The 215,229-nt window shown below is 58.4% G+C and carries 211 protein-coding genes, 1 tRNA gene, 1 pseudogene and 1 riboswitch (1 of these 214 running past the window's edge); of the genes and pseudogenes, 118 read left to right on the top strand and 95 right to left on the bottom strand.

The genetic code is table 11. The features are described from left to right. The 3 genes from H0484_RS11700 to H0484_RS11690 all read left to right on the top strand — a co-directional run. On the top strand, window positions 1–755 hold a 755-nt coding region (locus H0484_RS11700; protein ID WP_226954814.1), incomplete at its 5' end, for an elongation factor Tu. A gap of 70 nt (window positions 756–825) precedes the next feature. Next, window positions 826–1,137 carry a 30S ribosomal protein S10 gene (gene rpsJ, locus H0484_RS11695; protein ID WP_226954813.1) on the top strand — a complete coding sequence of 104 codons (312 nt, stop codon included), beginning with the start codon at window positions 826–828 and terminating at the stop codon, window positions 1,135–1,137. Between the two features lie 178 nt (window positions 1,138–1,315). Beyond that, on the top strand, window positions 1,316–2,050 hold the full coding sequence (locus H0484_RS11690) for a TetR/AcrR family transcriptional regulator (RefSeq protein ID WP_226954812.1): 735 nt from the start codon (window positions 1,316–1,318) through the stop codon (window positions 2,048–2,050). Window positions 2,051–2,085: 35 nt separating this feature from the next. Here the strand turns inward: H0484_RS11690 and H0484_RS11685 are convergent, their stop codons facing one another. The 7 genes from H0484_RS11685 to H0484_RS11655 all read right to left on the bottom strand — a co-directional run bounded on the left by H0484_RS11685 (window position 2,086) and on the right by H0484_RS11655 (window position 8,940). Continuing rightward, window positions 2,086–3,102, bottom strand: coding sequence for a porin (locus H0484_RS11685; RefSeq protein ID WP_226954811.1), 1,017 nt, complete (start codon window positions 3,100–3,102; stop codon window positions 2,086–2,088). Window positions 3,103–3,255: 153 nt separating this feature from the next. Continuing rightward, complete coding sequence (locus H0484_RS11680; protein WP_226954810.1) at window positions 3,256–4,473, bottom strand: Rieske 2Fe-2S domain-containing protein; 1,218 nt, start codon at window positions 4,471–4,473, stop codon at window positions 3,256–3,258. Window positions 4,474–4,493: 20 nt separating this feature from the next. Next, window positions 4,494–5,219: an ABC transporter ATP-binding protein gene (locus H0484_RS11675; RefSeq protein WP_226954809.1), complete on the bottom strand. Its 726-nt coding sequence runs from the start codon at window positions 5,217–5,219 to the stop codon at window positions 4,494–4,496. Beyond that, window positions 5,216–5,941, bottom strand: a complete 726-nt coding sequence (locus H0484_RS11670; protein WP_226954808.1) for an ABC transporter ATP-binding protein — start codon at window positions 5,939–5,941, stop codon at window positions 5,216–5,218. The genes H0484_RS11675 and H0484_RS11670 overlap by 4 nt, the downstream gene beginning before the upstream one ends. Then, window positions 5,938–6,882 carry a branched-chain amino acid ABC transporter permease gene (locus H0484_RS11665; RefSeq protein ID WP_226954807.1) on the bottom strand — a complete coding sequence of 315 codons (945 nt, stop codon included), beginning with the start codon at window positions 6,880–6,882 and terminating at the stop codon, window positions 5,938–5,940. Before H0484_RS11665 ends, H0484_RS11670 begins: the two co-directional genes overlap by 4 nt. Window positions 6,883–6,902: 20 nt before the next feature. Continuing rightward, entirely contained in the window at window positions 6,903–7,760 is an 858-nt protein-coding gene (locus tag H0484_RS11660; protein WP_226954806.1) for a branched-chain amino acid ABC transporter permease, read from the bottom strand. Between the two features lie 31 nt (window positions 7,761–7,791). After that, window positions 7,792–8,940 carry an ABC transporter substrate-binding protein gene (locus H0484_RS11655; protein WP_226954805.1) on the bottom strand — a complete coding sequence of 383 codons (1,149 nt, stop codon included), beginning with the start codon at window positions 8,938–8,940 and terminating at the stop codon, window positions 7,792–7,794. A 147-nt stretch (window positions 8,941–9,087) separates the two neighbouring features. Here H0484_RS11655 and H0484_RS11650 point away from each other — a divergent pair, with 147 nt between their 5' ends. Together H0484_RS11650 and H0484_RS11645 are read left to right on the top strand one after the other, a co-directional pair. Then, on the top strand, window positions 9,088–10,062 hold the full coding sequence (locus H0484_RS11650) for a PDR/VanB family oxidoreductase (protein ID WP_226954804.1): 975 nt from the start codon (window positions 9,088–9,090) through the stop codon (window positions 10,060–10,062). Between the two features lie 3 nt (window positions 10,063–10,065). Beyond that, window positions 10,066–10,974 carry a DMT family transporter gene (locus tag H0484_RS11645; RefSeq protein WP_226954803.1) on the top strand — a complete coding sequence of 303 codons (909 nt, stop codon included), beginning with the start codon at window positions 10,066–10,068 and terminating at the stop codon, window positions 10,972–10,974. 21 nt (window positions 10,975–10,995) lie between these two features. On the opposite strand, the gene H0484_RS15225 is transcribed toward H0484_RS11645, so the two are convergent. Continuing rightward, entirely contained in the window at window positions 10,996–11,670 is a 675-nt protein-coding gene (locus H0484_RS15225; protein ID WP_315859954.1) for a prepilin peptidase, read from the bottom strand. Between the two features lie 2 nt (window positions 11,671–11,672). After that, on the bottom strand, window positions 11,673–12,128 hold the full coding sequence (locus H0484_RS11635; RefSeq protein WP_226954802.1) for a type II secretion system protein N: 456 nt from the start codon (window positions 12,126–12,128) through the stop codon (window positions 11,673–11,675). 289 nt (window positions 12,129–12,417) lie between these two features. Here H0484_RS11635 and gspG point away from each other — a divergent pair, with 289 nt between their 5' ends. Genes gspG through gspF form a run of 11 tightly spaced genes read left to right on the top strand, consistent with a single transcriptional unit; the run spans window position 12,418 to window position 22,839 of the window. Next, entirely contained in the window at window positions 12,418–12,870 is a 453-nt protein-coding gene (gene gspG / locus H0484_RS11630; RefSeq protein WP_226954801.1) for a type II secretion system major pseudopilin GspG, read from the top strand. A 4-nt stretch (window positions 12,871–12,874) separates the two neighbouring features. Next, window positions 12,875–13,405 (top strand): GspH/FimT family pseudopilin, encoded by a 531-nt coding sequence (locus tag H0484_RS11625; protein ID WP_226954800.1) that lies wholly within the window; start codon window positions 12,875–12,877, stop codon window positions 13,403–13,405. Continuing rightward, on the top strand, window positions 13,402–13,776 hold the full coding sequence (gene gspI, locus H0484_RS11620) for a type II secretion system minor pseudopilin GspI (RefSeq protein WP_226954799.1): 375 nt from the start codon (window positions 13,402–13,404) through the stop codon (window positions 13,774–13,776). Before H0484_RS11625 ends, gspI begins: the two co-directional genes overlap by 4 nt. Continuing rightward, window positions 13,776–14,399 (top strand): PulJ/GspJ family protein, encoded by a 624-nt coding sequence (locus H0484_RS11615; protein ID WP_226954798.1) that lies wholly within the window; start codon window positions 13,776–13,778, stop codon window positions 14,397–14,399. The genes gspI and H0484_RS11615 overlap by 1 nt, the downstream gene beginning before the upstream one ends. After that, a complete protein-coding gene (gene gspK, locus H0484_RS11610) occupies window positions 14,396–15,301 on the top strand; it encodes a type II secretion system minor pseudopilin GspK (RefSeq protein WP_226954797.1) in 906 nt (301 codons plus the stop codon). Before H0484_RS11615 ends, gspK begins: the two co-directional genes overlap by 4 nt. Window positions 15,302–15,304: 3 nt before the next feature. After that, window positions 15,305–16,333 (top strand): type II secretion system protein GspL, encoded by a 1,029-nt coding sequence (gspL, locus tag H0484_RS11605; protein ID WP_226954796.1) that lies wholly within the window; start codon window positions 15,305–15,307, stop codon window positions 16,331–16,333. Next, window positions 16,330–16,917, top strand: coding sequence for a type II secretion system protein GspM (gene gspM / locus H0484_RS11600; RefSeq protein ID WP_226954795.1), 588 nt, complete (start codon window positions 16,330–16,332; stop codon window positions 16,915–16,917). Before gspL ends, gspM begins: the two co-directional genes overlap by 4 nt. Beyond that, the gene (gene gspN, locus H0484_RS11595) at window positions 16,914–17,660 is read left to right on the top strand and encodes a type II secretion system protein N (protein ID WP_226954794.1); all 747 of its coding nucleotides are present in this window, start codon (window positions 16,914–16,916) and stop codon (window positions 17,658–17,660) included. Before gspM ends, gspN begins: the two co-directional genes overlap by 4 nt. 40 nt (window positions 17,661–17,700) lie before the next feature. Then, window positions 17,701–20,154, top strand: coding sequence for a type II secretion system secretin GspD (gene gspD, locus H0484_RS11590; RefSeq protein WP_226954829.1), 2,454 nt, complete (start codon window positions 17,701–17,703; stop codon window positions 20,152–20,154). Continuing rightward, complete coding sequence (gspE, locus tag H0484_RS11585; RefSeq protein ID WP_226954793.1) at window positions 20,151–21,572, top strand: type II secretion system ATPase GspE; 1,422 nt, start codon at window positions 20,151–20,153, stop codon at window positions 21,570–21,572. Before gspD ends, gspE begins: the two co-directional genes overlap by 4 nt. A 58-nt stretch (window positions 21,573–21,630) precedes the next feature. Then, entirely contained in the window at window positions 21,631–22,839 is a 1,209-nt protein-coding gene (gene gspF / locus H0484_RS11580; RefSeq protein ID WP_226954792.1) for a type II secretion system inner membrane protein GspF, read from the top strand. Here the strand turns inward: gspF and H0484_RS11575 are convergent. Beyond that, entirely contained in the window at window positions 22,820–23,047 is a 228-nt protein-coding gene (locus H0484_RS11575; protein ID WP_226954828.1) for an amidohydrolase family protein, read from the bottom strand. The genes gspF and H0484_RS11575 overlap by 20 nt on opposite strands. Before the next feature lie 296 nt (window positions 23,048–23,343). Between H0484_RS11575 and rplC the strand changes: the two genes are divergently transcribed. The 22 genes from rplC to H0484_RS11465 all read left to right on the top strand — a co-directional run bounded on the left by rplC (window position 23,344) and on the right by H0484_RS11465 (window position 40,130). Then, window positions 23,344–24,033 (top strand): 50S ribosomal protein L3, encoded by a 690-nt coding sequence (gene rplC, locus H0484_RS11570; protein WP_226954791.1) that lies wholly within the window; start codon window positions 23,344–23,346, stop codon window positions 24,031–24,033. 3 nt (window positions 24,034–24,036) lie between these two features. Beyond that, the gene (rplD, locus tag H0484_RS11565; RefSeq protein ID WP_226954790.1) at window positions 24,037–24,657 is read left to right on the top strand and encodes a 50S ribosomal protein L4; all 621 of its coding nucleotides are present in this window, start codon (window positions 24,037–24,039) and stop codon (window positions 24,655–24,657) included. Further along, entirely contained in the window at window positions 24,654–24,950 is a 297-nt protein-coding gene (gene rplW / locus H0484_RS11560; protein WP_226954789.1) for a 50S ribosomal protein L23, read from the top strand. Before rplD ends, rplW begins: the two co-directional genes overlap by 4 nt. Beyond that, window positions 24,951–25,778, top strand: coding sequence for a 50S ribosomal protein L2 (rplB, locus tag H0484_RS11555; protein ID WP_226954788.1), 828 nt, complete (start codon window positions 24,951–24,953; stop codon window positions 25,776–25,778). It begins immediately after the preceding gene. A 12-nt stretch (window positions 25,779–25,790) separates the two neighbouring features. Next, window positions 25,791–26,066, top strand: a complete 276-nt coding sequence (gene rpsS, locus H0484_RS11550) for a 30S ribosomal protein S19 (RefSeq protein ID WP_226954787.1) — start codon at window positions 25,791–25,793, stop codon at window positions 26,064–26,066. 3 nt (window positions 26,067–26,069) lie between these two features. Continuing rightward, window positions 26,070–26,399 (top strand): 50S ribosomal protein L22, encoded by a 330-nt coding sequence (gene rplV, locus H0484_RS11545; RefSeq protein ID WP_226954786.1) that lies wholly within the window; start codon window positions 26,070–26,072, stop codon window positions 26,397–26,399. 9 nt (window positions 26,400–26,408) lie between these two features. Then, window positions 26,409–27,197 (top strand): 30S ribosomal protein S3, encoded by a 789-nt coding sequence (gene rpsC, locus H0484_RS11540; RefSeq protein ID WP_226954785.1) that lies wholly within the window; start codon window positions 26,409–26,411, stop codon window positions 27,195–27,197. 2 nt (window positions 27,198–27,199) lie between these two features. Next, window positions 27,200–27,616, top strand: a complete 417-nt coding sequence (rplP, locus tag H0484_RS11535; protein ID WP_226954784.1) for a 50S ribosomal protein L16 — start codon at window positions 27,200–27,202, stop codon at window positions 27,614–27,616. Window positions 27,617–27,627: 11 nt separating this feature from the next. Then, window positions 27,628–27,819 carry a 50S ribosomal protein L29 gene (gene rpmC / locus H0484_RS11530; RefSeq protein ID WP_226954783.1) on the top strand — a complete coding sequence of 64 codons (192 nt, stop codon included), beginning with the start codon at window positions 27,628–27,630 and terminating at the stop codon, window positions 27,817–27,819. Window positions 27,820–27,821: 2 nt separating this feature from the next. Continuing rightward, a complete protein-coding gene (gene rpsQ, locus H0484_RS11525; protein ID WP_226954782.1) occupies window positions 27,822–28,100 on the top strand; it encodes a 30S ribosomal protein S17 in 279 nt (92 codons plus the stop codon). A gap of 150 nt (window positions 28,101–28,250) precedes the next feature. Continuing rightward, window positions 28,251–28,997 (top strand): sulfite exporter TauE/SafE family protein, encoded by a 747-nt coding sequence (locus H0484_RS11520; RefSeq protein WP_226954781.1) that lies wholly within the window; start codon window positions 28,251–28,253, stop codon window positions 28,995–28,997. Between the two features lie 69 nt (window positions 28,998–29,066). Continuing rightward, complete coding sequence (locus H0484_RS11515; RefSeq protein WP_226954780.1) at window positions 29,067–30,290, top strand: CaiB/BaiF CoA transferase family protein; 1,224 nt, start codon at window positions 29,067–29,069, stop codon at window positions 30,288–30,290. A gap of 37 nt (window positions 30,291–30,327) precedes the next feature. Continuing rightward, on the top strand, window positions 30,328–31,248 hold the full coding sequence (locus H0484_RS11510; protein WP_226954779.1) for a hydroxymethylglutaryl-CoA lyase: 921 nt from the start codon (window positions 30,328–30,330) through the stop codon (window positions 31,246–31,248). Window positions 31,249–31,433: 185 nt separating this feature from the next. Next, window positions 31,434–32,489: a gentisate 1,2-dioxygenase gene (gtdA, locus tag H0484_RS11505; RefSeq protein WP_226954778.1), complete on the top strand. Its 1,056-nt coding sequence runs from the start codon at window positions 31,434–31,436 to the stop codon at window positions 32,487–32,489. A gap of 132 nt (window positions 32,490–32,621) precedes the next feature. Next, complete coding sequence (locus H0484_RS11500; RefSeq protein WP_226954777.1) at window positions 32,622–33,320, top strand: fumarylacetoacetate hydrolase family protein; 699 nt, start codon at window positions 32,622–32,624, stop codon at window positions 33,318–33,320. A 4-nt stretch (window positions 33,321–33,324) separates the two neighbouring features. After that, window positions 33,325–33,963 (top strand): maleylacetoacetate isomerase, encoded by a 639-nt coding sequence (maiA, locus tag H0484_RS11495; RefSeq protein ID WP_226954776.1) that lies wholly within the window; start codon window positions 33,325–33,327, stop codon window positions 33,961–33,963. Between the two features lie 69 nt (window positions 33,964–34,032). Continuing rightward, entirely contained in the window at window positions 34,033–35,244 is a 1,212-nt protein-coding gene (locus tag H0484_RS11490; protein ID WP_226954775.1) for a 3-hydroxybenzoate 6-monooxygenase, read from the top strand. A gap of 213 nt (window positions 35,245–35,457) precedes the next feature. Further along, the gene (locus H0484_RS11485) at window positions 35,458–36,630 is read left to right on the top strand and encodes an ABC transporter substrate-binding protein (protein WP_226954774.1); all 1,173 of its coding nucleotides are present in this window, start codon (window positions 35,458–35,460) and stop codon (window positions 36,628–36,630) included. A gap of 170 nt (window positions 36,631–36,800) precedes the next feature. Then, a complete protein-coding gene (locus H0484_RS11480) occupies window positions 36,801–37,715 on the top strand; it encodes a branched-chain amino acid ABC transporter permease (protein WP_226954773.1) in 915 nt (304 codons plus the stop codon). Between the two features lie 6 nt (window positions 37,716–37,721). Further along, the gene (locus tag H0484_RS11475) at window positions 37,722–38,690 is read left to right on the top strand and encodes a branched-chain amino acid ABC transporter permease (RefSeq protein WP_226954772.1); all 969 of its coding nucleotides are present in this window, start codon (window positions 37,722–37,724) and stop codon (window positions 38,688–38,690) included. Then, the gene (locus tag H0484_RS11470) at window positions 38,683–39,435 is read left to right on the top strand and encodes an ABC transporter ATP-binding protein (protein ID WP_226954771.1); all 753 of its coding nucleotides are present in this window, start codon (window positions 38,683–38,685) and stop codon (window positions 39,433–39,435) included. The genes H0484_RS11475 and H0484_RS11470 overlap by 8 nt, the downstream gene beginning before the upstream one ends. Further along, window positions 39,435–40,130 (top strand): ABC transporter ATP-binding protein, encoded by a 696-nt coding sequence (locus H0484_RS11465; protein WP_226954770.1) that lies wholly within the window; start codon window positions 39,435–39,437, stop codon window positions 40,128–40,130. Before H0484_RS11470 ends, H0484_RS11465 begins: the two co-directional genes overlap by 1 nt. 76 nt (window positions 40,131–40,206) lie before the next feature. On the opposite strand, the gene H0484_RS11460 is transcribed toward H0484_RS11465, so the two are convergent. Both H0484_RS11460 and H0484_RS11455 read right to left on the bottom strand, forming a co-directional pair. Continuing rightward, window positions 40,207–41,082, bottom strand: coding sequence for a fumarylacetoacetate hydrolase family protein (locus H0484_RS11460; RefSeq protein WP_226954769.1), 876 nt, complete (start codon window positions 41,080–41,082; stop codon window positions 40,207–40,209). A 42-nt stretch (window positions 41,083–41,124) separates the two neighbouring features. Then, window positions 41,125–41,859, bottom strand: a complete 735-nt coding sequence (locus H0484_RS11455; RefSeq protein WP_226954768.1) for a GntR family transcriptional regulator — start codon at window positions 41,857–41,859, stop codon at window positions 41,125–41,127. A gap of 302 nt (window positions 41,860–42,161) precedes the next feature. Between H0484_RS11455 and H0484_RS11450 the strand changes: the two genes are divergently transcribed. From H0484_RS11450 to H0484_RS11425, 6 genes are all read left to right on the top strand, one after another. Continuing rightward, complete coding sequence (locus H0484_RS11450; protein ID WP_226954767.1) at window positions 42,162–42,584, top strand: RidA family protein; 423 nt, start codon at window positions 42,162–42,164, stop codon at window positions 42,582–42,584. 129 nt (window positions 42,585–42,713) lie between these two features. Further along, window positions 42,714–43,328 carry a DUF1989 domain-containing protein gene (locus H0484_RS11445; RefSeq protein WP_226954766.1) on the top strand — a complete coding sequence of 205 codons (615 nt, stop codon included), beginning with the start codon at window positions 42,714–42,716 and terminating at the stop codon, window positions 43,326–43,328. Between the two features lie 23 nt (window positions 43,329–43,351). Next, window positions 43,352–43,741: a RidA family protein gene (locus H0484_RS11440; protein ID WP_226954765.1), complete on the top strand. Its 390-nt coding sequence runs from the start codon at window positions 43,352–43,354 to the stop codon at window positions 43,739–43,741. A gap of 155 nt (window positions 43,742–43,896) precedes the next feature. Beyond that, window positions 43,897–44,964, top strand: a complete 1,068-nt coding sequence (locus H0484_RS11435; RefSeq protein WP_226954764.1) for a TRAP transporter substrate-binding protein — start codon at window positions 43,897–43,899, stop codon at window positions 44,962–44,964. A 118-nt stretch (window positions 44,965–45,082) separates the two neighbouring features. Next, entirely contained in the window at window positions 45,083–45,592 is a 510-nt protein-coding gene (locus tag H0484_RS11430) for a TRAP transporter small permease subunit (RefSeq protein ID WP_226954763.1), read from the top strand. Further along, window positions 45,589–46,920, top strand: coding sequence for a TRAP transporter large permease (locus H0484_RS11425; protein ID WP_226954762.1), 1,332 nt, complete (start codon window positions 45,589–45,591; stop codon window positions 46,918–46,920). The genes H0484_RS11430 and H0484_RS11425 overlap by 4 nt, the downstream gene beginning before the upstream one ends. Before the next feature lie 56 nt (window positions 46,921–46,976). On the opposite strand, the gene H0484_RS11420 is transcribed toward H0484_RS11425, so the two are convergent. From H0484_RS11420 to H0484_RS11405, 4 genes are all read right to left on the bottom strand, one after another. Continuing rightward, window positions 46,977–47,708, bottom strand: a complete 732-nt coding sequence (locus H0484_RS11420) for a GntR family transcriptional regulator (RefSeq protein ID WP_226954761.1) — start codon at window positions 47,706–47,708, stop codon at window positions 46,977–46,979. Beyond that, complete coding sequence (locus tag H0484_RS11415; protein ID WP_226954760.1) at window positions 47,705–48,733, bottom strand: carbon-nitrogen hydrolase family protein; 1,029 nt, start codon at window positions 48,731–48,733, stop codon at window positions 47,705–47,707. Before H0484_RS11415 ends, H0484_RS11420 begins: the two co-directional genes overlap by 4 nt. A gap of 74 nt (window positions 48,734–48,807) precedes the next feature. Then, a complete protein-coding gene (locus H0484_RS11410) occupies window positions 48,808–49,719 on the bottom strand; it encodes a fumarylacetoacetate hydrolase family protein (protein ID WP_226954759.1) in 912 nt (303 codons plus the stop codon). 126 nt (window positions 49,720–49,845) lie between these two features. Beyond that, on the bottom strand, window positions 49,846–50,976 hold the full coding sequence (locus H0484_RS11405) for a cupin domain-containing protein (RefSeq protein WP_226954758.1): 1,131 nt from the start codon (window positions 50,974–50,976) through the stop codon (window positions 49,846–49,848). 212 nt (window positions 50,977–51,188) lie between these two features. Here H0484_RS11405 and H0484_RS11400 point away from each other — a divergent pair, with 212 nt between their 5' ends. After that, the gene (locus tag H0484_RS11400; protein ID WP_226954757.1) at window positions 51,189–52,121 is read left to right on the top strand and encodes a LysR family transcriptional regulator; all 933 of its coding nucleotides are present in this window, start codon (window positions 51,189–51,191) and stop codon (window positions 52,119–52,121) included. A gap of 24 nt (window positions 52,122–52,145) precedes the next feature. Here the strand turns inward: H0484_RS11400 and H0484_RS11395 are convergent, their stop codons facing one another. Both H0484_RS11395 and H0484_RS11390 read right to left on the bottom strand, forming a co-directional pair. After that, window positions 52,146–52,673, bottom strand: coding sequence for a flavin reductase family protein (locus H0484_RS11395; protein ID WP_226954756.1), 528 nt, complete (start codon window positions 52,671–52,673; stop codon window positions 52,146–52,148). 1 nt (window position 52,674) lies between these two features. Continuing rightward, window positions 52,675–53,598, bottom strand: coding sequence for a LysR substrate-binding domain-containing protein (locus tag H0484_RS11390; protein ID WP_226954755.1), 924 nt, complete (start codon window positions 53,596–53,598; stop codon window positions 52,675–52,677). 223 nt (window positions 53,599–53,821) lie between these two features. Here H0484_RS11390 and H0484_RS11385 point away from each other — a divergent pair, with 223 nt between their 5' ends. Further along, window positions 53,822–54,580 carry a maleate cis-trans isomerase family protein gene (locus H0484_RS11385; protein WP_315859952.1) on the top strand — a complete coding sequence of 253 codons (759 nt, stop codon included), beginning with the start codon at window positions 53,822–53,824 and terminating at the stop codon, window positions 54,578–54,580. A 187-nt stretch (window positions 54,581–54,767) separates the two neighbouring features. After that, window positions 54,768–55,511: a class I SAM-dependent methyltransferase gene (locus H0484_RS11380; RefSeq protein WP_226954754.1), complete on the top strand. Its 744-nt coding sequence runs from the start codon at window positions 54,768–54,770 to the stop codon at window positions 55,509–55,511. Window positions 55,512–55,572: 61 nt separating this feature from the next. On the opposite strand, the gene hslU is transcribed toward H0484_RS11380, so the two are convergent. The 5 genes from hslU to H0484_RS11355 form a co-directional block, all read right to left on the bottom strand. Continuing rightward, window positions 55,573–56,904, bottom strand: a complete 1,332-nt coding sequence (gene hslU, locus H0484_RS11375) for an ATP-dependent protease ATPase subunit HslU (protein WP_226954753.1) — start codon at window positions 56,902–56,904, stop codon at window positions 55,573–55,575. Window positions 56,905–56,917: 13 nt separating this feature from the next. Continuing rightward, window positions 56,918–57,451 carry an ATP-dependent protease subunit HslV gene (gene hslV, locus H0484_RS11370; protein ID WP_226954752.1) on the bottom strand — a complete coding sequence of 178 codons (534 nt, stop codon included), beginning with the start codon at window positions 57,449–57,451 and terminating at the stop codon, window positions 56,918–56,920. 150 nt (window positions 57,452–57,601) lie between these two features. Continuing rightward, window positions 57,602–58,045: an RNA polymerase-binding protein DksA gene (gene dksA, locus H0484_RS11365; protein ID WP_226954751.1), complete on the bottom strand. Its 444-nt coding sequence runs from the start codon at window positions 58,043–58,045 to the stop codon at window positions 57,602–57,604. Window positions 58,046–58,093: 48 nt separating this feature from the next. Continuing rightward, on the bottom strand, window positions 58,094–59,173 hold the full coding sequence (locus H0484_RS11360) for a CobW family GTP-binding protein (RefSeq protein ID WP_226954750.1): 1,080 nt from the start codon (window positions 59,171–59,173) through the stop codon (window positions 58,094–58,096). Between the two features lie 173 nt (window positions 59,174–59,346). After that, window positions 59,347–60,297: an AraC family transcriptional regulator gene (locus H0484_RS11355; RefSeq protein ID WP_226954749.1), complete on the bottom strand. Its 951-nt coding sequence runs from the start codon at window positions 60,295–60,297 to the stop codon at window positions 59,347–59,349. 181 nt (window positions 60,298–60,478) lie between these two features. Between H0484_RS11355 and H0484_RS11350 the strand changes: the two genes are divergently transcribed. From H0484_RS11350 to H0484_RS11320, 7 genes are all read left to right on the top strand, one after another. Then, window positions 60,479–61,933 carry an aldehyde dehydrogenase family protein gene (locus H0484_RS11350; RefSeq protein ID WP_226954748.1) on the top strand — a complete coding sequence of 485 codons (1,455 nt, stop codon included), beginning with the start codon at window positions 60,479–60,481 and terminating at the stop codon, window positions 61,931–61,933. Between the two features lie 358 nt (window positions 61,934–62,291). Further along, window positions 62,292–63,053, top strand: coding sequence for a GntR family transcriptional regulator (locus H0484_RS11345; protein WP_226954747.1), 762 nt, complete (start codon window positions 62,292–62,294; stop codon window positions 63,051–63,053). Beyond that, window positions 63,050–63,832 (top strand): ABC transporter permease, encoded by a 783-nt coding sequence (locus tag H0484_RS11340; RefSeq protein WP_226954746.1) that lies wholly within the window; start codon window positions 63,050–63,052, stop codon window positions 63,830–63,832. Before H0484_RS11345 ends, H0484_RS11340 begins: the two co-directional genes overlap by 4 nt. A gap of 2 nt (window positions 63,833–63,834) precedes the next feature. After that, window positions 63,835–64,635, top strand: a complete 801-nt coding sequence (locus H0484_RS11335) for an ABC transporter ATP-binding protein (protein WP_226954745.1) — start codon at window positions 63,835–63,837, stop codon at window positions 64,633–64,635. Next, the gene (locus H0484_RS11330; RefSeq protein ID WP_226954744.1) at window positions 64,632–65,402 is read left to right on the top strand and encodes an ABC transporter permease; all 771 of its coding nucleotides are present in this window, start codon (window positions 64,632–64,634) and stop codon (window positions 65,400–65,402) included. The genes H0484_RS11335 and H0484_RS11330 overlap by 4 nt, the downstream gene beginning before the upstream one ends. A 79-nt stretch (window positions 65,403–65,481) precedes the next feature. Next, the gene (locus H0484_RS11325; protein ID WP_226954743.1) at window positions 65,482–66,456 is read left to right on the top strand and encodes an ABC transporter substrate-binding protein; all 975 of its coding nucleotides are present in this window, start codon (window positions 65,482–65,484) and stop codon (window positions 66,454–66,456) included. After that, window positions 66,449–68,098 carry an amidohydrolase gene (locus tag H0484_RS11320; RefSeq protein ID WP_226954742.1) on the top strand — a complete coding sequence of 550 codons (1,650 nt, stop codon included), beginning with the start codon at window positions 66,449–66,451 and terminating at the stop codon, window positions 68,096–68,098. The genes H0484_RS11325 and H0484_RS11320 overlap by 8 nt, the downstream gene beginning before the upstream one ends. Before the next feature lie 33 nt (window positions 68,099–68,131). Here H0484_RS11320 and H0484_RS11315 read toward each other — a convergent pair whose 3' ends face one another. Together H0484_RS11315 and H0484_RS11310 are read right to left on the bottom strand one after the other, a co-directional pair. Next, window positions 68,132–68,626, bottom strand: a complete 495-nt coding sequence (locus H0484_RS11315; RefSeq protein ID WP_226954741.1) for a Fur family transcriptional regulator — start codon at window positions 68,624–68,626, stop codon at window positions 68,132–68,134. Window positions 68,627–68,776: 150 nt separating this feature from the next. After that, entirely contained in the window at window positions 68,777–68,923 is a 147-nt protein-coding gene (locus H0484_RS11310; RefSeq protein ID WP_226954740.1) for a hypothetical protein, read from the bottom strand. On the opposite strand from H0484_RS11310, the gene H0484_RS11305 reads away from it, so the two are divergent. Beyond that, complete coding sequence (locus H0484_RS11305; protein WP_226954739.1) at window positions 68,922–69,632, top strand: metal ABC transporter ATP-binding protein; 711 nt, start codon at window positions 68,922–68,924, stop codon at window positions 69,630–69,632. The two genes, H0484_RS11310 and H0484_RS11305, sit on opposite strands and share 2 nt — an antisense overlap. A gap of 23 nt (window positions 69,633–69,655) precedes the next feature. Next, window positions 69,656–70,519, top strand: coding sequence for a metal ABC transporter permease (locus H0484_RS11300; protein ID WP_226954826.1), 864 nt, complete (start codon window positions 69,656–69,658; stop codon window positions 70,517–70,519). Between the two features lies 1 nt (window position 70,520). Here H0484_RS11300 and H0484_RS11295 read toward each other — a convergent pair whose 3' ends face one another. From H0484_RS11295 to H0484_RS11280, 4 genes are read right to left on the bottom strand one after another with little or no spacing between them, the layout of a single operon-like run. Further along, window positions 70,521–71,555 (bottom strand): tyrosine recombinase XerC, encoded by a 1,035-nt coding sequence (locus H0484_RS11295; protein ID WP_226954738.1) that lies wholly within the window; start codon window positions 71,553–71,555, stop codon window positions 70,521–70,523. A gap of 21 nt (window positions 71,556–71,576) precedes the next feature. Next, entirely contained in the window at window positions 71,577–72,257 is a 681-nt protein-coding gene (locus H0484_RS11290; RefSeq protein WP_226954737.1) for a DUF484 family protein, read from the bottom strand. A gap of 51 nt (window positions 72,258–72,308) precedes the next feature. Then, window positions 72,309–73,199, bottom strand: a complete 891-nt coding sequence (locus tag H0484_RS11285) for a lysophospholipid acyltransferase family protein (RefSeq protein WP_226954736.1) — start codon at window positions 73,197–73,199, stop codon at window positions 72,309–72,311. Then, the gene (locus tag H0484_RS11280) at window positions 73,192–74,040 is read right to left on the bottom strand and encodes a lysophospholipid acyltransferase family protein (RefSeq protein ID WP_226954735.1); all 849 of its coding nucleotides are present in this window, start codon (window positions 74,038–74,040) and stop codon (window positions 73,192–73,194) included. Before H0484_RS11280 ends, H0484_RS11285 begins: the two co-directional genes overlap by 8 nt. A 285-nt stretch (window positions 74,041–74,325) precedes the next feature. Here H0484_RS11280 and metK point away from each other — a divergent pair, with 285 nt between their 5' ends. The 6 genes from metK to metF all read left to right on the top strand — a co-directional run bounded on the left by metK (window position 74,326) and on the right by metF (window position 80,364). Then, window positions 74,326–75,489, top strand: coding sequence for a methionine adenosyltransferase (gene metK / locus H0484_RS11275; RefSeq protein WP_226954734.1), 1,164 nt, complete (start codon window positions 74,326–74,328; stop codon window positions 75,487–75,489). 14 nt (window positions 75,490–75,503) lie between these two features. Further along, window positions 75,504–75,767: a DUF1289 domain-containing protein gene (locus H0484_RS11270; RefSeq protein WP_390624834.1), complete on the top strand. Its 264-nt coding sequence runs from the start codon at window positions 75,504–75,506 to the stop codon at window positions 75,765–75,767. 165 nt (window positions 75,768–75,932) lie between these two features. Next, complete coding sequence (locus tag H0484_RS11265; protein ID WP_226954732.1) at window positions 75,933–77,420, top strand: hypothetical protein; 1,488 nt, start codon at window positions 75,933–75,935, stop codon at window positions 77,418–77,420. A 46-nt stretch (window positions 77,421–77,466) separates the two neighbouring features. Continuing rightward, window positions 77,467–77,595: riboswitch (S-adenosyl-L-homocysteine riboswitch) on the top strand. Between the two features lie 66 nt (window positions 77,596–77,661). Continuing rightward, complete coding sequence (gene ahcY, locus H0484_RS11260) at window positions 77,662–79,080, top strand: adenosylhomocysteinase (RefSeq protein WP_226954731.1); 1,419 nt, start codon at window positions 77,662–77,664, stop codon at window positions 79,078–79,080. Window positions 79,081–79,185: 105 nt separating this feature from the next. Next, window positions 79,186–79,521, top strand: coding sequence for a phage holin family protein (locus H0484_RS11255; RefSeq protein ID WP_226954730.1), 336 nt, complete (start codon window positions 79,186–79,188; stop codon window positions 79,519–79,521). Continuing rightward, window positions 79,522–80,364, top strand: a complete 843-nt coding sequence (metF, locus tag H0484_RS11250; protein ID WP_226954729.1) for a methylenetetrahydrofolate reductase [NAD(P)H] — start codon at window positions 79,522–79,524, stop codon at window positions 80,362–80,364. 184 nt (window positions 80,365–80,548) lie between these two features. Here the strand turns inward: metF and H0484_RS11245 are convergent, their stop codons facing one another. Continuing rightward, window positions 80,549–81,730 (bottom strand): acetyl-CoA C-acyltransferase, encoded by a 1,182-nt coding sequence (locus H0484_RS11245; protein WP_226954728.1) that lies wholly within the window; start codon window positions 81,728–81,730, stop codon window positions 80,549–80,551. A gap of 138 nt (window positions 81,731–81,868) precedes the next feature. Between H0484_RS11245 and H0484_RS11240 the strand changes: the two genes are divergently transcribed. Then, window positions 81,869–82,954 carry an MBL fold metallo-hydrolase gene (locus H0484_RS11240; RefSeq protein WP_226954727.1) on the top strand — a complete coding sequence of 362 codons (1,086 nt, stop codon included), beginning with the start codon at window positions 81,869–81,871 and terminating at the stop codon, window positions 82,952–82,954. On the opposite strand, the gene H0484_RS11235 is transcribed toward H0484_RS11240, so the two are convergent. Next, complete coding sequence (locus tag H0484_RS11235; RefSeq protein WP_226954726.1) at window positions 82,951–83,601, bottom strand: LysE family translocator; 651 nt, start codon at window positions 83,599–83,601, stop codon at window positions 82,951–82,953. The genes H0484_RS11240 and H0484_RS11235 overlap by 4 nt on opposite strands. A 105-nt stretch (window positions 83,602–83,706) precedes the next feature. Between H0484_RS11235 and H0484_RS11230 the strand changes: the two genes are divergently transcribed. Further along, window positions 83,707–84,903 carry a trans-sulfuration enzyme family protein gene (locus H0484_RS11230; RefSeq protein ID WP_226954725.1) on the top strand — a complete coding sequence of 399 codons (1,197 nt, stop codon included), beginning with the start codon at window positions 83,707–83,709 and terminating at the stop codon, window positions 84,901–84,903. Between the two features lie 81 nt (window positions 84,904–84,984). On the opposite strand, the gene H0484_RS11225 is transcribed toward H0484_RS11230, so the two are convergent. The 3 genes from H0484_RS11225 to H0484_RS11215 all read right to left on the bottom strand — a co-directional run bounded on the left by H0484_RS11225 (window position 84,985) and on the right by H0484_RS11215 (window position 87,980). After that, complete coding sequence (locus H0484_RS11225) at window positions 84,985–86,415, bottom strand: aldehyde dehydrogenase family protein (protein WP_226954825.1); 1,431 nt, start codon at window positions 86,413–86,415, stop codon at window positions 84,985–84,987. 114 nt (window positions 86,416–86,529) lie between these two features. Further along, window positions 86,530–86,853 (bottom strand): ferredoxin FdxA, encoded by a 324-nt coding sequence (gene fdxA, locus H0484_RS11220; protein WP_226954724.1) that lies wholly within the window; start codon window positions 86,851–86,853, stop codon window positions 86,530–86,532. A gap of 149 nt (window positions 86,854–87,002) precedes the next feature. Continuing rightward, window positions 87,003–87,980, bottom strand: coding sequence for an alpha/beta hydrolase (locus tag H0484_RS11215; protein ID WP_226954723.1), 978 nt, complete (start codon window positions 87,978–87,980; stop codon window positions 87,003–87,005). A 294-nt stretch (window positions 87,981–88,274) separates the two neighbouring features. On the opposite strand from H0484_RS11215, the gene H0484_RS11210 reads away from it, so the two are divergent. The 10 genes from H0484_RS11210 (at window position 88,275) to H0484_RS11165 (ending at window position 97,497) form a co-directional block, all read left to right on the top strand. Beyond that, complete coding sequence (locus H0484_RS11210; RefSeq protein ID WP_226954722.1) at window positions 88,275–89,831, top strand: 6-hydroxynicotinate reductase; 1,557 nt, start codon at window positions 88,275–88,277, stop codon at window positions 89,829–89,831. 4 nt (window positions 89,832–89,835) lie between these two features. Then, on the top strand, window positions 89,836–90,810 hold the full coding sequence (locus H0484_RS11205; RefSeq protein WP_226954721.1) for a UPF0280 family protein: 975 nt from the start codon (window positions 89,836–89,838) through the stop codon (window positions 90,808–90,810). Between the two features lie 59 nt (window positions 90,811–90,869). After that, window positions 90,870–91,514: an amino acid synthesis family protein gene (locus H0484_RS11200; protein WP_226954824.1), complete on the top strand. Its 645-nt coding sequence runs from the start codon at window positions 90,870–90,872 to the stop codon at window positions 91,512–91,514. Window positions 91,515–91,611: 97 nt separating this feature from the next. Then, window positions 91,612–92,196: an amino acid synthesis family protein gene (locus tag H0484_RS11195; protein ID WP_226954720.1), complete on the top strand. Its 585-nt coding sequence runs from the start codon at window positions 91,612–91,614 to the stop codon at window positions 92,194–92,196. Between the two features lie 96 nt (window positions 92,197–92,292). Continuing rightward, entirely contained in the window at window positions 92,293–93,483 is a 1,191-nt protein-coding gene (locus H0484_RS11190; protein WP_226954719.1) for an amidohydrolase family protein, read from the top strand. A 23-nt stretch (window positions 93,484–93,506) separates the two neighbouring features. Beyond that, window positions 93,507–94,745 (top strand): CaiB/BaiF CoA transferase family protein, encoded by a 1,239-nt coding sequence (locus H0484_RS11185; RefSeq protein WP_226954718.1) that lies wholly within the window; start codon window positions 93,507–93,509, stop codon window positions 94,743–94,745. Between the two features lie 80 nt (window positions 94,746–94,825). After that, window positions 94,826–95,536 carry a DNA polymerase III subunit epsilon gene (gene dnaQ / locus H0484_RS11180; RefSeq protein ID WP_226954717.1) on the top strand — a complete coding sequence of 237 codons (711 nt, stop codon included), beginning with the start codon at window positions 94,826–94,828 and terminating at the stop codon, window positions 95,534–95,536. Between the two features lie 104 nt (window positions 95,537–95,640). Next, window positions 95,641–95,715: transfer RNA gene (locus H0484_RS11175), tRNA-Val, on the top strand. A gap of 150 nt (window positions 95,716–95,865) precedes the next feature. Next, a complete protein-coding gene (locus H0484_RS11170; protein ID WP_226954716.1) occupies window positions 95,866–96,864 on the top strand; it encodes a tyrosine-type recombinase/integrase in 999 nt (332 codons plus the stop codon). Window positions 96,865–96,882: 18 nt separating this feature from the next. Then, window positions 96,883–97,497, top strand: a complete 615-nt coding sequence (locus tag H0484_RS11165) for a hypothetical protein (RefSeq protein WP_226954715.1) — start codon at window positions 96,883–96,885, stop codon at window positions 97,495–97,497. Between the two features lie 354 nt (window positions 97,498–97,851). Here the strand turns inward: H0484_RS11165 and H0484_RS11160 are convergent, their stop codons facing one another. Then, the gene (locus H0484_RS11160; RefSeq protein ID WP_226954714.1) at window positions 97,852–99,936 is read right to left on the bottom strand and encodes an AAA family ATPase; all 2,085 of its coding nucleotides are present in this window, start codon (window positions 99,934–99,936) and stop codon (window positions 97,852–97,854) included. A gap of 649 nt (window positions 99,937–100,585) precedes the next feature. Here H0484_RS11160 and H0484_RS11155 point away from each other — a divergent pair. From H0484_RS11155 to H0484_RS11140, 4 genes are read left to right on the top strand one after another with little or no spacing between them, the layout of a single operon-like run. Continuing rightward, window positions 100,586–101,530, top strand: coding sequence for a helix-turn-helix transcriptional regulator (locus tag H0484_RS11155; RefSeq protein WP_226954713.1), 945 nt, complete (start codon window positions 100,586–100,588; stop codon window positions 101,528–101,530). After that, window positions 101,527–105,069: a helicase-related protein gene (locus H0484_RS11150; protein ID WP_226954712.1), complete on the top strand. Its 3,543-nt coding sequence runs from the start codon at window positions 101,527–101,529 to the stop codon at window positions 105,067–105,069. The genes H0484_RS11155 and H0484_RS11150 overlap by 4 nt, the downstream gene beginning before the upstream one ends. Next, a complete protein-coding gene (locus H0484_RS11145; protein ID WP_226954711.1) occupies window positions 105,066–108,020 on the top strand; it encodes a DUF1156 domain-containing protein in 2,955 nt (984 codons plus the stop codon). The genes H0484_RS11150 and H0484_RS11145 overlap by 4 nt, the downstream gene beginning before the upstream one ends. A 10-nt stretch (window positions 108,021–108,030) precedes the next feature. Further along, complete coding sequence (locus H0484_RS11140) at window positions 108,031–110,889, top strand: ATP-binding protein (RefSeq protein ID WP_226954710.1); 2,859 nt, start codon at window positions 108,031–108,033, stop codon at window positions 110,887–110,889. 744 nt (window positions 110,890–111,633) lie between these two features. Here H0484_RS11140 and H0484_RS11135 read toward each other — a convergent pair. Beyond that, a complete protein-coding gene (locus H0484_RS11135) occupies window positions 111,634–111,849 on the bottom strand; it encodes a hypothetical protein (protein WP_226954709.1) in 216 nt (71 codons plus the stop codon). A 40-nt stretch (window positions 111,850–111,889) separates the two neighbouring features. Here H0484_RS11135 and H0484_RS11130 point away from each other — a divergent pair, with 40 nt between their 5' ends. From H0484_RS11130 to H0484_RS11115, 4 genes are all read left to right on the top strand, one after another. Beyond that, a complete protein-coding gene (locus tag H0484_RS11130; protein WP_226954708.1) occupies window positions 111,890–112,555 on the top strand; it encodes a hypothetical protein in 666 nt (221 codons plus the stop codon). 689 nt (window positions 112,556–113,244) lie between these two features. Then, entirely contained in the window at window positions 113,245–113,949 is a 705-nt protein-coding gene (locus H0484_RS11125) for a GntR family transcriptional regulator (RefSeq protein WP_226954707.1), read from the top strand. A 10-nt stretch (window positions 113,950–113,959) separates the two neighbouring features. Further along, window positions 113,960–115,255, top strand: coding sequence for a malonyl-CoA decarboxylase domain-containing protein (locus H0484_RS11120; RefSeq protein ID WP_226954706.1), 1,296 nt, complete (start codon window positions 113,960–113,962; stop codon window positions 115,253–115,255). A gap of 26 nt (window positions 115,256–115,281) precedes the next feature. Further along, window positions 115,282–116,829 carry a malonate--CoA ligase gene (locus H0484_RS11115; protein WP_226954705.1) on the top strand — a complete coding sequence of 516 codons (1,548 nt, stop codon included), beginning with the start codon at window positions 115,282–115,284 and terminating at the stop codon, window positions 116,827–116,829. Between the two features lie 77 nt (window positions 116,830–116,906). Here the strand turns inward: H0484_RS11115 and H0484_RS11110 are convergent, their stop codons facing one another. The 4 genes from H0484_RS11110 to H0484_RS11095 are packed head-to-tail and all read right to left on the bottom strand — an operon-like array spanning window position 116,907 to window position 120,757. Next, entirely contained in the window at window positions 116,907–118,556 is a 1,650-nt protein-coding gene (locus H0484_RS11110) for an FAD-dependent monooxygenase (protein ID WP_226954704.1), read from the bottom strand. Between the two features lie 2 nt (window positions 118,557–118,558). Continuing rightward, a complete protein-coding gene (locus H0484_RS11105; RefSeq protein WP_226954703.1) occupies window positions 118,559–118,867 on the bottom strand; it encodes a YciI family protein in 309 nt (102 codons plus the stop codon). Window positions 118,868–118,871: 4 nt separating this feature from the next. After that, on the bottom strand, window positions 118,872–119,714 hold the full coding sequence (locus tag H0484_RS11100; protein ID WP_226954702.1) for an alpha/beta fold hydrolase: 843 nt from the start codon (window positions 119,712–119,714) through the stop codon (window positions 118,872–118,874). Beyond that, window positions 119,711–120,757: a peptidase M29 gene (locus tag H0484_RS11095; RefSeq protein ID WP_226954701.1), complete on the bottom strand. Its 1,047-nt coding sequence runs from the start codon at window positions 120,755–120,757 to the stop codon at window positions 119,711–119,713. Before H0484_RS11095 ends, H0484_RS11100 begins: the two co-directional genes overlap by 4 nt. Before the next feature lie 48 nt (window positions 120,758–120,805). On the opposite strand from H0484_RS11095, the gene H0484_RS11090 reads away from it, so the two are divergent. After that, window positions 120,806–121,747: a LysR family transcriptional regulator gene (locus H0484_RS11090; RefSeq protein ID WP_226954700.1), complete on the top strand. Its 942-nt coding sequence runs from the start codon at window positions 120,806–120,808 to the stop codon at window positions 121,745–121,747. Window positions 121,748–121,751: 4 nt separating this feature from the next. Here the strand turns inward: H0484_RS11090 and H0484_RS11085 are convergent, their stop codons facing one another. From H0484_RS11085 to H0484_RS11040, 10 genes are all read right to left on the bottom strand, one after another. After that, entirely contained in the window at window positions 121,752–123,050 is a 1,299-nt protein-coding gene (locus H0484_RS11085) for an ABC transporter substrate-binding protein (RefSeq protein ID WP_226954699.1), read from the bottom strand. A gap of 275 nt (window positions 123,051–123,325) precedes the next feature. Continuing rightward, window positions 123,326–123,478, bottom strand: coding sequence for a hypothetical protein (locus H0484_RS11080; RefSeq protein ID WP_226954698.1), 153 nt, complete (start codon window positions 123,476–123,478; stop codon window positions 123,326–123,328). Beyond that, entirely contained in the window at window positions 123,475–124,221 is a 747-nt protein-coding gene (locus H0484_RS11075) for a fused MFS/spermidine synthase (protein WP_226954697.1), read from the bottom strand. The genes H0484_RS11080 and H0484_RS11075 overlap by 4 nt, the downstream gene beginning before the upstream one ends. Window positions 124,222–124,235: 14 nt before the next feature. Next, complete coding sequence (locus tag H0484_RS11070; protein WP_226954696.1) at window positions 124,236–124,724, bottom strand: DUF2501 domain-containing protein; 489 nt, start codon at window positions 124,722–124,724, stop codon at window positions 124,236–124,238. 108 nt (window positions 124,725–124,832) lie between these two features. Then, complete coding sequence (locus tag H0484_RS11065) at window positions 124,833–125,030, bottom strand: hypothetical protein (RefSeq protein ID WP_226954695.1); 198 nt, start codon at window positions 125,028–125,030, stop codon at window positions 124,833–124,835. Between the two features lie 306 nt (window positions 125,031–125,336). Then, the gene (locus H0484_RS11060; RefSeq protein WP_226954694.1) at window positions 125,337–126,752 is read right to left on the bottom strand and encodes an FAD-binding oxidoreductase; all 1,416 of its coding nucleotides are present in this window, start codon (window positions 126,750–126,752) and stop codon (window positions 125,337–125,339) included. A gap of 4 nt (window positions 126,753–126,756) precedes the next feature. Continuing rightward, window positions 126,757–127,782: a TRAP transporter substrate-binding protein gene (locus H0484_RS11055; RefSeq protein WP_226954693.1), complete on the bottom strand. Its 1,026-nt coding sequence runs from the start codon at window positions 127,780–127,782 to the stop codon at window positions 126,757–126,759. A 44-nt stretch (window positions 127,783–127,826) separates the two neighbouring features. Beyond that, entirely contained in the window at window positions 127,827–129,119 is a 1,293-nt protein-coding gene (locus H0484_RS11050) for a TRAP transporter large permease (protein WP_226954823.1), read from the bottom strand. After that, complete coding sequence (locus tag H0484_RS11045) at window positions 129,119–129,664, bottom strand: TRAP transporter small permease (protein ID WP_226954692.1); 546 nt, start codon at window positions 129,662–129,664, stop codon at window positions 129,119–129,121. Before H0484_RS11045 ends, H0484_RS11050 begins: the two co-directional genes overlap by 1 nt. Continuing rightward, window positions 129,661–130,830: an alpha-hydroxy-acid oxidizing protein gene (locus tag H0484_RS11040; RefSeq protein WP_226954691.1), complete on the bottom strand. Its 1,170-nt coding sequence runs from the start codon at window positions 130,828–130,830 to the stop codon at window positions 129,661–129,663. The genes H0484_RS11045 and H0484_RS11040 overlap by 4 nt, the downstream gene beginning before the upstream one ends. Window positions 130,831–131,025: 195 nt before the next feature. Between H0484_RS11040 and H0484_RS11035 the strand changes: the two genes are divergently transcribed. Continuing rightward, the gene (locus tag H0484_RS11035; protein ID WP_226954690.1) at window positions 131,026–131,943 is read left to right on the top strand and encodes a LysR substrate-binding domain-containing protein; all 918 of its coding nucleotides are present in this window, start codon (window positions 131,026–131,028) and stop codon (window positions 131,941–131,943) included. 12 nt (window positions 131,944–131,955) lie between these two features. Here H0484_RS11035 and H0484_RS11030 read toward each other — a convergent pair whose 3' ends face one another. Further along, window positions 131,956–132,867: a LysR family transcriptional regulator gene (locus tag H0484_RS11030; protein WP_226954689.1), complete on the bottom strand. Its 912-nt coding sequence runs from the start codon at window positions 132,865–132,867 to the stop codon at window positions 131,956–131,958. Between the two features lie 172 nt (window positions 132,868–133,039). On the opposite strand from H0484_RS11030, the gene H0484_RS11025 reads away from it, so the two are divergent. From H0484_RS11025 to egtD, 4 genes and pseudogenes are all read left to right on the top strand, one after another. Beyond that, complete coding sequence (locus H0484_RS11025) at window positions 133,040–133,891, top strand: alpha/beta hydrolase (RefSeq protein ID WP_226954688.1); 852 nt, start codon at window positions 133,040–133,042, stop codon at window positions 133,889–133,891. An 11-nt stretch (window positions 133,892–133,902) separates the two neighbouring features. Next, window positions 133,903–134,298 (top strand): VOC family protein, encoded by a 396-nt coding sequence (locus tag H0484_RS11020; protein ID WP_226954687.1) that lies wholly within the window; start codon window positions 133,903–133,905, stop codon window positions 134,296–134,298. A 169-nt stretch (window positions 134,299–134,467) separates the two neighbouring features. Beyond that, window positions 134,468–135,691, top strand: a pseudogene (egtB, locus tag H0484_RS11015) (ergothioneine biosynthesis protein EgtB); the annotation flags it as partial. Beyond that, on the top strand, window positions 135,689–136,636 hold the full coding sequence (gene egtD, locus H0484_RS11010; RefSeq protein ID WP_226954822.1) for an L-histidine N(alpha)-methyltransferase: 948 nt from the start codon (window positions 135,689–135,691) through the stop codon (window positions 136,634–136,636). The pseudogene egtB and the gene egtD, both read left to right, overlap by 3 nt. Here egtD and H0484_RS11005 read toward each other — a convergent pair. Beyond that, on the bottom strand, window positions 136,620–137,558 hold the full coding sequence (locus H0484_RS11005) for a LysR family transcriptional regulator (protein WP_226954686.1): 939 nt from the start codon (window positions 137,556–137,558) through the stop codon (window positions 136,620–136,622). The two genes, egtD and H0484_RS11005, sit on opposite strands and share 17 nt — an antisense overlap. A 145-nt stretch (window positions 137,559–137,703) precedes the next feature. Here H0484_RS11005 and H0484_RS11000 point away from each other — a divergent pair, with 145 nt between their 5' ends. Together H0484_RS11000 and H0484_RS10995 are read left to right on the top strand one after the other, a co-directional pair. Further along, the gene (locus tag H0484_RS11000; protein WP_226954685.1) at window positions 137,704–138,843 is read left to right on the top strand and encodes an FAD-dependent monooxygenase; all 1,140 of its coding nucleotides are present in this window, start codon (window positions 137,704–137,706) and stop codon (window positions 138,841–138,843) included. A 241-nt stretch (window positions 138,844–139,084) separates the two neighbouring features. Further along, a complete protein-coding gene (locus tag H0484_RS10995) occupies window positions 139,085–139,990 on the top strand; it encodes an ABC transporter substrate-binding protein (protein WP_226954684.1) in 906 nt (301 codons plus the stop codon). A 36-nt stretch (window positions 139,991–140,026) separates the two neighbouring features. Here H0484_RS10995 and H0484_RS10990 read toward each other — a convergent pair whose 3' ends face one another. The 14 genes from H0484_RS10990 to H0484_RS10925 form a co-directional block, all read right to left on the bottom strand. After that, window positions 140,027–140,728, bottom strand: coding sequence for an ion channel (locus H0484_RS10990; protein WP_226954683.1), 702 nt, complete (start codon window positions 140,726–140,728; stop codon window positions 140,027–140,029). Continuing rightward, on the bottom strand, window positions 140,725–142,704 hold the full coding sequence (locus H0484_RS10985; RefSeq protein WP_226954682.1) for a PIG-L family deacetylase: 1,980 nt from the start codon (window positions 142,702–142,704) through the stop codon (window positions 140,725–140,727). Before H0484_RS10985 ends, H0484_RS10990 begins: the two co-directional genes overlap by 4 nt. A gap of 145 nt (window positions 142,705–142,849) precedes the next feature. Beyond that, a complete protein-coding gene (locus tag H0484_RS10980) occupies window positions 142,850–144,022 on the bottom strand; it encodes an ABC transporter substrate-binding protein (RefSeq protein WP_226954681.1) in 1,173 nt (390 codons plus the stop codon). A gap of 62 nt (window positions 144,023–144,084) precedes the next feature. Beyond that, window positions 144,085–145,086 carry an amidohydrolase family protein gene (locus H0484_RS10975; protein ID WP_226954680.1) on the bottom strand — a complete coding sequence of 334 codons (1,002 nt, stop codon included), beginning with the start codon at window positions 145,084–145,086 and terminating at the stop codon, window positions 144,085–144,087. Further along, window positions 145,083–145,652, bottom strand: coding sequence for a 3-hydroxyanthranilate 3,4-dioxygenase (locus tag H0484_RS10970; RefSeq protein ID WP_226954679.1), 570 nt, complete (start codon window positions 145,650–145,652; stop codon window positions 145,083–145,085). Before H0484_RS10970 ends, H0484_RS10975 begins: the two co-directional genes overlap by 4 nt. 22 nt (window positions 145,653–145,674) lie before the next feature. Further along, entirely contained in the window at window positions 145,675–146,097 is a 423-nt protein-coding gene (locus H0484_RS10965) for a RidA family protein (protein WP_226954678.1), read from the bottom strand. Window positions 146,098–146,277: 180 nt separating this feature from the next. Further along, entirely contained in the window at window positions 146,278–147,219 is a 942-nt protein-coding gene (locus H0484_RS10960; protein ID WP_226954677.1) for a LysR substrate-binding domain-containing protein, read from the bottom strand. Window positions 147,220–147,236: 17 nt separating this feature from the next. Next, window positions 147,237–147,941, bottom strand: coding sequence for a TetR/AcrR family transcriptional regulator (locus tag H0484_RS10955; RefSeq protein ID WP_226954676.1), 705 nt, complete (start codon window positions 147,939–147,941; stop codon window positions 147,237–147,239). Between the two features lie 192 nt (window positions 147,942–148,133). Then, window positions 148,134–149,333: an FAD-dependent monooxygenase gene (locus tag H0484_RS10950; protein ID WP_226954675.1), complete on the bottom strand. Its 1,200-nt coding sequence runs from the start codon at window positions 149,331–149,333 to the stop codon at window positions 148,134–148,136. 70 nt (window positions 149,334–149,403) lie between these two features. Continuing rightward, the gene (locus H0484_RS10945; RefSeq protein ID WP_226954674.1) at window positions 149,404–150,132 is read right to left on the bottom strand and encodes an ABC transporter ATP-binding protein; all 729 of its coding nucleotides are present in this window, start codon (window positions 150,130–150,132) and stop codon (window positions 149,404–149,406) included. Beyond that, window positions 150,129–150,887 (bottom strand): ABC transporter ATP-binding protein, encoded by a 759-nt coding sequence (locus H0484_RS10940; RefSeq protein ID WP_226954673.1) that lies wholly within the window; start codon window positions 150,885–150,887, stop codon window positions 150,129–150,131. Before H0484_RS10940 ends, H0484_RS10945 begins: the two co-directional genes overlap by 4 nt. Then, window positions 150,880–151,842, bottom strand: a complete 963-nt coding sequence (locus tag H0484_RS10935; protein ID WP_226954672.1) for a branched-chain amino acid ABC transporter permease — start codon at window positions 151,840–151,842, stop codon at window positions 150,880–150,882. The genes H0484_RS10940 and H0484_RS10935 overlap by 8 nt, the downstream gene beginning before the upstream one ends. Next, window positions 151,839–152,714 (bottom strand): branched-chain amino acid ABC transporter permease, encoded by an 876-nt coding sequence (locus tag H0484_RS10930; RefSeq protein WP_226954671.1) that lies wholly within the window; start codon window positions 152,712–152,714, stop codon window positions 151,839–151,841. The genes H0484_RS10935 and H0484_RS10930 overlap by 4 nt, the downstream gene beginning before the upstream one ends. A 33-nt stretch (window positions 152,715–152,747) precedes the next feature. Continuing rightward, window positions 152,748–153,881 (bottom strand): ABC transporter substrate-binding protein, encoded by a 1,134-nt coding sequence (locus H0484_RS10925; protein ID WP_226954670.1) that lies wholly within the window; start codon window positions 153,879–153,881, stop codon window positions 152,748–152,750. Window positions 153,882–154,070: 189 nt separating this feature from the next. Here H0484_RS10925 and H0484_RS10920 point away from each other — a divergent pair, with 189 nt between their 5' ends. The 11 genes from H0484_RS10920 (at window position 154,071) to H0484_RS10870 (ending at window position 164,613) form a co-directional block, all read left to right on the top strand. After that, window positions 154,071–155,333: a LysR family transcriptional regulator gene (locus H0484_RS10920; RefSeq protein WP_226954669.1), complete on the top strand. Its 1,263-nt coding sequence runs from the start codon at window positions 154,071–154,073 to the stop codon at window positions 155,331–155,333. Between the two features lie 221 nt (window positions 155,334–155,554). Then, complete coding sequence (locus H0484_RS10915; protein ID WP_226954668.1) at window positions 155,555–156,757, top strand: ABC transporter substrate-binding protein; 1,203 nt, start codon at window positions 155,555–155,557, stop codon at window positions 156,755–156,757. 72 nt (window positions 156,758–156,829) lie between these two features. Beyond that, window positions 156,830–158,029, top strand: coding sequence for an ABC transporter substrate-binding protein (locus H0484_RS10910; protein WP_226954667.1), 1,200 nt, complete (start codon window positions 156,830–156,832; stop codon window positions 158,027–158,029). A gap of 20 nt (window positions 158,030–158,049) precedes the next feature. After that, the gene (locus H0484_RS10905) at window positions 158,050–158,925 is read left to right on the top strand and encodes a branched-chain amino acid ABC transporter permease (RefSeq protein WP_226954666.1); all 876 of its coding nucleotides are present in this window, start codon (window positions 158,050–158,052) and stop codon (window positions 158,923–158,925) included. Window positions 158,926–158,939: 14 nt separating this feature from the next. Further along, window positions 158,940–159,926, top strand: a complete 987-nt coding sequence (locus H0484_RS10900; protein WP_226954665.1) for a branched-chain amino acid ABC transporter permease — start codon at window positions 158,940–158,942, stop codon at window positions 159,924–159,926. Beyond that, window positions 159,923–160,681 (top strand): ABC transporter ATP-binding protein, encoded by a 759-nt coding sequence (locus tag H0484_RS10895; RefSeq protein ID WP_226954664.1) that lies wholly within the window; start codon window positions 159,923–159,925, stop codon window positions 160,679–160,681. The genes H0484_RS10900 and H0484_RS10895 overlap by 4 nt, the downstream gene beginning before the upstream one ends. Next, entirely contained in the window at window positions 160,665–161,372 is a 708-nt protein-coding gene (locus H0484_RS10890; protein ID WP_226954663.1) for an ABC transporter ATP-binding protein, read from the top strand. Before H0484_RS10895 ends, H0484_RS10890 begins: the two co-directional genes overlap by 17 nt. Window positions 161,373–161,435: 63 nt before the next feature. After that, window positions 161,436–162,524, top strand: coding sequence for a 4-oxalomesaconate tautomerase (locus H0484_RS10885; protein ID WP_226954821.1), 1,089 nt, complete (start codon window positions 161,436–161,438; stop codon window positions 162,522–162,524). Beyond that, a complete protein-coding gene (locus tag H0484_RS10880; protein WP_226954662.1) occupies window positions 162,521–163,249 on the top strand; it encodes an alpha/beta fold hydrolase in 729 nt (242 codons plus the stop codon). Before H0484_RS10885 ends, H0484_RS10880 begins: the two co-directional genes overlap by 4 nt. 14 nt (window positions 163,250–163,263) lie before the next feature. Further along, entirely contained in the window at window positions 163,264–163,704 is a 441-nt protein-coding gene (locus H0484_RS10875) for a nuclear transport factor 2 family protein (protein ID WP_226954661.1), read from the top strand. 6 nt (window positions 163,705–163,710) lie between these two features. Beyond that, complete coding sequence (locus H0484_RS10870; protein ID WP_226954660.1) at window positions 163,711–164,613, top strand: NAD(P)-dependent oxidoreductase; 903 nt, start codon at window positions 163,711–163,713, stop codon at window positions 164,611–164,613. A 29-nt stretch (window positions 164,614–164,642) separates the two neighbouring features. Here H0484_RS10870 and H0484_RS10865 read toward each other — a convergent pair whose 3' ends face one another. Further along, the gene (locus H0484_RS10865) at window positions 164,643–166,145 is read right to left on the bottom strand and encodes an amidase (protein ID WP_226954659.1); all 1,503 of its coding nucleotides are present in this window, start codon (window positions 166,143–166,145) and stop codon (window positions 164,643–164,645) included. Between the two features lie 405 nt (window positions 166,146–166,550). Here H0484_RS10865 and H0484_RS10860 point away from each other — a divergent pair, with 405 nt between their 5' ends. Beyond that, window positions 166,551–167,126: a methyltransferase regulatory domain-containing protein gene (locus H0484_RS10860; protein WP_226954658.1), complete on the top strand. Its 576-nt coding sequence runs from the start codon at window positions 166,551–166,553 to the stop codon at window positions 167,124–167,126. A 107-nt stretch (window positions 167,127–167,233) separates the two neighbouring features. Here H0484_RS10860 and fdhA read toward each other — a convergent pair whose 3' ends face one another. From fdhA to H0484_RS10845, 3 genes are all read right to left on the bottom strand, one after another. Then, entirely contained in the window at window positions 167,234–168,427 is a 1,194-nt protein-coding gene (gene fdhA, locus H0484_RS10855) for a formaldehyde dehydrogenase, glutathione-independent (protein WP_226954657.1), read from the bottom strand. Between the two features lie 156 nt (window positions 168,428–168,583). After that, complete coding sequence (locus H0484_RS10850) at window positions 168,584–169,693, bottom strand: aromatic ring-hydroxylating dioxygenase subunit alpha (protein ID WP_226954656.1); 1,110 nt, start codon at window positions 169,691–169,693, stop codon at window positions 168,584–168,586. 26 nt (window positions 169,694–169,719) lie between these two features. Further along, window positions 169,720–170,700 (bottom strand): PDR/VanB family oxidoreductase, encoded by a 981-nt coding sequence (locus H0484_RS10845; RefSeq protein WP_226954655.1) that lies wholly within the window; start codon window positions 170,698–170,700, stop codon window positions 169,720–169,722. Window positions 170,701–170,995: 295 nt separating this feature from the next. On the opposite strand from H0484_RS10845, the gene H0484_RS10840 reads away from it, so the two are divergent. The 5 genes from H0484_RS10840 (at window position 170,996) to H0484_RS10820 (ending at window position 176,891) form a co-directional block, all read left to right on the top strand. Further along, window positions 170,996–171,667 carry a GntR family transcriptional regulator gene (locus tag H0484_RS10840; RefSeq protein ID WP_226954654.1) on the top strand — a complete coding sequence of 224 codons (672 nt, stop codon included), beginning with the start codon at window positions 170,996–170,998 and terminating at the stop codon, window positions 171,665–171,667. A gap of 116 nt (window positions 171,668–171,783) precedes the next feature. Beyond that, window positions 171,784–173,871 carry a TonB-dependent receptor domain-containing protein gene (locus tag H0484_RS10835; RefSeq protein ID WP_226954653.1) on the top strand — a complete coding sequence of 696 codons (2,088 nt, stop codon included), beginning with the start codon at window positions 171,784–171,786 and terminating at the stop codon, window positions 173,869–173,871. A gap of 70 nt (window positions 173,872–173,941) precedes the next feature. Further along, window positions 173,942–175,087, top strand: a complete 1,146-nt coding sequence (gene dinB / locus H0484_RS10830; RefSeq protein ID WP_226954652.1) for a DNA polymerase IV — start codon at window positions 173,942–173,944, stop codon at window positions 175,085–175,087. 152 nt (window positions 175,088–175,239) lie between these two features. After that, window positions 175,240–175,719, top strand: coding sequence for a MarR family winged helix-turn-helix transcriptional regulator (locus H0484_RS10825; RefSeq protein ID WP_226954820.1), 480 nt, complete (start codon window positions 175,240–175,242; stop codon window positions 175,717–175,719). Window positions 175,720–175,925: 206 nt separating this feature from the next. Continuing rightward, window positions 175,926–176,891 (top strand): amidohydrolase family protein, encoded by a 966-nt coding sequence (locus H0484_RS10820; RefSeq protein ID WP_226954651.1) that lies wholly within the window; start codon window positions 175,926–175,928, stop codon window positions 176,889–176,891. Window positions 176,892–176,913: 22 nt separating this feature from the next. Here H0484_RS10820 and H0484_RS10815 read toward each other — a convergent pair whose 3' ends face one another. Continuing rightward, window positions 176,914–178,389, bottom strand: a complete 1,476-nt coding sequence (locus tag H0484_RS10815; protein ID WP_226954650.1) for an inorganic phosphate transporter — start codon at window positions 178,387–178,389, stop codon at window positions 176,914–176,916. Window positions 178,390–178,516: 127 nt separating this feature from the next. Here H0484_RS10815 and H0484_RS10810 point away from each other — a divergent pair, with 127 nt between their 5' ends. Next, window positions 178,517–179,356 carry a peptidoglycan DD-metalloendopeptidase family protein gene (locus H0484_RS10810; protein WP_226954649.1) on the top strand — a complete coding sequence of 280 codons (840 nt, stop codon included), beginning with the start codon at window positions 178,517–178,519 and terminating at the stop codon, window positions 179,354–179,356. 3 nt (window positions 179,357–179,359) lie between these two features. Here the strand turns inward: H0484_RS10810 and H0484_RS10805 are convergent, their stop codons facing one another. Together H0484_RS10805 and H0484_RS10800 are read right to left on the bottom strand one after the other, a co-directional pair. Then, window positions 179,360–179,887, bottom strand: a complete 528-nt coding sequence (locus H0484_RS10805) for an aromatic-ring-hydroxylating dioxygenase subunit beta (protein ID WP_226954648.1) — start codon at window positions 179,885–179,887, stop codon at window positions 179,360–179,362. Between the two features lie 2 nt (window positions 179,888–179,889). Next, the gene (locus tag H0484_RS10800) at window positions 179,890–181,218 is read right to left on the bottom strand and encodes an aromatic ring-hydroxylating dioxygenase subunit alpha (protein ID WP_226954647.1); all 1,329 of its coding nucleotides are present in this window, start codon (window positions 181,216–181,218) and stop codon (window positions 179,890–179,892) included. Here H0484_RS10800 and H0484_RS10795 point away from each other — a divergent pair. After that, entirely contained in the window at window positions 181,217–182,881 is a 1,665-nt protein-coding gene (locus H0484_RS10795) for a TRAP transporter large permease (RefSeq protein WP_226954646.1), read from the top strand. The two genes, H0484_RS10800 and H0484_RS10795, sit on opposite strands and share 2 nt — an antisense overlap. A gap of 149 nt (window positions 182,882–183,030) precedes the next feature. Further along, a complete protein-coding gene (locus tag H0484_RS10790) occupies window positions 183,031–184,218 on the top strand; it encodes an acetylornithine transaminase (RefSeq protein WP_226954645.1) in 1,188 nt (395 codons plus the stop codon). Here the strand turns inward: H0484_RS10790 and H0484_RS10785 are convergent. Together H0484_RS10785 and H0484_RS10780 are read right to left on the bottom strand one after the other, a co-directional pair. Then, window positions 184,215–184,808, bottom strand: coding sequence for a HutD/Ves family protein (locus H0484_RS10785; protein WP_226954644.1), 594 nt, complete (start codon window positions 184,806–184,808; stop codon window positions 184,215–184,217). The genes H0484_RS10790 and H0484_RS10785 overlap by 4 nt on opposite strands. 84 nt (window positions 184,809–184,892) lie before the next feature. Beyond that, window positions 184,893–187,058 (bottom strand): malate synthase G, encoded by a 2,166-nt coding sequence (locus H0484_RS10780; RefSeq protein WP_226954643.1) that lies wholly within the window; start codon window positions 187,056–187,058, stop codon window positions 184,893–184,895. Between the two features lie 195 nt (window positions 187,059–187,253). Between H0484_RS10780 and H0484_RS10775 the strand changes: the two genes are divergently transcribed. Further along, window positions 187,254–188,753, top strand: coding sequence for an AMP nucleosidase (locus tag H0484_RS10775; protein WP_226954819.1), 1,500 nt, complete (start codon window positions 187,254–187,256; stop codon window positions 188,751–188,753). Between the two features lie 55 nt (window positions 188,754–188,808). Here H0484_RS10775 and H0484_RS10770 read toward each other — a convergent pair whose 3' ends face one another. The 5 genes from H0484_RS10770 to H0484_RS10750 form a co-directional block, all read right to left on the bottom strand. Then, entirely contained in the window at window positions 188,809–189,438 is a 630-nt protein-coding gene (locus H0484_RS10770; RefSeq protein WP_226954642.1) for an SET domain-containing protein, read from the bottom strand. Between the two features lie 12 nt (window positions 189,439–189,450). Then, window positions 189,451–192,096, bottom strand: a complete 2,646-nt coding sequence (locus tag H0484_RS10765; RefSeq protein WP_226954641.1) for a DNA topoisomerase III — start codon at window positions 192,094–192,096, stop codon at window positions 189,451–189,453. 133 nt (window positions 192,097–192,229) lie between these two features. After that, a complete protein-coding gene (gene gluQRS, locus H0484_RS10760; protein WP_226954640.1) occupies window positions 192,230–193,099 on the bottom strand; it encodes a tRNA glutamyl-Q(34) synthetase GluQRS in 870 nt (289 codons plus the stop codon). Window positions 193,100–193,150: 51 nt separating this feature from the next. Beyond that, complete coding sequence (locus tag H0484_RS10755) at window positions 193,151–193,612, bottom strand: DUF494 family protein (protein WP_226954639.1); 462 nt, start codon at window positions 193,610–193,612, stop codon at window positions 193,151–193,153. Window positions 193,613–193,733: 121 nt separating this feature from the next. Then, the gene (locus H0484_RS10750) at window positions 193,734–194,360 is read right to left on the bottom strand and encodes a 5-formyltetrahydrofolate cyclo-ligase (protein WP_226954638.1); all 627 of its coding nucleotides are present in this window, start codon (window positions 194,358–194,360) and stop codon (window positions 193,734–193,736) included. Between H0484_RS10750 and H0484_RS10745 the strand changes: the two genes are divergently transcribed. After that, window positions 194,359–196,389: a lytic transglycosylase domain-containing protein gene (locus H0484_RS10745; RefSeq protein WP_226954637.1), complete on the top strand. Its 2,031-nt coding sequence runs from the start codon at window positions 194,359–194,361 to the stop codon at window positions 196,387–196,389. The two genes, H0484_RS10750 and H0484_RS10745, sit on opposite strands and share 2 nt — an antisense overlap. Window positions 196,390–196,394: 5 nt before the next feature. Next, entirely contained in the window at window positions 196,395–197,540 is a 1,146-nt protein-coding gene (locus H0484_RS10740; RefSeq protein WP_226954818.1) for a TetR/AcrR family transcriptional regulator C-terminal domain-containing protein, read from the top strand. Here H0484_RS10740 and H0484_RS10735 read toward each other — a convergent pair. The 8 genes from H0484_RS10735 to H0484_RS10700 all read right to left on the bottom strand — a co-directional run bounded on the left by H0484_RS10735 (window position 197,521) and on the right by H0484_RS10700 (window position 204,890). After that, window positions 197,521–198,450: a DMT family transporter gene (locus H0484_RS10735; RefSeq protein WP_315859950.1), complete on the bottom strand. Its 930-nt coding sequence runs from the start codon at window positions 198,448–198,450 to the stop codon at window positions 197,521–197,523. The two genes, H0484_RS10740 and H0484_RS10735, sit on opposite strands and share 20 nt — an antisense overlap. A gap of 16 nt (window positions 198,451–198,466) precedes the next feature. Beyond that, a complete protein-coding gene (locus tag H0484_RS10730; protein WP_226954636.1) occupies window positions 198,467–199,678 on the bottom strand; it encodes a class I SAM-dependent methyltransferase in 1,212 nt (403 codons plus the stop codon). Between the two features lie 3 nt (window positions 199,679–199,681). Beyond that, window positions 199,682–199,897 (bottom strand): hypothetical protein, encoded by a 216-nt coding sequence (locus tag H0484_RS10725; RefSeq protein ID WP_226954635.1) that lies wholly within the window; start codon window positions 199,895–199,897, stop codon window positions 199,682–199,684. 174 nt (window positions 199,898–200,071) lie between these two features. Beyond that, a complete protein-coding gene (locus H0484_RS10720) occupies window positions 200,072–201,598 on the bottom strand; it encodes a DEAD/DEAH box helicase (protein WP_226954634.1) in 1,527 nt (508 codons plus the stop codon). A 356-nt stretch (window positions 201,599–201,954) separates the two neighbouring features. Then, on the bottom strand, window positions 201,955–202,416 hold the full coding sequence (locus H0484_RS10715) for an HIT family protein (RefSeq protein WP_226954633.1): 462 nt from the start codon (window positions 202,414–202,416) through the stop codon (window positions 201,955–201,957). Window positions 202,417–202,479: 63 nt separating this feature from the next. After that, window positions 202,480–203,274, bottom strand: coding sequence for an indole-3-glycerol phosphate synthase TrpC (gene trpC / locus H0484_RS10710; RefSeq protein ID WP_226954632.1), 795 nt, complete (start codon window positions 203,272–203,274; stop codon window positions 202,480–202,482). Then, complete coding sequence (gene trpD / locus H0484_RS10705; RefSeq protein ID WP_226954631.1) at window positions 203,271–204,302, bottom strand: anthranilate phosphoribosyltransferase; 1,032 nt, start codon at window positions 204,300–204,302, stop codon at window positions 203,271–203,273. Before trpD ends, trpC begins: the two co-directional genes overlap by 4 nt. Before the next feature lie 15 nt (window positions 204,303–204,317). After that, window positions 204,318–204,890 carry an anthranilate synthase component II gene (locus tag H0484_RS10700; RefSeq protein WP_226954630.1) on the bottom strand — a complete coding sequence of 191 codons (573 nt, stop codon included), beginning with the start codon at window positions 204,888–204,890 and terminating at the stop codon, window positions 204,318–204,320. Window positions 204,891–204,935: 45 nt separating this feature from the next. Here H0484_RS10700 and H0484_RS10695 point away from each other — a divergent pair, with 45 nt between their 5' ends. Both H0484_RS10695 and hmpA read left to right on the top strand, forming a co-directional pair. Further along, window positions 204,936–205,175, top strand: coding sequence for a hypothetical protein (locus tag H0484_RS10695; RefSeq protein ID WP_226954629.1), 240 nt, complete (start codon window positions 204,936–204,938; stop codon window positions 205,173–205,175). Window positions 205,176–205,287: 112 nt separating this feature from the next. Next, a complete protein-coding gene (gene hmpA / locus H0484_RS10690) occupies window positions 205,288–206,505 on the top strand; it encodes an NO-inducible flavohemoprotein (RefSeq protein ID WP_226954628.1) in 1,218 nt (405 codons plus the stop codon). 42 nt (window positions 206,506–206,547) lie between these two features. Here hmpA and H0484_RS10685 read toward each other — a convergent pair whose 3' ends face one another. From H0484_RS10685 to H0484_RS10670, 4 genes are read right to left on the bottom strand one after another with little or no spacing between them, the layout of a single operon-like run. Further along, on the bottom strand, window positions 206,548–207,804 hold the full coding sequence (locus tag H0484_RS10685) for an NnrS family protein (RefSeq protein ID WP_226954627.1): 1,257 nt from the start codon (window positions 207,802–207,804) through the stop codon (window positions 206,548–206,550). Continuing rightward, window positions 207,801–208,586, bottom strand: a complete 786-nt coding sequence (locus H0484_RS10680; RefSeq protein ID WP_226954626.1) for an ABC transporter ATP-binding protein — start codon at window positions 208,584–208,586, stop codon at window positions 207,801–207,803. Before H0484_RS10680 ends, H0484_RS10685 begins: the two co-directional genes overlap by 4 nt. After that, window positions 208,583–209,386: an ABC transporter permease gene (locus tag H0484_RS10675; protein ID WP_226954625.1), complete on the bottom strand. Its 804-nt coding sequence runs from the start codon at window positions 209,384–209,386 to the stop codon at window positions 208,583–208,585. The genes H0484_RS10680 and H0484_RS10675 overlap by 4 nt, the downstream gene beginning before the upstream one ends. Continuing rightward, entirely contained in the window at window positions 209,383–210,432 is a 1,050-nt protein-coding gene (locus H0484_RS10670; RefSeq protein WP_226954624.1) for an ABC transporter substrate-binding protein, read from the bottom strand. The genes H0484_RS10675 and H0484_RS10670 overlap by 4 nt, the downstream gene beginning before the upstream one ends. A gap of 107 nt (window positions 210,433–210,539) precedes the next feature. On the opposite strand from H0484_RS10670, the gene H0484_RS10665 reads away from it, so the two are divergent. Together H0484_RS10665 and H0484_RS10660 are read left to right on the top strand one after the other, a co-directional pair. Continuing rightward, on the top strand, window positions 210,540–210,881 hold the full coding sequence (locus tag H0484_RS10665; RefSeq protein ID WP_226954623.1) for a DUF1971 domain-containing protein: 342 nt from the start codon (window positions 210,540–210,542) through the stop codon (window positions 210,879–210,881). Between the two features lie 75 nt (window positions 210,882–210,956). After that, a complete protein-coding gene (locus tag H0484_RS10660; protein ID WP_226954622.1) occupies window positions 210,957–211,757 on the top strand; it encodes a flagellar brake protein in 801 nt (266 codons plus the stop codon). Window positions 211,758–211,810: 53 nt separating this feature from the next. Here H0484_RS10660 and trpE read toward each other — a convergent pair whose 3' ends face one another. From trpE to rpe, 3 genes are all read right to left on the bottom strand, one after another. Beyond that, window positions 211,811–213,331, bottom strand: a complete 1,521-nt coding sequence (gene trpE, locus H0484_RS10655) for an anthranilate synthase component I (RefSeq protein ID WP_226954621.1) — start codon at window positions 213,329–213,331, stop codon at window positions 211,811–211,813. A 284-nt stretch (window positions 213,332–213,615) separates the two neighbouring features. Then, a complete protein-coding gene (locus H0484_RS10650; RefSeq protein ID WP_226954620.1) occupies window positions 213,616–214,284 on the bottom strand; it encodes a phosphoglycolate phosphatase in 669 nt (222 codons plus the stop codon). Between the two features lie 13 nt (window positions 214,285–214,297). Continuing rightward, window positions 214,298–214,999 (bottom strand): ribulose-phosphate 3-epimerase, encoded by a 702-nt coding sequence (rpe, locus tag H0484_RS10645; RefSeq protein WP_226954619.1) that lies wholly within the window; start codon window positions 214,997–214,999, stop codon window positions 214,298–214,300. 111 nt (window positions 215,000–215,110) lie between these two features. Between rpe and apaG the strand changes: the two genes are divergently transcribed. Then, window positions 215,111–215,229, top strand: the 5' end (the start) of a protein-coding gene (gene apaG, locus H0484_RS10640; protein ID WP_226954618.1) for a Co2+/Mg2+ efflux protein ApaG. Its footprint extends 256 nt past the window's final position; 119 of the gene's 375 nt are visible here — the first part of the coding sequence; its start codon is at window positions 215,111–215,113; its stop codon lies beyond the right edge, outside the window.

Here is a 215,229-nt window from a genome sequence, read left to right as displayed (position 1 = left end):
TGCTCGAGCTGGTCGAAATGGAAGTTCGCGAACTGCTGAGCAAGTACGACTTCCCCGGCGACGATACGCCTATCGTCAAGGGTTCGGCCAAGCTGGCCCTGGAAGGCGACGACGGCCCCCTGGGCAAGCAAGCGATTCTGCAATTGGCCGAAGCGCTGGATACGTACATCCCCACGCCAGAGCGTGCTGTGGACGGCACGTTCCTGATGCCTGTGGAAGACGTGTTCTCGATCTCGGGTCGCGGTACGGTGGTCACTGGCCGTATCGAGCGCGGTATCGTCAAGGTCGGCGAAGAAATCGAAATCGTGGGTATCAAAGACACGGTCAAGACCACTTGCACGGGCGTGGAAATGTTCCGCAAGCTGCTGGACCAAGGTCAAGCGGGCGATAACGTTGGCGTGCTGCTGCGCGGTACCAAGCGTGAAGACGTCGAGCGTGGCCAAGTGTTGGCCAAGCCCGGTTCGATCAAGCCGCACACGCAGTTCACCGCCGAGGTGTACATTCTGTCCAAGGACGAAGGTGGCCGTCACACGCCATTCTTCCAAGGCTATCGTCCCCAGTTCTACTTCCGTACGACGGACGTGACGGGCACGATCAAGCTGCCTGAGGACAAAGAAATGGTTCTGCCCGGTGACAACGTGTCGATGGAAGTGACGCTGATTGCGCCTATCGCCATGGAAGAAGGTCTGCGCTTCGCTATCCGCGAAGGTGGCCGTACCGTCGGTGCCGGCGTCGTCGCCAAAATCATCGCTTAATCAGCGAGCATAGCAGCCATGGTGAAGGGCGAACCCCGCCCTTCACCTGATTCGTTCTTTAGGAAACATCATGAAAAACCAAAAAATCCGCATCCGTCTGAAAGCCTTTGATTACAAGCTGATCGACCAATCGGCAGCCGAAATCGTTGATACGGCTAAGCGTACGGGCGCGGTCGTGCGTGGCCCGGTTCCTCTGCCCACGCGCATCCGTCGTTACGACGTGTTGAGCTCGCCTCACGTCAACAAGACGGCTCGTGATCAGTTCGAAATGCGCACCCACCAGCGCCTGATGGACATCATCGACCCCACGGACAAGACTGTTGACGCGCTGATGCGCCTCGACCTGCCTGCCGGTGTCGACGTCGAAATCGCGCTGCAGTAAGAAGTACCGAAATGCCGTAAACATAAGCCGAGCTTATGTTTACATGAAAACGCCACCCTCAAATCGAAGGTGGCGTTTTTTATAGTTGCTGCAAGAAATGTTGCCGACCCAACAGGTATACTTCCCCCATCCGTTGCAAGTTGCAATCTCTATCAACCCGATTTTCAATCGTAGTCTAGTGCCAAGACGAACGCGCAAGTTTCAAAGTAAAGCCAAAACGCTGGATAGCCAGGTTCAATTGCGCCAGCGCTTTATTGAAACCGGTAAAGCATTATTAAAAGAAGCACCCGGTAGCGAGCCTTCTTTGCGCAAAATCGCCGAGATCGAAGGTTACTCGCCCAGTGCACTCTACCGCTACTTTGCTACCAAAGCAGAGCTCATGTATGCCATACGGGAAGACTATCTGATCCGTTCGGTAGCTTACGCTCAGCAACGCATAGAGCCGCTTAAGCACGCTGAGCATCGCTTGAGTGTGGGCTTCGAAGCATTGGTGATGTTTTGGGTGGAAAACCCAGAAGACTTTCGCCATGTGTACAGCTACCGTACCCCTCAAGACGACGTCGACGCCGTGGGGGCTTTGATACGGGATACATCCAATATATTGACTGCTCGCGAGTTCTGCGTGGGCTTGGTGCGTGACTTCTTTCTGCAGCAAGATATAGACCCTGACGACGAGCTTATCAGTCAGCTGACGGATGCCATCGTGGTGGCCACTCATGGCGTCGTAGCCATACCGCTGGGCAGCCCTAGTATTCGTTATTGTCCCAGCGAACTCATGGCGCGTATCACCATACAGGCGTTTGTCGGCGCTTGGCGCAACTACGTGAGTTTCATCAAATCCAATCGCCTGAGCCGCCGGCCAACGGCGGCCCAGTTTCACGAGTACCTCAACACCGTAGGTGCTGCCGGCTAAGAGTCGCCGGCTTAAAGCCCCCTGGTGTGACAGCCTTAGAACATGTGCTTGTAGCCCACCGAAAAGGTGGTGCGGCTGTTGTTGCTACCGACTTTGCCCGGCTGGTTGAAAGCCGATAACGTGACGCCACTGACGCGACTGTAATCAGCCTCAAGATACAGCTCTGAGCGTTTGGACAAGGCATACTGCAGGCGGGTAACAAAGGTGCTGCGCCCACCGCTATCGGGGGTTTGCGTCAGGTTGCGATAGTAGGTACCCGACAGAATGAAGCGTTGATTCAGTGGGTGGATGAAGCCCAGCGCATAGAGGCGATCTTTGCGGTCTACACCACGTTTGTCGTGCGAGTACATGGTGTAGCCATGCAAGGTGGTGCCGTTGTCGAAGCGGTACTTCAGTGCCAGCAGATTAGTGGTGCGCTTGCCGTTCAATGCCTCGTCGGAATGATGAGACAAACCAATGTCCACAGGCCCCACCGGAATCATGGCCATCAAGCCATAGGAGTCATCGATGTGTTGCTCGCCGCTTAGCACATACATGGCGCCCACTTGAACGCCCTCAATGGTGTGCCGATACTTGATGGAGTTGTCGTAGCGGAGGGTGTATTGCTGCCCAACAAACCAAGCGGTTTCGTCGTAGCCGCCTACGCCGAGCACGTCGCACATATTCATGGCCAGCACTTCATGTGTCAGGGCGTACTGACGACCGAAGGAGATGCGGCCCAGGTCCTTGCTGCCCAAACCTACCCAAGAGTGCCGGTTGAACAAGCGTGTACTGTCTACTTGTGCACCCGTATTAGGATTGAAGCCGTTTTCCAGTTGGAACTCGGAGTAAAGGCCGTTGCCTAGGTCTTCGCGGCCTCTGAAGCCCACCCGCGATGCACCATAGGCGCCAGGCTGCATAGACACGTCAGATGCGGTCGAGGCGTTGGTATTGTTTTGATAGCGGAGGCTGGTGTCGATGATGCCGTAGATGGAAACTTGGGCAGAAGCGGTGCCTGCTGCCACCAGGGTCATGGCGCCTAGCGCCAGGGTTGTGCTCGTTCTTAGGTTCATTTGAGTTTAAAAATAATGGGAAGGTTCAATGAACGCTTGGCGCGCTGCTATTGCGGCTTTTCAGCGCGCAAACGTCTCCTCACACCTCGGGTACGGGTGTTTGTTTAAAAAAGGGAGCCGGGCCGCCTTGGCAGCCCGGGCAGTCAACGGCGATTAGCTGTAGTAATTGCCCGACTTGACCTCGATGGCCGAGGCGTTGGCATCAAAGGTGACGCCTATGGGGTCTTCGCCTTGCTGAACTTTCTTGACTTCATTCTTCAGCATGCGTTGCACCATGGAAACGCCACGGTCAGACATGGCCAGATGCCATTCGCTGTGACGTGGTTGCGAACCTTGACCCGTTTGTGCCTCGGCATCACCGGGGTACTTCTGGCGTTCTTCCTCTGTCAGTTCGCTCCAGTATTTACCGTTGTGCATAGGCAGACCGCGATACAGCTTGCCTTTGGTTTCTTCGGTAACCTTGGAGACCCAGAACGTAGTGTGGTTGTGCTCGTCTATCGGCACATACCAACCCAAGCCGGGCGCCTGGCCTTCACTGGCGTCCACGCGGGGAACAGCGGAGATATTGGGCATGAACACCGAGTTGATACGTGTCAGCGTGCCGCCGTTGTCCAGGCCGCGATAGGCATGGTAAATAACGCCGGTGTCGGTGTAAGACCATTCGACTTTGGGCATAGAGATGAATTTTTCGGAGAACTGCACGCCGCTGAATGTGGAGTGCAAAACCTGGACGTGGTAAGGGTCCATGACGTTCTCAAAGTCTTGCAGCCAGTTGCACGGCACGATGGCGGGTGCGTTGGCGTCGTTATAGCCGCCAAAGCCCGAGTTGTCGACTTCGTAGAATTCGCCTTCGGCCAAGGTTTCCATGTGCGCGAAACGTGGCATCTCGGGTTGCTTCTCAGGAGGACCCATATAGGCGAAGACCAAGCCGTATTTCTCTTGAGTGGGATACCAGGGCTGACGAGCGACTTCTTTGCGTTGGCCACCGCCGGGTTCGCAGGGCTGATCCAGGCATTCCCCGTTCACGCGGAACAGCCAGCCGTGATAACAGCAACGTATGCCTTCTTCTTCCACACGGCCGTAGTACAGGCTGGTGCCGCGGTGCATGCAATGAGGGTACAGAAGACCCACACGCCCTTTGCCGTCACGGAAAAGGACCAGATCTTCACCCAGAATCTTGACCTTCTTGGGGGTGGTGCTCACCTCGGCGGAGACCGCGACCGGATGCCAGAAGCGGCGCAGGTATTCGCCCATGGGGGTGCCGGCGGCAACCTCCATCAACTGTTGATCTGACATGCCGGGCTGGCGGCCATAAGCACGCCCTTGGGTGTCGGTGATATCCGTCGTGGTGTCGTTGAGCAATTCAGTCATTGCTGTTCTCCTTCATTCAATTAGAGTTTGCGTAAGCCGATGGCGTTTTCGATGATGTCCTGGTGGTCGCGACGCAGGTCTTCGGTAGGGCCTGTGTAGACAGGGCGGCCCGATTCCAGAACCAAAACGTGTTGCGAGAAATCCAGGATGACGTCGACGTACTGTTCGACAAGTACGCAGGCCAGACCCAGCTCATCGATCATGTCGGTGATCGATGCCATCAATTCCTGGCGAACTTTGGGGGCCAAGCCTTCCAGCGGTTCATCCAGCAACAGGACTTGGGGCTTGGTGACGATGGCGCGGGCAATGGAAAGCATCTGCTGCTCGCCGCCTGAAAGTTGGGTTCCACCGTTGTTGCGACGCTCTTTAAGGCGCGGGAACATGGTGTAGGCCATGTCCAGCGCTTCGGAAGCATTGCCATTTTTAGCGGCGACCAGAATGTTTTCTTCTACGCTCAGCGAGGGGAAAATGTCGCGGCCTTGGGGCACGAAGCCCAGGCCAGAGCGCGAGCGCTGAAAAATAGGCGTGCTGCCTATATCGCGTCCATTCAGCAGAATTTCGCCAGCCTGCAACTGGGACAGTCCAACCGCAGCCGCCAAGGTTGTGGATTTGCCGGCACCATTGCGGCCCAGCACGCCCCAGCGTTGGCCTTTGCATACCGCAAAGGAAACCTGGCTGACGACTTCGGTGCCGTTGTAGCCGGCCGTGATGTCACGGTATTCGAGGTAAGGGGTGGTGCTCATCATTCACCTCGTCCAAAGTAGATGCGTTGCACGTGCTCGTCTGCAGCGATCAGTTGCGGATCGCCATCTTTCAATACGGCGCCGCCGGCCAGCACGATGATGCGTTTGGCCCAGCTGAACACGAGATCCATGTCGTGTTCGATCAGGATGACGGGCAGATCCGAAGGTAGGGCGTTGACGGCATCCAGCACCATGCGACTTTCGCTACGGGGAATGCCGGCGGCCGGTTCGTCCAGCAGCAATAACGAGGGTGACTGAGTGAGTGCGAGCGACAGTTCTACCAGGCGCTTCTCACCCAGTGAGAGAGAGTCAACTTCCTTGTGGGCAAGGTGACTGATCTGCAGCTTGCTCATGCCGGCGTGAACGGCGGTATCGATGTCGTCACGGCTAGGCTTGTTTTCCTGCTTGCGGTGCAGGGCGGCCACACGGACGTTCTCTTCCACCGTCAGGCCGGTAAACAGTCGGCTGATCTGAAAGGTGCGTACCAAGCCGCGTTGCGCACGCTGAGCTACCGACAGCGTGCCGACGTCTTCACCGTCGAACAGGATTTGTCCGGAGGTGTGATGGAGCTCGCCGGCGATGATGTTGACCAGCGTGGTTTTGCCCGCACCGTTGGGGCCGATGATGGCGGCCCGTTCACCCGTAGAGATGTCGAAGCTGACGTCGCGGGTGACGTGCAAGGGGCCGAAACGCATGTTCACGGCTTGCAGTTGTAGGCGTTTCATCCGGCGCTCCTCCAGCGACGAGCAAAACCGATCAGGCCGCGTGGCATGACGGTCATGACGATAAGCAGCAATGCGCCGATGACGAATAGCCAATGATGCGGATTGATGTTCGAGGCGAAGTGTTGAATGCCAAGAAAGACAGTGGCGCCGACAATGGCACCATACAAGCGGTGCGTGCCGCCCAGTACGACCATGATGAGCACGTTGATCGACACCATGAAGCCCAGGCTGTCCAGCGACACCACGGCTGCGGTTTGCGCATTGATGGCGCCCGCAATTCCGGCGACGGCGCCGGAAAGACAGTACACCTTCATCAGGTGAGGGCGTGCGTTGCCGCCCAGCGTTTCCAATCGACCGGCATCTGCTTTAATCGCACGCGCCACCAGGCCGAAGTCCGATTGCACGATGCGTTCCATCACGATGTAAACGACTACGAGGATGACTGCGGCATACCAGAAGCTGGTGTGGCCAAACATGTCGAACTCGAACATGCCGAATAGTGGTTTGACTTCGTAGTCGGTGAAACCGTCATCGCCTCCGGTCAGCCATACCGCTTTGTTCGCGATTTCCAGGAAGACCTGAGCGACGGCGATGGTGAGCATGGCCAAGGTCAGACGCGTGGTGGTGATAAACAGCCAAGCGGTGAGCCAGGCGGTCACTGCACCGGCAGCGGCGCCAATCAACAGGCCCAGCAAGGGGTCGTTGAGCTGATGCGAAGCCAAGATGGCCACGGCATAAGACGCGACGCCATATAAGGTGGCATGTCCCATAGAGGCAATGCCGGCCTGGCCGTAGATGAAGGAATACGACAATGCCAGAATGGCATAGATGATGATGTGGGTCAGGAAGGCGAGACTGTCCTGGAACAGGAAATAGGACAGCACCAGCGCCAGTATCAGGACGACCTCGAATCGCATGATCCGGGAGATCGGGTTGTTCATTGAATCACTCCAAATTCTGATCATTTGCCCAGCACGCCGTTGGGTCGCAGCTTGAGCATCAGGAACATCAGTCCGAAAAACACGAGGGACGAGTATTCGGGGTAGAAGTATTTAGCGGCGGTAGACAGCATGCCCAGCAGCAGCGAGGCGACGAATGCACCGGCCAAACTGCCGTGCCCGGAGACAGCGACGACGGCCAGCATCAGTACGAGGTAGCGACTGGGATACATGGGCTCCATTGGCAACAGCTCTGCGCCCACGATGCCGCCCAGGCCGGCTAGTGCGGCACCGATGGCAAAGGCGGAAACATAGATAAGCTGAGTATTGATGCCTACGGTTTCAGAGATGGGGGAGTTGTCGACGGCGGCTCGGACCAACATGCCAAAGCGTGATCGGTCAATCGCCAGATAAAGCAAGCCCATGGTGGCCAAACCCATGGCAATCACGAACAGCCTATGCGCAGGAAACTGCTTGTCGCCGATAGCGACGCTGCCTGCAAGCCATTCGGGCAAAGGAATGTTGACGACCAAGGGGCCGAAGATGGCCGAGGTAGCGGCGGAGGCGATGAACACGATGCCGAGTGTCATCAGCATCTGGTCCATGGGCGAGCGTTTATAGAAGCGCCGTATCAACAGACGCTCGACGGGGATCGAGACCAGCACGGAACACAAGATGCCAATGAGCGCAGCCACGAAAAAACTCATGCCCCACTGGGTAATCAGATGGGCGGCGACCAAGCCGGCGATCATGGCAAACACGCCATGCGCCATGTTGACGACGTGCATCAGGCCTAAGGTCATGGACAAACCAATGGTGATCATGAAGAGCACCATCGAGTAAGCCATCCCGTCGACCAAAATATTGACGAGAATATTCATTGAGAGAAGAACGTGAGGAAACGGAAATGGATCAGCGGACGGCTTCGAACTGGTCTATGCCGTGGTTCACCATCTTCGAATCGATGTCGGTGACCTGCCGAATGTAGGCGCGCTGCAGGATGTCGCGGGTTTCGGCGTCTATCTGTATGGGGCCGCGCGGGCTTTCCCATTCATAGCCCTTTATCGAGTCGATGGCTTTCTTACCATCGAATTTTTCGGGCGCAGCTTCGATCATGCGGCGCACCAATTCCATGGCATCCCAAGCTTGTACGTGCACCACGCCAATTTCCGATTTCGGGTAAGCCTGGGTAAAGGCTTGACGAAAGTCACGGTTGACTTGTGTATCCAGCGTGGGGTTGTAGAAGTTGCTGGAATACACCCCCAGCGCTTGGGAACCCAAAGCTGGCAAGGTCGAGGTGTCGTCCACTTCGCTGCCCAGCGTGAGCAGTTTGATTCCTTGGTCTTCCAGGCCGTTGGCCTTAAAGGATTTGACCAGACCGATAGAAATTACGCCGCCGGGCGTGAAGCTGAGCACAGCGTCGGGCTTCTCGGCCCGGATGGTCTGCATGAAAGGCGCGAAGTCGAAGTTATCCAGTGGCACGCGAATGCTGTTGGTGATTTCGCCGCCTTGCGCTTTGAAGCGCTCGACAAAGGTGCGCTCGGCGTCGATGCCCGAGGAATAATCGGAAACAATCGTGGCGATGCGCTTCATACCGCTTTTGATGGCGTAGTCGGCCATGGGCAGGGTGAGCTGCGCCTGCGTGTAGGAGACTCGGGTCAGATAAGGCGAGCGTTCAGTCAGGCCGGCACCCGCAGCATTGAAAACAATAAGTGGGCTTTTGCTTTGCGTGGCGATGTTGGCTGCCGCAGTGGCGTTGGGGGTGTACATGAAGCCGCCCAGAATATCCGCCTTTTCCTTGACGATAAGCTCTTGTGCCAGGGCTCTGGCCTTGGGTGGGTTGGGATCAGGCAGATCGCGATAGATGACGCGAACCTTTTGTCCTTCTAGGGTGTCGCCATTCGCCTGTAAATACAGGTCTATAGATTGCTTCCAGGCTTGGCCGACACTGGCGAACTGCCCCGTCATGGGGGCAATGACGCCGAACACGACGTCGGCGTGTGCAATGGTGCTGGTACAGAAATAGATGGCAGCGGCTGTCAGGCTGAGGTTACGACGCATGGTCTTGCCTCCTTTATTTGGGTTATGAGTTATCATTGAGCAGCCATTATAAAAGAATTCGTTCATTTATATTTTCTCTTTAATTAGGGTTTACACCATATTTCTGACTGTTTTAGCTTTTGTAAAAGAACACGTTTATACATTTATATGAGACAAGACATATTATTTGAAGTACGTATCACGCGCCGCCAGTGGGTATCCCGTACAGTGGTTGAACTCGTCTTAGAGTCGACAGGTAAGCCGTTACCGGCTGCTGATGCTGGCGCGCATATCGATGTGCATTTGCCGAATGGCATGGTTCGCCAGTATTCGCTGGTTACCCCGGTGATAGCCGGGGGCAGCTACCGAATCGGCGTGCGAGTGATGGAGGACGGGCGCGGCGGATCGCAATGCGTCGCGCAGTCGCTCACAGAAGGTGATGTCCTAACCATCGGTGCGCCCCGCAATCTGTTTGAGTTGCAGCCGGACGCAGGGCGTATCGTACTGGTAGCCGGCGGTATAGGTATTACGCCGATTCACGCCATGGCTTGTCAGTTGATGCAAGCCGGCCATCAGAATTGGTCACTGCACTATGCTTACAGCAGACACGAAGAGGCCTATTTTCCTTCCGAGTGGTTGCTGTGGGATGAGCGCGTGCAGCGCTACGAAGGCCTGCCGGCGCGGGGTGCGCCGGGGCGTACGCTAGACGTAGCTGCATTGGTTGCAGACTTGGAGAAAGAAGGCGGGGGGGCGATTTATTGCTGTGGTCCCAACAGCCTGATGGATGCGTTGTCTCAACAATGTGAACAAAAATCTTCCGTTCGTTACGTTCAAGAAACTTTTGCGGCCCCCGAGCCCGTAGCGAGTGCGGATGATGGTGCCTTTACGTTGGTACTGGCCAAAAGCGGTCAGTCGATTCAGGTGCAAGCCGATCAAACGATTTTGGATGCTTTGCAGGCGGCTGGGGTTGACGCGCCGTTTTCATGTGGCCAAGGTATTTGCGGCGCGTGCGAAACGGCGGTCTTGGATGGCACGCCTGTGCACAGAGACGCGATTCTTTCGCCTGCCGAGCAGCAAGAGGGCAAGAGCATGATGATTTGCTGTTCTCGCTCGGCCACCCCGACACTTACCCTGGATATGTAAAACATGGGCAAGTACGCGTGGGGCATGGCGGCCATGCTGTTTTGGGGCGCCGCACCTGTGGTGTTGAAATCTTTGGTGGCCTGGCTGCCAGGTAGTTTGCTGATGACGGTGGTTTACGCCTTGGCGGCCTGTGTCACCTTGCCTTGGCTGGTAGGTGCTGTCCGTCGTGGCGGTGTCGCTTGGCGCACCTGGTTGGAAGTGGCGGGTGTCGGTTTGATGCTCACCTCATGTTTCAACCTCCTGGCTGCTATGGCGGCACACGCTGTCAGTGGCACGACGCTAGGCGCGGTAGTGGCCATGGAGCCCCTGATGGTGGCGATTTTGTCTGCTCTGCTGGCGCGTCGTTGGTTGCCGTGGCACACCAGCGTGGCCTTGGCGGTGTCGCTGCTTGGCGCGTGGCTGCTGGTGATGGCGCCATCTGCGATGCCGGATGCCGGCAATGAAGCCTGGGCTGTCGGATTGGTAGTGCTAGGTGCGTTGGCTTGGAGCGCGGCTGTCGTGTGGTCAGCACGAATACGCACCGCTTGGCCACCGCTACAGACCTCGATGATCATGATTTGCTGTGGCTCGCTGCCATTTTTGGCGGCCTTCCCCTTTATGCTTGCGCAAGTGGAAAGCTGGCCCGTATTGCCTGCTGCGGCCTATGGCGGCATTGCCTTCATGGCATTGGGGGCAACGGTGGCGGCCAATCTATTGTGGCTGCGCTCGTTGCGCGAGCTAGGTCCCTTGGCCAACAGCTTGCTGATCAACGTGGGCCCATTGTTTACCTTTGTGCTCTCTGCTACGTGGCTGGGTGAGCCTTGGGGCGGACGGCAGACCTTGGGAGCGTTGTGTATTGTGCTGGGCTTGAGCTTTGGAGCTTGGTATCAAGATGGCCGGCTGCGTGGGGGGCGACGTCAGCAAGCTTGCTGAAAAGGCGCGGGTTCTGGCTACTTAAAACTGCCAGAACAATTGAAAAGCGCCGGCTGCAGCCAGGTAAGGTCCATAATGCAGTGCCAGGCCCATGTCGGTACCCGAGCGCCAGCGTCTTAATAGGGTGATCAGCAAGGCACTGACTGAAGCAAAGAGCACGATATTGGGCAGTGCCGCCCAGCCTAGCCAGGCGCCTAAGGCAGCGAGTAACTTGAAATCGCCGTAGCCCAGGCCTTCACGACCTGTGCACAGCAAAAAGGCTTGGTAGATCAGCCAAAAGAAGAGATAGCCGCAGGCGGCGCCGATGACCGCGTCGGGCAGCATGGCGAAGGTGTGGTTCAGGTTAACCAGCAGGCCTAGCCATAGCAGAGCCAGCGTCAGATGGTCGGGTAGCAGGCCGGTATGGGCGTCTATCCAGGCCAAGGTAGCCAGCAGTAGTGCGAAGGTAGTCGCGGCCAGGCCGGCGAAGCTTAGGCCGTAGCGCCAGCCGCAAGCGGCAGCGGGTAAGGCGCAAAGCAAAGCAAAGCACAAACGACGTGATAGCGAACTAAGCTTAGCGGGTGGAGGGAGCTCGGGGTCTATCTGCCTGGGTAGCCAGTCGGCCCACCAAGCTAAAAAGGGGCTGAGTACGGTGGCGAGTAGACCCAGGGCCAAGGCGCTGGCCCACGGAGACGCAAAAGTGCCTAAGGCCCACATGGTCAGCGTACCGGCACAAACCCTTGGATGATGGCGTTAGGGTGCGCAGGAGTACGCAGGGATTCCACAGCGCCTTCTTGATCGATTTCGACGTGTTCTGGCCCTACTTTCGCCAAGATGACGCCTGGCGCCAAGGTTTGGCCCGAACGGTAGGCCTGAGGCTTGCCGCCGTCTATAGACAGCAGGGCGGCGCCATGTTCGTCAGAGGCGATCAACCCGACCAAGGCGACGCGCACGCGGCTGTTGCCGCCCCCGAACCAAGCGGAGATGGCGGTGGTGTCGAGTTGAGGCGCCAGATTGGAGGCCAGGACGGGTGGTTGGGCGGGTGTGGAGGGCGCGAGCAAAATGGCGCCCCATACGCCTATGCCGGCGGCTACTACCAAGGTGGCCAAGGCTAGAACCAGCTTAGGCAGGCCCTGACGCAAAAAGCTGCCGAACGAAAGTGTAGGAAAATTCATGGTTGCTGCGAGTCGGGTTGGGCTGGTAGGCGAGGGTTTCAGGGCGCGTGGCGTGAAATATAAGCTCGGCCTCGCGATAAACACCGATATGCTGAAACGCCTGAGATAGGTATGCTGTGCAATAGTTGCCTTTGCCATTCTACTGAATGCGCCCGATTTGGCCACGAAATACTGAGGCAAAACTGACACATGACCATGTAATAATGGCTTTCGTCAGTTTGGGTCAGACGCATTTCAGGCAATGGTACCCATTATTTGTTTCTTTCGTCCTCTTTTCGCAAGTTAAACCATGTTCTTTTCTTTTGCACGCCTTCGTACCCGCACCAAACGTCAATTGCAGCGGGGTTTCTCGCTCATTGAAATCATGGTGGTGGTGGTCATCATGGGCATTCTGGCGGCGCTGGTGGTCCCCAACCTCATGGATCGCCCCGATCAAGCTCGCGTGGTGGCTGCCAAGCAAGATATCAGTGCCATCATGCAGGCGCTTAAGCTGTACCGGCTGGATAACGGCCGCTACCCCTCTAGCCAAGAAGGCTTGCAGATGCTGACAGGTAAATCAGCCAGCACCGGGGGCACCACAGGCCGTGTCTACATGGACCGCCTGCCCAACGACCCCTGGGGCCATCCCTATCAGTACCTGAACCCAGGCGTACACGGCGAAGTCGACGTCTTCTCACTCGGCGCCGATAGCCAGACGGGTGGCGAGGGTGTCAACGCCGATGTTGGTACCTGGAACAACTGAAACCATGCCGCTAAGCCAGGGTCGCCGGGGTAAGCATCCGGGGCGCAGTCGTGCCTCGGGTTTCTCTTTGCTTGAAATCCTGGTGGTGCTGGTCATCGTTGGTATCGTTACGGCCACTGCGGGCATCAGTGCTTTCAGCGCGGGGCGCGAGGCTGGCCTCAAACAAGAGGCCATGCGTCTGGCTCAGTTGTTCGCCGTCGCTCAGTCCGAAGCGCGTGCCTTGGGGCGCCCCATAGTTTGGGAATACGACGGTTCCGGTTATCAGTTTCGGTATCTGCCACGTCAGTTGGTGCTGCCCATGCACATTGCGGCACGAGCGCAAGGCGCGATTCTGGACGAAACGCCCACCGATACCGTGCTGCGGCCTCGGCAGTGGCAGCTAGAAGCGCCCGTAGAAGTCGTGGTCGAACCCGTACAAGCGATAGTGTTCAATTCCGAATGGATGCCCAGCCCTTTTCTAATCCATCTACGTAGCGGCGATCAGCGCGCTAGTGTGGTGTTAGAACCCAGCGGGCGGTACCGGGTTAGCTCATGACTCAGCAGCGCATCAAGCAGCGGGGTTTTTCCCTGATTGAGGTTCTGATCGCTCTGGCTATCGTGGGGGTAGCGCTGGCGGCCTGCGTCAGGGCCTTGGGAGTAAGCGCCAATGGCGTGCAGGGCATGCAAGCACGCAGCTTGGCCTTGCAGGCCGCCCACAATCAATTGGCGGAAATGCGGCTGCAGCAGTTGTTTCCCGATTTGGGGCAGCGTAGCGAACCGTGCTCGCAGGGTCCTATGGAATTCGTTTGCGAACAGCAGGTCCAGCGCACCGCTCATAATGCTTTCCGGCAACTCACGTTGCGTGTCAGACAGGCCGACGGGCCCGTGCTGGCCGAGCTGGGTGGCCTGCTTTCCAGGATGCCTTGATGTCTGCGGGGCAAACCGCCAAGGGCTTCACCCTGATCGAAACTCTGGTCGCATTGACCTTGATGGCGCTGGTTAGCCTGATCTCTTGGCGTGCCCTGGATGTCGTGCAACGTACCCAGGAACGGCTGGATGAGAACGGCCAGCGCGTCATGGATATCGTCAGGGTGCTGGGGCAGATCGAGCACGACGTGCAGCATCACGCTACCGAGCAGGTCTTGCCTACGGCACCCGCCGTGGTTCAAGAAGGGCAGGCGCCGCAGGCCGTACAAAAATGGCTGCCTCCAGGCATAGCCTGGTCTCCCTCTGATGGCCTGATGGTGGTGCGTGCGGCGGGCGATGGGCGATGGCAGCGTGTCAGTTGGCACCTGGAGGGGAAGAACCTGATGCGCGGTGTCGGGCAAGCTGCGGATTTCTTGCCCATACCTGATGTCCAGGCTGCACACGAGGTATTGAGTGGTATCGGCGCTTTTGCCATGCGTGTTTGGGTCCCGGGCCAGGGTTGGGTGCCATGGCCCGAAGACGGCCAGCAAACCGGCTTGGCAGCGCGAGCGATAGAGTTTCGGCTAGTGCCCGAAGGGGCGCCCCAGTCGCAAGCCTATCGCAAGGTGGTGATGCTGCCATGATGCACAAAGCCATCACAGCCAGACAAAAAGGCATGGCGGTCATTGTTGCGCTGTTGGTTGTTCTTGCAGCCGCAGTGGTAACGACACGTATCATTGAAGAGCAAGGCTTGCTGGCACGCACGCTGGCCAGTGAGCGCGAGCGCGCGCAAGCCGAGTGGATGCTGCGCGGTGGTATGGATTGGTCGCGGGCCATTTTGCGTTTCGATGCCCAAACCAACGCCACCACGCGCTTGGACGGTATTTGGGCGCAGCCTATCGTCAACTTGCCGGTGGGGTCCGCCAGTAATCCCGAGCAGGCATTGTTCACCGGGCAGGTCGAAGACGAGCTCTCAAAATTCAATCTACGCAACCTGGCTCAAGACGGTCTGATTCAGCCGCAAGCGTTACAAGAGTTGGTGCGGCTGTTCGAATCGCTGCGCATTCCTGCCGAAGTCGCCGATAATGTGGCCCAACGCATGGCGGCGTCCCAGTATGGTGCCGAGTCCGAACCCAGTGCGCCGGGTCTGCAATTCGTTTCCGACTTGGCTGGCGTGCCGGGTATGACGCCTGTCGCTTTGGCAACAGTCAGCCCGTTTTTAACCTTGTTGCCTAGTACGACCAAGGTTAACGTCAATACGGCCAGTGCCGAAGTATTGGCCGCTGTCGTGCCCGGCATGGACCTTGCGCGTGCGCGCTCCGTAGTACTAGAGCGCGACAAGGGCGTCTGGTTCAATAACGTGGCCGATTTTGTTAATCGACTGCAGTTAAGCGGCGACGAACCCGGCCAGCGCTTAGCCGTGCAAAGCCAGTGGTTCCGCGTCAGCGGTGAAATCGCGGGTGACCAGACTTTGGTTGCCATGCAAGGCTTGCTGTACCGTGCCGACCAAGAGGCGGCACCTACGGTGCGCTGGATCAGCTATTAATCTATGAAGAAAAAACACATACGCCTGGCCTTGCCGCCGCTGGCCGGCCTGACAGAACACAGCGAAGTCTCTTACGTGGTGGTAGACCGCGATGGGGGCGTGCTGCGCAGCGGCACCTTGCCGTTGGCCGAATTGGGCGTCGAGCGCGCCTCGGGGCCCGTATGGGTGATCTTGGCGCCCGGAGACGCCGTGGCGGCCTCGGTGCAATTGCCGCCCTTGACGGGGCGTCAGCTAGAGGCTGCTGTGGCCAATAGCGTCGAGCCCATGACGCTGAGCGAGGTGGCCGACTTATGTATAGGTTTTGGGCCGCGCAGCCCAGACGGCAAGGTTCCGGTAGCTTGGGCCGGTCGACGGGCCATCGCCTCGTTGTGGCAGCGTTTAGGGCAGATGGGGTTGGATGTGGGCGGCATTGTGCCGCACGAGCTGGTCATCCCCCAAGACGATCCACATCCCACTCATATCCTGCGTTTACCGGTAGGGCCCCGTTGGTTGGGGCCCCTGCCCTCGTGGTCGCTGGCGCGTGACGACGTTCGCCCGGCGGCGCAGTTGCGCCACTGGCGCAAACCCCTTTTGTGGCTGGTGGCTGCAGCGGTGTTGTGGGGTGTGGGTTTGCAGATTCACGCTTGGCAGCTAAAGCAAGAAACCCGGGCGCTACGTACGCAAATTGATAGGTCCGTGCGACAGGCCTTCCCCAACATACCCGTTATCATCGACCCCGTGCGTCAAGCACAGCAGCAGCGCGACAGCCTAAGACTGGCCCAGGGAGTCGCGCGTGATGACGATTTCATCCCGATGGCCGCCGCTGCGGCAAGAGTCATGCCGTTTACTGACAAACAGGTGCGTGCGATGTTGTTCGAGGACGGCCAACTGACCCTGACGTTGGCCGAGGGCTTTGAGGCTCCGGCTAATGCCGCTGCCATGCAGCAGGCGGCTTCCGTCGAGTCTTTGCTGATAGAAAAAGATGCTGTTTCCTCGCAGGTATGGCATGTGCGCCGCGCAGACAGTGTGTTGAACGGCGAGAGAAAACCATGAGTTCCTGGAAAACCCCTGCCTTGTCGCCTGCTTTGCAGGCCCGCCTGGATGATACTCGCCAGCGCGCCCGGGCCTTCTGGCTGCAGCGTACGTTGCGAGAGCGCCGCTTATTGACGGTCGCGGCAGTGCTGGTCGGCATTTGGCTGCTGTGGGCCGTAGCGGTGCAGCCCGCTTTGCGCACGGTCGAAGACAGCCGTAAATCCTTGCCTGCATTGCGCGCTGATGCCGCTCAGGTACAAGCGTTGATTATCGAGGCGCAGGCTTTGCAACGAGGGCGTGCGGTGGTTCAGGATGCCGATGCGGTACAGGCTGCGCTGGAGGCAAGTCTACAGCGCGCCGGCTTGGCGCAGGCCAGTGTCACCCGGCTGTCTGAAACGGGGGCCGACACGGCTGCGCTCTGGTCTATACAGCTTGAACAGGCCTCGGCCACGCGAGTCGTGGATTGGCTGGCCAGTTTGGCCTTCTTGCTGCAGCTGGAAACGCGCAAGGTGGACCTGGCACGCTATCAAGTGGATGGCCGCGATCGCGCCGGTCTGCTTAGCGGCACAGTCGAGCTGGCTCTACCCGCCCAGGAGGGGAAATGAGAACCCGACTGATTTGGGGCGTGGTGCTTGTTTTGATCGCCTTGGCGGCAGCTTTGGTCGTACTGCCGGCGCGATGGTTGCTGGCGGTGGTGCCTGAACAGTCGCCGGTCGCGATTGTGGATGCGCATGGTACGTTATGGCAGGGCAGCGCCACCCTGGCAGTCGGGGCTCCCGGCCACAGGCGGGCGCTACCCGACCCCATCACCTGGAGCTTCCAATGGAAAAGCGGACCCAGGCTGGTGGCTCGTCATGCCTGGATGCGCAACGAGCTGATGTTGTCGCCGTCTTGGCGGGGTGTACGACTGTCGGGCCAAACCTTGCAGTTGCCGGCGCAGGCGCTGGTAAGCCTGCATGCCATGTTCAATACCCTGGACCCCGGGGGGGAGCTGCTCATCAGTTGGCCCGAGCGTGTGTTCGGCTTGGGCGGTCCCGAGCGTGGCGAGCGTTTACTGGATGTGCAATGGCGTCATGCAGCTGCCGGCTTGTCCCGGGTACGCCCTTTGGGCGCCTATCAGCTGACAGCCACGCAGGGCGAGGGCGGGCAGGTAGACTTGAAGCTTGAAACCCGCGAAGGGCCGTTGCTGATGCGTGGCCAGGGCAAGGCTTCCGCCAAGGGGATGCAGCTGGACGGCGTGGCCGAAGTGGATAGTGCTGCCAGTGGAGACACGCGGGCGGGTTTACAGAACTTATTGAATGCGTTGGGTACGCGTCAGGGCGAGCAGGCAATCCTGCGCTTGCGTTGATTGCCGCGGCCTTGAGTAAAGGAAATCAGAGATCATGACGATGTGGAATCTAGGCAGCAACGGCACTTGTAGCGCCGCACCGGCATTGCGCTGGTGTGCCTTGGTGGCGGCACTTAGCTTGGCGGGGTGTGCGGCTACCGATCAACAAGCCGGCCAGGGGGCGGGGCGTTCGGCGCTAGTCGTTCATACGTCCTCCAGTGGCACGACGGGCTCCGATGCCCGTCCCGTAACGCCGCCGCCTCCACCCATACCGGCGCGACGCCCTTCGCGCACGGGCGATGCCGCTTCATCGCCGGCATCGGCAGGCAGCAGCGCTACTATTCCGGACAGCGGTGAGCGCACTATGCTCAATTTTGTCGATGCCGAGCTGCAAGGCGTTGTGCGCGCACTGGCGCGTTTCACGGGCCGCAATTTTGTCGTGGATCCCCGTGTGAAAGGGCAGCTGACCCTGGTTTCTGAAGCGCCGGTGTCGCCGTCGGTGGCTTATTCCATGTTGCTCAGCGCGTTGCGCATGCAAGGTTTTGCCGTGGTCGAGGTGGATGGCGTCAGCCGGGTTGTGCCCGAAGCGGATGCCAAACTGCTGGGTGGCAGCGTCGTAGGTGCCGGTGGCCCGGCCCGTTCGGGTGAGCTTGCCACGCGCGTGTTCTCTTTGCGTTACGAAAACGCGGCCAGCCTGGTGCCCGTACTGCGGCCCATGGTCTCGCCTAACAACCCCGTCAATGCGCACGTGGGCAACAACACCCTGGTGATTACGGATTATGTAGAAAACCTTGACCGCATTGCCGAGGTGATCGAGCGTGTGGATACGCCCAGCGCGCTCAGTACCGACGTGATACCTATACGCCATGGCGTGGCACTGGACGTCGCCGCACTGGCGCTGCAATTATTGGAAGGCAAGTCGGGCGATGCCTCGCAGCAGATTATGGTGGTGGCAGACCCGCGCAGCAATGCCGTGCTGGTGCGGGCCACCAGCCCCGAGCGTCTGAAGCTGGCGCGCGATTTGATCGAACGTATCGACAGCCCCGAGTCGCGTGCCGGTAATCTGCACGTGGTGTATTTGCGTAACGCGCAGGCTACCCATCTGGCCGAGGTGCTGCGTGGCGCGCTTACCGGTCAGGGCAGCACCGGAGGCGGCAGTGGCAGCGGTAATACCGGCCTGGGGGGCGGCAGCGCTTTGTCGGGTTCGGGGATGGGTACAAGCTCGGGTGGATCGCGTAACACCATGGGTAATACGGGGAGTGGCTTGGGCTCAGGTACAGGGGGCATCCCCGGCAGCAGCGCTGCGGCAGCGGCCGGCAGTTCGCAAATGTCGTCTACGTCGTCCATGACGGGCTCACAGCAGTCGGTCGCTTTCTCGGCTGGCGGTGCCACCGTACAGGCCGACCCTACCACCAACACGCTTATCATCTCCGCACCGCCGCCCTTGTATCGCAGCCTGCGTGAAGTCATAGACCTGCTCGATCAGCGCCGTGCGCAGGTGCTGGTGGAAAGCCTGATTGTTGAAGTCAATGCCGAAGACGGTGCCGAGTTCGGTATTCAGTGGATGGCAGGCAGCGACAGCATTGCCAGCGGCAAGAGCGCCTTCATTGGCGGTGCCAATCTGGGTGGTACTGGGATAGGCACTAATATGTCTTCCGGTGTGACGAGCATTGATGCGCTTGGACAAGGCCTTAGCTTGGGCGTGGTCAGGGGGACAGTAAACATTCTGGGTAACGAACTTATCAACCTGGGTGTGTTGGCTCGTGCTATGCAAAAACGCGGCGGCGTCAACATTTTGTCTACGCCTAACCTGATGACGTTGGATAACGAAGTCGCCAGTATTGTTGTGGGGCGTACGGTTCCTTTTGTCACAGGTAGCTATACCACCACCGGCGATGGCGCCAGCAACCCCTTCCAGACGGTGCAGCGTGAAGATGTGGGTCTTACCTTACGTATTCGCCCACAGATATCCGAGGGTGGAACCGTCAAGCTGTCGCTGTACCAAGAGGTCAGCAGCATAGATCCCACAGCTACGACTTCAGCTTCTTCCATCGTCACGCGTAAACGTGCGCTGGAAACCAATGTGCTGGTGGACGATGGCCAAATTATCGTGTTGGGCGGTTTGCTGGAAGACGAGGTCTCCGATATGACGCACTCTGTGCCTTTATTGGGTGATATTCCCTTCCTGGGCCAGTTGTTCCGCTACGAGAGTCGCAGCCGCGTCAAAACCAACCTGATGGTTTTCCTGCGTCCTCACATCGTACGCAATGCACAAGACGGCGCCAGCGTCACGCTGGACCGCTACAGCTATATGCGTGCATTGCAGAGCAATCTCCCGGTGCGCGACTCTTGGCTAATGCCGGATGCCAATGCATCCACCTTGTTGCCGGACTTCCAACGCAACGAACAAACAGGTTTGCTGGATTTGCGTGCGCCCGAACCCCAAGCGGTAGGCGGCACGGCGAACAATGCTCTGCCAGCCAGCGCCGACTCGGCGGAGTTTCTTGCACCATGAATATTCGGCTACCTTATGCTTGGGCGCGCACGCAGCGCGCGGTCATCCAGGCGGGTACAGAGGGTGTAGCTCTGACGGTTAGCGAACGCACGCCTGCGTGGGCGCTTGCCGAGATTCGTCGACAGCATGGCGAGTTGCCGGTTCGCACCGTCAGTGATGCCGAAATGGACACCCTGCTGGCCACTGCTTATGCGCAAACCGGTGATGCGGCGTCGGTCGTGGATGCGGCCTCTAGCGAGATCGATCTTGATCAGCTCATGCAAGACATGCCCGAGGTCGAAGATTTGCTTGAGGCGCATGACGACGCGCCGGTCATCCGCATGATGAACGCCTTGTTCACCCAGGCGGCACGAGACGGCGCCAGCGACATACACATAGAACCGTTCGAAACCCATTCAGTGGTGCGCTACCGGGTGGACGGCACCCTGCGCGACATCGTCAACCCGCGAAGGGCATTGCATAACGCCCTGGTATCGCGCATCAAGATCATGGCCAGCCTGGACATCGCCGAAAAGCGCTTGCCGCAAGACGGGCGTATCGCCTTGCGCGTAGGCGGCAGACCCATAGACGTCCGGGTATCCACATTGCCTACCGGCCACGGCGAACGTGCTGTGCTGCGTTTGCTTGATAAGGAAGCCGGCCGTTTGCAACTTGAGAAGCTGGGCATGGCTTCCGATGTGCTTCAGAGTCTGGATGGCCTGATCAGGCAGCCTCATGGCATTGTGCTGGTTACTGGCCCTACGGGTAGCGGTAAGTCGACCACGCTGTATGCTGCGCTGTCACGTCTGGATGCTAGTACTACCAATATTCTCACGGTGGAAGACCCGGTCGAATACGATTTGCCGGGCATAGGCCAGACCCAAGTCAACGCACGCATAGACCTGACCTTTGCATCGGCCTTGCGCGCTATCTTGCGGCAGGATCCCGACGTCATCATGATAGGTGAAATCCGCGATCTTGAAACCGCTCAGATTGCCGTGCAGGCCTCGCTGACAGGTCACTTGGTGTTGGCGACGCTGCACACCAACGACGCGGTCTCCGCTGTGACCCGCCTGACCGATATGGGGGTCGAGCCTTTTCTCTTGGCTTCTACCTTGCAAGGCGTACTGGCTCAGCGCCTGGTGCGCCGTTTATGCTCGCATTGCAAGCATAGCAACGAAGACGGCACGGCCAGCTGGAACCCTGCGGGCTGCGCTTCTTGCAGCCATACGGGCTACAGCGGGCGCACGGGCGTACACGAACTATTCAGCCTGGACGATTCCCTGCGCGCCATGATTCACAATAGCGAGGGTGAGCAGGCTTTGCGCCAGGCTGCGTTAGAGCATGGCATGCGCACTTTGCGCCAGGATGGCGAGCGTTGGATAAAAGCAGGCGTAACCTCCATTGAAGAAATCACCCGCGTGACGCGGGACACCTAAGAGGCCAGGCCCAGGCCGCCTCTGAAATCGGGCCCAAGAGCAGCAGGAAACCTTTCGCATGGCATCCTATCAATATGAAGCCGCTGATGACACCGGACGCACGCAGCGTGGGCTGATCGACGCCGACAGCGAGCGCAGCGCCCGCCAAAGCCTGCGGGCTCGTGGTCTTGTGCCCTTGTCCCTGAAAATGACGCATAAGCGCGGGCAAGGCGGAGTGCGACGCAGCGGCAAAAAAATCAGTGATGCCGATCTGGGCTGGCTGACACGGCAGTTGGCCAGCCTGTTGGCGGCCCGTTTACCCCTGGAGGCCGCCTTGACGGCGACCTTGGAGCAGGCCGAACGCAAACACGTGGCGCATACGTTGGCGGCCGTACGGGGTGACGTAAGGGCCGGCCATAGGTTGGGTGAGGCCTTGGCCGCGCACCCGCGCGACTTCCCCGAAATCTACCGGGCACTGGTGGACGCGGGCGAGCAATCGGGAGACTTGGCGCAGGTGCTGGAGAAACTGGCCGACTACATCGAGTCGCGCGGCGCCTTGCGTAACAAGATACTTACGGCTTTCATCTACCCCATCATCGTCACCATTGTGTCGGTGGGCATCATTATTTTCTTGCTCAGCTATGTGGTGCCCCAGGTGGTTGGGGCTTTCTCGCAGGCCAAGCAAGCGCTGCCGGCGCTTACACAGTTCATGTTGGCCGCCAGCGATTTTGTGCAGCAATGGGGTGCCTGGACGTTTCTGGGCCTGATTGCAGCCATCGTGTTTTGGCGGCTGCATTTGCGCAACCCGGCGGCTAAATTGGCCTGGCATACCCGGGTGTTGCGCTTGCCTGTGCTGGGGCGCTATGCGCTAGGGGTGGATGTGGCGCGTTTTGCCGCCACCTTGGCGATCTTGACCAGTAGTAACGTGCCTCTTCTGCAAGCACTGGAGGCCTCGCGCCGCACCTTGAACAACCGTAAGCTGCAAGCGGCCGTAGACGATGCCACGGGGCGTGTGCGCGAGGGCAGCGCCTTGGCGCAAGCCTTGCTGGCCCAGAAGGTTTTCCCGCCTTTACTGGTTCACTTGGTTGGCAGCGGCGAGCGTACTGGCGAACTGCCTGCGATGCTGGATCGGGCCGCCAAGACCTTGTCTTTAGAGTTGGAGCGTCGCGCCATGACCATGACGGCTTTGCTGGAACCCCTGATGATTCTGATCATGGGCGGTATCGTGCTGCTGATCGTGTTGGCGGTGATGATGCCTATTATCGAGATCAATCAACTGGTGCTGTAGGGGCGGCATCGCGTTCGTGGGCGAGGCGGCCATTGACATAAACCGCCTTAATAGCGCGATCATCGGCCATGGACATCTGAATGAACAGGGCTTCTTCGACGCTGTCGCAGTGTTTCATGCGAGCATCGATGAGCGGGGTGGAGTGCAGGTCGATCACGGCGATGTCGGCTTCTTTGCCAGCCTGCAATGTGCCGATATGGTCATCCAGGCACAGCGCGTGCGTATCAATGAAGCCGGGTACCAGCAGGGCATTGGTATAGTGCGTGAGGGGGCGGGTGCCGACGCGGGGTTAAGCCGTTGTTTTCACGCAGCGAATCTGTGCCAGACGCGGCATGCGGGCCAAACGGCTGCTTGCTCTTGGCTTGCAAAAATGCTATTCTTGAGAGCTTAGCCCTAAAAAGCTACGGAAGTGGTGCCAAAAATAAACGCTGTTAGTTGTGCGCGTTTACTGCGGCAAAAAACTTAATTAGCCCTGGCCAATCGCAGCCAGGAATGGAGAAAACGATGTCGAACCCGACACCAACGCCTGCCGCGTATCGGCTTGGGCTGCTGGGGCGCAAGGTTGGCATGACCCGCATTTTTACCGAAGATGGCGATTCCATCCCGGTAACCGTGCTGGACGTGTCAGGCAACCGCGTCACCCAGGTCAAGACTCCCGAAGTCGACGGTTATGCGGCTGTGCAAGTGACATACGGCACGCGCCGTGCGTCGCGCGTCACCAAGCCCGCCGCTGGGCACTTTGCTAAAGCCGGCGTCGAAGCTGGCAGCATCCTCAAAGAGTTCCGTCTCGAACCTGCCAAGGCCGCAGAATTTGCGCCTGGCGCCGTGCTGGCTGTCGAAAGCCTTTTCGAAGCCGGTCAACAGGTTGACGTTACGGGCACCACCATTGGTAAAGGCTTTGCCGGTACCATCAAGCGCCACCACTTCAACGGCCAACGTCGTTCGCACGGTAACTCGGTCTCGCACCGTGTGCCCGGCTCGATCGGTCAGGCGCAAGATCCCGGTCGCATTTTCCCCGGTAAGAAAATGTCCGGCCACCTGGGTGACGTCACCCGTACCGTCCAGAACCTCGACATCGTTCGTGTCGACGCTGAACGCGGTCTTTTGCTGGTCAGGGGCGCTGTTCCTGGTCACAAGAACGCTGATATCGTCGTGCGTCCGGCCGTCAAGAAGATGTTCAAGAAAGGAGCCTAATCCATGGAACTCAAGCTCCTGAACGACCAAGGTCAATCGTCCTCGACGATCCAGGCCCCCGACACCGTTTTTGGTCGCGATTTCAACGAAGCGCTGGTACACCAAGTCGTGGTGGCCTTCCAGGCCAACGCCCGTGGCGGCAACCGCGCCCAGAAAGATCGCGCTGAAGTCAAGCACAGCACCAAAAAACCCTGGCGTCAAAAAGGCACGGGCCGCGCTCGCGCCGGTATGACGTCCTCGCCCTTGTGGCGTGGGGGTGGTCGCATATTCCCGAATTCTCCCGAAGAGAACTTCTCGCAAAAGGTCAACAAGAAGATGTATCGCGCCGGCATCCGGTCGATCCTCTCCCAACTGGCCCGCGAAGACCGCATCGCCGTTGTCGACAGCTTCCTGCTCGACACGCCCAAGACCAAAGAAGCCGCATCCAAGCTCAAGAGCATGGGTCTGGATTCCGTCTTGATCATCACCGACACGGTTGACGAGAACCTCTACCTGGCTACGCGCAACCTGCCGCACGTTGCCGTGGTCGAATCGCGCTACGCTGATCCGCTTTCGTTGATCCACTACAAAAATGTGCTGATCACCAAGCCGGCTATCGCTCAACTCGAGGAGATGCTGGGATGAACGCCGAACGTCTTATGCAAGTCATTCTGGCCCCGATCGTGACCGAAAAGGCCACGTTCGTTGCCGACAAAAACCAGCAGATCGCCTTGCGCGTGGCTACCGATGCCACCAAGCCCGAAATCAAGGCTGCGGTCGAACTGTTGTTCAAGGTTGAAGTCGAAACGGTCCAGGTCCTGAACCAGAAGGGTAAAGAGAAGCGCTTCGGTCGCTTCATTGGTCGCCGCAAAAATGTGCGCAAGGCCTACGTAACCCTGAAGCCGGGCCAAGAACTCGACTTTACGGAGGTGAACTAAATGGCTCTCGTTAAAGTCAAGCCTACTTCCGCCGGCCGCCGTAGCATGATCAAGGTGGTGTCGCCCAATCTGCACAAGGGTGCCCCCTTCGCTGGCCTGCTCGAAAAGAAATCGCGCGGCTCGGGCCGCAACAACAATGGCCACATCACTGTGCGCCATCGTGGCGGCGGTCACAAGCAGCACTACCGTGTCATCGATTTCCGTCGCAACAAAGACGGCATCGTTGCCAAGGTCGAACGTCTGGAATACGACCCTAACCGTACGGCGCACATTGCTTTGCTGTGCTACGCCGACGGCGAACGTCGTTACATCATTGCTCCTCGCGGTCTCGAAGTGGGTGCAACGCTGGTTTCTGGCAAGGATGCCCCCATCCGCGCCGGCAACACGCTGCCCATCCGCAACATCCCCGTCGGTGCAACCATTCACTGCATCGAGCTGCAACCCGGCAAGGGTGCCCAAATGGCCCGTTCGGCCGGCGCTTCCGCCGTGCTGTTGGCCCGTGAAGGCGTCTACGCTCAGGTTCGTCTGCGCTCCGGCGAAGTCCGTCGCGTTCACATCGATTGCCGCGCCACCATTGGTGAAGTCGGTAACGAAGAGAACAGCCTGCGTCAAATCGGCAAGGCCGGCGCTGTGCGCTGGCGTGGTGTGCGTCCCACCGTTCGCGGTGTGGCCATGAACCCGGTCGATCACCCGCACGGTGGTGGCGAAGGCCGCACAGGCGAAGGCCGTGAGCCCGTCAGCCCATGGGGTACACCCACCAAGGGCTACCGGACCCGTCGTAACAAGCGCACGGACAACATGATTGTCTCGCGTCGCAAGCGCAAGTAAGGGGCGAACACAATGTCACGTTCGATCAAAAAAGGCCCATTTGTCGACGCACATCTGATCAAGAAGATCGATGCTGCCGTCGCGGGCAACGAGAAACGGCCGATCAAGACCTGGTCCCGCCGTTCCACCATTCTGCCCGAGTTCATCGGGTTGACGATTGCTGTGCACAATGGCCGCCAGCACGTTCCCGTTTATATCAACGAGAACATGGTCGGCCACAAGCTCGGCGAGTTCGCGCTGACCCGTACGTTCAAGGGCCACGCAGCGGACAAGAAGGCCAAGAGGTAAGCGATGGAAACCACAGCCAATATCCGTGGTGTGCATATTTCAGCACAGAAGGTTCGTCTGGTCGCAGATTTAATCCGTGGCAAGTCGGTGGCCCACGCGCTGAATATCCTCACCTTCACGCCCAAGAAGGCGGCTGGCATCATGAAAAAAGCGCTCGAGTCGGCAATTGCCAACGCCGAGCACAATGATGGTGCCGATATCGACGAACTGAAGGTCACCACCGTCTACGTCGACAAAGGCCAATCGCTGAAGCGTTTTTCCGCCCGCGCCAAAGGCCGCGGCAACCGTATCGAAAAGCAGACTTGCCACATCGTGGTCAAAGTCGGGGCTTAAGGAGTCAGAATGGGACAGAAAGTACACCCGATTGGGTTCCGTCTCGCGGTCAACCGCAACTGGAGCTCCCGCTGGTACGCTGACGACAAAGCTTTCGGCGGTATGCTGGCCGAAGACATCCGCGTGCGCGAGTACCTGAAAAAGAAGCTCAAGAACGCGTCCGTTGGTCGTGTCGTCATCGAGCGCCCCGCAAAGAATGCTCGTATTACGATCTATTCTGCGCGTCCTGGCGTCGTGATCGGCAAGCGCGGCGAAGACATCGAAAGCCTGAAGGCTGATCTGCAGCGTTTGATGGGCGTGCCTGTGCACGTCAACATCGAAGAAATCCGCAAGCCGGAAACCGATGCGCAACTGGTGGCCGATTCTATCGCCCAGCAGCTCGAAAAGCGTATTCAGTTCCGTCGTGCGATGAAGCGCGCCATGCAGAACGCCATGCGCCTCGGCGCTCAGGGCATCAAGATCATGAGCTCTGGTCGTTTGAACGGCATCGAGATCGCTCGTACCGAATGGTACCGTGAAGGCCGTGTGCCCCTGCACACCCTGCGCGCTAACATCGAATACGGCACGTCCGAAGCCCACACGACCTACGGGATCATCGGCATCAAAGTATGGGTCTACAAGGGCGACATGCTGCCTAACGGCGAAATGCCCGTTGACACCACCCCGCGCGAAGAAGAGCGCCGTCCTCGTCGTGCGCCTCGTGGCGACCGTCCTGAAGGGCGTCGTCCAGCCGGCGGTCGTGGTGGCCGTGGATCCCGCAAGCCTGACGCTTCTGCGCCAGCGCCTGAAGGAGAATAAACATGTTGCAACCCTCTCGCAGGAAATATCGCAAAGAGCAGAAAGGCCGTAACACCGGCCTGGCTACTCGCGGTGCTCAGGTATCCTTCGGCGAGTTCGGTCTCAAGGCCACCGGTCGTGGCCGCCTGACCGCTCGCCAGATCGAATCTGCTCGTCGTGCGATCAACCGTCACATCAAGCGTGGTGGCCGCATCTGGATCCGTGTGTTCCCAGATAAGCCTATTTCGCAGAAGCCCGCCGAAGTCCGTATGGGTAATGGTAAAGGTAACCCGGAATACTGGGTCGCCGAGATCCAGCCGGGCAAGGTGATTTACGAAATTGAAGGCGTTGCAGAAGAAGTTGCGCGTGAGGCATTCCGCCTGGCTGCGGCCAAGCTGCCCATCAGCATGACCTTCGTGTCGCGTCACATCGGTGCTTAAGGAGTCACATCATGAAAGCCAGTGAACTTCGTACCAAAGACGTAGCCGAGCTCCAGACCGAACTGGAAAGCCTGCTTAAGGCTCAGTTTGGCCTGCGCATGCAGCGCGCCACGCAGCAACTTACCAACACCAGCCAGATCGGCAAAGTGCGTCGCGACATCGCTCGCGTGCGTACACTGCTGACTGAAAAAGCAGGTAAATGATCATGAGCGAAACCCAAACTCAGCCGGCCAAGCGCCAGCGTACGCTGGTGGGCAAGGTCGTCAGCAACAAGATGGACAAGACGGTTGTCGTTAGTGTCGAGCGTCGCGTCAAGCATCCTGTGTACGGTAAGATCGTCATCCGATCCAACAAGTACAAGGCTCACGACGAAGCCAACCAGTACAACGAAGGTGACACCGTCGAAATCGCCGAAGGTCGTCCCATCAGCCGCGACAAGTCGTGGTCGGTGGTGCGTCTGCTCGAAGCGGCACGCGTCATCTAAGTTCTAGCGCGGCTGTCTAGGCGGCCAAGCTATGCAGTACTCAACCCCCCGCTTGCTTGCAAGCTGGGGGTTTTGCTTATGGGCTTGCCGTAGACGCTTTGTCTTGCGTTTGGGTTAACCTTGGGCCACATCTACTTTTAACGCTCAGCCATGTGGGAAACCTTGCTTTTGCTGGCGGCTGCCTTTGCAGCCGGCATGTTGAACGCTGCCGCCGGCGGAGGCAGTTTTCTGACGTTACCCGCCCTTGTTTACGTCGGTTTGCCACCGCCTGTGGCCAATGCTTCCGGCACCTTGGCGCTGCTGCCGGGGTATTTCTCGGGGGCTTGGGCTTTTCGCGAAGACCTGCGTGAGGTGAGCGCATCGCAGCTGCGCATATTTTGTCTATTGGGGGTAGCAGGGGGTATAGCAGGCGCGGCTTTGTTGCTCATTACACCTGCGGAGGCCTTCCGTATGGCGGTGCCATGGCTATTGCTGGCGGCAACCCTGGTGTTCATGCTGGCACCTAAGCTGGTGCGCAAGCCCCATCAGCGCAGCTCCAGTGCCTCTCCCGTAGTCCAGTACCTTGGGCTGGCTTTGGTCAGTATTTATGGCGGCTACTTCAATGGCGGCATAGGCATCATGCTGCTGGCCTTGTTGGGCATGTCGGGCGCCTTGCAGCTGAACACCATGAATGGCCTGAAGAATCTGCTTTCCGGCGTGTTGACTACGGTTTCAGTCGTCGTCTATATGCTCGGTGATCTGATCGCTTGGCGTGAGGCTGGCATCATGTTGGTGGCGGCAACTTTTGGGGGCTACGTGGGCGGGCGTGTGGCGCGTCGTATCCCGGCACCAGTGTTGCGCGGGGCGGTCATTGTCATAGGTTTGCTGATGACCGCCGTCATGTTTCAAAGTGGATGAGGCCGGGCCTGCTTTGCCTATTTTTCTTGGCGTATCATAGGCAGCGACTTCGTTCTGCCAGGTGATGATATGTCTTCTGCTCAAGCCGATTCTCCTCAGGATTCCCCCCTGCCGCTAGCGGGCCTCAAGGTGCTGGAGCTTGGCTCGCTGATTGCCGGGCCTTACGCCAGCTCTTTATTGGCGCAGTTTGGCGCCGAGGTCATCAAGATCGAACCGCCGGGACAAGGCGACCCTTTGCGCAAATGGCGCAAGCTGCACAAAGGCACCTCGTTATGGTGGTATGTGCAAAGCCGCAATAAAAAATCTGTGGCACTGGATTTGCGCGCCGAACAAGGCCAGCAGATTGTGCGCGAACTGGCGGCCGAGGCCGATATTTTGGTTGAGAATTTTCGCCCCGGCACACTGGAAAAATGGGGCTTGGGTTGGGAGCCGTTGTCCGAGCGCAATCCGGGCCTGATCATGCTGCGCATCTCGGGGTATGGCCAAACCGGCCCTTATCGAGAGCGCCCCGGCTTTGCCGCTATTGCGGAATGCATGGCTGGGCTGCGCTATGTTTCGGGCTACCCCGATCGTGCGCCGGTACGCACTGGCGTCAGCCTGGGCGACACCCTGGCGTCGCTATATGGCATGGTGGGCGCCATGATTGCTTTGCACCATCGCAATGTGAATGGCGGCAAAGGGCAGGTGGTGGATGTGGCCTTGTATGAATCCATTTTTGCGGTCATGGAAAGCCTGTTGCCCGAGTACGCCATGCTGGGTCATATACGCGAACGCACAGGTTCGGCGTTGCCGGGCATCGTGCCCTCTAATACCTACCTTAGCCAAGACGGGCACTACGTTGCCATTGCTGGTAATGGTGATGCCATTTTCCAGCGTCTGGCGCGTGCCATGGGCAGGCAAGACCTGGCAGACGACCCTGAACTGGCGCACAACGATGGCCGTGCAAGGCATACCGAGCGCATCGATGGTGCCATAGGCGAATGGGCGGCTGGCCTGCCCCTAGAGACCATATTGTCGACTCTGGAGGGCGCCGCCGTGCCGGCTGGGCGCATTTACACCGCCAAAGATATCTACGAAGATTTGCATTACCGCGCCCGCGACATGATCCAAGAGATGCCCCTACCCGACGGCCAGATCTTGGCCGTGCCGGGCATTGTGCCCAAACTGAGTGCCACGCCGGGCCGCACGCGATGGGTAGGCCCCGAGCTGGGCCAGCACACGCAAGAAGTGCTGGACCGCATCGGTGTCACCAAAGAGCAGCTGGCGCAGTTGCGCGAAGCCGGCTTGGCCTGAGCGACGCTGAACAACCAGGGGAAATACGAGAGCAGAAATGATGAAAGACCGTTTGTTCATACAAGAAGTCTCTGTGCGTGATGGCTTTCAGATTGAGCCGCGTTTCATCCCCACCGAAGACAAAATCCGCCTGATCAACGCATTGAGTCTGACTGGCCTGTCGAAAATTGAGGTCACGTCTTTTACCTCGCCCCGGGCCATTCCGGCTTTGGCCGACGCCGAAGTCGTCATGTGCGAAATCGACCGTATACCCGGTGTTATCTACGCGGCGCTGGTGCCTAATGCGCGCGGTTGTGAAAGGGCCTTGGACTGTAAGGTCGATGAAATCAATGTGTTCATGTCGGCCAGTGCCAGCCATAACCTCGCCAACCTGCGCATGACGCCCGAGCAATCCCTGGCACAGTTTCGTGCCATTGCCGCCCAAGCCACGGGCCACGCCATGCTGAACGCATCGTTGTCGACGGCCTTCGGTTGCCCCTTTGAAGGCGCCGTACCCCCAGAGCTCGTATTGCAGCGAGTGGGCGAATTTGCCGACATGGGTATGCAGGGAGTCTCTTTGTGCGACACCACTGGGATGGCCAACCCTACCCAAGTGGCCCACTTGTGCGAAGCCGTGTTGGCCCGTTGGCCCGAACTGACCGTGACGGTTCATTTTCACGATACCCGCGGCATGGGGCTGGCCAATGCCTTGGCAGCCTGGCAAACCGGTATTCGTCATTTTGATGCTTCCCTGGGTGGGTTGGGAGGCTGCCCTTATGCGCCCGGCGCCAGCGGCAACGTATGTACTGAAGACCTCGTTCATATGTTTCAAGCCATGGGGTGCCAGACCGGGGTAGATCTTGAACGCCTGTTGGCTGCGGCTGCCACCTTACCGGCACTGGTGGGGCATGAATTGCCGGGGCAACTACTGAAAGCTGGTCCCTCTACGCGGCTTCACCCCCTGCCTCAACAGGCATAAGCCTCTGTTTATTGCATTGCACAATGCATATGCTGAAGCCTTGAGGTATATAAAAATAAATATGAATAATGCAAATTGTTCATTGGCTGTTATATAGCTGCCTGGGCATAATGGGGTATGCCAACGGCTTGGTCGACGCTTGTTTCGTCGAGGCCGCCCCAACATAGCACTCAAGAGGTATCGGGATGAGCGAAGTTGCCAGCTACCAGGCCGAGCGCGCCGCCTATTACGCGCGCATCGACAAAAAGGACATGACCCCCTTGTGGGAGTCGCTGCACGCCTTGGTCCCTGCATATCCCATGACGGCCTGCGTGCCTTTCATGTGGCGTTACAACGAAGTGCGTGACGACATCATGCAAGCCGGCGAGCTGATTACCGCCGAAGAGGCTGTTCGGCGCGTATTGATTCTTGAGAACCCCGGGCTGCGCGGGCAAGCGGCCATCACCACCACGCTATACGCCGGCCTGCAACTGATTCTGCCCGGTGAAATCGCCCCTAGCCATCGCCATGTGCAGTCAGCTCTGCGTTTCATTGTAGAGGGTTCAGGCGCCTATACGGCAGTCAATGGCGAGCGCACCACCATGCACCCCGGCGACTTCATCATCACCCCCTCCTGGACGTGGCACGACCATGGCAATAAGCCCGTAGTCGAAGGCGGCGAACCTGTGGTGTGGCTGGACGGCCTGGACATTCCCTATATACGTAGCCTGGGCACCGGCTTTGCCGAAAACTATCCCGAGGCTGAGCAACCGATTACGCGGCCCGAAGGCGACAGCCTGGCGCGCTACGGTGCCAATATGCTGCCTGTCCGCCATGTCAAGGGCGGGCACACCTCACCTATCTTCAACTACCCTTACGATCGCACTCGCGAAGCCTTGTACACCTTGGCGCGTGGTGGTGAATGCGATCCCTGGGATGGTATTAAACTGCGTTACGTGAACCCGGTAACGGGTGGCTATGCCATGGCCACCATCGCCACTTTCATGCAAGTGTTGCCTAAAGGCTTTGAAGGCAAGGCCTACCGCACGACCGACGCCACGGTGTTTTGCGTGGTCGAGGGCAGTGGCACCGCTTACATCGGCGATCAGGTTTTCGAGTTCACGCCGCGCGACGTCTTTGTTGTCCCTTCTTGGGTAACGGTGCGTTTATCGGCTAAAACCGAAGACGCCGTGCTGTTCAGTTACTCCGATCGTCCCATCCAGGACGCCATCGGCTTGTTGCGCGAGCAACGCCTGGATTAGACTGCTTGGTGCCCGTAGGCACAGGTCTGCATCGCGCCCACCCCGGAGACTTGGCCGGCGCGATGCCAGCCATAGGCAGTTGTGTTCTGCCCAATACGTACCTCACACCTTCATTAGAGCGAGAAGCCATCCATGTCTTACGTCGTGAATCCCCCCGCCATCGTTGCCGTTCCCGTCAAGGGCAGCGAAGACACCTTTCCCGTGCGTCGCGTTTATTGCGTAGGCCGCAACTATGCTGCGCATGCCCGCGAAATGGGCTTCGATCCCGATCGCGAACCACCATTCTTCTTCTGCAAGCCCGCTGATGCGGTGATTCCCGTGGCTGAAGGCAGCACGCTTGAGGTTGCCTACCCAGCAGAAACCAAGAACTACCATTACGAAATCGAACTCGTTGCCGCGATTGGCAAGGGCGGTTCCGACATTCCCCTCGAAAGCGCGCTTGAGCACGTGTGGGGCTATGCAGTGGGTCTGGACATGACGCGCCGCGACTTGCAAATGAAAATGCGTGAAGCCGGTCGTCCTTGGGAAATCGGCAAGGCTTTCGACGAAAGCGCGCCTATCGGCCCACTGTATCCCGTGGCGCAAAGCGGTCATCTCGAAAAAGCCAACATCCATCTGGACGTCAACGGCGAAACCAAGCAAGACAGCAGCATCGACAAACTGATCTGGTCGGTTGCCGAAACGGTCAGCTACCTGTCCAAGTTCTTCCGTCTGGAACCGGGCGACCTGATCTACACCGGCACGCCCGAAGGCGTGGGCGCTGTGGTTGCTGGCGACCTGATGGTGGGCTCGGTGGAAGGCCTGGGTACTTTGTCCGTCAAAGTGGTGTAAGGCGATGGAACTGTACAGTTTCTTCAACAGCTCTACCTCGTACCGGGTGCGTATTGCCCTGGCGCTCAAAGGCCTGGATGTCACGCTTAATCCCGTCAATATCCGCGTACTCGAGCACAAGGCGCCCGAGTATCTGAAAAAGAATCCCGCCGGCGGTGTTCCCCTGCTGCAGGACGAAGGTTTCAGCTTGGGTCAGTCCATGGCCATCATCGACTACCTTGATGCCAAGTATCCCGAGCCTCGCTTGATTCCTCAAGATCTGCAGCAGCGTGCACGCGTGCTTGAAATCTCTAACCTGATTTCTTGCGACATGCATCCGCTGAACAACTTGCGCGTCTTGCGTTATTTGGTCAAGGAACTCGGCGTCAGCGAAGAAGCCAAGAACGCGTGGTACGCGCATTGGATAGCAGAAGGCTTTGGCGGGCTGGAGCAATTGCTTGAGCGTGTCGGTTCGGGTAACTATTGCGTGGGCGACCAGGTTTCGCTGGCGGATTGCTGCCTGGTGCCCCAGGTGGTCAATGCCCAGCGCATGGGCTGCGACCTCTCGGCATTTCCCCGCGTGCTGGCAGTGTATGAACACTGCTCGGCCTTGCCCGCTTTCCAACGCGCGGCACCGGCTCAGCAACCGGATTATCAACCTTGAAGTAATAGATGGGCGCCGGGCCGGCCAAGGCCGGCTTGGCATCCAAGCGTCTCGTTAGGAGAACAAAAAATGGCAGAAAACCAGGCCACAGGTAAGGTCATCATCGTCGGCGGCGGTATCGGCGGATTGGCGGCGGCGTTGTCGCTGGCGCGTCAGAACATTCGCGTATTGCTGTTAGAGCAAGCCGAACAACTAGGTGAGATCGGTGCCGGCATCCAGTTAGGGCCTAACGCTTTTTCGGCGTTGGATGGTCTGGGGGTTGGTGAAGCCGCGCGCAAGCGCGCCGTGTTTACCGATCACATCATCATGATGGACGCCGTAGACGCCAAGGAAGTCGTACGCATAGAAACCGGCGATGCCTTCCGTAAGCGCTTTTCCGGCCCTTATGGCGTCATCCACCGTGCCGACATTCACTTGTCCATTCTCGAGGCCGTCGAAAGCCATCCACTGGTGGAGTTCAAGACCGCCACGCACGTGGCCGATGTCAAAGTCGGTGCGGACGGCGTCGAGGTCACCGACCAGAAGGGCAACGTCTATCGCGGCGACGCCGTGGTGGGCTGTGACGGCGTGAAATCCGTCATTCGTGAAAAAACCATAGGGTTCAAGCATCGCGTAACGGGTCATGTGGTTTACCGCGCCGTCGTCGATCTTGAGAACATGCCCGAAGACCTGCGCGTCAACGCTCCCATGTTGTGGGCCGGTCCTCGTTGCCACTTGGTGCACTACCCGCTGCGTGGCGGGCGCCAGTACAACCTGGTCGTTACCTTCCACAGCCGCGAGCAAGAAGAATGGGGCGTCACCGACGGCAGCAAGGAAGAAGTGCTTTCCTACTTCGAAGGTATCGACGCCCGTCCGCGTCAAATGCTCGATCGCCCCACCTCGTGGCGCCGTTGGGCGACGGCCGATGCCGACCCCGTAGACGCATGGGGCGAAGGCCGTTGCACGCTGCTGGGCGACGCTGCTCACCCGATGGCGCAATACATGGCTCAAGGCGCTTGCATGGCTCTGGAAGACGCTGTGACGCTGGGCGAAGCCGTTGCACAAACCCAGGGTGATCTTGCCGCCGCTTTCCGTTTGTATGAGTCCATTCGTGTGCCGCGTACCGCACGCGTGGTGTGGTCTACCCGTGAGATGGGCCGTATCTACCACGCCAAGGGCGTAGAGCGCACGGTGCGCAATCTGCTCTGGAAAGACAGGACGCAAGAGCAGTTTTACGACCGCCTCGAGTGGTTGTATGGTTGGAACCGCGACAACTGCCTGAAGCTGTCCGTCACTGACTGAGGTTAAGCATCGGGTTGTTCATCCGTGTACGAAAAGGCCGAACCTGGTGTTCGGCCTTTTTCATCGGCATGGCCGGGTTTGAAACAAATTTGTAAAAAGAGGGGTGAACGAACGGCAAAGGAAGGCTATAATTTCCGAAAAAAACCGTTATTTTATAAAATCCATTCCTTTCAACCCGCACTTCATCCGTTCCACTCTCAGGAGGCCTTCCTCATGACATCTTTGACGAAACTCAGCATTGGCGTGGCTCTTGCCGCCTTTGCCACGCTGGGGCATGCGCAAAAGCCGCTGGACATCGGCTTCATCACTACCTTGTCCACGCCCGCCGGCTATATCGGGGAAGACGAGCGCGATGGCTTTGAACTGGCCATCAAACAAGAAGGCGGCAAGCTGGGCGGCGTTCCCGTGCGCCTGCTTGTCGAGGACGACGGCTTCAAGCCTGCCACCGGCAAGCAGTCGGTTGAGAAAATGCTGCAAGACGGCGTCCGTCTGTTCTCGGGCGTGAACTTCTCCAACGTGCTGGTTGCAGTGGTGCCTTCGGTACTCAAGCAAAACGGTTTTTACGTTAGCTTGAACCCCGGCCCCTCTAACTTTGCGGGCAAGGGCTGCCACCCTAACTACTTCTCGGTGGCCATGCAAAACGACTCCTATAGCGACTCTGCCGCCATGGCAGCAGACGAAATGGGCGTCAAGAAAATCGTCATCATGGCCCCTGCTTATCAGGCTGGCCGCGACGTCATGAACGGTTTCAAGCGCACCTACAAAGGCGAAATCCTGGCCGAGATCTACACCAAGCTCGATCAGTCCGACTTCTCGGTCGAATTAGCCCGTATCCGCTCCTTGGCTCCTGATGCCGTGTTCGAGTTCATGCCCGGCGGCCCTGGCATCAACTTTGCCAAGCAGTTTGCCAATTCCGGCTTGAACAAAACCATCAAGATGATCACCCCCATGTACTCCATGGACGATCGCATGTTGGCCGCTTCGGGTGATGCCGGTGAAGGCTTCTACCTGGTCACGCAATGGACGGCTCAGCAAGACAACCCCGCCAGCCAAGAGTTCGTGAAGGCGTTTGAAAAAGAGTTCGGTCGCCGTCCTACGGTGTACGCCGCAACCGCGTATGACACCGCTCGTCTGATGGGTTCTGCCCTCAAAGCAGTGGGTGGCGACATCGAAGGCAAGGCTGACGAATTCCGTGCCGCCCTGCGCAAGGCTGACTTCGAAACCGTGCGTGGCAATTTCGAGTTCGCGCCTAACCAGCACCCTGTGCAAGACTGGTATTTGGTCAAGGTCGAACGCGGCCAAGACGGCAAGCTTGATTACGTGCCGGTGCGCAAAGTGGTGGAAAACCACAGCGACCCCTACGGCGCCGAGTGCAAGATGGGCTAAACGAAACTTGCGCCGCTTAGCCGGCGCTTGTTTCCTGACAGGTCGGCTGTCCCGGCCGGCCTGATTGTTTTTTGCCTTTTGGCGGCTCTGCTTATCGTCATGCCTTTTATGGGCACCCGAGGCAAGAGTCGCTTCTTCAATGGCAATTTTTCTGTCGCGGGATTCCATTCATGCAACTCTTTCTTGAACAAGTCATGAACGGCTTGCAGTACAGCGCCTTGCTGTTCTTGCTGGCGTCGGGCTTGACCCTCGTTTTGGGCATCATGAACGTCGTGAATCTGGCGCATGGTGCTCTGTATATGGTTGGCGCTTTCAGCGCGGCCTCCGCCATCGCCATCACGGGTTCATTCATGGCCGGCGTGCTTGCCGCCATAGTGGGGGCTGGCGTGTACGGCCTCATCGTTGAACGCCTTATCATCAGCCGCCTGTACCAGCGCGATCACCTGGATCAAGTGCTGGCCACATTGGGTATCATCTTTTTCACCAATGCACTGGTCACGTTGCTGTTTGGTCGCAGCCCGCCTTTCGTAGCGATCCCGCCATTTTTCTCGGGTTCGGTTGAAATCTTGCCGGGCTTGTCCTACCCCGTCATGCGCCTGGCCTTCATCGGTGCCGGCGTTTTGGTCGCCATTGGGTTGTGGCTGCTCATCAGCCGCACGCGTATCGGCATGCTGGTACGGGCAGGCGCCGACGATGTCGAGATCGTTGAAGCCCTGGGCATCAACATTCGCCGTTTGTTCATGCTGGTGTTCATTCTGGGCGCTGTGCTGTGCGGCTTTGCGGGCGTGATGTCCGCCCCCCTCATGGCCATCGAAATCGGCATGGGCGAAAAAGTGCTCATTACCGTCATGGTGGTGATTGTGGTCGGTGGCGTGGGTTCGGTGCGTGGGGCGTTGCTGGGTTCCATCCTGATCGGCATGACTGACTCACTGGGCCGCGCTTACATCCCTATCTGGATGTCGCAAGTGCTATCGGCTGAATACAGTTCCACTGTCAGCTCCAGCCTGGTGTCCGCCAGCATCTACATTTTGATGGCCATCGTGCTTCTGGTGAAGCCACGCGGCCTGATTCCGGCGCAAAGGTAAAGCAACATGAATCGCAAATTAATCGTCATTGTTCTGATTTTTGCCTGCCTGTTGCTGGTGCCGGTACTGGCTGCCGTGACGAACAATAGCTTCGTCATCAATATGGGCACCCAGTTCGTCATCTATGCCTTGGCAGCGGTCAGTCTCGACCTTATTCTGGGTTATGGGGCGCTGGTCAGTTTTGGCCATGCCGCATTCTTTGGCCTGGGCGGCTATCTCATCGGTGCCGTAGCCTTTCACATGGACATGGGTGAAACCATTTTCGGTTGGGCCGGTACCAACTCGGCGCTCATCCTCTGGCCCTTGGCCATGCTGGTGGCTGCCGCAGTGGGCTTGATCATGGGCTTTCTGTCGCTGCGCACCTCGGGCATTCAGTTCATCATGATTACCCTGGCCTTTGCGCAGATGCTGTACTTTGTACTGGTAGGCTTGGTCATGTATGGCGGCGACGATGGCATGTCCGTCACCTCGCGCAATGTACTGCCGGGTCTCGATCTTGAAAACCCGACGGTCTTCTATTACGTTTGCTTTGCCTTGATGGCGGCATGGGTGTGGCTGTGCCGGCGCATCATCAAATCACCTTTTGGCATGGTGCTGCGGGGCTTCAAGCAAAACGAACGCCGCAACGTCAACCTGGGCTATGCGCCCATGCGCTACAAGCTCACCGCTTTTGTCATCTCGGCGGCAGGCACGGGCTTGGCGGGTGCGCTGTGGGCCAACTACGCGCTGTACGTCAGCCCCGATATGGCTTCTTGGCTCAAGTCGGGCACCCTGATGGCCATGATCATCCTGGGCGGCATAGGCAGTATCTACGGCGCCATCCTGGGGGCCGTGGTTTACCTGGGTCTCGAGCAATGGCTCACCGGCTGGACAGAAAACTGGATGCTGTTCCTCGGCCCAGTACTGATCCTCGTCGTATTGTTCAGCAAGCGCGGCCTGTTCGGCTGGCTGGCAGGGAAGAATAGCCATGACTGATACCGCTAAACTCGAAATCCGCAATCTGCGCAAAAGCTTTGGGGCCTTGGTGGCCACCAACGATGTCAACATCAGTGTGCGCCCGGGCGAACTACATGCGCTTATTGGCCCCAATGGCGCCGGCAAGACCACACTGATCTCGCAGATCAGCGGTGAGATGTTTCCCGACTCGGGACAGATTCTGCTCGACGGCAACGACATCACCCGTCTGCCCGCACACAAGCGGGCCTCGGTAGGGCTGGCGCGCTCGTTTCAGATCAGTCAGCTCTACAACGACTTCACCGTTGAAGACAACGTCGCCATGGCGGTGCAGGCGCAGTCCAACAAGCGTTTCAATCTACTTAGCGATGCGCGCAAAGATGCCGCTTTGCGTCAACCGGCCAAAGAAGCTTTGCAGCGTGTGGGGCTGGGCGACGCAGGCCATTTGATGGTGTCCGAGCTGGCTCACGGCAAAAAGCGCCAACTGGAGTTGGCCATTGCCTTGTCCTTGAACGCCTCCGTGCTGCTGCTGGACGAACCTATGGCGGGCCTGGGCGCCGAGGAATCGCTGCTGATGCGCGACATCCTGCTGGATCTCAAGGGCCAGTACGCCATCTTGCTGGTCGAGCACGACATGGACATCGTGTTTTCGCTGGCCGATAGGGTGACGGTGTTGGTATACGGCAAGCCCGTGTTTACGGGTACGCCCGAAGAAGTGCGTCATAACCCCATCGTGCGTGACGCTTACCTGGGAGAAGAAGACTGATGCTGGTCGCTGACAATCTGCAATCAGGCTACGGCGCCAGCCAGGTGCTGTTTGGCGTAGACCTGAACATCGCTTCGCACCAAGTGGTGTCGTTGCTGGGCCGCAATGGCATGGGCAAGACCACCACCGTGCGTACGCTTATGGGCATGCTGCCGCTCAAAGGCGGCACGCTGACTTTCGACGGCCAGAAGCTCAATGGCATGCGGCCCCACCGCATTTCCAGGCTGGGTTTCGGCTTGGTGCCCGAGGGGCGTCGCATCTTCCCATCCCTTACCGTCTACGAAAACCTGTACGCCACCTCGCGCGACGAGCGTGGCGGCAACTGGACGCTGGAACGCGTGTTCGCGCTGTTTCCCCGCCTGCAAGAGCGCCGCAACCAGTCGGCGCGCACCTTGTCGGGGGGTGAACAACAGATGCTGGCCATAGGCCGGGCCTTGTTGACCAACCCCCGTTTGCTGATTCTGGACGAAGCCACCGAAGGTTTGGCGCCCGTGATTCGCCAAGAAATCTGGGCATGTTTGAACCAGCTTAAGGGCGAAGGACAGACGATTCTGTTGATCGACAAGAACCTGAAGGAAATGAACCATCTCGTGGATCAGCACCACATCATCGAGAAAGGCCGTATTGTCTGGAAGGGCACGTCGGCGGAGCTGCTGGAACAGCCCGAGCTGGTGAATCAGTACCTTGGGGTGTAGGCGCTGCGCCTCGCACAAGAGAAAAGGCCGATGCGTACACGACGCATCGGCCTTTTCTCTTGTGGGTTGCCTGGGCTTATCTAACCGGATTGGACAAGCGTCCCAGGCCGCTGATCTCGATGTCCACGACATCGCCGCGCTGCAGAAAGCGCGGCGGTGTGAAACCTATGCCGACCCCGGCGGGCGTGCCGGTGGCGATGATGTCGCCGGGCAGCAGCATGGCGCCTGCGGACAGCGTTTCGATGAGAGTGGGGATATCGAAGATCAGATCCTTGGTATTGGCGTTCTGGCGCAGCTCGCCGTTGACCCAGCATTTGACGTCCAGATCGGCGCCGTCAGCCTCGTCGGCCGTGGCGATCCAGGGACCCATGGGGCATGAGGTCTCGAAAGACTTACCCAGAAACCATTGCTTGTGCTTGGCTTGCAGGTCGCGCGCCGTCAGGTCGTTGAGGATGACGTAGCCGAATACGTGCGACATGGCATCTGCCTTGCTGATGGCCAGCCCGGGTTTGCCGATGATGACGCCAAGCTCGGCCTCGTAGTCCAGCTGCGTGCTGGCGCCGTTCGGATAGCCCATGGGCGTGCCGCTTGCCACGACGGTCTCGGGCATCTTGGTGAATACGATGGGGGCGCTGGGGATGGCGTCCTTGGCGCTGGCGGCGCTGCTGTCGAAGCCGCTGCGCGTGAACTCGTGGGCATGCTCGAAATAGTTCTTGCCCACGCACATGATGTTGCGGCGGGGGCGCGGTATCGGAGCCAGAAACTGCACCTGATCGAAGGCCAGTGCGTCGTCGGAAAAGACCAGCGGTGATGGCGTCGTGGCAAGACGCTCGATCAGCTGGTTCATGTCGTGTATGTCCAAGGTGTCGCTCAGGCGGCGCACGACGCGCTGCTCGGTATCGACCTGGACGATGGCGGTATGGCCTTTCCATTGAATGGTGGCGAGTTTCATGTGGCAGCTTCCCTTTGTATTGTGAATGGTGGATGAGGGGCTTCAGGCGTCCCGCGTATCGGCGGACGTTTGTGCTTGCGGCGCCGTCAACTGGTCGAGGCCGACCAGCAGACGATCGCGCGTATGTTCGGAGTGCAGCCGGGTCAACGCGAGGAATTGCGTCTCATCGCCGATGACGAAGGCCTGGGCGAGCTGGGAGTGCTCGTGCTGTGCCTGACTGACGTCGCCGGTCAGCTTGACCTCGGTGCGTATGTAGGCCTCGATGAGGTTGCGCGAGTGCTGCAGCGCCTTGAGGTGGTGCGGGCAAGCGGCAGGCATCAGCAGGGCGTTGTGAAAGCGCATGTTCAGCTCGAACCACTGCGCCAGGGTGCCGCTTTTCTTCTCCTGCCGGTCGGCCAGCGTGCGCATTTCGGTGGCGATGGCGTAGACCTTGGCGATATCGGCCTCGGTGCGGCGCGCGATGGCGCGGCGGGCCAGCTCGACCTCCAGCAGGATGCGCAGATCGAAGACCTCGATGATCTCGTCGCGATCCAGCTCCGCCACCGCATAGCCGCGCCTGGGATGCAGCACCACGATGCCTTCGGCTTCGAGGCGGGGCAGCGCTTCGCGCAGCGGACTGCGGCTGACGCCCAGCCGCGAGGCGACCTCGTCTTGGCGCAGCATCTGGCCAGGCAGAAAAATGCCGTTGAGTATGGCTTTGCGCAACTCGTTGTAGACGATTTCAGGGAGCGTAGGGCTGGCGACAGAGTCTAGCGATTGATTGATTAGAGAAGCCATGTGGTAGCGGATCGAGTCTCGTCGAACGGAATGAAACCGGGAGTCCGGTCGTGTTGAATAAATTATATAAAATATTTTTCCATGCGTCCATGGCAATAGGCTTGTAGAAGATGGTAGAGCATTATAGCTAGGTTTTCTACAGTATTTTTAGGGTAAATACGGATATTTGTGGGTTGATGCCGTCAATATACTTTCCTCGTCGAGAATTTTATTTTGCATAAAATTTTTGATGGAAGGACTTTGAGGGGGCAATCTTCCCTCGATCTTCCGTGCATTACCCATCAATATGAAAAGGAGTGGTCATGGCTAATCAGGTCGAATATCTCAACCCTCCGGGCGCCTGCCCGGCTCAGGGCCTGTACTCGCACGTGGGCAAGGTGTCGGATGGCGACGTGCTGTACGTGGCCGGCCAGTTGGCCGTCGCGCCGGACGGCAGTGTGGCTGGCAAGGGAGATTTCGAGGCACAGGTCCGGCAGGTATTCAGCAATCTGGGCGATGTGCTGAAAGGCCTGGGCCTGGGTTTCCAGGACGTCGTCAAGTTCACGACCTTCCTGGTGCATTCGCAGGACATCGAGATATTTATGCGGATACGCGCTGAGCTCTTTCCGCAATTGTTTGAGGGAGGGGTTTATCCGCCAAACACGTTGCTAGTGGTTGATCGCTTGGTCAAGGAAGACTTCCTATTTGAATTGGAGTCCGTTGTCCGGGCGCCGAAGAACGCTTAGGGAAAGTTGCCGGATGGACGGCAGAGGTCAGCATTCTGATAAGGACGGCGTGGGCCAACATCCGGCTACCAGAGTTTGCCATCAGCTTGAAAAGGCATGTGGGTTGTGTGTTGACTGAATGAGGTCGTTATGAATAGAAACACTCAGTTGATTGCGGAGATTGTGGTTCCGGGAGGACATGCTCGTGCGTTTGAGGTCAAAGAGGGGCAATTGCTTGAAATCATAGATGTGGAAGGGCAGCAAGTTGCTGATTTTTTTGCATTTAACGAGCATAACCATTGGGAAAGGCTATCCCCTTCACATACCTTTACTGCTCTTAAATCACTTGCGCTGAGAGTAGGTGACGAGTTACGAAGCTCGCTACGTAATCGCATGCTGAAAATTATTAAAGACACATCTCCATCGCATGATTTGCTGATCCCCGCGTGTGATGAACAACGGTATTTAGTGGATTATGGGGTTACTGGCCACCGTAGTTGTGTGCAGAATTTTGAGGAAGCTTTACGCCCTTACGGTATCGGACGAGACATATTTCCTGCTCCCTTTAATTTCTTCCAAAGCACTGCAATAGAACCGGATGGCCGATTGATACAAGAGCCTTGTCGGACGAAAGCTGGAGACTCCATATTGCTACAGGCGATGAAAGATATCATCGGCGCTGTGTCCGCTTGCCCTATGGATCTCAATCCAATCGGTGGTTCAAAAATCACTGATATAAAAATACGCGTTTATCAGCAGACCTGATAAGCTATTTTTTGAGAAATCTTATGACATACAAAGTTTACAACCCCAAGGAATTGCCAGAGCCGCCTCCGCAGACATGGTCAAACATAAAGGTTCATAGTAATGGGCACTTTTATGTATCTGGTATCGTTGCTGAGGGCAACAGTATGTACGAGCAAACGAAGAAAATATTCTCTTCTATCAAGTCTTTGATCGAAGAGGCAGGCGGGGAAATGGACGACATTATGTCACTACAGATCTTCGTCAATAATCTGAATGAAAATACGGAGGTATGGCGAGCACGACAAGAGTTTTTCAAGGGGGATTTCCCCTCCTCCACTCTCATCGAGGTTTCGAGAGTAGGTTTGCCTCACGTATTTCCACCCATGCGCGTGGAAATTAACTGTAGTGGCTATATCGGTGGCAGTCGATAGGCAGTATGAAGGCAGTTAAATAATTAAAGCTAATTCATGTTGAGTAACGTGAAAATAGCATCAATTAACGGCTAAGCCTGTCGGGCACGCTTGGTTTTACCAGCGCTGTAAAAAATTCAGTGCAGGCTACAGCTGACTCTTTTGAGGAAAATACCATGATCAGTCTGAATATCAAGAAGGCAATATACGGTGTATGTATCAGCGCCTTGGCCTTGAGCGGTTCAGTTTGGGCTCAGACAGGAAAGTCTGACCAGGTCATCCGTTGGACTATGCAGTCCACTTGGGCCCCTGGGCTGGAAATTCAGCGGCAAGCAGATGCCTTTGCTGAGAAAGTCAAGCAGATGAGCGGCGGCAGGTTGCAAATCAAAAGCCTACCTTCAGGTTCGGTTGTGGGTGGACTGCAGGTGTTCGATGCTGCGGAAGAGGGAGTCATTGATGCGGCATATTCAGCGGCATTTTATTGGGTTGGTAACCAGCCGGTAGCGCCATTCTTTGCCGCAGTGCCTGCGGGCTTAACGGCGATTGAATACCTGATGTGGCTCTATCACGGACCTGGCATGGCGCTCTGGAAAGAAGCCTACGCTAAATACGACTTCGGCTATGTAGGTGCCGCCGGAATCAATAATACTGAGATCTTTGCGTGGAGCAACAAGCCACTCAAAAGCTTGGCAGACTTTAAGGGATTGAAATTTCGGACTGTTGGCTACTGGGGGGAAATTTTGACCGGCCTCGGGGCGTCAGTGGTGACCTTGCCTGGTTCTGAAATTTACGGGGCTCTTGAGAGAGGTGTCATTGATGCTGCTGAGTTTGCCAATCCCGAGTCTGATTGGGTGTCGGGTATGCATGAGGTGGCTCGATATGCCTATGTGCCAGGGATTCATCAGCCTACCTCGCTGATGGAGTTGCTGATCAATAAAGAGTCCTGGGGGGCGCTTCCGGATGACTTGAAAGCCATCGTTGAGGAGGCTGCAAAAGCATCGGTGTTGGAAGGGCTGGGTAACGCTCTTGTCAAGGATGCTGATGCCTTGAAGAAAATGGAGGCGTATGGAACGAAAATAGAGCGGCTCTCACCGGAAATCATGCGGGAGATTGCATCGCTCGCCCATCAGTTGTACGAAAAGAAAAGTGCAGAAAATCCGCTGTTCAAAAAAATATACGAGTCACAGATGGAATATAAGAAGAAGTATGAGTATTTGCAGAGTTACATGGAGATAAAGTATTAATTGCTTGTGATCATTGAAAAGGCTGAGGGGGAGGGTGCCTTCAGCCTACTTTGATAGTCCAGGGTAGATGTGGCAATGAGCTTAATTTACAGTCAAATCCGGGGGTGTTGTGCTCTTAATGATATCCAACACGATCGACTCCATTACTAGCAGGATTGCAAGTGCCGCTAAATGGGTTGTGCTTGTGCTTGCTCTTATAAATTGCTATGAAGTCGTCATGCGCTATTTATTCAATCGGCCTTCGATATGGGTTTTTGATCTGAGTTATATGCTTGGTGGTACTTTTTTTGTTCTGGGTATGGGGTATGCTTTACTAACGAAAACACATGTGCGGGTCGATGTTTTTTACGTTAATTTGAGTGAAAAATCAAAGGCCTTACTGGACATTTTGCTTTCTGTGGTTTTTTTCTTTCCAGCGTTTGGCTTATTGCTATATAAACTAGTGCCTTGGGTAATCAGATCCTGGGAGCGTGAAGAAAGAGCCACGGGTAGCTTTTGGTTGCCGCCGATATATCCTTTTAAAAGCATAATTCTTATCGCTGTGGCGCTGCTTGTATTGCAAGGGGTTTCCGAGATTTGTAAGGATATCAATAAACTGATTTCCAAAAAAAATGAGGCAAATCAATGAATTTTCTCTCCCCGGAAATGGCAATGATGCTGATGTTTGTGTCGGTCATCATCGGTATTGCATTAGGGTATTATCTTGCGTTCGTATTAACGGCGGTAGGGCTGTTTTTTGGTGTGTTTTTATTTGGCGATCGCTATATAGGGATACTGATAAACAGTTTCTTTAGCACTATGACCAACAGCGTGTTGCTTGCTATCCCATTGTTCATACTAATGGGAAATATCATGCAGCATACGGGTGCTGGTGATCGAATTTTCAGCAGCCTGTATGTGCTGTTTGGTCGCTTGCGAGGGGGCTTGTTGATCGCCACTAATGCGTTAGCGACGATCTTTGCAACAGTAACTGGTGTGGTGGGAGCCTCCGTCGTAACGGTGGGAACACTGAGCCTGCCGGCGTTGCTAGAGCGCAAGTACGACAGGAAGTTGTCGGCAGGCGTGATCTGCGCGGGTGGCGGGCTAGGGGTGTTGATTCCTCCAAGCATCATGATTGTGGTGTATGGGCCTGTGGCTGGCGTGTCTGTTGGAAGCCTGTTCATGGCAGCCATTGTGCCTGGCCTGCTGCTATCGCTTGTCTACACAATCTACGTCGTCGTGCGTTGTTTGTTGAATCCAGAGCTGGGGCCGCCGATCAGCGCAGAGGACAGGAGGGCTGAAATCGAACGTGTAGGAGTCCCTAGCCTGGTTCTCGCTATCGTTCCGCCGGTACTGATCATTTTGGCGGTGCTAGGGTCGATATTCTTCGGTGTCGCGACGCCGACGGAGGCCGCCGCCGTTGGGGTGATGGCAGCGCTTTTGCTAGGGTTGGGTTACCGCACTCTTAGCTTCGAGAAGTTGTCCGAGTCCATGTCATCGACATTGAAGTCGACAAGCATGATTTTGACGATGACAGTGGGCGCGGTGACCTTCATCTCCACTTTTGCATCTGCGGGCGGCGATGCAGTAGTAAAGGACTTTGTACTGAGCATGCCCCTAGGGCCTTGGGGGATATTGCTCCTGATGCTCCTTGCCGTCACGATTCTTGGAATGTTCCTGGACTGGATCGGCGTTGTCTATCTGATTGTTCCACTCTTCACGCCTATCGCACTGGCCTTAGGGTTTGACGCTGTCTGGTTCGCGATGCTGGTCATCCTTTTCTTGCAGCTTGGGTACCTCACGCCGCCGTTCGCGCTTTCCGTCTTTTACTTTAGGACGGTGGCCCCCTCTGATTTCCCATTGATGGAGATGTACAAAAGCATCATGCCGTTTATTGGGCTGCAACTTTTGGTGCTCATTCTTGTAATGGTGTATCCACAAACTGTGTTGTGGCTACCGAGTCTAATGTCCTACTAATAGATAGGCAGCTTGCGCCGGAGCACATCATCCACCGACAGATGATGTGCTCCGGCTTATGCGTTGTCGGGGACTTTGGGCGGCTCAGCCACGAGAACGGTCTCTATCAGTCGCGCCGTTTTATCGTAGTGCTCGGTCAGCAGCGCGGTGGCCTGCGCCTTGTCTCGCTTGAGCGTGGCATCGACGATGTCGTGGTGCTCTTTCGAGACATCGCGCTTGGTGGTGTTGCGCGGGGTCTGCATCAGCATGGGGCGGCGGTAGCGTTCCGTCTGGATGTACAGCGCCATGGAAAAATCCATCAGCCAGCGTGAGTGACAGGCGGCGATCAGCGCGCGGTGCAAGGCCAGGTGGCGCTGTTCGACCTCGTCGTAGGCGGGCGGCGGGGCGTCGCCCGCGGACTGGCGTCTGGACACGAGATCCAGCGCGTGCAGGGCGGCCACGATGCTGGTTTCCCAGGCGTCGTCGCCCTGGTCTATGGCGCGCTCCAGCGCTTCGCAGTCAATCAGCGTGCGCGCGCTCATGGCATCGCGCATTTCTTCGATGGACAGCGGCGCGACCCGAAAGCCTCGCAGCGCGGCCGATTCGACCAGGCGCTCGCTTTGCAGGCGGTTCAGCGCTTCGCGCAAGGGCGTGAAGCTGAGATCGTATTTTTTCTTCAGGAATTCCAGCCGCAGCGGCTGGCCGGGGGTCAGCTCGCCCGACATGATGTCGTGCTTGAGCGCGACGTAGGCCTGTTCGGCCAGCGTCGCGGTGCGCACGGCGGGAGGGCTCGGTTGAGCGAGGTTCATGGCGCCTCGCCGGAAGGACCGGGCTGGGGCTCGTCTTCGAGGTCGAGCTGCGGCGCCGGGCCGTCGTTGAGGAACTGGGCGGACTGCTGCGGACGGCGGTTGACGCGCAGGTCGAACACGTCGAAGCGGTTGTAGTGGCCGGTGATGTCATGCATCTGGCGCGGCTGCACGCAGCGGCCCAGATCGACTTCAGCGTAGACGATGCCTTCGTCGTCGATCAGCGGTTCGCCGACCAGGCGGCCGTCCGGGCCGATGACGCCGGAGAAGGCGCTGTTCTTGCGGCGCAGCAGCGACTCGGCCTGCGGGTGGGTGGCGGCGAAAGTCTGGATGATCTCTTCGGAGATCGTCGAGCACGACACGACGGTGAACACTTTGCCTTCAAAGCAGTGCGCCATGGCGCGCACCTTGATGGCTTCGGCCATGTCATAGTCGGGCGGGGCGACGGGCAGCGAGATGTAGCTGGCGACGTGCAGCAGTTCGCCTTGCGCCAGCAGGCTGAAACGCGCCAGGGTGTTGGTGTTTTCGCCGCAGGCCAGCCCGCCCAGGCGGCCGATGGCGGTGTCGTACACGCGCAGCGATGAGCCGTCGCCGTTGGCCCAGGTGAGCTTCTCGGCCCAGGTGGGCACCAGCTTGCGGTGGCGGCCCAGCAGCTTGCCGTCCGGGCCGATGAACACCAGAGTGTTGTACAGCGTGGCGATGCTGAGCGGATTGCGTTCGTTGACGCCGATGACTACGTGCACGCCGTGGCGGCCGGCTTCCTGGGCGATGCGCTGGATCTCCGGGCCGGGGATCTCGATGGCGCTGCGGCACAGCTTGTCGAACCAGGGGCTGCCTTCCACCGGCGACATGATCCAGTTCCAGTATGGATAGGCGCTGATGAAGACTTCGGGAAAGGCGATGAGCTGCGCGCCTTGCGAAGCGGCTTCAGCGATCAGGCGGCAAGCCTTTTCGACGGTGGCCTGGGTGTCGAGGAAGACAGGACTGGCCTGGACGGCGGCGACTTTGACGGTGGGGAGGCTGAGCATGGCAATAACAACCTGTAGACGAGAATGGAAAGGGCCTTCGCAAGGTCGTTGCGAAGGCCTGCCGGTGCCGCGTCTTAGACGGGGACGATGGGGTTGCGCAGCGTGCCTATGCCTTCGACGCAGGCTTCGACGACGTCGCCCGGCCACATCCATTCTTGCGGCGTGCGGCCGGCGCCCACGCCCGAAGGCGTGCCTGTGGCGATGATGTCGCCCGGCTCCAGCGTGATACCGGCGCTGATGTCGGACACCAGGACGGCGACGTTGAACAGCATGTGCTTGGTGTTGGACTGCTGCTTGATCTCGCCGTTGACCTTGAGCCATAGGTTCAGGTTGTGAGGATCGGGGATTTCATCGGCAGTGACGATGCACGGACCGAAGGGGGCGTAGGTGTCCTGGCCCTTGGAGTAGATCCACTGGCCGGCGCGGCGGTTGTCGCGCGCACTGATGTCGTTCATGACGCTGTAGCCGAACACGTAGGACAGAGCGTCCTCTTCGGAGACGCCCTTGGCTCGCGTGCCGATGATGGCGGCCAGCTCGACTTCCCAGTCCATCTGCTGGGTGATCTTGGCGTTGTGCTCGATGGCGTCGCCGTTGCCTATGACCGCGGTAGGCGGTTTGGAGAAGATGACCGGCTGCTTGGGCAGGTCGGCCGAGGTGTCCAGCGAACGGCTGGATTCCTCGACGTGCTCGACGTAGTTCAGGCCAATGCCGAAGATGTTCTTGCGCGGACGGGGAATCGGGGCCAGCAGCTTGACGTTCTGGATGGGCTGGGCCACGCCGATAGGCCACTGACCGCCGTGTGCGTTCAGGAGTTCGGTGGTGCTGGCGACAGCGCCAGGGCCCAGGTCGATGAAGTCGAGCATGTTGTCGGGCAGGTCGACGCCTGCGCTCAGGCCCAGGTATTCGAGGTCGATGACTTGGTTGTCGACGATGGCACCCAGACGGGCGGCTTCGTGGACGTGGCGGCGATAGGTAACGAGACGCATAGAGTTTCCTGGTGCTGGCGGCGGGCCCGAAAAGCGGGTTTCCGCCGTATTGTTATAAAAAATGAATCAAGAAAACAAGACGCTGACGCGGTGGGTTCTGGCGCCCCAGCCGCGTCGGCATGGGGTTTACGGCTGAACGATGGGCTGATGGCCGCCGTTGTCTTTCAGGGCCTCTTCACGATACAGACCCAGCGATTTCATCACGGGCAGGTCGTGGAAACAGAACAAGCAGGCGTCTTCGCTGGCGCTGAGGTTGACGTGTTCGTGGAACATCCACGACGGCACGCAGAAAATGTCGCGCTCTTGCCAGTCGAGGCGTTGGCCGTTGATGATGGAATAGCCTTTGCCCTTGGCGCATTGATAGATGAAGCTGCCGACTTGGCGGTGGGCTTTGGTGTGTTCACCGGGGCGCAGCATTTGCATGCTGGCGCCTATGGTTTGCATGACGGGGCCGCCGGTTTTGGGGTTGATGTAATCCATCAACACGCCATCGAAGGGCGAGCCATCGGTAACGCGTGCAAAGTTGCTCAGGGCTTCGTAGGTGGGGGCCCATTCGTACTTGAGCAGCGGCGAATAGGCATGCTGCCAGTTGTCGTTGGCGGGCACCAGGCCGCGGCCACCCCAGGCGGCTACGGCGTAGTCTACCGGTGCGGTGTCGGCTTGCTGCAGATCGGGGTGCACGGAATAGAAGTTGGCTTCCAGCGCGTTAACAAGGGGGATATCCAGGCCGTCTTGCCAGATGCAGGGCGCGCCGTCTTCGGAGACGCCGTGCTCGTGCCAACAGCCATTGGGTGTCAGTACGAAGTCGTTGGCGCCCAAGGTCATGCGGTGCCCGTCAACGATGGTGTAGGCGCCCGAGCCTTCCATAATGAAGCGCAGCGCGCTGGCGGCGTGAGCGTGCGCAGAGGCGCGTTCGCCCGGGCGCATGGCTTGCAAGCCCGAATACAACCAGCCCACGGCGGCGGAAACGTCGCGACGGCCAGGGTTGTCGAGGTAAACCACACGGCGCCCGGCTTTTTCGGGGGAAACCAGGTCGATGGAACGCAGCACATGCTCGCGCAGGTCTTGGAAGCGCCACACAACGGGAACCGATGACGATTGGGGCTGCCAGGGCTCGATCTTGTTGGCAACCGTCCAGAGGGCGGCGGTATTCATGCTGGCAAGTTCGTCGTAGTAGGCCAGCAGTTCGGGCGTGTCTTCGACGTTGGCGCGGCCCGCGACGTCTTCGCGGTAATTGGGACGAGTTGCAGTTGTCATGCCGGATAACCTCTTGAGAAGTGGTTCGGGCGCCGTGCTTGGCACGGTAACGTCCAAGGAGTGATTTTATAAAATAATGAGGATTTTCGAAGATTATAGGCAGTCAGCGTTATCCAAACAAGCCATTACAGGCCACTTTTTGATTTAAGTCATGACAGTGGGCTACTGAGGGGAGCGCTACACTAGGGCGTGAATCGGAGGAACCCGCTTACATGACGACAGATTGGACCGATCGCATCCGCCTGCGCAATCTCAAGTTTTTGCTTAGCCTGGCGCAAACGCGCAACCTTAGCCATTCCGCCACCTTGCTGCACACCACGCAGCCGGCGCTATCCAAATGGCTGAAAGAGCTGGAAAGCGATATAGGCCTGCCGCTGTTCGAGCGTCATGCCCGTGGCTTGGTGCCTACCACGCACGGAGACGTACTGATAGCCCATGCGAGTCGTATTCAGGCGCAATTGGATCGTGCGGCGGTGGATATGAGCGTGCTGCGTTTTGGCGGGGCGGGGCGCGTTGTGGTGGGCGCGTCGGGCGCAGCGGCCTCGGAAGCGGCCCCGCGCGCGGTGTTGGCCCTGGCGCAGCGCATGCCGGATCTGCGTGTCGACCTGATGGAAGGCACCATGGATAGGCTGCTGGCCTTGCTGGCAGGAGGGGACGTAGACATCGTCATCGGTCGTACGGCCTCTATCGCCGAGGCCGATGCCGCCAATATCCGCTCAGAGGTGTTGTACGTTGAGCCGATAGACCTTGTCGCCCGGCCAGATCATCCTCTGTTCAGCCAGCCGCAGGTGGGCTGGGAAGACATAGAGCGCTATCGCTGGATAGTCTGGCCCAGTCAAACCCCAGTGCGCAAAGCTTTGGAGGCGGCCTTGGCCAAGGCGAATCGCAGCCTGCCCAGTCAGTACATCGAGTCCAATTCGGTGATTGCCAACATTACCCTGTTGAATCTGAGCGACGTGATTGGCACGGCTTCACATCGCAGCTCGCTGATGCTGACGCGTCTGGGAGTATTGCGCGTCTTGCCGTTCAAGCTGGATGGTGTGGGCTCGGTGTCCCTGTACTGGCGCAATGACGGCTTGTTTCCGAAGTCCGTCGAGGCGGCGCTGGACTGTATTCGCGAAGTGGCAGCCGACCCCGAACAATAAAAGTCCGGGTTCAGCCTTTGCCCATCAGAAATGGGGGGCGAATTTGCCGTAATGACGTCGGGCGTAGACCAGTGGGCCGGCGCTGCCCGCAGTGGCTTCGTGAACCGCGCCGATGATGATGGCGTGGCTGCCTACCAGCACGACTTCACGGACTTCACATTCGAAACTGGCGGCGGCCCCTTGTATGAGCGGCTGGCCGAACGTGCCGGCCTGATGTGCGCAGGCGTTGAAGTCGTAAGGTTCGCCATCGTCGGGGCGACCCGCAAATCGGTTGGAGATATCAGGCTGGGATTCATTCAGGACGTTGACGGCAAAGCGCCCGTTGTGCTGAATGGTATTGCAGATAGGGCTGCGCTGATTAATGCAGACCAGCAGCGTGGGCGGGTCGGCCGAAACCGAGCTAAACGCGCTGGCGGTCAGCCCCATTTTTCCGGAATGGCCATCAGTGGTGACAACGTTAACCGATGCAGCGTGGGCGCCCATGGCTTCGATGAAGCGGGCGCGCAGCGCAGCGATGTCTTCGGCTGCCTGAGGGGCGATGCGAGAACTCATTTCAGGGTGTCCTTGCGGGCTGCGTAGGCGAGGTAGTAGCCGGTGAGCCCGGGGTTTGTTCAATAAGATAGTTTACAAAGGTGTCGATGACGGCCTTGCGCCGGTCTTGGCGCATGACGACATGGACCCCGGTGCTTAGCTGGGCGCCGGTGAGAGGGCGAAAAGCCAGGGCTTGTGCTTGATAGGCTTGGGTCGAGGCCGGCACCAGGCTGACACCCAGGCCCGCCGCGACCAAGCTAAGCTGGGCAGGAACCTCGGATACCGTTTGCGCAACCTGGGGCGTAAACCCGGCGGCGGCACAAGCTTGAAGCAGTTGCTCGGCAAATAGCGAGGTTTCCCGGCGCAGCATCACAAAGCGCTCGGTCGCCAGGGCTTCCAGGGCAATTTGTTTGCCTTGTGCCAAAGGATGTCGGGGCGGCAGGGCCACGACCAAGGGGTCTGGCCATAGCATGCGACTGCACAGCAACTCGTCTTCTACGGGCTGGCGTGACAAGCTAAGGTCTATACGCGATTCGCGCAGGGCCTCGATCTGGTCGTTGGGGGCCATCTCGTTGAGCACGACGTCAATGTCGGGGTGGGTTTCGGCCAGGCTGCCGATTATGCCTGGCAAGGGCCCCAGAAAATGCGAGCCCGACAGTCCGATTTCAAGACGACCGGCCAAACCCGCATGCACGGTACGCACACGTTGGGTGGCTTCTTTGAGGCGGTCTTGAATACGACGTACGTCGCGCAAAAAGGTGGCGCCGGCATCTGTGAGTTGCACCTTGCGGCTGTCGCGCAGGAACAGCGTAACCCCCAGCTCGTCTTCTAGTTGGGCGATTTGCGCGCTAAGCGGTGGCTGCGAAATATGCAGCCGTGCCGCAGCACGCGTGAAGTTCAGTTCTTCGGCCAGTACGGTGAAGTAACGAAGTTGGCGCAGTTCCATGGGGTGAAGGCAGGCGCTGTAAAGCCCTATAGTTTACGCAAGGCGGCGCTAGCGATAGGCAGAATATGTCAAACCAGACGAAATATGTATTGGTGCGAAACACGTAGTTGGCGCAAGATTCAACTATTGTGCCGCCTTTGGCTGCGGCTGTCCGTACCCCAAGTGGGGTGATAGCCGGACCAGACCGCAGTCTTTTACGTCATTCATTTCAGGAGACGCCCGCATGTCCACCGCCCGTTCCTTCCGTATCGGCCAGATCGTTCCTAGTTCCAACACCACGATGGAAACCGAGATCCCGCTGATGCTGCGCAGCCGCGAAAGCCAGTTCGAAGATCGCTTCACCTTCCATTCCAGCCGCATGCGCATGAAGAAGGTCACCAAAGAAGAATTGGCCGCCATGGACCGCGACTCCGACCGCTGCGCGCTTGAGCTCTCTGACGCCCGTGTAGACGTCATGGGTTATGCCTGCCTGGTCGCCATCATGAGCATGGGCCTGGGCTACCACCGTGAATCCGAGAAGCGTCTGCATCAGGTGACCGTCGACAATGACGCACCCACCCCCATCGTTTCCAGCGCCGGTGCGCTGGTCGAAGGCCTGAAGGCCCTGGGTGCCAAGAAAGTCTCCATCCTGACACCCTACATGAAGCCGCTGACGCAGCTGGTGGTGGATTACATCCAGAACGAAGGCATAGAAGTGCACGATGCGCTGTCGCTGGAAATCCCCGACAACCTGGAAGTGGGCCGGCAAAACCCCTTGGCTCCCGCCGAACACGTCAAACGCCTGGACACCCGCGGCGTAGACGCCGTCGTGCTCTCGGCTTGCGTGCAAATGCCTTCCTTCCAGTCGGTGCAGCAAGTTGAAGACCAATTGGGCCTGCCTGTTACCACGGCAGCCATCAGCACGGTCTACCAAATGCTGAACAAGCTTGACCTGAAGCGTGAAGTGGCCAACGCCGGCGCGCTGCTCTCGGGCAAGTACTAAGCTTAAGTTTCCCTGCTGGTTTGAAGACGCCGCATTTCGATGCGGCGTCTTTTATTTGCGCGTTTGGAATGAATAGGGGCGAAGATAAAAATTCGGTTTTCTACCGTTAAACTGCTTTTTTCTTCTATTAAAAATAAATAAAATCGCCTAAATTGGCCTTTTCTTGCTAAATGGCCCATCATGGGGCATGTTAGACACTGAAAACCCCGCCTTCAAGCCTTATGCCCAGTTGAAAACACGCATTCAACGGGTACCGCTTTCTGCCACTGAATCGCTGCGCGTGCGCACTTTGGCTGATCATATGCAATATGCCGACCCCCATGGTCATGCGCAGCAACTAGGAATAGGCTCTGCTGTATGGCCGCTATTCGGTCTGATCTGGCCCTCTAGCATCCAATTGGCGCGCAAGCTAAAAAACCGCCCTGTACGGCCACAAGAAAAAATTCTTGAGCTAGGCTGCGGCTTGGGGCTGGCAAGTTTGCTCATGCACAGACGCGGTGCGCAGGTACACGCCAGTGATTGCCACCCCTTGGCGTCGCATTTTTTGGAAACCAACCAAGCTTTGAACGGCCTTTCGGGGCTGCCTTATGTGCATGCCCAATGGGGAGAGCCCGCCTGCCCTGATTTGCTGAGCACGCTAGGCCTTACCCCTGCTCATCAGCGTTACGATCTGATTGTCGGCAGTGACTTGCTCTACGAGCGTAGTACCCCCGCGCTGCTGGCAGATCTCGTGCATCAAAGGGCAAAAGCCCAGGCAGAGGTTTGGATAGTGGACCCCGATCGAGGCCATCGCAACCGGTTTACCCAGGAAATGGCGCAATATGGTTTCAAGCTGATGTGGCAGGTCTGTTTGCGCGATAGGCCGATTTTGACCGCCGAAGGTGAGGAACTAGCCTATAAAGGGCGTTGCTTGCAGTACCGGCGCGATTAAGTGTGCAATAAAAAACCGCTGCCTCGCATGAGAGCAGCGGTTCCTTAGGCGCTTTAGGTTCTTACAGCACGTAGCGCGCCAAATCTTCGCTGGCGGCTGTTTCTTTCAACTGTTCGTCAACGTAAGCGGCATCGATCACGATGGTTTTACCGCTGTGCGAGGTGGCCTCGAAAGACAAGTCTTCCAGCAGTTTTTCCATTACGGTGTACAAGCGGCGTGCGCCGATGTTTTCGGTGCGTTCGTTGACCGAGTAAGCCAGTTCTGCCAGGCGGCGTATGCCGTCTTGGGTGAAGTCCAGCGTGACGTCCTCGGTGGCCAGCAAGGCTTCGTATTGCTTGGTCAAAGCGGCATCGGTTTCGCACAAGATACGCACGAAATCGTCAGCGCTCAGTGAGTCGAGCTCGACACGGATGGGGAAGCGGCCTTGCAGTTCGGGGATGAGGTCGGAAGGACGCGACAGATGGAAGGCCCCCGAGGCAATGAACAGGATGTGGTCGGTGCGAACCACGCCATACTTGGTATTGACGGAAGTGCCTTCTACCAACGGCAGCAAATCGCGCTGCACCCCTTGGCGTGAGACTTCACCTGAGGACTGTTCCTGGCGCGTGGTGATCTTGTCGATCTCGTCCAGAAACACAATACCGTTTTGTTCGGCGTTCTGTACTGCGGCGGTGCGCAGGTCTTCTTCGTTGACACGGCGACCGGCTTCTTCTTCCACCAGCAGCTTGAAGGCCTCTTTGACCGTCATCTTGCGCGCCTTGGTTTTTTCGCGCCCCAGGCCGGCGAACATGCCCTTAAGCTGCTCGGTCATTTCTTCCATGCCGGGCGGCGCCATGATCTCCATTTGCGGCATGGCCTGAGCCACTTCGATTTCTATCATGGTCTCGTCGAGCTGGCCTTCGCGCAGACGTTTGCGGAAGGTTTGCCGTGCCGTGTTTTCGGTGCGATCGGGCTGTCCCATGGCATCACGGGGGGGCGGGATCAGCACGTCAAGAATGCGGTCTTCGGCGGCGTCTTCAGCCTGGGCGCGCACGCGGCGCATTTCGATTTCGCGAGTTTGCTTGATAGAGATTTCGACTAAATCGCGGATGATGGTGTCGACGTCGCGGCCTACATAGCCCACTTCAGTGAATTTGGTGGCTTCAACCTTGATGAAGGGCGCGTTGGCCAGCCGCGCCAGACGACGTGCGATCTCGGTTTTACCCACGCCGGTTGGGCCGATCATGAGGATGTTCTTGGGCACGATCTCGTTGCGCAGTGCGGCGGGCACTTGCTGGCGACGCCAGCGGTTGCGCAGGGCAACAGCGACGGAACGTTTGGCGCGATTCTGCCCGACGATGTGCTTGTCGAGCTCGGAGACGATTTCTCCGGGGGTCATATGAGTAGCGGACATGGCAAATGCGGGCTCAGAGGGTTTCGAGGACGTGATTCTGGTTGGTGTAGATACACAACTCACCCGCGATTTCCAGCGACTTCTTGACGATGTCGGTGGGGGAGAGCTCGGTATTGCGTAACAGGCCCAGTGCGGCGCTTTGCGCATACGCGCCGCCAGAACCTATGGCGGCAATGCCGTGTTCGGGCTCTAGCACGTCGCCGTTACCGCTAAGAATCAGAGAGTGTTCGCGATCAGCCACGATCAGCATGGCTTCCAGGCGGCGCAGCACGCGATCCGTGCGCCAGTCGCGCGTCAGTTCGACGGCGGCGCGCATGAGATGGCCTTGGTGCTTTTCGAGCTTGGCTTCAAAGCGTTCTTGCAGTGTAAAGGCGTCGGCAGTGGCACCGGCAAAGCCGGCCAGCACCTTGTCGTGATACAGGCGGCGAATCTTGCGCGCCGTGCCCTTGAAAACGATGTTGCCCAGCGTGACCTGGCCGTCGCCGCCGATGGCGACCTGATTGCCGCGGCGTACGCAGATAATGGTAGTAGCGTGAAATTGTTCCATGGGGTCCCCTATGAGTAGCTTAGTTGGGGGGCGACTGCCGTTTTTCAAGGGGGGGTGTGACGAGGGCAAGGCCAACGGCAAGCGTCGAAGCTACAAACAAGAACAGCTTGCTCAAGAGCAAGCTGTCAGGAAAAGCGGAAACAGCGGGAATTAATCGCCGTATAACTTTTGGCGCATTTCGCGGCGCTCTTGGGCTTCCAGCGATAGCGTGGCGGTGGGGCGGGCCAGCAGGCGTTTCAGGCCTATGGGTTCGCCGGTTTCCTCGCAATAGCCGTATTCGCCCGAATCGATGAGCTTGAGGGACTGCTGCACTTTTTTGAGCAGCTTGCGCTCGCGGTCGCGGGTGCGCAGTTCCAGTGCGTGCTCTTCTTCGATGGTGGCGCGGTCGGCCGGATCGGGCACGAACTGGGTTTCCCGCAGATTCTCGGTGGTGGTGTCTGCGTTGCTGAGAATTTCTTGCTCGAGCTGCTGCAAGCGGTCTCGGAAGAAGGCCAGCTGGGCATCGTCCATGTAGTCCGATTCCGACATGGCCAGTAGTTCTTTTTCGGTGAGCAAGCGGTCTTGATTCTTACCGGAGGACGTTTTCGTTACCATGGCATACCTCTGTACATAAAGGTCGAGACAGTGCTCGTAAAGGGCTGGTCACGTGACCAGGCACTGTTCCAGCCCTTGAGTGAAAATTTCTTGGGGCAACTTGCGCCCAATGAATACCAGTTTGGTGTTGGGTTTTTCGTGGGTCAACCAGGGCTTGCCGGGTTCGGCGCCCATCATCATGTGTACGCCCTGGAACAGCAAGCGGCGGTTGCTGCCCTTGACGTACAAAATACCTTTGTAACGCATCAGATCTTCGCCGTAGATCTGTACTACACCCCCCAGGAAGGACTCCAGGCGTTCGGGGTCGAAGGGTTTGTTCGAGCGAAAGACGAAGGCGCCGATGTCGTCGTTGTGGTGGGCGTGATGGTGATCGTGGTGGTCGTGCCCGCAGCCAGGGCTGCATTCGCCCTCGTGATCGTGGTGATGACCGTGGTCATGGCCATGATGGTCGTGGTCGTGAGCGGCGTCGGGGTGCTGGTCGGCCAGGAATTCCGGGTCGATATCGAGGATGGTGTTCAGATTGAAGCCGCTGATATCCAGCAGCTTGGCGATATCGGCCTCGCCGAAGTGCACCGGCGTGATGGAAGCGCGTGGATTGATCTGTATCAGGCGGCTGCGCAGCGCTTGATAGTCGGCGTCGTTGACGAGGTCTTTTTTGGAGACCAGTATGACGTCGGCAAAGCCAACCTGCTTTTGGGCTTCTTCCTGCTTGTCCAGGGTTTCCATGCCGTGTTTGGCATCGACCACGGTAATGACGGCATCAAGGCGGTAATAGCGCGCGATGTTGTCATCCATGAAGAAGGTCTGGCATACCGGGCCGGGGTTGGCCATGCCGGTGGTCTCGATGATGACGCGGTCGAACTTGATGTCGCCTTTGTCGCGCTTGATGCGCAGTTCTTCGAGGGCGCGCAGCAGGTCGCCACGGATGGTGCAGCACACGCAGCCGTTACTCAGCTCGACGATCTGTTCGTCGCTATCTTGGACGAGCAGTTCGTTGTCTATGCTTTCGGGTCCAAACTCATTCTCAATCACGGCGATTTTCTGGCCGTGGTTTTCACTGAGTATGCGCTTGAGCAGGGTGGTTTTCCCTGCGCCAAGAAAGCCAGTCAGTATCGTAACGGGAACCATGTGTAAAGACCCTGGGCAAAAAATGTTCAGCGCACGATTACAGCACAGGTATGCAGTAAGAGCAAACCTCTGTTTGAAGCCCAAGTGCGGTCGTGATAATACGCGCCCAAAATTGCGCGTGTGTTGGCTGGGCAACAGGGGGGCTGGAGAGGGGTTTGCGAAGCGCGGTTTGCTCAGCTTAGCAGTCGCGCGGCTTCATGGCGACGTTCGGTGGGTGTCATGCCGAAACGGCGGCGGAAGGCCCGGTTGAAATAGGATTGGTCGGAAAACCCTACGGCATAGGCCACCTGTGCCATTAAGGTGCGCGAATCGTTGCTGATGAGGCGTTCGGCTGCCATCAAGCGGTGCTCTAGCAGGCAAGCGGTGAACGTGGTGCCATGGGCCTGAAACAGGTTTTGTAAGGTGCGCGGCGCCAGTTGCAGGTGGGCGCTGATGTGGGCAAGGCTAAGGTCGGCCTCGCCAAGGTGAGCGTCGATATAGGCTAGCGCGCGCCGGTACAGGGCGGCTTGCACGCCTGCGCGATCATCGTGCTTGGGGTCGGCGCCCTCTAGGCTAAGGGCCAGCAGATCGAACAGGCCATTGGCCGCGTGTTCGGCTTGGCTGGGCGACAGCGCTTGAATGTTTTGCAGCAGGCTACTGATGTAGGCCCGTAACAGCTGCGTGCCCGCCCCGCCTGGCAGCGAGCGGGCCACGGCATCGTGCAGCAAGCCGCTGCGTGCGGCAGCACCCGCCAGCGGCACGCGTAGGCAGCTCATGGCGACCTGGTCGTCGAACTCAAAATCAAAGGGGGTGTTACCCAGATTAAGGCTGATGTCGCCGGGTGAGGCCCAGTGCTCGCGCCCGAGTTGGCGTAAGCGGCACCGGCCATGTTCGTGCAGATTGATGAAAAGCCAATCGTGATGGCTGTCGTTGGTGTTGCAGACCACGCGGTAAGACTGGGCATGCAAACGATTGACCGATAAGTTGCCCCGGCTGAGCGATTGCAACTGAGCTTGAAAGGGTTGCGGGGAGTGACGCGACTCCGTGCGTACCCGGAGAAACGCCGAAGAGACAGCCTCGTTCCAGAAGGACAGCGCCCGACTGGGCGCCAGGCCGCGGGTACTCCAGACCTTCATCTGTTCCATGATGCCCTCGTGGTGCTGTCTTGCGCCGTAAGTCAAAGATTGCGGCGCGTGAGTCCAAGACCGGATTGCTGGCCACGCCGATAATTTGAGACACCAGATTCCCGGGTTCGTCACGTTTCATCTTATACGGCGTCAGAGCGCCGGGCAATGTATGGAAAACCCACAATCAAGGAGACAAGAAATGAGCACAGAGATAAAAACCTACTATCCCTACATCAATGGGCGTGCCTGGCAGTCTGAAGGCCAGCCCGTGCGCGAGGTCAAGAACCCCTACACGGGTCAGTTGATGGCCAAGGCCCATTTGGCGACCGCCGCCGACATCGAACAAGCACTGGCCAGTGCACAGGCCGCACAAGTCGCATGGGGCAAAACATTGGCCAGCGAGCGCGAAGCCATCTTGCTCAAGGCCGCCGACATCGTCGAGCGGCGCCGAATGGAAATTGCCCAAGTGCTGATAGAAGAGGGCGGCAATGTTTTCGGCAAGGCCATGTTCGAGTGCGATTACATGATCAGCACCTTTCGTATTGCGGCGGGGCAAGCGCGCGATGTGCGTGGCGAAACCATGCCGGCTGATGCGCCCAACCGTATCTCGATGACGCTGCGCCAGCCATTGGGCGTGGTAGTGGGCATAGGCCCCTTCAATGCCCCTTTATTGCTGAATGGCAAGAAGCTGGCGCCTGCTTTGGCGGCGGGCAATAGCTTTATTCTCAAGCCTTCACCCTACACGCCCATTGCGGCGCTGCTGTTTGCCGAAATACTGGAAGAGGCCGGCCTGCCGCCCGGTGTGCTTAACGTGATTCCCACCACCGATGAAGCCGTGGGCGAAACCCTGTTCTCCGACCCGCGCGTCAAGCTGATTACGTTTACCGGATCGGCCAAGGTGGGGCGCATACTGTCCGAGCTGGCGGGCCGTTATCAAAAACGCATTGTGCTGGAACTGGGCGGCAAGAGCCCTATTGTTGTGCTGGCCGATGCCGATTTGGATTACGCGGTTCGTTCTGCCGCATTCGGCATTTTCTTCAATCAGGGCCAGGTGTGCATGGCCAATTCGCGCATTATTGTTGAAGCCCCCATTTACGATGCTTTCTGCAAGGCTTTGGTCGAAAAAGTGCGCCAGGTTCCCTTTGGTGATCCGGCTTTGCCGACTACGGCAGTGGGGCCACTGATTGATCCGCGCCAGGCCGAGTTCATTCGTGGGCATATCGACGACGCGGTATCCAAGGGCGCTCAACTGCTAACGGGTGGGCAGGTTCATGGCGGCGTGTTCGAACCCTCGGTGCTGGCAGGGGTAGAGCCCGGCATGGAGGTCTACAACGAAGAAAGTTTCGGCCCGCTGGCAGCCGTTTATAAGGCAAACGATTACGAGCATGCCGTTACCTTGGCCAACGACACCTCGTACGGCTTATCGTCGGGCATCGTCACCAACGATCTACAGAAGGCCTTTGACTTTGCGCTGCGCATAGAAGCAGGCTCCGTGCACATCAATGACAACGCTTTTGACGATGACCCCAATGCGCCCTTTGGTGGTTTTAAAAACAGCGGGTATGGCAAAGAAAATGGCCGATATTCGGTGGCCGATATGACTGAGCTCAAGTGGGTGACGGTGCAGTTGGGTGAGCGCCAATTGCCCTTCTGAAGCGTGCCATTGCCTGATTGAGGCGCATCGAAAAAAGCCGTTACGTTTTTTTTCGCCCCTGGAAAAAGTGCAATGTGATGGGCAGACAGGCCTATGCGTGAAAGACGCATAGGCCTTTTTCGTGCGCCTGCAGGGCGTTTCCAAGTGCTGACTCCTTGCGCCTTGATGCCGACAGTGTGCATGCAAAAAAGTAAATAAAAGTATCTTAAATGAGGGTTAAGGGTTATTACGGGGGGTTTTTGGCCTGTTTTTTGCGCATACTCGCGTTTTAATGCATGCAATGCGGATGCCTTGATCGCGCAAAAGCGCGAAAAAATTCCGGGCTCAGTCCCCCCCTCGGCATCCCGGAGGTTCATTGATGACAACGATTTCGCAACAGGAACGTGTCCTGATTCAGATACGCGAGATGATTCTGCGCGGTCGTTTCATGGCGGGCATGCGCCTGGCAGAAATGACACTGGCTGCGCAATTGGGCGTGTCGCGCACGCCCGTTAAATTGGCGCTCATACGGTTGGAAGAAGAAGGCCTGGTGCAAGCGCTGCCCTCGGGAGGCTATGCCGCCCGTAGCCTAAGCACCCAAAATTTACGTGATGGCATAGTGCTGCGCGCTGCGCTAGAGGCTTTGGCTGCCCGCCTGCTGGCCGAGCAGGGCATGAGCTGGGAGGTGCAACGCAAGTTTGAAGCGCTACTGCAACGTGGCGACGCCTTGCTAGCCGTGCCGGTGGCTGCCGATGGTGACATCGATTACGACACCTATGTTGCCTATGGCGCCATGAATGATGAATTCCATCAATTGTTGATGGAGTCCTGTGGCAATGAGGCCGTCATGCGCGCCTGGACCTTGAACAACCGTTTGCCTTCTGCCAGCCCCTCGGCCACCTTGCCCTTGCACGAGTCCAGTTTCGAGGCTCTCAGTTTTCTGCAGGGTATGCACAGACAGCATCACACTTTGGTGCATGCCATTTCTTTACGCCATGGCATGCGTGCTCATGCCTTGGCGCACGAGCATGCCGAGGTTGCCGTGGTGTCGCTTGAACGTTATTACAGTACGCAGGGCTATGTGAACGCCACCATGGGGCGCGAGCCTTTGGCAAGCCTGACCACGGGGGAAGACTGGTGAAAGCTCTTGCGATGTGGCGTTCCACCGCGTGGACGGGTTGGGCCTTGGTGGTGGGCCTGTGCGTGCTGTGGCAGCTCAGTGTTGTGCAGGGTTGGGTTCAAAGCGAGAACTGGCCAGCGCTTTCTGCGGTGCTGGCAAAAATCTGGGAAGGTTTCGTTTCCGGCGAATGGCTGAGCGTTTTTGGCCCTAGCATCGTGCGCATGTTGTCAGGCTATGCCTTGGGCTGTGCGCTGGGGGTGATGCTGGGCATGCTGGTGGCCAACAGCCGTTGGGCCAAACGCTTGCTGGGCACCTCTATCGCCTTGTTGCGTCCCCTGCCCGTGCCCGCCATTATCCCGCCGCTGATCTTATTGCTGGGCGTTGATGACGCACTGAAAATTACCGTCATTGCCTTTGGCGTGTTCTTTCCTGTGTTCATGAGCGCTTATGCCGGGGTGCTGGCGGTGGATCCGGTGCACAAGCAGGTTTTGCGCACCTTCCGTATTCCCGGTTGGATCGCCTTGTTCAAGGTCAAATTGCCCACCGCGTTGCCTTATATATTTTCCGGCATGCGCATCAGTCTGAGCTTGGCTTTGGTGCTTACCGTCATCGCCGAAATGACCGCCGGCAATGACGGCGTGGGTTACTACATTGTCTCCATGCAATATGCCATGCGTGCCGCCGATATGTATGCGGCTGTCATCTTGCTGTCGTTGCTGGGGTATGTGCTCAATCGCCTGTTCGTCGTGCTCGAGTCGAGATGGCTAAGGTGGTCGCGCCAGTTGGAAGAAAGGAAATAAACATGAATGCCGTGAATACTTCGGCCTCGCAGACTATCCTGAGCCTGCAGTCTTTATCCATGCGGTATGGCAATGGCCAGGACGCAGTGCAGGCGGTTGGCGACGTTACGCTGGATGTGCGCGAAGGCGAGTTCCTGACCATAGTCGGCCCCAGTGGCTGCGGCAAATCCACGGTGCTGCAGATGATAGCCGGCTTGATGCAAGGCACTTCGGGTCAGGTCACCATGCGTGGCAGGCCTGTGCAAGCGCCGCCGGAGGGTCTGGTGTATCTATTCCAGCAGTATTCGCGCTCATTGTTTCCCTGGATGAATGTGCGCGATAACGTCATGTTCGGCATGGGTGGGCAGCCGGGCGTAGATCGCCGCCAGGCCATGCAGTCCTGTGAAGAGTACCTGACGCTGGTGGGCCTCGAAGGGATGGGCGACCGCTTTCCTTGGCAGCTGTCGGGGGGCATGCAGCAACGTGTTGCCATTGCTCGGGCCTTGGCCGCTTCACCGCAGGTATTGCTGCTGGATGAGCCTTTTTCGGCTGTCGACGCCCTGACCCGCGCCGTGTTGCACGATCTGGTGCTGGATGTCTGGCAAAAGCGTGGCCTGACCGTGGTGCTGGTCACCCACGATGTCGACGAAGCCGTGTATTTGTCTGATCGCATCGCCTTGCTGGGGCCTAGGCCTTCGCGGGTTGCCCACGTATACGACAACCCCTTGCCGCGTCCCCGCGACCCTGTCGCCACCCGCGCTTGCCCCGAGTTTTCGCGGCTGCGCGGCGAGTTGCTGGCCCACCTGCTGGGGAGGCAGCCATGACGCTGGGTCGTCTATGGGAAAAATGGGGTTGGGGCTGGCTGTTCATCTTTGTGGTGGGCGCTGTGCTCGAAGCCTGTGTACAAAGCGGCGCCATCAAGGCGGCCATTGTGCCGCCGCCTACGCGTGTGCTTGAGACCACCTGGGGGCTGGTGGTTGGCGGCGGTTTATGGGGGCCGGTTTGGCATACCGCCAGCTTGCTGATGGTGGGCTGGGCGTCGGCCTGCGTATGTGGGGCTGCGCTAGGCTTGGCCATGGGTTTCAACCGGCGGGTCTATGCCCTGTTTGAAGTGCTGGTCGAACTGATCCGGCCTATTCCCAAGCCCGCCTTGGTGCCACCCTTGATGTTGTTGCTGGGCATGGGCCCGGGCATGGAAATCGCCATTGTGTTCTTGGGTGCTTTTTTTCCTGTTCTTATCGCCGCCATTCAGGCTGCACAGGGCTTGGACCCGGTTCGGCTGGATGCCGCCCGCACGCTTAGGGTGGGCAAGTGGGCCACTATCCGCCATGTCATCGTGCCGCAAAGCCTGCCCATGGTGTTGTCGGGCATGAAGATCAGCTTGGCCCTGGCCATTGTGCTGGCGGTGCTGGCTGAAATGCTGACGGGCACGGGTGGTTTGGGCGCCATGATTGTGGATCTTCAACGCAGCTTCCGTGCTCGCGAAATGTATGCGTGGGTACTGGTGTTGGCAGTGTTCGGTTGCTTGCTTGTTTACGGTTTCGAATGGCTGGAGCGTCGCTTGACCTTCTGGCAAGCCGAGGCGCAATAAGCTCGGGCCGCGGCAAGGCCTAAGCGTCGCTTCTGTTTTTCCTCGTTGTTCCCTTTTCTTCGTCTTCACGAGGTGTCTCATGTCTCAGTCTTTCTCTTCGCGCTGGTTGCGGCGCATTATCGTTTCCGCCGTAGCCGGCTGTGTGCTTAGCGGCCCGGCCTTGGCTCAAGAAAAAGCCAAGCTGCGCGTCAGCGTGATTCCTATTGTCGACGTTGCACCGCTGTACGCAGCGCAAAAGCAGGGCTATTTTGCTGAAGAAGGCCTGGAAGTGGATACCGCACCCGTGTCGGGCGGCGCGGCGGGCATTCCTGGCTTGGTGGGCGGTGCCTACGATTTCGCCTTCAGCAATATCGTGTCGCTGGCCCAAGCCGTGGCTCAAGATCTGGACGTGAAAATTGTGGCCCCCGGCTCTGACGTGCGCACTGAAGCCCCCGATATCGCCGGCATTTTTGCGTTGGCCGACGCGGGCATCAAAACCGGCGCCGACCTTAACGGCAAGACCCTGGCCGTCAACAACCGCAACAACAACATCTGGCTGTATGCGCGCGAATGGATAGAGCAAACCGGTGGCGACGTTAACAAAGTCACCATGCGCGAGATTCCTTTTCCGCAGATGGCCGATGCGGTGCGTCGCAAGCAGGTAGATGCGGCCATGACGGTAGAGCCCTTCTTCTCTACCAACGTCAAGGACGGCACGCTGGTCGCCGTAGACTTCCCCTATATCAAGGTGCAGCCCGGCTTGAACGTGGCGCAATACGTGGCCACGGATGATTTCATTGCCAAGAACCCCGAAACCGTAGCGCGCTTCAAGCGAGCCCTCAAGAAAGGTGCGGAATGGGTCAATGCCAATGCCGATCAGCCCGCTTTTGCTGAACTGATCGCTTCTTACACCAAGATGCAACCCGAGTTGGTACAAAACCTGGTCCTGGCCCCAGCGCCGGTTTCCGTGAGCGCCGAGTCGGTGCAAAAGACGCTGGACCTCATGAAAAAGCATGGTCTGCTGGAAGCGCCGATGAAGGCCTCCGATTTGCTCTACGGAGACTTAAATGACTGAAGGTCGTAGCTTGCTGGGTAGCCCGCGTATGACACCACCGCCATCGGTGGTCAGCGGGCGCATCCTGACCATGAACCCGGCAATGCCAGTGGCTCAGGCCATGGGTATTGCGCATGGGCGCATTCAGTGTGTGGGGACGCTGGAAGAAGTACGGCAGGCCATGGGTGGCGCTGTTCAGCACCTGGACTATGGCCAAGGCGTCATCGTGCCGGGCTTTATCGATTCCCACAACCATATGCTGTGGACGGGCATCCAGCAGCAGCGTGTAGACCTTTCAGGCTGCCGCAACATCGCTGAGTTGTTGCGCGCGGTTCGCGAGTACCGGCAAGCCCATCCTGAGCAGGAATGGGTGGTGTCCGGGGAGGGCTGGCATATAGAAAAGCTGGAAGAGAAACGCTACCCCACCCGTCGTGAGCTTGATGAAGCTGTGCCTGATCGCCCGGTGTATCTGCCACGGGTGGGGCATGTGGCTTGCGTCAATTCAGTAGCCTTGAAGCTGGCAGGTATAGGGCCCGATACACCGGACCCCACTGGTGGCAAAATCTGCCGCGACGCCCAGGGTGAGCCTGATGGTTTGCTGATAGAGCTACCGGCGTTCAATCAAGTGGGGCGCTTGGTGCCGCCAGCCTCTCGACAGATGCGCTGCGACGCTCTGCGCGAGATACAAAAAAAATACCATGCCACGGGTATTACCGGTGTGGTCGAGCCAGGCTTGCAGGCTGATGACATGAGCATCTACCAAGAGCTTTGGCGTCAAGGCGAGCTGACGGTGCGCACGGTTGCCATGCCGCAGGCACAAATCGACCAAGACCCGGATGTTCTGATGAATAGCCTGGCTTCTTGGCCCGTACGCACGGGTTTTGGCGATGAGCGTTTCAAGCTGGGCGCCATCAAGGTTTACCTTGATGGGGGTGCCTCTTTGAATACGGCGCTGATGCGCGAGCCTTATCCTGACGAGCGTTGCCAATGCGGCATACAAGTCACCCACACTGACGTCTTCCATCGCCTGGTGGAATTCTGCGCACGCACGGGCTGGTCTATAGGTGTGCATGCGGTGGGCGGCAAGGCTATCGATCTGGCGCTGGAAATCTTCAACGAGGTGCATCAGCGCCACCCTATCGATGCCCTGCGTTTCAGTTTGATCCATGCCTATCTCTGGCCCAGCCAGCGCAATATCGAGATGGCCAAGCGCCTGAAAGTGGCGGTGGCGACCCAGGCTCCCATGCAGTATCAGTTTGCGCCTTTGCTAAGCCGTCGATTTGGTCTTAGCCTGGTTGGCCAGGCCACGCCGCTTAAAGCATGGCTGGATGCCGGTATACCGGTAGGCGGCGGGTCTGACTCGCCTATTGCCCACTATGCGCCGCTACAGGGGATTTGGCATGCGGTGACGCGCTATGTCGATGATCTGGACGCTGTGCTGGGTTCGGAAGAGGCCGTTACCGTCGAGCAGGCCTTGGGCATGTACACGCACGGTTCCGCCTGGCTGGCGTTCTCTGACCAGCAGCGGGGCGTACTGCGTCCGGGCTACTTGGCAGACTGGGTGGCGTTGGATGAAGACCTGACCGCCATAGACCCCATGCGTCTGCGTGACGTGAAGGTAAGAACCACCGCCGTAGGCGGCGAAGTGGTGTATCAGGCCTGAATCAGGGCTAAGCGGGCGGCTTGGCCGCCCGCATCAATGTGCGTGTACGTGTTCGGCGGGGCCGTGCTCGGCATGGCATTTGCCGCAAAGCGCACGCAACTCTGTCTCTTGTTGGGCGGGCACAAAGCCGGCGGCCTGAACCTTTTGCGCCAGGTCGCGGCCCAGATCGGGGTCGTTAAGCTCGGCGACCACGCCGCAACGGGTGCAGATGACGAGCAAATCGTGCGGGGTCCCCCCCGCATCGTGACAAGCCGACCAAGCATTGACGGCGTCAAGCCGGTGGATGAGGCCTTCTTCGATAAGGAAGTCCAGGGCACGATAGACCGTGGGCGGCGCGGCGTTGGGCTGGTCGTGGCGAATCTGATCCAACAGTTCGTAGGCCTTGACGCTGCGCCCTTGGCGCAACAGGATCTCTAGCACTTTGCGGCGTATGGGGGTCAGGCGCTTGCCGCGCTGCCGGCAGAGCGCTTCAGCCTTTGCCAGGCGGTCGGAAAGCGGTTTGCTATGGGCGGGCGTGGTGGAAGACATGTCGCTAGGGCAAAAACGGTAAAAAGAGCCGGTGTGGCGCTTAAAGGGTTATAGCAGGAAAACCTTTCACCGGCAGGGCATGCGCACTGAACGTCATGTTATAACATGACAAAATTGCAGATAGTCTTTGCGCTTTCCTTCCATGTCCTTTCACACTTCTTCGCGCAGCCAGCCCGGACCATACCGGGGCTCGGCGCTTTTGGCATCCTCCTGGATGCGTATGCTACGCGTGGCCTTGGCCGCGGGCTTCCTATGGGTTTTGACCGGCTGGGCCCTGGGCTGGTGGTGATCGTTCATGGCTAATGTGATTGAGCTGGATCAGGTGTCGTTGGGCTGGCGCGGGCGCATAGCGCTGCGCGATATCTCTGGTGCGTTTGAACAAGGGTCGCTGACGGCCATCGTAGGCCCCAATGGGGCGGGCAAGTCCACCTTGCTCAAAGGCATCATGGGCAGCCTGGCTCCGCTGCGGGGGCGCATACGTATTCTGGGCGGCCGCAACGAGCTGGCCTGTCTGCCCCAGGCGGCGCAATTAGACCGGCAATTCCCCATCAGCGTGTATGACATGGTGGCCTTGGGCGCCTGGCGCCGCGTGGGGGCTTGGCGCGGCTTTTGCCAGGCCGAGCACGAGCGCGTTCTACAAGCCCTGGAAACGGTGGGGCTGGCGGATTTCGCCCAGCGTATGGTGGCCACCTTATCGGGCGGGCAAATGCAGCGCGCTTTGTTTGCGCGCTTGCTGCTGCACGATGCCCAGGTGTTGCTGCTGGATGAGCCGTTCAGCGCCCTGGATAGCGACACCACCGACGACTTGCTGGCGCTGATCAGGCATTGGCATGAACAAGGTCGTACGGTCGTGGCCGTGCTGCATGACCTGGACATGGTGCGCAGCGCCTTCCCGCAGACCCTGTTGTTGGCCCGGCAAGTCGTGGCCTGGGGAGACACCGATTCGGTACTGGGGCAGGACAACCTGCATCAGGCGCGCCATCTTTGTGCAGGGGATTATCTGTGACGGGTTTGGTGAATTGGCTGTTCATGCCTTTCGTGGATTTTGATTTCATGCGCCGAGCGCTGGCCGGCGCGTGGGCTTTAGCCTTTGCCGCCGGGCCGCTGGGCGTGTTCTTGGTGCTGCGGCGCATGAGCCTGATGGGCGATGCGATGGCGCATGCCATCTTGCCCGGCGTGGCGGTGGGCTTTTTGACGGCGGGTTTGTCGCTGGGCGCCATGACATTGGGCGGCATGGCCACAGGCTTGATCGTGGCGGTGCTGGCCGGCTTGGTGGCGCGTAATACGCCGCTGCGCGAGGACGCCAGCTTTGCCGCTTTCTACCTGATTTCTCTGGGCTTGGGTGTGCTGCTGGTGTCTCTCAAGGGCTCCAGCATGGACTTGATGCACGTGCTGTTTGGTACGGTGTTGGGCTTGGATGATGCGGCCTTGTTACTGGTGACGGCATGTGCCAGCGGCACTTTGCTGGTGCTGGCACTCATCTTCAGACCCTTGGTGGCCGAGTGCCTGGACCCCGGCTTTCTGCAAGCCGAACGCGGTCGGGGCAGCTTGGTGCATATCGTGTTTCTGGTGCTGCTGGTCACCATGATGGTGGCGGGCTTTCAGGTGCTAGGTACGCTTATGGTGGTGGGCATCATGATGCTCCCCGCCACGGCGGCGCGCTTTTGGGTGCGCTCGGCAGGGCGGCAGATGGTGTTGGCCTCGGCCTTGGGGGCGGTGTCCGCTTATGCGGGCTTGCTGGCCTCTTTTCACTTCAACGTGGCGGCTTCGCCGGCCATCATTCTTTCTGCGGGCGCCCTTTATCTTATTTCTCTGATGGTGGGCCCTCAAGATGGCTTGCTTCAGTCTTTGCGCCAAGCCAGGGCGCGCAGACGCCGCTTGACCCGGGTCTAGCTTAGTCCGGCTCTTCTTGATTGTTGGTGGTCGCTTCGGTCTGGCGGCGCGCGCGCGGGTGGGCTTGATCGTAAGCCTGGGCCAAATGTTGAAAATCCAGCCGGGTATAGATCTGGGTCGTCGAAATATTGGCGTGGCCCAGCATCTCTTGCACGGCGCGCAAATCGTGTGAAGACTGCAGTACGTGACTGGCAAAACTATGGCGCAGGCTGTGCGGGTGTACGCCGACAGGCAGGCCCGCAAGCGTAGCCAGACGGTCTAGCTGCAACTGCACCACACGGGGGGAAATCCGTTTGCCTCGTGCCCCCAGAAACAGGGCGGCATGAATATCGACCAGTGCGGGATCATGGCGGATGGTTTCAAGGGTAGAGGCCGCAGGCGGCAGCATTTCATGGCGTACCGCCAGCCACTGTTCTATGGCCAAGGCAGCTTGTCGGCCCAAGGGCACGCTGCGTGTCTTGCCGCCCTTGCCGCGTACGGTGATCAGCCTTTCGTCCCTTTGCAACCATCCCGTAGATTCATAGCCGGGCAGGCGCATGGCTTGAACGTCCAGAGACACCAGTTCGGCCAGTCGTAAACCGCTGCCGTACAAAACTTCAAACATCGCCTGGCCACGTTTGTCGACCGCGCTATTCGGCGTGGGCAGGCCGGGGCGATCAAGCAGCACCTGGGCTTGTTCTACCGACAGGGCCTTGGGCAGGCTCTGGGGGATCTTTGGGGCGCGTACCCCTTCAGCCGGATTGCTGGGTAAGCCGGCCTGCGGCGCCCACCAGCGAAAAAAACTGCGCCACGCTGCCAAGGCGCGAGCCAGGCTGCGCGGCTGCATCCCCTGAGCGTGCAGGCGCGCCAGGGCCTGACGCACATGGTTTTCGGTCAGACGCTCTAAGGCCGTGTCAGGGTGAGCGTGCAGTAGGTGCTTTAGGTCTTGTCGGTAGGCGGCAAGCGTGTGGGCAGAATAACGCTGGTGCGCAGACAGCTGCTGTAGCCACGCCTGCATGGGCTTGGGCAGGCTAGGGGAGTCTGGCGTGTCGGCCATGGTGTGTTTACCGCTGCGCGATCAGTCTTCCTGAAGCTCGGCTTGCTTCAGGCGGCTGAGGGCGGCGCTGGCCAGTTGCCCCAGGGATTCCAAAAAGGCGGTACCCATATCAGTGGTAAAGCGTTCGGGGTCGTCAGAGCCGATGACCAGCAGACCGAAAGGCTGGGTAGCAGCGGCGGAGCCCAAGGCGATGACGGTCATCGAAGCAGTGGGCTCTTCCAGCCAGGCTGCGGCGGCCTGAGCTTGGGCGGGGCCGCAATAGGGTTTGGTGAGTGCCTGTGCGTACTGCAGCAGCTCGGCATCGGGTTCCAGCGTGTAAGGCCCGGACACCAAACGGGGCAGATTCCATAAGCGCAAGGTCACGGCGGGCAATTCGAACAAGGATTGCAGGCCCTCGACTATGGTGTGCGGCAGGCGTGTGGCGTCGTCCTCGGCCAGCATCAGGGCGCACCAGTCGGTCAACGTGCGGGCGATACGCTCGTTGCCGGTGGCGTTGTGCACCAAGCTGGACAGCTGCCATTCCAGGTCCTTGGCTTTGGCGCGTAGCGTAAGAATTTGACGTTCACCCAAAGAAATCGCCTGCGTCGCATGAGGGTGGGGCACCTTCAGGTCGGCGAACAGTTCGGCATGATCTTGGAAAAAACCAGGGTTCTGCTGCAAAAAGGCAGCCACATCGGCGGCGTTCAGCGAAATAGAGCTCATGATGGCTTGAAATTCCTTATGTTGCGCATATAGGGCGCAGAGAATGGGGGCTTAGTAGATGGAGGGCTCGCCTTCGGGCCGAGTCTTGAAGCGCCTATGCACCCAATAGTACTGGGCGGGGTCGGGCTTGATCCAGTCTTCCAGCAGGGTATTGAGCCGGGCCGTCGCTTGTTCTGGGGTGTCTTGGCCAGGGAAGTCATCAAGCGGGGCCAGCACCTGAATGTGATAGACCCCGGTTTGATCGTCCAGGCGGCTGATGATGGGCACCACGGCGGCATCCCAACTGCGCGCAATCTGTGCGGTGGTCAGCAGTGTAGAGGCCTGCACGCCAAAAAAGGGCACGAAAGCGGTGCCGTCGCGGCCAAAGTCCATATCGGGCAAGTAGTACACCGGCACACCGTTGCGCAGATGGCGTATCAGGCCGCGTACGCCATCGCGACGGCTGACCAAATGAACCTCGTTGAAGCGACCGCGTCCTTCTCGCACAATGTTGTCGACTTCGGGGTCGCTTTGCGGGGTGTACAAAGTGGCAGAGACCTTCAAGAACCAGGTCAGCCGCGTGGCGGAGGCATCCAGACCAATGAAGTGCGGTGCCAGCATCAAAATGCGACGCTTTTGATCGAGCAAAGTTTGCAGATGCTCCAGGCCTTCTATTTGCAAGACGGACTCCATGCGCTCGCGGCTGCCGAACCACAGCAGGCCGCGATCAACCACAGATTGCCCCAGCAGACGAAAATGACGGCGCAATATGGCTTCGCGCTCATCGTCGGAAAGCGCTGGGAAGCAGGCGCGCAGATTGGCGCGCACCACTTTGACGCGTGAGCCCATCAGACGCACACCCAGCCATCCCAGCGCCCGGCCCCAGCGTAAACGGCTGGCGTCGGAGCAGCGGCCCAAATGCGCGAACAGCGCGCGCAGCAGGCGATCTTTTAGTTTATTCATGATCGGGAGGGGGAGGAGCGCCCGCCGGTACTTTATAGCGGTTATAGCTCCAGAGATATTGTTCGGGGAATCGCCGGATCAGCGTTTCCATCTGGGCGTTGATGAGGGTGGCCAAGGCGGTAGGGTCTTGGGGCAAGGGCTCGGGCAGGCGTAAATGGTGCATGCGCCAGCCCTGACCGCGTGGCAAACGTTCGGCGGCGCATAGTATGACGGCCACACCGGTTTGCAGCGCCAGCTTGCCCGCCAAAGTCATGGTGTAGGCGGGGCGGCCAAAAAAAGGTGCCCAGACGCCATCGCCCTTGCCGGGCGCCTGGTCTGGCAGCATGCCCACCGCTTCCCCGCGTTTGAGGGCGCGCACGAATTCACGCACCCCTTGCATATTGGCCGGCACCGCGCGCATCTGCGCGGTATTACGCGACTGCTCCATGGCGGGATTCATCCAGGCCTTGCGAGCGGGGCGGAACATGACGGTTAGCGGGCCATACTGAGAGCAGTGCCTGCCGGCGATTTCGAAGGTGCCCAGATGAGGGGTCAAATACAGAATACCGCGCTGCTCTTGCAGTGCTTGCCGCAGGACGCCGTCGTCCAGGCTTTGGGTGCGGGCCAGACACTGCTCGGTACGCAACCATACCTTGGGCAATTCCATGATCATGGCGCCGGTGTGGGCGGCGGCCTTACGTGCGAAACCGGCCTGGGGGTAACCCGCTTGCGCGGCATGGCGCTGCAAGCGCTGGCGATAACGACCGGGCAAAGCGTAGATGATTCGGCCCGCCACGCCCCCTATGGCATGAAGCCATGAAAGCGGCAAATAGGCCAAAAGACGAAGCAGGGACAACAGCATGGAATGTTTATATCATCTTGGTGGAATAAGCACCGGTTCAAGCCTGCGGTAATTTGCTTAAAGCCTGCCGTGCCAGTAGCGCGAGCGCCCCAGTTTGTATTTTCGCTTAAAATCGGCAGATCGCTAAGTTAACCGACAACTTGCGGGGCGATAGCCGCGTGGGGTAATTTCCACGATGGCCCAAATACCGCTAAAGCGTCGCGCCCGACTGGCCGTTCCTATCCAAGGTGCAACGCATATCGTTCAACCTGATTGGGCCGCCCGACGGCCAAAGGATGCATCTCTGTGGTTAATAACGATTACCTCTTTACTTCAGAATCCGTCTCCGAGGGTCACCCCGATAAGGTGGCCGACCAGATTTCCGACGCCATTCTCGACGCCATCTTCGAACAAGACCCATTGGCTCGTGTGGCGGCTGAAACGCTGTGCAATACCGGCCTGGTTGTGCTGGCCGGAGAAATCACCACTACGGCCAATGTGGATTACATCCAGGTGGCGCGTAACACCATCAAAAACATAGGCTACGACAACACCGACTACGGCATCGACTACAAAGGTTGCGCCGTGCTGGTGGCCTACGACAAGCAATCGCCCGATATCGCCCAAGGGGTAGACCGCAGTCCCGAAGCCAATATGGATCAAGGCGCAGGCGACCAGGGCTTGATGTTCGGCTATGCTTGCAACGAAACGCCCGACCTCATGCCGGCCCCTATCTGGTACGCCCACCGCCTGGTACAGCGCCAAAGCGAATTGCGCAAAGACGGCCGTCTGCCTTGGTTGCGCCCCGACGCCAAATCGCAAGTGACTTTCCGCTATGCAGACGGCAAGCCCGTTGAAGTCGATACCGTGGTGCTGTCCACCCAGCACGATCGCGACATTTCTCAGGCCGATATTCGCGAAGCCGTCATCGAAAACATCATCAAGCCGTGCTTTCCCGACGGCCTGCTGACCGGTAAGACCCGTTTCCTGATCAACCCCACCGGCCAGTTCGTGATTGGCGGCCCACAGGGCGATTGCGGCCTTACCGGGCGCAAGATCATCGTTGATACCTACGGCGGCGCATGCCCTCACGGTGGCGGTGCATTTTCGGGCAAAGACCCTTCCAAAGTCGATCGTTCGGCTGCTTATGCCGCCCGTTACGTGGCCAAGAACATCGTTGCCGCCGGTTTGGCGCAGCAATGCCAAGTGCAGATCAGCTATGCCATTGGTGTAGCCGAGCCCATCAACATCACCGTCAACACGGCCGGTACGGGCGTGATTCCCGACGACCAGATTGCTTTGTTGGTGCGCGAGCACTTCGACCTGCGCCCACGCGGCATCACCCTCATGCTTGATCTGCTGCGCCCCATCTACACCAAGACGGCGGCTTATGGCCACTTTGGCCGTGCCGAGCCCGAGTTCACCTGGGAAGCCGTGGACAAAGTGCAAGCACTCAAGAAAGTCGCCTAATCGTTTTGTCCAAGATGTTCACGTCCAACCCCTCCGACGACACGCCCGCAAGCGGCGTGCCCTCGGAAGGGGCGGGCGGCTCTGCCGCCTCGGCTGCCAATCGCAGCCTCTTACCTACCGATTCGCCCTGCGTGGCAATTTGCTCCACCCTTTACGACGACATCTGCCGCGGTTGTGGGCGCACAGCCATGGAAGTCGCCAACTGGGTGTTTCTCTCCGACGACGAAAAGCGCGATATTTGGGTGCGCATCAAGGCGCAGGGCTACCCCCGCCGTTGATGTTTCCAAACGTATAATCTGCTTGGTGAATACACCGCCGCTAGCAAGGGTAGGCACAAAAAAGCCCCTCGCTGCGCCTTCGGCTTGCTGTCCCTCAAGGGGACGCTTGTTGTCTTGGGAGCGGCCCGGCGACGAAAAATATCAAGGGATCGAGGAGAGACTTCAATGGAAAAATGGCGTCCGACGCTGGCTGCGTCTGTGCTCGCGCTCGGCCTGACTGCGTGTGCGCCGTTTCACAGTATTCCCCCCATGCCGGCAAACCTGGCCGAGGTGTCGGCCCCCGACCAAGATAAAGCGGATGCGTCGAACCGCGCTCTGTGGGGCATCTATGCCGATTTGGCCGGTACGTCGCGCTTTTCGCCCCGCAATGGCGGTACGCGCCTCGACTGGCGCTGGATCAGGCCAGGATGGATCCTGGAAGAGACTGCGTATGTTAAGGGGGTCGCAGAGCCCTTGAATACCTACATCTTGTGGCGTGGCGAGCAGGCGGGTGTGTTGTATTTCCAATCGTCAGGCCTCATGGGCATGGCCTGGAAAGGTACCGTTCAGCGCGATGGCAGTGTGTTGTTTGAAGGGGCCGGGCCGATGTCTTTCCCCTATCAGGCCGTACTGGCCAAAGATGGTGCGTTTGAGGTGCGAGCGGCTGAAATCAAAGAGGGTGCCTTGGTTTCGGTGCGCGAACTCGTGCCTGCCGATCGCTATGAAAAGACGTCGGCGGCGTTGTCGAGTGGCGGGACGAAAGCAGCGGCTTCGGCTGCTTCCGCACCTGTTGCAGCGGCCCAGTCTGCGAATACCGCCGGCACGCCGACAAGTGGCTCTGTGGCGTCGGGCAGCTCAAGATCGGGCGGCATCGTACTCACTGCGGCGGGCCTACGTGCGGGCGAACCTAAATTCGATGCGGCGGAGCAGCAACAGCGCAATGATGCGCTAGCCAAAGCGGACGAAGCCGCTTCTCAAGCCGAGATACGCCTGCGTACTGCGCAAGAGACGCTTGCCGCAGCCAAGGCCGAGTCGAAAAAAACGGAAAACGCCCTGAAGGCGATGAACGATCTGCAGGCCAGCTTCAAGCCAGCGCCGAAAACCAGCGAGCCGGGGGACTTCTGGTCGTACTGCTGGTATAGCGTGATTCAGGTAGATGGTAAAACCAGCCATACCTTCGTGACGAATCTGATCAACGAGCGTATCTGGACTGAGCCTTGGCCGTTTCTTTCACCCTCCGGACGCAGAGATTTCGAGAATTACGACGGCCCGAACACGCCCTATCGTGTCGAGAAGCGCTTCGAGAAAGCGATGCAGACTTCAGGCCTGTTGCCCCAGCATACTGCCTACGCTTCTGACTGCGCGACATACATCAGCCTGAAGTCCGCGCGGGATAGCTACGACGGGTGGCGGCATAATGAGCCGAAACCGATCTACGTAGTCTGGAAGAGCCTGGAAAACGAGCACCTGCAAGGCAGTATGAAGCTGCCCACGGCTGAGGAAGCGGCCAGGCTCAAGCAGGAAGCCAAGGATGCCGAGAAGAGGCTGAAAGACGCGCAGGCGGCGTTGCGGCAGGAAGAGCGCCAGGCGGCATTGCGCAAAGAAGACGCGCAACGGGCCAGGGATTGTGCGGCGGGGCAACTTAAAGCCTGCCCAAGGGGGACAAAGAACTAAGGTGTGGGCACGCACATCCCCGCTGTGCTGCGATACAATATTCGCCATCCCTGAGGAGCGTTGCGACAGGTTCTCTCAAGCGCCGGCCCAGCGGCAAATGCTTTTGCCGCTTTAAGCTTGCCGGTCGCCTGCCAGGCTCAGGGTTTCTTTTAAGAAAGAACGACGCTCATCCTCTCTTGCGTAGCGGGCGATGGTGGGCAATCGTGCTTCTCGGCCGCTACGGGTACCGGAGTTTTATTCCATGAATACCGTAGCTGACAATACTCTTCCCGATTACGTCGTCGCCGATATCGGCTTGGCCCAATGGGGTCGTCGCGAACTGGCCATTGCCGAAACCGAAATGCCTGGCCTGATGGCCACGCGCGAAGAATATGCCGCCTCGCAGCCCCTGAAGGGCGCGCGCATTGCCGGCAGCTTGCACATGACCATACAAACGGGCGTGCTGATCGAAACCCTGGTTGCCTTGGGTGCCGAAGTGCGCTGGGCTTCTTGCAATATTTTCTCTACGCAAGATCACGCCGCCGCCGCTATTGCGGCCAATGGTATTCCTGTGTTTGCTGTTAAGGGCGAAACCCTGGAAGAGTACTGGCAGTACACGCACAGCATTTTCGACTGGCCCGAAGACCAACCCGCCAACATGATTCTGGATGACGGTGGCGACGCTACCCTGCTGTTGCATCTGGGTGCCAAGGCTGAAACCGATGCTTCCGTCATTGCCAAGCCTGGCAGCGAAGAAGAGCGCGTGCTGTTTGCCGCCATCAAGGCTCAACTGGCCAAAGATGCCCAGTGGTATTCCAAACGCCTGAAGCACATTCGCGGCGTTACCGAAGAAACCACCACGGGCGTGCATCGCCTGTACCAAATGTCAAAAAAAGGCGAACTCGCCTTCCCGGCCATCAACGTCAACGACTCGGTTACCAAATCCAAATTCGACAACCTGTATGGCTGCCGTGAATCGCTGGTAGACGGTATCAAACGCGCCACCGACGTCATGGTGGCGGGCAAGATTGCCGTGGTGTGCGGCTTTGGCGACGTGGGCAAGGGTTGCGCTCAGGCTTTGGTTGCGCTGCGAGCCCAGGTATGGGTTACCGAAGTTGACCCCATCTGCGCGCTGCAAGCCTCTATGGAAGGCTATAAAGTCGTCACCATGGAAGAAGCCGCCGACAAGGCCGATATCTTCGTGACCGCCACGGGTAACTATCACGTTATCACCCGCGCCCACATGGACAAAATGAAGGACCAGGCCATCGTTTGCAACATCGGCCACTTCGATAACGAAATCGACGTTGCCGGTCTGGAAGACCTGCAGTGGGAAGAAATCAAGCCCCAGGTCGATCACGTCATTTTCCCCGACGGCAAGCGCATCATCCTGTTGGCTCAGGGTCGCCTGGTCAACCTGGGTTGCGCCACCGGCCATCCTTCGTTCGTGATGTCGGCTTCCTTCACCAACCAAACCATTGCCCAGATCGAACTGTTTACGCGTGGTGAAGCCTACGAAACGGGCAAGGTCTACGTCTTGCCCAAGCATCTGGATGAAAAAGTCGCACGTCTGCACCTTAAAAAACTGGGTGTGAACCTGACCGAGCTTTCCCAAGAGCAGGCCGACTACATCAACGTGCCAGTGGCAGGGCCATTCAAGCCCGAGCACTACCGCTACTAAGCTTAGGCAGGCGCAGCCGTTAAAAGGGCTGCGCCTGCTAGCTGTGCCTGTCCGTCAGGCCATCCAGGCAAGCCGGGCGTATGAGTTTTTTCAAGGAGTCAAACCATGTCATTGCTAATCATCTGGTTGCTGAGTGCGGTTTCCCTTCTGGTGGTGGCCTATATCTTGCCAGGCATCACCGTCAGCTCGTTCTGGTCGGCCTTGTTGGCGGCACTGGTCATAGGCTTGCTTAACACGCTGGTGCGCCCAGTGCTGGTGTTGCTGACGCTGCCCATCACCGTCGTCACCTTGGGCTTGTTCCTGCTGGTTATCAACGCCCTGATTTTCTGGTTTGCGGGTTCGGTGCTCAAAGGCTTTCATGTGGCCGGTTTCTGGTGGGCCATGTTGGGGGCGGTGGTGTACAGCATCATCGCCGGTTTGTTGTCTCGTTTGGTTGCATAGATGGCCGTTATTTCTCAACCTATCAGTCTTGAGTTCTTTCCGCCGCGCGACATCGCGGCGCAAGAACGCCTGATCCGTTCCGCCAAGCAGCTGGCTGCAGTGCAGCCCAGCTATGTCAGCGTCACTTTTGGCGCGGGTGGTTCTACCCGTTCGGGAACCGAAGACACCGTGCGCATCATGCATCGCTTGGGGTTTCCGGCTGCGCCGCATTTGTCCTGCGTGGGCGCCACGCGTGAAACGCTGGGCGAAATCCTGCAAAGCTATCGCGAATTGGGTATACGCCGTATCGTTGCGCTGCGCGGCGATACGCCTTCGGGTATGGGCCGCCACAATGGCGAACTCAATCACGCCATCGATTTGGTGCGTTTCATACGCGAAAAAACCGGCGATTGGTTTCACATAGAAGTTGCTGCCTACCCCGAGATGCACCCCGAGGCCGACAGCGCCTCACGTGATTTAGAGCATTTCGTCGAGAAGGTCAAAGCGGGGGCAGACGCTGCCATCACCCAGTATTTCTTCAACCCCGACGCCTATTTCGACTTCGTAGACCGGGTGCGTGTGCAAGGTCTGGACATTCCCATTGTGCCGGGCATCATGCCCATCACCAATCAAACGCAGTTGCTGCGTTTTTCCCAGATGTGCGGCGCCGATGTGCCGCGCTGGCTGCGTTTGCGCTTGGCCGAATACGGTGAAGACAAAGCGGCAATCCGGGCCTTTGGCATAGAAGTGATCGTGCGCATGTGCAAGACCCTGCTGGCAGGGGGCGCGCCCGGTTTGCATTTCTATACGCTGAACAATGCCGACGTGACGCTGGAAATTCTGAAGGCCTTGCAGCAAGACTGATATAGAAACGCACGGCATATTAACCGCGTCGTGTCGTAGTGGAAATGAAAAATGCGCTCCAGTTTGGAGCGCATTTTTACTGTGCCAATGGCAGCGACAAAAACCTGAAGGCTGTTATTACCCGAGCCCTATGCTTTCTTGAGCCCCCCGCCTTACAAAGCCGAGGGGCTTCAAGCTAAATGGCTCAAGCCATTTCGATGGCAATGGCGACGGCTTCGCCGCCGCCTATGCACAGCGAGGCCACGCCTTTTTTACCGCCGGTTTTGCGCAGGGCGCCTACCAGGGTGGCGATCAGGCGGGCACCCGAGGCGCCGATGGGGTGGCCCAGAGCGGTGGCACCGCCGTGGATATTGACCTTGGCAGGGTCCAGCTTCAGGTCGGCCATGGCGGCCATGGTGACCACGGCAAACGCTTCGTTGATCTCGAAAAGGTCGACGTCTTCGATTTTCCAGCCGGCCTTTTCCAGTACCTTTTGTATGGCGCCCACGGGAGCCGTGGTGAACCATTCGGGTTCGTGGGAAAACTGGGCGTGAGCGACAATGCGAGCCAGCGGCGTGGCGCCCAGTTGCTTGGCGGTGGATTCGCGCATCAACACCATGGCGGCAGCGCCGTCCGAGATGGAAGACGAGTTGGCCGCAGTCACTGTGCCGTCTTTCTTGAAGGCGGGTTTGAGTGCGGGAATTTTCTCGGGCATGGCCTTGAGGGGGCTTTCATCGGTATCGATGACGGTGTCGCCCTTGCGACCGGCTACGGTGACGGGGGTGATTTCCCACTTGAAGCTGCCTTCTTCGATGGCGGTGCGGGCACGCTTCAGCGACTCGAGGGCGAAGGCGTCTTGGGCTTCGCGGGTGAATTCGTATTTGCCGGCGCAGCTTTCAGCGAACACGCCCATGGCGGTGCCGCGTTGGTAAGCGTCTTCCAGGCCATCCAGGGCCATATGATCGTAGACTGTGTTGTGGCCGTAGCGATAGCCTTGGCGGCCCTTCAGCAGCAGATAGGGGGCGTTGCTCATGCTTTCTTGGCCACCGGCGACGACGACGTCGACGCTGCCCGCTTTAAGCAGGTCGTGACCCAGCATGGCGGCTTTCATGCCCGAACCGCAGACTTTATGAATGGTGGTGCAGGCAACGCTTTGGGGCAAACCTGCGCCCAGGGCGGCTTGGCGCGCGGGCGCTTGCCCTTGGCCGGCTTGCAACACGTTGCCCATGATGACTTCGTCAACGGCGTCGGCGGGGATGCCGGCGCGTTCAACGGCAGCTTTGATGGCGGCGGCGCCTAGTTGATGGGCGGCCAGATCCGACAGACTGCCCAGCATGCCTCCCATGGGGGTGCGGACGACGGATACGAGGACGATGGGTTCGGACATACTTGACTCCTGGTTTAGGGGTGCAGAGGGTAGGTACAGGCCGGTGCTTGGCGCTAGGCGCGAACCTTCAATAGTACGAGATGGGTTGGGTGGCGTAAACTATTTCTTGCATTGCAGCAATTATACGGAGACAGACGAATGAACCCCAATGAGCAGAAGCTCGAATATCCTTTTGCCGACGCCTTGCCGCAGCCGGGTTTGGCCATTACGGTGGCTGACGGCCTGCGCTGGATACGCATGCCCTTGCCGTTTGCCTTGGACCATATCAACCTTTGGTTGCTGCGGGATGAAATCGACGGGCGCCAAGGCTGGACTGTCGTGGACTGTGGTGTGTCGCGCGACGAGGTCAAGAAGCTGTGGGAACAGGTTTTCGAGCAGGTGCTGGAAGGTTTGCCGGTGCTGCGTGTCGTGGCTACGCATATGCATCCCGACCACCTGGGCCTGGCCTATTGGCTATGCGAACGCTGGAATGCGCCCTTGGCCATCAGCATGACGGATTACATGACAGGGCGGCTGTGGTCGCGATTGGCGACCGCGCCTGAAGCGCAAGTGCGGGAGGCAGGCGAGATTGCGGTGGCGCATTTCCTGAAGCACGGCCTGAACAACCCCGAGGCGCAAGCCAAGATACGCGAGCGTGGCAAGTACTATCCCAGCCTGGTACCCGACGTACCCGCCTGTTTCACCAGGCTGATGCAGGGTGACGTACTCACCATAGGTGGCCGCGAGTGGCAGGTGATTGTGGGTTATGGCCACGCGCCCGAGCACGTCTCTTTGTATTGCAGTACCCAGAAGATATTGATTTCCGGCGATATGGTGTTGCCTCGTATCTCGACCAACGTCAGCGTGTTCGAGTTCGAGCCCGAGGCGAATCCCTTGCCCTTGTACTTGAAGTCTTTGCGCGCCTACGACGGCCTGCCGCCTGATACCTTGGTGCTGCCCTCTCATGGCCGGCCTTTTCAAGGTTTGCACGAGCGTATTGCACAGCAGCATGCGCACCATGCTGAACGCCTGGAGGAAGTGCTGGAGGCCTGTCGTAAAGCGCCCTGTTCGGCGGCGGACATCGTGCCCATCATGTTCCATCGCGAGCTGGATGCGCATCAACTGACGTTTGCCATGGGCGAGGCGCTGGCCCACTTGCATGCCTTGTATTACGACAAGGCCTTGGTGCGAGAACTGGGCGAAGACGGGGTGTATCGTTTTCGGGCGGCTGCGGTAGCCGGCTAGCGATCAACCAGTGCCAACCTGGCAGCCAGGCCCAGGAACACCACGGCGGCAAAGCGGTTCAGCCAAAGCTGGGCCTTTGCCGACCCCTGAATGCGTTCGCCAAACAAGCCCGAGAAGAACGCGATAGCGCCAAACACCAGCAAAGTCGCCAGCATGAACAAGGCGCCCAAGCTAATGGTTTGCAGCGCCACCGAGCCCCTGGCGGGCGAAGTGAATTGCGGCAAAAAGGCAAGAAAGAACAAGGACACCTTGGGGTTGGTCAGGTTCATGATGATGCCGCGTCTAAATAGCGCCCATCCGCTGGGAGCGAGCTTGGCTGGTTTCGGGGCATCGTGGCCGGCGGTGGGGTCGGAGACCTCGGGGCGGGCGCGCCAGGCGCCCCAGGCCAGGTAAAGCAGGTAAGCCGCGCCGGCCAGTTTCAGTAGGGTGAAGGCGGTGGTAGAGGCCGCAAAAAGCGCGGCCAGGCCCACGGTGACTGCCACGGTATGGCCGATCAGCCCCGTGCACAGGCCCAACACCACAAACAAGCCGGCACGCCGGCCATAAGTGGCCGACTGCATCAGTACGAAGACGTTATCGGGCCCTGGCGCGAAAGCCAGCAGTACGGCAATGCCAAAAAATGAGAAGACGGTTTCCAGTGGCAGCATGGCGAGGTTCCGAGGGCAGGCGGCGCCGGCGGGCAAGACGTGGTCGTGCACGTGCGGCAGATATGTTAGCTTTCTAGTTAACCTTCATAAGGATCAACGTACATCATGACGCACCGCGATACCAAGCTGGAAACCAGGCTGCTGCACACGGGCATCGCCGAGTTTAATCCCAAAACCGGGCTGGCCCCCGTTACATTGCCAGCGGTGCGCACCAGTACCGTACGCTTTCAAAACCTGCAGGCCCTGGACAATGTCGTGGCCCAGCGCGAAGCAGGTGCCCGCCCCAGCACCTATGGGCGGCCCGGCCTTGAAACGCATGTGGCGCTCGAAGAGGTGTTCTGCGAACTGGAAGGCGCCAAACGCAGCTTCCTGGCGCCTTCTGGTTTGTCGGCGATATCGCTGGTGTTTCTGGCTTTGCTAAGCAAAGGCGACCACGTATTGGTGGCCGATTGTGTATACGGCCCGGTGCGCTATCTGGATAAAACCGTGCTGCGCCGCATGGGCATAGAAGTCAGCTACTGCCGAGGCACGCCAGAAGACATGCAGGCGCAACTGCGCCCCGAGACGCGCATGGTGTATGTGGAGTCTCCGGGTTCCTTGCTGCTGGAGATGCTGGACCTGCCCGCCTTGGCAGCTTTTGCCCGCGACAAGGGGCTGACGCTGGTAACCGACAACACATGGGGAGCGGGCTACGCCTATCGCCCCTTAGCGCTGGGGGCGCATGTGTCGGTCGTGGCGGGTACCAAGTACGTGGGTGGGCATGCCGACTTAATGCTGGGCGCGGTGGCGGTGGCCGATGAGGCCTTGGTGCAGCAGATTACCGACACCCATTACGCCCTGGGCTATACCATCAGCGCCGAAGATGCCTGGCTGGCGCTGCGTGGCGTGCGTACCTTGCCGTTACGTATGCGCCACCATGCGCACAGCGCTCTGGAAATCTGCCGCTTTTTGGCGGCCAAGCCCGAAGTGGCCCGCATTTACCATCCCGCTTGGCAGGAAGACCCCGGCCATGCGCTGTGGCAGCGCGATTGCCTGGGCTCCAATGGCTTGATGTCGGTAGAGCTAAAGCTTAACTACGAGCAAGGGCGCCGCTTTGTCGATGCCTTGCGCTTGTTCAGCATAGGATTTTCGTGGGGCGGCTTTGAAAGCCTGGTGCAATGGGTAGAACCCCCCACGCTTAAGCCGCACAGCTATTGGCAAGGCAAGGGCGACACCACAGTGGTGCGTTTGCATGTGGGCTTGGAAGCGGTAGAAGATCTGTGCGCCGATCTGGAGCAAGCGTTGGCAGCGGCACTGGCGTAGTGGCCGTGCGTTCACGGTAGACCCCGCGCCGGGCTCAATAAGGTGGGGACATGCGGCAAGCGTATTCCCACCTTTTCTTGTTTAAGCCGCTGTATAGGCGGTCTTGACCACAGTAAAGAACTCTTGCGCGTAACGGCCTTGCTCGCGCGGGCCGTAGCTGCTGCCTTTGCGGCCCCCAAACGGCACGTGATAGTCGACCCCGGCGGTGGCGACGTTGACCATGGTCATGCCGGCCTGGATGTGGCGTTTGAAGTGCGTTGCGCGCTTGAGTGACTGCGTGCAGATGCCAGAGCTGAGGCCGAACTCGTTGTCGTTGGCCAGGGCCAGGGCATGGTCGTAATCGTCGGCGCGCACGATGGCGGCAACCGGACCAAAGATTTCTTCACGGGCAATGCGCATGTCGTTGGTGGCATTGACGAACACGGCGGGGCTGAAGAAAAAGCCCTCGGTGTCGCGTTGCAGGCGTTCGCCACCGCACAGCAGTTGCGCGCCTTCGCGTTGGCCGATGGCGACGTACTCCATGTCCTGTTCCAGTTGCGACGCGTCGGCCACCGGGCCGATCTGCGTTTCGCTGCGCAGGGCATGGCCAACCCGTAGAGCGCTAGTGCGCTTGGCAAGCTCTTCGACAAAGCGGTCGTGAATGCCGCGCTCGACAATGATGCGGCTGCTGGCGGTGCAGCGCTGGCCGGTGGAGTAAAACGCGCCTTGAATCGTGCAGTCCAGCGCGACTTCAAGGTCGGCGTCGTCCAGCACGATGAAGGGGTTTTTGCCGCCGAGTTCCAGCTGCACTTTCTTGTGACGGCTGACGGCATCGATCAGCAATTGATTGCCGGTGCCGACCGAGCCGGTAAAGGTGATGGCATGGACGCGAGGGTCTTCGACCAGGGCCGGGCCGACGACGCTGCCGCGCCCCATGACCAGATTGAATACGCCTGCGGGCAAGCCGCTGCGGCTGATGATCTCTGCCAGCGCCCAGGCCGAACCGGGGACCAGATCGGCGGGTTTGAAGATGACGCAGTTGCCATAGGCCAAGGCGGGGGCGATCTTCCAGGCGGGGATAGCGATGGGGAAGTTCCAGGGCGTGATGATGCCGACCACGCCTATGGGTTCGCGGGTGATTTCGACATTCAGGCCGGGGCGTACCGATGGCAGGAACTCGCCTGCGGCTCGCAGGGTTTCACCGGCAAAGAACTTGAAGATCTGGCCGGCGCGGGCGACCTCGCCTATGGCTTCGGGGCGCGTCTTGCCTTCTTCGCGCGCCAGCAGTTCGCCCAGTTCTTCTTTGCGGGCCAGCAGTTCGCTGCCGATGAAGTCCAGCGCGTCGAAGCGCTGTTGCGGCGTAGATAGCGACCAGGCCGGCCAGGCTTGGCTGGCGGCGCCGATGGCGGCGTCGACATCAGCCGCGCTGGCGCGTACGTATTCGCCGACGATGTCGGACAAATCGGAGGGGTTGAGGTTTTGCTGCGTGTTTTGCGAGGCGACCCATTCGCCGGCGATCCAGTTCTTGTGCATATCAGTCATCAGGGAAGGGAGGTGGCCGGCGCCCGGATGCTGCTACCGGCAATGGGGCAGTCGGTGATATTCGCACGCACCGGCTTTGTAAGGCAAGGTGGCGTGCGTTGGGGTTTAGCGTTCCAAGAGTTCCAGCTTACCCGTTTTGCCTTTCCAATCGTCGGCATCGGGTAGCGCGTCTACCTTACGCGAAATGACTTCCCATTGTTGTGACAGTTCGGCGTTGATTTCGATGAACTGCATCTGATCGCTGGGCAGGTCTTCCTCGGCGTAGATGGCTTCGGCAGGGCATTCGGCCACGCACACGGCGCAGTCTATGCATTCATCGGGGTCGATGACCAGGAAATTGGGGCCGGCGTGAAAGCAGTCGACCGGGCAGACGTCGACGCAATCGGTATAGCGGCATTTGATACAGGCTTCGGTGACGACGTGTGTCATGGCTACTTACCAAAAAGAGAGGAGGGGAGCGCTTAAGACAATAACTTTAAGCGTGAGTCTTAACTTCTTGGAGTAGTGTATAAAAAAATGTAGTGAACACCAAACTTTTTAGTGGTTACTACATTTTTTGTGACGCTGGGCATACAGAATCAAGGGCTCTGCGCAAATGCGCCATTGGCGAAGCGCACCGCTTCAGTGGCCGATAGGGGCAAGAGTGAACCGTGAGTTTCGTGGGGAAAGTGTTGGTCTTGCACTTTAAGCCCCCGTACTTGAGCAAATCTATCTACCAGTTGACGAGTGGCGGGTTCCGGCATGCGTTGCCTGCTGCGGGTAGTGCGCTCTCCGGTGCGAGGGGGCTGGCTGCCCGAAGTCAACATATGGAGTTGGATAGGCTGATCCAAGCCGCCGCCTGCTGCGCTGATGCCTCCAAAGAAGGCTTCCATTTCACGGATGGCCGATTGGCCGTTCCACCACAGGGAGGGGTCGGCGATGATGTAGGCTTGGAACTGCTCTGGGCGTGACGTTAAGGCATACAGAGTGAACAAGCCGCCTAATGAGTGACCGAATAAGGCTTGTTTAGTGTTGTCTATCGGCAGCAAGCGCGCCACTTCCGTGCGCAAGGGGCCGGTCAGGAACTCAAGAAAGTCCTCACGACCGCCGGTGGCCATCCCGGCACCACGTTCCCCCAGGTATTCCTCGGCGGTGGGCGGGGTGAAGTCGAGATAGCGGCGTGGCACATTGACGCGCATCGGGCCGGGATAACCCACAGCCACCAGCGCCAGGCATGGCTGCTGCAAACGGCTAAGGGCACGCCATGCGACGGGAAAAACCGCATCGCCGTCGAGTAGATACAGCACCGGGTAGCCATCTGCTGGTGCTGCGCAATCGGGCCGGGCTACCTGTATACGCCAGCGTGCCTGGCCCTCAGGCGCGGCGATCTCCAGACGGGTGATGCGAGGGTCTTCGATCAATTCAACGGGCAGGTCGGAGGCGCGGGTAGGGCTTGAGGCAGCTTCTGTATTGGCGGCGGGTGGCAGCGGCTTTTGTGCGGTGGCCGAGGCAGACCAGGCCAGCGTGACCAATGAGAAGCACGTAGCGTAGAGGAATGCAGCGCGGAGTTTCATCATGGCAAGGACGATAAGGCGGCAGATGATTAATGAGACTTATTATCGAAAGATTATCATGCGGCGACTTAAGGGTTCGTGGCGCAAAGCCTTGCCCTGGCGGGTTTACCCTGATTCAGCCCATGCAAAATCGGGAAGATTCTTGATTGATAGCGCAAGTCTTTTACGCTATGATCGAATGTAGTAAACACTACAATTTATAGTGAGCGCTACATTCAGGTTGAGGCCTTGCCGCCGGTTTCGGGCGCATGCCTGGCGTGTGGCGTGGACGGCGCTATACCGACACAGGAGTCCGTAATGACCGAGCACACCAAGGTGGATCACAGCACCGATAATCTGGATGAAATCCTGCCCGTAACAGCAGGCCCCACGGTACTGGAGCGCTCCAAGCCGCGCAGTGCCAACATGGCCTCAAACAAGGTCGAATGCAATGCCTGTCCCGTGCTGTGCCAGATCACCGAAGGCCGTACCGGTGCCTGTGACCGTTGGGGCAACGTAGACGGCGTGCTTACCCGTCTAGACCCGGTCGTGTTCATGCGTCGTCTTCCCGAAGAGTCGACCGACGTACCCGGCCAAGAGTACGCTTTGCAAGAAACCGATACCGGCGACGAACTCTTCGTCAGCGGCGTGGCCTCGGGCACCACTTACCCCGATTACAAGCCTGCGCCCTTCATCGTCTCGTCCAAGCTTGACGGCGTAGACATGGTTACCGTGGTCACCGAAGGCATCTTCAGCTATTGCAGCTTCAAGATCAAAATCGATACCGACCGCTATCTTGGGCCAGAGCAAGCCAATATTCGTCATAAGGGCGAGATCGTCGGCCACGTCACCACGGCCGAATACGGCTCGCAAATGCTGTCGTTGGGCGGCGTGCATCACCTTACCGGTGGCAGCAAAAAAGAAGGCCGCATCACTTGCGACGTGATGATGGCCTTAGGCAATAAAGAAGCGGTAGAGCTCACCATAGACGGCGGCGCCCAGTTGGTCGTTCAAGCCGGCAAGGCGCCCATCGTTGACGGCGTAGAAGAAAAGCGCATGCGCGTGGGTTGCGGTTCTGCCGCCATCGGTATTTTTGCCAAGCAATGGTTTGGTCATACCGACGAAGTCGTGGTGGTAGACGACCACATTACCGGCGTGCTGACTGAGCACCAAGCGGGTAAATGCTTGGATATGAAGTCTTCGGGCATCAAAATGAAAGGCCGCAAATCCACGCCTGGCCGTTACTTTCAAGTGGCCAACCCCGGCAACGGTTGGGGGGGTACCGATATCTCCGATCCCTTGGCCATTATCGAAGGCTTTGACCCCGAGGTGGCCTGGCCTGGTTTGCGCTTGCTGATTACGTCTACCACGGGCGAGCACGCCGAATACTTCGAACTGGACGACACCCTGACGCCGCAGCGCAAGCCGATTCCCGAGCCTTTGCAAAAGACGGTGGATCGCATTGGCGAGAACTGCGAACCCTCGCTGGCCAGTGTGTTGTTCCTGGGTGGGGCGGGTGGTTCGCTGCGTGCAGGCGTTACCGAGAACCCCATTTGGCTCACCAATTCTATTAAGAAGGCCTTGGTCAACGTCACATGCGGCGGCGCACCGGCCTATATCTGGGCGGGGGGCGGCATTACCGTCATGGTCGACGTGCTGCGCATGCCCGACAACTCCTTCGGCTACGTGCCCACGCCCGCCATTGTCGCGCCTATCGAGTTCAGCATGACGCGCGAAGACTACGAGCGTTTGGGCGGCCATATGGCCGATGTTTTGCCTATCCAGGAAGTGCTCAAGCAAGCCAAATACCGCGTCATCAACTGGGTTGACCCCAGCAGCCCCTGGCCTTTGGGCCAGAAGCCCGTACTGGGTTAAGGGAGTGTCCACCCTCGTCTCCGGCCAAACCGCCGTCCCCGTCTGGCAGCATGCCGACGGGGCGGTGGCTGCCCGTCTGGATGGGGGGCGTTGGCATTTTCAGCATGGGCCCATAGATCTCATCATCGGGGCCGATGGCGACGAAGATGCAGTGAAACAAGCGCTGCAAGCCGCCTGGCAAAAGTTCACCGGGATACTGACCGAGCTGGTCGCGCAATTGCCGGCCTTGCGCAGGCCTGTTGTCTTGGCTTCGACGCTGCCTGCGGCGCTGTGCCGGCCCTCGACTGAACTGCCCAACGCAGCAGACCCCATTTGGCAACGCGTGCAAGGCGAAACAGCACGCCGCATGCTGGCGGCCAGTTTGCCTTACGCGCCGCACTTGTACATTACGCCCATGGTGGCGGTCGCCGGCGCCGTGGCCGACGAGATCATCGCCGTCTTTGCGGCTCAGCCCGGCATACAGCGCGCCTACGTCAACAACGGGGGTGACATCGCCCTGTATTTGGCGCAAGATGCCCAATACCGCGTAGGCTTGTTTGCCGACGTTTCGCGACCTGGCGCACCGCAAGCAGCCAGCGACTTGGATGGCGGCTTTACGGTTTCGGCGGCCTCGCCGGTGCGTGGCGTAGCTACCAGCGGCTGGCGAGGGCGTAGCTTCAGTCTGGGCATCGCCGATAGCGTGACGGTATTGGCAAGCACCGCCGCTGGTGCAGATGCTGCCGCGACGGTGATCGCCAATCAAGTTACGGTGCAGCACCCAGCCATACGCCGAGCCCCCGCCGATACGCTCAAAGACGACTCCGACTTAGGCCAGGCGCTGGTCACGGTCGAGGTTGGCAGCTTGCCCGAACATGTCGTCGAGCAGGCATTGGCACGCGGCGCAGCGCAGGCGCAAGCCTTGCTGGATGCCGGTCTTATCGAAGGAGCCGCCCTGGTTTTGCAAGGGCAGCACCGCGTAGTTTTACCGTCAACGCCTTAAGGCGGGACGTTTGCTTTATTCAGATTGCTATCAAGAATCAGGACGGAACCATGTCAGATTTGATCGAAGTACGCAGGCAATTCACTCAGGTCGAAACCATCTACCACGAGTTCGGCCCAGCGGTCGATAAACCCTTGATCCGCGGCGCCGTCGGCGCCGTGCTCAAGAACCCCTACGCCGGGCGCTATGTCGAAGACATTCTGCCCATGATGGAAGAACTCAACGACGTCGGCCTGGAAATGGCTCGCAATCTGCTGGCCGCCATGGACGTCTCCATCGACGACATCGAAAGCTATGGCAAAGGTTCTATCGTGGGCGCTGCGGGCGAACTCGAACACGGCGCCCTGTGGCACGTGCCAGGTGGCTACGCCATGCGCGAACTCCTGGGCTGGAAGGGTGATCGTTCCTCGTACAAGCAAGGGCAAAGCAGCGGGCAAAAAGGCCTGGAAATGGGCCGCGCCCTGTCCATTGTGCCTTCCACCAAAAAAGTGGGCGGGCCTGGCACCAAGCTTGACGTACCCCTTACCCACATTACGGCCAGCTATGTGCGCGGGCATTTCGACGCCATGGAAGTCGGCGTGCCAGGTGCCCCGGCGTCTGATGAGCTGGTCTTCATCCTTGTCATGGCCACAGGTGGGCGCGTACACCAGCGTGTAGGCGGCTTGCGGCCCGAACAGATCAGCAAATACGACGGCTTGCGCTAAGCACCGTTAAGCAGCCTGCACGCCGTGCACAGCTGTTTCCAAGAATTGAATTTCGCGAGATTGAAGGCTCGCAATCTAGATACCTCGGGAGAACACAATGAATGCAAAGATCCGCAAGCTTGTCGTTTCGGTTGATGAAACCCGCGTCGAAATGGGCAAAGCCATAGAACCCGCCACGCGCCGCGCTGTGGCCGTCGCCGTCATCGAAAATCCCTTTGCCGGCCGCTATGTTGAAAACCTGGACGAACTGATGGCCATCGGTGAAGAGTTGGGCGGCCTGTTGGGCGAAAAGTGCGTCAAAGCCTTGGGCATTCAGCCTGGCCAAGCCGAAAGCTATGGCAAAGCCGCCATCGTCGGCGAAGCCGGCGAGCTCGAACATGCCGCCGCCATTTTGCACCCCAAGCTGGGCGCACCGCTGCGCAAGGCCGTCGAGAAAGGCGCGGCACTGGTGCCGTCTTCTAAAAAGCAAGGCGGTGTTGGCACCGCTATTGACGTTCCCCTGGGCCACAAAGACGCCGCTTTCGTGCGCAGCCACTTCGACGCCATCGAAGCGCGCGTCTCGGATGCACCACGAGCCAATGAAATCGTGGTCGCCGTCGCCGTCACCGACTCGGGTCGTCCGCTGCCACGCGTAGGCGGCCTGACCGCTGCCGAAGCCAAGGGCGAGGACGGTCTGCGCTAAGCGTGTGCCCCCGGCTTGCGCGTTACGCGTCAGGCCGGGGCATCGCTGAGCTGCATGGCTGTTGACGCACGCCAACCCACATCAGGAGAACAGAATATGGCCACCGCTATCGTCGAAAAACATTCTGGCAAACTCGTTATCAAGAACATCGGCCTGCTGCTGTCGGGCGACCTTGAAAACCCCATCCTCGAAGCCGACACCATCGTTGTGGTGGATGGCCGTATCGCTGCCGTGGGCCGGTACAAAGACTGTGACGTCGTGGACGCCGATTCCGTCATTGACTGCCGCGGCACCACGCTGGCGCCCGGCTTGATCGACTCGCACGTTCACCCGGTAGCCGGCGACTGGACACCGCGCCAAAGCCAGTTGAACTGGATCGAGTCCTCGCTGAACGGCGGCGTGACCACCATGATCTCGGCGGGCGAAGTGCATTACCCGGGGCGTCCCAAAGATATCGTCGGTCTCAAGGCCTTGGCCATCACCTCGCAGCGCGCCTTCGATGCTTTCCGTCCCGGCGGCGTCAAGGTACTGGCCGGTGCGCCGGTCATCGAAAAAGGGATGGTCGAGTCCGACTTCAAAGAACTGGCCGATGCCGGCGTCACCCTCTTGGGCGAGATCGGTCTGGGTAGCGTCAAGGCCGGCGATGAAGCCGCCGAGATGGTCAAATGGGCGCGTAAATACGGCATCCAAAGCACCATACACACGGGCGGCCCTTCGGTACCCGGCTCTGGCTACATCGACAAAGACGTGGTGCTTGAGGCCGACGCCGACATCATCGGCCACATCAACGGCGGCCACACCTCTTTGTCTTACAAGCACGTCTGTGAACTGTGCGAGCGCTCGACGCGCGGCATCGAAATCGTGCACAACGGCAACGAACGCATAGGCATACTCACAGCGCGCCACGCGCATGAACTCAAATGCCTGCATCGCGTCATTCTGGGTACCGACGGCCCTGCCGGCTCGGGCGTACAACCTTTGGGCATTCTGCGCATGGTGTCGCAGCTTTCCAGTCTGGCCGATATTCCCGCCGAAATTGCCTTCTGTTTTGCCACCGGCAACACAGCGCGCATGCGCAACCTGGATTGCGGCCTGATCGAGGTAGGCCGTGTGGCCGACTTCGTCATCATGGATCGCGCCCAACACACCGCTGCTGACACCTTGCTGGAAAGCGTACAGCTGGGCGATTTGCCTGGCGTGGGCATGGTCATCATCGACGGTATCGTGCGTTGCCAGCGCAGTCGCAACACCCCGCCGGCCACTCAGGTGCCGGTCATTGAAAAGTAAATAGCTAGCTTGGAGCATTTTTCATGGCAGCAGCATTGCAGGGCGTGACGGTACTGGATCTGTCCCGCATTTTGGCGGGGCCGTGGTCTACCCAGAACCTGGCCGATCTTGGCGCCGACGTCATCAAAGTTGAACGCCCTGGGGCGGGCGACGACACACGCGGTTGGGGCCCACCCTTTGTCACGCGCACCGACGCGCCAGCCGACGCCTCGGGGCCCGATGCCCGCGATGCTGCCTACTATTTTTGCGCCAACCGTGGCAAGCGCTCGATCACGCTCGACTTTACCAAGCCCGAAGGGCGCGAGGTATTGCTTAAACTCGTGGCCAAAGCCGACGTGCTGGTTGAAAACTACAAGGTAGGCGGCCTGAAGAAATACGGGCTGGATTACGCCACTTTGGCTGCGGTTAACCCCTCGCTGATCTACTGCTCTATTACCGGCTTTGGCCATAGCGGCCCCTACGCCGAACGCCCGGGCTACGACGCGCTGATCCAGGCCATGGGCGGCCTGATGAGCATTACCGGCGAGCCCGACGGCACGCCCGGCGGCGGCCCCCAGAAAGTCGGCGTGGCAGTGGTCGACATTCTGACGGCGCTGTATGCCACCTCGGCTATTTTGGCCGCGCTTTACCATCGCACCCGCACCGGAGAAGGCCAGCACATAGACGTGGCCTTGCTGGACGTACAGGTGGCGACGCTAGCCAACCAAGCCAGCAACTACTTGTTGGGCGACGTGGTGCCAGGCCGCTTGGGTAGTGCGCACCCCTCCATCGTGCCCTACCAGCCCTTTGCTTGTGCAGACGGCTACGTCATGCTGGCCATAGGCAACGACACCCAGTTTGCTAATTTCTGCGACACGGCTGGCATGGCTGAATTGGCCAAAGACGAGCGCTTTGCCACCAATGCCGCCCGCGTGCGCAGCCGTAATGAGTTGGTGCCCTTGTTGCAACAACGCATGCTGGCCAAAACCATAGACGAATGGTGCACCCTGGGCAATCAACGCAACTTCCCTTGCGGCCCCATCAACACCATAGACCGTGTGTTCGAAGACCCGCAAGTGCAAGCGCGCAGCATGCGCCAGCAAGTGCAGTCCGACCACTACGGCACCGTAGACTTGGTGGCCAACCCCATGAAGCTGTCAGGCACGCCCACGGTAGAGCCTGTGGCACCGCCGGCGTTGGGAGTGCACACCGAAGACGTGTTGGCCGAGCTGGGCTTGGACGCGCAGAGTGTGGCGGCGCTGCGTGCCAAGGGTGTGCTTTAAGCTTTAGTTGGCCGGCCCATTCGGTCTACAATCCCCGAGGCGACCAAGGTGGTCGCCTTCTTTTTGTACCAGGAAACCGCATGCGCCAGATCATCCTCGATACCGAAACCACCGGCCTGGACCCAGCCGATGGTCACCGCATCATCGAAATCGCCGGCGTGGAAATGATTAACCGGCGGCTGACCGGCAACCACCTGCATTTGTACCTGAACCCTGATCGTGACAGCGACCCGGAAGCACTGGCTATTCACGGCCTGACCACTGATTTCCTGAAAGATCACCCGCGCTTTGAGCAAGTGGCAGACCAGATCCTCGACTATGTGCGTGGTGCCGAGGTCATCATTCACAATGCGGCGTTCGACCTGAAGTTCCTGAACGCCGAACTAGCGCGCATAGACAAACCGGCGTTTCGTACGGCCTGCGCCGAGGTCACTGACTCTTTGCTTTATGCGCGTGAGTTATTCCCCGGCAAGCGTAACAGTCTGGACGCCCTCTGCGAACGCTTCGGCATCTCGAATGCCCACCGCACCCTGCACGGCGCCTTGCTCGACTCCGAGTTGCTGGCCGATGTGTGGCTGGCCATGACGCGCGGCCAAGACGAACTCTTGATGGACTCGGGGGATGACAGCCAGCAAGGCTACGTGATGCTGGAAGGCGATGTAGACCTTGCCAGCCTGCCAGTGTTGCAAGCCTCGGCAGAAGAACTGGCAGCACATCAGGCGTATTTGGACAGCCTGGACAAGGCCGGAGGCAGCATCTGGCGCAAGCTGGAGTCTGAGCCCTTGGCTTAAGTGGGGCTGAGGGAGGGCGCTTAAAACGCGCCTTTAGTGCGTGCTATAATCTCATCCCTCGCCAGGTGTACATTCAAAGCTTTGAATATCCACAGCACCTAAGCGGGCGGTTAGCTCAGTGGTAGAGCACTGCCTTCACACGGCAGGGGTCACTGGTTCGAACCCAGTACCGCCCACCAGTAAATTTCCTTATAAATCAACTTGTTAGGTGGATTTTAGCCGCCTGAAAATGTAATCGATTGTAATAATTTCGATTATTGCGGCATTTTCGCGGCACTTCTACCTATACACCTGCACTCGACTTTTTTTCAACAGTGTGGGAGGCCAAAATGGCATCGATTTATGAACGAGGACCTTTTCAGTTCCAAGCAGTGGTCCGGATTAAAGGCGCGCGTAAGCAGACAAAAACGTTTGAAACGTGGAAGGAAGCGGACGTATGGGCCGCTGGCGTAGAAGCAGACATACGTCGAACACAGTTTACAGATCGGCGCGTAGCGCAGACGACGACTTTTGATCACGTCCTTGAGCGCTATGCAAAAGAAGTCGTGCCAACGAAACGCGGGGGCGCTAGCGAGCTTCCGCGACTTCGCCGCATGCGCGAGCACCATATCGCCGAGAAAAGGCTCGCTGATCTCGGGCCGGCCGACTTCTCAAATTATAGGGACGAGCGTCTGAAGCAGGTTGGGCCGGGTACGGTGCTACGAGAGCTCGGCCTGCTTTCCGCTGTTATTTCGTGCGCCATTATGGATTGGGGATATCCGATTGACAATCCCATTCCACGGATCCGCAAACCAGCCGCGCCCGAGCATCGAGATCGTCGTCTTGAAGACGATGAAGAAGAGCGTGTGCTAGATGCGGCTCAGGGTTCCATTTGTCGGGCTCCCCAGCTTGCTGATGCGATCATTCTCGCGATTGAATCTGGCATGCGAGCCGGCGAGATCGTCGGTCTCACGCGGTCGAGCGTGAACCTTCACCGGCATCACGTTGTACTCCACCAGACCAAGAATGGCTCTAAACGCGTGGTTCCCCTCTCTCTTCGTGCAGAAGAAGTTCTTCGCCGGCTGATGAGTCAGTCTGAAGGTGAAAAGCTGTTTACGTTCTACGACACACGCGGGCTTAGTGCTGCATTTCGGCGTGCTTGCAAGCGAGCAGGGATCGTGGACCTGACGTTTCATGATTTGCGACATGAAGCAGCCTCCAGACTTGCGACCCGAATTCCTTCGCCTGCTACCTTGGCAAAGGTGATGGGCTGGAAGACGTTGCAGATGGCGATGCGGTACTACAACCCCAGCGCCGAAGAGCTTGTCAGTGCCGTGCGGGCCGCATGAGAAAAGGGAGGAACTTCTATGTGCAAACTATCGAAAGCAGATATCGTCAAGTTCCATGAACTGATGGGGCGGACCGTGCCACCGGAGCTATACACGCCTGACATCGTGACGCTGATGCTTACTGAAGCACGCAGAGACGCCAAGGTGGCGGAGGAATTTGAAAGACACGTTTGGTCCCGGATCGACCCGCAGGAGTACCTTGATTCTCAGGCTCATGAGTGTGCTGAATTTGCGGTGGGGCTGCTCGCAGCGCCCGTCCCCAGGGACAGAACGTTTATGTTCAAAACTGTCGAGAGCGTTCAGGATATGGGGGAGCTGGAGTTTGGTAAAGCACTGCCGGTCTTCGTTGATTTCGCTCCCTGGCTGAAGGTGGAGACAACAATCTACCTACGTTCGATCACGCTACACCCGAGTCTGCGAAGGAAAGGCTTCCTGACCAAGTTTAAGAAGGAGCTGATGAGTCGAGGGATCACAGGTTTGGTTCTTGAAGCGGTGCAAAACCCTTCTTTAGCGTATGCGCTGCATCGGAAAAGTCAGCAGTCAGATTCCGTCGTGCACTTGGGAAACCCCTTGTATGTGGACTACGAACGTATGCTTTTTACGTCACAAACGTACGCACTCAGGCTTTGTTGAGCGCCGACTTGCCTATTGGGACGAATCTCTTCCATCAGCAATGAATGGTGGTAGAGGCCCCTCCCGGTCGGAGCCGCCGTTGCAATAGTCACCATAGAAGAATGGGAGTCGGCTGTTTTCGGCGGCTCCCAGGATTTGTGGGTGTACCAATCTGCGTAGATGAATCACAAAGGGTTTTGAGGAGGCTGCATTTCTTGAGGGCTTTTCAGGCTTTTACACAGGCCCGATGTACCGGAGGAAACGACAAAGTGCTACAAGGGAGATGGCAACGCCAACGATGTGGGGCTCCTCAGGCCGTTAATTGAGGCTGGTAGGCGCGTGGTGTAGTCGGCGGGCAAGTCGGAACTACTACAACTACAGCTCAAACCGACTGAAGAGTTGCACCCATCGCTCAATCAAATCGTTCTCGATACTGTCGATCCCCTTGGCCAGAAGGGAGGCTTTCACGCGTTTGGAAACCTCCACCTTCCAGCCAGGCGTCAGCTCAATGCCTTCACTCTTGGCCCAAACCTCAACCTGTGGCACGACGGGTGTCCCTGGTGACATGACTTCCGAAAATTCCTGTTCTGGCCCACGAAAAATTCGATCTACCGCTGCCATAAAGTGCTGATGGGGGATCAAGTCTTCGAGCTCTGACCCTTCGAAGCCAGCGTACTCATCAGTCGATAGTATCCTCTTCTCCTCTCCTTTATACAGGCTGCTAGTTAGCTCCGTAGCCATCCTCCTACCCATGTGGTCACCATCCAGTAAAACCACAGGAAGAGCCTCGTCTCGGCCAGTCAAGATCCCAGCAGTGATTCTCAACGTCTTAGTTCCACCTGCGGGTGGAAACACTAGTTCACGGCTAGGTTTGATCTTCCCTGCGCCAATAAGAAGTGCCTTGATCATTGTTAGATAGTGCTGATCGGAAGCCCCTTCAACAACGACAGGCAGGCAACCTAGCAGCAGACTCTCAGCAATGTTCAGATTGAGTGCTGAATACACGGCATACGCCGCGCCGGCATGTGCAGGGTCAGCACCCGATTGACGTAGATTCGGTGAGGACTCGGTAGAGCCATCAGCAGCGACATAGACCTTCCTTACTCGATCTAGCCGATCGGGATCGACGAGGAATGGTGAGTGCGTTGTGTAGATAATCTGATTGGTTTCACTCAACCCATCGAAGAAGGCGGATAGATCGCGTTGCGCTAGAGGGTGAAGCGATAGACCGGGCTCATCTAGTAGAAGGACGGCGTTTTCGTGGTCCCCCTGGCTTTCCACCAAGAACACTAGGTAGAAGCTTAGAAACCATTGCAACCCCGTACTGCGGTTTTCTAGCTCGACTTCTTCTGGGCGTCGGTCGTCCGACACCCAAATTCGGAAGTGATCTCCATCTGCTTCGAATCGGAAGCGATAGTCGCCTTGTTTCCACCAAGACTTGAACTCCTTCGTCAGGGTCGTGCCCGCGGACTGTAGCAAGATGGAGCGCTCCCGTTTGCGTTCCGCGATCTCCGCAATCTCGGCTTCAGTGGGTTGCCTACTCTGATTGTTTGGGTCTTTGAAATCGCGGCCAAGCTGAAGGATTTCCTTAGGTTGAAGGCGAACAAAGCTGAACAATACACGCAGAGTTCGAGCCTTCGCAGCCTCCTTAGCGCCCAGGTCTTGTCTCTTAAGATTATCGACCACATGCGGTAAATAGATCTCGGAGTCCAAGTTCCCGTAGTTGGAGTAGTAGACAAATTTGGGGAGTGCTGTCAGGACAAGATCCCGCACCCCTTCAATGTCTTCTGGGGCGGGCGATCTGATTTCGGCCAACCATGCGGTCAAGGTGTCGATCGTTTGCTGGACGCGAGGAATGATCGTCGAAGTTTTGGCTGGCTGGTCTGGCAGTAGCTTCTCCAGCGACGTGATGACGTTGTCGAGATCCTGCGCAGTCCAGTCTTGGTTGATAGCCTCGGCCAACGCCTGAACATCGCCAAGAATCGTTGACTTAAGAGGCTCTTCGCTTTTCAGCGCGTCTGCTTGTTCAATAGACGTAATTAGACTTAACAACTCGTCCTTGCTCTCCCACGCAGAGACCGTTGTCTTGGGGGAATATTGCGGAAATGAGACTGCATATTCCCCGTCGAAATATCTGCCGACACGCACGACTTCCATTTGTGTAGGATCCACTTTCGTCAGCGACACCAAATCTTCACGGAGAGAGGTAGCATCGAAGTCGGCAGTGATGAACTGAAAGCGTCCTGGCTCGGCGCGCACATCCGCGAACATGGTCTTCGGGTAGTCCGATGTTGGTTGAATGTTGCCTTCACGGGCAGGGTTGAGCTTCCAAAGTGGAAGCAACAAGTTCGTTTTTCCTGACTCGTTGACACCGATGAGTGCGGCAACGTCGCCGGCCTCAATGTCGCCGCTGTCTATCACTGAACGGAAGTTTGTTACTCGATACGTGATCAGCTTCACTTTGTGCCTTCCTTATGGCTGTCTCTTTTGCGGGCAACCGGGGTCTGCGCAGCCGGGTTGCACGCAATAATAGGACGTCCCGAGAGTTCTTCCAATTGTTTCATCATCTCGGGCAGGCGGGCGAGGGCCAGACCTTTCGGAATTCACCGCACGTGACAAGCAGGACGCTTCCAAGCCTTGATTCCTTCGAGCAGCCTCCTTCACCGCAACAGGCAGCCGTTTAGACGTCGTTATCAAAACGAGGGCATCCGCTTCTATGTTGGCCATCAAAAATGGACTTCGCGTTCCCCACTCGTCTGTTGGCGCCGGCCTCATTACTCACTCGACGTTGAACCAGCTCCTCAATCACCTGCACCCTTGTTAAGCTGCTATTCGCGTAGGCTGGAAAGACGTCGAAGTGTTGCGCGAAAGCCGTCTTCCCCCCTGAATTCAACTTTCTGATAAGTTCGCATCCATCCATCCAAGTCCCTTTTTTTACTTTCTATTTGGTCGGAGCGTGCCAACTGGTGGCAGCCAGAGCTTGATGATCGGAACTACGGCATGCAATTTTGGTGATCATTTTGATCACGGTCGCTAATACGAAGAAGGAGTTATGGTGATGTTCGGTGTAGTGTGCTAGATTTGCCTCATCATTTCAATTGGTAACTTCATGTCTAGCTCTCTGCTGGAAGACCTCACTCAGGCGCAAAGGGAGCGCCTGTTCCATATCGACTTACGTCTTCGCTTCCTCGGGACGGTGTCTAGGCCCGATCTCGTCCAACGCTTCGGTATCAAGGCAGCTGCCTCAACCCGCGATCTAGCGCTGTACAAAGAGCTCAGGGCGACCAACCTCGAATACGACGCGCGTGGCAAGGTGTACGTTGCCACGGAGGCCTTCCAACCTGTGTTCGCTCATTCGGCAGAACAGGTGCTGACAGCGTTATGCAGGGGGCTAGGCGACGATTTCGTGGGCATCCACCATGCGATGCTCGCCGCAGAACTTCCCACGCAGCTGAACCTGCCGCAGCTAGACATCCTTGCAGCAGTCAGTCGAGCCATTTACCGAAGGCGGGTGCTGAACATCAGCTACCGCTCCTTGAGTAATGGCTTAGGTGAACGCGAGATTATCCCTTTCGCCCTGGTCGACAATGGCTTGCGCTGGCATGTGCGCACTTACGACCGCAAGCGTGGTCATTTTGCTGATTTCGTCATCAATCGTATTGTCGAGGCCAGTCACAGCCCAGCGTCGGCAGTAGCAGCCCCTGAAAGTAAAGAGGCCGATATCCAGTGGAACCGGGTCGTTGAACTGCATCTCGTTCCTCACCCCAGTCTTGCTCATCCTGAGACGATCGCCTTTGAATATGGAATGACTAGCGGCCTGCTGAAGGCGCAGGTGCGGGCGGCGGTCGCCGGCTATGTGTTGCGTCGCTGGAATGTAGGCTGCACGGCAGATCATTCCTTGCAGGGTGCCGAGTTTCACTTATGGCTGAGCAATCTGCCCACCCTCTACGGAGTCGAAAACCTGGCCATTGCACCGGGCTTCCGCCCGGAATCCACTATGGGAATCACTCAACAACGCGCAGAAGTCATCACGAGTGGGGAAGAGGCTGAATGATCAAGCTCGAAGACATCAAGAAAGACGCGCAGATACGCGGCATACAGGGCGCAGACGTCGTACGGGTGGTGCAGGTCGAGCCTGTGGGTGATGACGCGCTGACGGTTTACTACAAAGATGCCCAGGGCCGTTTGGGCGAGCAGATGCTGCATCGCTCCGACGAAAGCCGCCTGGAAATTGCCCAGGCGGGGCGAGCCTGGGCATTTGATGCGCCTGGGGCGGATTTCAAGCTGGGGTTGGAAGCCTATCGCATTAAGCAGGCTGCGCTGTTCGACCCGATGATGGCCGTCCATACTTCTAACGTGGAACCGCTGCCGCATCAGATATCGGCGGTGTACGAGTCCATGCTGCCGCGCCAGCCGCTGCGCTTCGTGTTGGCGGATGACCCTGGTGCAGGCAAAACCATCATGGCCGGCCTGCTAATCCGCGAATTGCTGATGCGGGCCGACGCCAAACGGGTGCTGATTGTGTCGCCCGGCGGGCTGACAGAACAATGGCAGGATGAACTACGCGAAAAATTCAGCGTCGATTTTGAGATTTTCAGCCGGGAAAAGCAGGAACAATGCGCCTCGGGCAACTATTTCGAGGAAACTGACCTGCTGATCTGCCGTCTCGATCAGCTTTCTCGCAATGAAGACTACCAGCAAAAGCTCAAGAGCACAGACTGGGATCTCATCATTGTTGACGAAGCCCATAAGCTGTCGGCGAATTACTTTGGCAACAAGGTCAATAAAACCAAGCGCTTCCAGCTGGGTGAACTGCTGGGGGCTATTACCCGGCATTTCCTGCTCATGACCGCCACACCGCACAACGGTAAGGAAGAAGACTTCCAGATCTGGCTGTCGCTGCTGGATGGCGACCGCTTCTATGGCAAGTTCCGTGAAGGCGCACATAAGGTCGATGTCTCCGACATGATGCGCCGCATGGTGAAAGAAGAGTTGCTCAAATTTGATGGCACGCCGCTGTTTCCCGAGCGTCGTGCCTACACAGCCAATTATGAGCTTTCCAATGCTGAAGCCGATCTTTACGCGCAAGTTACAGATTACGTTCGCAATGAGATGAATCGTGCCGACCGCCTGGAAGGCGGCCGCAAGGGGACCGTCGGTTTCGCGCTCACCCAGCTACAGCGGCGGCTGGCATCCAGTCCTGAAGCCATTTATCAGTCACTCAAGCGGCGTCGCAAGCGGCTGGAATCACGGCTCGATGAAATGAAATTGGTGGCACGGGGGCAGGCGATCCACGGTGGCCACAAGGTTGCAGAAACCCTGGGCGAGTACCAGGTGACACACAAATTGGATCTTCCAGACAATCTGGACGAACTGGAAGAAGAACTAAGCGCCGAGGAATACGAACTCTATGCCGAACAGGTGGTTGACCAGGCCACTGCCGCCGAGACCATTCCTGAACTGGAAGCGGAAATCCTGATTCTCAAAGACCTGGAGTACCAGGCGCTGATCGTGGTGCAGTCGGGCAACGACCGCAAATGGGAAGAGCTTTCGCATCTGCTGCAAGACCGCCCCGAGATGTATACCGCGGGGGGCAGTCGCCGCAAATTGATTGTGTTTACGGAACACCGCGATACCCTGAACTATCTGGTGCAGCGTATCGGCGGCATGTTGGGTCGCCCGGAAGCAGTCATCACCATACATGGGGGTACCAACCGCGATGCTCGGCGCAAGGCGCAGGAAGAGTTCCGCAATAACCCCGATGTCCTGGTGCTGGTGGCGACAGACGCAGCCGGCGAAGGCGTTAACCTGCAAAACGCCAACCTCATGGTCAATTATGACCTGCCCTGGAACCCCAACCGCCTGGAACAGCGCTTTGGTCGTATCCACCGCATCGGGCAGACGGAAGTCTGTCACCTGTGGAATCTGGTAGCCAGCCAGACTCGTGAGGGCGAGGTCTTCCAGAAGCTGTTTGAAAAGCTGGAGGTCGAGAAAAAGGCTTTGGGTGGCAAGGTCTTTGACATTCTGGGTGAAGCCTTTGAAGAGCTTTCGTTGAAAGACCTGCTGATCCAAGCGATTCGCTATGGTGAATCAGCCGAGGTCAAGGCCCGCTTGAGTCGCGTCATCGAAGGCGCTTTGGATACCGACCGTCTGCGCGAGATCCTGCGCCGTAATGCCCTGGCTGAGCAGCACATGTCGCTGGCCGACCTTTACGCCATCAAGGAAGAAATGGATAAGGCCGAGGCCCGCAAGCTTCAGCCCTATTTCATTCGTGCGTTCTTCAATGCAGCCTTCCAGACCCTGGGCGGTGAACTGCGTGACCGTGAACCGGGCCGTTACGAGGTTCGCCATGTGCCCGCTGCGATTCGCGAGCGTGACCGCGTCATCGGCCAGACCCGCAGCCCGGTGCTGCGTAAGTACGAACGTATCTGCTTTGAAAAACAGCTGATCCGCGTGGAAGGCAAGCCCATGGCCGACTTGATCCACCCGGCTCACCCGCTGATGGCGGCCACCACAGACTTGGTTTTGTCCGCGCACCGCAGCAAGCTCAAGCAAGGCGCAGTGCTGGTTGACCCTAACGATGAAGGCAACGAACCTAGGGTCTTGTTCATGATGGACCACACCGTGCGCGAGAGTGAACCCATGGAAGCAGGCGGCACGCCTAAAGAGGCTTCACGTCGCCTGCAATTTGTGGAGATCGACCCGCATGGCAAGGCACAACATGCCGGCTGGGCGCCCCACTTGGACTTGCAGCCCATCAGCGACCACGACCTGAAACAAGTGCAGGATATTCTTCAGGCCCCATGGATCACCCGTAACCTCGAAGCCCTGGCACTGAATCATGCGTCGCAGCATCTGGCACCGGCGCATTATCAGGAAGTGAAAACCCGGCGCGAACAGCAGGCCGACAAAATCCAGTCTGCTGTTCGTGCGCGCCTGGTCAAGGAAATCAATCATCTGTCTGGTCAGGCGATCAAGCTCGATGAAGAAGTGGCCGCCGGCAAGCAGCCGCGTGTGCAGCCAGAGAATTTCAGGCGTCGGGCAGAAGAACTCACCGCAAGGCTGGAACAACGTGAGCGTGAGCTTCAGGCCATGCGTAATGTGGTGTCCAGCACCCCAGTCCTGATTGGCGGGGCGCTGGTCATCCCCCAGGGCTTGCTGGATATGCGCAGCGGCAAGGCAAGCTTTTCAGTAGACGCCCAGGCTCGCGCCCGTGTGGAGCAGATTGCCATGCAGGCGGTCATGGATTATGAAACGGCGCTTGACCACACGGTGAAAGATGTCTCTGCCGAGAAATGCGGCTGGGACATCACCGCCCGCCCGCCTGCCAACGCAGATGGCTCCTTGCCAGAAGACCGTCATATAGAAGTGAAGGGCAGGGCGAAAGGCCAAGATCTGATCACCGTGACCCGCAATGAAATTCTCTACGCCCTCAACCAGGCAGAAAAGTTCTGGCTGGCAATCGTCATCGTCGACGGCGAATCTTATGAAGGCCCCTTCTATATAAAGAACCCCTTTACCGTCGAACCCGATTTCGGAGTGCCATCCGTACCGTATGAGCTCAAGTATTTATTGAGCAAGGCAGAAGCATGACAGCGATCAAAACCCCCAAGAAGCTCATAGAAGTGGCCCTGCCGCTGGATGATATCAACGCTGCCGCAGCGCGCGAGAAATCCATCCGCCACGGCCACCCCAGCACCCTGCATCTCTGGTGGGCGCGCCGGCCTCTGGCTGCGGCGCGGGCGGTGATCTTTGCACAGATGGTGAATGACCCCGGCGGCGAGCGTGGCTACTACGCCGGCAAGACCCGGGCGCAGGCAGATGCCGAACGTGAAGAACTCTTCGATATCCTGCGCGATCTGGTCAAGTGGGAAAACACCAATAACGAGGAAGTGCTTGCCCGCGCCCGCGCTGCGATTGCCAAAAGCTGGCGTGAAACCTGCCACCTTAACCGCAACCACCCGGGTGCTGCGGAGTTGTTCAACCCGGATCAACTGCCTGCCTTCCACGACCCGTTTGCCGGTGGGGGCGCGCTGCCGCTGGAAGCCCAGCGCCTGGGCCTGGAAAGCTATGCCAGTGATCTAAACCCGGTGGCAGTCACTATTAACAAGGCCATGATCGAAATCCCCCCGCGTTTTGCGGGCCGGGCGCCGGTCGGGCCAGAGGTCGAAACCGAGCGCGGTACCAAAAAGGCCAATAAACGGGTGTTTGATGACTGGAGCGGTGCGCGCGGGCTGGCAGAAGATGTACGCCGCTATGGTGCCTGGATGCGTGAACAGGCACTCGAACGTATTGGACATCTTTACCCCAAGGTGGAAGTCACTGCTGAAATTCTGGCCGATAATGTCGGCCCGAGCGGTGCGGCAGACTTGGGCGGTTATAAAAATGCCGGTCTGGCAGGCATGGAGGCGGGACAGGAACTGACTGTCATTGCCTGGCTATGGGCGCGCACCGTAAAAAGCCCCAACCCGGCGTTCAGCCATGTGGATGTGCCGCTGGTCAGCACCTTCATTCTAAGTAGCAAAGCGGGCAAGGAAGCTTGGGTGCAGCCGGTGGTGGAAGGCGATAGTTACCGTTTTGAGGTAAAGACCGGTACGCCGCCGGCGGAGGCGAAGAATGGAACCAAGCTGGCGCGAGGGGCTAATTTTCGGTGTTTGATGTCTGGTGTGCCCATTGAGCCCGCCTATATCAAGGCTGAAGGTATAGCGGGACGCATGGGCGCTAAGTTGATGGCTATTGTGGCAGAAGGGGGGCGAGCGAGACTTTATCTTGCTCCGATGCGTGAGCACGAGGTCATTGCGAAGGAGGCCGAAGCCGAATGGAGACCTGATGTTGATATTCCGCCGGATAAGCGTTCCATGTTCACCCCGCTCTACGGATTGACTAAATTCAGCGATCTGTTCACTGACCGTCAACTCGTCGCACTGACCACATTCTCCGATCTGGTGCCCGAGGCTATCACCCGTATCCGTGCCGATGCCATCGCCGCAGGCATGCCTGACGATGGCAGGGGTTTGGATGCAGGAGGGGAGGGCGCAACGGCGTATGCGGAAGCGGTGGGGGTGTATTTGGCGTTTTCAACGGACAAAGCGTCAGATTACTGGTCATCAATTTGCACATGGCATTCAAGTAAAGAGCTAATTCGAAATACTTTCGGTCGGCAAGCCATTCCAATGACCTGGGATTATGCAGAGACCAACCCTTTTTCCGATTCGGCAGGAAACGTTAGCAGCGGAATAGAGTGGGCTTACAAGGCACTTCAACTGATGCCTAGTAAGGCAGGAGGTGCTGGAGTCCAGTCTGATGCGCAAACTCAGACAATCAGCGCGGACAAACTCATTTCTACCGATCCCCCATACTACGACAACATCGGCTACGCAGACCTCTCAGATTTCTTCTACGTATGGCTGCGTCGTAGCCTGCGTCCGATCTTCCCGGGCCTCTACGCCACCCTGGCCGTCCCCAAAGCCGAAGAGCTGGTCGCCACACCCTACCGCCACGGCGGCAAGGAAAAGGCCGAAACCTTTTTCATGGACGGCATGACCGCCGCCATGAGTAACCTTGCACAGCAAGCGCACCCGGCCTTCCCCGTGACCATCTATTACGCCTTCAAACAAAGCGACACGAAAGAGGGGGCTGGCACTCATAGCACCGGCTGGGAGACCTTCTTGGAAGCCGTGCTGCGCGCAGGGTTTGCACTTACCGGCACCTGGCCCATGCGTACTGAATTGAGCAACCGCATGATCGGTTCTGGCACCAACGCCCTTGCTTCCAGCATCGTACTCGTCTGCCGCAAGCGCGAGTCCACGGCAGAATCCATCTCTCGCCGCGATTTCCAGCGACAACTCCGCGAAGAAATGCCGGAAGCTCTGGAAACCATGATAGGTGGCGAAAGCGGCCAGTCTCCCATTGCTCCGGTCGACCTTGCCCAGGCTGCCATCGGCCCTGGCATGGCGATCTATTCCCAATACGAAGCTGTGCTTAACCAGGATGGCTCGCGCATGAGCGTGCATGATGCGCTGATTCTGATTAACCGCGCCATCACCGAATACCTCAGCCCGGATTCCGGCAGCTTCGATTCCGAAACCCAGTTCTGCTCAAGCTGGTTTGAGCAGCACGGCTGGGCGGCCGGGCAGTTTGGTGAAGCTGACACTCTGTCGCGCGCCAAGGGCACCAATGTTGACCGTGTCAAAACATCGGGTGTGCTGGAATCCGGCGCAGGCAAGGTCCGCCTGCTGCGTTGGAAGGAATATGAATCCGACTGGGACCCTGCACGTGACACACACACCAATATCTGGGAAGCCTGCCACCAGATGATCCGCCGCCTGAGCAATCAGGGCGAATCGGCCGCAGGCGAGCTTCTGGCCAAGATGCCAGAAAAAGGCGAAGCCATCCGGCAGTTGGCTTACCACCTGTATACCCTGTGCGAACGCAACAAATGGGCGGATGACGCCCGTGCTTATAACGAGCTGATTGCTTCCTGGCACGCGATTGTTGCAGCATCCCACCAAGTCGGCCATACGGGCGAGCAACTGAGCTTTTAAGGAATTCATCATGAGCCTGAAACCCTGGCGTGAGATCGCCCGCCCGCATAAAGACGTGCTTGAAGGTTCGTTCAAGCAATCAGAATTCGCCGCTGACATCACCCAGGTGGCGAAAGGAACCGCGCCTGAAGAGTATCAGGATGCGGAAAAATTCTTTGCGCGCACCTTCATCACCGAGGGCATGCGCCTCTTGCTGATGTCGGTGGCCCAACGCCTGGCGGGCCAGGGCGGAGACCCGGTTATCCAACTGCAAACTGCGTTTGGTGGTGGCAAGACCCACACCATGCTGGCGGTCTACCACCTAGCCACCAACACGGCGGGTACGGTAAATCTCAGGGATGTGCCGCCCATTCTGGACGCTGCCGGCATCCATGAGTTGCCACGCGCACGCATTGCGGTTCTGGATGGTATCCAGCAATCGCCCAGTCACGCTGTTACGCATGGCAATGTCACTGTAAATACACTCTGGGGGGAAATGGCGTGGCAGCTGCTGGGCGAAGAAGGTTACGCCCTGGTGGCAGACAGCGATGCCGACGGCACCTCGCCGGGTAAAGAGGTGCTGAAAGAGCTTCTTACGCGCGCGGCCCCCTGCGTGATCCTAATCGACGAGCTGGTGGCGTATATCCGTCAGTTGGAGTTGGGCAAGCAGTACAAGGGTGGCACCTTCGATAGCAACATCAGCTTTGTCCAGGGTCTCACCGAAGCGTTGAAGGCCGTACCTAACGCTATCCTGCTGGCTTCGCTGCCGGAATCCGAGTTGGAAATCGGCGGCACCATGGGCCAGCGGGCGCTGCAATCCTTGGAAAAATACTTCGCCCGCGTAGAGTCTGTCTGGAAGCCGGTCGGGGCCAGCGAGGCCTTTGAAATTGTGCGCCGGCGCCTGTTCGAGAGCCTGAGCGATGTGTCACAGGTGGAATCCACCTGCCGGCAGTTTTCCGATTTCTACCGGCAGAACGCCGCAAAATTCCCGGTGGAGACTCAGTCGCATGACTACCACGAGCGGCTGTGCGCGTCTTACCCAATACACCCCGAAGTCTTCGACAGACTCTATGAGGACTGGTCGACGCTGGATAAATTCCAGCGCACTCGCGGCGTGCTTCAGTATCTGGCCATCGTGATCCACCGGCTTTGGAATTCCGAGAACCGCGATGCCATGATCATGCCGGGGTCTCTGCCGTTGGAAGACTCCAATGTTCGCAATAAGTCTATCCACTACCTACCTCAAGGCTGGGAGCCAGTCATTGAAAAGGAAATTGATGGCCCCCGATCAGTGCCGGCGGCCATCGACGGTCAGAGCACGCTTTTCGGAGGCGTACAGGCCGCCCGGCGTGCCGCCCGTGCCATCTTCCTGGGTAGCGCGGCGTCGCACCAAGGGCAGTTGATACGCGGCATCCAGGTCGAGCGCATTTTGCTGGGTACAGTTCAACCAGGGCAGGCAATTGGCGTGTTCGAGGACGTGCTTAAACGCCTGCGCGACCAGCTGCACTACCTGTACTCAGAGCAAGACCGCTACTGGCTAGATACCAAGCCCAACCTGCGCCGCGAAATGGAAAGCCGCAAGCAGAACATTGATGAACGCGAAGAACTGCTCCCTTTGCTGAAAGACCGTGTGACCCGCGCCTTTGGCCGAAACCACCAGTTTGGTGGCGTTCACGTGTTTCAAGTGTCGGGCGATATTCCTGATGATTTTGCAGCCGGCCCACGTCTGGTGGTGCTCCCTGCCAATGCGGGCTACAGCAGGACGGAAACCAACCAAGCTTTTGGCGAGGCGGAGAAGATCCTTCGTTTCCGCGGAGAACAGCCCCGCCAGAAGCAGAACCGTCTGATCTATCTGGCGCCTGACTTTGATGTAGTGAGTCGCCTTAAAGACCAGGCCCGTGTATACCTTGCCTGGCGCTCCATTGCGTCAGACATCGAGAGCGGAACGCTCAACCACGACCTGTCACACCTGAAGCAGTCCCAGCGCAACCGTGATATTGCAGAACAATCCCTCACGCAGCTCATCCGGGAAACCTGGAAGTGGTTGCTCGTCCCTGTAGAGGACTTCGTCAAAGGGCGCCCTCAGCTCAGCTGGGAAGCCGTATCCATCTCTCCCGCTGCACCAAACCTGGTTGAGACCATCGAGCAGAAGCTGCGTGAAGAGGAGTGGGTGGTCTACGAGTGGTCTCCCGTGCACCTGCGCAAAATTCTGGCGGACTGGTACTTCAAGAATCGGGATGCGGAGGTATCTGCCCTGAAAGTCTGGCAGGACTGCTGCCATTACCTGTATCTGCCTAGGCTGGTGAATGCTGAGGTTTTCCGTGATGTAATCTCCCGAGGCGTTGAAACTGAAGACTACTTCGGCTTCGCTTCAGCCAAGGAAGATGATCGCTATCTGGGTTTCTGCTTCGGTCAAGGGGCTATCGTGCCGCTGGACGAATCATCCGTCCTCATTGAGCGTGAAGCTGCACTGACCTACGTGCGTAAGCAGGAAGAGTTCAAAAGACAGGCAGACGCCATCCAGAATGGAGGGAACGCAGCAGGCGCTACGGACAGCCTTCCCGCTGACGCTGGAAGTCAATCAACGACTAGCGCAGTAATTCACAGCAAGGGTGGTGACGACGGTACGACCGGGAGCAACGCAGCTCCGGAGCCCATGACCCATTTCTATGGGACCGTTTCTATTGACCCAGTGAGTGCGAAAAGCCGGTTTGCGACACTGATCGACGAGGTGGTGGAAAACTTCACCCTACAGCTGGGGGTCGACGTGGCCATCTCAATCGAGATCACCGCCCGCGCTAAAGACGGCTTCAGCGAAACGGTGCAGCGCACGGTCAAGGAGAACTGCAACGTACTGAAGTTCAGCGCGGCGGAGTTTGAGCGGGAGTGAACCGTCTGGAACAGGTCCAACGCTTCCCAATTTTGCCTTGCCGCGCCAGCCTTGAAGCCACGTTACGACCGCTCATTAGCTCTACATGACTCGCTGCGTGTCCACGAGTGTTCCGCTTGCTAGCATTTCCGATTTTAGGTTGGGGCTTTGCCCCCTCACCTTCGGTGAGCCTCCCCCAATACCTGTGTAGCGTTAATTTGTACGGAAACAACTCGTACATCACTGGCTAATAATCGAAGATGCTCGTTCTTGCCTTAGGCTCTTCCCTTTTGGGTTCCTCCAGAGTTGAGCCCGCGGGTGGTGAGGAAGAGCCCAGCCTTCCCAAGCTTCCAAAAAAGGAAGGTTCGAGAAAGCCTTCAAACTCGGTCTACGCGTTGCCGCGGTATGGAGCCGGAGTCGCCCGCCAGCCTTGCAGCTTCAGGGTGCTAGCTTCGCCGCCCTGCCTGGTGTCTCAAGCTTATCCCACAGTACCAGGTTGTCCCAGAAGCGCTGTCGTTATTTAGGCCGACCGCCCCTGCGGCAATGCGGTGTACAGCGTTGGGCCCGGTAGTAAAGTTGTTGAAGGGCTCTCGCTTTGCGGTCAACGAGCCCAGCTTTAATACCGCTCATGTAAGCCACGAGCTATGCACACGATGCGTTGCTTGTATGTATAGCGAGACCATCACAAAAAAGTTGGTCTATGGTCATTGATTTTATCTATCATTTTGTTTAATTGATAGGTTTTCATGGTGAGATCGCAAAGACCTAAAAATCTTTGCCCGCAATAACCACGCAGTCGTGCCTTGAGAGTCTCTCCCACAGCTCGTCCAAGCGCTGTTCTGCATCAGGTGCTTTCAACCACGCCAACCTCGCCTCCCACTCCAGTCTTACCTTCGCAAGGGCTTTTTCGAGCTCGGCGTCGTCCATACCAACGGCTGAACTTGACCTCTCCTGCTTTTCTGCATCATCTCTCGTACGCATCTTTGCCTCCATCGGGACAGCTCATCATATTTTGCTCGCCTTGCTTGTTGGGAGCAACTCCAAGGATTCCGAAGAAAAAACGCTATACACAGGGCGAGGCTATTTTCGCCCCGTATTTTCTTGTTTAGCGTTTACCTGCGCGTTTGGGGCCCTCGATGTTAAAAGAGAACAGGAAGACGCCCATGTTGCTCGCAATGCCGGTATTTCGCGTGGACAGTTCCTGCTGAACTTGCTCACCGTTCTGATGGCTGTGTGGGCTCTCTATCAGGGCTGGGCGACTTCACAGTGGCAGCAGGAAGTCACGGAGAGGCTGGAGAAACAGAGACAGACCGACCAACAGGTGCTCTACCAGCTCGACCAACAAAGGCAGCTCAACGACCGGATGCTCAAGCAACTGGAGTCCTTGACTGAAAAGGTGGAAAAAGCGCTTCTCCAGGAAGAAAAACGGGAGCGGCAGCGCTTCGTAGTTCGGGACCGCGTGGCTACCGTACGAAGATCGCCAGAGCATGGGTCACCAGTCCAAGGGGCGCTGTACCCGCGCGAGATGGTGCAGCCTTTAGCAGAAAGCGGGAAGTGGGTGCAGTTCACTTATTACCATGAGTGGCTGCAAACATACGAAGTTGGTTGGGCGCTCAAAAAGTATTTCGATCGAGTCCCTGCTCCACAGGATCGGGTGGACGACGAAATTGACGAGACGGGCTCATAGTCACTCCAAGTTAGAGGGCCCTGCAAAGTGTGCGACCCAGATCAATGCAAGTGTTGGGAGCGGCGCGCGATCTGCTCAGCTTTTGTGGGCCGTCCGCGTTTAGCAGGGCGGTCCATGGCGCGAGGCTTCGGACTGCCGGAGCAGTTCTTTTCATCGAGCCAGGCTTCCACTGCTTTGCGTGCGAAGCGAGGGTGCGCGCGCGCATCGAGCCTCGTAATGGGCGGAAGTGGACCGCATTTTGGATTATGGATGCGGTTGTAGATCGTTTGCACTGCTAGGCCGAGCTCTGCGGCAAGCTCCGCAGGGGTCAAAAGTAAGGACACAGCTATCTCCGTTAAGCAGCCATGTCGGCTGCATATAGGTATAGCTACTTTTTCCCGTTTTTTACTTGGATTCAGATCTGCGACACTTTTGCGGCACTTTTACAGGGAAATGTAGGTAAAATAGAGTAGTGCAGGGTAAGGTAAGATCTTGATTTATTGGGGAATTCGTATCGTTCCCTAGGGGGAATAGGCCTTCACACGGCAGGGGTCACTGGTTCGAACCCAGTACCGCCCACCAGAATTTCTCCGTTATTCCCTACACGCCAGTTTTGCACCGTGGCTTTTCCCTCTAAAGCCTTGGAAATTCATGCTTCTTTTCTCTATAATTATTAATTATTGATTTTCGAAGTCTGAAAGAGCGCTGCCATGGTCATCCGGATCGAACGAAAAGGCCTTTATCAGGAAGTCGCCGACCGCTTGCGCGACATGATCCAGAAAGGCGAGCTTCAGCCAGGCGAATGGGTGGACGAAGTCACGCTCACAGCCTCCCTGGACATTTCGCGCACACCCCTGCGTGAAGCCCTGAAAGTGCTGGTGGCCGAAGGCCTTTTGCACATGAAGCCGCGTCAGGGCTGCTTCGTGAACGAACTGACCATGAAGGATCTGGAAGAAATATTTCCGCTGATGGCCATGCTGGAGGGGCGTTGCGCCTACGAGGCTGCCACCAAGCTCACGGAAGACGAGCTGATCAGACTGGAGGCCATGCATGCAGAGCTACGCCAATTTGCGCAGCGCGGCGACGTCAATCAATACTATGCCGCCAATGCCCGCATCCACATCGCCATTCAAGAGCTGGCCGCCAATAACTGGCTGTCCGGCCTGATCAATAACCTGCGACAAGTACTTGGCCTGTTTCGTCATCGCAGCCTGAAACACCCCGGGCGCATCGACGAGTCCTATGCCGAACACGCCGCTATTTTCCAGGCGCTGAAGGCGCGCGACCCAGTACAGGCAGAGGCCGTCACGCGCGCCCACCTGCTGAACCAGCTCAAGGTTTTGCGCATCCTGTCGCAACAGGATGCGACGCCTTTGGCCGATACCCACATCAAGTCGTCCGCCGCAACGCATTAGGAGCCCCAGTATGGTGCAGTCAAAGCTCGAGCCCACCCAACTCCAGCGCAACGAGCCCCCCGCTATTACAAGCACGCAGCCCGCACCCGACGAAAGCCGTGTAAACGGCCTGCTCAGACAGCTTAGCCGCTGGTTTGAGCGCAGCCCGCTTCCGGGGCCACAGCACCTTCAAGCCCTTTACCTGGCTTCGCCCAAAGACGAAGCAGCCAACCGTCTTGCCCGCGAATGGGCAACCCGCTACGAACAGGCCGAAGACGACCAGCGGCGCCTGTTGCTAAACAACCTAGCACAAGCCGGCAACGACACCTCCAGCGAGTCGGCGGCGCAGTTGTTTCGTCGGTTATACGCGCAGAGTGACAATCTGGAGCTCATGGTGCAGCTGCGCGCGGACATGCTGCGCTGGCATACCAACGAAGCAAGTCTGTCTACGTTGGAACAGCCCCTCGCCGCCTTGTTGTCCAGCTGGTTCGATGTCGGCATGCTGGAAATGCGCCATATCAACTGGGACTCCCCAGCCTCCTTGCTCGAAAAACTTATCCAGTACGAAGCCGTACACGAGATCCGCTCGTGGGAAGATATGCGACGGCGTGTCGCCGGCGACCGGCGCTGCTATGCGTTCTTCCATCCACGCATGAGCAACGTGCCGCTTATTTTTGTCGAGGTCGCGTTGGCCGAAAACATGATTGCCGACGTACAGACTCTGCTTGATCCAGCTTTGCCAGTCGATCCGCTGCACAAGGCACGCTGGGCGATTTTTTACTCCATTTCAACCACACAGTCCGGCCTGAAAGGCATCAGCTTTGGCAACTTTCTGCTGAAGCGGGTCATCGAAGAACTGAAAAGCGAACTGCCCAAACTCAAATCCTTTGCCACCCTGTCGCCCATGCCTGGTTTTACCAAGTGGCTGGAAAAGCAATCAGCGTCGGATATCAAAAAGATGCTGGGCCAGCTGGCCGGCCAGGCGGCCAGCGACGACGCAGCTGGTGTGTCCTGGGCGCAACGTCTGCAGGCGGCCGTCGACTCGCAGGAGCCCGAAGCACTGAAGCGCTGCGGGCTGCGCCTGGCTGCCCGCTATCTGAGCGGCATGAAGGGCGGGCAGCCTATCGATGCCGTGGCCCGCTTCCATCTGGGCAACGGCGCCCGGATCGAGCGTCTGAACTGGGCCGCCGACCTGTCGTCTAAAGGCCGCCGGCAATCGGCCTCGATGATGGTCAACTACTTGTACGAGCCCGAGCAGCTTGACAGCAATCGGGCACAGCTGGAAGCCGGCACGCCCAAGGTGGCGCGTGCCGTGCAAAAACTCTAATAAAGAACCAAGGAAGGGGAAACATCGTGGAACATGACGACAACCTGTACTCCGTGCTGGAAACCGGGTTTGCGCAAGATCGCGGCACAGTTGCCATTGAGACGCCCGAGCGCACCTATAGCTGGGCCGATATCGACGCTATCAGCGGGCGCATCGCCAATCTGCTGTCCTCGTATCGGATACCGCATGGCTCGCGGGTGGCCGTTCAGGTGGAAAAGTCTCCCGAAGCCTTGATGCTTTATCTGGCTACACTGCGCGCCGGCCTGGTATACCTGCCCTTGAACACCGCCTACCGGGAAGGCGAAATCAGCTATTTTCTGCAGGACGCGGAACCCGCGGTGGTGGTGTGCGCCTCAAGCGCTGAATCGTGGTGCAAGTCGCTGGCACAAAGCTGCGGCACTTTGCATGTGCTGACCCTGGACGCTGACGGCAGCGGCAGCCTGATGCAAGCTGCCAACGACCAAAGCCCCGAATTCAAAACCGTGCCGTGCGCCGCCAACGACCTTGCCACCATTCTTTATACGTCGGGCACCACAGGCCGAAGCAAGGGCGCCATGCTTTCGCACGGCAATCTCACATCCAACGCACAAACGCTGCACCAATACTGGGGCTGGCGCAGCGACGATGTTCTATTGCATATTCTGCCCATTTTCCATGTGCACGGCTTGTTCGTGGCCGCAAACGGCGCCTTGCTTGCGGGCGCCAAAATGATATGGTTGCCCAAGCTCGACGCAGAACAGGCACTGCATTATCTACCGCGCTGCACGGTAATGATGGGCGTACCCACCCACTACGTGCGCCTGCTTAGCGAAGCTGGCTTCACAAAAGCGGTGTGCGGCCAAATGCGGCTCTTCGTCTCGGGCTCCGCCCCCTTGCTGGCGGACACCTTCCTCGAATTTCAGCATCGCATAGGGATGCCCATACTGGAACGGTACGGCATGAGTGAAACCGTCATGCTGACGTCTAACCCGTACGACCCCGCCCAAGGCGAGCGCTTGCCTGGCACAGTGGGCCGCGCCTTGCCGGGTGTTTCTGTGCGTGTAACAGACGATCAGGACCAAGCCATCGACATCGGCTTACCCGGCCACGTACAAGTGCGTGGGCCCAATGTTTTTTCAGGCTATTGGCGCATGCCCGAAAAAACACGCGAAGAGTTCACCGCCGACGGCTGGTTTCGCACCGGCGATATCGGTATGCTGGGCGGCCAGGGCATACCCGCCGACTATCTAAGCATTGTCGGGCGCAGCAAAGACCTGATCATTTCCGGTGGGTTCAATGTTTATCCCAAAGAAATCGAACTGCTCATCGACAAGGCACCCGGTGTGCAAGAATCTGCTGTCATTGGTGTTCCCCATCCTGATTTCGGCGAAGCCGTGATGGCGGTTGTAGTGCCCCGCCCTGGCACGCCGCCCGATTTATCCGCCCTGCAGGCTAGTCTTAAAAGCAGTCTGGCCAACTTCAAGGTACCCAAGAAGATCGTAATAATCGATGCCTTGCCACGCAACACCATGGGCAAGGTACAAAAGAACGCATTGCGGCAAGACTTTGCCGATACATTCACCAAGGCGAAATGAGCTTGTTCTGATCAAATTAGGCTCAAAAAAAACGCCGGTTATCCCCGGCGCTTTTTAAGCAATATTTAACAGAAACTTCAGGCAGCTTCCCGTTGCAAAGAACGCCCACTGACCGTTTGCAAAATAGCTGCGGCATCTTCAGCGGCATCGCCCCGCCAAGACACCATCATATCGGGGCGCACCAGTACCAGTTCGGCACCGTACAACTCTTTCGCGCCCGTGTGGCTAATTTCTTGTACAGTCAGAGGCACACCCAACAACTGCGCGTGCTGCGCCCAAGAGCATCCCGCTTTTTCCCCGCTGAAATCCAATAAAGTAAACCCCTGACCAAACAAATCCAATATGGATGTTTCGGGCGTCAACCAGACATGCGGGGCGCGGTGTCCCGGCCGAGCTGTGGGTACATAACGACGCGGATCATCAAGTGGCTCGGGAGTGCCGTCAGGAACGCAGATAGGCGTGTCGTTGTATCGATATCCAAGCAAAACTCCCGAAGACGCAAGAATCTTTTCCTGGCGCTGCAGTTCTTCACCCAGCTTCTGGCGTAAGGCCTTGCCCGCTTCATCATCAGCGTCCAGCTCAGGCCCATATTGCATTACCGAATACAGCTTGTCGAAGTTGTCAGCGGCTTCCAGCGTATTACGCACACCAATAGGGTGTCTTTCGGTGTGGTAGGTAGCAAGCAACTGCGGTGGTGCCCATCCCTTTATCACCGCTTCGAGCTTCCAGCCCAGTTCGACTGCATCCCCCACACCCGTGTTCATGCCCAGCCCGCCTGTAGGCGTGAACTTGTGGGCCGCATCACCCGCCAAAAACACATTCCCTACGCTGTACTGGTCAACGGTAAGCGCATGCGCTGTCCAGGGCTGAACCTCGATGACTTCCAGCGGAACTTGTTTACCCAACAACGCGCAAACGGCTGCGGCCGGATCAATGTCGTCCCATTCCTTACCCTCGGGCAAGATGAGGTGATATGTCCACAACGTACCGCCGTCCCAGTTCAACAGAAAACCGGCATACTCTTTACGCAACGGGAAATAGATATTGCCGTGATCAAAATCGTGAGCCTGCATGAAGTCGGGGCAGCGAAAGTAGATAGACACAAAACGTGCCATATTGCTTCGTCCCGACATCGGCACATCGAGCTGGCTGCGCACCAAAGAGCGTCCTCCGTCGCAACCCACTAGAAAACGACTGCGTATCTGCTCGACACGGCCCGACTCCAGGCATTCGATGCTTGCGGTCACCCCATCGGCATCTTGCTCAAACTCGCGTAGGGCCCATCCAAAACGGCTGTCCACGCAATCCAAGGTCTGTACATAATCTTTTAATGCATATTCAACGTGCTGCTGACCGACAATGGTCTTCAGGTACGGAGACCAGTACATCTCAGCCATGGGGTCAGCCTCCCCACTGGCTCGGGCATTCAGCAGTTGTTCATACGACAGCATCGATATTCGATGTAAAGGGTGCCCGTGCATGCTGGATACCCAGTAGTAATCCGCCGGATAATTTGCCGGAATACCCTTATTGACTAGCTTTTCATCAACTCCCCAACGGCGAAAGTATTCCATGGTGCGATTGCCTACAGCGTTCGCACGCGGGTGGGGGTTCACTTCGGCCCTTTGCTCGACCAATAAGCACGGCACTCCTCGCCACCCAAGCTCTGCTGCCATCGAAAGACCCACCGAGGCCCCGCCCGCGATCAATACCGGAACATTCTTCATTGTTACTCCTGCTTATTTGCTTCAGTAGGGTGAACGACGCACTCGAAAGCACGGATGACTACGCTTTCGAAAACACCGTTCAAGTTGTAGGGCTCGGCATCGAGAAAGGCCTGGGCCTCCGCCCGCGAAGTCGCCTTCAAAACAAGCAGAGATCCGATACGCCGTGATCCTGAATCGTCCAGCAAGGGGCCACCCATAAAGATCCGATCGGAATGCTGTTCGACATACTGCCGGTGCGCTGCGGCAGTGGCCGCACGTCGAGCCTGCATGCCAGGAGCGTCCTGGCAATGCACCACAAAGTATCTGGGCATAACGCTATTCACTTTTCACCTCATTGCATATAAACGCATGTACGACCTCATTGAAAAGCGCGCTTACTTCGAGATTCATCAAATGGCCGCAACGCGGTAAAACCTGCAACCTAGCCTTGGGCATCATGGCTTGAACCTCCTGCCCCATCTGGGGTGGCGTCAACCTGTCGTTCTCTGCGTACAACAATAGTGTCGGCCGGCTAATCAAGCGAATCTCTTCTGTGCGGTCAAAGTAAACAGCGGCTTCAAGCGCTTTCAAATACGACTGCGGACGCAAACGGCAAATGCTGGCATGCAATGCGTCATACACGTCGGCCTGCACATCTGGCCCTGCCAACGAGGCGATCAACTCTGGCGCTAACTGCTGCAAGCTACGTCCAGCCAGTAAAGGCTCTCGCCTTAGGCGCAAATAATCTTCACGTTGAGCCTGGCTAAGCGCCTTGCCGAAACTAGGGAACGAACCGCACATGGTTAGGCTTTGCACACGTGCGCCGTAGCGCCAGGCAAAATCCATCAATATGCGTCCGCCCATAGACAAGCCAACTAGATGCGCACGCTCGGCGCCCAATTCATCCATCAGCCTCAGCAAGTCGGCGCTGACTTCGTCGAACAAAAAGTCCCCTTCGTAGTCATCCGAGTCACCATAGCCGCGAACGTCCCACGCCACAGCCCGGTAGCCCTCGCCAGCAAAGTAACTCAGCTGCTCGGACCAGTTGTCTTTGTTGCCACCTATTCCGTGCAGAAAAATCACGGTTTCGTCGCCTGCGCCACATTGCGTATAAGCAATTTGAGGGTGGCCAGAAGTACGGCTGCAAGCCATTTCGTGACGCATTACCTGAGCCTTCATGCCAGCGGTTCCAGCAGACGGCCCTGCGAAACAATCGGCCTAGCGTCCAGCTCGATGCTGCAATGACGCAACGGCAGATCGAAGTGGCCATTAGTAAATCGGTCGGCGTACTCGTTGGCGCCAGTAGAAATCAGAAAATTGCCAGCAAAAGCGCGCAACTCGGTGCCATTGGTGTCGTGCTTGTCATACATGACCAAAGAGTCCCAGCGTGCGGCTGGATTCATCCCCCAGCCAACATGAGAAACACCATATGCGTTACGGTCATTCCAAGCCTCAAAATAGCTCTTCATCAGTTCGGCATCCAGGCCGTTTCCAGCAATGTCGACAACAAAATCATCTTCAATGGTTAGCACCACGCGACTTTCCAGATAGCGCTTGAAGGTCAGGTTGACATCGCCCACATCAAGTACGACAACACCATTCACACTATGCCTGCGGGGAAAACACAGACACAGTCCCCCCGGCCAATACGAGACTTTTCCGGGCTCTGTCACAAAGCCCGCAGACCCCCGGGCCGGCGCATCAGTCACATCGATGGTTAGGTCGGTACCAACAGCTGAATGCACACGCATACGTGAAGCCTGACTCAGCATGTCGACACCTAGCGCAACTTTTTTCTGCAGCGCTGGATCCGGCATCAAACGCTCCAGAATTTCAGGGTGCTCGTTGCTGATCATCATGAGCCGAGCGCCAGCGGAAAGTATGGTTTTCAACTCGCGCGAATGCAGCAATCCCTCTACTGTGCAATCCACAACCAGGGTAGAGGAGCGCAACGCAGCAATGACGGACTCATTACCCTGTATGGCCGTCGAAGTTCCCGTTGAGCGAACCGCCACTGGGTCGCTCAAGCGCGGGGTAGGCAACACAACATGAAAAACCTGCGTGCCCAGATCAAGGAGCGCTAGCTCGGCTAGCTTCACATTAACCGGCCGCGACAGCGTCTCAGACAAAATGGCGACACGATCACCGCGCCGAAGTTCGCACATCTGGAAGACACGACGAAAGCAGTCCACCCATTTATTCTCTATTTGTTCTACCAACATCCCTACCCCGTTGCGGTAATGTATAACCATAAAAATCAGCAAGCCATCATGCAAATGCACAGTTTCCAACCCACAGACCTCGAATACTTCATCGAAATCTGCCGGCTCGGCAGTATTTCCCAAGCCGCGATCCACCTGGGCGTGTCCCAGCCAGCACTTAGTAAAGCCATCCGCCGACTAGAGCAAATCGCTGGCGCACGACTTTTGGATCGCACCGCTCGCGGAATCAGCCCAACCGAAATGGGCTGCATCCTAGTACAGCGCGCCAGTCTGATCCTTCACGAACTGGACGCGACCCGCAGCGTGCTGCAAGAAATGAGCGGCGTACGCACCGGCTCCGTTTCGATGGGCGTACCGCCCACGCTTAACCACGGCTTCATTCCCGACGTAGTCGAACTAGCCGTACAGCAACGCCCCAAATTGCATTTCCGCGTCAGTGAAGGACTGTTCCAATCGCTCCTGCCCCAACTGCAATTAGGCAAACTAGATTTCATCATCAGCTCACCCACCTCGCTCGAAGCGCTGGCCACCGACCTACAATGCGAGCCGCTTGGCAGCAATTTATTCGTAGCCTGCGTCGGCGCCAATCATCCCCTCACCCAGCTCAACAACATTTCCGACGAATCGCTACAACAATATGGTTGGGTTCTGGTACCACCTCCTGGCGTCTTGCGTGATCAGCTAGATCATCTCTTTCGGCAACGCGGCCTTCAGCCGCTGGAGCCTCAAGTGGAAACCAGCTCTACGATGCTGTCCAAGGCCCTGATCACCCGCCAGAACCTTATCGGCTTTCTGCCTTTAGAAGTCTTCGCGGCCGAAGAGCAGGCCGGCATCATCCAGCGCCTAGACGTACCCTGGCTACACTGGCGACGCGAGTTGGCCCTAGTGCTTCGTCGCTCGCGCGCTCTAACCCCCGCAGCTGAGTACATGGTCAATCTGATCCGGCATCAAGCTGCAGCTCGCCTAGAGCGCCCAGCCCAGCCACATTAGCGCCTCATTCCTTCATAAGCTCCCACTTACCGTTCTTTACCTGCACCAATACACGCGCCCGATGATCCAAGCCGTTATGGTCCTGGGGGGTCATGGTGTAAATACCCTGTGTACCCACGACATTCTTCACATTGGTTTCCAATGAGTCTCGTAACGCCTGGCGCAGTTCTGGTGTACCTGGCGAAGCTGTTTTCAAAGCCTCAGGTAAAGCCGCTTGCAAAAGCAAATAAGCGTCAAAGGCGTAACCGGCAAACGGACTGCGGGCACTCGCACCATATGCATCGTCATACATCGTCAAATATTTGGTCGCCACCGGTTTGATCGGGTTCCCATCGGATAATTGATCAGCAAAAAGAAAGGGGCCGGTAGGCGCCACCGCAGCTTCGGCATGGGCGCCACCGATACGAATGAAATCACCGCTAACTGAGCCGTGAGTGTTGTACACCGTGCCCTTGTAGCCTCTTTCACTCAACGCAATATGTGGCAACGCCCCAGGCGCCCCCGAACCGCCCACCATGACGGCATCTGGTTGGGTAGCAATAGTTTTCAGCGCCTGTGTGGTAAGGCTTACGTCATTACGTTGATAACGCTCATTACTGGTCAGTTCAAGACCCGGCACCACATCTTGGGGATTCAATGTCTTGTAGACTGCCTCGCCCCAGGCATCGGCAAAGCCGATATAACCCAACTTCTGTACACCGTTTTGCTTCATGTGCTCAAGTACGGCATTCACCATTAGCGGCATGGGCTGCGGCACGCCGAATGTCCAGGGATGCTCAACACCATCAAGCAGCATAGGACTAAGCACAATGAGCGGAACCTTTGATTCGACGGCGACTTGCATCATTGCTCGACTGACAGGCACTGAATTGGAACCCACTAGCACATCGATCTTGTTCTCGTCGATAAGCTTTTTGGCATTGCGTACCCCTGTGGTCACATCCGACGCATCATCCAGCACGACATAACGCACGGCTTCTCCCCCAATTTCTTTGGGAAGAATCTCGAAAACATTGCGATAAGGAATACCAAGCACTGCACCCGGACCCGTAGTGCTAACCACCACACCTACAGACACTTGCGCCAAAGCCCCGCCAGCCGATGGCAGCAAGGATACGGCGGCCAGGGCACCCGCCAACTTACTAATTATTTTCATACTTATCTCCTCACCGTATTGTGATTTTCGGCTCTCAGTATTGGCCAGTGACGAATCTGGGACAAGTACGGCACCAGTTACTCGCACATAACATTTAGTTATGGGGGGCGTGTGCTCAGCTCCGATACGCTGCTCAAGGTTATCCATGTCAAGGGTTTTAAGCCGACGGTAGCGCCTTTGACCACGCATGACTGACATCGTGAGCGCTGCTGCTGTTGCAAGATGCGTCCGCCGTACTGAACTCGCAGCAGTTGGCCCTGATCAGTGACATGGCAGGAGCGCATGCGCTGGAGCAAGTACTTGCTCAGAAACAGAATATTGCGTATCACCAAACGGCTTTGGATTCCTTCAGAAGAGGAATCGCCCTTTGCGTGACCATGAAGGTGCACGTCAGGTTGACGTTGACGACGTCATTCCAGGCACTAAGAGGGAAGTCGGCAACGGGCGCGGTGACGCCTGCGCCGCACGGCATCCGCGTTGATGTCCGAGATATAGACCTTAGCCCCGTTTTTGAGGAAGGCTTGGGCCATGGCCAAACCGATGCCGCCGGCAGTGATCAGTACGCGTTGTGTCATTGGGGTTCTCCGGGTGGTGACGCCTCGCCCTCACACATCCAGGCATGCAGCCCGTCTACCCAGGATTTGGCGGGAAGGCCTAGAAATATGCGGATCTCTTCGGCACGCTGATAAAGCTTCTCGAAATCGACGGAGGGCGCGCGTTTGAAGGCGATGGCCACGATGTTGCTGTCGTGAACTTCAGGCAGCCAGGCTACCGCTTCAAAGGCCTGCCCTATGCGGTGCAGGTGCTCAAGGTGCTCTGGCCAATCGCAGTACAGATTGATGGTCATCATGCCTTGTGGCGCCAAGCAATTGGCGCAGGCGGCATAGAAAGCTTCGGTGCTTAATAAGGGGCTGATGGCCTGCGCGTCGTACAGGTCGACTTGCAACACGTCTATAGAGCGACGGCGGGAAAAATCCGACACATAATCCCGTGCGTCCATATTCAATACCGTCAAGCGCTTGTCGTCGGGCGCAAGGGCGAACTCGTCACGGCAAATATCGATCACGCGGGAATCAAGCTCGACGGCAGTGACGCGGGAGGTCGGAAATCGCTGATGGCAGAATTTGCTTAAGGCAGCGGCGCCCAAGCCCAATTGAACGATGTGGCCGGCGTGCTCGCGAAACAGCAGCCACATCATCATCTGCTGCACGTATTCCAGCTCGATATCGTAGGGCTGGTCGATGCGCATGGCACCTTGCACGGCGGAAGAACCGAAGTGCAAAGTCCGTACGCCATCGCTTTCTTGGGTGTTTAGCATGGCTAAGCGAGCCGTTACAGCAACGACGAAGCGTTCTCCAAGACGTAATCGCAGGCCTTTTCCTTCAAGTTGCCTTTGATGCTTTCCAGATTTAACGACGAGCCATCGCTACCCGACAGCAGCCCGGTCAGGCCTTGCTGGTAGCTGGTGTCTTGCTGCTGGGCCTGTGCGCCGCCCAGGTTCAGTTTGTCTAGCAGTTTGTCTTTGACTGAAGCAGCACTCGATGCGTTCAGGTAGTTGTTCTTGATGCAATACTGCAGCACGCCGGCTGCGTTGCTGGCGGTGCTGCCGCCTATGCTGGGCAGCCCCAGCGTCGACCCCAGCGCCCCCATGCCGCCCAAGGCGCTGCCGGACGAACTTGCCGACGATGCCGCTTGGCCGCCGCCCAGGCTTTCCGTCGCCTGGCTCTTGATGCTATCGAGCAAACCTGACGACATCGCGGGACCCACCATAGACATCAGCAGTACAGACCCGGCCAAGACACGTTGAATAGATTCGCGCATGCATACTCCTTTCTGTTGCAGAATAACCTAGGGCTATGCTACTGCGGATCTCGGCAGCACACTATTAACAATGGCAAAGGGGGTGTTGCGTATTGTTCATTCAAACGCTTAATTCAGCGCCTCGTTAGCCGCCTCTTCAGGCGTCAGGCCGTTGTAAAACATGTCGGTGAACCATTCGGCGTTTTCGTCGATGTGGTCTTGGGCTTCGCTGGGCGAAGCGCCTGCGGCAACCAGAAAGCCTTCGACTTCAATGCACCATTCGATGAGCGCGACTTCGTCCGGATCGAGTTGCGGTTTCTTTCCCATATATGCTCTTTGGAATAAGGTTTTCAAAAGCCGAGCGCGTGTGCGTATGGCGGCGTGTGCAGGGGGATATTATCGCCCCGCGCGGGCATGAATTTGGTTTTGCCGAGCACAAATTGAAAGACCCCGCCTTTTGGCGGGGTCTTGCTGCCTTGATGACAGCGGCACTTACGGGATGTAGTGCGCGAAATTGCCTTTAGTGGCAACTGACTGCCATATGAGCGGCAGTGAGTTCACTTTACGCCGCCAGCGACTTGGGTTCAAGTCAGGGAAAACACTGAATTTGACGGTGACGTAGGCGGCTGGTCCTCAGTCTGGCAGAACTTTGCCCGGATTCATCAAGCCCAAGGGGTCCAAGGCGGCTTTCACGCTGCGCATCACCTCTAGGGCCTCACCGTGCTCAATGCGCAGGTATTCGCGCTTACCCAAGCCCACCCCGTGTTCACCCGTGCACGTACCGCCGCAGGCAATGGCGCGCTCTACCAGTCGGCGGTTCACTTCTTCTGCGCGCCGTACCTGTTCCGCATCGTCGGGGTCTATCAGCAACACCATATGGAAATTGCCGTCGCCGACGTGACCAAGAACTGGTGCGGTAATGCCCGCTTGGCGCGCATCTTCGCGAGCGGCGCGTATGCATTGCGCAAGCTCGGTCAGCGGCACGCACACATCCGTGGTCATCATGCGCTTGGGGCGCTCGTAGGCCATGCAGGCGTAAGCGCAGTCATGGCGTGCACGCCACAGGCGGTCGCGTTCCTCGGCTTGGGTGGCGCTGGCAAAAGCCCGACCGCCGTTGTCCTCGCATAGCTCTTGAACGATCTGGCTGATTTCCTGGGTTTGGGCGGGCGAACCGTGAAACTCGAAAAACAGGTGGGGCGTGCACGGCAAATCCAGCTTGGAGTAGCGATTCGTGGCGTCTATCATGACCTCGTCCAGGAACTCCAGACGCGCCACGCCCAGCCCCGATTGCATGATGGCAACGGCAGTGTCCACCGCAGCGTCAACGTCAGGAAACTGACATGTGGCGCTGATGACGTGCTCGGGGCGGGGGTACAGGCGCAGGGTGATTTCCGTGACGATGCCTAGCGTGCCTTCGGCGCCCACGAACAAGTGCGTCAGGTCGTAGCCGGCTGATGATTTACGTGCACGGCTGCCTGTGCGAATAATGCGGCCATCCGCCAGTACGACCTCCAGGCCGCGCACCACGTCCGCCATGGTGCCGTAGCGCACCGTATTGGTGCCGCTGGCGCGCGTGGCGGTCATGCCGCCTATCGAAGCGTCGGCCCCTGGGTCTACGGAAAAGAACAATCCCGTATCTTTGATGCGCTCGTTCAAGGCACGCCGCAGCAGGCCTGGCTGCACCACGCAATCGAAGTTGCCGGGGTTAACGGACAGCAGCTGATCCATTTGGCAGGTGTCTATGACCACCCCGCCATGCACGGGGATGAGCGCGCCTTCTACCGATGAGCCCGCGCCAAAAGGAATCATGGGGATGCCGTGAGCGTGGCAGATGCGGGCTACGCTTGAAACTTCAGCGGTATTTTGCGGGAAGACCACGATGTCCGGCATTTGTGGTGGGTGCCAGGATTCGTCTCTGCCGTGTATGGCTCGCACGGATTCGCCGGCCGAGGCCCGGTCGCCCAACAGCTCGCGCAGCTGCTGGAAGGCGAGTTCCAGACGCTGCTTGTGAGAGGCATCGGCGGCAAAATGAGGGCTAGGGTGATTCATGCTTTTATTTCTCCGCTTCAACCTTGGCGATTTCTTCCTTGAACATTTCCAGGGCAGCTTGGCCGTCTACGCCCAGCTTTTGCATGCGGGCAAGCCAGTCGTCGCGCAAGGCGTCGCCTTCGGCACGAATGCGAGCCAGATCGTCGTCGCTGGCGACAACCACCTCATAGCCTGCGGCTTTCATTTTTTCCCAGGCTTCGGCATCGACTTTGTCCCATGCTTTACCGGCCAGGCGTGCAAAGGCTTCGCCCGAGGCGGCATCGAAGGCCTTGCGGTCTTCGTCGCTAAGCTTGGCGTAAGCATTGTTGTTGATGATGAGGTAGTGGGTGTCGCGATACAGGCCGCCCGGCACCTGGTAGGCGTTCTTCATCAGCGGCAACAAGCGGAAGCTGTCAACGGAGTCGGCATTGAACATGGCGCCGTCCACTACACCGCGCGACAACAGTTCGTAGGCTTCGCTGGCGGAGGCAAACTGAGGCACGACACCCAAGCGTGTGGAAATGTCTTGAACAATGCCGCCGGTGGCGCGCAAACGCATGCCTTTCAGGTCGTCCAGCTTGGCGACAGGTTTGGCTTCACGGGTATAGAAGTGCCCAGGGCCGTGGGTATACAGCCCCACCAAATGCACGCCTTTGAACTCATCCAGTGGCGCAAAGTGCTTTTGGTGCGTGCGCCAATAGGCCACGGCGGCGCTTTCTGCGTCGTCAGCATAGCCAGGCAGGGTCATGCCATAAGAGGAAGGAAAGCGATCTGCGGTGTAGGCATGCACGCTGAGCGCCATGTCGGCTACGCCGTCGCGCACCAAGTCAAAATGGGCAGGTGGGCGCCCCAAGGCAGGCAAAAATTGCACTTTCACGCGGCCTGCTGTCGTGTCTTCAATCTGGGCTGCCCACGGTTGCAGAATCTGCGTCGTAATCGGGTGGGTAGGCGGCAGCCAATTCGAGAAGCGCAGCACCGTCTGGGCAGAGGCCAGGGAGGAAAAAGTGGCTGCGGCGATCAAGCCTGCGCTAATAAGCATCTTCTTAAGCATGTGTTGTCTCCGGTATAGGTAGAGTAATAAGTACTGATACAGCGCTAAAGACTGTTGGGCAGAAACAAAGTGATGATGGGAACAGCGGCCAGCAAGGCCAACCTGAAAACATCGGCCACGACAAAAGGCAGCACGCCGCGTACGATGGTGTTGGTGGCCACATCGGGCAAGGTGGCGCGCAGCACAAAAATATTCATGCCCAGCGGCGGTGTGATCAGGCTGATTTCCGTAACGACGACAACGATGATCCCGAACCATATCGGGTCGAAACCGTAGTTCATCATCAAGGGGAAAAAGATAGGCACGGTCAGCAACATCATGGACATGCTTTCCAGCACCAGGCCCAGAACGATGTAAACCACCAGCACACCCACGAGCACTTCGGTGGGGCTTAGGTTCATGACCTTGACCCAGGCCTCCAGTGCCTGCAGCAAGCCACCTACGTTGACGAAGTTAGAGAAGATCAGCGCACCGATAACGACGATGAACAGCATGGCTGTCATACGGGCGGTTTCCACCAGCACTTCGAAGCACTCTCGTACCCCCATGCCGCCGCGCACAATGGCAAACACGCAGGCGAAGCCGGCCCCTATGCCGGCGGCTTCCGTAGAGGTAAACACACCCAGATAGATGCCGCCAATAACCACCAGAAACAGCGTGGCCACCCCCCACACGCGGCGCATCACGCGCAGGCGCTCGGGCCAAGAAGTGCGTTCGCCGGGCGGGCCGGCTGCCGGGTCGAACACCGCCACCAGGTAGGCGGCAGCGCAATAAAACCCCAGGCCGAGCAGGCCGGGCACAATACCGGCAATAAAGAGCTTGTCGATGTCGGTATTGGTCATCAGGCCATACAGCACCAAAGCCACCGAGGGAGGGATGAGAATGCCCAGTGTTCCGCCCGCTGCAATAGCGCCCGTCGCCAGTGAATCTTTGTAGCCGAACTTGCGCATGGACGGCATGGTGACGCGCGACATGGTGGCCGCTGTGGCCAGGCTGGATCCGCACACGGCGGAAAAACCGGTACAGGCCATCAAGGTGGAAAGCGCCAAGCCACCGCGCAGATGCCCGACAAAAGAATACGCTGCCGAGTACAAATCCTCTGACAAACGGGCACGGGTAATGAAGTTACCCATCAGGATGAACAGCGGCAGAATCGCCAGGTTGTAGCTGAACGCCGTGTCGAAAGCGGTCTGACCCACCATGGACAGCGCGCCGGGCCAACCCACAACCAGACCGAAGCCCAGAAAGCCGGCCAAAGCCATGGAAATAGCGATGGGCACGCCGATGGCGGCCAATACAAAGAGCGCGGCGAGGCCGATAAACAGGCTGGAGGTCATCATGATGCGTGCCCTTCTTGGTCTGGGTGGGAAGCCCCGGCAATGGCTTGGTACCAGAAGCGCAATGCATGCCATAGGAAGATCAAGGCAGCGGCAGCGGCACAGACGGTAATGAACCAGGCAATGGGTGATATGGGAATGCGCAGGAAGGGCGTGGTGTCGCCATAGCGCTGCAGCGTCAAGGCTTTCTCTGCAATACGCCACGCCAGCAAACCCATGCCTGCCGTGCTGATCGTGCCCACGATGGCATTGGTAAACGCTTGCACACGGCCATGCAGGGCCTGGCTAAGGTAATCCAGGCGTATATGTTCGTTGCGGGCGGTGACCAAAGGCAGCGCCGAAAACACGGTGATGCCCATGGCCAACTCTATGATTTCAGCGGCGCCGGGAACGGGGGAATTAAAGAGATAACGCCCGGAGACGTCCAGCAGCATCAGCACCATGATGCTGAGCAGCGAGACCGCAGCACAAAATGCGGCAATCAGGCCGGCGGCTCGGCAGATTGCCGACGACCCTTGCCCGGTTGAACTAAGGGGTGGCTTCATAGGGTCTCCAAAGAGGGGTGAATCACAGGCAAAGACGGAGAAGGCGTGTTGCGATGCAAGTACTGCCGTCCGAGTTGAGCGCTACTGGGGCAACCCAACTGAATCAGGGCGTTTCGGTATTCATCTTGAAGGATGTCCAGCGCTTGCTGCACGCCGACTTGGCCGCTGCTGGCCAAACCATAAAGCGCGGCGCGGCCTATCATGACCGCACTGGCGCCTAGCGCCACGGCCTTGGCAATATCGCTGCCGCGTCGTATGCCGCCATCCATCAATATTTCGAAACCTGGCATGGGCGGCAGCTCAGTCAGCACGTCCAAAGCCGTGCGCGAGTCGTCCAGTTGACGCCCGCCGTGATTGGAGAGCACCACACCGTCCATGCCCATAGCTTGGCAGTGTCGTATGTCTTCAGGGTGCAGCACCCCTTTTACCAACATGCGTCCCGGCCACTGCTGGCGTATGCGATCCAGGGCTTCCCAATCGAAGCTGGCATCCATGGCGCGGCTCAGCAAGGCTGCACGTGCTGTTTTGGTCTTTGCCTCGGGCGTGTTGAAGTTGCCCAATACCGGCAGACCGTGTTTCAGATAACGCCACGACCACCCAGGGCGTCGCATGCCGTCCCAGATCAGACTGGGGCGCCAGCGCACCGGCAATGCAAATTGATTGCGCATATCGCGCTCTCGCTTGCCGTTGACCACCACATCGGTGGTAACGACCAAACACTCATAGCCGGTGTTCTTGGCGCGTTCCACCAGCGACTGCGCCAGCACGGGCTCGATGACGTAAAGCTGATACCACAGCCGCCCACCCGCATGCTGGGCAATATGTTCCAGAGGCAGGCTGGAGGCGGTGGAAAGCGTGAACGGAATATGGCTGTGCGCCGCCGCGCGAGCCAGAGCCAGGTCGCCTTCAGGCCAGAACAGCGCGTTCAAGCCGGTAGGCGCGACCACGGCGGGAAAAGCGGCGGCTTCGCCCAGGATGGGCGCGCTAATGTCGATATGACGCAGGTCGACCAATCGGCGGGGGCAGAACTGCCATTGTTGGAAGGCATCCCGATTGGTTTTCAGGGTGCGTTCGTCCAGGGCGCCACCGGCCAGATAGTCGTAGACCAGCCTGGGCAATGTGCGCCGAGCTTGATCATGCAGGTCTTCGATATTGATGCTTTTCATGCGGTGAGGTGTTCACGATGCCTGTGAGGTTCACGCCGCCTCCACCCTTTTCCTTGAATGGAAGGGGTGTCATGGCAGCCAAACAGGCACCGTTGTCTCCTGATTTTTTATAGTTGACAGCTGGTAAGGCTGCCTATTGTGTCGCGCATGGCAATATAAGACAATAAAACAGAACTAATGAAAAACATTAGATAAATGAATATTGAGAAAATCGATCTCAACTTACTGCGTTTGTTCGACGCGATTTACACGCGCCAAAAAATCAGTTTGGCTGCCGATGCCTTGGGTATTAGCCAGCCTGCCGCCAGCCAAGGGCTAACGCGCCTGCGAGGCATGTTGGGTGATCGGCTCTTTGTGCGTGCGCCAGGCGGCGTCAGGCCCACTCCCCGTGCCGAGCGTTTGGCGGCATCGGTGCGCAATGCCCTGGAAATCCTCAGCCAAGCGCTGGCCGATGCCGATGGCTTCGACCCTGCCCGCACCCAGCGCCTGTTTCGAATACAGATGATGAGTGACATGGGCGACGAGCGTTATCTGCCCAAGCTGATGCGCGAGATCGAGCAATGCGCGCCCGGGGTGCGCCTGGAGGTCGTGAATCTGCTTCAAGACAATCTTTCTGAAGCGTTTGATAACGCGCAGGTGGATTTTGCTTTTGGTGCCTTGCCGCGCTTGCAAGGCTGCAATATGCAGCCGCTGTTCGACGACCGCTATGTCGTCTTCTTCCGAAAAGGCCACCCTAAGCTATGGCCTTTGAACGGCACCAGCCCGCCGGTTTCCGCCTTGCAGGCTTTAGAGTTCGTCGCGGTTCATGCGCATGCCGACACTTTGCGCATCGTTAAGCTGCTGGGTCTGGAAAGCCGGGTGCGCCTGATCACCCAAAACTTTCTTGCGCTACCCGCCATCATCGGTGAAACCAATCTCTGTGTGTTGATTCCGGCCAGCACCGCCCGCGTGTTTAACCACGCCGGTGGTTTCGGCACCATCAGCCCCGACGTGCCCCTCAGCGGCATGACCATCTCGCTGCACTGGAGCCGCCGCTTTCACGACGACCCCGCCATCATCTGGTTCAGGCAGATGTCCAGGCGCTTGTTCGCGAAAACGCCTTATCAAGAGTGAGGGGGGTAGGCCTTAGCGCCCCGCACCCCCCGCCATCGTCCGAATCTCCTCCAGCAGCCCCTGCGCCGCCGGCAGAAGGCGGCTGCGGCTGCGTTGCAGCAGCGCCAGCTGTCTACGCCAGCGGGTGGCTTTCATGGGCAGGGGGCGCAGTAGCTGATTTTGTTCTTCAAGTTGAAACGAGACGCGCGCCATCACGCTGAGGAAGTCGCTGCGGGCCACCAGGGCCTTGAGTGTCTGGATGGCATTGGCGGTGACAGCGGCGGTCGGCGGCTCTAGGCCGGCGCGTTGGAAGGTGGCGTTCAGCTCGGTCCAGAGTACGTTGCCTCTTTCCGGTATGGCCCAAGGGTAGCGCAAAAGCTCCGCCAAGCCGGCTTGGGGCGTATGCGTCAGGGGGTGATCCCAGCGGGCCAGTATGCAGATTTCGTCTTGGAACAAAGGGGTAGCGCGTATGCTGCTGTCCAGGGGCTCGTTCCAAAGGCCGGTAATGGCGAAATCCACCTCTTGGCGCAACAGCCAGGCTAAAAGCTGATTGCCGGTGCCTTCTACAACATGGATGTGCAGGTGGGGCGCTTTGAGCCGTGTCTGCTGAATAGCCTGCGGCAGCAACTGCAGGGCGACGCTGGGCACGACCCCTACGCGTACCAGGCCGGTGGCCGAGCCCTTGAGCAGTTCTATCTCTTCTTGTACACGTCGGCCTTCGGCTTCCAGCAGTTCGGCATGGGGCAGCAGGGCGCGGCCAAAGGCGTTGAGCTCCATGCCTGTGGAGTGGCGTACGAAGAGCTTGGCCCCTAGCCGGTCTTCCAGGCGGCTCAGGATGCGGCTGATGGCGGGCTGGGTGAGGGCCAGCGTGGCGGCGGCGTTGCCTATGCTGCCCAGTCTGGCCACGGCCAAGAAGGCGGTGAGTTCTTTTCTATCAAAAGTCATACCAAATTGTGATGAGCAGATGCAGAAAATGCAATGCTTGGTTGAACTGTCACCGTTTAGCATGTTGAAAACAACAGAGCGCGCAGCGGCATCACCCCGCGCCAAACGTATCAGCAAGCACGAGCTGGCCTTCTAGCCGCTCGACATCATTTGCGTTGCCGGAGACCAGGATATGGGCCCTTACGTATTTCGCGACTACGATCAACAAGCTTTGGATCGCGCCTTTGACCAAACGGCATGGGCCTCGAATGGCGAGGCGGTATTGCGCGATTTTTATGAAGCCGGGCAGCGAGTGTTGGCGGCGGGCGAGCATCACGACGGCCTGCGTTATGGCGAGGGCCCGGATGAAACCTTGCACTGGTTCGCAGCGAATACGGACGCGGCCCCCATACATTTGCATATTCATGGGGGCGCCTGGCGCATGCTGCGCAAAGAGGATGTCGCGTTTGCCGGGCCGGCTTTTACCCAAGCCGGCATGCATTTGGTATTGCCCGACTTCAGTGCTTTGCCGGGGGTGCGCTTGCCCGATGTGGTGTTGCAGTTGGTGCGTGCGGTGTCTTGGGTGTATCGCAACGTGGGTCGTTACGGCGGCGACAGAAACCGCATTTATCTTTCGGGCCATTCTTCGGGCGCGCATGTTTGTGCCGTATTGCTGACAACGGACTGGACGCAGCACGGCTTGCCTGCCGACGTGATCAAAGGGGGGTTATGCGTCAGCGGTATTTACGATATGGAGCCCGTGATGCTGAGCGCCCGGCGCCACTATGTGCACCTTTTACCAGAGGAATGGCACAGGCTCAGCCCTATCGAGCATGCGGCATCACTCAACTGCCCCCTCAGCTTGGTCTACGCCGAAGGCGACAGCCCTGAGTTTTGCCGCCAGGCCCTGCACTTTTACGACACGCTGCTTGCCCACGGAAAACAGGTCGACCTTACCGTGCTGCCCAAACTCAATCACTACGAAATCATCGGTGAACTTGCACCCTTGGCTTTGTCGTGCAAGGCTTTCAATTCATATTCTTAAGGAGCCTGCTCATGGCCCGCCTTCGTCATTTCGCCATCTGTGTCAACGATCTGGAGGCCTCTGCGGCCTTCTATGAAAACGTCTTCGGCCTGAAGCGCGTAGGAGAGGAAACCATTGGCCTGGGCTCGGGCATTTATCTGAGCGACGGCGTGGTGAATCTGGCGCTGCTTAAGTTCAATAGCGGTGCGCCCAGCGCAGGCAAGGAAGGTTTCGTGGGCGCCCATCATTTTGGTTTCATCGTCGAGGATACCGAAGCCATGGGCAAGAAAATCGAAGAGAACGGCGGCAAGTTCTTCTTCACCCTGGGCGACCCCGAGAAAAGCAATTTCGAGCTGAAATACAAAGATCCTGACGGCATCGTTTTTGATATTTCGCGCAAGGGTTGGCTGGGAACAAACGAGGTGTAAGGCGCGGGAAATCAGGGATGGCAATTTTGGGCGCAGTATACTTTCTGATCTAGGTGACCAGACGGGTCGCCTGGAAACCCGGCTGGCCGCAAAGCTTTTTGGCGGCCTAAGGGGCTCCTCATCGGACGGCAGCATCGTCCGAGGAAGGCGGGATTCTCTTGCCTTCCACATGCCTGGAATGCTTCAAATGAGACTCCCATGCAATGCTCCCGTCCCTGCCTCAAACGCCACTTATCTTCATCGCTTGTATCACCGCGTTCGGGCCAAAAGCGAAGTCTTGGCCGCCCCGCTAAGCCCTGAAGACCAAACCGCGCAGTCCATGCCCGACGCCAGCCCCACCAAGTGGCATCTGGCGCATACCAGTTGGTTTTTCGAGACTTTCCTGCTTTTGCCGCACAAGCCGGGCTATCAAGCTTTCGATTCCGCTTTCGCTTATCTATTCAATTCCTACTACGAAGCGCTTGGCCCGCGACACCCGCGCCCCGAGCGCGGCTTGTTGACCCGGCCCAGCGCTGACGAAGTGCTGGCCTATCGGGCGCATGTCGACCAAGGCATGGATGAACTGCTGCTCGACCTTCCGCCCGAGCTGGCGCCTTTGGTAGAGCTAGGGCTGGCGCACGAAGAGCAGCATCAAGAACTCTTGCTCATGGACGTGCTCCATCTTTTTTCCCGTTCGCCCTTGGCACCGGTCTATCGGCAGGGGCTGCCGCCCTCTTATCCAGCCCTAGGCCCTATAAGCTGGATGTCTATGCCCAGCGGTATTGTGGAAGTGGGCGCCGGCGGCGAGGGTTTCGCCTTCGACAACGAGACGCCCAGACACAAGGTTTACTTGCAGCCCTATGCCATGGCGGATCGCTTGGTCACCAACGGCGAATGGTTGGCGTTCATGGCTGACGAAGGCTATAACAAGCCCGAATTGTGGTTGTCGGAAGGATGGGCCAAGGTGCAGGCCGAAGGCTGGCAAGCGCCTTTGTATTGGCAATGTGAAGAGGGTATCTGGATGGCCTTCAGTCTGGAAGGTAAGCGGCCTCTGGACCTGAATGCGCCGGTAGTGCATATCAGTTATTACGAGGCCTGGGCCTACGCGCAGTGGGCGGGCGCACGCTTACCCACCGAAGCCGAATGGGAGCACGCGGCGGTATTGGGCGCCGAGCTGCACGACCTGTATGGCGAAGCCTGGCAATGGACACGTAGCGCCTATGATGCCTATCCGGGCTTTCATCCATCAGCCGGCGCGGTGGGGGAATACAACGGCAAGTTCATGGTCGGGCAGATGACGCTGAGGGGCGGTTCTGCGGTGACGCCGGCGGGGCATACGCGAGCCACCTATCGCAACTTCTTTCCTCCTGCTGCGCGTTGGGTGTTCAGCGGTCTTAGGTTGGCCAAAGATGTGACCGACGAAACCGCGCAGATTTCTGAAGACTTTGCCGACGATGTCATTCAAGGTTTGTCGAGGCCACACAAGCGTTTGTCGCCCAAGTATTTCTATGACGATGCCGGGTCACGCCTGTTCGAGGCGGTGTGCAGAACCCGCGAGTACTACCCCACGCGAACCGAGCTGGCCCTGCTGCGTACCGCCGCCGCCGAGATTGCCGCCTATATTCCTGACGGTGCGGCGCTGGTGGAGTTTGGCAGCGGTGCCAGCCTGAAAACCCGTTTGCTGCTGGATGCCGCCCCGCAGTTGGCGGCCTACGTGCCCGTAGACATCAGCCCGGATGCCCTGGAACGCGCCACGGCCTCCTTGCGCAGCGACTATCCCGCTTTGCTGCTCAGTCCCTTGGTGGGCGACTTTTCCAGCCCACTGAGCTTGCCGGCGGATATTCATGGTTGTCCGCCCATAGGCTTCTTTCCAGGGTCTACCATAGGCAACTTCACCCCTGACGAAGCAGTGGCCTTTTTAGGCCGTGCGCGCACCTTGTTGGGGAGCAATGCGCAGTTCTTGGTGGGCGCAGACTTGGTCAAGGACGAGGCCACGCTGGTGGCGGCCTATGACGATGCCGCCGGCGTTACCGCTGCCTTCAATCGCAATGTCTTGGCGCGCATCAATCGTGAACTGGGTGGCGACTTTGACCTTGATAGCTTTGCGCACCGTGCGGTGTGGAATGCTGAAGCACAGCGCATGGAAATGTGGCTGATCAGTACCCGCGAGCAGACGGTGCATGTGCTGGGCAAGCCTTTTCACTTTGCTCAAGGTGAAGGCTTGCATACCGAGAATTCCCACAAGTTCACGCCCGCAAGTTTTACCGAGTTGGCGGGGCGTGCGGGCTGGCGCGTGGTTAGAACCTGGATCAGCCCTGAACCGCAGTTTGCCTTGTTTCTGCTTACGGCAAGCGATTAGATAAAGCCCCCATGGCTTCCAGCCCATACCAATCGCCGGACTCTATGGCGGTTTCCAGCGTGGCCATGAGCAGGCGTTTGCCTTCGCGCAGCGCGTGGGAGTGTGAGCGGGCCTGATTTTCGTACAGGGCCCAGGTTAGCGCCAGGCCGCGTATGGGGCTCCAGCTGATGGCGTCTTGCCGGGTCAGGTTGTTCAGAGCGCAGGCTGGCAGAACCGTCAGGCCTATGCCTTGTTCGGCGAGTTCCATACAAAGGCTGAGCGTGCCGGCCTCGACGGCGGTGCGAAACACCATGCCTTTGCGGGTGAGCATATGTTCTACCAAGCCCCGCAGGGCATTGGGCCGGGCGGGCAGCACCAGCTTGGCGCCGTTTAGGCGCGAAATAGGCGTCATCTCGCGTGGCGATAGTTGCTCGGCAGCGCTGCCCAAGACGATCAGCGGTTCGCGCACCAAGGCGGTTTGCTTGAAACCGGCAGGGGGCGAGGCATCGAAGGGCATGATGCATAGGTCAAGTAAGCCAGACAACATTTGATCGCGCAACAGATGGCTGACGCTTTCGTTGATGCGCAGCTTGATGTCGGGGTATTGGCCCACCAGGGTACGGATGAAAGGCGTGGTGAACACTTTATGCCACGAAGGCGGCGCCCCTATGGAAAGCTGCCCGGCGGCGACTTCGCCCACCTGCTCTTTCAGGATAGAGAGCTGGCGCAGCAAAGGCCGCGCTTTTTCGGTGAGCAGAAGTCCGGCATCGGTAAGCTGCACGCCGTTTTGCGTACGGGTGAACAGCTTGGTGCTCATTTCTACTTCAAGTGCGGCGATGTGGCGGGATAAGGCCGGTTGGGAAAGATGCAGATCGGCAGCGGCTTTATTGATGCTGCCGAGCTCGGCCACGCGCAGCATGTACTCGAGTAGCCTGGATTCCATACCTTATCCTATAAATGAATAACCTCTATATCATACGTGCAGTATTCTTATAGCGCGAACACGTTTAGCATTTAGGTAAGAGCCGCGCGGCAGACGGCGGCGTCAACGTTTTTCCGGCCATGCCTGGCCGGGCCAGGAGCATCAAATGAAAATAAGGATACTGGGGGCAGGGCCAGCCGGCTTGTACTTTGCGGCACTCATGAAGCAGCACAACCCCGCCCACGATATTGTCATTTACGAACGCAATCCCCGTGACGCTACGTGGGGCTTTGGCGTGGTTTTCTCTGACCGCGCCCTGGAATTTTTGCGTGCCGATGACGAGGCCCTGTACCAGTATCTGACTCCGCACCTGGAAAACTGGCCCGAAATTACCGTGTCGCGTAACGACGTCAAGGTGCCCATCGCCGGTAACGGGTTCTCTTCCATTGGCCGTCTGGAACTGCTTACCCTGCTGTACCAATATGTAGAAAAGCTGGGCGTGAAGATTCAGTTCGACACCGAGATCACCGACCTGAAAGCCGTGGGCGAGGCTGACTTGGTGGTGGCGGCCAATGGCGCATTTTCTTGGGTGCGTAACGAGAACGAAGCGCAATTTGGCACCCAAACCGATTGGCGCCCCAACAAATTTATTTGGTATGGCACGACCAAGGCCTTCAATAGCTTGACGCTGACCTTCCGCGAAACCGACTTGGGCGTATTTTGCGCGCACCACTACCGTTACAAGCCGGATATGAGCACTTTTCTGGTTGAGGTAACAGACGAAACCTGGCGCCGCGCAGGGTTCGAGCACATGAGCCCTGAAGACACCATGCACTATTGCGAACAGGCCTTTGCCCATGAGCTTGAAGGCCACCCCATTATCAGTAACAACTCGCATTGGCGAAATTTCCCCGCCATCTGGAACGAGCGCTGGTACAACGGCAATGTGGTGTTGCTGGGCGACGCCTTGCGCACCGCGCATTTCTCTATCGGGTCGGGAACGCGCCTGGCCATGGAAGACGCCGTTGCTTTGTTCAAGGCTTTTCAAGCCACCGGTGACGACGTACAAGCGGCCTTGCCCAAGTTTCAGGAACTGCGCTGGCCGCCTGTACGAAAAATCTGGGATGCGGCCAACATTAGCATACGGTGGTACGAAGAAATGGACCAACGCGTGCCCGAGTTGGCGCCGGTTGAGCTGGCCTACAACTACATGACGCGTACGGGGCGGGTGAACCACGCCGAATTGCGACGCCGCGACCCGGCCTTGGCGCAAGCCTACGAAGCGCTGCACCCAGAGCTGCAGTAAACCCGAGCTTGCACTCAGGCGCCTCTGCGGCGCTTACCCATAACAGCCCGGAAGGCCAGAGCGTGCCTTCCGGGCTGTTTGCGTCTGAACGTGTGCGGGCTTCAAGGCTTGCTAGGTTATTCTGAAAGTGGATAGCGACTATGACTCTCAAGCATTATTCAAATAAGGGTGGGGGCCCTAGGATGACATAAGCAGACCGCCGGACGCATGGCGGCACATACCGAAACAAAGGAGCCCCGTCATGAGTAAACCCAAGGTCATTGTCACTGTCGCCCCTACGGGGGGCATGGCAAGCAAGAAGCAAAACCCCAATCTGCCCACCCAACCCAAAGAAATCGCCGAAGACGTGTTGCGTTGCTATAACGCCGGTGCCAGCGTGGTGGCCTTGCATGCGCGCCGTGCCAGCGACGACCCGGCAGAATCCATGGGGGTGTATGCCACAGACCAGGGCTTCAAGAAGGTGTACCTGATGGCACCCAACTATCAGGCGGGCAAAGAAATGCTGGGCGGGTTCAAGCGCTTTTACAAGGGCGAGGTCGTCGATGAAGTCTACACGCCCCTGAATCAGGCGGATTACTCTGCCGAGATCTCGCAGTTGCAGGCCTCGGGGGCGGACGCCGTGTTCGTGTTCTACCCGGGCGGCATGGGTATCAATTTCGTCAAGCAAATGCGCCAGGCCGGCATGTTGGGCAAATTGCCGGTGCTGTCGGTATTTACCGTAGACGGCACTACCTTACCGGCACTGCAAGGTTTGGCTGACGGTGTGATTGCCGGCGCCATGTGGGACGCTGCCCTGGACCAACCCCAAAGCCAGCGCTTTAAACAGGCTTTCCAAGCAAAGTACAAGCGTGATCCCAGCTTGTATGCGGCGGCAGGTTTCGATGCGGCCAATCTGCTGAATAAAGCCATTACCCGACTGGATGGCAAGCTGGAAGACAAAGCGGCTTTTGCAGCGGCTGTGAAACAGGCGGGCACCGAGTTCGAGTCGGTGCGCGGGCCGGTGTCGTTCAACGTCAACAACATGCCCATACAGAATTTCTACGCGTTTCAGGCGGTGAAGACGGATGATGGCGTGCAGATGAAGCAGCTGGGCACCCCGTTGACCGCACACAAAGATGCTTACTATACCGAGTGCAAACCAGGCTAGGCGTTAGTTGCTGGGCTTAAGGGCAAGGGGCGGGCGTTACAACATGCCCGCCTTTTCATTGGCGTTCAGCCTGTGCACCAGGGTGGTGATGTATACCGTGAAAATAGGAAAGGTCGTCATGCCTATGACTGCTAGCAAAGCGGTGCAGACCTTGCCCATAGTGGTCACAGCAATGATATTCGAGCCTACCGTTGTGACGGTTAGCGCAGCCCACCAAGCGGCGTCACCATAGGTTTTTACCTCTGGGTTCACGCCCGACTCGAAGATATAGAAGGTGAGCGTTTGAAAGTAGCACAGCGCCACGAAGATGACGATGTAAGACACGAACAAACTGGTGATGTTGTTCTTGATGGTTATGCGCGTCAACAGAACCAGTGCGACCCCTCCTCGGACCAGCGGCACCAGACGTAGCACATAAGCGGTTTCGTCCGAGAAGCTCAGCGAGTAGTACTCAAACAGATTCAGATACGGGATATATAAAAAGATAAACAGGAAATTCCGTAGCAGGAACCTGCCCTTTTGCGGGGAAAGGCTGAACAGCACGAAAAATTCGGTCAGAAAGTACAGGCACACCCACAGCTGTATGTCGTAATAGAGCCTCTGCTCGAACCTCGTGGGGCTGGTGAATGTTTCCAGAGAAATACTGGAGATCAGGGCAAGAGACAGCACAATGCCCAGTATGCTCGAGATTTTGCCGATCACACTTTGCGAGTGAGGCGTATACAGTAACGAACTCATGAGTCTGGTTTTTCAGATGAGGTGGGCGCTGTATCCGACGCCAAAATCGGCCTCTGGAAGGCATACCCGCCTGCTTTCGGGGGCTCGGTAGTGGAAGGCAAAGCTTGCCACTTACCCAGCTCGTGTCGCCATATCAAGTACTGCTGTGCCGGCCCGCTGGCGCGCGCGGTCAAATACAAATGGCCGCCCAACAGACGTAAAGACGGGTCCGAGGCAACGACATCGGCCAACTTGATTCGGCCGCCACCTTGTAACACCCAAAGCTCGGCATCGCCATTGCGCAGGGCGACAACGACCCGTCCTTGGCTGTTCAGGGCCAGGGCTGGGCGGCCCTGAAGCGTCAAGCCCAGATCTTGTGTCGGTTTCGTCGTTGCGTGAGCAGGCTCCAAGCGCAGCAGATGGCGGGTGTCCGGGTCTTGTATGAAGATGCTCAGCTTGCCCTGGCCATCGTGTATGGCGCTGGGCGCGGCATTCAGCGCCGGGCTGCTCAGTAGCTGCCAGGGTGCCCACAGGGTGGCGCCCTGCGAGGCCTGCCGACTGAGATGAAGCTGCCCGTGCGCATCCAGCGCGAGCGCAATCAGGCGGCCTTCATTGTCGATAGAGGCGGCGGCGTTGTACCTGGCGTCGGGTAGCGTCGGCAGTGCAGACCAAGGGGACCAGGCTGATTGGCCTGCGCGAGCCGCCGTCCAGTAGTAACGATTATCGGTACCCATGCCGATGGCGGCATGGCCTTCCGGCGCAACAGCGGGCATGCGATTCAAGCGAGCACCGCTTAATGTCTGCCAAGCCGCCCATTGCCCGGGCTTTACTTGCGTGCTTAACCAGATGCGGCCTGTGGCATCGCGGGAAAACATCGTCTCGCCGTGCGCGCTGACGGCCAGATCTGGGGCTTCGCTGCTGCGCCCACCCAGGCTTTGCCATTGAGCGCTGTCGGGTTGCCACAGGTTGATGGTGTCGTTCAGTTCGCCGGTAGTCAGCACAGAGGGGGGCTGGGAAGAGGACGCGCTGGCCACGAGTACGGCGCTGGTGTCCTGCCGCGCTACGTAATAGGCGCGGCCCACCCAGGCTGCGGCAGGGCCCGCGGGCTGTTGGCAGTCCTCCGGCCCTTTGCAGTAGCGGTAGTCTACCCACGCATAACGGCGGAAGGCTTCAGTTTTATCGGCGATCTCCGTCGGGCTCAGGTTAATGGCCTGTTCTTGGATGGGGTAGTCGATATAGCCGACCTGCGCATAGTTGCCGGGCGCAAGCATCATGGCCTCGCGAACCAGCCTTGCGCTGGCAATGTGATCGGGGTGTCCGTGGCCGGCACAGCGCCAGCAAAGCTGGGTGTAGGGAACGACATTGGTGTCGTCCAGGTGCCGGATGGTGGTAGGCCCATAGGTACGGATAATCGTGGCCAGTGTTTCAATCAAGTCGCTGCGCAAGTAGCGTTGGGGGAAGGCCTCCAAAGTTTCGACGGGGACTTTTGGGTCGGACTCGGTGCGGCTTAATGGCGTCAGGCTGCCCCAGCCTGGGCCTAGCCAAGGGTCTTGTAAGCGCAGATGCCATAGCTGAATACCGGGCCGGCCACTTAGGGTGAATCCCGCTACGCGGTAGGCCCCCACCTGCACGGATTGCTCTATCCATTCGTTGGCTTGGCCGGCCATATAGGCATACGCGGCTTGTACCGCTTGCTCGCGGTTGCGCATATAGGTCTCGCCCTCATTGCGTTCGCTGGCTGTCAGGTACACCACGCGCACGCAGGCGCCTTCGCGGATGACGTTCAGGATATCCGGGTTCATGAACAGCAGATCGTCGTCCATATGGCCGACAAAGGCCAGGTCTTTCATGCCTGCGCAGGTGCTCAGTTCGGGGATGACTGCGCTGTCATGAGAGCCCGCCGGGGCGGCTTGAGCAGCGCCCCACCCCAGCGCCAGACAAAACAGCAGCCAGTATGGCAGCGCTAATGATGGGATTGCCCGAAGAGCGGAAGGCATAGTGGAGGCTGGGGAAGAGGCGTTCAAAAGAGCAAAAAGTATAGCAACCTACCTTCTGCGCCAAATAGAACGCCCCTCATACCGGGGAGCCAAACCGATATGAGGGGCGTGAGCCCGCCAGGCGGGCTCTTTTACCTGGAGAGACTTACTTCATTGGGCACTGCTGATAGTAGGCATCTTTGTGGTTTTCAAAGTTGATACCCTTGGCAGACAGGACGGCCTTGCCGTCTTTGTCGGCCACGACTTCTACGCGATAGAAGTTGGCAATGGGGAACTGGTTGGTGTTGTAAGCGAAGGGGCCGCGTACCGATTCGAAGTCGGCGGCTTTCAAGGCAGCGCGCACGGCTTCTTTGTCGTCTAGCTTGCCATCAAGCTTTTTGATGGCCGAAGCCAGCAGGTTGGCGGCATCGTACGATTGTGCGGCGTACAGCGAAGGTGTGCGACCGAATTTCTTTTCGAAGGCTTCAACAAACTGCTTGTTTTGAGCGTTGTCGAGGTCGGGCGCGTAGGGCGAGTTGGTGATGGCGCCGATAGCGTCGTTTTGCAGCGCGGGCAAGGTGGAGCCATCGACGGTGCTGGCCGAAATAAGAGGGATCTTGCCCAGCAGGCCGGCCTGACGGTACTGCTTGACGAAGTTCACGCCCATGCCGCCGGGATAAAACACGTAGACGGCATCGGGGTTGGCCATCTGCAGCTGAGAGATCTCGACGGAATAGTCAGGCTGGTTGACCTGGGTGTAGACCTCGTCGATGACTTCGCCATCGTAGAAGCGCTTGAAGCCGGTAAGGGCGTCTTTGCCTGCCTGGTAGTTGGGCGCCAACAGGTACATACGTTTGTAGCCGCTGTCGGTGGCCATTTTGCCGCCGCCCTCATGCAACTGATCGTTGTTCCAGGAGGTAGAGAAAAAATAGGGCGAGCAATTGGCGCCGCTCATGGGCGAAGGGCCGGCGTTAGAGCCGATAAGGAAAGTCTCGGAGTCGAGGATGGGCTTTTGAGCCGCCATCATGACGTTGGAGAAAATGATGCCGGTGACGAAATCAACCTTGTCGCTGTCGACGAACTTGCGGGCCAGTTGTACGCCCAGGTCGGGTTTGAGCTGATCGTCTTCGATGATGACTTGAACATCTTGGCCACCCAGCTTGCCACCGTTTTGATCTATGGCCAGCAGGAAGCCGTCGCGCTGGTCGTGACCCAAGGCGGCGCCGGGGCCTGACAGCGTGGTCATCAGGCCCACCTTGACCTGAGCCTGTGCGGGGGCCAAGCCTAAGCCAAGCGCAAGGGCGGAAGCGCAGAGAGTCGCTTTGAAAAGAGGCTGCATGGTGTCTCCTGGAGTTAATTCTTGAATAAGGAACGTAGTGAAACACTACGTCATGCTACGTTTTATAACCCGAAAAATGCCTGGGCGTTACCCCCTTGCAGGCGTTCTTTGGTGGGCTCGCTGAAGCCGCTGTCGCGTATCAGCTGACCGATCTGAATCTCGCCCAGCGGGAAGGGGTAGTCGGAACCCAGCATAACCTGGCTTTCGCCCATTACGTCTACCAGCAGCTTCAAAGAGCCTTGATCAAAAATGGCAGAGTCGACGTGAAAGCGGTTGACGTAGCTGGAGGGCAGGTTGGGGCAGTCTTTACGCACGATGTCGCGTTCGCGCCAGGCGTTGTCGACCCGGCCCAGCAGGTAGGCAAAGCTGCCGCCGCCGTGCGCAAAGCAAATTCTCAGCGAAGGCGGCAAGCGTTCGAAAGCGCCGGACAGAATCAGCGACAAAATGCCCAATTGGGTTTCGGCAGGCATGGCGACCAGCCAGGGCAGCATCCACTGCTTCATGCGGTCTTTGCCGCCCATCATGTCCCAAGGGTGTATCAACAGGGGGATGTTTTCTTGGGCGCAGTGAAACAAAAAGGTGACCAGTTCTTCGTGGTCCAGGTCTTTGTCGCCCATGTGGTTACCGATCTGTACGCCGACGTGTCCGTTACGCTTGGCACGCGAGGCCTCTTTGCAGGCGGCATCGATATCTTGCAGGGGGACTTGTGCCAACACCTTGATGCGATGGGGGGCGGGGGCGCACTGCTCCAGCGCCAAGTCGTTCATGCGCTGGGCCCAAGGCAAGGCGCGTTCTATAGGGTAACGGTAGCCAAACATAATGGGCGTGGCACAGGTAATTTGCACGTCTACGCCCAGCGCATCCATTTCCTCCAGGCGTTTTGCGGGGTCCCACAGACCCGAATACACCGGGCGGAAAGCTTGTTCGCCTTGCATGATGTGGCCGGTGCCGTCGCCGTTGTCGCGCAGCCAAGGCGCGGCAACAGGGTCTAGCGCCTGGGCTTCAGCTTGCGTAATACGCGGAAAAAAATGCGAGTGAATGTCGATGACTAGCGGTTTGCTCAAGACTGGCTCCCTGCGGGTTGGGCGCTGGCGGCGGGTTGGCCGTGGGCGTGTTTGCCGGGGTGCGAGGTGCCGCAACTAGGACAGACACGCAACTCGGGGGTTTGATAGAACTTTTCGAATAAAGGCGGCAAGTCGTCGACGATGCTTTCAAGCTGTACCTCGACGCGATGCACTAAGTGGCCGCAAGACAAGCAATACCATTCGAAGCCGTCCATCAGGCCTTTGGGGCGCTGACGTTCGATGACCAGACAGCGGCTGTCGGGCTCGGGGCGTTGGGGCGAATGACGCACGTGGGGCGGCAGCAGAAACATGTCGCCTTCTTTCAGATCGATGCGGTCGGGCTTGCCGTTATCCATGATGTTCAGATAGGCATTGCCCTTGAACTGATAAAAGAACTCTTCAAGGGGGTCGTCGTGGTAATCGGTGCGATGGTTGGGGCCGCCCACCACCGTCACGATAAAGTCGGCGTCCTTCCAGATTTGCTGATTACCGACAGGAGGCTTAAGCAGATGGTCGTTGTCGTCGAGCCAGCGCTGGAATTTCAAGGGGGGGCCGTAGCGGAACATGTCAGTCTCCTGGGTTGACCGTTTATTTTGCAAGAGGCTTGTAGGCGATGGCCTTGATTTCGATCAGCAGATGCGGGTGAGGCAACTGATGCACGGCGACCGTGGTGCGAGTGGGGCCGTCAAAATCAAAGTATTCGCCATAGACCTCGTTGTAGCCGCCGAAGTCATTCATGTTGACGAGGTAGCTGGAGATCTCGACGATGTCTTGCAGACCGGCGCCTTCGCTGGCCAGGATATCGGCGATGTTCTCGATGACGGCGCGGGTTTGGGCGCGTATGTCTAGCTGGGTAACGCCAAGTTCGTCGGCTTGGGCGCCTGCAAAGCTATTGTCGGGGCGGCGCGAACTGGTGCCCGAGACGAACAGAAAGTCGCCCGCGCGCTTGATGTGGGGAAACTTGCCACGGGGCCGGGCTTTGCCGGCGACAACGGTGGATTGTGTGGTCATGGATGGAGCAGCCCTCGAAGCGTGGGTGGTCAGGGGATGCTACGAGTATAGGGAGTCAGGCCTATATCTCATAGAGAAATATGAGACGCTTGCTATCGATAAAATCGATAGCCGGGGGCGCACCTGCATAGCCAGAGATGCCAAATTTAGAAATACCTATGTCTTAAAGGCTGGCCCCGGCTACGACAGGCAGCGGATAAACAGTTGGGTTGCCGGTGGCAGATTGTGTTCAGACTTCACCGAATACCCCACCTGACCGAAGGCACCCAGCGGCGGAGTCTTCAGTATGGTTAACAGGCGCAAGCGCGAAAAATGGCGGGCGGCGGTTAAAGGGATGAACATGACCGTATCCGACCCCTGCAGCATGCCAATGTTCGTAACCAGCGACAGTGATTCGGTCAGATTGTCCGGCACCGTCAGGCCCTGCTCATGCAGGTGTCGCTCTAGCAGCGCCCGAGCGGGTGAGTCGTGCAGCGGGAAAATCCAGGGGTAATCGGTCAGGTCAGCTAACTGCAGCTTGCGCCGTTTCGTTAAGGGGTGATGGGCCCCCGCCACCGCGCAAATGGCATCCTCGTACAGAATCGTATGATTCAAGGGGTACTGGCGCATCAGCGGCAAGTGGGCTTCCGGCAGTCGGCCCACCACGATGTCCAATTCGCCATTGGCCAAGCCGTGAAACAGATGCTCGTTAGCACCTTCGTAAACCGTCACCAGTATGCCTGGGTGGTCGCGTTTTAGCTTAAGAATGGCTTTGGGCAAGAGTTCGGCTGATGCAGAGATCAGCGTGCCCACGATCACGTGTCCGCTTCCTCCCGACCGAAATGCATTGAGCTCGTCGGTCAGGTGGCGCAGGGAAGACTTTACCGAACGCAGGCGCTCGCTGATAACGGCGGCATAACAAGTGGGCACCACCCCTTTATTGCTGCGTTCGAACAAGGGGACGCCCAGGCTTTTTTCCAACTCTTGTATGGCCTTGGTAACGGCTGATTGCGACATGTTCAGTTCGCGCGCCGCACTGGCAATAGAGGGCGAACTGAGCACCTTGTCGAAGATCAGCAAAGGGCGCAGTTTCAGGTGATGCAGCGCAATGGGCGTGGGGTCGGTGTCACGGCGGCTGGGCATGATGATGGGCCCTCAGCTTACGCGGTGGAAGTTGGCGGTGCCTGAATGCCCGAGGTGACGAAGGCGGTAATCTGGCTGATGACTTCTTGGTCATCGTCGGGATTACAGATGTCTTGCGAAAGCTCGTTCAGACGGTGGCTGTCGGAAAAAATATACATATAAGCCCCCACCATCAGGGCCACGCGCCAAAACAGATCGCGCATGGGGGTGTCGGGAAACATCTCTTGCAGTCTTTCCACGTAGGCGCGCGTAGACGCATCGTAGGCTTGCTTGCGCAGTTTGTACGAAATCTCGGCGGGTTCAGTGTGCAGGCGCGCCTGCAAACGCAGAAACCGGCGGCCCGCCGGTATGGCGCGTAGTGCCAGGGCGGGGCCTAGAAACGCGTGCACCAGTTTTTCTACGGTCACCGGCTCGGCGCTTTCCTGAAGCTCGCGCAGCAACTCCATGCGCTGATCAGAGATCAGACTGCCTCGGCGGATGAATACAGCTTCGTAGAGCTCGTATTTGGAACCGAAGTAATAACTGATCAGCGCCTGGGTGACGGCTGCCTTTTCTGCGATGACACGCAGGCTGGTGCCGGTATAGCCGGTTTGGGCGAACTCTTCTTCCGCAGCGTCCAGGATGCGTTCGGACGCATTGTCGCCCGAGCCTTCGGGGCGACCGGGGCGATCCCGTTTGACCGGTTTGCGCGAAGAGTGGGGGGCAGAGGAAGCGCCGTGCATATCAGGTTCGAAAGGGACGTTTAAGAAAGCGTCCCCGGGGCCTGGCTGGCGTGCGCCGCTCGCACGGCGCGGCATGCCTACGCCAGGCGCCTGGGGGCGAGGTTCCGCCGATCATAACAAAACCCATGGTGGCTCGCGGCCTGCCGCCCGGCTGAAGTCCAGCCGGTGGGGCGGGGCGGCGTACCTGGGGCTTTACACCACCGGTTGGAAATCGGTGGCGTTGTACGCGTAAACCCAGTTGGCTTTAATGCCGCCGGAATGCGGGTCTTTCTGTTGCTGCTCGCGGTATTCGGCGTCGCGCTTGGCTTGGTCTTCTTTACTGGCCAAATGGTAGGTGCGACCGCGTTCGCGGGCTTCCAGTTGCACGCGCGCGGTACGCGGCAGGCGCTCTTGCTCGTACTGGCGTAAGGCCTCTTCGATATCGTCGGGCAGGGCGTCCAAGGCCTTGGCCAGCACATAAGCGTCTTCGATCGCCATGGCTGCACCTTGAGAAAGGAAGGGCAACATGGGGTGCGAGGCGTCGCCCAGCAGCGTGACGCGTCCTTTGGACCATGTGGTCATCGGGTCGCGGTCGAAAAGCCCCCAGCTGTAAACCTCGGTGACCCGTTCGAACAGCTTCATGAGGTTGGGGTGCCAGCCCTCGAAATCCTTCATCATGGATTCCACCGTGGAGCGGGTGTGCCAGGATTCTTCCACCCATTCCTCGGTTTCGCGCACGGCGACGATATTGACGCCTTTGCCGCCCTTTACATAGTAGGTCACGACGTGGCCGTTGGGCCCCATCCAGAAGGTGGTGGCGGGTGCGACAAAGTCGGGTTGCTCGTCGAAAGGCACGACCGCCCGATAGCACATATTGCCGGTGAACTTGGGGTCGTCGGCACCAAACAGGGCGTGACGAACGTTGGAACGTACGCCGTCTGCGCCTATGATCAGGTCGGCCTCAAACGTCGTGCCGTCGGCAAAGTGGGCGATGGCCTTGTCTTTATCCTGGGTCACGTCCACACACGTGGTCGAGAACGTGACTTTGCTCATGTCGACGCGGTCAGCCAGGAGTTGGTGCAGGTCGGCACGATGCACGTGGAAGAACTCGGCCCCGTACAAACGAGGGCAGTCATCCTTCAGGGGAATCACGAAGTTGACGTCGCCGGTGTCCCAGTTTTTGCCCAGCAGGCATTCGGGCAAGAAGCTGGCCTTGGCCAGATCGTCCCAACCGCCTAGCTCGCGTATGACTTTAACGGCATTGGGGCTCATCTGGATGCCGGCGCCGACTTCGCCAAACTCGGCGGCGCGCTCGAACAGATGCGCGTCTATGCCGCGCTGGGCCAGTGCCACAGCGGTGGCTACGCCACCTATGCCGCCGCCGATAATGCCAACTTTCAATTTCTTGGACATGGTGTTTCTCCTTGATGGGCGAAACCAGGTTTCGCCGCGATGCTGCAAAATTTTTACGTAAATCAGGGGTTCAGCCGCCCAGATAGGCGTTGAGCAGTTCTGGGTCGTTCAGCAAGCTGGCGCTGTCTTTCTCGGCAATGACATTGCCCGTTTCCAATACATAGGCCCGGTGGGCGACGCTGAGCGCGTTGTGTACGTTCTGCTCGACCACCAGAATCGACACGCCATGCGCGTTCAGTTCGCTCACCACCTTGAAAACCTCTTGGGCCATCAGAGGGCTCAGTCCCAGGCTGGGCTCGTCCAGAATGAGCAGTTCGGGTTCCGACATCAAAGCGCGGGCGATAGCCAGCATTTGCTGTTCTCCGCCGCTCAGCGTGCCGGCTAACTGACGGGCACGCTCTTTCAGGCGAGGGAAACGCTGAAAGGCCAAGTCTTTGCGACGCTCGAGCTCGGACTTCGCATTGAGCAGATAGCCGCCCAGTTCGATGTTTTCTTCGACCGTCATTTCGGGCCAGACATGACGCTCTTCGGGGCAGTGCGAGATGCCCAGCTTCAGGATGCGACCGGGCTGCATGCCGCCTATCGCTTGGCCTTTCCAGGTAAGCGAGCCCGACTTGGGCGTGATCAAACCCGAGATGACACGCAAGGTCGTAGATTTGCCGGCCCCGTTGGCGCCCAGCAGAGCAATGACTTCGCCTTTATTCACCGTGAGATTGATGCCGTGCAAAGCGGTCAGGTTGCCGTAACCGGCGACGACGTCATTCAGTGCCAGCAAAGGCGTGGAAGCAGAGGCGGTCATGCGGCTTTCCCCATGTAGGCTTCGAGTACGGCGGGATTGGATTGAATCTCTTGTGGCGTGCCGCTGGCCAGCTTCTGGCCGAAGTTCATCACCACGATGTGATCGGAAACCTGCATGACCAGATGCATATTGTGTTCTACCAATAGCAAGGACTCTACCCATTTGCCTGGCAGTTGAATCAAGCGCTTGGCCAGGTCGTTGGCTTCGCGAGTGTTCAGGCCGGCAGCGGGTTCATCCAGCATGAGCAAACGGGGTTTGGCGCCCAGGGCGACACTGACTTCCAGCAGGCGTAGTTCGCCGCAGGAAAGCGCATTGGCGTCGGCTTCCATTCTGTGGCCCAAGCCCATCATCTCGATAATTTCGCGTGAGGAATCCTCGATTTGGCGGTCACGCTGCGACTGGCCACGGTGTGGCCAGAAGGTGCGCCACAGTGGTGTTCTTTCTTGCAGATAGTGGGCGTGTATGACGTTGTCCAACACGTTCAAAGAGCGCAAGACATTGGTCTTCTGAAAGGTGCGGATGACGCCGCGCGAGGCCATGTCATAAGGCTTGAGCGCGGTCACGTCTTCGCCGTCCCAAGTGACCTTGCCTGAGGTGGGCCGGTAAAAGCCCGTGATCAGGTTAAAGCAGGTGGTCTTGCCGGCGCCGTTGGGCCCGATCAGGCTGAAGATCTGCCCTTTGGCAACGGAGAAATCAATTTCGCGCACGGCATGGATACCGCCGAAAGATTTGCACAGGCCTTGTACTTCAAGCATGGCTCGTCCTTTTGAAAAGAGAGGGGAAGCGCTGACGCGCATAGCCCATGACACCATTGGGGGCGAACAGTACGACGGCCATGACGATCAGGCCGAACAGCGACATGCGCAGCTCTTTGAATTCACGCAGATACTCTTCCAGCAGGGTGACGACGATGGCGCCGATGACGGGGCCGATCAGCGAGCCCTTGCCACCCAGCAGAACAATAATGATCATCGTGACGGTGAAGGGGAAGCTGAAGACTTCAGGGCCGACGAAAGAAATGTAAGTGGCGTAATAAGCCCCCGAAATGCCCGCCAAGAAAGAGGCGACGACGAAGACGAACATCGAGTAGCGGAACGGGTTGATGCCTATGGATTGCGCCACGTAGTTGTTTTCGCGCAGCGTGACGGCGGCACGCCCGGCACTGGAATACACCAGTCGATACGAAACAAAGAAGGTAATGGCGGCCAGCAGCACGCCCATCATGACAAAGCCGCGCTTGCCGGCCAGCCAGGGTACGGCATCCAGAATGGCTGGGTGCGAGATGCCTGCGATGCCCATGGGGCCGTTGGTCAGCCCTATCCAGTTATTGGCCACCACGCGCAGCACTTCGGCAAAAGCGAGCGTCACGATAACGAAGAACGGACCGTTCAAGCGTAAGGTGATGCGACCAATGATCCAGCCGAATAGAGCGGCGACGATGGCCCCCAGCGCCATGGAGACACTGACCGGCAGGTTTAGCGGCGCACTGGAAAACAGCGCAACGCCGTAGGCGCCCATGCCAAAGAAGGCCACATGCCCCAAGGGGAATTCACCCACGTAGCCGATGATGAGGTTCAAGCTGCTGGCCAGGATGGTGTACAGCAGAACCAGGATGAGAATGTGCAGCAGGTAATCGTCTCGGACGAAAGCACCAAAAAGCACCGCAGCGATCAGAAAGCCGATCAGGCTATTGCGTTCGAATTTCATCATGCACGTTCCGCGCGAACTGAGAACAGGCCATAGGGCCGGAAAAGCAACAGAAGAATCACCAAGGCAAAGCCGATCAAGTCGACCGTGCCGGTCTGGACATAGCCGCCCCAAAGGGATTCGGCTACGCCCAGGATGAGACCGCCCAGAATGGCGCCTGCAAAGCTGCCCATGCCGCCCAGAATGACGACGACGAAGGTCTTCATGCTGACGAGCCCGCCGATAGAGGCTTGCGCTACGTAGATGGAGCCTAGCAACATGCCTGAAGTGGCTGCCAGCGCTACGCCCAGCGCAAAGGTGCAGGCGTAGATATTCGCCGTATTGATGCCCACCAGACTGGCTGCCGTGGCATCCTGGAAGGTGGCGCGCATGGCCCGGCCCAGCTTGGTCTTTTGGATCAGCAGGCGGGTGCCGACGATGGCGGCGATGGATACGGCGATGGCGAACAGACGCACTTCGGTAATCACGATGGGGCCCAGAAACAGCGGTGCATTGCCTACCGGCGCAGCCACCTTCTGTGGGGCCGTGCCCACTATCATCAGCGCCGTGTTGGTCAGGAAGATTGCCAAGCCTATGGTCAGCAAAATGCCTGGCTCCGGGCCTTTGTCACGTACACGCACGATGATGAAGCGCTCAAGCAGCCAGCCGAAGGCCGCCATCACGATAATCACCAGCAGCAACCCGCTGAAGAAGTCCAGTTGTAGCCGTTCGGTGACGAACCAGCCCAACAGGCCGCCCATCATGTAGAACTCGCCATGGGCAAAATTGACCAGACGCATCAGGCCGAAGATAAGCGTCAGGCCCAGAGCCGACAGGGCGTAGAACGTCCCGTTGACTAGGCCATTGACGACAAACTGAAGAAAGAGATCAAACACTTAGGGTCTCCTGGCAGCGGGTCGGGCTTGGAATTAGTCGCTTGAAGTCACGGAAGTGGAGGCGACGATTTCAGGTTCGCCTTTTTTCAGCTTGACCAAGACGGCGTCAAAACCGTAGGCCTGGTGCTTGGAGTCGAACTGGAACTTGCCGTTGGGGCCTTCATATTCCGTGGCCTTGAGGGCATCGCGGATTTTTTCGGGCGAGGCTTCGCCGGCACGCTCTATGGCGTCCATGATGATGTTCAGGGCGTTGTAGCCCGCAGCCGAGTATTTGCCGGGCAGTTCCTTGTAGGCGGTTTGGTAAGCGGCGATGAACTCTTCGTTCTCGGGGCGCTTGATGGTGTGCGCATACGGAACAGCAGCGTGTATGCCTTCTGCGGCGTCGCCGGTCAGGTTGACGAAGTCGGCGGTTGCCCAGCTGCCTACGCCAAAGATGTTGGCTTGCAGGCCTACTTCTTTCATCTGTTTGACTAGGATGGAGCCGTCTTGCGTTTCGGCTGCAACGAATACGCCGTCGGGTTTAGCGGCGCGTACGCGCGTCAGCATGGTGTAGAAGTCGGTGGCGCCGTGATCGAAATACAGTTTGGCTACGGTTTCGCCGCCCAGTTTTTCGATTTGCGTGGCGAACTCGTCAATGCCGCCGCGGCCCCAGTCGTCGTTCACGCCAATGTAGGCAATGCGTTTGAGCTTGAGCTGATCGACCAGAATTTCCGCGAAGGCATGCGCCATCAGGCTGTCGGTTTCAGCCGAGCGGAAGAACCATTCATTGCCGCGTTCGGTCAGGTCTTTCTTGGAAGAAACCCCGGTCAGGAAGGGGACTTTGTACTTGTCGATCACGCTCATGGCGGCGATGGTGGCCGAGCTGCAGAATGCCCCGGAAATGACGGGCACATTGTCTTTCTGAATCAGCTTTTCGGCTGCGCTGACGGTCTTGGCCGGCTGGCATTGGCCGTCTTCGATCACCAGTTCTATCTGTTTACCCAGCACGCCGCCTTTGGCGTTGCGTTGCTCGACGGCCAACTTGGAGCCGTTGACATCGGCGGTGCCGTTGTAGGCGACCGAACCGGTCAGGGGTTGAATGACGCCTATCTTGATGGTTTCTGCTGCATGGGCGGAAAAGGAGGCAAAGCTTGCTGCGAGGGCGAACACTACAGCTTTGGTATTCATGTGCGGCTCCTGGGATAAGGACAAGGTCGGATCTGCACAAGAAACTTTGCGCAGGAAGTGAATTATTAAATAGTCGTTTAATAAATAAAAGTCAGGGGATTCCCTTTCAGGGTTAGTACTAGCGTTCAGTCGCAGCGTCGAATTTGCAGATCTGCGCACGCAGTGTGCAGAGGGTGAGTAAAATGGCGCATGTCCCAGCACGAAGCCAACGTCTCCGAATCTGGCGGTTATGCGCGCTATATGCGCCAATTTCGCGCCATGCTGGCGGTTCACGCAAAGGGCAGCACGGCGCGGGCCGCCGAGATCCTTCCTTTGTCCCAATCCGCTGTGGCCCGCGCGGTGCGCGAGCTCGAAATCGGTCTGGGCGTCGAACTCTTCGAGCGTGTTTCACGCGGCATGCTGCCCACCCGGGAAGGACAGCTACTGGCCTATCGCGCACACCGGGCCTTTGACCAGCTTAATGCCATCGATTACGACATGGTCAGAATTGGTGCGTTGGCTAGGCCAGTGATGTCGCATGGTTACACCAGGCTGGCGATGGGGTGCTCTTACCGACATTTAGCAACTTTTGTTGCCTTATTCGCTACTCGTAACGAAACCTCGGCGGCGCAGCGCCTGAATGTCAGCCAGCCTGCCGTCAATCAAACCTTGCGCCAACTCGAACACATGGCCGGCACCCGTTTGTTTCAGCGCGCCTCGCAGGGCATGCGCTGGCTGGAAAGCGGCGAAATCGTCTACCGCCGTTTCAAGCTGGCCCTGGACGAATTCCGCCGCGCCGCCGAAGACCTGGAAGCCCGGCGCGGCAGTGTGCGCAGCCATTTGCGCATCGGCACACTGCCGCTGGCGGCGGGTTCATGGGTGCCCACGGCAGTGGGGCGGGTGTTGGCCCGGCACCCGGAAATGAGCGCTACGGTGGTCGATGGTACCTACGAGGCCTTGCTTTATCAGTTGCTGCACGCCGATATCGACGTCATCGTTGGGGCGGTGCGGCCTCAGCGCCCGCACCCCGACGTCAGGCAGGACGTGCTCATTGAAGACAATCTGGCGGTGATGGCCCGCAGCGGCCACCCTTTACAGGGCAAGTCTTTGTCAGGGCTGCGCGACCTTGTGCATCACGACTGGATAGCGCCGCTGAGCGGTTCCCCCGCTCGTGAGGCTTTCGAGCGCGCTTTTCTTGCGGCGGGTGTAGCGCCGCCGCGCAGTCGCATCGAGGCTAACAATATGACGGTTCTGCTGGGCCTGCTCACCGACAGCGACAGGCTGGCCCTGCTGTCCCCCTACCTGGCCATTCGCGCCATTTCCTCCGGTGCCCTGCAGGTGCTGCCTGTTGCCGTCGAGAACACCATGCGTCATATCGGCCTAACCGTGCGCGCCAGCGCCGATCCGGGGGTGGGGGTTAAAAGTTTTATGACTCAGATGCGGGCCTTGGCCGAAGCGAGACGCACGCGCTGAAATAGCCGCCATAAGCAAAACGCATAGCTTGCGCGTGGAATGGCATTTGTGTCTTGCCCCGCTGCGGTGAGAAGATTCCCACCCTGGCGTCAATGGGTCTGGCTAAGCGGCGCATGCCTCTTTTCCCTAATTACCTATCCGACCTGGCGCCGCTGCACTCGAACGTCGTGTCGGCTCGCCCATCACATTTCAATAATAGTTCCACCCCCGAGGAGATCTTCATGCACAACCGTTTCTTGGCCCGTTTCAAGGTGGGCGTACTGACCAGCGCCGCTGCGCTTGCCATGGTCACCCCGGCATGGGCCGACGACATCAAAGTAGGGCTGCTAAGCCAGTATTCCGGTACTTACTCCTGGTGGGGCCAAGAATACGACCGTGGCGTCGAACTATTCCTTGAGGAAACCGGTGGCAAGGTAGGCGATCACACCCTGTCCATCCTGCGTCGCGACGAAGGCGGCACCAGCCCTGCGCGTTCACGCCAGTTGGCTCAAGAATTGGTGGTGCGCGACAAGGCGCAGTACCTCGTGGGTGGCACCTTCACCCCCACGGTCATGGGCACCGCCGACATCGTCGACCAAACCAAAACGCCTTATGTGTTTGTTAACGGCGCTACCTCAAGCATGACCGACAAAACGCCGTATTTCGTGCGCGTGGGTTACACCTCCTGGGCATACTGCGAACCGCTGGTTCAGTGGGTGTACGACCAAGGCGCACGTAAGGCTATCACCGTCGTGGCCGACTATGCGCCTGGCGTCGACATCGAAAACGCCTTCAACGACACCTTCAAGAAGCTGGGCGGCGATATGGTCGACAGCATCCGCGTGCCGCTGGGCACCACCGATTTCTCGGCTTACCTGCAACGCATCAAAGATACCGGCGTCGAGCACGTGTTCATGTTCATGCCTGTGGGCCCGATGTCGGCTGGCTTTATCAAGGCTTTCCAAGAGCGTGGCCTGGGCAAAGACGGCGTAGCGCTGTATGCGGGTGCGGAAACTCAAGAGTCCGATTTGCCGGCCATCGGTGATTCTGCCCTGGGCATCGTTACCGCCCTGCATTATTCGCCTTATCTCGATACCGCCGTCAACAAAGATTTCGTCAAGCGCTTCCAGGCTAAGTACGGTAACGATGCAGTACCGAGCCTGGCCGCCATGGGTGCCTACGACGCCATGCAACTGGTGGCAAAGATGGTCGAGGCCACCGATGGCAAAAAGGATGGCGAAAAGGCCTTGGAGGCGGTCAAGGGCTATAGCTGGGAAAGCCCCCGCGGCCCTTCCAAAATCGAAGCCGATACCCGCGAAATCACGCAGAACATCTACATTCGCCGCGTAGACAAGGTAGACGGCAAGCTGGGCAATGTACCTATTCACACCTACGAAGCGGTCAAAGAGCCCTGGCATGCCGCCAAACAGGCTGCGGCCAAGTAAAAAGCCCACCAGCCCTCAACACGAGGGTTGGCATAACTTACAAGCATATATGTGAATTAAATGAGCATATCAATGAAATTGACAAAAATAGGCCGTAAGGCCACCTATGCTGGAACATTGCTGGTCGCAGGCTTGATGAGCAGCGTCAGCGCCCATGCCGACGAAGTCAAGGTCGGCCTGCTTAGCCAGTACTCAGGCACCTACGCCTGGTGGGGCCAAGAGTACGACCGCGGCGTCGAGCTCTTCATGGACGAAACCGGTGGCAAAGTGGGTAATCACACACTGGCTGTTGTGAAGCGTGACGAAGGTGGCACCAGCCCCGCGCGTTCGCGTCAGCTGGCACAAGAGCTGGTCGTGCGCGACAAGGTGCAGTACCTGCTTGGCGGTGCGTTCACGCCCACCATCATGGGAACAGCCGACATCGTCAATCAAACCAAAACGCCTTACCTTATGGGTAACACCGGCACCTCCAGCGTGACCGATAAATCCCCGTACTTCGTGCGTATGGGTTTCACCCAGTGGCAGCTTAATATTCCCCTGACGCAATGGGCCTACGATCAGGGGGCACGTGAAGCTGTCATTGTTGCCGCCGACTTCGCACCTGGTCACGACGCCATTCAGGCTTACACGGTAGGTTTTGAAGGTGCCGGTGGCCGTATCGTCGACGAAATCCGTGTGCCGCTGGGTACCACCGACTTCTCTACCTATTTGCAGCGCGTCAACGATTCCGGCGCCAAGCACGTGTTCATGTTTATGCCCGTGGGCCCCATGTCTGCAGGCCTGATCAAGGCTTTCTACGAGCGCGGCCTACATAAACAAGGCATTTCCCTCATGGCTACTAACGAAACCATGGAATCCGACCTGCCTGCTATTGGTGACGGCGCAGTTGGCATGATCACGGCTCAACACTACACACCGTATCTCGACACGCCCGCCAACAAGGCTTTTGTCGAGCGCTACAAGGCCAAGTTTGGCGCCGATGCCATCCCCAGTCTGGCTTCGTTGGCTGTGTACGACGGCATGCACATGATCGCTCGTATGGTTGAAGCCACCGACGGTAAAAAAGACGGCGACAAAGCGATCGAAGCCATAAAGGGCTTTGCCTGGGAAAGCCCACGCGGCCCCGTCAAAATCGATGCTGACACGCGTGAAATCGTGCAAAACGTTTACATGCGCCGTATCGAGAACGTAGACGGTAAGCTCGGCAATGTGCCTTTCTTCACCTTCGAAGCCGTGCCAGAGCCTTGGCACGTCCGTGAAGCCGCCAAGTAAGTCTAACAAGGCGCTGTTTCATGCCCAATGCTTTTTCTACCTTTCTGACGCTGACGGTAGATGGGATCTCCTACGGAATGATGCTGTTTCTCATCTCCGTAGGCCTGACCATCACACTGGGTGTCATGCGTGTCGTCAACCTCATGCACTCGGCTTTCGCCATGATGGGCGGTTACTTCGCCCTGTGGTGCATGCAGGCGGGCGACCTTCACTACTTTGTCGCATTGCCGCTGGGCGTGTTGGCTACTATGGCTGTCAGCCTGGTACTGGAACGCACTCTGTATCAATGGGTGTATCAGGCCAATCCGCTGGGCCAACTGTTGATCACCATAGGCATGGCCTTTGTGTTGACGGCTGTGGTCAAGAACCTGGCCGGCCCACAGATACAAAGCCTGTCTTTGCCCGAGATACTGACCGGCCAAATGTCGCTGGGTAGCATCAATGTTTCGGTTTACCGCGTGTTTGTACTCGTGCTTAGCGTGGTCGTGGCCGGTGCGCTGTGGCTCATTCTAGAGTTCACCACCTTTGGTGCCAAACTGCGCGCCGCCGTAGACAATCCGCGCATGGCCCGTTGTGTGGGCATCAATGTGCCCCTTGTTTTTTCGGTCACCTTTGCCATTGGCTGCGGTCTGGCCGCGCTGGGTGGTGCGGTTGGCACGCAGATGCTGCCGCTCGAGCCTTACTACGGTCTCAAGTACTTGGTGCTTGTGCTCATCGTGGTGGCGGTGGGGGGCGTTGGCAGCCTTAAAGGTTCGTTGTATTCGGCCTTGCTGTTGGGCTTGATCGACACCCTTGGGCGTTACTACGTACCCGCTCTTGGCGGCTTCATCATCTATCTGGCGGTATTGGCGATTTTGCTGGCACGGCCACGCGGCCTGGTCGGGCACGCAGGTTGAGGCAAGGACTGTATATGACCCAACAAACACCAAGCAACCGCGTCGCCCAAGGCTTTGGGCGCCAACGCTACACCTGGTTGGACGCCGCGCTGTTGGCTGCGGCTGTTCTGACGTTCTTCTTCGGTGAGTACTACCTGGCCCTGGCTGCCATGGTGGTACTTATGATCATCTTTGCCCTTTCCCTGGATTTAGCCCAGGGGTATGGCGGTATTGAAACCCTGGGGCATGCTGCCTTCTTTGGCACGGGTGCCTACGCTGCAGCATTGTACGCACTGCACGTGTCGTCCGAGCCCATCAGCGGTTTGCTGGTGGGGGCGGCCGTGGCAGCCCTGGTGGGCCTGCTTTCAGGTTTTGCCATCTTGCGTACCCATGGGCTTACCCAACTGATGCTCACGCTGGCCGTTGCTACCCTGTTGTACGAACTGGCTAACGTGATGAAGTCCGTCACCAATGGTGATGACGGCCTGACGGGCTACGACATTTCGCCTGTTCTGGGTATGTTCAACTTTGACATCTATGGCAAAACGGCCTTTGTTTACAGCTGTGTTGTGCTACTTGTCATCTATGCGCTGCTCAAGCGCTTGGTCAACTCGGCCATAGGGCTGACGGCTCAGGGTATCCGCGAGAACCGCGTGCGCATGCGTATGCTGGGCGTGCCTGTCGAGCGCCGCCTGTGGCTGCTGTATACCCTCTCGGCTGCTGTAGCCGGCGTAGCCGGTGCCTTGTCGGCGCAGATCAACCGCATCGTCGGGCTCGACACCCTGATGTTCATGATGTCGGCCAACGTTGTCGTCATGCTGGCATTGGGCGGCTTGGGTCGTTTGTACGGCGCTTTCCTGGGTGCCATCATTTTCGTGGTGTTGTCAGACCGCGCCGCGGCTGTCGACCCCACTAACTGGTTGGCAGTATTAGGTGTCGTGCTGATTCTGGTCGTGCGTTACGCGCCTCAGGGGGTGTCGGGCTGGCTGGTTAACCTGGGCCGTAAACGGAGGTCGTCATGAATCCCGTTCTTGAATTGCAAGGGCTAAGCAAGCAGTTTGGCCAGCTCAAGGTCACGCAAAACGTCAATTTGTCGCTGCACCCCGGCGCGCGCCATGCCCTGATCGGCCCCAATGGCGCGGGCAAAAGCACGCTGGTGCATCAAATCACCGGCCTGCTCAAACCTTCCGCCGGCAAAGTGTTGCTGGGTGGCCAAGACGTTACCGGTCTAAGCCCCGAAAAGCGCGTCAAGCTGGGCCTGGCTCGTACCTTCCAGATCAACTCTCTGTTCAACAACCTAACGGTTGCCGAAAACATAGGCTTGGCATTGCAGGCGCGCGAAGGCATGGATGGCTACCTGATGCGCGACATCACGCACGACAGCGCTTTGATGGACGAAGCCGCCGTCTTGCTGGAAAGCCTCAGTCTGCTCGATTTGGCGCATAGAAACATTGTCGAGCTGGCCTATGGTCAGCGACGCATGATAGAAATCGCCCTGGCCTTGGCGCTTAAGCCACGCGTGCTGCTGCTGGACGAGCCTGTTGCGGGTGTGCCTAGTACCGAAGGCAGTCGTTTGTTCGACTTGCTTGAGCGCTTGCCCGCCGAGGTGGCCACGCTGGTCATCGAACACGATATGGACCTGGTGTTCCGCTTTGCCAAGCGCATCACGGTGCTGGTTGAAGGCGCCGTGCTCGTCGAAGACGACGTGCAGGCGGTGCGTACCGACCCGCGCGTCAGGGCTGTTTACCTCGGAGAGCGCCATGAGCATGCTGCTTGAGCTTAAGGATGTACGTGCCGGCTACGGCGAAACGGTAGTGCTGGAGGGCGTCAGTCTGGCGCTCAAAGCTGGTCAGGCGATCAGCGTGCTGGGGCGCAACGGTGTGGGCAAGTCTACGCTGTTGAATACCGTGTTGGGTTTGACGACGCTGCATTCAGGCAGCATTGTTTACCAAGGCAAGGGCGTAGAAAAAATGCCCAGCCATAAGCGCGCTACCGCTGGCTTGGGCTTGGTGCCGCAAGAGCGCGAAATCTTTCCTTCACTCAGCGTCGAAGAAAACCTCAAGGTGGCGGTTGCACCGGGTACCTGGACGCTGGAAGCCGTGTACGAGCTGTTTCCTCGCCTTAAGCAACGCCACCGCAATATGGGTAATCAGTTGTCGGGGGGCGAACAGCAAATGCTGGCCATAGGCCGTGCGCTCATCGGTAACCCCAAGGTTTTGCTGCTGGATGAGCCCTTCGAGGGTTTGGCGCCCGTTATCGTTGATATGCTGGTTGAGGCTTTCAACCGTCTGCGTCAATCCAGTGACATGGGCATTGTGCTGGTCGAGCAACATGCCGAGTTGGCGCTGGAACTTACCGAGAACACGATAGTTCTCGATCGCGGCCACATCAGTTGGCAGGGCGTGAGCCAAGACCTGCTGAATGATCCAGCCAGGTTGGCGCAGCTGATTGGCCTGGATCTGGCCTGATAAGATGATGCCTAGAGTCGCCCCCGCGTATCCTGGTGGGGGCATTTGTATGAGCCTGACATGATGCAAAGACCCATTCCTGTCGTTCAAATGCGTGGCGGTACCTCCAAAGGGCTGTTTTTCCACGCCACCGATCTTCCTACGGATCCCGCACTGCGCGACCGCGTTTTGCTGGCCGCCATGGGTTCGCCCGATGTGCGTCAAATAGACGGCCTGGGGGGCGCCGACCCCTTGACCAGCAAAGTGGCCATCGTTTCGGCACCCACCCGGCCCGATGCCGATGTCGATTACCTGTTTGCCCAGGTTGTAGTCAACGAGGCGCGTGTCGATTACGGCCAAAATTGCGGCAATATGCTGGCAGGCGTCGGCCCTTTCGCCATTGAAACCGGCCTGGTCGCCTCGCAAGACGGTGAAACCACCGTGGCCATCCACATGGTCAATACCGGCCAGATTGCGGTAGCGTCTGTCCAGACGCCTAAGGGCCGTGTGCGTTACGACGGCGAGCAAGCCATAGACGGCGTACCAGGTACTGCCGCCGCCATTCCCCTAGAATTCCGCGATACGGCGGGTTCCTCATGCGGCGCCTTGCTGCCTACCGGTAATCTGCGCGACGAGATCAACGGCGTTGAAGTCACCTGCATAGACAACGGCATGCCGCTGGTATTGATGCGCGCCGCCGACATGGGGCGCACGGGTTACGAAACACGGGCCGAACTGGATGCCGACGAAGAGCTCAAAGCGCGCATCGAAGCCATACGCCTTAAGGTCGGGCCTTTGATGAACCTTGGCGACGTAAGCTCGCGCACGGTGCCCAAAATGTGCTTGGTGGCCGAACCCCGCGAGGGCGGAGCCATCGCCACGCGTACTTTCATTCCGCACCGTTGCCATGCTTCCATAGGCGTGTTGGGCGCTGTTAGCGTTGCCACCGCTGCGGCGCTGCCAGGCACGGTTTGCGATGGCCTGGCGGTGTTGGGCAAGGGCTCCTTGCTCAATCTGGATATCGAGCATCCCACTGGTTCCATGGGGGTGCAGATTCGCCTCAGCGAAGATGGTAAATCGGTAGACACCGCAGCGCTGATCCGCACGGCACGCTGGTTGATGGATGGCCGAGTGCATGTGCCCGGTGCGGTATGGCCGGAGGACGAAGCATGAGCAAGGAAACCCTGCTGCTGTTGCCGGGTTTGTTGTGCGACGAAGCCGTTTGGCCTGATCAAGTTTCCGGTTTGGCGCATCGCGCCCAAAGTGTGATCCCCGATTACGGCATGCTAGACAGCATTTCCGCCATGGCAAGCCATGTATTGCAAACCGCGCCTACCGAAGTCTTCAACCTGGCCGGTCATTCCATGGGCGGGCGAGTGGCGCTTGAAGTCGTGCGCCAGGCCCCTCAGCGGGTGCGCCGTTTGGCTTTGCTGGATACCGGCTACGAGCCCTTTGCCGGCGGCGAGGCAGGCGAACAAGAGAAATCCAAACGCTATGCCTTGCTTGAACGCGCCCGCAACTCAGGCATGCGCGAGATGGGCAAGCTGTGGGCGCCGGGCATGGTGCACCCCAGCCAGCTTCAGACGCCGCTGTTCGAGGCTATTCTGGACATGATAGAGCGGCGCACGCCGGCGCAGTTCGAAGCGCAGATCAAGGCTTTGCTGGCACGCCCCGATGCCGAGCCAGTGCTGCGCGGCATCAACTGCCCCACTTGGCTGATTTGCGGCCACGACGACGCCTGGAGCCCCTACGCACGCCACGAAGTCATGAGCCAGATGGTGCCTGCGCAATGGTCCAGAATCGAAGGCATCAAAGATTGCGGGCACATGTCTACCATGGAAAAACCCACTGAAGTGACAGCCCTGCTGAATGCCTGGCTAGACACGCCGGTTCGTTAAGCAAGGAGTCTTTCATGAGCTTACCTCGTTTGCCAGATGCGCAGACCTACGCGGCTTGCAGACAAATTGTCGAGCATTCGGCGCACCTTACTGACCACAGAAACTTCGAGGCCTATGCCGAACTCTTCACGCAGAATGGTCAGCTGACACGACCTGGCGGAGCCCCTCTGACGGGGCAGACTGCCATTGTGGAAAGCTATCGTTCGCGTCCCGCAGAGCGTATGACCCGCCACATGCTGGGGCAGTCGGTCATGACGCAGCAGGGCGAGGGCAAGGTACAAGTGGTGACCAGCGTATTGCTCTGGAGCACCACGACCAGCCAAACGGTAGAAGCCTTTGGCCGCAAGGCCGATGCGCGGCAGGTGCTGGGCGAATACAGCGATGACATGGTCTTGACGCCCGAAGGGTGGCGCATCGAAAAGCGGCAATCTTCTTTCGTGATGTATCAGGAATAAATCGGTATGAGCCAAACACTAAGCGTTCAGTTAGCCAGCGTTGCGCTGGTAGGGCTGGGCGAGGCGGGCGCCTTGCTGGCCCAGGGCTTTGCCCAGGCAGGCCTTAAGGTCAAGGCTTACGACATCAAGATGGTCGACGCCGCTTTGGCGAGCGAGATGCGCAGCCGGGCGCAGGCTTGCGACGCACAGATGTGTGAAACCCTGGCGGACGCCATCGCCGATGTCGACCTGGTCGTGTCTGCGGTCACGGCAAGCTCGGCTACCGATGCCGCCATCGCCGTGGCCGAGCATCTGCGGCCCGGGCAGTTTTTCATGGACATCAATTCGGTGTCGCCGAGCACCAAGTGCAAAGACCGCGATGCCATTGCCGGCGCCCAAGGGCATTACGTGGAATCGGCTGTCATGGCCCCGGTGCCCCCCTACGGCATCAAGGTACCCATGTTGCTGGGCGGCGAACAGGCCCAAGCTTTGTCCACCGCGCTGAATGCCTTGGGTCTGCGCACCAAGGCGGTTTCCACCGAAACCGGCGTGGCTTCGGCCATCAAGATGTGCCGAAGCGTGATGATCAAAGGCATAGAAGCGCTGACGGTGGAATGCCTGACGGCGGCGCGTCGTTATGGTGCCGAGCAAGCCGTATTGGCGTCGCTGAATGAAACCTTCCCCTCTATGGGTTGGCTAGAGGCGCAGCCTCACTACCTGATCAGCCGAGTGGCCGAGCATGGCCGGCGGCGTGCAGCTGAAATGCGCGAGGTGATGGAAACCTTGCAGGACGTGGGGATAGAGCCGCGCATGGCGGAGGCCACTGCACGCTTGCAAGATGCCTTCGTAGACGCCATGGCAGAGCACGGCCTGCCGTATCCTCATGGCGAGGATTTCGACTGGCCGTCGTTTACCGACAAACTGCGTTGAATTCAAAGGGGGCATCAAGCCCCCTTTTTTCAATCCAGCTTCTGGTGTGCCGCCTGAGCCACTCTGAACAAAGTGGCGTCTTCAAAATGTCGGCCTACCAGCATCAGGCCTACCGGCTTGTCTTCCGACGTACCGCAGCATACCGAAATAGCCGGGTGGCCAGAGATGTCGAAGGGGCAGGTATTGTTGATAGGGCCCCAGCTGGCTTTCAGTACTTCGGCAGGCGAGGCGTCATCGGGCAGCAGGCGCGTGGCGGTCATGGGCGTGGTGGGCATCAGCAATACATCGTACTGAGCCAGCCAAGCGTCATATTCGGCACGTAAACGCCGCACCATATTGCGAGCCTTGGCGTACAGATACCCGCCATGGCGCGAGAAAATCTCGCCCGTCATCAGCACGCCCTTTATGGTCGGGGGCAATTCGTCCACGTGGCGCTCCCAGCCGGCCATGGCTCGCATGAAGGGCAGGGAATAAGCGCCGTTTACACCGTAAAAGCCCATGGCGTGCGAATGCATCAGGTTGTGGTACGAACCTTCGATACAAATGGGCAGCCACAAGGCCGAGCCTATGTTGTGCCAGGGGATGGAAATTTCTTCCACGATGGCCCCTTGGTCTTGCAGACGCTTGGCTGCGGCGCGCACCGAGGCATCGACGCCTTCTTCCGACTCGGGACGCCCGAAGCCTTCCTTGACAACGGCGATGCGCATGCCGCGCACGCCTTGATCCAGGCCTTCGGTATACGCCTGGGTACGTACTCCTTTCTGGCGCCCGTCTATGCCGTCGTCACCGGCGATGACCTCTAACAGCAAGGCGCATTCGTGCACGGTATCGGCCATGGGGCCGACGTGGTCCAGGCTGTACTCTATGCCCAGTACGCCGGTGTAAGGCACCAGGCCGTAGGTGGGTTTATGGCCGACGATGCCGCAAAAAGACGCCGGCATGCGGATAGATCCCGCCTGATCGGCGCCTATGGACATGTCTACCTCGTGTGCGGCCACCAAGGCTGCGCTGCCGTTGCTGGAGCCACCGGTGGTATGGCCGGGGGCCCGCGGGTTCTCGATGACGCCTGTAGAAGCGGTGGCGCTGCTGGTAGAGAAGCACAGGTATTCGGCAACCGCCTTGCCGGTGATTTCGGCCCCTTCGTCAAGCATGCGGGTGACGATGGTGGCATCGGTGTCAGGCACGAAGCCGTCCAGTATCGAGGCGCCATTGGTCAGCGGCACGCCGGCAACGAACACATTGTCTTTGACTGCGATTTGCTTGCCTGCCAGTTTGCCTTGTGGCGCGCCTTTGATGCTGGTCTTGTAGTACCAAGAGTTGAAAGCGTTGTCGGCAGGGTCCGGACGGTAGCCAGGCGTGCGCGGATACTTCACCCCGGGGTGCAGGTCAGGTAGCTGTTCGATCATGCGCAGGGCGGGCGTGACAGCGCTAAGAAACTCGTGATAGCTGCCGACTTCTGCTTCGGGCAGGTCTATACCCAAGTCTTGCGCGACGCGTTTCAGGCCGTCTTGGTCCGGGAAAAAAAATGCCATGGAAAACACTCCTTGTTAACGAGCTAACCGAGAGCCAGGACTAGGCTCCGGGGAAGCTTTGAGTATTACCACGATGATTGGTCCAACGGAGAACCTCAGCCACGAAAGCAGTGTTAACCCTTAGTCTTTTTATCAAGGTAAAAGTGTTGTGAAAAAGCCGCAAACTAGAAAAGCTTGAGCGAGATCATGAACGCACAATTGAAAATCATTCTTGTTATTGATAGAGCTCACCGTTAGTTAATTGTCAGCTATTTCGTGTTGGTGCCACCAAGGACGGGAAGTCTTTGGTGGCTTTGTTTTTATAGATCTCAAATTATCATCGGAGTTGCAGCATGGCCCCCATCTTTAAGTTGCATCACTTTGCTCGCGTCGTCATTTTGGCGAGCATGGCAGCCTCTTCCGCTCATGCGCAAGGGCTTGCAGGCGGGTGTTAGCTATATAGGCAGCGCCAATTGCCTAGAGAATATGGACGCGTTGTCGATTCCGAGCAATGTACAAGGGCTGCTGGCCAAGGCGCCTAGCAGGAGGCTTAAAGAAACCCTCAGAGACGTTGCGCGTAACCAAAACCAGCGCGTGGATGTTTTTCAGAAGCAACCGCGTACGCTCGACCCCGAGACGCACCTGCAAGTGTTGAACAAGGTGGTTTTCACAGTGTTGGCCACCTTGCCGGCGCCGGGGGCTATCGAGTTCGATACGCCCATAGGCGGCATCCCCGGCCCTGCGGAAATCTTTGCGCTTTTGATTAGCCAGCTGAAAGCTGGCAATCAGACCTTTGCCGAGCTGCATCGCCTACCTCTGTTCAAGCAAGAGCCAGGTTTGCTCCTGCAAACATTGAATATGCTGATGTGGGCCGGCTATGTGCAGCCCATGCGTCAGGAACAACAGCCGGCGCCTGGCGCTGCCCGTTTGCAGGCATGGATGGACAAGCAGAAAATTCCTTTGCGCGTGCTGCCTGAGTGCGGCAGCGCTGTCCAGGTATAAGCATCGCCCCGTTTGGCGAGCTTCCTTTCAAGAACTAAAAAACCCCGCAGGCCTTTCGGCCATGCGGGGTTGCTGCTGTGAAGATTCCGTTTGGGAATCTACCCGGATCAGCGCAGTTGGCTGTGCGGGTCGATCACGAACTTCTTGGGGGCGCCTTGATCGAAGTCGGCGTAGCCGCGTGGGGCGTCGTCCAGGGAGATGACTTCAACACCGACCACGTCAGCGATATTGATGCGGTCCCACAGAATGGCTTGCATGAGCGCACGGTTGTACTTCATGACAGGGGTTTGCCCCGTGAAGAAGCTGTGCGACTTGGCCCAGCCCAGACCGAAGCGTACGCTGAGCGAACCATGCTGAGCCGCTTTATCGCTTGCGCCTGGATCTTCGGTGACGTACAAGCCGGGGATGCCGATTTTGCCGGCCACGCGAGTGATGTCCATGAGCGAGTTCAAGACGGTGGCGGGCGCTTCGACCTGCGAGCCTGAGTGACCATGGCCACGGGCTTCGAAACCGACCGCGTCAATGGCGCAGTCGACTTCGGGCGTGCCCAGAATGGCGGCAATCTGTTCGCCCAGCGGGGTATCGCTGGAGACGTCCACGACTTCAAAACCTACGCTCTTGGCATGAGCCAAACGCAAGGGGTTGAGATCGCCCACGATGACCACGGCAGCGCCCAGCAGGCGGGCCGAGGCTGCGGCAGCCAAGCCCACGGGGCCGGCACCGGCAACATACACCGTGCTGCCAGGGCCTACGCCTGCGGTAACGGCGCCGTGAAAGCCGGTGGGCAGAATGTCGGACAGGCAAGTCAGGTCGCGGATCTTGGCCAAGGCTTGGTCGCGGTCGGGGAACTTGAGCAGGTTGAAGTCGGCATAGGGCACCATGACGTATTCCGCCTGGCCGCCTATCCAGCCACCCATGTCAACGTAGCCGTAAGCGCCGCCTGCGCGCGAGGGGTTGACGCTAAGGCACACGCCGGTGTCTTGCTCTTTGCAGGTGCGGCAGCGGCCGCAAGCCACGTTAAAAGGCACCGAAACGATATCGCCCTTTTTCAGGAATTCGACGTCGCGACCGGCTTCGAGAACCTCGCCAGTGATTTCATGGCCCAGGATCAGGCCGGTAGGCGCGGTGGTACGGCCACGCACCATGTGTTGGTCGGAGCCGCAGATATTGGTAGACAAAACTTTCAGAATGACGCCGTGATGGGCCGGCTTGCCGTTGGGAGCAACCAGTTCCGGGAAAGGAATGGATTGCACTTCGACTATGCCGGGGCCTACATAGGCGACGCCGCGATTAGTGGCCATGAGTCTCCTCCTGCTTGAGGGTGGACGAACCGGGCGTATGGCGAAGCCCGGCTCTGGGAATTTATGCTTATGTATTTGCCGGGTTTGCCCGGCATGAATGGTTCAGGATGAGTGTACTGAACAATGCCGGGCGCGTGAAGACAAGCGTGAAATTTTTTAAGCGGGTTGAGCTTGTGCAGCGGTAAGCAGGTAGCCGGCTTCGGCGGCTGCCATTTCGTAAAGAATGGCGCGCATCATCAGGCCTGGCTTATCGGGGCCAAAGTTCAAATCGAACTGGGGTTCGACGTCGCTCTGAACAACCTTGAGGATAGCTTCAAGCGCGTCCACGTCTTCGGTGTAAGCCTTGGTCGAAGCCTCGAACATGAATTTGTCGATCTCGGCGTCTTCGTGAGCGAAGTCGCGCGAGTTGAACCACCAGTAATGAATACGGCCGTTGTTTTCAGGCGTAATCAAATGGGTGATGTTGAAGCGATACACCGAAGGCTTACCCGCGTCGGGGCTGTGGTCGATGATTTTGGCAAAGGCGCGGTGCATGGCGGGCGAAACATAGGCTGCGTCCGAATAGCGGTCTACCTTCTTGTGCATGATGCCTGCGGGAATGCCGTAGATGCCGGGAGGGGCTGAGTTTTTCAGCACGCGATCCAGCATCACGCTATTGCCTTCGCGGCGGGCATCAAGCTTGGAGCGCGCGTATTCGGGCGTACCCACGGTGCCCGGATGCAGGAAGGGGAAGTGGGTTTGGTCTAGCAGGTTCTCGTGCATGGACACGTAATCGGCATTCATGGGCAGCGTGCCCGTAACGCTTTTCCAGGTGTCGGTATCGCTTAGCCAATGCGTGTCGGGGATCAGGCTTTCGTCGGCCTTATCGGGGTGACCCATCCAGATCCAAACCAAGGGTGCGCGTTCGACTACAGGAAAGCTACGCACGTTGGCATTGGCGGGCACGATGGGCATGGAAGGCATGTTCACGCAACGACCGGCGGGGTCGAATTGCATGCCGTGATAGCCACAGACCAGGATATCGCCTTCGAGCTTGCCCATGGCCAGCGGGAAGGAGCGGTGCGGGCAGCGATTGCGCACGGCAACAGGCTCGCCTGCCAGGGTGCGATACAGGGCGACGTCTACACCCAGCAAGCGTCGGCTGATAATGTCGCGTGAAATTTCGGTGCTTAGGCCGGCCACATACCAGGCATTGCGTACCAGGGGTGTGCTTTCGTCGGCATAGGCGCCGGGTTGAAAATTGAAATCGGCTTCGGTTTGGCTCATGGTGTGTCTCCGTTCAAGGGGGAACGTCAAGCGTCTATGACCAGGCGGGAGCCGGTCGTTCGGGATACGCAAATGCAAAGTTGGCCGGCGGCGCGGTCTTCGTCGTCAAGGTAACGATCGCGATGAACAAGCTCGCCGTCGGTGTCGATGACCTTGACGGGGCACAGACCGCATTCGCCACGACGGCAATCAGCCATCATGGGGATGCCTGCGGCGTCCAGGGCTTCGAGAATACTGGTGTCGCGGCCAACGCGCACTTGACGCCCCGAGGCGCGAAGTTCGACGTCGAATGCCGCGTCGTCGGTGCTGGGGCCGGACGAGAACAATTCATAATGCACGCGCATAGGGTCTATGCCCAGGCTTTCAGCCGTGGCAATGACGGCTTTGATCAGACCGCCCGGGCCACAGACGTATATGTGGGCATCATGGGGCTGCGCGCCCAACAGATTGCGAAGATCAAGCTGATTGCTGTCGTCGGGGCCGCTGAGATGCAAGCGCGTACAGGAGCCCCCCAAGCGCAGCACGTCTTGAGCATAGGCCATGTCTTGTGCTGTGCGCCCGGCATACACCATCTCGAAGGGTTTGTTGCGCCTGACCACACTGCGCAACATGGCGTAAATAGGCGTAATGCCTATGCCACCTGCGATCAGCAAGGTTTTGTGATTGCGCCTGTCGAGCAAGAAATGGTTCTTGGGGGCGGAGATCTGTAAACGTGTACCGATGACGAAAGTATCGTGAATATGGGCCGAGCCACGTTGACGGTTCTCGCGTTGCACGGCAATGCGGTAGGTGTCGGGGGTGTCGTCCCAGGTGCCGGTACCGCCTATAAGCGAATAGTGACGAACGATAGGGCCAGTGTCGGCGGAAACCGTATGCAGCTCGATATGTGCACCAGGCTGGTAGTCGGGCAGCACGGCGCCGTTACAGGCGCGCAGCAGGTATTCCCGAATGCGCGGTGTCAGCTGCCGTATACCGGCGACTTCAACGTCGAATTTACTGTGTTGCATGAATGGGGGGGCGCAGAAGGCGCAGTCGGACCTGAGGCATTTGGAAATGACAGAATACCTGAAAAATCTAAAATTGGGATCCAAAAATTGGTTATTTTGCGAAAATAAAGCCTTTGAAAGGCATTATGGGATCCAATTTTGCTGCTTTTGTGCGGGTTTGTCCTAGTCGATCAGCCCTGTTCAGGGGCATGTGATTGTGTTTATCCCATTATTTCGACCTGCGCAGCAGGCGCGGATCCAGATTGTCAGCAATGACACCTAGGCTACACTTGCGACGACATTCAGACAGCCGCTTATGAGTCAGCAGACCACCGTCATCGTTCAGCTAAGGGAAATGATTTTGCAGGGCCAATTACGGCCGGGTGAGCGCATGCCCGAAACTGAATTGGCCACCCGCCTGGGCGTTTCGCGCACACCCATACGACAAGCCTTACCGGCCTTGGCGCAAGAGGGCTTGCTGGTGCCCGCAGGCAAGCGCGGCTATGCGGTGCGTGCGTTTACGCTAGAGCAAACCCTGGAGGCCTTGCAGTTGCGTGCCCTGCTCGAAGGGGTGGCGGCACGCACGCTGGCGGCACGCGGTGTTTCTGACGAATTGCTGGAAGCGCTGAAGCAGTGCCTGCAAGAAGGCGATGCCATCTTTGCACAACGCACCCTGAATAAAGATGCCGAATCTCGTTATGCGCAAATGAACGAACGCTTTCATAGGCTGATTATCGATGCGGCGGACAGCCCCCTGCTGGCTTCCCTGATAGAGCGTTGCAATATCGTGCCCTTTACCGCGCCCTTAAGCATTGCTTTCTCTACCAGCAGCAAAGACCGCATGTTCGATCTGCTGTTTTATGCGCATGGGCAACATCACAATATCGTGCAGGCCATAGAACAAAGGCAGCCCGAACGTGCCGAGTTTTTGTTTCGCGAGCACGCGCATACCCAAGAGCAAAGCCAAGCCCTTCATAGAGCCGACTGAAGGCAGGGTTGCGGAAACCCAGGCTTGCTTCCTTTATTTGTTATGTTATAACATTCCTATTTTTGGGGCGATGCTTGCATGGCTGTCGCCGTTGATCAGCAATTGGGGAAGCACAGATGAAACCAGTCATTCGGCCGCTGGCCTTGGCCGTAGGCATGACGTATGCCGCACTTTCGCAGGCGCAAACGCCGCTTGCGCGGATCGAACAACTGGAGTCGGTGACCGTCTCGGCAGACCCTTTCGGGCAAAGTGTCGAAGGCATGAGCGCGCCGGCTGAGGTTCTGGCGGGTGATGCGCTCATCATGCGGCGCCAAGGCACGCTGGGCGACACCTTGAATGGCTTGACGGGGGTTCATGCCGACACCTTCGGCGGTGGTGCCAGCCGTCCCGTGGTGCGCGGTCAGACTTCCCCCAGGGTGCTGACGTTGACTGATGGCTCCGAGGTCATGGACGCTTCGGCCATTTCGCCGGATCACGCCGTTGATGTCGAGCCCATGCTGACGCAAAGGCTGGAAGTGCTGCGCGGCCCGGCAACGCTGCTTTACGGCGGGGGCGCCATAGGGGGTGTCGTTAACGTTATCGACGACAAAATCCCCACGCAAGTGCCCGAACAGGGTTACCAGGGCAGCGTTGATTTGCGCGGCACTACGGGCAGCAACACGCGTGAGGGTGCTTTTGCCTTGACGGCCGGTGAGGGCAACTTTGCGGTGCATATCGAAGGCTTGAAGCGTCGCTCCGACGACTACCGCGTGCCCGACTGGAGCACTTCGCGTTTGGCCGGCTCTTATGAAGACACCTCACGCGGCAGCCTGGGGCTTTCCTGGGTGGGCAGTCGCGGTTTCCTGGGGGTGGCCTATACCCAAACCGACCGTAAATACGGCTTACCAGGTCATACGCATGACTACGAGGGCTGCCATCCTCACGGCAGTCACTTGCATTGCTCCGGCCACGACGATCACGACCATGGTCACGACGACCACGATGATCATGGGGGTCACGACGATCATGGGCATGGCCATGACCATGCTCACGATGAACACGGCGTGCCATGGGTAGAGGCGCGTAGCAAGCGAGTCGACATCAGGGGGGAGTATCGCCAGCCTGTTGCCGGCATAGAACGCGTCCGTTTGCGCGGCGGCTGGACGGATTATCGTCATGACGAGATCGAGGCCGGAGAAGTCGGCACCACCTTCAAGAATCGTGGTTACGACATGCGCCTGGAGGCTGAGCACGAGCGCTGGGGAAACTGGCGCGGCGTGGCGGGCCTGCAGGTAGCGCGTAGCGACTTGAGCGCCGTGGGCGTAGAAGCCTTTTTGCCCAAAACACGTACGCAAAGCACGGGCATCTTCTTGCTGGAAACCTATCAGTTGAACGAGGACTGGCGTTTTGAACTGGGGGCTCGTCACGACTGGAAATCCGTGAACCCGGAGAACGGCCAGCCCAAGGCGGATTTCAGCGCTTACTCTTTCTCGGGCGCAGCCATCTGGAATCTGACGCCGGCCCATTCTTTGTCTTTGTCGCTCTCGCATTCGCATCGTTTGCCCAATGCGCAAGAACTTTATGCCAATGGCGTGCATTTGGCCACCAACACCTACGAACGCGGCGACCCCAATCTGGGCAAGGAAACTTCCAACAACGTTGACCTAACCCTACGCAAGCATGCGGGTGACCTGACGTTCTCAGTCGGGGTCTTCCACAATCGCGTCAAGAGTTACATTTACGCTCAAACCGTGGATCAGTTTGAAGATTTTCGCCTGATCGACTACCGCCAGCACGACGCGCAGTTCACCGGCTTGGAAGGGCAACTGGACTACGCTTTCAATCGCAACCTGACGCTGGGCGTGTTTGGTGACATGGTGCGCGGCAAACTGACCGGCGGCGAAGGCAATCTGCCCCGCATACCAGCAGGCAGGGCCGGTTTGCGTGGCAAGTACACATGGCAACGCTGGGCCGCCGATATCGAGCTTTATCGGGTGTTTCGCCAAGAACGCATTGCCGCTTACGAGCAAGAAACGCCGGGCTACAACATGATGAACCTGGGGGTTTCCTATCTGGGCAGCCTGGAAGGCGGCACCGACTACATGGTGTATTTGCGTGCCACCAATCTGTTCGATCAGCGTGCGATGAATCATGCCTCCTTCCTGGCAACAACGGCGCCACTGCCAGGCCGTCGCGTCACATTGGGGGTCAGGCTGGACTTCTAAGCTGGGGCTACAATTCCGGGCATGAGATCAATGCCCGCTCGCCTACCGGCTGTGGGCGGCTAGGCTGTCCATGTCTCGCCGCCGCATCGCGCACCTGGACATGGATGCGTTCTTCGCGTCCGTGGAACTGCTGCACTACCCGGATTTGCGCGGCTTGCCCGTGGTGGTGGGGGGGCGCACCCCGGCCCCTCAGCAACAGCCCGACGGCAGTTATTTGTATAAACGCTTACGCGACTATGTAGGCCGGGGCGTTGTCACTACCTCTACCTACGAAGCGCGTCAGTTTGGGGTGTTTTCGGCCATGGGCATCATGAAGGCGGCCCAGCTTGCGCCCGACGCTATCTTGTTGCCGGCCAACTTTCTTGCTTATCGCGAGTATTCACGCCGTTTCAAGGCGGCGGTGGCGTCAGTGGCCGACTGCATAGAAGACCGGGGCATAGACGAAATCTATATAGACCTCAGCGAGCACCCCGAGCCCGATGACCTGAGCCTGGCAAAACAAATCAAGCAAGCTGTGCGCGACGCCACCAGCCTGAGTTGTTCGATCGCCATCAGCCCCAACAAGCTGCTGTCCAAAATCGGTTCTGATCTGGACAAGCCCGACGGCGTGACCTTGCTGGGGATGGAGGATATTCCCGCACGTATATGGCCCTTGGCGGTCAGCAAAATCAACGGCATAGGCCCCAAGGCAACGGTGCGGCTGCAAGCCATGGGCATTCAGACCATAGGCCAATTGGCGCAGGCCGAAGCGGCGGCATTGCAGGAACAGTTCGGCCTGACGTATGCGGCATGGCTGCTGCGCGTGGCCCACGGGCAAGACGAACGGCCTGTGGTGACTTATTCTGAACCCAAGTCGGTCAGCCGGGAAACGACTTTCGAGCGTGACCTGCACGTTGTGCGTGATCGGGCAGAACTGACAAGGGTGCTGACGCAGCTCTGCGAGCGGGTCGCCCAGGATCTACAGCGCAAGCAATGCAAAGGGCGCACCATAGGGGTCAAACTGCGTTTCGAAGACTTCCGTACGGTGACGCGAGACCACACCGTGGCGATGCCAACCGACGCGCCTGAAGTCATTCTGGATGCTGCACGCCAGTGTTTGAAGCGTATTCCCATGCACAGCCGCATTCGCTTGCTGGGCATACGCATAGGCAAGCTATCTGCTTGGTCGCCCGATCATGAACAGGACCCACCCGTCGCTCAGCTCTCGCTGTACTGACGTGGTGTGAAGGCACTTCATGATAATCTGTATGCTGAGCAATAGATCCCTGTGGTGAACAATAGGACGGATGGTCAAGTATGGCGAAGAATAGCCAAGAAACTCAGGTCACTGAGTCGCAAACGGATAACAGCGCAGCCAAAGCGCAGTTGATGCGATATATCGACGATCTAGATATCATCGGTGGGGGCGTGTGGTCCCGCCCGGGTTTTCTGGTACGGCGTTTGCACCAGATACATTGCGCACTGTTCTACGAAGAATCCAAGTATGGCATTACGCCCGTGCAATACGGCATCATGACGGTACTGGCGCGTAACCCTTGGCTGGATCAAACTGCCGTAGGCTACGAAGTGGGCCTTGACCGCACCACGGTGGCCGATGTGATCCGACGCCTGGAAGACAAAGGCTGGGTAGAGCGACGCACCAACGAACAAGATCGGCGTTCCCGCCTAGTGGCCATTACCACTGAAGGTCTGGCTGTCATGCTGGAAATGCAGGCGGGGGTCGAGCGCTCCCAGCGTAAATTATTGGCGCCTTTGTCGCTTAAAGATCAACGCACTTTTCTGACCTTGCTGTTCCAGGTGGTGGAAGCCAATAACCAATACGGTCGGGCCACCCTGAAGGTTTCCTAGGGGTAATTACCGGTTTCCTGCTGGGCTGAAAAGAGCGGTTTTGCGCATATTTGTCAGTATACTTACAGTATGTGGACGCGTGAGTCGGCAAAATTTTCGATGAGGGTGTACCGCGTTTTTTTATGACCATATCGTCAGTATGCTGATAATTATGCGGCTCTAAGCGCCTGGCCGTTCGGCATGCGACACGAACCAGGAGGACAGCCATGGGACGTATCCGCAAGATCGCGTTCGAAGAACACTTTACGGCGCCTGATTTCGCCGAATATTCGAAATCCTTTGTCAGCCAGATTGATCCTGAAGTGGCAGCGGATCTGACACGCAGGCTGTTGGACATAGACGAGCAGCGTTTACAAGAAATGGACGAGGCCGGGATCGAATATGTGATCTTGTCCCAGACCGGGCCTAGCGTACAGGCCGAAACCGACGTCGCCCGCGCCGTCTCCAAAGCGCGCGCCAACAACGATTATCTGGCCGAAAAGATTGCGCGCCACCCTACACGGTTCGGTGGCTTTGCGACCTTGCCCATGCAGGACCCGGCGCAAGCCATTAAAGAGCTGGAGCGCTCGGTGAAGCAATTGGGTTTCAAGGGCACGCTGGTGAATGGCCACACGCATGGGGTCTACTACGACGCCCCGCAGTACGACGAGTTCTGGGCTTGTTTGCAAGAGTTGGACGTGCCTTTCTACCTGCACCCCTTTTACTCCTTCGATAAGCCGCACTTCTATGAAGGCCACCCCGAACTGACAGGCGCGACCTGGGGGTGGGGCGTTGAGGTGGCCACACATGCCTTGCGCATTATGTTTGGCGGCGTATTCGACCGCCACCCTGGTGCCAAGCTTATCGTCGGCCATATGGGCGAAGGTTGCCTGCCGTATCTGCGTTGGCGCTTCGACAGCCGTTTCTCTACTTACCCCTGCGGCGTTACGCTTGAGCGCAAACCCTCGGAATACATAGGCAGCAATATCCTGATCACGACGTCGGGCGTGTGCTCGCATGCGGCCTTGATGGGGGCGATAGGCGAAATGGGTGCCGACGCGGTGATGTTCTCGGTGGACTATCCCTACGAGTCCACGAAGATTGCGGCCGAGTTTATCGAAACCGCCCCGATGGATGACGCGACGCGCGCCAAAGTGTGCTACGAGAACGCGCGCAAGCTGTTCAAGCTGTAAGCCAGGCTGCGTGCTGCGGGGCTTAAACCCCCAGCACGCCCACCGCCAAAGCAAATAGTCCTGCCGCCAGCAGCATGCTGGCCGGCAGGGTAAGCACCCAAGCCAGCAAAATGGTGCGCACCGTGCTGCTTTGCAGGCCGCTACGATTGGCCACCATGGTGCCGGCAACCCCCGAAGACAGCACATGGGTAGTCGAGACCGGTAGGCTGAACACGTTGGCCAAGCCTATGGCGCCGGCAGCGGTAATTTGCGCGGCCATACCCTGCGCATAGGTCATGCCCTGCTTGCCGATTTTTTCCCCTACGGTACGCACCACGCGGCGCCAGCCCACCATGGTGCCTAATCCCAATGCCAAGGCAACCGCCACAATCACCCATAGGGGGGCGTACTCAGTCGTAGAGGTCAGATCGGTGCGTAAGCGCTTAAGGTCGTTTTTCTCGCGCTGCGGCAGATTGGCTAGGTTGGCTACCTTGCGGGCGGTGTCGTCCAGACAAAGCAGATAGCGACGCACGCGCACTCGGGTTTCAGGGGACAGGTCATCGTAGCGATGAACGCCTTGCAGATCTTGGCGCACTGCCCGGATGGTGGGTAGCGTGTCGTGGGGATCACAACGGAATGTGGGGGGGAGATCTGAGCGAGGTTGACGCCGCAGCGCCAGGTATTCGCCCAAGGTGTCTTCATTACGCAGATAAAAATCGCTTAAATGTGCGGCGGCGTCGTAGGTGCGTTGTATTTGGTAGGTGGTGCTGGCTGGGTCCAGCACAAACTTGGCAGGCACAATGCCGATCAGTACTAGCATGATCAGGCCTATGCCTTTTTGCCCATCGTTAGAGCCGTGCACAAAACTGACGCCCATGGCCGACAGCACCAGCACCAGTCGATTCCAAAATGGAGGATGCTTCTTGTCGTCGATGATGCGTCGCTCTTCAGGCGTTTTGTGCATCTTGGAGTTGGCGAACCATTTTTTCAAGGCCAGCAGCAGTAGCGCCGCCACGACGAAACCCGCTACGGGCGAGATGAGCAAAGACAAGCCTATGTCCATTGCCTTGCCCCAGTTCACGCCTGCGCTGACGGGTATGCCGTTGAGCAGGGCATTGGCCAGGCCCACGCCCAGTATCGAACCGATCAAAGTGTGCGAGCTGGAAGCTGGAATACCAAAATACCAAGTGCCCAGATTCCAGGTAATCGCGGCGGTCAACATGGCAAACACCATGGCCAGACCGCGTCCGCTATCCAGATTAAGCAGCAGTTCTACCGGCAGCAGATGAACAATGGCATACGCCACCCCCACACCACCCAGCAGCACACCTAGAAAATTGAAAATGCCCGAGGCGAACACCGCAAGATGGGGCGGCATGGCTTTGGTGTAGATAACGGTGGCAACGGCGTTGGCGGTATCGTGAAAACCGTTGATGAATTCGAAGGCGAGTACAAAGCACAGAGCCAGCACCAGGCTGAGTCCAACGGAGATGGACAGACCAGAGAAGAGGTCAAACATGATGGGGAGATAGGGGGAAGACTCGCCATTATTACAGATTCATGACGTGTATACGAATCAAATCATTCGGGGCTGCGCATTTTTCCGTAGGGCGCTAAAGTGTGGGGGCACTGAAAAAGAGGTGAAAATGCTTAGGGTATTGTTGTGGGTAACATTGCTGTTCCTGTCGACGGCAGTTAGGGCCGAGGGCTACATTGCTCGCATGCTCAATAAGCCGGTTCCGGGTGGGGTTGCCGTGGTGCAGTTGGGGCAAGCGCAGCAGGCGCCTGTCGTGCATTTCGGCGATCGCAGGGTCATGGTGCTGCGTGAGGCCACGGGCGAGTGGATAGCGGTAGTGGGCATAGGGCTGGAAACACCGGCCAATTCGAAACAACGCATAGACGTAGAACAAGACGGCGCCCGGCGCGGCTTGTCGTTTCAGGTGGGCAGCAAGCAGTACGTCGCTCAGCACATTACCGTCAAGAATCCCCAGCATGTCAGCCCGGACACAAAAAACCTGAAACGCATAGAAAACGAGTTGGCCGAGCAGAAGGCCGCCTATCGGCAGTTTTCACCCGGTCTGCCCAGCAACGTGATGCTGGATCGCCCCGTTCCGGGGCGTCTGTCCAGCCCCTTCGGGTTACGGCGATTTTTCAATGGCGAGCCGCGCAACCCTCATTCGGGTCTGGATTTCGCCGCAGCCACAGGTACGCCCATCAAGGCCCCTGCCGCCGGCAAGGTGATTCTGGTGGGCGACTTCTTCTTTAACGGCAAAACCGTGTTCGTCGATCATGGGCAAGGCTTCATCAGCATGTTTTGCCATTTGTCCAAGATAGACGTGAAAGTGGGCCAAACGCTGGAGCGCGGGCAGGTTCTGGGCCAAGTGGGTGCCACAGGCCGGGCAACCGGCCCGCATTTGCACTGGAACGTCAGCCTGAACGACGCCCGCGTAGACCCCGCCATTTTCATCGGCGCGTTCAAGCCCTAAGCGCTAGACCGGGTAGACCAGGTCGTTGGCCAATATGGCCGTGTCGTAAATGACCTGACGCTCTTGCAGCAGCAGGCGGCCTTGCTCGCGTACGAAAGTGTCGTAGTAGCGGCCCGCCAAGTGCACGGTAGAGGGCCCTTCCACCAAGGTTTGCAGCAGCAGAAAGTTGGCTTCGGTCTCTATGCGCCCGTCATCGTGGGTTTCAACGATGCGCACATTGCTGACCATGTGTTGGGTATAGCGGGGGGCAAACATTTGCGTGCGTGCGATGGCGATGGCGCGATCTATCATCATGTCGCGGCCTTCCGCATACACCAGCCCCACCAGCATATTATGCTCGGCGTTCTCGCGCGAGGTAACGCGATAAAGCGCGTCTTCGCAGAAAAACTCAGGCCATTTCTCGACTTCCCGGTTGTCCAGCGCCGCACAGTATTCGGCGTGGAAAGCTTCCAAGTCCAGGCGCAACTCGCGGCTGGTGGCCGCGTCTACCTTGGACGCGACGTAATGATTGAATGGTTTGGTGGTATGCATGCTTAGAATCCCATGACGCTGCGGTAGTACTGGTACATGGCGCGAATGGACGCCTCGGAGATCAGGCTGGGCGAAGTGCCGATACGGTCGCCGTCCAGCTTCAGGACGTTCAAGTCGGTGCTGGAACGGCGCACGCCTTCCTGAACGAACTTCATGGCTTCGTTGTCTTCCAGGCCCAGAAAGCCCGACGGGCCCATCAGGTTGCCCTGACGCAGGCGGTGGCGGGTCATCTCTTCGGTGTCTTCCTCGTAGCCGAACATCGTCCATTGCATGATCTGGCTGTTGGGGCCGTTGGGAATAATCTGCCGTACGCCCAGCGTGTTCATTTCACGTTGCACGATCAGGTTGGGCCAGATGGTTTGCATGGTGACCGACCAGGGTGAGTCGAACTCCTTGATGAACTCCAGGAAACGCTCGTCGCGCAGGCGCATGCCGTCATGGAAAGAGCGCATCTCTTTCTTGGTGTCGGCATTCACCTCGGCATACAGATCGTCGCTCTTGGCCGAGGCCATATAGCCATGACGGCCAAGTACGGAATCCGACAGCATCAGCGATTTATTGCCTGCAACCAACAGCCCGAACACCACCAGGAAGGAATGCAGCAGCGTAGCGTGATAGGGGTCTTTCAGATTCTCGTGATACATCTTCCAGTTGCAAGGCAACTCGTTGCGGTAATAACCCAGAATCTTCAGTTTCTTGCCGGGGAAGATAACGCGGAAGTCTTCAAGAATTTCGGGCGTCAGGTATTCCTCTATGGGCTCGACTTTATCGGAGTACGAGGCAAACACCACGCCGTTCAGCGTCGTGACGTGCAGTTTGCGCAGGCCGTGGTCTTGCGGGCGGAAATCCTTGGGCATGCCGCCCTCTTTGTTGACGCCACGCCGAAACGGAATGCCTTGCAAATCCCCTTTCAGGGTGTATGACCATTGGTGGTAGGGACAAACGAACTCGTTGGTATTGCCCATGGGGGTGCGACAGAACTCGGCACCGCGGTGTGCGCAACGGTTCTCGAATACGTGCAGCGTATTGTCTTCGGCGCGCGAAACGATGACGGGCGTAGCGCCTACATAAGAGCGCTTATAGTCGCCCGGATTCGGCACTTCAGCTTCCAGGGCCACGAAATTCCAGGTGTCGCCGTGAAAGATAAGATCCATCTCGCGGTCATAGACCTCTTGACTGGTGTAGACCCAGTCAGGCACATATTGCAGGCCGCCTTCGGGCCAGGCGTACTGCGCTATGAAACGGGTCGATAGCAAAACGCCCGAAGAGTTGCTGGCTGAAGAGATCGCACGCAACGCCCAAGCTTCAGAACAAAAATAAGGAAAGGCCATGCTAGAACTCATTACGGCCAACATGGCGCCCATCATGTTCGGCACCCTCATCTTATTTTTGTTGATGGGGTTTCCGATCGCTTTTACTCTGGCAGCTCACGGGCTGTTATTTGGACTTATCGGCATAGAGCTGGGGCTGTTTACACCGGCGCTATTCCAGGCTTTGCCACAGCGCATTTTCGGCATTGTCGCCAACGACACGTTGTTGGCGATCCCATTTTTTACCTTCATGGGGCTTTTGCTGGAACGATCCGGCATGGCCGAAGAACTGCTGGAAACCGTGGGTCAGTTGTTCGGCCCGCTCAAAGGCGGTTTGGCGATTGCGGTCGTCGTAGTGGGGACGGTGCTGGCCGCGACCACGGGTGTGGTGTCGGCATCTGTTATTGCCATGGGGCTGATTTCCCTGCCTATTATGCTGCGCTACGGTTATGACAGGCGGCTGGCTACTGGCACCATTGCAGCGGTAGGCACCTTGTCACAGATCATCCCACCCTCGGTAGTATTGATTGTGTTGGCCGACCAACTGGGTCGTCCTGTGGGGGATATGTATCGCGGCGCCATCCTGCCGGGCTTTTTGCTGGTTGGCTGTTACCTGGTCTACATCATCGTTTTGTCCCTGCTCAGTCCCAAGCGCGCCCCGGCTATGCCCGAGCATGCTCGTGTCATGGTAGAACCCAATGGCAGCCACGGCACACGTTCGCTGCTGGTGTTGATGGGCATCTCCGTTGCTGCTGCCTTGGGCATTGTGCAGTGGATGGTGCTCGAAGACGCAGCCGTAGACGAAACCGTGGTGATTGGTGTCCTGGCTTGGGGGTTGGTGGCCTTTGTGTTGGCGCTGGCCAATAAGCTATTAGGCTTGAAGTTGTTGTCGCAGATTGCCGAACGCGTCACTTTTGCGATGATCCCGCCACTAGTTCTGATTTTTCTGGTGCTGGGTACGATTTTCCTGGGTCTGGCTACGCCTACCGAAGGCGGTGCCATGGGGGCGGTGGGCGCCATCATCATGGCCCTTAGCCGCAAGCGCTTATCCATGTCCTTGCTGCGTCAGGCCATGGACACGTCCATACGGCTTACTTCCTTCGTCATCTTCATTCTGGTCGGGGCGACCATCTTCACCCTGACCTTCCGCGGGGTAGACGGCGATCTGTGGGTTGAGCACCTGCTGGTTAACATGCCGGGCGGCGAACTGGGCTTTCTCATCTTCGTCAGCATCTTTGTCTTCGTGTTGGCTTTCTTCCTGGACTTCTTCGAACTGGCCTTCATCGTCGTGCCTTTGCTGGCGCCGGTGGCCGACAAAATGGGCATAGACCTGATCTGGTTCGGGGTCTTGTTGGCCATGAATATGCAGACGTCCTTCATGCACCCACCCTTTGGCTTTGCCTTGTTCTATCTAAGATCCGTGGCGCCCAAGGAGGATTACATAGACAAGGTGACCGGCAAGCTCATTCCCAAAGTGACGACTGGGCAGATCTACTGGGGTTCCGTTCCCTTCATCATCATCCAGCTGCTGATGGTGGCGGTCATCCTGTGCTTCCCGTCATTGGTCATGCATTACAAGTCGGAGGTCAGCTCTGTGGACCCGTCCACGGTCGAGATCAAGATGGACGGTGGTTTTGAGGACTCCATTTATGGGGACGACGACGGCCCGCCGATATTCAAGTAGTGTCTGAATCCGGCAACGTAGCGGGCGGCCACAGGGCTGCCCGCTTTCTTTCTACGCTAAAATCGGCGTGAACATTAGGGCGGCTTCACGCTCGCCGGTGGGTTTCGACCTGGCCGGCTTTTTTCATTTCTTACCCTGGAAAATCCACCATGCAATTTGATCAGGCTGGCGCGCAGGCGCTGATGGAGATTACGTCCCGCCCGGAACTCGTGTTCGTGCGCGGTCAAGGCTCTTGGCTAGAGGATCACCAGGGCAAGCGATATCTCGATTTCATGCAGGGTTGGGCGGTCAACTGCCTGGGCCATTGCCCCCAGCCGGTGGTTGAAGCCATTACGCGTCAAGCTTCTACCCTGTTGAATCCTTCGCCGGCTTTCTATAACCAGCCTTCTATGGATCTCGCGCGTCGCCTGACACAGGCTTCCTGTTTTGACCGCGTATTCTTCGCCAATAGTGGTGCAGAAGCCAACGAAGGCGCCATCAAGCTGGCGCGCAAGTGGGGGCAGCTTAAACGCGGCGGTGCTTACAAGATCATCACCTTCGAACACAGCTTTCATGGTCGCACCTTGGCAACTATGTCGGCCTCAGGCAAGCCGGGTTGGGACACCATCTTCGCACCTCAGGTAGACGGTTTTCCCAAGGCCAAGCTTAACGACCTGGATTCCGTACGTGCGCTTATCGATGACCAAACCGTGGCGATTATGCTTGAGCCTGTGCAGGGCGAAAGTGGTGTCATCCCGGTTACCGCCGAATTCATGCGCGAACTGCGTGAACTGACGCACGCCAACAATATGCTGCTCATCGTCGACGAAGTGCAAACCGGCGTAGGCCGCACCGGCGCCATGTTCGCCTACCAGCACTTTGGCGTGGAACCCGACATCATGACCCTGGCCAAGGGCATAGGCGGCGGTGTGCCTTTGGCGGCGCTGTGCGCCCGCGAAGAGGTCAGTGTGTTCAAGCATGGCGACCAAGGTGGTACGTATAACGGCAACCCCTTGATGGCGGCTGCGGGGCTGGCGGTATTCGATACCATCGCCGCGCCGGGTTTTCTCGATTCCGTCAATGCTCGTGCCGAACAGCTTTCCAAGGGCCTGATCCGCTTGTCCGACAAGCACGGCATGGAGGGCGAACGCGGCCTGGGCATGTTGCGTGCCCTGAAACTGGGTCGCGACATCGGCCCCGCCTTGGTCAAGGCAGCCATCAATCGCGCCCCTGAAGGCTTGTTGCTGAATGCACCGCGGCCTAACCTGCTGCGCTTCATGCCCGCGCTGAATGTCAGTGCCGACGAAATCGAGCTGATGTTGTCGTGGCTGGACGAGCTGATTGCTCAGGCCGACTAAGCGATAGCCTGCAACTCGATCACGCAGGCGTTTACGCCTGCGTGGGCTTGCAGGCCGTAGGGGGTCAGGTCCGCCGCCTCGACTTGCAAGCTGTCATGTTCGGCCAACTCGCTGGTTTGCTTGTTTACCGTCACTTGCAGGGCTTGCCCTGCATTGAAAACCAGCACCAGCGGGGCGCTGCTATGAAAGTCATAGCGCGCTGAGCCCTGCAGCCATTGCAAGCGTGCCTGGTAGCGCTGCGGCGCATAAATCAGATTGAAGTCGCGGATAGGGCCGTTCAAAAGGCGGCTTTCTACCTGGCTGTCACCCGAAAACGCATACGGCTGTCCTGGGCCCTGTAGGGCGTGTTTGCGCCCGTCCACGGTCAACTCCATGCCTGCGCCCTCAAGCACGGCAATGATGCGCTGCATACCGGGAAATGCCGAAAACGGCCCGTCCTGGCCGACATCGGCGATAGAGACACGCCAGTCAAATCCCTGCAGACCCCCACCGGCATTGATGGCGACCTCGGTGGTGACACCGGCGCCGTTGCGCCAAGGCATGCGTGGATATTGACTGGCTTGCAGGTGTCTGAGGGTAGCTGGGGTCATGAGAAGGATTGAGCCGTAAAAAAGCGCCGCCCGGCGCAGTAGTAGTTTACTGCGCCGGGCGGCGTGCTTGCGGGCTGACTGCGTTCATGCTTGTTGCGCCTTGACCTGTTGGCGCCAGTAATGCAGCAAAGGCTCGGTATAGCCGTTGGGTTGCTCCATGCCCTTGAAGATCAGATCGCTGGCGGCTTTAAAGGCCAGGGATTTTTCGAAGTTGGGGGCCATGGGCCGGTAATGCGGGTCGCCGGCGTTCTGGGCATCAACCACCTTGGCCATGCGCTTGAGGGTTTCTTCAATCTGTTCGCGCGTTGCAATGCCGTGGTGCAGCCAGTTGGCCATATGTTGGCTGGAGATACGCAAGGTGGCCCGGTCTTCCATAAGGCCGATGTCATGGATGTCAGGCACCTTGGAGCAGCCCACGCCCTGATCTATCCAGCGCACCACATAACCCAGAATCCCTTGGGCGTTGTTGTCCAGCTCTTGCTGGATGTCTTGTGCTGACCAATTGGGCTTGTCGGCGACAGGCACTTCCAGAATGGTATCGAGCAGAGCCTCGTGTTTGCCTTCCATTTCTTTTTGTATGGCTTGCACATCGGCCTGATGATAGTGCAGGGCATGCAGGGTGGCTGCGGTGGGTGAAGGCACCCATGCCGTATTGCCGCCGGCTTTCAAGTGGCCGATTTTTTGTTCAAGCATGGCCGCCATCAGATCGGGCATGGCCCACATGCCCTTGCCGATCTGGGCTTTGCCACGCAGGCCGCATGCCAGGCCGGTTTGCACGTTATTGCGCTCGTAGGCGTCTATCCAGGCGCTGCGCTTCATATCGCCCTTGCGTATCATGGGCCCGGCCAACATGGAGGTATGCATTTCGTCGCCGGTGCGGTCGAGGAAGCCGGTGTTGATGAACGCTACGCGGTCTACCGCTTGGGCAATGCAGGCGCGCAGATTGACGCTGGTACGGCGTTCTTCGTCCATGATGCCCATTTTCAGCGTGTTGGGTGCCATGCCCAGCAGCTGTTCGACACGGCCAAATAGCTCGGCGGCAAAGGCGACTTCGTCGGGGCCGTGCATCTTGGGTTTGACGATGTAAACGGAACCTTTACGCGAATTGCCTTTGCGCTTTAAGTCATGCAGTGCGGCCAGCGAAGTGACAACGGCGTCCATGATGCCTTCGAAGACTTCGTTGCCTTCTTCATCAAGAATGGCCGGGTTGGTCATCAGGTGCCCGACATTACGCACCAGCATCAGGGAGCGCGCAGGCAAAGTGCAGGCCTTGCCTTGCAGATCGGTGTAGGGGCGGTCTTCATTCAGCTTGCGTGTGAAAGTCTTGCCGTTCTTGCTCACTTCTTCAACAAGCGAACCCTGCATCAGGCCCAGCCAGTTGCGATAAGCCAGCGTTTTATCTTCGGCGTCTACGGTGGCGACGGAGTCTTCGCAGTCCATGATGGTGGTCAGCGCGGCCTCAAGCAGCACGTCTTTGATATGGGCGGGGTCTTGGCTGCCTATGGGGTGGGTTTCGTCGAACTGTAATTCCAGGTGCAGGCCGTTGTGACGGAAAATAAGGGCCTCGGGCTTGTCGGGCTGCCCACGGTAGCCCAGTAGCAAGGAAGGATCGGCAAGTGTGGTGCGGGTGCCGTCTTTCAGGTCTACCTGCAGCGCACCGTCTGCAACGCGGTAGCGCTGGGCGTCGGCATGCGAGCCTTGCTGCAAGGGCAGGGTGCTGTCGAGCACACGGCGGGCATAGGCCACCACTTTGGCACCCCGGATGGGGTTGTATGTGCTGGTAATGGCGGCGTCATCGGTTTCGGGGATGGCGTCGGTGCCATATAAGGCATCGTACAGACTGCCCCAGCGCGCGTTGGCGGCATTCAGGGCGTAGCGGGCATTGGTAATGGGCACGACCAGTTGCGGGCCTGCCTGACGGGTAAATTCGTCGTCCAGGTTCTGGGGCTTGATGGTGACGGCTTCGGGGTCGGGGCGCAAATAAGCGATTTGTTCAAGAAAACCACGATACGCGGCTTTGTCTTGAATAGGGCCGGGGTGCGCGCGATGCCAGGCGTCGATCTCGTGTTGTAGCCTGTCGCGCTCGGCCAACAGGGCGCGGTTGCGGGGTGTCAGCTCATGTACGATGGCATCGAAGCCAGCCCAGAAGGTGTCGGCGGCTATGCCGGTGCCCGGCAGAGCCTCTTTTTCGATGAAGTCGTTCAGAATCGAAGCGACTTGCAGGCGATGGTGGCGGATTCTTTGCGTCATGAGGATTCCTGAGTATTGCAGTGGCGAGTCACGAGGCGGCAATGTTGCACGCTTAAAGTCTGGGTCTGCGCATAATGAGAAGGTATTTAGTATGTACTGTCGTCAGTGCTAGCTCAAGCTTCTGGCAGTCACATCACTTTTAACTAAAACTTATGTAATTGATATTTTATTTGGGTAAGAATAGTCTTGAATAGTATGAAGAACCCTAGAGCGGAAGACAGCCGGCTGATCTCACCGGAACCCATGCCCTTCAGCAGTTTCCGCGATGCTGACCAAGCCGTCGCCAGGCTGTCCGAAATCTATGCGCGTAATACCGCTTTTTTGCGTGAGCGGTACACCGAGTACGCACAAGGGCGCGGCGTGCGGGGTGTGCGTGTGCGCGCTTATTACCCGGCATTGCGTCTGGCCGTCAGTACCTACCAAGAGGTGGATAGCCGTTTATCGTATGGCCACGTGGTCGAGCCGGGGGTGTATGCCACCACCATCACTCAGCCTGGGCTGTATGCCGACTATCTGCGAGAACAAATCGGCCTGCTGCTTGAGAACCACGGTGTGCCTGTCGAGGTGGGTGAATCTACGGTGCCCCTGCCCTTGCATTTTGCGTTTGCCGAGGGTGAACACGTAGGCGCGATATGTTCAGACGCCCTGAGCGACGCTTTGCGCGACCACTTCGATACGCCCGACTTGGGCATTACCGACGATGCCATCGTCAACGGCACCTGGCGCAGCAATGGTGCGCCGCTGCCGCTTGCGCCCTTTACCGCACCCCGCGTCGATTACTCATTACATCGCTTGCAGCACTACACCGCGACGGCGCCGCGTCACTTTCAGAATTTTGTCTTGTTCACCAACTATCAGTTTTATATAGACGAATTCTGCGAATGGGCGCGGGCCAAGCTGGCCGACACCCAAGCAGGCTATACCGCCCTCGTTGAACCCGGTAACGTGGTGACGCGTTGGGTCGATGGCCGTTTGGTACGCGAGGGCGAGCCGCCCGCACGTGTGCCGCAGATGCCTTCGTATCACTTGATGCGCGACGCCCATACCGGCATTACCTTGATCAATATCGGTGTAGGCCCCTCTAATGCCAAAACCATTACCGACCACGTGGCGGTGCTGCGACCTTCTGCCTGGCTAATGTTGGGCCATTGCGCCGGTTTGCGCACCACGCAGCGGCTGGGCGACTATGTGCTGGCTCACGGCTACGTGCGTCAAGATCATATTCTCGACGATGATCTTCCTCTGTGGGTGCCGGTGCCGCCTTTGGCGGAAATCCAAGTCGCGCTCGAACAGGCCGTGGCCGAGGTCTCAGGCTTGTCCGGCTGGGAGCTCAAGCGCATTATGCGTACCGGCACGGTAGCCAGCACCGACAACCGCAACTGGGAACTGCGTGAGCACGACGAGCCTGTGCAGCAGCTGTCGCAATCGCGTGCTATTGCCCTGGACATGGAGTCCGCCACCATCGCCGCCAACGGTTTTCGCTTTCGCGTGCCTTATGGCACCTTGTTATGTGTTTCCGACAAACCCCTGCATGGCGAGCTCAAACTGCCGGGCATGGCCAGTGCGTTTTACCGCACTCAGGTGGGGCAACATCTGCACATAGGCATACGCGCCCTTGAAAAACTGCGCGACATGCCACCCGCCAGGCTGCACTCGCGCAAGCTGCGCAGCTTTCTGGAAACGCCGTTTCAGTAGTGGGTTTTTAAAGGGGGCCTGATTAGGCCCCCGCGCGGGTGTGGCAAGGCCAGCCTTAGTCCCGCTCGTCGGGCCCAGCCAGCCACTGTAGCAGTTGGCTGGTTTTCTTTTCCAGCTTCCCTACCCGTTTCTTCAGTTTGCTGTGTTTTTTGCGCAAGCGCTTGAGTTGGGCTTCCAGCTCGGCCGTTTTGTCGGTCTCAGTATCAGAGCCAACTTGCGCTTCTTCGGTTAACGCCAACATGGTGCCACGGCAGGAGGCCGAGCCGCACAAGCAGCGGTAATCCCGCTTCATCTGCTCGGTAATCACATCGTCTATGACCAGGCCGTAGTCGTAGAACAGTTCTTCACCGGCTGGGATGTCGCGCAGGGCCACGATGGTGACGCGGGTGCCGTCGTGGCTTTCTTCGGTTTCGCAGTTGGGCTCGCAGCTGTGGTTGATCCAGCGAGCATCGTTGCCTTTTTTGCCGCCGTCTATCACCTTGCCGCAAGACAGCGCAAAGAAGAAGGTGTGAAACGGGTCTTCTGGGTTGGTGGGGTGGCGAGCGTCGGCTTCTTCGGGGCTGATGCGTGCCCCCGTATAAGGCAGAATGCGTGTGCCTGCTGGGATGTCGCGCAAAGCGAAGACGCCGTTGCCATGCAGGGCGGAGCGGCGGACTTCGTGCCAGGGCGCTGGTGTTTTAGCCATTGATTCGCTTGCTTAGAAGGGGGCGTCGTCGTCGACCGGCGGGGTGGTCTTGCGGGCAGTTTTGCTGGCGGCTTTCTTTGCAGCGGCTTTTTTAGCCGGTGCCTTCTTGGCTGCGGTCTTTTTGCTAGCGGCTTTTTTGGCAGCAGTTTTCTTGGCAGGGGCTGCTGTCTTAGAGGCTGCTTTTTTTGCCGAAGCGGTTTTACCCGCCGGACGAGGCTCGAACTCGAAGCCTATTTTGCCGTCAGCCTGCTTGGCCAGGAAGGCCTTGAACTTGCGATTGGTGCGGCTGGAAACGAAGCCGTCCAGCAAATCGGTTTTGCCTTCGTTAAGCAGTTTGGCAAATTGGGCCTGAGAGATCTCTTGTTGCAGGATGACTTTGCCCGAGCGGAAATCGCAGCTTTTTTCAGGGCCGACGGATTTTTCGCAAACATAGTTCATGCCATGTTCGAACACGCGCCCGCCACATTTGGGGCAGCTACCCAGCGGGCTGAGCGCAGAAAAGTCTACGGGCTCGTTGTCGTCTTCGTCGTTCTGGCCGAAGTCGAACTCCAGCTTGAACTCGTCGGTGATGCGCAGCAGGGCCGAGAACGGGCGCCCCATCTTGCTGATAAAGCCGGTAAGCGGCCCCAAGGTGCGTTCGCGCAGCAGGGTTTCAACTTCGGGCACCTCGAAGGTGCGGCCACCCGGATGTTTGCCTATGGAGAAATCGCATTGGGTGCAGGCATAGCGGCGGTAGTTTTCTTTGACGACACCCGCGCATTTAGGGCAGGGGGCTTGCAAGGTGACGTAATCACCCGGCACGGTGTCGCGCTCGTACTCTTTGGCGCGTTTAACAATCACCTGCGTCATCTGTGCAATATCGCGCATGAAAGCGTCGCGGTTCAGCTGGCCTTGCTCGATTTGCTTGAGTTGGTGTTCCCAGCCCCCGGTCAGTTCGGGCGAGGTCAGTTCGTTGACCCCTAAGCCCGCAAGCAGCGTCATCAACTGACGGGCTTTGGCGGTAGGAATCAGTTCGCGGCCTTCACGGCGCAGATAACTTTCGTTGAGCAGGCCTTCGATGATGGCGGCTCGCGTAGCAGGCGTACCCAAACCGCGTTCCGACATGGCTTCGCGCAGCGCTTCGTCGTCTACCAGTTTGCCGGCGCCTTCCATGGCTGACAGCAGCGTGGCTTCGGTAAAGCGTGCAGGGGGTTTGGTGGTCAGCGCCCGCAGTTCTACATCTTCGGTGCGAACTTTTTCGCCTTCGGCAACGGCGGCGAGGTTGTCGTCGTTGCCTTGGCTTTCGCGACCGTAAATGGCCAGCCAGCCCGGCTTGACCAGCACCTTGCCTTCGGTTTTAAAGCGATGCCCCGACACTTCGGTGATACGGGTGGTGATGCGGAACTCTGCTGCGGGGAAAAACACCGCCAGGAAGCGCCGTACGACCAGCTCGTAAATTTTTCCTTCTGCGTCGCTGAGCTCGCGAGGCACCTGCAGGGTGGGGATGATGGCAAAGTGATCGGACACCTTCTTGTTATCGAAGATGCGTTTGTTGGGGCGTATCCAATCGCTTTTGCCAAGCTGCTCGGCAAAGGGGCGTGTGCTGGCATTGGCCGGCGTATCGGTGTCGGCCAAGGCTTGCACGGTGCCGCGCACGGTGCCTAAATAATCTTCGGGCAGATAACGCGAATCGGTACGAGGATAGGTCAGCGCCTTGTGCCGCTCGTAAAGCGTTTGTGCCAACGCGAGCGTGGTCTTGGCCGAAAATCCGAACCTGGAGTTGGCCTCGCGCTGCAAAGAGGTCAGGTCGAACAGCGCTGGCGATAGCTGGGTGGAAGGCTTGGACTCTTCGGAGACGATGCCAGGCTGGCCTTCGCAAGCAGTGACGATGGTCTGTGCGGCAAGCTGAGACCAAAGACGGGAATCGCGCTGTTCGGGGTCGAGTTCGTCTTTCTTGAAATTGGGGTCGAACCAGCGCCCGGTATAAAGGCCGCCAGCGGCGATAAACGTGGCGTGCACTTCCCAGTAGTCGCGTGAAACGAAACGCCGTATGCGCTCTTCTCGTTCGTTGACGATGGCCAAAGTGGGCGTTTGCACGCGACCCACGGGGGTTTTGAAGAAGCCGCCGTCTTTGCTGTTGAAGGCGGTCATGGCACGGGTGCCATTGATACCCACCAGCCAGTCGGCTTCGGCACGCGAGCGAGCGGCCGATTCCAGGGGCTTCAGGTCGGAATCGTCGCGCAGGCGTTCGAAGGCTTCGCGTATGGCGGTTTGCGTCATGGACTGCAGCCAAAGACGCTTGATGGGCTTTTTGACCCCGGCGTATTGAACAATGTAGCGGAAGATGAGTTCGCCTTCACGGCCCGCGTCACAGGCGTTGATGACGGCATCTACGTCTTTGCGTTTAAGCAGACGCACGAGCAGCTTCAGGCGTTCGGCAGACTTTTTGTCTGTGGGGCCGAGTTCAAACTGGGGAGGAATCACCGGCAAGTGGGTGAAGCTCCATTTGCCGCGTACCGGATCGTTGGGCGCTACCAGTGTCAGAAGATGGCCGATGCTGGACGACAGCACGTACTGGTCGCTTTCGAAGTAATCCCCTTCTCGGGTGAATCCACCCAAGGCGCGGGAAATATCGAGGGCAACCGAGGGCTTCTCGGCAATAATCAGGGTTTTACTCATGGTATTCCAGTGGCCGGGATTGGCAGCAATAGCGCGGATAATACGAGCCTAGCGGCCTACCATGCAAGTCGGACAGGTGCTAGAGCCGTCCACGCCGAGGCTCAATATATCAAATGTAGCCGTGACCATGCGTTCAAGCGCGTTGGGAAATATTGAGTTTGGCGGCCCATTGCGCCGTGGCGTTTTGCCAGAAAGCGTCGATGCTGGCGGCATGGGGCAGCTCAGGCATGCCCAGGTGCTGCCAGGCATGCCGCAGGCTGCGCAAGGGTTGCAGCGTGTCCAAGGCGCTAGCGTGGTTCTGCTTGGAAAGCTTATTGCCGTTCTCGTCCATCACCAGGGGGACATGCAGCATGCGCGGCGGGCGCCCAGCCAGTTGACGCATCAGCAGGTGTTGGCGCGGCGTGGAGTCAAGCAGATCGGCGCCTCGCACGACATCGGTGATGCCTTGAAGGATGTCGTCGATGACGACGACGAACTGGTAGGCAAACAAGCCGTCTGCGCGGCGGATGATGAAATCCCCCACTTCGCGAGCCACGTCCTGCTGTCTGGGGCCCATCCAGCGGTCTTCAAAGTAAACCATGCCGGCTGGCACGCGCCAACGCCAAGCGCGTATTTCTCTGCCAGGCGGGACCCCTTGTTTGCAAGTGCCGGGATAAGCGCTGTGGCCGATTTCGGCGCGAGTGCAGCCGCATCCGTAGACTTGCCCGTGCGTCTTGAGTGATTCAAATACGGCTTGATAATGCGGCAGGCGCGCAGACTGCCAAACAGGTGCGGCATCCCAATGCATGCCTAGCGCCTGAAGCTGACCCAGAATGATGCGGTCGGCACCGGGCGCCACGCGCGGGGTGTCGATGTCTTCGATACGTACCAGCCACTGCCCATTGTGGGCTCGGGCGTCAAGGTAACTGGCCATTGCCGCGACCAGCGAGCCATCGTGCAAGGGCCCGCTGGGGCTGGGGGCAAAGCGCCCCACATAAGAGGCGGCAGGCGTAGCGGTCACCATGGGCACATGACGGAGTGTACGGACAAAGCGGCACCCGCGTGGCGAAATGGCTTAGTGGGACAGCCTTTGGCGATCGTCTGTGAGCAGCTCTTCGAGAACTAGGTGGTCGACCTCGGCCTCTTGGCTCCAGAGCACCATCAGCGCGATGATTTTGATTTTCTCTAGCGTAATAGGAGATTCATTGACGGCCAAGGCTCTATCGATAAGGATTTCGCGCAGGGCGGCCGGCAGAACGCCGGAGCTTTCGAGGAAGGTAATAAAACCGATGGCGGCAGAGCCCAACCTGCGGTATTCGTCGTCGGTGTAGGCGCGCAAACTGCCCGACTGAGGGGTTTGCGCCAATTGCACGCATTGCTCGGTGGTTTGGGCCAAGCCATACAGCCAGCCCAGCGCATCGTTGATGTCCTCATGTTCGAAACCCGCAGCGGCCAGTTTATGGGCCAGCACGTCGGCGTCGGGACACGACTGTGGGGTGTAGTAGTTTTCGAACAGATAAACCAGGATATCGAACATAGTACGGATATTTCGCCGGCAGAACCGGCAATGAGTTACGTGAGCCAGGATCTTGAAATCACTGTACGCCCATTTTAACGGGCTGACAACACGGGTGCTGTAGCGCTGCTTAGACTGAGGTTCAGACCAAGGCAGGCACCGGCCAGCCCTTGTCGGTAAGAATGGAGTCGAGCGGGACATCGTGCGGGGCAGGCCGGTAGGCTTGCCCGCTGAGGTCGCCGCAGGCCCAGGCTACGCCCAGGGTGACAAAGGGGTGGCCTTGAGCCTTGAGGTGCGCCAGGGTGCGGTCGTAATGGCCTTTGCCATAGCCCACGCGGTCGCCCTGCCGGGTAAAACCCAGGGTAGGCACCAGCACGATATCGGGTGGCGGAGCCTCAGGGCCCTGGGGCTCTTGGATGCCAAAGGCGCCGGTGCGCATGGGGGTGTCGGGCGTCCAGGTCCGGAATGAAAGCACGCCGTCTTCGCGGTCGACCACCGGCAGCGAAATGCTTAAGTCTTCTTCTTCGACCCACTGGAACAATAAGGGCTCAAGATCGGGTTCGGAGGGCAAGGGCCAAAACGCGGCGATGCGAGAGGGCACGGGCAGACCCGCGTCGTGTCGTGCTTGCCGGTATGTGGCCAGCCAGGTAAACAGGCGGCCCCGGATCAACAGGGCACCACGCCGCATGTCGACCGGGTCTTGATCGGCCCGGCGTTGTTTCAATTGAGCGCGGATGGCGGCGACGTTATTCTCTATACTGTCAGGCATGGTTGATCAGCGAGCGGGGCTTTCCAAGATGTTCGGGTTTCAAGGGCAACGGTATCAGAAAAACGGAAATCTTTCCTACGGCTGGAGGTACAAGGTCGCGGGCCTGGTGATTCTGGCTGGGTTGAGTGGCGGCGTGGCGGCGCAGGCGCCTTTGGCGGCCAGCTCCGAAGCGGTCGCCAGCGCTCACGAAGCCATGCAAAAAAAGCAGTGGGAGGCCTTGCGTAAGCTTGTGCCGCAGGCGGCGGCAGAACCCTTGGTGGGGGCCTACCCCCAGTTCTGGCTGGTGCGTCAGCAGTTACGAGCCGGCACTACACCTGTCCCCCAAGCCCAACTGCAAAGCTATCTCGACCAATGGCGCGACGACGCTTTCTTGGTTGACAGGCTTAAAGGCGAATGGATACTGGCGTCCGTACGTGCGGGTGACTATGCCCAGGCCCTGCAACTGGCGCCTGTGCAATATACCAACGCGCCTATCAATTGTGCCTTGCTTATGGCGCGCCACATGACAGGTGAAAAGGTCAGTGGCGAAGAAGCCATGAGCACCTTCTCGCCCGGGGGTATGTGCTGGTCCATGCTGGACGAGTTCCTGGCCAAGGGCGTGGTGGGGTGGTCGGCCCTGCAATGGGAACTGCGTGCCATGCTGGAAGCCAACCGCACCGGCGACGCGCAGCGCATGGCCGCATTGATGTTCGACGCACGCGAAATGCGCGATTACGCCGCACTGATGAAAGCCCCCGAAAAATGGCTGGCCGGTCAGCAGCCCCCCAAAACACTTGCCCAGCGCGAACTGGTCGCCATTGCCTTGGCGCGCACTGCGCGTGGCGGGCAGCGCGAGGCGTCGGCCGAGGCTTTCCAAAAGCGATGGGCCAGCCATCTTCCCGAGGCCGACCGCCAGTGGGTGTGGGCACAAATGGGCTTGGTGGCGGTACTTAACGGCGATAACCTGGCCGCTCAGCTGTACAGACGCTCTGGGCCCGATGCCAAAACCGATTACAACCACGCCTGGGAAGTCCGTGCCGAGTTGCGCGAGCCCAAAATCGATTGGAAACGTGTCGAGGCGGCCATACTCAAAATGAGCCCGCGCCAGCAGCAGGAAACGGCCTGGCTGTACTGGAGAGCGCGTGCGCTGAGTGCCTTGGGCAAACAAGAGGAAGCGCGCCAGCTGTACGTTGCCACTTCTGCCACCGATGATTTCTACGGCCTGCTGGCGCGCGAAGAATTAGGCATGGCGCTTAGCTTGCCGCCCGTGCCTGCGCCCGTCTCGCCAGCAGAATTGGCCGAGGCGCAGGCCAACAAAGGTTTGCAGCGCGCTATCCGTCTGTTCGACCTGGGGGCTCGCAACGAGGCTGTGCCGGTGTGGGCTTTTACCCTGCGTGGCATGGATGACCGCCAACTGCGTGCCGCCGCCGAACTTGCGCGCCAAGAGCATATCTACGATAGGGTCATTAATACCTCTTTACTGGCCCGCAACGAGAACGACGTTAGCCAACGATTTGTCGCACCCTTTGAGGGGCGCGTCAGTGTCAAAGCCAAAGAGGTTGGCCTTGAGCCCGCGTGGGTGTATGGCCTGATTCGCCAAGAGTCCCGTTTCATCATGGATGCGCGTTCTCGTGTGGGGGCGTCGGGCCTGATGCAACTGATGCCTGCTACCGCCAAGTGGGTAGCGCGCAAAATAGGCATGAATGACTTCACGCCTTCGTCTGTCAACGACTTCGATACCAACACCATCTTGGGCACCAGTTATCTCAGCATGGTGCTTAACGACCTCGGCGGCTCACAGGTGCTGGCTACTGCCGGCTACAACGCGGGGCCTGGCCGGCCCGTGCAATGGCGCGCAAGGCTGGCTGGGCCGGTCGAGGGCGCCATCTTTGCCGAAACCATCCCTTTCACCGAGACGCGTTTGTACGTCAAGAATGTGCTGGCCAACACGGTGTTCTATGCCCTAAAGTTCACGGGTGAGCCGCAGTCGCTTAAGGCGCGGCTGGGTACCATTGCCCCCCGACCTACGCGTCAGGTGGCGTTGCCTTGAGCGCCTTGCCTCATACCGCTCCTTCTGCCAACCCCCAGGGTTTGCAGGGGGCCAAGGGGCAAGACCCCGCCCTGCAGGGCCTGGATGTTTATATCGTGGGTGGCGCAGTGCGCGATGCCTTGCTGGGGCGGCCTGCGGGTGACCGCGACTGGGTGGTGGTGGGGGCGACCCCCGAGCAGATGGCCGAACGTGGTTTCATCCCCGTGGGCGGCGACTTTCCCGTTTTTCTTCATCCTCGCAGCAAAGAAGAATATGCCTTGGCACGTACCGAGCGTAAATCTGGGCGTGGCTACAAAGGCTTTACCTTCCACACCGGTACCGATGTCACGCTAGAGCAAGACCTGCAGCGGCGCGACTTGACTGTCAATGCGATTGCGCAGGCCGCCGATGGCCGCATTATCGATCCGCTCAACGGTTGCGACGATGTGAAGGCGCGGGTGCTCAGGCATGTAGGCGAAGCTTTTTGCGAAGACCCCGTACGCTTGCTGCGCTTGGCCCGCTTTGCGGCACGCTTTCACGACTTTTCCATTGCCCCTGAAACCCTGGCCTTGGCGCGCAGATTGGTGCAAGACGGTGAGGTGGATGCGCTGGTGCCAGAGCGTGTCTGGCAGGAAGTGGTGAAAGGTTTGATGACCGAGCGGCCCGCACGCATGTTCGAAGTGCTGGCGCAAACCGGTGCGCTCGAAAGAGTGATGCCCGATTTGGTGTTCGATACGGAAATCGCTGCGCAGCTGCATTGTGCGGTGCAAGCGCATTTAAGTCTGGCCCAGCGCTTTGCCTTGCTTTGTCACAAAACACCCTCACCAGAACAGCTGGGCCGTCATGTACGAGCACCCAGCGAATGCGTGGATTATGCCAAGTTGTTGCCGGTATTGATGCAGGCCTTGGCGGAATACGACGACGAGGTGGACACCAGTTTGGACATCATCGAGCGTATGGACGGGCTGCGCAAACCGCAGCGCTTGCTAGACCTGTTAAATGCTGCGGTCTGCATACTGCCGGTAGACGTCGCGCGTTGGCAGCGGCACCTGGACGCCGTGCGCAGTGTCGACGCGGGGGCGGTGGCCAAGGCAGCAGGGGGTAAGCCCGATCAAATCAAAGCGGCTTTACGCCTGGCTAGGCGCGAAGCCCTTATGCGTGCTTGCGGTTGAACCATCCGCGGCTGCTGACCAGGGTAATGCCCACTACCACCAAGGCCGAACCCAAGAGAAAGCTGGGGTCCATGGGGTCGTCCAGCAGCCAAGCCCCTAAGACTATGCCGAACAAAGGCGTCATGAACGAGAACACGCCTAGACTAGAGGCCTGGTATATGCGCAGCATCCAGAACCAAGCCAGCAGCGTGCCGAAAGACATAACGATGCCCTGAAAAAGCACGCTACCCCAAGCCAATGGCGTAGAACGAAACGACAGTTGACCCAGCGCGCCGGCGGCAATGGCCAGGATGATGATTGCCGCGATCAGTTGATAGAGCAGCGTTTTGGTAGCCGAGGTTTTGGCCAGACGGGTGCAGCGTATGACGACGGTGGTGGCGCCCCATAACAGGCCGCCTATCAGTGCCAATACATCACCCAGCAGCATATTGGGGGCAGCCGGTGTGGGGCCTCTAGGCTTGGCACCTAGAATCGCGACGGCGATGCCTGTGAAGGCCAAAGCAATGCCTACCCATTGCAGTCGCGTCAAGCGCTCTTCAGGCAGGCGCCAATGCAGGCCTATGGCCGCGAAAATAGGCGCGCTGTATATCAGCACGGCAACATGCGACGCCGTGGTAAAGCGCAAGGCTTCGCCCAGGAACAGAAACTCTGCGGCAAAGAGTACGCCCACCACGATGCCTGGTCGCCAGGAACCGTCTGCCAGATTCAAGGGCTCGCGCCGCCAGGCCATGGTAGCAACCACCAGCGCTGCGGCAATGGCCGAGCGCAAACAGATTTGCAAAACCGGTGACACGTCGACGGCGGCAACTTTCAGGGCAATTTGTTGAAAGGCCCAAGACAGGCACAGCACTGCCATCAGGCCAAAGGCCAAGCCGTCAACGTTTTTGCGGGTAGTCAATGAAGCACTCATGGTCATCGGTGTTGTTTCAGACGTGTTCCAGTCGTGCGCGACGGTCGCCGCGCAAAAAGCCCATGAGAGGCGCAGAGATACCGCGCCCAATAGCCATCACCTTGAACAGCTCGCCCATTTCCGCCTCGGACAGCAGGCGTTGCACGGGCCCGATCATACGGCTGTAAGCCGCCGTATCCGAAGGGTCTATCTGGGTGAGCAGTTCGGTCAGGCCCGCGTTCATCAGAAAGCGCGCTTGCGAGGTATAGCCCAAGACCTCCAGCCCCCCGTCTTGCGCGGCCTGAGCCATGGCGGTGAAGTCCACGTGCGCGGTGATGTCTTGCAGCCCTGCCAATACCAGCGGGTGTGCGTGGGCATGATGGCGGAAGTGGCACATCAAGGTGCCCTCCATGCGCTGGGGATGATAGTACTCGTGTTGTGGAAAGCCGTAGTCGATCAGCAAGGCTGCGCCCTTGCGCAGCCAGCTGCCCATCTGCCGCACCCAGCTTTCCGCCTGAAAATTGACTTCGGAGCGGTAAGCGGGTAGCGGGGGCATACGACGACTGATGCTGTCTATTAAATGTCCGTCAGCAGCGCGTTCCGTAAATTGGAAGGGGCTAGGGGGGAGATCGGGGGCGAAACGTATTTCGTCGGGCTGGGCGAGCGTGACGCCGACTTCGTTCAACTGGCCGTCCTCATCCCAGCGGAACAGGGTGACAGGCATGGCGTCCAGAACCTCATTGGCCAGCACGCAGCCCTCGAAGGCTTCGGGTAGCGCATCCAGCCATAGTATGTCGGCCTGTAGTGCTTCCAACTTGTTTTGTTGGCGTAGGCGTAAGTCGGCGGAGACTTCCAAAATACGATAGCGGGGTTCTATGCCCAATAACCTGAGTGCGGGGATCAATGCGGCGGCCAAGGCGCCGGTGCCGGCGCCAAACTCCAGGATCTCGTCGGATTGGCTGCCCGCCAGTATTTGCGCTACCTGCCCGGCCAGCGCTTGCCCAAACAGGGGGGTCATTTCTGGGGCGGTAGTGAAGTCGCCTGTGCCGACTTGTGCGCCTAGCTTGCTGGTTCCCACGGCGTAATAGCCCTGGCCCGGCGCATACAGCGCGTGAGCCATCCAGTCGTCAAAAGGCATGAAGCCGTCGCGTTCGCGGACTTGTTGTGCCAGGCTTGTCTGTACGGCTTGCAGGTGTTCGTACTCGTCTGGTGTGGGCGTCAGGGCGTTGGGCGCGGCTCTGTGAGACATGGGCTATTTTGAATGACGACGTAAAAGCCAGAGTGTACGCAGCATTGCAGCAAAAAAGGCCAGAAGCAAGCTGACAATGAGCGCAATAACGAAATTATCCAGAATGAACCACGCCGGTATCGTCAGCGTAGCGGCGAACATCAGTGGGCGGGAAGCCAGTTGCAACAGCGGTCGGGTGATGGGCTGTAGACGGTCGGCAAGTTTACGCAAGACGGCCATGTCTGGATGAGATAACACAAGAAAGGGATGCCAAAAATAGACATGCGCCCGTTTTAAGGCGGGCGCATTGGCATACGGTAGCCGATTTTCGTGCGCTCGTGGTAACAGCGAACGGAAAATGGCTAAAAGCGCTACTCCACGGCGCTGGGCGCCGCAGGTGTTTGCAATAAGTGTTTAGTTGCTGCGGTCGGCGAAGCGGCCAGGCTTGCCCGCGGGTTTGCCGTAGCTGCTGCCCGCGCCACGGGGGCCGGCGCCTGCGGGCCTGCCTGGGCGGCCTTCAAAGCTACGCTTGCCTTCGTAGCCAGGCTTGTCACCGAAGCTGCGTTTGCCTTCGTAGCCAGGCTTATCACCAAAGCTGCGCTTGCCTTCGAAACCGGGCTTGTCACCGAAGCTGCGCTTGCCTTCGAAACCAGGCTTATCACCAAAGCTGCGTTTGCCTTCGTAGCCAGGCTTGTCGCCAAAGCTGCGTCTGCCTTCGTAGCCGGGCTTGTCACCGAAGCTGCGTTTGGCGCCACCGCCTGCACCGTTGGGGCGCTTGCGTGCGGGCTTGGCAGCTTCCATTTTGCGGGGCTCCAAGCCTTCGATGATCTGCGAGGGAATGGGTTGACCTAAGAAGCGTTCCAAGCGTTTGATTTTATGGCGCTCGGTATGCGTGGCCAAGGTGAAGGCCGAGCCATGATTACCCGCACGCCCGGTACGCCCGATGCGGTGGGTGTAGTCTTCGGGCTGCATGGGCAGATCGTAGTTGATGGCGTGACTGATGCCGGGTACGTCGATGCCGCGTGCGGCGACATCGGTCGCCACCAGAATGCGCAGGCGGCGGCGATGCAGTTGATCCAGCGTACGCGTGCGTTGGCGCTGGTTCATGTCACCATGCAGGGGGGCTGCCGGGAAACCTTGCTCTGATAATTGGCCTGCCAGTTGATCGGCGCCGCGCTTGGTGGCGGTGAACACGATGGCCTGATCCAGGCTGGTGTCGCGCAGCAGGTGGTTCAACAATTGCATCTTGTGATGCTCGTTGTCGGCGTACAGCAGGCTTTGCGTGATGTTCTCGTGCTTGTTCTTGGCGCCCATCACGTCTATGCGCTGAGGGTCGCGCAACATGTCGCGGGCCAAACGGGCAATGGAGTTATCCAGTGTTGCCGAGAACAACAGGGTCTGACGCGTATTAGGCGTAGCGGCGACGATGGTTTCCATGTCTTCGATGAAACCCATGTCCAGCATGCGGTCGGCTTCGTCCAGCACCAGCACTTGCAGGCCGGACAAGTCAACGCGCTTGGCTTTCAGGTGATCGATGAGGCGGCCCGGCGTGGCTACCAGCACGTCAACGCGGCGGCTCAGCGCCTTCAGTTGAGCGCCGTAAGGCACGCCGCCAACCACGGTGGCCGAGCGCAAACCGGTCATGCCCGCGCCATAGCTGCGGGTGGCGTCGCTGATTTGCATGGCCAGTTCGCGAGTGGGGGTCAGCACCAGAATCTGTACGCCCTTACCCTTGTTGGCAGAGCGGTGAACGATGCGTTGCAACGCAGGCAGCATAAAAGCAGCGGTCTTGCCGCTACCGGTCTGGGCGCTGACCATCAGGTCATGGCCGGCCAGCGCAGCTGGAATGGCTTGCTCTTGTACGGTGGTGGGTTGTTTGAATCCGGCTTCTTGCAAGGCGGACAGAATGACAGGGTCTAGCCCCAGAGCTTCAAACGACATCAGGTATCCTTTGCGGCTCGTCGTAAAGGAACGAGCAACGGTTAAGCCCGCCTGATTAGGCGGAGGGTGCGCGGTGGTTGAATGGTGCATCGTGCCGACCAGACAACCAGCGCGGCGCAAGCCGCAAGGAACGCCTGAGAACTCAGGGTTTACCGAGGTTTGGGGTCAGGAAGCGATGATGCGCGACATGGGTGCTGGATGAGCCAGGCAACTGCCAAAATACGGCGCGCTGCCGTAAGAGGATGTCGGCGCATGTGTTATGCAGTGCCAGCATTATACGCTCAGAAACAACGATGTGGTTGATAAATGTTGCGATACCGCAACGTTTATCAGGGCATGAACGTATATTCAGAGGCTTAAGCGTAGTGGTTTTCCAGTAAATCGCGTAGCGCGGCACGAAAAGCGGGTAACTGTGCTTGCAAATTTTCTTGGAAGATGGACCAGGCCAGTTCCTGTTCGGGGGTGTGTTCGCGCGGCGCTGCCCAAATGGCATCGGGAAAACGGCTGTCCAGTGGCCAGCGCGGGATGACGTGCCAGTGCAGGTGAGGCACCATATTACCCAGCTGCGCCAGGTTTATTTTCTTGGGCAGCAGTTCGGCGCGCATGACGCCCTCTACCTTCCACACCACATCCATGAAGGCCTGGCGGTCTTCTTCGGAGAGCTCAGTCATTTCGGACGCGTGATCGTGCCAGATGACCCGGGTAAAGCCAGGAAAATCAGGGTCGTCTACGCCGACCACCCGCATCTTGTCGTTGCGCCAGATAAGGTGCAATGGGTTGGCGGGCTGGCAGAGCGGGCAGTCAGGCAGATGGGTCATGAGGCTTCGCGGGGCCTGGGAGCCAGGCCGGGGTTACGCAGGATGGGCGTGATGATACGCGTTTCAGATAGGCCCGAACAGCTCGCTGAGCGCTTCGCCGGGTTCGGCTGCGCGCATGAAGCGTTCACCTACCAGGAAGGCCTGCACATTATTGCTGCGCATCAAATTGACGTCTTCGGGAGTCAGAATGGCGCTTTCGGTCACCACGCGCTTACCAGCCGGCACCTGAGACAGCAAGTCCAAGGTGTTGTTAAGCGAGATTTCGAAGGTGCGCAGGTTGCGGTTATTGATGCCCAGCAGCGGGGTCTTCAGTTGCAAGGCTGCGTCCAGCTCGTCCGCGTCGTGCACTTCAACCAGAACGTCCATGCCCAGTTCCGTGGCCAGGCTTTCCAGTTCTTGCATCTGTGGCAGGCTGAGGGCGGCGACGATAAGCAAAATGCAGTCGGCCCCTAGCGCACGCGCGTGCGCCACCTGGTACGGGTCGATCATGAAGTCTTTGCGCAGCACGGGCAACGAGCATGCGGCACGCGCCTGGCGCAGGTAGTCGTAAGAGCCCTGAAAATACTGCACGTCGGTCAGCACGGATAAGCATGCTGCGCCATGGGCGGCGTAAGATGAAGCGATCTGAGCCGGGTTGAAGTTCTCGCGTATGACCCCTTTGGAAGGGGATGCCTTCTTGACCTCGGCAATAACCGCCGGTTTGCCTTGAGAAATCTTGTCTTCCAGGGCGCGAGCAAAGCCGCGTACGTCTTTGCGGCTTTTTGCCTCGCGAAGAATCTCGGCCTCGCTGCGCATTTGGCGCGCAGTGGCGACTTCGGCGCGCTTGGTGGCAAGGATCTTTTCAAGAATATCGTTCATGACTGCAGCGTCCGTGTGTAGTTGCAGAACTCGTCCAGCTTGGCGCGCGCGGCACCGTTGGCCAAAAGTTCAAAAGCTTGTTTAAGGCCGTCTTTGATCGAGCTAGCGCGGTTACCCGCATAAATTGCCAAGCCGGCGTTGAAGCCGACGATATCACGAGCCGCGCCTGGTTTGTTGTCCAGCGCTTCGAGAATCAATTGGGCCGACTCGGTGCGGGTGGCGACTTTCAGGCTGCGATTGGAGACCATGGCCATGCCGTAGTCTTCTGGATGGATTTCGTACTCGCGCACTTCACCATCCTTGAGTTCACCCACCAGTGTGGCGGCACCCAGAGAGGCTTCATCCATGCCGTCTCGGCCGTGCACGATAAGCACATGCTTGGAACCCAGGCGTTGCAGCACGCGTACCTGAATACCGACAAGGTCGGGGTGGAACACGCCCATCAATTGATTGGCGGCATTGGCGGGGTTGGTTAGGGGTCCCAGGATGTTGAAGATAGTCTTGACGCCCAGCTCTTTGCGCAGCGATGCAACGTTCTTCATGGCGCTATGGTGGGCCGGCGCAAACATGAAGCCTATGCCGGTGCGGTCTATGCTTTCGATGATTTGAGCAGGCCCCAGATTGATATTGGCGCCCAGCTCTTCCATGACGTCGGCGCTGCCTGAAGAGGAGGATGCGCTGCGGCCGCCATGCTTGGCAACCTTGACGCCGGCAGCCGCGGCGACAAACATGGAAGCGGTGGAAATATTGAAGGTATGCGAACCATCGCCACCGGTGCCACACATGTCCAGGAGCTCATCGGGGTAGGGTGTCTTGACCTGCAAGGCGAACTCGCGCATGACCATGGCGGCGGCGCTGATTTCGCCTATGGTTTCTTTTTTGACGCGCAGCCCCATGATCAGCGCGCTGGCGATTTGCGGCGTCAGTTCGCCACGCATCAGCATGCGCATCAGGTGCAACATTTCCTCGTGGAAAATCTCGCGGTGTTCGATGCAGCGGGTCAGAGCTTCGTTAGGCGTAATAGGCATGATGTCGTCCTTTTCTTATAGCGTCAGGAAATTGCGCAGCAAGGCGTGGCCATGCTCGCTCAAGATGGATTCGGGGTGAAACTGTACACCGTGTATGGGCAGATGTTTATGACGAACGCCCATGATTTCGCCGTCGTCTTCGGACGTTGCGGTGACTTCCAGGCAGTCAGGCAAGGTAGCTGCGTCTATCACCAGCGAGTGATAACGCGTCACGGTGTAGGGGGTGGGGATGCCTTGGAAAACGTCTTGGCCATTGTGGCGAATCAGAGATGTTTTGCCGTGCATCTGGCGCTGGGCGCGGATGATGTCGCCACCGTAGGCGGCGCCTATGGCCTGATGGCCCAGGCAGACGCCAAGGATGGGCGTTTTGCCGGCCAGTGCTTGAATAAGGGGTACCGAGATACCGGCCTCAGCGGGTGAGCAGGGCCCGGGTGAAATGCAGACCCGCTCGGGACTCAGCCGGATGATGTCCTCTACGGTAGCTTGGTCGTTACGCACGACGGTTACTTCGGCACCGAGTTCGCCAAAGTACTGCACAAGGTTGTAGGTAAAGGAGTCGTAGTTGTCTAGCATGAGCAAGTGGGACATCGGGGTTCTCCTGGGTTAGGGAGCCGCCGTGCCGGTGGACTTGCTTTGTTTGAAACCTTGCCTGCCGGTACGGCGGCAAGGTGTACGGTATTTCGACCGCAACGATATGCCGCTTCCTATTGGAAGCGCCACCACGAAGCGAAAGAGGTCGAAACGAAAGAGATCATGTTCTGTGAGAAGAAGCTGCTTGATGCGAGCGTGCGCCAAACGATACTGCGCATGCTGGAAAACGCAAGTAGTTTAGCACGACGCGGCAATAAAGCCGTTTGCCATGCCTACCCTTAAAGATGTATTATAAATGCATGTTTAAACGGTTTTCTTCTCAACCCCCAAGCCACGCGGCGCTTTCAGCCTGTTTGCAAGCTCGGCGTTCAGTGGCAACTTTGCCGGATTTTTCATGCTGACTCCCGATATGATCGCCTTGGTCAAAGGCACGGCTCCTGTGCTCAAAACCCATGGTGAAGCTCTGACCCGCCATTTTTACGCCCGCATGTTTCAGCACAACCCCGAGTTGAAGCACGTCTTCAATCAGGGGCACCAACACGTAGGCCAACAGCAGCAAGCGCTAGCAGCTGCAGTGGCTGCCTACGCCGAAAACATCGAAGACCCCGGCGTGCTCATGCCGGTGGTAGAGCGCATCGTGCACAAGCACGTCAGCTTGGGCATACGCCCCGAGCATTACGCCATCGTGGGCAAGCACTTGCTGGCTTCCATTCGCGAAGTTTTGGGAGAAGCAGCCAGCGACGAGCTGATAGAGGCGTGGGCGGCTGCTTATGGTCAGTTGGCAGACTTGCTCATTGCCGAAGAAGCACGCTTGTATTCCAAGGTATCGAGCCAACCCGGTGGTTGGTCGGGCTGGCGTGCCTTCCGTATCGATGAAAAAGTGCAGGAAAGCGCGGAGATTACTTCGTTCTATCTCGCCCCTTGCGACGGTGGTGAAGTGCCGGCCTATCAGCCGGGCCAGTATGTGTCCGTGCGTATTTATGTGCCCCAGCTTGATCTGATGCAGCCTCGCCAGTACACGGCTTCCGACCGCCCAGGGCATGGCCGTCTACGGATATCGGTCAAACGTGAAGCGGGCGGCGGCGATGCGCCTGCCGGGCAGGTTTCCAACCTGCTGCATGACCAGTACAAGGTAGGCGACGTGCTGGATGTCGCACCGCCGGTGGGCGATTTCCACCTGAGCGCCGAGAGCGGGCGCCCGGTTGTGCTGTTAAGCGGTGGCGTAGGCCTGACGCCCATGATCTCTATGCTGAATCATTTGATAGAGAAAAACGACGAGAGGCAGATTCGCTTCATTCACGGTTGTCGCAATGGCCAGGTGCATGCCATGAAAGACCATGTCAATGGTATTGCCACCACGCACCCCAATGTGCGCAAGGCGGTGTTCTATGAGCACATAGGCCCGCAGGACAAAGTGGGGCAAGATTATGACTACGAAGGGCGCGTCGACCTTGAGGCCATACGCGAACAGGCCATATTGCCGGAGGCCGATTACTTCTTGTGTGGCCCTATGCCTTTTATGCAGGCGCAGTATCACAGCCTTAAAGCGCTGGGTGTACCTGTAGAACGCATCCATGCCGAGGTGTTTGGCACAGGCGGCCTGGGGGCATAAGGCGCTGAGCTTGGCAAAGGGCGGCTGGTTGTTGGGGTAACCCTAGCAGCCGCCGCCTTTTTTCTTATGGCTGTTCAGTGGCTCGGCGCAGCCACTTTGCCCATCGCTGCGGGCCTTTGCCAACACGTTCCATGTCTTGAATAAATAGAACAAGAAGCAAGCCCCCCAGAGCAACCCCGAGATGGCAAGCAGCGGCATAAACCAAGCCATACCGGAGGGCAGGCCGGCCCAAGCACGTAGCACGGCGGCAAGTACCAGCACTATGGCTGTGATGGGTATCCACGGGCGCATGTCCAGCCATAAGCCCGCATGAATGCGCCCCACCATGGCCATGATGGTCAATATGGAAAGACCGATGGCGCCAAGCATCATCAGGTGGCGACCGGCCGAGGGCATCCAAGGCATGCCCAGCCAGGCCAGCCCCATGGCGGCATAAGCCAGCGCAATTATCCAATAGCAGGCGTAAAGCATCAGCGCCCAACGCGTGAATAAGGGGCGTCCGACATGCCAGTCGTTCAACAGATTGAGCATGGCGGCTGATGCGGCCAGTGCCGTCCAGGCGGTGACAGCGCCAGGGCCAAGCGTGAATTCGGCTGCAGTGCAGCAGGCAATGCAAAACACCGCCAGTTTGCGTCTGGGTGGACGCGCCAGATAAACCGTTTGAGCCGGACTGGCCCCAGGCTTACCTTCCTCGATAAGGCCATTGACCACCGACATGGAAACGCGGCTGGCCGCCAAGATGATGAGAATCATGATGAGGCCGTTCGCAAGATGAAGCCAAGCGGCGGGGGCAGGTAATGGCAGAGCGGTGAGCAGTGCCGCGAAGAATCCAGCTTGCGTCAATGCCAGACCGCCCAGCGCCCAGGCAAAGCTGGCATGTTGCCGCTGCGCGGAGCGCCAAGCCGGTACTGCCGCTTGCCGCAATAGCAGGCCCCAAAACAGCAGGTTTAGCGCGGCGGTCAGGTATAGCAGAGCCTCGTTTGTCCACCAGGCTGACGCCAAATAGCTGAGCCTGGCCAACAGCCACACCAAGCTTAAGCGAAGCAGCTTATCTGAGCGGATAGCGGGTGTACCGGTGAATTCAGGGATGGCGGTGAGGGCAAAGCCGGCTATGGCTGCGCTGGTAAAGCCGAAAAGCAGTTCGTGCCCATGCCATAGCAGGCCGCCGCCGGGCGGGTTAAAGCTTAGTAGCTGCCCGGAGAGCACCAATAGCCACAGGCCTATCAATAAAGGGGCGCTGCCGGCGGCCAGCACAAAAAATGGGCGAAAACCGCACATGAATAGAGGCTGGTGTTTCATGAAGGCCTCGCTACATCGTCCGCAGAAATCGCAGCCGCAGCCATAAGGCTTGCCTGCAAACCAAAACCCAAGCGAATTTCATCCATTTGCATAAACAGGGCAGTGTGCTCGTAAACCCAGGCGTCCGAACGCTGTGCTGTCGGCAGGTCTAATGTGATTTCTTTGACCAATCGACCCGGCGCAGCCGCCATCATCACAATACGGTCGGCGAGCCTTACGGCTTCCATCAAGTCGTGGGTAATCATCAATACGGCGGTACCGCTTTGCTGCACTTGCGTGCTTAACAGGCTGTACAACTGCGCTTTCAAGCCTATGTCCAGGGCCGAGAAGGGTTCGTCCAGCAAGAGTAAATCAGGTTTGATGGCCAGCGCACGTGCCAAGGCGACGCGGCTTTGCATACCGCCGGAGAGCTCATGGGGGTATTTGCCCAAATCCGCTGCGCTCAGGCCTAGCTGACGTCCCCAAAGCAGGCCTTGCTGGTGCCGCACTGTTTTAGCGTCGCCCTTGGCTTTCAGACCCAGGCAGATATTGTCCAGAGCGTTTTTCCAGGGCAATAGGCGGGGCTGCTGGAACACGCAGGCGGGTGTTAGAAACTGGCTTTGGATAAGCCCCTGGGTCGGTGTGAGCAAACCTGCGACCAGATGCAGCAAGGTGCTTTTACCGCAACCCGAAGGGCCTACCAGCGCCAGGGTTTCAGCCTTGTGCAGATCCAGGTTGATGTCCGCCAATACCTCGGTCAGGCCATAGCGATGATCCAGGTGACGAATGCGCAATTCGCTCATGAGCCAGACTCCGTGCGCCAGCGCTCGATATGACGTTTGAGGGGCTCCAACACCAGATATTCAAAGGCCAGAAGCAAACCCAGCACGGCCACTATCCACGCCATGGAAGTGGTGGTGTCCAGTTGCGCCCGAGACACCGCCATGGCTGCGCCCACGCCGTCGGCAGTGGTCAGCAGTTCGGCCATGATGACGACTTTCCAGGCAGAGCCCAGGGCGGTGATCCAAGCGGGAAACAGATAAGATGCAATGTGGGGAAGATAAATGTCGGTGAGCATCATGGGGCCGGATAAACCGAAAACGCGCCCCACCTCGCCCAGGTAGTTGTCTAGTGTGCGTGCGCCTTGCATGGCGCCGGCAAAGGCAATCGGGAAACAAGCCACCAGCACGGTGAAAACCGGCGTGGCGTCGCCCATTCCGAACCACAACATGGCCAGAACCAGCCAGGCGATGGGAGGCATGCCCAAAAGCAGGGTCACCAAAGGGCGCGACACCATGGCTGCGGTAAGGGATCTTCCTGCCAGCAGGCCTAGTATCGTACCGGCTGCCAAGGCCAGACCCAGGCCGTATAAAGCGCGTCGTGCAGAGATGACCAGCTCTGGCAAGGCTGGGCCGTCGCTCATCATGTGCTGCAATTGCACGAATGTGGCCAGGGGACCGGGCAGTATCAGTTCACCATATAAAGTGGCGCCGAGCTCCCATAACGCGCAAAAGAGCAACAGGCTGGTGATGGCGCCCCAACCGCTCCAGAGGTAGGTGGCGACTGTGGTCACGCCTTGATGCAAGCGGTTTGCGCGAGTCATGGTGCGACGCCACCGTAGAACGAGCTGTCGGGCAATTTACCGCCTACGGTAGCGGGCTGACGTTCGAGCAGTAACTGAAAAAAGGCTTCGAGTTCGGGCTGGGCCTGGCGCGCACTGGTGTAATGCTGGGGAAGCGCCTGGATGGCATCGGTAGCGGCTTCGGGGGTCAGCATATCCATGTACTTGGCGGCCAAGGCGCCGCAGGCCTGGGCTTGTTCCACGCACCAGCGGCTGGCTGTCGCATAAGCTTGTTCCAATCGCTGGGCCAGTGCTTCGTCGGCAAAGGCCTGGCCCATGACAGCCATGCCCGCTTGCGGCAGGCGAGCCTGGGTATGTTGCAAACGCCCCCACTCTTGATGCAGGCTTAAACCCCGATGCAGCTCGGGCGCCACGACCGAGAGGGGGAAGCTGCCTGTCTTGCGCAAGGCCATGGAAACGGCTGGCTCGGCCAACAAGGCATGATCCACTCTGCGCATAATCAGCCATTGCATGGCGTCCATGGGCGAGGGCAGATAACGTATCTTCAGGTCGCGTTTAAGGTCCAGCCCGGCGCGTTCGGCCAAAAAACCGAACAGAATGTCAGGCATATCGGCTCTGAATGGGATGGCCACCTCTTGGCCTTTAAGGTCGGCCAGGCTTTGCAGGGTAGGGTCTCGGGAGACCACCCACAACATGCCCCAGACGGATACATTCATCAGGCGCAGCGGCACTTTACGGTTGTACAGGTTGGCCGCCACATTGGTGGGCATGGCGACAAAATCGCTTTTCCCTTCCAGGGCCAGTGCGCGCAGCTGATCGGGATGGTTCCAGCGCACGAACTCTACCTGTTTGGCCACATCTGCCAGCATGCCGCTTTCCACTATATACAGCAGCGGAAACGAAACCACGGCGGGCGGGCCGGACAATACCAAACGCTCGCGCACGGTAGGCGGTTCGGAGGCGCCCGCTGCCAGAGAGCCCAAGGCCAGCAGCAGAGCCAGGCAGCAGGGCAGCAGTCGACGAACGAAGGCGGTGACGCGGTGCATAGGAAGAGGATTCGCAGTCATAATCATTAGTCTATTGGCTTAGCTGGCAGCGGATCATGACAATTATCAATGACCCAGCGGCGGCTTCTGTGTTTACATAGAGACTCCCTGCCCTTGCGAGGTTTCCCATGTCACTTCCCGATTACGTAAACCACCGTCCGCAAAGCCTGCCCGAAGGCGTGGTCGCTTACCGCCGCACCGGCGAATTCGACCAAGACACCATGCCGGCCAAGATGCGCAATGCGCATTCCACCAAGCCGGGCGTGTGGGCCTTGATACACGTGCTTGAAGGCCAATTGCGCTATAGCGTGCCCAGCTGGGGTGAGGACGTCATTCTGGTGCCGGGCACCCCAGGCATAGTGGCACCTACGGTTGAACACAATGTCGAACCGCATGGGGCTGTCAGAATGTTCGTTGAGTTCTACGCGGCACCCGATCAAGGCCCAACCGACCCTCATACTCAAGCTTAGCGCAGCGTGCCCCGCCACAAAGTTGAATAAGCCGGGTATCCGGCATTTGTTTCTGGATGAAATAAAAGAAAGCTGGTGTTAGTATCGCTGGTGTTTGTACGCATTACCAGCGGCTTCACCCATTTCACCATGCCCGGCGCTTCGAATCTCCTGCCCCCCGATCAAGACCCTTACCTGCTTAGCTCTCGCCACGAGATCGTGCATCTGTTTCGTCGCATGCTCGAGGGCGGCCTGCTCATGCAGATGAAAGGTCGTTTACACACCACCTCTACCGTTACCACGTTGCTGCACATAGACCTCAAGGCCGAGGCGCTTATCGTAGACTGCGCCCCGCAAGCGCTTATCAACCAGGCTTTGATCGATGACGGTAAAGCCAGCTTCGAGGTACTGGTAGATCAAGTCAAAGTGCAGTTTTCGGGCGCGCCTTTGCAAAGCACCTTGTTCGAAGGCAGGCCGGCCTTGATGATGCCGCTGCCATCCACGGTGCGACGTATCCAGCGGCGTGGCAGTTACCGTGTGCAAGTGCCGGTTTCCAATCCGGCCACCTGTACGCTGGCGCTGCGCCCCACGGCCATTACGCTGGCCTTGCACGACATCAGTGCATCGGGTTTGGCCTTGTTGCTGGCGCGGCCCGACATCGAGCTAAGCGTGGGCTCGATACTGCATGGCTGCACCTTGTTCTTGCCTGACGTCGGTCGACTGTCCACCAATGTGCAGATCGTACGACAAGAAGGACGGGAGCTTCCCAACGGCAAACGAGTGCGGCATGTAGGCGGCGCTTTCGTCGACCTGCGCGGCAGCGGTGAAAGCCTGCTGCAAAGCTATATTTTTAGCTTGGAACGTCAAATGATCGCACGCAAGCGCGGCCTGGGCTGACCCTGGCTTCGTCGTTCCCAGGCCGGCGACGTCTCGCCGGCCCTTAGCCTGGCTTAAATCGGCTCGTCCAAGCCAAATTGCACTTTTTCGGCAGCGCGCAATACAGCCCGTGCCTTGGCTTCCGTTTCCAGCCATTCTTTTTCGGGCTCGGAATCCGCAACGATGCCTGCGGCGGCTTGCGCGAACAAGATGCCGTCTTTGATGATGCCGGTGCGTATGGCAATGGCCACGTCCATTTCGCCGCTATAGCTTAGGTAGCCGGCGGCGCCTCCGTATATGCCGCGACGTACGGGTTCCAGCTCGTCGATAATCTCCATGGCGCGCACTTTGGGCGCACCCGTGAGGGTGCCCGCCGGGAAGGTGGCTCGCAGAACGTCCATATTGCTCATATTGTCGTTCAGCTCGCCCGAGACGTTGGAAACCAAGTGCATGACATGTGAGTAGCGCTCTATGCTCATGGTGTCCGTGACTCGCACGCTACCCGTTTTGGCCACGCGGCCGATGTCGTTGCGGGCCAGGTCTATCAGCATGACGTGTTCGGCCCGCTCTTTAGGATCGGCCTGCAGCTCGTCGGCCAAGCGGGCGTCTTCTTCTGGCGTGCCGCCGCGTTTGCGGGTGCCGGCCAGGGGGCGGATCGTAACCTGTGTCTTATCTTGGCCTGCTTCGGTAATGGTTTCCTGACGCACCAGAATCTCTGGTGAAGAACCCACCACATGAAACGCTTCGAAATCCCAGTAGTACATATAGGGCGATGGGTTCAGCGAACGCAAGGCGCGGTATAGCGAAAGCGGCGAATCTCGGTAGGGCTTGGCGATCACTTGGCCGATTTGCACCTGCATCAGGTCGCCGGCGGCAATATATTCTTTGGCCTTGCCTACGGCAGCTAAATAGTCTTCTTTCTTGAAGTCTCGGAACGACTCGGTTTGCAGGCTGGCGTAGGCATACGGGATAGTGACCGGCGTGCGCAGTTTCAGGCGCAGATCTTTAAGGCGTTTGCGCGCATTCACATAAGCCTCGGGTTCACGCGGGTCGGCGTAAACGACCAGGTAGGTGCGCCCAGCCAAATTATCGACAACGGCCAGCTCATCGATGTGCAACAGCATGATGTCGGGCGTGCCTTCTTCCATGCCGGCAGGAAAGGGTTTAACAGCTGGCCCCAGGCGCGGTTCGATGTGTCTGACGGTGTCGTAGCCGAAATAGCCTGCCAGACCGCCCGCAAACCGGGGCATGCCGGGGCGCAAGGCGACTTTGAAGCGTTGTTGGTAGGACTCGATGAAGCTCAAGGGATCCCCTTCGTGGGTTTCTACCACTTCTCCCTTGTGTACAACTTCGGTTAAGCGGCCGGTGGCGCGGATGACGGTTTTGGCCGGCAGGCCGATGAAGGAGTAGCGCCCGAAGCGCTCGCCGCCCACCACGGATTCCATCAAGCAGCTATTGCGCCCGCCTTCCGGGCCGGCGTGGGCCAGCTTCAGGTAGATGGCCAAAGGGGTGTCCAAGTCGGCATAGGTTTCCGCCAACAGAGGAATACGGTTGTAGCCTTGTGCGGCCAGTGCGTTGAATTCTATTTCGGTCATGGGTTTCTCGGTTGCGGTCTGGAAAAGGCGCCGTGCCGGATGAAAAAGACACAAAAAAAGCCCGGCACATAAAAGGCGCCGGGCTTGATCAGGCTGGTTGTCGGGGCATGCGGGAAAGTGCCTGCATGCCGGGACCGATTACCGCCACCCGGCGCACGAACGCCAGTAACGCCAATAACCGGCGTAGAGGCTGAGGTGCGCGTGCAGGGAGACGGAATGCATGAAAATGTATGAACTTTGGTTTGTGCCAACAGTGCTAAGGCGGCTTGCCGAAGCTGCGGGGCTTAATGATTTCGGGCCCATTGGGCCGCTTCTTCAATGGATGACACTATATCATCGACCTCCAGCGTGTGCACGCTTTGGCCTTCGTTGTAACCATAGGGCACTGCCAGCACGGTAATGCCGGCGGCCTTGGCGGCCAAGGCGTCGTTGCAGGAATCGCCTATGGCCAGGGTGTCGGCGGGGGCGACGTCGAGCAAGTCGCAGGCGTGCAGCATGGGCATGGGGTCGGGCTTGCGCTGTGCACAGGTGTCACCGCACACCACGTGCTCGAAGAAATGCAACAAACCGGAGCGCTCGAGCAACGGCAACGTGAAGGCCTGTGGCTTGTTGGTGACGACGGCCAGGCGCATGCCTTGTTCGCGAAAGGCGGTCAGGCCTTCGAGTACCCCGGGGTACAACAGGGTCTTGTCACCGTTGACGAGATGATAGGTGCGTTGGAAAATTTCCAGGCCGCGGTCCAAGAGTTCGTCGTCAACATGGGCATCCAGGCTATTGGAAAGCGCGCGGCGCACAAGATTGCGTGTGCCTTTACCCAGATAGGTGGCGACGACATCCTGGCTTAGCGGATGCATGCCCAGCTCGATGCGCATGGCATTGGTGGCGTCGGTAAGGTCGGCAAGCGTGTTAAGCAAGGTGCCGTCGAGGTCTAGCAGGACTGCGGCAAACGACATGGCCTTTCCTTGATTAAATGGAAACGGATTCGCCGCGCAGGATCTCTTGGCGCAAGGCGCTGATGACCTGAGCGTAGTCGGGTTGGCTGAAGATGGCCGATCCGGCCACAAAGGTATCGGCACCGGCGGCACGGATCTGGGCGATGTTGTCGACTTTGACGCCACCGTCTATTTCCAGCGCGATGGCTTGGCCGCCCCGAGCGGCCCAGGCATCTATACGCTGGCGGGCTTCTTGCAACTTGTTCAGCGTGGCGGGAATGAAACTTTGCCCCCCAAAACCGGGGTTGACGGACATCAGCAGGACGACATCCAGCTTGTCCATGACATGATCCATCCAGTTGAGCGGTGTGGCCGGGTTGAAAACCAGGCCGGCTTTACAGCCGGCGTCGCGGATCAGGCCCAGCGTGCGGTCGGGGTGGCGCGAGGCTTCGGGGTGAAAGGTAATGATGTCGGCACCGGCTTTGGCAAACATCGGGACCAGCGCGTCTACCGGTTCTACCATGAGGTGGACGTCTATGGGCGCACTGGTGTGGGGGCGCAGGGCCTCGCACACCATGGGGCCTACCGTTAGGTTGGGGACATAATGGTTGTCCATGACGTCCAGATGTATCCAGTCGGCGCCGGCGGCGACGACAGAGCGGACTTCTTCGCCCAGACGGGCAAAATCGGCCGACAGCAGGCTGGGGGCAATGCGGGTTTTGGTAGAAGCGTTCATGGGCGTAATAAACTAGCGGGTATCGACAGGCACGGTGCCTCTGACGGCTGGGGTATTGTAGTGCTCCCTGGTCCCGGTTGCCGAGGCCGGCTTATCTTCGCGGGTATCCACATGAAAAACTACGACATTGACGTAACGGTTTCACCTCAGTATTTGCCGGAACAGTCCAATCCAGCAGAGCAGCAATATTTTTTTGCTTACACCGTACGCATCACGAATCGCGGGCAGCA

The organism is Mesopusillimonas faecipullorum (genome assembly GCF_020539505.1).
Classification (GTDB): Bacteria; Pseudomonadota; Gammaproteobacteria; order Burkholderiales; family Burkholderiaceae_B; genus Mesopusillimonas; species Mesopusillimonas faecipullorum.
Note: the sequence above shows the minus strand (reverse complement) of the source record. Positions and strands in the feature narration are given on the sequence as shown.

Bases quoted from the DNA above. Each gene is read 5' to 3' on its own strand.
- trpC (WP_226954632.1), bottom strand. From the start codon at position 203,274: ATGAACGATATTCTTGAAAAGATCCTTGCCACCAAGCGCGCCGAAGTC.
- hmpA (WP_226954628.1), top strand. From the start codon at position 205,288: ATGCTGACTCCCGATATGATCGCCTTGGTCAAAGGCACGGCTCCTGTG.
- H0484_RS11345 (WP_226954747.1), top strand. From the start codon at position 62,292: ATGACAACGATTTCGCAACAGGAACGTGTCCTGATTCAGATACGCGAG.
- H0484_RS10730 (WP_226954636.1), bottom strand. From the start codon at position 199,678: ATGTCTCACAGAGCCGCGCCCAACGCCCTGACGCCCACACCAGACGAG.
- maiA (WP_226954776.1), top strand. From the start codon at position 33,325: ATGGAACTGTACAGTTTCTTCAACAGCTCTACCTCGTACCGGGTGCGT.
- H0484_RS11045 (WP_226954692.1), bottom strand. From the start codon at position 129,664: ATGAAGCCACCCCTTAGTTCAACCGGGCAAGGGTCGTCGGCAATCTGC.
- H0484_RS11360 (WP_226954750.1), bottom strand. From the start codon at position 59,173: ATGGTTCCCGTTACGATACTGACTGGCTTTCTTGGCGCAGGGAAAACC.
- gtdA (WP_226954778.1), top strand. From the start codon at position 31,434: ATGAGCGAAGTTGCCAGCTACCAGGCCGAGCGCGCCGCCTATTACGCG.
- H0484_RS11445 (WP_226954766.1), top strand. From the start codon at position 42,714: ATGAATAGAAACACTCAGTTGATTGCGGAGATTGTGGTTCCGGGAGGA.
- H0484_RS11520 (WP_226954781.1), top strand. From the start codon at position 28,251: ATGTGGGAAACCTTGCTTTTGCTGGCGGCTGCCTTTGCAGCCGGCATG.
- H0484_RS10770 (WP_226954642.1), bottom strand. From the start codon at position 189,438: ATGGCTAAAACACCAGCGCCCTGGCACGAAGTCCGCCGCTCCGCCCTG.
- H0484_RS10790 (WP_226954645.1), top strand. From the start codon at position 183,031: ATGCAATTTGATCAGGCTGGCGCGCAGGCGCTGATGGAGATTACGTCC.
- H0484_RS11005 (WP_226954686.1), bottom strand. From the start codon at position 137,558: ATGGAATCCAGGCTACTCGAGTACATGCTGCGCGTGGCCGAGCTCGGC.
- H0484_RS10795 (WP_226954646.1), top strand. From the start codon at position 181,217: ATGCTAGAACTCATTACGGCCAACATGGCGCCCATCATGTTCGGCACC.
- H0484_RS10860 (WP_226954658.1), top strand. From the start codon at position 166,551: ATGCGCAAGGGCTTGCAGGCGGGTGTTAGCTATATAGGCAGCGCCAAT.
- H0484_RS10840 (WP_226954654.1), top strand. From the start codon at position 170,996: ATGAGTCAGCAGACCACCGTCATCGTTCAGCTAAGGGAAATGATTTTG.
- H0484_RS11105 (WP_226954703.1), bottom strand. From the start codon at position 118,867: ATGCCCAGATACTTTGTGGTGCATTGCCAGGACGCTCCTGGCATGCAG.
- H0484_RS11350 (WP_226954748.1), top strand. From the start codon at position 60,479: ATGAGCACAGAGATAAAAACCTACTATCCCTACATCAATGGGCGTGCC.
- H0484_RS11660 (WP_226954806.1), bottom strand. From the start codon at position 7,760: ATGAATATTCTCGTCAATATTTTGGTCGACGGGATGGCTTACTCGATG.
- H0484_RS10850 (WP_226954656.1), bottom strand. From the start codon at position 169,693: ATGAGCCAAACCGAAGCCGATTTCAATTTTCAACCCGGCGCCTATGCC.
- H0484_RS10885 (WP_226954821.1), top strand. From the start codon at position 161,436: ATGCAAAGACCCATTCCTGTCGTTCAAATGCGTGGCGGTACCTCCAAA.
- H0484_RS11425 (WP_226954762.1), top strand. From the start codon at position 45,589: ATGAATTTTCTCTCCCCGGAAATGGCAATGATGCTGATGTTTGTGTCG.
- H0484_RS11030 (WP_226954689.1), bottom strand. From the start codon at position 132,867: ATGACTTTTGATAGAAAAGAACTCACCGCCTTCTTGGCCGTGGCCAGA.
- H0484_RS11650 (WP_226954804.1), top strand. From the start codon at position 9,088: ATGAGACAAGACATATTATTTGAAGTACGTATCACGCGCCGCCAGTGG.
- H0484_RS11230 (WP_226954725.1), top strand. From the start codon at position 83,707: ATGACGCACCGCGATACCAAGCTGGAAACCAGGCTGCTGCACACGGGC.
- H0484_RS10755 (WP_226954639.1), bottom strand. From the start codon at position 193,612: ATGTTCGATATCCTGGTTTATCTGTTCGAAAACTACTACACCCCACAG.
- H0484_RS10700 (WP_226954630.1), bottom strand. From the start codon at position 204,890: ATGTCCCACTTGCTCATGCTAGACAACTACGACTCCTTTACCTACAAC.
- H0484_RS11235 (WP_226954726.1), bottom strand. From the start codon at position 83,601: ATGCTGCCACTGGAAACCGTCTTCTCATTTTTTGGCATTGCCGTACTG.
- rplD (WP_226954790.1), top strand. From the start codon at position 24,037: ATGGAACTCAAGCTCCTGAACGACCAAGGTCAATCGTCCTCGACGATC.
- H0484_RS10680 (WP_226954626.1), bottom strand. From the start codon at position 208,586: ATGAGCGAATTGCGCATTCGTCACCTGGATCATCGCTATGGCCTGACC.
- H0484_RS11195 (WP_226954720.1), top strand. From the start codon at position 91,612: ATGAATGCAAAGATCCGCAAGCTTGTCGTTTCGGTTGATGAAACCCGC.
- H0484_RS11645 (WP_226954803.1), top strand. From the start codon at position 10,066: ATGGGCAAGTACGCGTGGGGCATGGCGGCCATGCTGTTTTGGGGCGCC.
- H0484_RS11675 (WP_226954809.1), bottom strand. From the start codon at position 5,219: ATGATGAGCACCACCCCTTACCTCGAATACCGTGACATCACGGCCGGC.
- H0484_RS11060 (WP_226954694.1), bottom strand. From the start codon at position 126,752: ATGAATCACCCTAGCCCTCATTTTGCCGCCGATGCCTCTCACAAGCAG.
- H0484_RS11385 (WP_315859952.1), top strand. From the start codon at position 53,822: ATGTCCACCGCCCGTTCCTTCCGTATCGGCCAGATCGTTCCTAGTTCC.
- H0484_RS10945 (WP_226954674.1), bottom strand. From the start codon at position 150,132: ATGACCGCCTCTGCTTCCACGCCTTTGCTGGCACTGAATGACGTCGTC.
- H0484_RS11380 (WP_226954754.1), top strand. From the start codon at position 54,768: ATGTTAGACACTGAAAACCCCGCCTTCAAGCCTTATGCCCAGTTGAAA.
- H0484_RS11295 (WP_226954738.1), bottom strand. From the start codon at position 71,555: ATGGCCGACACGCCAGACTCCCCTAGCCTGCCCAAGCCCATGCAGGCG.
- H0484_RS11670 (WP_226954808.1), bottom strand. From the start codon at position 5,941: ATGAAACGCCTACAACTGCAAGCCGTGAACATGCGTTTCGGCCCCTTG.
- H0484_RS10980 (WP_226954681.1), bottom strand. From the start codon at position 144,022: ATGCAGCCTCTTTTCAAAGCGACTCTCTGCGCTTCCGCCCTTGCGCTT.
- H0484_RS11490 (WP_226954775.1), top strand. From the start codon at position 34,033: ATGGCAGAAAACCAGGCCACAGGTAAGGTCATCATCGTCGGCGGCGGT.
- ahcY (WP_226954731.1), top strand. From the start codon at position 77,662: ATGAATACCGTAGCTGACAATACTCTTCCCGATTACGTCGTCGCCGAT.
- gspI (WP_226954799.1), top strand. From the start codon at position 13,402: ATGACTCAGCAGCGCATCAAGCAGCGGGGTTTTTCCCTGATTGAGGTT.
- H0484_RS11190 (WP_226954719.1), top strand. From the start codon at position 92,293: ATGGCCACCGCTATCGTCGAAAAACATTCTGGCAAACTCGTTATCAAG.
- H0484_RS10920 (WP_226954669.1), top strand. From the start codon at position 154,071: ATGTCCCAGCACGAAGCCAACGTCTCCGAATCTGGCGGTTATGCGCGC.
- dksA (WP_226954751.1), bottom strand. From the start codon at position 58,045: ATGGTAACGAAAACGTCCTCCGGTAAGAATCAAGACCGCTTGCTCACC.
- trpE (WP_226954621.1), bottom strand. From the start codon at position 213,331: ATGACCGAAATAGAATTCAACGCACTGGCCGCACAAGGCTACAACCGT.
- H0484_RS10950 (WP_226954675.1), bottom strand. From the start codon at position 149,333: ATGTCCAAGAAATTGAAAGTTGGCATTATCGGCGGCGGCATAGGTGGC.
- H0484_RS10990 (WP_226954683.1), bottom strand. From the start codon at position 140,728: ATGAGTTCGTTACTGTATACGCCTCACTCGCAAAGTGTGATCGGCAAA.
- H0484_RS10780 (WP_226954643.1), bottom strand. From the start codon at position 187,058: ATGACGCAAAGAATCCGCCACCATCGCCTGCAAGTCGCTTCGATTCTG.
- gspL (WP_226954796.1), top strand. From the start codon at position 15,305: ATGAAGAAAAAACACATACGCCTGGCCTTGCCGCCGCTGGCCGGCCTG.
- H0484_RS10900 (WP_226954665.1), top strand. From the start codon at position 158,940: ATGACCCAACAAACACCAAGCAACCGCGTCGCCCAAGGCTTTGGGCGC.
- gspN (WP_226954794.1), top strand. From the start codon at position 16,914: ATGAGAACCCGACTGATTTGGGGCGTGGTGCTTGTTTTGATCGCCTTG.
- H0484_RS11080 (WP_226954698.1), bottom strand. From the start codon at position 123,478: ATGACACAACGCGTACTGATCACTGCCGGCGGCATCGGTTTGGCCATG.
- H0484_RS10800 (WP_226954647.1), bottom strand. From the start codon at position 181,218: ATGGCCTTTCCTTATTTTTGTTCTGAAGCTTGGGCGTTGCGTGCGATC.
- H0484_RS10915 (WP_226954668.1), top strand. From the start codon at position 155,555: ATGCACAACCGTTTCTTGGCCCGTTTCAAGGTGGGCGTACTGACCAGC.
- H0484_RS11315 (WP_226954741.1), bottom strand. From the start codon at position 68,626: ATGTCTTCCACCACGCCCGCCCATAGCAAACCGCTTTCCGACCGCCTG.
- gluQRS (WP_226954640.1), bottom strand. From the start codon at position 193,099: ATGGTGACCGCTACGCCTGCCGCCTCTTATGTGGGGCGCTTTGCCCCC.
- H0484_RS11455 (WP_226954768.1), bottom strand. From the start codon at position 41,859: ATGGCTTCTCTAATCAATCAATCGCTAGACTCTGTCGCCAGCCCTACG.
- H0484_RS11655 (WP_226954805.1), bottom strand. From the start codon at position 8,940: ATGCGTCGTAACCTCAGCCTGACAGCCGCTGCCATCTATTTCTGTACC.
- H0484_RS11470 (WP_226954771.1), top strand. From the start codon at position 38,683: ATGACTGATACCGCTAAACTCGAAATCCGCAATCTGCGCAAAAGCTTT.
- H0484_RS10940 (WP_226954673.1), bottom strand. From the start codon at position 150,887: ATGCTTGAAGTACAAGGCCTGTGCAAATCTTTCGGCGGTATCCATGCC.
- gspM (WP_226954795.1), top strand. From the start codon at position 16,330: ATGAGTTCCTGGAAAACCCCTGCCTTGTCGCCTGCTTTGCAGGCCCGC.
- H0484_RS10785 (WP_226954644.1), bottom strand. From the start codon at position 184,808: ATGACCCCAGCTACCCTCAGACACCTGCAAGCCAGTCAATATCCACGC.
- H0484_RS10815 (WP_226954650.1), bottom strand. From the start codon at position 178,389: ATGTTTGACCTCTTCTCTGGTCTGTCCATCTCCGTTGGACTCAGCCTG.
- H0484_RS11310 (WP_226954740.1), bottom strand. From the start codon at position 68,923: ATGAACGATCACCACCAGCCCAGGGCCCAGCCGGTCAAAACCCATAGG.
- H0484_RS11085 (WP_226954699.1), bottom strand. From the start codon at position 123,050: ATGGATAACCTTGAGCAGCGTATCGGAGCTGAGCACACGCCCCCCATA.
- H0484_RS11150 (WP_226954712.1), top strand. From the start codon at position 101,527: ATGATCAAGCTCGAAGACATCAAGAAAGACGCGCAGATACGCGGCATA.
- H0484_RS11255 (WP_226954730.1), top strand. From the start codon at position 79,186: ATGTCATTGCTAATCATCTGGTTGCTGAGTGCGGTTTCCCTTCTGGTG.
- H0484_RS11355 (WP_226954749.1), bottom strand. From the start codon at position 60,297: ATGGAACAGATGAAGGTCTGGAGTACCCGCGGCCTGGCGCCCAGTCGG.
- H0484_RS11320 (WP_226954742.1), top strand. From the start codon at position 66,449: ATGACTGAAGGTCGTAGCTTGCTGGGTAGCCCGCGTATGACACCACCG.
- H0484_RS11285 (WP_226954736.1), bottom strand. From the start codon at position 73,199: ATGAATAAACTAAAAGATCGCCTGCTGCGCGCGCTGTTCGCGCATTTG.
- rplW (WP_226954789.1), top strand. From the start codon at position 24,654: ATGAACGCCGAACGTCTTATGCAAGTCATTCTGGCCCCGATCGTGACC.
- H0484_RS11390 (WP_226954755.1), bottom strand. From the start codon at position 53,598: ATGGAACTGCGCCAACTTCGTTACTTCACCGTACTGGCCGAAGAACTG.
- rpsS (WP_226954787.1), top strand. From the start codon at position 25,791: ATGTCACGTTCGATCAAAAAAGGCCCATTTGTCGACGCACATCTGATC.
- H0484_RS11635 (WP_226954802.1), bottom strand. From the start codon at position 12,128: ATGAATTTTCCTACACTTTCGTTCGGCAGCTTTTTGCGTCAGGGCCTG.
- H0484_RS11330 (WP_226954744.1), top strand. From the start codon at position 64,632: ATGACGCTGGGTCGTCTATGGGAAAAATGGGGTTGGGGCTGGCTGTTC.
- H0484_RS11020 (WP_226954687.1), top strand. From the start codon at position 133,903: ATGGCCCGCCTTCGTCATTTCGCCATCTGTGTCAACGATCTGGAGGCC.
- H0484_RS11065 (WP_226954695.1), bottom strand. From the start codon at position 125,030: ATGGGAAAGAAACCGCAACTCGATCCGGACGAAGTCGCGCTCATCGAA.
- rpe (WP_226954619.1), bottom strand. From the start codon at position 214,999: ATGAACGCTTCTACCAAAACCCGCATTGCCCCCAGCCTGCTGTCGGCC.
- H0484_RS11300 (WP_226954826.1), top strand. From the start codon at position 69,656: ATGCCTTTCGTGGATTTTGATTTCATGCGCCGAGCGCTGGCCGGCGCG.
- H0484_RS10720 (WP_226954634.1), bottom strand. From the start codon at position 201,598: ATGTCGTTTGAAGCTCTGGGGCTAGACCCTGTCATTCTGTCCGCCTTG.
- H0484_RS10725 (WP_226954635.1), bottom strand. From the start codon at position 199,897: ATGGCCGTCTTGCGTAAACTTGCCGACCGTCTACAGCCCATCACCCGA.
- gspG (WP_226954801.1), top strand. From the start codon at position 12,418: ATGTTCTTTTCTTTTGCACGCCTTCGTACCCGCACCAAACGTCAATTG.
- gspK (WP_226954797.1), top strand. From the start codon at position 14,396: ATGATGCACAAAGCCATCACAGCCAGACAAAAAGGCATGGCGGTCATT.
- H0484_RS11415 (WP_226954760.1), bottom strand. From the start codon at position 48,733: ATGCTCAGCCTCCCCACCGTCAAAGTCGCCGCCGTCCAGGCCAGTCCT.
- H0484_RS10880 (WP_226954662.1), top strand. From the start codon at position 162,521: ATGAGCAAGGAAACCCTGCTGCTGTTGCCGGGTTTGTTGTGCGACGAA.
- H0484_RS10650 (WP_226954620.1), bottom strand. From the start codon at position 214,284: ATGTCGTTTGCCGCAGTCCTGCTAGACCTCGACGGCACCTTGCTTAAC.
- H0484_RS11075 (WP_226954697.1), bottom strand. From the start codon at position 124,221: ATGCTAAACACCCAAGAAAGCGATGGCGTACGGACTTTGCACTTCGGT.
- H0484_RS11265 (WP_226954732.1), top strand. From the start codon at position 75,933: ATGGAAAAATGGCGTCCGACGCTGGCTGCGTCTGTGCTCGCGCTCGGC.
- metF (WP_226954729.1), top strand. From the start codon at position 79,522: ATGGCCGTTATTTCTCAACCTATCAGTCTTGAGTTCTTTCCGCCGCGC.
- H0484_RS11685 (WP_226954811.1), bottom strand. From the start codon at position 3,102: ATGAACCTAAGAACGAGCACAACCCTGGCGCTAGGCGCCATGACCCTG.
- H0484_RS11050 (WP_226954823.1), bottom strand. From the start codon at position 129,119: ATGACCTCCAGCCTGTTTATCGGCCTCGCCGCGCTCTTTGTATTGGCC.
- H0484_RS11680 (WP_226954810.1), bottom strand. From the start codon at position 4,473: ATGACTGAATTGCTCAACGACACCACGACGGATATCACCGACACCCAA.
- H0484_RS11240 (WP_226954727.1), top strand. From the start codon at position 81,869: ATGAACCCCAATGAGCAGAAGCTCGAATATCCTTTTGCCGACGCCTTG.
- H0484_RS11155 (WP_226954713.1), top strand. From the start codon at position 100,586: ATGTCTAGCTCTCTGCTGGAAGACCTCACTCAGGCGCAAAGGGAGCGC.
- H0484_RS10820 (WP_226954651.1), top strand. From the start codon at position 175,926: ATGGGACGTATCCGCAAGATCGCGTTCGAAGAACACTTTACGGCGCCT.
- H0484_RS10960 (WP_226954677.1), bottom strand. From the start codon at position 147,219: ATGCCCAGCCGCCGTGACACCGACCCCACGCCCATTGCGCTGCATCAC.
- H0484_RS11120 (WP_226954706.1), top strand. From the start codon at position 113,960: ATGGTGCAGTCAAAGCTCGAGCCCACCCAACTCCAGCGCAACGAGCCC.
- hslU (WP_226954753.1), bottom strand. From the start codon at position 56,904: ATGTCCGCTACTCATATGACCCCCGGAGAAATCGTCTCCGAGCTCGAC.
- H0484_RS11210 (WP_226954722.1), top strand. From the start codon at position 88,275: ATGACCGAGCACACCAAGGTGGATCACAGCACCGATAATCTGGATGAA.
- H0484_RS10670 (WP_226954624.1), bottom strand. From the start codon at position 210,432: ATGACTGCGAATCCTCTTCCTATGCACCGCGTCACCGCCTTCGTTCGT.
- H0484_RS15225 (WP_315859954.1), bottom strand. From the start codon at position 11,670: ATGTGGGCCTTAGGCACTTTTGCGTCTCCGTGGGCCAGCGCCTTGGCC.
- H0484_RS11465 (WP_226954770.1), top strand. From the start codon at position 39,435: ATGCTGGTCGCTGACAATCTGCAATCAGGCTACGGCGCCAGCCAGGTG.
- H0484_RS11510 (WP_226954779.1), top strand. From the start codon at position 30,328: ATGATGAAAGACCGTTTGTTCATACAAGAAGTCTCTGTGCGTGATGGC.
- H0484_RS11290 (WP_226954737.1), bottom strand. From the start codon at position 72,257: ATGAGCTCTATTTCGCTGAACGCCGCCGATGTGGCTGCCTTTTTGCAG.
- rplB (WP_226954788.1), top strand. From the start codon at position 24,951: ATGGCTCTCGTTAAAGTCAAGCCTACTTCCGCCGGCCGCCGTAGCATG.
- H0484_RS11500 (WP_226954777.1), top strand. From the start codon at position 32,622: ATGTCTTACGTCGTGAATCCCCCCGCCATCGTTGCCGTTCCCGTCAAG.
- H0484_RS11335 (WP_226954745.1), top strand. From the start codon at position 63,835: ATGAATGCCGTGAATACTTCGGCCTCGCAGACTATCCTGAGCCTGCAG.
- dnaQ (WP_226954717.1), top strand. From the start codon at position 94,826: ATGCGCCAGATCATCCTCGATACCGAAACCACCGGCCTGGACCCAGCC.
- H0484_RS11170 (WP_226954716.1), top strand. From the start codon at position 95,866: ATGGCATCGATTTATGAACGAGGACCTTTTCAGTTCCAAGCAGTGGTC.
- H0484_RS11100 (WP_226954702.1), bottom strand. From the start codon at position 119,714: ATGAAGGCTCAGGTAATGCGTCACGAAATGGCTTGCAGCCGTACTTCT.
- H0484_RS10895 (WP_226954664.1), top strand. From the start codon at position 159,923: ATGAATCCCGTTCTTGAATTGCAAGGGCTAAGCAAGCAGTTTGGCCAG.
- H0484_RS11245 (WP_226954728.1), bottom strand. From the start codon at position 81,730: ATGTCCGAACCCATCGTCCTCGTATCCGTCGTCCGCACCCCCATGGGA.
- H0484_RS11140 (WP_226954710.1), top strand. From the start codon at position 108,031: ATGAGCCTGAAACCCTGGCGTGAGATCGCCCGCCCGCATAAAGACGTG.
- dinB (WP_226954652.1), top strand. From the start codon at position 173,942: ATGTCTCGCCGCCGCATCGCGCACCTGGACATGGATGCGTTCTTCGCG.
- H0484_RS10985 (WP_226954682.1), bottom strand. From the start codon at position 142,704: ATGCCTTCCGCTCTTCGGGCAATCCCATCATTAGCGCTGCCATACTGG.
- H0484_RS11625 (WP_226954800.1), top strand. From the start codon at position 12,875: ATGCCGCTAAGCCAGGGTCGCCGGGGTAAGCATCCGGGGCGCAGTCGT.
- H0484_RS11040 (WP_226954691.1), bottom strand. From the start codon at position 130,830: ATGAAAAGCATCAATATCGAAGACCTGCATGATCAAGCTCGGCGCACA.
- H0484_RS11215 (WP_226954723.1), bottom strand. From the start codon at position 87,980: ATGATGAAACTCCGCGCTGCATTCCTCTACGCTACGTGCTTCTCATTG.
- H0484_RS10715 (WP_226954633.1), bottom strand. From the start codon at position 202,416: ATGACCCATCTGCCTGACTGCCCGCTCTGCCAGCCCGCCAACCCATTG.
- H0484_RS10745 (WP_226954637.1), top strand. From the start codon at position 194,359: ATGGTTGATCAGCGAGCGGGGCTTTCCAAGATGTTCGGGTTTCAAGGG.
- H0484_RS11165 (WP_226954715.1), top strand. From the start codon at position 96,883: ATGTGCAAACTATCGAAAGCAGATATCGTCAAGTTCCATGAACTGATG.
- H0484_RS11185 (WP_226954718.1), top strand. From the start codon at position 93,507: ATGGCAGCAGCATTGCAGGGCGTGACGGTACTGGATCTGTCCCGCATT.
- H0484_RS11435 (WP_226954764.1), top strand. From the start codon at position 43,897: ATGATCAGTCTGAATATCAAGAAGGCAATATACGGTGTATGTATCAGC.
- H0484_RS11225 (WP_226954825.1), bottom strand. From the start codon at position 86,415: ATGCACAAGAACTGGATCGCCGGCGAATGGGTCGCCTCGCAAAACACG.
- H0484_RS10870 (WP_226954660.1), top strand. From the start codon at position 163,711: ATGAGCCAAACACTAAGCGTTCAGTTAGCCAGCGTTGCGCTGGTAGGG.
- H0484_RS10845 (WP_226954655.1), bottom strand. From the start codon at position 170,700: ATGCAACACAGTAAATTCGACGTTGAAGTCGCCGGTATACGGCAGCTG.
- H0484_RS11325 (WP_226954743.1), top strand. From the start codon at position 65,482: ATGTCTCAGTCTTTCTCTTCGCGCTGGTTGCGGCGCATTATCGTTTCC.
- H0484_RS10910 (WP_226954667.1), top strand. From the start codon at position 156,830: ATGAAATTGACAAAAATAGGCCGTAAGGCCACCTATGCTGGAACATTG.
- H0484_RS11400 (WP_226954757.1), top strand. From the start codon at position 51,189: ATGACGACAGATTGGACCGATCGCATCCGCCTGCGCAATCTCAAGTTT.
- H0484_RS11665 (WP_226954807.1), bottom strand. From the start codon at position 6,882: ATGAACAACCCGATCTCCCGGATCATGCGATTCGAGGTCGTCCTGATA.
- H0484_RS10675 (WP_226954625.1), bottom strand. From the start codon at position 209,386: ATGACTCGCGCAAACCGCTTGCATCAAGGCGTGACCACAGTCGCCACC.
- H0484_RS10965 (WP_226954678.1), bottom strand. From the start codon at position 146,097: ATGACCACACAATCCACCGTTGTCGCCGGCAAAGCCCGGCCCCGTGGC.
- gspF (WP_226954792.1), top strand. From the start codon at position 21,631: ATGGCATCCTATCAATATGAAGCCGCTGATGACACCGGACGCACGCAG.
- H0484_RS11420 (WP_226954761.1), bottom strand. From the start codon at position 47,708: ATGAACCTCGCTCAACCGAGCCCTCCCGCCGTGCGCACCGCGACGCTG.
- H0484_RS10775 (WP_226954819.1), top strand. From the start codon at position 187,254: ATGAAGAACCCTAGAGCGGAAGACAGCCGGCTGATCTCACCGGAACCC.
- H0484_RS11405 (WP_226954758.1), bottom strand. From the start codon at position 50,976: ATGACAACTGCAACTCGTCCCAATTACCGCGAAGACGTCGCGGGCCGC.
- H0484_RS10750 (WP_226954638.1), bottom strand. From the start codon at position 194,360: ATGCCTGACAGTATAGAGAATAACGTCGCCGCCATCCGCGCTCAATTG.
- H0484_RS11485 (WP_226954774.1), top strand. From the start codon at position 35,458: ATGACATCTTTGACGAAACTCAGCATTGGCGTGGCTCTTGCCGCCTTT.
- H0484_RS11055 (WP_226954693.1), bottom strand. From the start codon at position 127,782: ATGCTTAAGAAGATGCTTATTAGCGCAGGCTTGATCGCCGCAGCCACT.
- H0484_RS11090 (WP_226954700.1), top strand. From the start codon at position 120,806: ATGCAAATGCACAGTTTCCAACCCACAGACCTCGAATACTTCATCGAA.
- rplC (WP_226954791.1), top strand. From the start codon at position 23,344: ATGTCGAACCCGACACCAACGCCTGCCGCGTATCGGCTTGGGCTGCTG.
- H0484_RS10925 (WP_226954670.1), bottom strand. From the start codon at position 153,881: ATGAATACCAAAGCTGTAGTGTTCGCCCTCGCAGCAAGCTTTGCCTCC.
- rplP (WP_226954784.1), top strand. From the start codon at position 27,200: ATGTTGCAACCCTCTCGCAGGAAATATCGCAAAGAGCAGAAAGGCCGT.
- H0484_RS11480 (WP_226954773.1), top strand. From the start codon at position 36,801: ATGCAACTCTTTCTTGAACAAGTCATGAACGGCTTGCAGTACAGCGCC.
- H0484_RS11430 (WP_226954763.1), top strand. From the start codon at position 45,083: ATGATATCCAACACGATCGACTCCATTACTAGCAGGATTGCAAGTGCC.
- H0484_RS10735 (WP_315859950.1), bottom strand. From the start codon at position 198,450: ATGAGTGCTTCATTGACTACCCGCAAAAACGTTGACGGCTTGGCCTTT.
- H0484_RS10995 (WP_226954684.1), top strand. From the start codon at position 139,085: ATGAGTAAACCCAAGGTCATTGTCACTGTCGCCCCTACGGGGGGCATG.
- trpD (WP_226954631.1), bottom strand. From the start codon at position 204,302: ATGCCTATTACGCCTAACGAAGCTCTGACCCGCTGCATCGAACACCGC.
- H0484_RS11460 (WP_226954769.1), bottom strand. From the start codon at position 41,082: ATGAAACTCGCCACCATTCAATGGAAAGGCCATACCGCCATCGTCCAG.
- H0484_RS11305 (WP_226954739.1), top strand. From the start codon at position 68,922: ATGGCTAATGTGATTGAGCTGGATCAGGTGTCGTTGGGCTGGCGCGGG.
- fdhA (WP_226954657.1), bottom strand. From the start codon at position 168,427: ATGGCCACTAATCGCGGCGTCGCCTATGTAGGCCCCGGCATAGTCGAA.
- fdxA (WP_226954724.1), bottom strand. From the start codon at position 86,853: ATGACACACGTCGTCACCGAAGCCTGTATCAAATGCCGCTATACCGAT.
- H0484_RS10970 (WP_226954679.1), bottom strand. From the start codon at position 145,652: ATGTTCCGCTACGGCCCCCCCTTGAAATTCCAGCGCTGGCTCGACGAC.
- H0484_RS10905 (WP_226954666.1), top strand. From the start codon at position 158,050: ATGCCCAATGCTTTTTCTACCTTTCTGACGCTGACGGTAGATGGGATC.
- H0484_RS10890 (WP_226954663.1), top strand. From the start codon at position 160,665: ATGAGCATGCTGCTTGAGCTTAAGGATGTACGTGCCGGCTACGGCGAA.
- H0484_RS11135 (WP_226954709.1), bottom strand. From the start codon at position 111,849: ATGCGTACGAGAGATGATGCAGAAAAGCAGGAGAGGTCAAGTTCAGCC.
- H0484_RS11110 (WP_226954704.1), bottom strand. From the start codon at position 118,556: ATGAAGAATGTTCCGGTATTGATCGCGGGCGGGGCCTCGGTGGGTCTT.
- H0484_RS10765 (WP_226954641.1), bottom strand. From the start codon at position 192,096: ATGAGTAAAACCCTGATTATTGCCGAGAAGCCCTCGGTTGCCCTCGAT.
- H0484_RS11410 (WP_226954759.1), bottom strand. From the start codon at position 49,719: ATGCGTCTCGTTACCTATCGCCGCCACGTCCACGAAGCCGCCCGTCTG.
- H0484_RS10875 (WP_226954661.1), top strand. From the start codon at position 163,264: ATGAGCTTACCTCGTTTGCCAGATGCGCAGACCTACGCGGCTTGCAGA.
- H0484_RS10685 (WP_226954627.1), bottom strand. From the start codon at position 207,804: ATGAAACACCAGCCTCTATTCATGTGCGGTTTTCGCCCATTTTTTGTG.
- H0484_RS10865 (WP_226954659.1), bottom strand. From the start codon at position 166,145: ATGGCATTTTTTTTCCCGGACCAAGACGGCCTGAAACGCGTCGCGCAA.
- gspD (WP_226954829.1), top strand. From the start codon at position 17,701: ATGTGGAATCTAGGCAGCAACGGCACTTGTAGCGCCGCACCGGCATTG.
- H0484_RS11395 (WP_226954756.1), bottom strand. From the start codon at position 52,673: ATGAGTTCTCGCATCGCCCCTCAGGCAGCCGAAGACATCGCTGCGCTG.
- H0484_RS11440 (WP_226954765.1), top strand. From the start codon at position 43,352: ATGACATACAAAGTTTACAACCCCAAGGAATTGCCAGAGCCGCCTCCG.
- rpsJ (WP_226954813.1), top strand. From the start codon at position 826: ATGAAAAACCAAAAAATCCGCATCCGTCTGAAAGCCTTTGATTACAAG.
- rpsQ (WP_226954782.1), top strand. From the start codon at position 27,822: ATGAGCGAAACCCAAACTCAGCCGGCCAAGCGCCAGCGTACGCTGGTG.
- H0484_RS11515 (WP_226954780.1), top strand. From the start codon at position 29,067: ATGTCTTCTGCTCAAGCCGATTCTCCTCAGGATTCCCCCCTGCCGCTA.
- H0484_RS10665 (WP_226954623.1), top strand. From the start codon at position 210,540: ATGTCACTTCCCGATTACGTAAACCACCGTCCGCAAAGCCTGCCCGAA.
- H0484_RS11035 (WP_226954690.1), top strand. From the start codon at position 131,026: ATGAATATTGAGAAAATCGATCTCAACTTACTGCGTTTGTTCGACGCG.
- H0484_RS11025 (WP_226954688.1), top strand. From the start codon at position 133,040: ATGGGCCCTTACGTATTTCGCGACTACGATCAACAAGCTTTGGATCGC.
- H0484_RS11145 (WP_226954711.1), top strand. From the start codon at position 105,066: ATGACAGCGATCAAAACCCCCAAGAAGCTCATAGAAGTGGCCCTGCCG.
- H0484_RS11475 (WP_226954772.1), top strand. From the start codon at position 37,722: ATGAATCGCAAATTAATCGTCATTGTTCTGATTTTTGCCTGCCTGTTG.
- H0484_RS10955 (WP_226954676.1), bottom strand. From the start codon at position 147,941: ATGCACGGCGCTTCCTCTGCCCCCCACTCTTCGCGCAAACCGGTCAAA.
- H0484_RS11270 (WP_390624834.1), top strand. From the start codon at position 75,504: ATGTTCACGTCCAACCCCTCCGACGACACGCCCGCAAGCGGCGTGCCC.
- H0484_RS11070 (WP_226954696.1), bottom strand. From the start codon at position 124,724: ATGCGCGAATCTATTCAACGTGTCTTGGCCGGGTCTGTACTGCTGATG.
- H0484_RS10835 (WP_226954653.1), top strand. From the start codon at position 171,784: ATGAAACCAGTCATTCGGCCGCTGGCCTTGGCCGTAGGCATGACGTAT.
- H0484_RS11450 (WP_226954767.1), top strand. From the start codon at position 42,162: ATGGCTAATCAGGTCGAATATCTCAACCCTCCGGGCGCCTGCCCGGCT.
- gspE (WP_226954793.1), top strand. From the start codon at position 20,151: ATGAATATTCGGCTACCTTATGCTTGGGCGCGCACGCAGCGCGCGGTC.
- H0484_RS10825 (WP_226954820.1), top strand. From the start codon at position 175,240: ATGCGATATATCGACGATCTAGATATCATCGGTGGGGGCGTGTGGTCC.
- H0484_RS11125 (WP_226954707.1), top strand. From the start codon at position 113,245: ATGGTCATCCGGATCGAACGAAAAGGCCTTTATCAGGAAGTCGCCGAC.
- H0484_RS11280 (WP_226954735.1), bottom strand. From the start codon at position 74,040: ATGCTGTTGTCCCTGCTTCGTCTTTTGGCCTATTTGCCGCTTTCATGG.
- H0484_RS11615 (WP_226954798.1), top strand. From the start codon at position 13,776: ATGTCTGCGGGGCAAACCGCCAAGGGCTTCACCCTGATCGAAACTCTG.
- H0484_RS10935 (WP_226954672.1), bottom strand. From the start codon at position 151,842: ATGATGAAATTCGAACGCAATAGCCTGATCGGCTTTCTGATCGCTGCG.
- rpmC (WP_226954783.1), top strand. From the start codon at position 27,628: ATGAAAGCCAGTGAACTTCGTACCAAAGACGTAGCCGAGCTCCAGACC.
- H0484_RS10805 (WP_226954648.1), bottom strand. From the start codon at position 179,887: ATGCATACCACCAAACCATTCAATCATTACGTCGCGTCCAAGGTAGAC.
- rpsC (WP_226954785.1), top strand. From the start codon at position 26,409: ATGGGACAGAAAGTACACCCGATTGGGTTCCGTCTCGCGGTCAACCGC.
- rplV (WP_226954786.1), top strand. From the start codon at position 26,070: ATGGAAACCACAGCCAATATCCGTGGTGTGCATATTTCAGCACAGAAG.
- hslV (WP_226954752.1), bottom strand. From the start codon at position 57,451: ATGGAACAATTTCACGCTACTACCATTATCTGCGTACGCCGCGGCAAT.
- H0484_RS11095 (WP_226954701.1), bottom strand. From the start codon at position 120,757: ATGTTGGTAGAACAAATAGAGAATAAATGGGTGGACTGCTTTCGTCGT.
- H0484_RS11000 (WP_226954685.1), top strand. From the start codon at position 137,704: ATGAAAATAAGGATACTGGGGGCAGGGCCAGCCGGCTTGTACTTTGCG.
- H0484_RS10810 (WP_226954649.1), top strand. From the start codon at position 178,517: ATGCTTAGGGTATTGTTGTGGGTAACATTGCTGTTCCTGTCGACGGCA.